Annotated in this window: 223 protein-coding genes and 6 pseudogenes (2 of these 229 running past the window's edge); 99 read left to right on the top strand and 130 right to left on the bottom strand. The window is 64.3% G+C overall.

Features of this window, described 5'->3' with window-relative positions:
* From A3E1_RS0131430 to A3E1_RS0131420, 3 genes are all read left to right on the top strand, one after another.
* On the top strand, window positions 1–941 hold the 3' portion of the coding sequence (locus tag A3E1_RS0131430; protein WP_040392273.1) for an Acg family FMN-binding oxidoreductase. 22 nt of this gene lie to the left of the window's left edge; only the last 941 of its 963 coding nucleotides appear in the window; its start codon lies off the left edge, out of view; its stop codon occupies window positions 939–941.
* 12 nt (window positions 942–953) lie between these two features.
* Entirely contained in the window at window positions 954–1,835 is an 882-nt protein-coding gene (locus tag A3E1_RS0131425; RefSeq protein ID WP_020524789.1) for a universal stress protein, read from the top strand.
* 106 nt (window positions 1,836–1,941) lie between these two features.
* Window positions 1,942–2,979 carry a zinc-dependent alcohol dehydrogenase family protein gene (locus tag A3E1_RS0131420; protein WP_020524788.1) on the top strand — a complete coding sequence of 346 codons (1,038 nt, stop codon included), beginning with the start codon at window positions 1,942–1,944 and terminating at the stop codon, window positions 2,977–2,979.
* Window positions 2,980–3,034: 55 nt separating this feature from the next.
* Here the strand turns inward: A3E1_RS0131420 and A3E1_RS0131415 are convergent, their stop codons facing one another.
* The gene (locus tag A3E1_RS0131415) at window positions 3,035–3,901 is read right to left on the bottom strand and encodes a universal stress protein (RefSeq protein WP_040392428.1); all 867 of its coding nucleotides are present in this window, start codon (window positions 3,899–3,901) and stop codon (window positions 3,035–3,037) included.
* A 108-nt stretch (window positions 3,902–4,009) separates the two neighbouring features.
* Between A3E1_RS0131415 and A3E1_RS0131410 the strand changes: the two genes are divergently transcribed.
* The 6 genes from A3E1_RS0131410 to A3E1_RS0131385 all read left to right on the top strand — a co-directional run bounded on the left by A3E1_RS0131410 (window position 4,010) and on the right by A3E1_RS0131385 (window position 9,029).
* Entirely contained in the window at window positions 4,010–4,615 is a 606-nt protein-coding gene (locus A3E1_RS0131410) for a hypothetical protein (RefSeq protein WP_020524786.1), read from the top strand.
* A gap of 63 nt (window positions 4,616–4,678) precedes the next feature.
* The gene (locus tag A3E1_RS43070) at window positions 4,679–5,191 is read left to right on the top strand and encodes a flavodoxin domain-containing protein (protein WP_040392426.1); all 513 of its coding nucleotides are present in this window, start codon (window positions 4,679–4,681) and stop codon (window positions 5,189–5,191) included.
* Between the two features lie 72 nt (window positions 5,192–5,263).
* Window positions 5,264–5,713 carry a universal stress protein gene (locus tag A3E1_RS45290; RefSeq protein ID WP_020524784.1) on the top strand — a complete coding sequence of 150 codons (450 nt, stop codon included), beginning with the start codon at window positions 5,264–5,266 and terminating at the stop codon, window positions 5,711–5,713.
* A 66-nt stretch (window positions 5,714–5,779) separates the two neighbouring features.
* Window positions 5,780–6,748 carry an ABC transporter ATP-binding protein gene (locus tag A3E1_RS0131395; RefSeq protein WP_020524783.1) on the top strand — a complete coding sequence of 323 codons (969 nt, stop codon included), beginning with the start codon at window positions 5,780–5,782 and terminating at the stop codon, window positions 6,746–6,748.
* 2 nt (window positions 6,749–6,750) lie between these two features.
* On the top strand, window positions 6,751–7,896 hold the full coding sequence (locus tag A3E1_RS0131390; RefSeq protein ID WP_020524782.1) for an ABC transporter permease: 1,146 nt from the start codon (window positions 6,751–6,753) through the stop codon (window positions 7,894–7,896).
* Window positions 7,893–9,029, top strand: coding sequence for an ABC transporter permease (locus tag A3E1_RS0131385; RefSeq protein WP_020524781.1), 1,137 nt, complete (start codon window positions 7,893–7,895; stop codon window positions 9,027–9,029). Before A3E1_RS0131390 ends, A3E1_RS0131385 begins: the two co-directional genes overlap by 4 nt.
* Before the next feature lie 89 nt (window positions 9,030–9,118).
* Here the strand turns inward: A3E1_RS0131385 and A3E1_RS0131380 are convergent, their stop codons facing one another.
* From A3E1_RS0131380 to A3E1_RS45765, 6 genes are all read right to left on the bottom strand, one after another.
* Window positions 9,119–9,403 carry a 2TM domain-containing protein gene (locus A3E1_RS0131380; RefSeq protein ID WP_020524780.1) on the bottom strand — a complete coding sequence of 95 codons (285 nt, stop codon included), beginning with the start codon at window positions 9,401–9,403 and terminating at the stop codon, window positions 9,119–9,121.
* A gap of 92 nt (window positions 9,404–9,495) precedes the next feature.
* Window positions 9,496–10,368, bottom strand: coding sequence for a hypothetical protein (locus tag A3E1_RS0131375; protein ID WP_020524779.1), 873 nt, complete (start codon window positions 10,366–10,368; stop codon window positions 9,496–9,498).
* A 15-nt stretch (window positions 10,369–10,383) separates the two neighbouring features.
* Window positions 10,384–10,896, bottom strand: coding sequence for a DsrE/DsrF/DrsH-like family protein (locus A3E1_RS0131370; protein WP_020524778.1), 513 nt, complete (start codon window positions 10,894–10,896; stop codon window positions 10,384–10,386).
* Window positions 10,893–11,207: a TusE/DsrC/DsvC family sulfur relay protein gene (locus A3E1_RS0131365; RefSeq protein WP_020524777.1), complete on the bottom strand. Its 315-nt coding sequence runs from the start codon at window positions 11,205–11,207 to the stop codon at window positions 10,893–10,895. The genes A3E1_RS0131370 and A3E1_RS0131365 overlap by 4 nt, the downstream gene beginning before the upstream one ends.
* Window positions 11,208–11,210: 3 nt before the next feature.
* Window positions 11,211–12,443: a type III sulfide quinone reductase, selenoprotein subtype gene (sqr, locus tag A3E1_RS0131360; RefSeq protein WP_020524776.1), complete on the bottom strand. Its 1,233-nt coding sequence runs from the start codon at window positions 12,441–12,443 to the stop codon at window positions 11,211–11,213.
* Window positions 12,440–12,859, bottom strand: coding sequence for an OsmC family protein (locus A3E1_RS45765; RefSeq protein ID WP_026209014.1), 420 nt, complete (start codon window positions 12,857–12,859; stop codon window positions 12,440–12,442). Before A3E1_RS45765 ends, sqr begins: the two co-directional genes overlap by 4 nt.
* Window positions 12,860–13,131: 272 nt before the next feature.
* Here A3E1_RS45765 and A3E1_RS43060 point away from each other — a divergent pair, with 272 nt between their 5' ends.
* Window positions 13,132–14,181: a hypothetical protein gene (locus A3E1_RS43060; RefSeq protein WP_020524773.1), complete on the top strand. Its 1,050-nt coding sequence runs from the start codon at window positions 13,132–13,134 to the stop codon at window positions 14,179–14,181.
* Here the strand turns inward: A3E1_RS43060 and A3E1_RS43055 are convergent.
* Window positions 14,150–15,058, bottom strand: coding sequence for a serine/threonine-protein kinase (locus tag A3E1_RS43055; protein ID WP_020524772.1), 909 nt, complete (start codon window positions 15,056–15,058; stop codon window positions 14,150–14,152). The genes A3E1_RS43060 and A3E1_RS43055 overlap by 32 nt on opposite strands.
* A gap of 431 nt (window positions 15,059–15,489) precedes the next feature.
* The gene (locus A3E1_RS43050) at window positions 15,490–16,917 is read right to left on the bottom strand and encodes a GAF domain-containing protein (protein ID WP_020524771.1); all 1,428 of its coding nucleotides are present in this window, start codon (window positions 16,915–16,917) and stop codon (window positions 15,490–15,492) included.
* Between the two features lie 232 nt (window positions 16,918–17,149).
* On the opposite strand from A3E1_RS43050, the gene A3E1_RS0131335 reads away from it, so the two are divergent.
* On the top strand, window positions 17,150–17,530 hold the full coding sequence (locus tag A3E1_RS0131335) for a spore germination protein GerW family protein (RefSeq protein WP_040392270.1): 381 nt from the start codon (window positions 17,150–17,152) through the stop codon (window positions 17,528–17,530).
* Between the two features lie 56 nt (window positions 17,531–17,586).
* Here A3E1_RS0131335 and A3E1_RS0131330 read toward each other — a convergent pair whose 3' ends face one another.
* On the bottom strand, window positions 17,587–18,618 hold the full coding sequence (locus A3E1_RS0131330; protein ID WP_020524769.1) for a DUF2157 domain-containing protein: 1,032 nt from the start codon (window positions 18,616–18,618) through the stop codon (window positions 17,587–17,589).
* A 118-nt stretch (window positions 18,619–18,736) separates the two neighbouring features.
* The gene (locus A3E1_RS0131325) at window positions 18,737–19,477 is read right to left on the bottom strand and encodes a VIT1/CCC1 transporter family protein (protein ID WP_040392268.1); all 741 of its coding nucleotides are present in this window, start codon (window positions 19,475–19,477) and stop codon (window positions 18,737–18,739) included.
* A 208-nt stretch (window positions 19,478–19,685) separates the two neighbouring features.
* Here A3E1_RS0131325 and A3E1_RS43045 point away from each other — a divergent pair, with 208 nt between their 5' ends.
* The gene (locus tag A3E1_RS43045; protein ID WP_020524767.1) at window positions 19,686–20,504 is read left to right on the top strand and encodes a SigB/SigF/SigG family RNA polymerase sigma factor; all 819 of its coding nucleotides are present in this window, start codon (window positions 19,686–19,688) and stop codon (window positions 20,502–20,504) included.
* Window positions 20,505–20,627: 123 nt separating this feature from the next.
* Here A3E1_RS43045 and A3E1_RS0131315 read toward each other — a convergent pair whose 3' ends face one another.
* From A3E1_RS0131315 to A3E1_RS0131305, 3 genes are all read right to left on the bottom strand, one after another.
* Window positions 20,628–21,503 (bottom strand): universal stress protein, encoded by an 876-nt coding sequence (locus A3E1_RS0131315; protein WP_020524766.1) that lies wholly within the window; start codon window positions 21,501–21,503, stop codon window positions 20,628–20,630.
* 52 nt (window positions 21,504–21,555) lie between these two features.
* Window positions 21,556–24,150, bottom strand: a complete 2,595-nt coding sequence (locus tag A3E1_RS43040) for a cation-translocating P-type ATPase (RefSeq protein ID WP_051105199.1) — start codon at window positions 24,148–24,150, stop codon at window positions 21,556–21,558.
* A gap of 198 nt (window positions 24,151–24,348) precedes the next feature.
* The gene (locus A3E1_RS0131305; protein ID WP_020524764.1) at window positions 24,349–24,705 is read right to left on the bottom strand and encodes a DUF5655 domain-containing protein; all 357 of its coding nucleotides are present in this window, start codon (window positions 24,703–24,705) and stop codon (window positions 24,349–24,351) included.
* Between the two features lie 135 nt (window positions 24,706–24,840).
* Between A3E1_RS0131305 and A3E1_RS0131300 the strand changes: the two genes are divergently transcribed.
* Window positions 24,841–28,068, top strand: coding sequence for a beta-phosphoglucomutase family hydrolase (locus A3E1_RS0131300; RefSeq protein ID WP_020524763.1), 3,228 nt, complete (start codon window positions 24,841–24,843; stop codon window positions 28,066–28,068).
* Here the strand turns inward: A3E1_RS0131300 and A3E1_RS0131295 are convergent.
* Window positions 28,060–29,019, bottom strand: a complete 960-nt coding sequence (locus tag A3E1_RS0131295) for an Acg family FMN-binding oxidoreductase (RefSeq protein ID WP_020524762.1) — start codon at window positions 29,017–29,019, stop codon at window positions 28,060–28,062. The genes A3E1_RS0131300 and A3E1_RS0131295 overlap by 9 nt on opposite strands.
* A 52-nt stretch (window positions 29,020–29,071) precedes the next feature.
* The gene (locus tag A3E1_RS43035) at window positions 29,072–29,899 is read right to left on the bottom strand and encodes a universal stress protein (protein ID WP_020524761.1); all 828 of its coding nucleotides are present in this window, start codon (window positions 29,897–29,899) and stop codon (window positions 29,072–29,074) included.
* A gap of 343 nt (window positions 29,900–30,242) precedes the next feature.
* Here A3E1_RS43035 and A3E1_RS43030 point away from each other — a divergent pair, with 343 nt between their 5' ends.
* From A3E1_RS43030 to A3E1_RS0131270, 4 genes are all read left to right on the top strand, one after another.
* The gene (locus tag A3E1_RS43030) at window positions 30,243–30,764 is read left to right on the top strand and encodes a GyrI-like domain-containing protein (protein ID WP_020524760.1); all 522 of its coding nucleotides are present in this window, start codon (window positions 30,243–30,245) and stop codon (window positions 30,762–30,764) included.
* A gap of 4 nt (window positions 30,765–30,768) precedes the next feature.
* Window positions 30,769–31,521 (top strand): SDR family NAD(P)-dependent oxidoreductase, encoded by a 753-nt coding sequence (locus A3E1_RS0131280; RefSeq protein ID WP_020524759.1) that lies wholly within the window; start codon window positions 30,769–30,771, stop codon window positions 31,519–31,521.
* Window positions 31,522–31,684: 163 nt separating this feature from the next.
* Entirely contained in the window at window positions 31,685–31,882 is a 198-nt protein-coding gene (locus tag A3E1_RS0131275; RefSeq protein ID WP_026209012.1) for a DUF1918 domain-containing protein, read from the top strand.
* 5 nt (window positions 31,883–31,887) lie between these two features.
* Complete coding sequence (locus A3E1_RS0131270; protein WP_020524758.1) at window positions 31,888–32,997, top strand: glycosyltransferase family 4 protein; 1,110 nt, start codon at window positions 31,888–31,890, stop codon at window positions 32,995–32,997.
* A 197-nt stretch (window positions 32,998–33,194) separates the two neighbouring features.
* On the opposite strand, the gene A3E1_RS0131265 is transcribed toward A3E1_RS0131270, so the two are convergent.
* Both A3E1_RS0131265 and A3E1_RS0131260 read right to left on the bottom strand, forming a co-directional pair.
* Complete coding sequence (locus A3E1_RS0131265) at window positions 33,195–33,542, bottom strand: VOC family protein (RefSeq protein ID WP_026209011.1); 348 nt, start codon at window positions 33,540–33,542, stop codon at window positions 33,195–33,197.
* A 17-nt stretch (window positions 33,543–33,559) separates the two neighbouring features.
* Window positions 33,560–34,381, bottom strand: coding sequence for a universal stress protein (locus A3E1_RS0131260; RefSeq protein WP_020524756.1), 822 nt, complete (start codon window positions 34,379–34,381; stop codon window positions 33,560–33,562).
* A gap of 148 nt (window positions 34,382–34,529) precedes the next feature.
* On the opposite strand from A3E1_RS0131260, the pseudogene A3E1_RS48945 reads away from it, so the two are divergent.
* The 4 genes and pseudogenes from A3E1_RS48945 to A3E1_RS0131245 all read left to right on the top strand — a co-directional run.
* Window positions 34,530–35,162 (top strand): annotated as a pseudogene (locus A3E1_RS48945) (phosphoribosyltransferase); the annotation flags it as partial.
* Window positions 35,139–35,837, top strand: a complete 699-nt coding sequence (locus A3E1_RS49255; RefSeq protein WP_407637399.1) for a dienelactone hydrolase family protein — start codon at window positions 35,139–35,141, stop codon at window positions 35,835–35,837. The pseudogene A3E1_RS48945 and the gene A3E1_RS49255, both read left to right, overlap by 24 nt.
* A gap of 5 nt (window positions 35,838–35,842) precedes the next feature.
* Window positions 35,843–36,769 carry an ABC transporter ATP-binding protein gene (locus A3E1_RS0131250; protein ID WP_040392405.1) on the top strand — a complete coding sequence of 309 codons (927 nt, stop codon included), beginning with the start codon at window positions 35,843–35,845 and terminating at the stop codon, window positions 36,767–36,769.
* Complete coding sequence (locus tag A3E1_RS0131245; RefSeq protein WP_020524753.1) at window positions 36,735–37,529, top strand: ABC transporter permease; 795 nt, start codon at window positions 36,735–36,737, stop codon at window positions 37,527–37,529. Before A3E1_RS0131250 ends, A3E1_RS0131245 begins: the two co-directional genes overlap by 35 nt.
* Here the strand turns inward: A3E1_RS0131245 and A3E1_RS0131240 are convergent.
* From A3E1_RS0131240 to A3E1_RS0131215, 6 genes are all read right to left on the bottom strand, one after another.
* Entirely contained in the window at window positions 37,526–37,765 is a 240-nt protein-coding gene (locus A3E1_RS0131240; RefSeq protein ID WP_020524752.1) for an acyl carrier protein, read from the bottom strand. The genes A3E1_RS0131245 and A3E1_RS0131240 overlap by 4 nt on opposite strands.
* Entirely contained in the window at window positions 37,762–38,988 is a 1,227-nt protein-coding gene (locus A3E1_RS0131235) for a dihydrolipoamide acetyltransferase family protein (RefSeq protein ID WP_020524751.1), read from the bottom strand. The genes A3E1_RS0131240 and A3E1_RS0131235 overlap by 4 nt, the downstream gene beginning before the upstream one ends.
* Window positions 38,985–39,959, bottom strand: coding sequence for an alpha-ketoacid dehydrogenase subunit beta (locus tag A3E1_RS0131230; RefSeq protein ID WP_026209010.1), 975 nt, complete (start codon window positions 39,957–39,959; stop codon window positions 38,985–38,987). The genes A3E1_RS0131235 and A3E1_RS0131230 overlap by 4 nt, the downstream gene beginning before the upstream one ends.
* Window positions 39,956–40,903: a pyruvate dehydrogenase (acetyl-transferring) E1 component subunit alpha gene (pdhA, locus tag A3E1_RS0131225; protein ID WP_026209009.1), complete on the bottom strand. Its 948-nt coding sequence runs from the start codon at window positions 40,901–40,903 to the stop codon at window positions 39,956–39,958. Before pdhA ends, A3E1_RS0131230 begins: the two co-directional genes overlap by 4 nt.
* Window positions 40,896–42,668 (bottom strand): acetate--CoA ligase, encoded by a 1,773-nt coding sequence (gene acsA, locus A3E1_RS0131220; protein WP_020524748.1) that lies wholly within the window; start codon window positions 42,666–42,668, stop codon window positions 40,896–40,898. Before acsA ends, pdhA begins: the two co-directional genes overlap by 8 nt.
* 112 nt (window positions 42,669–42,780) lie before the next feature.
* Window positions 42,781–43,170: an Hsp20/alpha crystallin family protein gene (locus tag A3E1_RS0131215; protein ID WP_020524747.1), complete on the bottom strand. Its 390-nt coding sequence runs from the start codon at window positions 43,168–43,170 to the stop codon at window positions 42,781–42,783.
* Window positions 43,171–43,370: 200 nt separating this feature from the next.
* On the opposite strand from A3E1_RS0131215, the gene A3E1_RS0131210 reads away from it, so the two are divergent.
* Both A3E1_RS0131210 and A3E1_RS0131205 read left to right on the top strand, forming a co-directional pair.
* Window positions 43,371–44,576 carry an erythromycin esterase family protein gene (locus A3E1_RS0131210; protein ID WP_020524746.1) on the top strand — a complete coding sequence of 402 codons (1,206 nt, stop codon included), beginning with the start codon at window positions 43,371–43,373 and terminating at the stop codon, window positions 44,574–44,576.
* Window positions 44,577–44,756: 180 nt separating this feature from the next.
* Complete coding sequence (locus A3E1_RS0131205) at window positions 44,757–45,185, top strand: CBS domain-containing protein (protein WP_020524745.1); 429 nt, start codon at window positions 44,757–44,759, stop codon at window positions 45,183–45,185.
* Window positions 45,186–45,204: 19 nt separating this feature from the next.
* On the opposite strand, the gene A3E1_RS43025 is transcribed toward A3E1_RS0131205, so the two are convergent.
* The 3 genes from A3E1_RS43025 to fbp are packed head-to-tail and all read right to left on the bottom strand — an operon-like array spanning window position 45,205 to window position 47,041.
* A complete protein-coding gene (locus A3E1_RS43025) occupies window positions 45,205–45,621 on the bottom strand; it encodes a nitroreductase/quinone reductase family protein (protein ID WP_020524744.1) in 417 nt (138 codons plus the stop codon).
* Between the two features lie 5 nt (window positions 45,622–45,626).
* Entirely contained in the window at window positions 45,627–45,914 is a 288-nt protein-coding gene (locus A3E1_RS43020; protein ID WP_020524743.1) for a dsRBD fold-containing protein, read from the bottom strand.
* Window positions 45,911–47,041 (bottom strand): fructose-1,6-bisphosphate aldolase/phosphatase, encoded by a 1,131-nt coding sequence (gene fbp, locus A3E1_RS0131190; RefSeq protein WP_020524742.1) that lies wholly within the window; start codon window positions 47,039–47,041, stop codon window positions 45,911–45,913. The genes A3E1_RS43020 and fbp overlap by 4 nt, the downstream gene beginning before the upstream one ends.
* Before the next feature lie 126 nt (window positions 47,042–47,167).
* Between fbp and A3E1_RS0131185 the strand changes: the two genes are divergently transcribed.
* The gene (locus tag A3E1_RS0131185) at window positions 47,168–48,010 is read left to right on the top strand and encodes a universal stress protein (protein ID WP_020524741.1); all 843 of its coding nucleotides are present in this window, start codon (window positions 47,168–47,170) and stop codon (window positions 48,008–48,010) included.
* Window positions 48,011–48,237: 227 nt separating this feature from the next.
* Here A3E1_RS0131185 and trxA read toward each other — a convergent pair whose 3' ends face one another.
* The 6 genes from trxA to A3E1_RS0131155 all read right to left on the bottom strand — a co-directional run bounded on the left by trxA (window position 48,238) and on the right by A3E1_RS0131155 (window position 52,404).
* Window positions 48,238–48,612 (bottom strand): thioredoxin, encoded by a 375-nt coding sequence (gene trxA, locus A3E1_RS0131180; RefSeq protein ID WP_020524740.1) that lies wholly within the window; start codon window positions 48,610–48,612, stop codon window positions 48,238–48,240.
* Between the two features lie 60 nt (window positions 48,613–48,672).
* Window positions 48,673–50,055: an MBL fold metallo-hydrolase gene (locus tag A3E1_RS0131175; RefSeq protein WP_020524739.1), complete on the bottom strand. Its 1,383-nt coding sequence runs from the start codon at window positions 50,053–50,055 to the stop codon at window positions 48,673–48,675.
* A gap of 43 nt (window positions 50,056–50,098) precedes the next feature.
* Window positions 50,099–50,857: a sulfite exporter TauE/SafE family protein gene (locus A3E1_RS0131170; RefSeq protein ID WP_020524738.1), complete on the bottom strand. Its 759-nt coding sequence runs from the start codon at window positions 50,855–50,857 to the stop codon at window positions 50,099–50,101.
* A 70-nt stretch (window positions 50,858–50,927) separates the two neighbouring features.
* On the bottom strand, window positions 50,928–51,089 hold the full coding sequence (locus A3E1_RS46725) for a rhodanese-like domain-containing protein (RefSeq protein WP_020524737.1): 162 nt from the start codon (window positions 51,087–51,089) through the stop codon (window positions 50,928–50,930).
* Between the two features lie 87 nt (window positions 51,090–51,176).
* Window positions 51,177–51,446 carry a metal-sensitive transcriptional regulator gene (locus A3E1_RS0131160; protein ID WP_020524736.1) on the bottom strand — a complete coding sequence of 90 codons (270 nt, stop codon included), beginning with the start codon at window positions 51,444–51,446 and terminating at the stop codon, window positions 51,177–51,179.
* A gap of 82 nt (window positions 51,447–51,528) precedes the next feature.
* Entirely contained in the window at window positions 51,529–52,404 is an 876-nt protein-coding gene (locus A3E1_RS0131155) for a universal stress protein (RefSeq protein ID WP_040392264.1), read from the bottom strand.
* A gap of 230 nt (window positions 52,405–52,634) precedes the next feature.
* On the opposite strand from A3E1_RS0131155, the gene A3E1_RS0131150 reads away from it, so the two are divergent.
* From A3E1_RS0131150 to A3E1_RS0131135, 4 genes and pseudogenes are all read left to right on the top strand, one after another.
* Window positions 52,635–53,015 (top strand): hypothetical protein, encoded by a 381-nt coding sequence (locus tag A3E1_RS0131150; protein WP_157631846.1) that lies wholly within the window; start codon window positions 52,635–52,637, stop codon window positions 53,013–53,015.
* Window positions 53,016–53,107: 92 nt separating this feature from the next.
* A complete protein-coding gene (locus tag A3E1_RS0131145; protein WP_157631845.1) occupies window positions 53,108–53,572 on the top strand; it encodes a hypothetical protein in 465 nt (154 codons plus the stop codon).
* 261 nt (window positions 53,573–53,833) lie between these two features.
* A complete protein-coding gene (locus A3E1_RS0131140; RefSeq protein ID WP_020524732.1) occupies window positions 53,834–54,457 on the top strand; it encodes a hypothetical protein in 624 nt (207 codons plus the stop codon).
* A gap of 80 nt (window positions 54,458–54,537) precedes the next feature.
* Window positions 54,538–54,702, top strand: a pseudogene (locus A3E1_RS0131135) (ATP-binding cassette domain-containing protein); the annotation flags it as partial.
* 14 nt (window positions 54,703–54,716) lie between these two features.
* Here A3E1_RS0131135 and A3E1_RS43010 read toward each other — a convergent pair.
* The 12 genes from A3E1_RS43010 to A3E1_RS0131075 all read right to left on the bottom strand — a co-directional run bounded on the left by A3E1_RS43010 (window position 54,717) and on the right by A3E1_RS0131075 (window position 65,378).
* Window positions 54,717–55,532: a DUF6390 family protein gene (locus A3E1_RS43010; RefSeq protein ID WP_020524730.1), complete on the bottom strand. Its 816-nt coding sequence runs from the start codon at window positions 55,530–55,532 to the stop codon at window positions 54,717–54,719.
* The gene (locus A3E1_RS0131125) at window positions 55,529–56,416 is read right to left on the bottom strand and encodes a DMT family transporter (protein WP_020524729.1); all 888 of its coding nucleotides are present in this window, start codon (window positions 56,414–56,416) and stop codon (window positions 55,529–55,531) included. The genes A3E1_RS43010 and A3E1_RS0131125 overlap by 4 nt, the downstream gene beginning before the upstream one ends.
* Window positions 56,397–56,597: a HypC/HybG/HupF family hydrogenase formation chaperone gene (locus A3E1_RS46465; RefSeq protein ID WP_026209006.1), complete on the bottom strand. Its 201-nt coding sequence runs from the start codon at window positions 56,595–56,597 to the stop codon at window positions 56,397–56,399. The genes A3E1_RS0131125 and A3E1_RS46465 overlap by 20 nt, the downstream gene beginning before the upstream one ends.
* Entirely contained in the window at window positions 56,570–57,013 is a 444-nt protein-coding gene (locus A3E1_RS43005; RefSeq protein ID WP_020524727.1) for a hydrogenase maturation protease, read from the bottom strand. The genes A3E1_RS46465 and A3E1_RS43005 overlap by 28 nt, the downstream gene beginning before the upstream one ends.
* Window positions 57,013–58,314: a Ni/Fe hydrogenase subunit alpha gene (locus A3E1_RS0131110; RefSeq protein ID WP_020524726.1), complete on the bottom strand. Its 1,302-nt coding sequence runs from the start codon at window positions 58,312–58,314 to the stop codon at window positions 57,013–57,015. The genes A3E1_RS43005 and A3E1_RS0131110 overlap by 1 nt, the downstream gene beginning before the upstream one ends.
* Complete coding sequence (locus A3E1_RS0131105; RefSeq protein ID WP_020524725.1) at window positions 58,311–59,000, bottom strand: NADH-quinone oxidoreductase subunit B family protein; 690 nt, start codon at window positions 58,998–59,000, stop codon at window positions 58,311–58,313. Before A3E1_RS0131105 ends, A3E1_RS0131110 begins: the two co-directional genes overlap by 4 nt.
* Window positions 59,000–59,770: an FAD/NAD(P)-binding protein gene (locus A3E1_RS0131100; RefSeq protein WP_211216029.1), complete on the bottom strand. Its 771-nt coding sequence runs from the start codon at window positions 59,768–59,770 to the stop codon at window positions 59,000–59,002. The genes A3E1_RS0131105 and A3E1_RS0131100 overlap by 1 nt, the downstream gene beginning before the upstream one ends.
* A gap of 32 nt (window positions 59,771–59,802) precedes the next feature.
* Entirely contained in the window at window positions 59,803–60,267 is a 465-nt protein-coding gene (locus A3E1_RS0131095) for a Crp/Fnr family transcriptional regulator (RefSeq protein WP_020524723.1), read from the bottom strand.
* Window positions 60,260–61,372, bottom strand: a complete 1,113-nt coding sequence (locus A3E1_RS0131090) for a 4Fe-4S dicluster domain-containing protein (RefSeq protein WP_020524722.1) — start codon at window positions 61,370–61,372, stop codon at window positions 60,260–60,262. Before A3E1_RS0131090 ends, A3E1_RS0131095 begins: the two co-directional genes overlap by 8 nt.
* 425 nt (window positions 61,373–61,797) lie before the next feature.
* Window positions 61,798–62,928, bottom strand: coding sequence for a sporulation protein (locus A3E1_RS0131085; RefSeq protein ID WP_020524721.1), 1,131 nt, complete (start codon window positions 62,926–62,928; stop codon window positions 61,798–61,800).
* A 33-nt stretch (window positions 62,929–62,961) separates the two neighbouring features.
* Window positions 62,962–64,053 carry a hemolysin family protein gene (locus A3E1_RS0131080; protein ID WP_020524720.1) on the bottom strand — a complete coding sequence of 364 codons (1,092 nt, stop codon included), beginning with the start codon at window positions 64,051–64,053 and terminating at the stop codon, window positions 62,962–62,964.
* On the bottom strand, window positions 64,050–65,378 hold the full coding sequence (locus A3E1_RS0131075; RefSeq protein WP_020524719.1) for a hemolysin family protein: 1,329 nt from the start codon (window positions 65,376–65,378) through the stop codon (window positions 64,050–64,052). Before A3E1_RS0131075 ends, A3E1_RS0131080 begins: the two co-directional genes overlap by 4 nt.
* Window positions 65,379–65,529: 151 nt before the next feature.
* Here A3E1_RS0131075 and A3E1_RS0131070 point away from each other — a divergent pair, with 151 nt between their 5' ends.
* The gene (locus A3E1_RS0131070) at window positions 65,530–65,928 is read left to right on the top strand and encodes a MerR family transcriptional regulator (protein ID WP_026209005.1); all 399 of its coding nucleotides are present in this window, start codon (window positions 65,530–65,532) and stop codon (window positions 65,926–65,928) included.
* An 803-nt stretch (window positions 65,929–66,731) separates the two neighbouring features.
* Here the strand turns inward: A3E1_RS0131070 and A3E1_RS0131060 are convergent.
* Together A3E1_RS0131060 and A3E1_RS0131055 are read right to left on the bottom strand one after the other, a co-directional pair.
* Entirely contained in the window at window positions 66,732–67,391 is a 660-nt protein-coding gene (locus A3E1_RS0131060; RefSeq protein WP_020524716.1) for a potassium channel family protein, read from the bottom strand.
* Window positions 67,384–68,709: a TrkH family potassium uptake protein gene (locus A3E1_RS0131055; protein WP_020524715.1), complete on the bottom strand. Its 1,326-nt coding sequence runs from the start codon at window positions 68,707–68,709 to the stop codon at window positions 67,384–67,386. The genes A3E1_RS0131060 and A3E1_RS0131055 overlap by 8 nt, the downstream gene beginning before the upstream one ends.
* 471 nt (window positions 68,710–69,180) lie before the next feature.
* Between A3E1_RS0131055 and A3E1_RS0131045 the strand changes: the two genes are divergently transcribed.
* The 7 genes from A3E1_RS0131045 to A3E1_RS0131010 all read left to right on the top strand — a co-directional run bounded on the left by A3E1_RS0131045 (window position 69,181) and on the right by A3E1_RS0131010 (window position 75,637).
* The gene (locus tag A3E1_RS0131045; RefSeq protein WP_020524713.1) at window positions 69,181–69,639 is read left to right on the top strand and encodes a CBS domain-containing protein; all 459 of its coding nucleotides are present in this window, start codon (window positions 69,181–69,183) and stop codon (window positions 69,637–69,639) included.
* Window positions 69,636–70,931 carry an ArsB/NhaD family transporter gene (locus A3E1_RS0131040; RefSeq protein WP_020524712.1) on the top strand — a complete coding sequence of 432 codons (1,296 nt, stop codon included), beginning with the start codon at window positions 69,636–69,638 and terminating at the stop codon, window positions 70,929–70,931. The genes A3E1_RS0131045 and A3E1_RS0131040 overlap by 4 nt, the downstream gene beginning before the upstream one ends.
* 340 nt (window positions 70,932–71,271) lie before the next feature.
* Window positions 71,272–72,558 (top strand): cation:proton antiporter, encoded by a 1,287-nt coding sequence (locus tag A3E1_RS0131035; RefSeq protein ID WP_020524711.1) that lies wholly within the window; start codon window positions 71,272–71,274, stop codon window positions 72,556–72,558.
* 162 nt (window positions 72,559–72,720) lie between these two features.
* Entirely contained in the window at window positions 72,721–73,908 is a 1,188-nt protein-coding gene (locus A3E1_RS0131025; protein ID WP_020524709.1) for a DUF2254 family protein, read from the top strand.
* A 91-nt stretch (window positions 73,909–73,999) separates the two neighbouring features.
* Window positions 74,000–74,236, top strand: a complete 237-nt coding sequence (locus tag A3E1_RS48090) for a hypothetical protein (RefSeq protein ID WP_020524708.1) — start codon at window positions 74,000–74,002, stop codon at window positions 74,234–74,236.
* Window positions 74,237–74,326: 90 nt separating this feature from the next.
* Complete coding sequence (locus A3E1_RS0131015; RefSeq protein ID WP_020524707.1) at window positions 74,327–74,623, top strand: hypothetical protein; 297 nt, start codon at window positions 74,327–74,329, stop codon at window positions 74,621–74,623.
* 24 nt (window positions 74,624–74,647) lie between these two features.
* A complete protein-coding gene (locus tag A3E1_RS0131010) occupies window positions 74,648–75,637 on the top strand; it encodes a formylglycine-generating enzyme family protein (RefSeq protein ID WP_020524706.1) in 990 nt (329 codons plus the stop codon).
* A gap of 43 nt (window positions 75,638–75,680) precedes the next feature.
* On the opposite strand, the gene A3E1_RS0131005 is transcribed toward A3E1_RS0131010, so the two are convergent.
* The gene (locus A3E1_RS0131005) at window positions 75,681–75,869 is read right to left on the bottom strand and encodes a hypothetical protein (RefSeq protein ID WP_020524705.1); all 189 of its coding nucleotides are present in this window, start codon (window positions 75,867–75,869) and stop codon (window positions 75,681–75,683) included.
* Between the two features lie 29 nt (window positions 75,870–75,898).
* Here A3E1_RS0131005 and A3E1_RS0131000 point away from each other — a divergent pair, with 29 nt between their 5' ends.
* Together A3E1_RS0131000 and A3E1_RS0130995 are read left to right on the top strand one after the other, a co-directional pair.
* Complete coding sequence (locus tag A3E1_RS0131000; protein WP_281167413.1) at window positions 75,899–76,651, top strand: lysylphosphatidylglycerol synthase domain-containing protein; 753 nt, start codon at window positions 75,899–75,901, stop codon at window positions 76,649–76,651.
* Between the two features lie 48 nt (window positions 76,652–76,699).
* Window positions 76,700–79,066 carry an arylsulfatase gene (locus A3E1_RS0130995; protein WP_020524703.1) on the top strand — a complete coding sequence of 789 codons (2,367 nt, stop codon included), beginning with the start codon at window positions 76,700–76,702 and terminating at the stop codon, window positions 79,064–79,066.
* A gap of 653 nt (window positions 79,067–79,719) precedes the next feature.
* Here A3E1_RS0130995 and A3E1_RS0130990 read toward each other — a convergent pair.
* Both A3E1_RS0130990 and A3E1_RS45275 read right to left on the bottom strand, forming a co-directional pair.
* Window positions 79,720–80,364, bottom strand: a complete 645-nt coding sequence (locus A3E1_RS0130990) for an FMN-dependent NADH-azoreductase (RefSeq protein ID WP_040392395.1) — start codon at window positions 80,362–80,364, stop codon at window positions 79,720–79,722.
* A gap of 334 nt (window positions 80,365–80,698) precedes the next feature.
* Window positions 80,699–81,820, bottom strand: a complete 1,122-nt coding sequence (locus tag A3E1_RS45275; protein WP_020524701.1) for a trypsin-like serine peptidase — start codon at window positions 81,818–81,820, stop codon at window positions 80,699–80,701.
* 231 nt (window positions 81,821–82,051) lie between these two features.
* Between A3E1_RS45275 and A3E1_RS0130980 the strand changes: the two genes are divergently transcribed.
* The gene (locus tag A3E1_RS0130980) at window positions 82,052–84,460 is read left to right on the top strand and encodes an ATP-binding protein (RefSeq protein WP_020524700.1); all 2,409 of its coding nucleotides are present in this window, start codon (window positions 82,052–82,054) and stop codon (window positions 84,458–84,460) included.
* A gap of 10 nt (window positions 84,461–84,470) precedes the next feature.
* On the opposite strand, the gene A3E1_RS0130975 is transcribed toward A3E1_RS0130980, so the two are convergent.
* The 3 genes from A3E1_RS0130975 to A3E1_RS0130965 all read right to left on the bottom strand — a co-directional run bounded on the left by A3E1_RS0130975 (window position 84,471) and on the right by A3E1_RS0130965 (window position 88,424).
* On the bottom strand, window positions 84,471–84,812 hold the full coding sequence (locus tag A3E1_RS0130975) for an antibiotic biosynthesis monooxygenase family protein (RefSeq protein ID WP_020524699.1): 342 nt from the start codon (window positions 84,810–84,812) through the stop codon (window positions 84,471–84,473).
* Between the two features lie 87 nt (window positions 84,813–84,899).
* Complete coding sequence (locus A3E1_RS42995; RefSeq protein ID WP_020524698.1) at window positions 84,900–87,005, bottom strand: alpha-L-fucosidase; 2,106 nt, start codon at window positions 87,003–87,005, stop codon at window positions 84,900–84,902.
* A 168-nt stretch (window positions 87,006–87,173) separates the two neighbouring features.
* Window positions 87,174–88,424 (bottom strand): outer membrane protein assembly factor BamB family protein, encoded by a 1,251-nt coding sequence (locus A3E1_RS0130965; protein ID WP_020524697.1) that lies wholly within the window; start codon window positions 88,422–88,424, stop codon window positions 87,174–87,176.
* A 94-nt stretch (window positions 88,425–88,518) separates the two neighbouring features.
* On the opposite strand from A3E1_RS0130965, the gene A3E1_RS0130960 reads away from it, so the two are divergent.
* A complete protein-coding gene (locus tag A3E1_RS0130960) occupies window positions 88,519–89,400 on the top strand; it encodes a peptidoglycan DD-metalloendopeptidase family protein (RefSeq protein ID WP_020524696.1) in 882 nt (293 codons plus the stop codon).
* Between the two features lie 53 nt (window positions 89,401–89,453).
* On the opposite strand, the gene A3E1_RS0130955 is transcribed toward A3E1_RS0130960, so the two are convergent.
* On the bottom strand, window positions 89,454–90,014 hold the full coding sequence (locus A3E1_RS0130955; protein WP_026209003.1) for a DUF1697 domain-containing protein: 561 nt from the start codon (window positions 90,012–90,014) through the stop codon (window positions 89,454–89,456).
* A gap of 135 nt (window positions 90,015–90,149) precedes the next feature.
* On the opposite strand from A3E1_RS0130955, the gene A3E1_RS0130950 reads away from it, so the two are divergent.
* Genes A3E1_RS0130950 through A3E1_RS0130935 form a run of 4 tightly spaced genes read left to right on the top strand, consistent with a single transcriptional unit; the run spans window position 90,150 to window position 93,210 of the window.
* On the top strand, window positions 90,150–90,548 hold the full coding sequence (locus tag A3E1_RS0130950; protein ID WP_020524694.1) for a TOBE domain-containing protein: 399 nt from the start codon (window positions 90,150–90,152) through the stop codon (window positions 90,546–90,548).
* The gene (modA, locus tag A3E1_RS46720) at window positions 90,545–91,336 is read left to right on the top strand and encodes a molybdate ABC transporter substrate-binding protein (protein ID WP_020524693.1); all 792 of its coding nucleotides are present in this window, start codon (window positions 90,545–90,547) and stop codon (window positions 91,334–91,336) included. The genes A3E1_RS0130950 and modA overlap by 4 nt, the downstream gene beginning before the upstream one ends.
* Window positions 91,337–91,348: 12 nt before the next feature.
* Window positions 91,349–92,146, top strand: coding sequence for an ABC transporter permease (locus A3E1_RS46715; protein ID WP_020524692.1), 798 nt, complete (start codon window positions 91,349–91,351; stop codon window positions 92,144–92,146).
* Window positions 92,143–93,210: an ABC transporter ATP-binding protein gene (locus A3E1_RS0130935; protein ID WP_020524691.1), complete on the top strand. Its 1,068-nt coding sequence runs from the start codon at window positions 92,143–92,145 to the stop codon at window positions 93,208–93,210. The genes A3E1_RS46715 and A3E1_RS0130935 overlap by 4 nt, the downstream gene beginning before the upstream one ends.
* Here A3E1_RS0130935 and A3E1_RS0130930 read toward each other — a convergent pair.
* Together A3E1_RS0130930 and A3E1_RS0130925 are read right to left on the bottom strand one after the other, a co-directional pair.
* The gene (locus tag A3E1_RS0130930) at window positions 93,207–94,388 is read right to left on the bottom strand and encodes a molybdopterin-binding protein (RefSeq protein WP_063825177.1); all 1,182 of its coding nucleotides are present in this window, start codon (window positions 94,386–94,388) and stop codon (window positions 93,207–93,209) included. The two genes, A3E1_RS0130935 and A3E1_RS0130930, sit on opposite strands and share 4 nt — an antisense overlap.
* A 127-nt stretch (window positions 94,389–94,515) precedes the next feature.
* On the bottom strand, window positions 94,516–94,881 hold the full coding sequence (locus A3E1_RS0130925) for an ArsR/SmtB family transcription factor (RefSeq protein ID WP_020524689.1): 366 nt from the start codon (window positions 94,879–94,881) through the stop codon (window positions 94,516–94,518).
* Between the two features lie 86 nt (window positions 94,882–94,967).
* Between A3E1_RS0130925 and A3E1_RS46450 the strand changes: the two genes are divergently transcribed.
* Together A3E1_RS46450 and A3E1_RS0130915 are read left to right on the top strand one after the other, a co-directional pair.
* The gene (locus A3E1_RS46450; RefSeq protein ID WP_083929715.1) at window positions 94,968–95,201 is read left to right on the top strand and encodes a hypothetical protein; all 234 of its coding nucleotides are present in this window, start codon (window positions 94,968–94,970) and stop codon (window positions 95,199–95,201) included.
* On the top strand, window positions 95,198–96,406 hold the full coding sequence (locus tag A3E1_RS0130915; RefSeq protein WP_020524687.1) for a M28 family peptidase: 1,209 nt from the start codon (window positions 95,198–95,200) through the stop codon (window positions 96,404–96,406). Before A3E1_RS46450 ends, A3E1_RS0130915 begins: the two co-directional genes overlap by 4 nt.
* Before the next feature lie 65 nt (window positions 96,407–96,471).
* On the opposite strand, the gene A3E1_RS0130910 is transcribed toward A3E1_RS0130915, so the two are convergent.
* From A3E1_RS0130910 to A3E1_RS0130900, 3 genes are read right to left on the bottom strand one after another with little or no spacing between them, the layout of a single operon-like run.
* Complete coding sequence (locus A3E1_RS0130910) at window positions 96,472–97,527, bottom strand: ArsO family NAD(P)H-dependent flavin-containing monooxygenase (RefSeq protein ID WP_020524686.1); 1,056 nt, start codon at window positions 97,525–97,527, stop codon at window positions 96,472–96,474.
* Between the two features lie 42 nt (window positions 97,528–97,569).
* On the bottom strand, window positions 97,570–98,733 hold the full coding sequence (locus A3E1_RS0130905; protein WP_020524685.1) for a sensor histidine kinase: 1,164 nt from the start codon (window positions 98,731–98,733) through the stop codon (window positions 97,570–97,572).
* Window positions 98,730–99,386 carry a response regulator transcription factor gene (locus tag A3E1_RS0130900; RefSeq protein ID WP_020524684.1) on the bottom strand — a complete coding sequence of 219 codons (657 nt, stop codon included), beginning with the start codon at window positions 99,384–99,386 and terminating at the stop codon, window positions 98,730–98,732. The genes A3E1_RS0130905 and A3E1_RS0130900 overlap by 4 nt, the downstream gene beginning before the upstream one ends.
* 116 nt (window positions 99,387–99,502) lie before the next feature.
* Between A3E1_RS0130900 and A3E1_RS48640 the strand changes: the two are divergent.
* Window positions 99,503–100,612: pseudogene (locus tag A3E1_RS48640) on the top strand (serine hydrolase domain-containing protein); the annotation flags it as partial.
* Here A3E1_RS48640 and A3E1_RS49250 read toward each other — a convergent pair.
* On the bottom strand, window positions 100,574–101,860 hold the full coding sequence (locus A3E1_RS49250) for an MFS transporter (protein WP_020524682.1): 1,287 nt from the start codon (window positions 101,858–101,860) through the stop codon (window positions 100,574–100,576). The pseudogene A3E1_RS48640 and the gene A3E1_RS49250 sit on opposite strands and share 39 nt — an antisense overlap.
* A gap of 98 nt (window positions 101,861–101,958) precedes the next feature.
* Here A3E1_RS49250 and A3E1_RS0130885 point away from each other — a divergent pair, with 98 nt between their 5' ends.
* Window positions 101,959–103,017: a DUF5937 family protein gene (locus A3E1_RS0130885; RefSeq protein WP_026209000.1), complete on the top strand. Its 1,059-nt coding sequence runs from the start codon at window positions 101,959–101,961 to the stop codon at window positions 103,015–103,017.
* Between the two features lie 56 nt (window positions 103,018–103,073).
* On the opposite strand, the gene A3E1_RS0130880 is transcribed toward A3E1_RS0130885, so the two are convergent.
* On the bottom strand, window positions 103,074–103,652 hold the full coding sequence (locus tag A3E1_RS0130880; RefSeq protein WP_020524680.1) for an RICIN domain-containing protein: 579 nt from the start codon (window positions 103,650–103,652) through the stop codon (window positions 103,074–103,076).
* 190 nt (window positions 103,653–103,842) lie between these two features.
* Between A3E1_RS0130880 and A3E1_RS0130875 the strand changes: the two genes are divergently transcribed.
* The 3 genes from A3E1_RS0130875 to A3E1_RS0130865 all read left to right on the top strand — a co-directional run bounded on the left by A3E1_RS0130875 (window position 103,843) and on the right by A3E1_RS0130865 (window position 108,639).
* Window positions 103,843–104,346, top strand: coding sequence for a SigE family RNA polymerase sigma factor (locus A3E1_RS0130875; protein WP_020524679.1), 504 nt, complete (start codon window positions 103,843–103,845; stop codon window positions 104,344–104,346).
* On the top strand, window positions 104,346–105,386 hold the full coding sequence (locus A3E1_RS0130870; RefSeq protein ID WP_020524678.1) for a hypothetical protein: 1,041 nt from the start codon (window positions 104,346–104,348) through the stop codon (window positions 105,384–105,386). Before A3E1_RS0130875 ends, A3E1_RS0130870 begins: the two co-directional genes overlap by 1 nt.
* Before the next feature lie 82 nt (window positions 105,387–105,468).
* Complete coding sequence (locus A3E1_RS0130865) at window positions 105,469–108,639, top strand: S8 family peptidase (RefSeq protein ID WP_020524677.1); 3,171 nt, start codon at window positions 105,469–105,471, stop codon at window positions 108,637–108,639.
* Here A3E1_RS0130865 and A3E1_RS0130860 read toward each other — a convergent pair.
* From A3E1_RS0130860 to A3E1_RS0130840, 5 genes are all read right to left on the bottom strand, one after another.
* The gene (locus tag A3E1_RS0130860; protein WP_020524676.1) at window positions 108,636–109,391 is read right to left on the bottom strand and encodes a DUF899 domain-containing protein; all 756 of its coding nucleotides are present in this window, start codon (window positions 109,389–109,391) and stop codon (window positions 108,636–108,638) included. The two genes, A3E1_RS0130865 and A3E1_RS0130860, sit on opposite strands and share 4 nt — an antisense overlap.
* A gap of 26 nt (window positions 109,392–109,417) precedes the next feature.
* Window positions 109,418–110,347 (bottom strand): NAD(P)/FAD-dependent oxidoreductase, encoded by a 930-nt coding sequence (locus tag A3E1_RS0130855; protein WP_020524675.1) that lies wholly within the window; start codon window positions 110,345–110,347, stop codon window positions 109,418–109,420.
* Window positions 110,347–111,054 (bottom strand): alpha/beta fold hydrolase, encoded by a 708-nt coding sequence (locus A3E1_RS0130850; RefSeq protein ID WP_020524674.1) that lies wholly within the window; start codon window positions 111,052–111,054, stop codon window positions 110,347–110,349. Before A3E1_RS0130850 ends, A3E1_RS0130855 begins: the two co-directional genes overlap by 1 nt.
* Before the next feature lie 13 nt (window positions 111,055–111,067).
* Window positions 111,068–111,988 (bottom strand): EamA family transporter, encoded by a 921-nt coding sequence (locus A3E1_RS0130845; RefSeq protein WP_020524673.1) that lies wholly within the window; start codon window positions 111,986–111,988, stop codon window positions 111,068–111,070.
* Window positions 111,989–112,050: 62 nt separating this feature from the next.
* A complete protein-coding gene (locus A3E1_RS0130840; protein ID WP_026208999.1) occupies window positions 112,051–113,316 on the bottom strand; it encodes an MFS transporter in 1,266 nt (421 codons plus the stop codon).
* A gap of 91 nt (window positions 113,317–113,407) precedes the next feature.
* Here A3E1_RS0130840 and A3E1_RS0130835 point away from each other — a divergent pair, with 91 nt between their 5' ends.
* Window positions 113,408–114,304 (top strand): LysR family transcriptional regulator, encoded by an 897-nt coding sequence (locus A3E1_RS0130835; protein ID WP_020524671.1) that lies wholly within the window; start codon window positions 113,408–113,410, stop codon window positions 114,302–114,304.
* Window positions 114,305–114,320: 16 nt separating this feature from the next.
* Here A3E1_RS0130835 and A3E1_RS0130830 read toward each other — a convergent pair whose 3' ends face one another.
* Complete coding sequence (locus tag A3E1_RS0130830; RefSeq protein WP_020524670.1) at window positions 114,321–114,986, bottom strand: response regulator transcription factor; 666 nt, start codon at window positions 114,984–114,986, stop codon at window positions 114,321–114,323.
* A complete protein-coding gene (locus tag A3E1_RS42985; protein ID WP_083929712.1) occupies window positions 114,983–116,158 on the bottom strand; it encodes a sensor histidine kinase in 1,176 nt (391 codons plus the stop codon). Before A3E1_RS42985 ends, A3E1_RS0130830 begins: the two co-directional genes overlap by 4 nt.
* A gap of 132 nt (window positions 116,159–116,290) precedes the next feature.
* Between A3E1_RS42985 and A3E1_RS0130820 the strand changes: the two genes are divergently transcribed.
* From A3E1_RS0130820 to A3E1_RS0130805, 4 genes are all read left to right on the top strand, one after another.
* A complete protein-coding gene (locus tag A3E1_RS0130820) occupies window positions 116,291–117,190 on the top strand; it encodes an ABC transporter ATP-binding protein (RefSeq protein ID WP_020524668.1) in 900 nt (299 codons plus the stop codon).
* Complete coding sequence (locus A3E1_RS0130815; protein WP_020524667.1) at window positions 117,187–118,041, top strand: ABC transporter permease; 855 nt, start codon at window positions 117,187–117,189, stop codon at window positions 118,039–118,041. Before A3E1_RS0130820 ends, A3E1_RS0130815 begins: the two co-directional genes overlap by 4 nt.
* A 395-nt stretch (window positions 118,042–118,436) precedes the next feature.
* Window positions 118,437–118,943, top strand: a complete 507-nt coding sequence (locus tag A3E1_RS0130810; protein ID WP_020524666.1) for an Hsp20/alpha crystallin family protein — start codon at window positions 118,437–118,439, stop codon at window positions 118,941–118,943.
* Between the two features lie 136 nt (window positions 118,944–119,079).
* The gene (locus A3E1_RS0130805) at window positions 119,080–119,424 is read left to right on the top strand and encodes a helix-turn-helix domain-containing protein (RefSeq protein ID WP_020524665.1); all 345 of its coding nucleotides are present in this window, start codon (window positions 119,080–119,082) and stop codon (window positions 119,422–119,424) included.
* A gap of 194 nt (window positions 119,425–119,618) precedes the next feature.
* Here the strand turns inward: A3E1_RS0130805 and A3E1_RS0130800 are convergent, their stop codons facing one another.
* A complete protein-coding gene (locus A3E1_RS0130800; protein WP_020524664.1) occupies window positions 119,619–120,269 on the bottom strand; it encodes a response regulator transcription factor in 651 nt (216 codons plus the stop codon).
* Window positions 120,269–121,960: a sensor histidine kinase gene (locus A3E1_RS0130795; RefSeq protein WP_020524663.1), complete on the bottom strand. Its 1,692-nt coding sequence runs from the start codon at window positions 121,958–121,960 to the stop codon at window positions 120,269–120,271. The genes A3E1_RS0130800 and A3E1_RS0130795 overlap by 1 nt, the downstream gene beginning before the upstream one ends.
* An 86-nt stretch (window positions 121,961–122,046) precedes the next feature.
* Between A3E1_RS0130795 and A3E1_RS0130790 the strand changes: the two genes are divergently transcribed.
* Genes A3E1_RS0130790 through A3E1_RS49245 form a run of 4 tightly spaced genes read left to right on the top strand, consistent with a single transcriptional unit; the run spans window position 122,047 to window position 126,129 of the window.
* On the top strand, window positions 122,047–122,862 hold the full coding sequence (locus A3E1_RS0130790) for an SGNH/GDSL hydrolase family protein (protein ID WP_020524662.1): 816 nt from the start codon (window positions 122,047–122,049) through the stop codon (window positions 122,860–122,862).
* Window positions 122,859–124,787, top strand: a complete 1,929-nt coding sequence (locus tag A3E1_RS0130785; RefSeq protein ID WP_020524661.1) for a hypothetical protein — start codon at window positions 122,859–122,861, stop codon at window positions 124,785–124,787. The genes A3E1_RS0130790 and A3E1_RS0130785 overlap by 4 nt, the downstream gene beginning before the upstream one ends.
* Window positions 124,788–124,821: 34 nt before the next feature.
* Entirely contained in the window at window positions 124,822–125,928 is a 1,107-nt protein-coding gene (locus A3E1_RS0130780) for an AI-2E family transporter (protein ID WP_020524660.1), read from the top strand.
* A gap of 18 nt (window positions 125,929–125,946) precedes the next feature.
* Window positions 125,947–126,129, top strand: coding sequence for an alpha-L-fucosidase (locus A3E1_RS49245; RefSeq protein WP_083929710.1), 183 nt, complete (start codon window positions 125,947–125,949; stop codon window positions 126,127–126,129).
* Between the two features lie 61 nt (window positions 126,130–126,190).
* Here the strand turns inward: A3E1_RS49245 and A3E1_RS0130770 are convergent, their stop codons facing one another.
* Window positions 126,191–126,619, bottom strand: a complete 429-nt coding sequence (locus A3E1_RS0130770; RefSeq protein WP_020524659.1) for an ester cyclase — start codon at window positions 126,617–126,619, stop codon at window positions 126,191–126,193.
* A 66-nt stretch (window positions 126,620–126,685) separates the two neighbouring features.
* Window positions 126,686–128,728 (bottom strand): RNA polymerase sigma factor, encoded by a 2,043-nt coding sequence (locus tag A3E1_RS42980; protein ID WP_040392263.1) that lies wholly within the window; start codon window positions 128,726–128,728, stop codon window positions 126,686–126,688.
* A 190-nt stretch (window positions 128,729–128,918) separates the two neighbouring features.
* On the opposite strand from A3E1_RS42980, the gene A3E1_RS0130760 reads away from it, so the two are divergent.
* Entirely contained in the window at window positions 128,919–129,887 is a 969-nt protein-coding gene (locus A3E1_RS0130760) for an RICIN domain-containing protein (protein WP_020524658.1), read from the top strand.
* Between the two features lie 236 nt (window positions 129,888–130,123).
* Entirely contained in the window at window positions 130,124–130,756 is a 633-nt protein-coding gene (locus A3E1_RS0130755) for an HNH endonuclease family protein (RefSeq protein ID WP_020524657.1), read from the top strand.
* 49 nt (window positions 130,757–130,805) lie between these two features.
* On the opposite strand, the gene A3E1_RS45270 is transcribed toward A3E1_RS0130755, so the two are convergent.
* Complete coding sequence (locus tag A3E1_RS45270) at window positions 130,806–132,137, bottom strand: carbohydrate-binding protein (RefSeq protein WP_245571498.1); 1,332 nt, start codon at window positions 132,135–132,137, stop codon at window positions 130,806–130,808.
* Window positions 132,138–132,302: 165 nt separating this feature from the next.
* On the opposite strand from A3E1_RS45270, the pseudogene A3E1_RS46435 reads away from it, so the two are divergent.
* Window positions 132,303–132,605: pseudogene (locus A3E1_RS46435) on the top strand (discoidin domain-containing protein); the annotation flags it as partial.
* A gap of 33 nt (window positions 132,606–132,638) precedes the next feature.
* Here the strand turns inward: A3E1_RS46435 and A3E1_RS0130740 are convergent.
* On the bottom strand, window positions 132,639–133,817 hold the full coding sequence (locus A3E1_RS0130740) for a VOC family protein (RefSeq protein ID WP_026208998.1): 1,179 nt from the start codon (window positions 133,815–133,817) through the stop codon (window positions 132,639–132,641).
* A gap of 216 nt (window positions 133,818–134,033) precedes the next feature.
* Here A3E1_RS0130740 and A3E1_RS42965 point away from each other — a divergent pair, with 216 nt between their 5' ends.
* A complete protein-coding gene (locus A3E1_RS42965; RefSeq protein ID WP_157631842.1) occupies window positions 134,034–134,318 on the top strand; it encodes a hypothetical protein in 285 nt (94 codons plus the stop codon).
* On the opposite strand, the gene A3E1_RS0130730 is transcribed toward A3E1_RS42965, so the two are convergent.
* Window positions 134,315–135,142, bottom strand: coding sequence for an oxidoreductase (locus A3E1_RS0130730; RefSeq protein ID WP_020524652.1), 828 nt, complete (start codon window positions 135,140–135,142; stop codon window positions 134,315–134,317). The genes A3E1_RS42965 and A3E1_RS0130730 overlap by 4 nt on opposite strands.
* A gap of 91 nt (window positions 135,143–135,233) precedes the next feature.
* Between A3E1_RS0130730 and A3E1_RS0130725 the strand changes: the two genes are divergently transcribed.
* On the top strand, window positions 135,234–135,674 hold the full coding sequence (locus A3E1_RS0130725) for a MerR family transcriptional regulator (RefSeq protein ID WP_245571478.1): 441 nt from the start codon (window positions 135,234–135,236) through the stop codon (window positions 135,672–135,674).
* Here A3E1_RS0130725 and glcF read toward each other — a convergent pair.
* Genes glcF through aceB form a run of 4 tightly spaced genes read right to left on the bottom strand, consistent with a single transcriptional unit; the run spans window position 135,671 to window position 141,001 of the window.
* Window positions 135,671–136,957, bottom strand: a complete 1,287-nt coding sequence (gene glcF / locus A3E1_RS0130720) for a glycolate oxidase subunit GlcF (protein ID WP_020524650.1) — start codon at window positions 136,955–136,957, stop codon at window positions 135,671–135,673. The two genes, A3E1_RS0130725 and glcF, sit on opposite strands and share 4 nt — an antisense overlap.
* Entirely contained in the window at window positions 136,954–138,015 is a 1,062-nt protein-coding gene (locus tag A3E1_RS0130715) for an FAD-binding oxidoreductase (protein WP_020524649.1), read from the bottom strand. The genes glcF and A3E1_RS0130715 overlap by 4 nt, the downstream gene beginning before the upstream one ends.
* A gap of 2 nt (window positions 138,016–138,017) precedes the next feature.
* Window positions 138,018–139,478 (bottom strand): FAD-linked oxidase C-terminal domain-containing protein, encoded by a 1,461-nt coding sequence (locus A3E1_RS0130710; protein WP_020524648.1) that lies wholly within the window; start codon window positions 139,476–139,478, stop codon window positions 138,018–138,020.
* Window positions 139,478–141,001, bottom strand: a complete 1,524-nt coding sequence (gene aceB, locus A3E1_RS0130705; protein ID WP_026208997.1) for a malate synthase A — start codon at window positions 140,999–141,001, stop codon at window positions 139,478–139,480. The genes A3E1_RS0130710 and aceB overlap by 1 nt, the downstream gene beginning before the upstream one ends.
* A 156-nt stretch (window positions 141,002–141,157) precedes the next feature.
* On the opposite strand from aceB, the gene A3E1_RS0130700 reads away from it, so the two are divergent.
* Window positions 141,158–142,207, top strand: a complete 1,050-nt coding sequence (locus A3E1_RS0130700; RefSeq protein ID WP_040392262.1) for an AI-2E family transporter — start codon at window positions 141,158–141,160, stop codon at window positions 142,205–142,207.
* A 12-nt stretch (window positions 142,208–142,219) separates the two neighbouring features.
* On the opposite strand, the gene A3E1_RS42960 is transcribed toward A3E1_RS0130700, so the two are convergent.
* Window positions 142,220–143,575: a tetratricopeptide repeat protein gene (locus A3E1_RS42960; protein ID WP_051105198.1), complete on the bottom strand. Its 1,356-nt coding sequence runs from the start codon at window positions 143,573–143,575 to the stop codon at window positions 142,220–142,222.
* A 251-nt stretch (window positions 143,576–143,826) separates the two neighbouring features.
* Here A3E1_RS42960 and A3E1_RS0130690 point away from each other — a divergent pair, with 251 nt between their 5' ends.
* Window positions 143,827–145,332 carry a M81 family metallopeptidase gene (locus A3E1_RS0130690; RefSeq protein ID WP_020524645.1) on the top strand — a complete coding sequence of 502 codons (1,506 nt, stop codon included), beginning with the start codon at window positions 143,827–143,829 and terminating at the stop codon, window positions 145,330–145,332.
* Window positions 145,329–146,057 carry a copper homeostasis protein CutC gene (locus A3E1_RS0130685; RefSeq protein ID WP_020524644.1) on the top strand — a complete coding sequence of 243 codons (729 nt, stop codon included), beginning with the start codon at window positions 145,329–145,331 and terminating at the stop codon, window positions 146,055–146,057. Before A3E1_RS0130690 ends, A3E1_RS0130685 begins: the two co-directional genes overlap by 4 nt.
* A gap of 59 nt (window positions 146,058–146,116) precedes the next feature.
* On the opposite strand, the gene A3E1_RS0130680 is transcribed toward A3E1_RS0130685, so the two are convergent.
* From A3E1_RS0130680 to A3E1_RS0130670, 3 genes are read right to left on the bottom strand one after another with little or no spacing between them, the layout of a single operon-like run.
* A complete protein-coding gene (locus A3E1_RS0130680; protein WP_020524643.1) occupies window positions 146,117–147,100 on the bottom strand; it encodes a CU044_5270 family protein in 984 nt (327 codons plus the stop codon).
* Window positions 147,097–147,774, bottom strand: a complete 678-nt coding sequence (locus A3E1_RS0130675) for an RNA polymerase sigma factor (protein WP_020524642.1) — start codon at window positions 147,772–147,774, stop codon at window positions 147,097–147,099. The genes A3E1_RS0130680 and A3E1_RS0130675 overlap by 4 nt, the downstream gene beginning before the upstream one ends.
* A 30-nt stretch (window positions 147,775–147,804) precedes the next feature.
* On the bottom strand, window positions 147,805–148,752 hold the full coding sequence (locus A3E1_RS0130670; protein WP_020524641.1) for a DUF5937 family protein: 948 nt from the start codon (window positions 148,750–148,752) through the stop codon (window positions 147,805–147,807).
* A 56-nt stretch (window positions 148,753–148,808) separates the two neighbouring features.
* On the opposite strand from A3E1_RS0130670, the gene A3E1_RS42955 reads away from it, so the two are divergent.
* Window positions 148,809–149,261 (top strand): DinB family protein, encoded by a 453-nt coding sequence (locus A3E1_RS42955; RefSeq protein ID WP_020524640.1) that lies wholly within the window; start codon window positions 148,809–148,811, stop codon window positions 149,259–149,261.
* Window positions 149,258–150,034, top strand: coding sequence for an inositol monophosphatase family protein (locus A3E1_RS42950; protein WP_020524639.1), 777 nt, complete (start codon window positions 149,258–149,260; stop codon window positions 150,032–150,034). The genes A3E1_RS42955 and A3E1_RS42950 overlap by 4 nt, the downstream gene beginning before the upstream one ends.
* Here the strand turns inward: A3E1_RS42950 and A3E1_RS0130655 are convergent.
* Window positions 150,027–150,467, bottom strand: coding sequence for a VOC family protein (locus A3E1_RS0130655; RefSeq protein WP_020524638.1), 441 nt, complete (start codon window positions 150,465–150,467; stop codon window positions 150,027–150,029). The genes A3E1_RS42950 and A3E1_RS0130655 overlap by 8 nt on opposite strands.
* 13 nt (window positions 150,468–150,480) lie before the next feature.
* Here A3E1_RS0130655 and A3E1_RS47455 point away from each other — a divergent pair, with 13 nt between their 5' ends.
* The 3 genes from A3E1_RS47455 to A3E1_RS0130640 all read left to right on the top strand — a co-directional run bounded on the left by A3E1_RS47455 (window position 150,481) and on the right by A3E1_RS0130640 (window position 152,212).
* Window positions 150,481–150,684 carry a hypothetical protein gene (locus A3E1_RS47455; RefSeq protein ID WP_020524637.1) on the top strand — a complete coding sequence of 68 codons (204 nt, stop codon included), beginning with the start codon at window positions 150,481–150,483 and terminating at the stop codon, window positions 150,682–150,684.
* A 69-nt stretch (window positions 150,685–150,753) separates the two neighbouring features.
* Window positions 150,754–151,680, top strand: coding sequence for a class I SAM-dependent methyltransferase (locus A3E1_RS0130645; protein WP_157631841.1), 927 nt, complete (start codon window positions 150,754–150,756; stop codon window positions 151,678–151,680).
* Between the two features lie 40 nt (window positions 151,681–151,720).
* A complete protein-coding gene (locus A3E1_RS0130640; RefSeq protein ID WP_020524635.1) occupies window positions 151,721–152,212 on the top strand; it encodes a TspO/MBR family protein in 492 nt (163 codons plus the stop codon).
* Here A3E1_RS0130640 and A3E1_RS0130635 read toward each other — a convergent pair.
* Window positions 152,209–152,586 (bottom strand): VOC family protein, encoded by a 378-nt coding sequence (locus tag A3E1_RS0130635; RefSeq protein WP_020524634.1) that lies wholly within the window; start codon window positions 152,584–152,586, stop codon window positions 152,209–152,211. The two genes, A3E1_RS0130640 and A3E1_RS0130635, sit on opposite strands and share 4 nt — an antisense overlap.
* Before the next feature lie 38 nt (window positions 152,587–152,624).
* On the opposite strand from A3E1_RS0130635, the gene A3E1_RS0130630 reads away from it, so the two are divergent.
* Entirely contained in the window at window positions 152,625–153,113 is a 489-nt protein-coding gene (locus tag A3E1_RS0130630; protein ID WP_020524633.1) for a VOC family protein, read from the top strand.
* Here A3E1_RS0130630 and A3E1_RS0130625 read toward each other — a convergent pair.
* Complete coding sequence (locus tag A3E1_RS0130625) at window positions 153,074–154,261, bottom strand: cytochrome P450 (RefSeq protein ID WP_020524632.1); 1,188 nt, start codon at window positions 154,259–154,261, stop codon at window positions 153,074–153,076. The genes A3E1_RS0130630 and A3E1_RS0130625 overlap by 40 nt on opposite strands.
* A 99-nt stretch (window positions 154,262–154,360) precedes the next feature.
* Between A3E1_RS0130625 and A3E1_RS48630 the strand changes: the two are divergent.
* Both A3E1_RS48630 and A3E1_RS49320 read left to right on the top strand, forming a co-directional pair.
* A pseudogene (locus tag A3E1_RS48630) lies at window positions 154,361–154,771 on the top strand (sulfatase-like hydrolase/transferase); the annotation flags it as partial.
* 70 nt (window positions 154,772–154,841) lie between these two features.
* Window positions 154,842–155,212, top strand: a pseudogene (locus tag A3E1_RS49320) (formylglycine-generating enzyme family protein); the annotation flags it as partial.
* 102 nt (window positions 155,213–155,314) lie between these two features.
* Here the strand turns inward: A3E1_RS49320 and A3E1_RS0130615 are convergent.
* The 7 genes from A3E1_RS0130615 to A3E1_RS0130580 form a co-directional block, all read right to left on the bottom strand.
* A complete protein-coding gene (locus tag A3E1_RS0130615) occupies window positions 155,315–156,250 on the bottom strand; it encodes an alpha/beta fold hydrolase (protein WP_157631840.1) in 936 nt (311 codons plus the stop codon).
* 352 nt (window positions 156,251–156,602) lie between these two features.
* Window positions 156,603–157,181, bottom strand: coding sequence for a signal peptidase I (lepB, locus tag A3E1_RS42945; RefSeq protein WP_157631839.1), 579 nt, complete (start codon window positions 157,179–157,181; stop codon window positions 156,603–156,605).
* 40 nt (window positions 157,182–157,221) lie between these two features.
* Window positions 157,222–157,845 carry a class I SAM-dependent DNA methyltransferase gene (locus A3E1_RS0130600; protein ID WP_020524627.1) on the bottom strand — a complete coding sequence of 208 codons (624 nt, stop codon included), beginning with the start codon at window positions 157,843–157,845 and terminating at the stop codon, window positions 157,222–157,224.
* 67 nt (window positions 157,846–157,912) lie between these two features.
* Entirely contained in the window at window positions 157,913–158,635 is a 723-nt protein-coding gene (locus A3E1_RS0130595) for a hypothetical protein (protein ID WP_020524626.1), read from the bottom strand.
* Window positions 158,636–158,642: 7 nt separating this feature from the next.
* The gene (locus A3E1_RS0130590) at window positions 158,643–158,981 is read right to left on the bottom strand and encodes an LppU/SCO3897 family protein (RefSeq protein WP_157631838.1); all 339 of its coding nucleotides are present in this window, start codon (window positions 158,979–158,981) and stop codon (window positions 158,643–158,645) included.
* A 64-nt stretch (window positions 158,982–159,045) separates the two neighbouring features.
* Window positions 159,046–159,987, bottom strand: a complete 942-nt coding sequence (locus A3E1_RS0130585; protein ID WP_020524624.1) for a hypothetical protein — start codon at window positions 159,985–159,987, stop codon at window positions 159,046–159,048.
* A 58-nt stretch (window positions 159,988–160,045) separates the two neighbouring features.
* The gene (locus tag A3E1_RS0130580; RefSeq protein WP_157631837.1) at window positions 160,046–160,228 is read right to left on the bottom strand and encodes a hypothetical protein; all 183 of its coding nucleotides are present in this window, start codon (window positions 160,226–160,228) and stop codon (window positions 160,046–160,048) included.
* A gap of 144 nt (window positions 160,229–160,372) precedes the next feature.
* On the opposite strand from A3E1_RS0130580, the gene A3E1_RS0130575 reads away from it, so the two are divergent.
* Window positions 160,373–160,849, top strand: a complete 477-nt coding sequence (locus A3E1_RS0130575; protein ID WP_020524622.1) for a pyridoxamine 5'-phosphate oxidase family protein — start codon at window positions 160,373–160,375, stop codon at window positions 160,847–160,849.
* On the opposite strand, the gene A3E1_RS0130570 is transcribed toward A3E1_RS0130575, so the two are convergent.
* Window positions 160,846–161,586 (bottom strand): helix-turn-helix transcriptional regulator, encoded by a 741-nt coding sequence (locus A3E1_RS0130570; RefSeq protein ID WP_020524621.1) that lies wholly within the window; start codon window positions 161,584–161,586, stop codon window positions 160,846–160,848. The genes A3E1_RS0130575 and A3E1_RS0130570 overlap by 4 nt on opposite strands.
* A gap of 54 nt (window positions 161,587–161,640) precedes the next feature.
* On the opposite strand from A3E1_RS0130570, the gene A3E1_RS0130565 reads away from it, so the two are divergent.
* Entirely contained in the window at window positions 161,641–162,813 is a 1,173-nt protein-coding gene (locus A3E1_RS0130565) for an MFS transporter (protein ID WP_020524620.1), read from the top strand.
* 221 nt (window positions 162,814–163,034) lie between these two features.
* Here the strand turns inward: A3E1_RS0130565 and A3E1_RS0130560 are convergent, their stop codons facing one another.
* The 4 genes from A3E1_RS0130560 to A3E1_RS0130545 are packed head-to-tail and all read right to left on the bottom strand — an operon-like array spanning window position 163,035 to window position 167,956.
* Window positions 163,035–164,354 (bottom strand): AAA domain-containing protein, encoded by a 1,320-nt coding sequence (locus tag A3E1_RS0130560; RefSeq protein WP_020524619.1) that lies wholly within the window; start codon window positions 164,352–164,354, stop codon window positions 163,035–163,037.
* The gene (locus tag A3E1_RS0130555; RefSeq protein ID WP_020524618.1) at window positions 164,351–165,850 is read right to left on the bottom strand and encodes a hypothetical protein; all 1,500 of its coding nucleotides are present in this window, start codon (window positions 165,848–165,850) and stop codon (window positions 164,351–164,353) included. Before A3E1_RS0130555 ends, A3E1_RS0130560 begins: the two co-directional genes overlap by 4 nt.
* Window positions 165,847–166,938 carry a hypothetical protein gene (locus tag A3E1_RS0130550; protein WP_020524617.1) on the bottom strand — a complete coding sequence of 364 codons (1,092 nt, stop codon included), beginning with the start codon at window positions 166,936–166,938 and terminating at the stop codon, window positions 165,847–165,849. Before A3E1_RS0130550 ends, A3E1_RS0130555 begins: the two co-directional genes overlap by 4 nt.
* Window positions 166,939–166,984: 46 nt before the next feature.
* Window positions 166,985–167,956, bottom strand: coding sequence for a hypothetical protein (locus A3E1_RS0130545; RefSeq protein ID WP_245571476.1), 972 nt, complete (start codon window positions 167,954–167,956; stop codon window positions 166,985–166,987).
* Between the two features lie 66 nt (window positions 167,957–168,022).
* On the opposite strand from A3E1_RS0130545, the gene A3E1_RS0130540 reads away from it, so the two are divergent.
* Window positions 168,023–168,316, top strand: a complete 294-nt coding sequence (locus tag A3E1_RS0130540) for an acyl carrier protein (RefSeq protein WP_040392349.1) — start codon at window positions 168,023–168,025, stop codon at window positions 168,314–168,316.
* Here the strand turns inward: A3E1_RS0130540 and A3E1_RS0130535 are convergent.
* The 5 genes from A3E1_RS0130535 to A3E1_RS42940 all read right to left on the bottom strand — a co-directional run bounded on the left by A3E1_RS0130535 (window position 168,313) and on the right by A3E1_RS42940 (window position 173,303).
* The gene (locus A3E1_RS0130535) at window positions 168,313–169,095 is read right to left on the bottom strand and encodes an ABC transporter permease (protein WP_157631836.1); all 783 of its coding nucleotides are present in this window, start codon (window positions 169,093–169,095) and stop codon (window positions 168,313–168,315) included. The two genes, A3E1_RS0130540 and A3E1_RS0130535, sit on opposite strands and share 4 nt — an antisense overlap.
* On the bottom strand, window positions 169,095–169,892 hold the full coding sequence (locus tag A3E1_RS0130530) for an ABC transporter permease (protein ID WP_020524613.1): 798 nt from the start codon (window positions 169,890–169,892) through the stop codon (window positions 169,095–169,097). Before A3E1_RS0130530 ends, A3E1_RS0130535 begins: the two co-directional genes overlap by 1 nt.
* Window positions 169,885–170,880 carry an ABC transporter ATP-binding protein gene (locus A3E1_RS0130525; RefSeq protein WP_020524612.1) on the bottom strand — a complete coding sequence of 332 codons (996 nt, stop codon included), beginning with the start codon at window positions 170,878–170,880 and terminating at the stop codon, window positions 169,885–169,887. Before A3E1_RS0130525 ends, A3E1_RS0130530 begins: the two co-directional genes overlap by 8 nt.
* Before the next feature lie 11 nt (window positions 170,881–170,891).
* Window positions 170,892–171,737: a glycosyltransferase family 8 protein gene (locus A3E1_RS0130520; protein WP_020524611.1), complete on the bottom strand. Its 846-nt coding sequence runs from the start codon at window positions 171,735–171,737 to the stop codon at window positions 170,892–170,894.
* 87 nt (window positions 171,738–171,824) lie between these two features.
* Window positions 171,825–173,303, bottom strand: coding sequence for a carboxylesterase/lipase family protein (locus A3E1_RS42940; RefSeq protein WP_157631835.1), 1,479 nt, complete (start codon window positions 173,301–173,303; stop codon window positions 171,825–171,827).
* Between the two features lie 64 nt (window positions 173,304–173,367).
* Here A3E1_RS42940 and A3E1_RS0130510 point away from each other — a divergent pair, with 64 nt between their 5' ends.
* Window positions 173,368–174,315, top strand: coding sequence for an aldo/keto reductase (locus A3E1_RS0130510; protein ID WP_020524609.1), 948 nt, complete (start codon window positions 173,368–173,370; stop codon window positions 174,313–174,315).
* Here the strand turns inward: A3E1_RS0130510 and A3E1_RS0130505 are convergent.
* Together A3E1_RS0130505 and A3E1_RS42935 are read right to left on the bottom strand one after the other, a co-directional pair.
* A complete protein-coding gene (locus A3E1_RS0130505; protein ID WP_020524608.1) occupies window positions 174,292–176,010 on the bottom strand; it encodes a carbamoyltransferase family protein in 1,719 nt (572 codons plus the stop codon). The genes A3E1_RS0130510 and A3E1_RS0130505 overlap by 24 nt on opposite strands.
* The gene (locus A3E1_RS42935) at window positions 176,007–177,281 is read right to left on the bottom strand and encodes a cytochrome P450 (RefSeq protein WP_020524607.1); all 1,275 of its coding nucleotides are present in this window, start codon (window positions 177,279–177,281) and stop codon (window positions 176,007–176,009) included. Before A3E1_RS42935 ends, A3E1_RS0130505 begins: the two co-directional genes overlap by 4 nt.
* 74 nt (window positions 177,282–177,355) lie before the next feature.
* Here A3E1_RS42935 and A3E1_RS0130495 point away from each other — a divergent pair, with 74 nt between their 5' ends.
* The 5 genes from A3E1_RS0130495 to A3E1_RS0130475 all read left to right on the top strand — a co-directional run bounded on the left by A3E1_RS0130495 (window position 177,356) and on the right by A3E1_RS0130475 (window position 182,467).
* Window positions 177,356–178,402: a methyltransferase gene (locus A3E1_RS0130495; RefSeq protein ID WP_211216027.1), complete on the top strand. Its 1,047-nt coding sequence runs from the start codon at window positions 177,356–177,358 to the stop codon at window positions 178,400–178,402.
* A 56-nt stretch (window positions 178,403–178,458) separates the two neighbouring features.
* Complete coding sequence (locus A3E1_RS42930) at window positions 178,459–179,904, top strand: NAD(P)/FAD-dependent oxidoreductase (RefSeq protein WP_020524605.1); 1,446 nt, start codon at window positions 178,459–178,461, stop codon at window positions 179,902–179,904.
* A gap of 3 nt (window positions 179,905–179,907) precedes the next feature.
* On the top strand, window positions 179,908–181,257 hold the full coding sequence (locus tag A3E1_RS0130485; protein WP_020524604.1) for an NtaA/DmoA family FMN-dependent monooxygenase: 1,350 nt from the start codon (window positions 179,908–179,910) through the stop codon (window positions 181,255–181,257).
* Window positions 181,258–181,439: 182 nt separating this feature from the next.
* Window positions 181,440–181,997 (top strand): DUF1062 domain-containing protein, encoded by a 558-nt coding sequence (locus A3E1_RS0130480; protein WP_020524603.1) that lies wholly within the window; start codon window positions 181,440–181,442, stop codon window positions 181,995–181,997.
* A gap of 32 nt (window positions 181,998–182,029) precedes the next feature.
* Window positions 182,030–182,467: an Rv0361 family membrane protein gene (locus A3E1_RS0130475; RefSeq protein ID WP_157631834.1), complete on the top strand. Its 438-nt coding sequence runs from the start codon at window positions 182,030–182,032 to the stop codon at window positions 182,465–182,467.
* On the opposite strand, the gene A3E1_RS0130470 is transcribed toward A3E1_RS0130475, so the two are convergent.
* A complete protein-coding gene (locus A3E1_RS0130470) occupies window positions 182,464–183,462 on the bottom strand; it encodes an NAD(P)-dependent alcohol dehydrogenase (RefSeq protein ID WP_026208994.1) in 999 nt (332 codons plus the stop codon). The two genes, A3E1_RS0130475 and A3E1_RS0130470, sit on opposite strands and share 4 nt — an antisense overlap.
* 88 nt (window positions 183,463–183,550) lie before the next feature.
* Between A3E1_RS0130470 and A3E1_RS0130465 the strand changes: the two genes are divergently transcribed.
* Entirely contained in the window at window positions 183,551–184,228 is a 678-nt protein-coding gene (locus A3E1_RS0130465; protein WP_020524600.1) for a TetR/AcrR family transcriptional regulator, read from the top strand.
* Here the strand turns inward: A3E1_RS0130465 and A3E1_RS0130460 are convergent.
* Window positions 184,204–184,623, bottom strand: coding sequence for a DUF5655 domain-containing protein (locus A3E1_RS0130460; protein ID WP_020524599.1), 420 nt, complete (start codon window positions 184,621–184,623; stop codon window positions 184,204–184,206). The genes A3E1_RS0130465 and A3E1_RS0130460 overlap by 25 nt on opposite strands.
* 43 nt (window positions 184,624–184,666) lie before the next feature.
* On the opposite strand from A3E1_RS0130460, the gene A3E1_RS0130455 reads away from it, so the two are divergent.
* The 3 genes from A3E1_RS0130455 (at window position 184,667) to A3E1_RS0130445 (ending at window position 187,694) form a co-directional block, all read left to right on the top strand.
* Complete coding sequence (locus A3E1_RS0130455) at window positions 184,667–184,963, top strand: DUF1905 domain-containing protein (RefSeq protein ID WP_026208993.1); 297 nt, start codon at window positions 184,667–184,669, stop codon at window positions 184,961–184,963.
* A 70-nt stretch (window positions 184,964–185,033) separates the two neighbouring features.
* Entirely contained in the window at window positions 185,034–187,091 is a 2,058-nt protein-coding gene (locus tag A3E1_RS0130450) for a cellulose binding domain-containing protein (RefSeq protein ID WP_026208992.1), read from the top strand.
* Window positions 187,092–187,142: 51 nt separating this feature from the next.
* Window positions 187,143–187,694, top strand: a complete 552-nt coding sequence (locus tag A3E1_RS0130445) for a hypothetical protein (RefSeq protein ID WP_020524596.1) — start codon at window positions 187,143–187,145, stop codon at window positions 187,692–187,694.
* On the opposite strand, the gene A3E1_RS42925 is transcribed toward A3E1_RS0130445, so the two are convergent.
* On the bottom strand, window positions 187,669–189,945 hold the full coding sequence (locus A3E1_RS42925; protein WP_083929706.1) for a putative bifunctional diguanylate cyclase/phosphodiesterase: 2,277 nt from the start codon (window positions 189,943–189,945) through the stop codon (window positions 187,669–187,671). The genes A3E1_RS0130445 and A3E1_RS42925 overlap by 26 nt on opposite strands.
* A 211-nt stretch (window positions 189,946–190,156) precedes the next feature.
* Between A3E1_RS42925 and A3E1_RS0130435 the strand changes: the two genes are divergently transcribed.
* The gene (locus A3E1_RS0130435; RefSeq protein ID WP_020524594.1) at window positions 190,157–190,678 is read left to right on the top strand and encodes a SigE family RNA polymerase sigma factor; all 522 of its coding nucleotides are present in this window, start codon (window positions 190,157–190,159) and stop codon (window positions 190,676–190,678) included.
* Window positions 190,675–192,141, top strand: a complete 1,467-nt coding sequence (locus A3E1_RS0130430) for a WD40 repeat domain-containing protein (protein ID WP_020524593.1) — start codon at window positions 190,675–190,677, stop codon at window positions 192,139–192,141. The genes A3E1_RS0130435 and A3E1_RS0130430 overlap by 4 nt, the downstream gene beginning before the upstream one ends.
* 6 nt (window positions 192,142–192,147) lie before the next feature.
* Here A3E1_RS0130430 and A3E1_RS0130425 read toward each other — a convergent pair whose 3' ends face one another.
* A complete protein-coding gene (locus A3E1_RS0130425; RefSeq protein ID WP_020524592.1) occupies window positions 192,148–192,549 on the bottom strand; it encodes an SRPBCC family protein in 402 nt (133 codons plus the stop codon).
* 279 nt (window positions 192,550–192,828) lie between these two features.
* Between A3E1_RS0130425 and A3E1_RS42920 the strand changes: the two genes are divergently transcribed.
* On the top strand, window positions 192,829–193,308 hold the full coding sequence (locus A3E1_RS42920) for an ATP-binding protein (protein ID WP_211216026.1): 480 nt from the start codon (window positions 192,829–192,831) through the stop codon (window positions 193,306–193,308).
* A 7-nt stretch (window positions 193,309–193,315) separates the two neighbouring features.
* Here A3E1_RS42920 and A3E1_RS45260 read toward each other — a convergent pair whose 3' ends face one another.
* Both A3E1_RS45260 and A3E1_RS0130410 read right to left on the bottom strand, forming a co-directional pair.
* Window positions 193,316–193,732, bottom strand: coding sequence for an STAS domain-containing protein (locus A3E1_RS45260; protein ID WP_281167409.1), 417 nt, complete (start codon window positions 193,730–193,732; stop codon window positions 193,316–193,318).
* Between the two features lie 48 nt (window positions 193,733–193,780).
* Window positions 193,781–194,179 (bottom strand): hypothetical protein, encoded by a 399-nt coding sequence (locus A3E1_RS0130410; RefSeq protein WP_157631832.1) that lies wholly within the window; start codon window positions 194,177–194,179, stop codon window positions 193,781–193,783.
* A 96-nt stretch (window positions 194,180–194,275) separates the two neighbouring features.
* Here A3E1_RS0130410 and A3E1_RS0130405 point away from each other — a divergent pair, with 96 nt between their 5' ends.
* The gene (locus A3E1_RS0130405) at window positions 194,276–194,629 is read left to right on the top strand and encodes a hypothetical protein (RefSeq protein WP_020524588.1); all 354 of its coding nucleotides are present in this window, start codon (window positions 194,276–194,278) and stop codon (window positions 194,627–194,629) included.
* 101 nt (window positions 194,630–194,730) lie between these two features.
* Window positions 194,731–195,063, top strand: a complete 333-nt coding sequence (locus A3E1_RS0130400) for a YnfA family protein (RefSeq protein ID WP_020524587.1) — start codon at window positions 194,731–194,733, stop codon at window positions 195,061–195,063.
* 50 nt (window positions 195,064–195,113) lie between these two features.
* Here the strand turns inward: A3E1_RS0130400 and A3E1_RS0130395 are convergent, their stop codons facing one another.
* A complete protein-coding gene (locus A3E1_RS0130395) occupies window positions 195,114–196,220 on the bottom strand; it encodes an erythromycin esterase family protein (RefSeq protein WP_020524586.1) in 1,107 nt (368 codons plus the stop codon).
* A gap of 81 nt (window positions 196,221–196,301) precedes the next feature.
* Between A3E1_RS0130395 and A3E1_RS0130390 the strand changes: the two genes are divergently transcribed.
* On the top strand, window positions 196,302–197,000 hold the full coding sequence (locus A3E1_RS0130390) for a TioE family transcriptional regulator (RefSeq protein ID WP_026208991.1): 699 nt from the start codon (window positions 196,302–196,304) through the stop codon (window positions 196,998–197,000).
* A gap of 4 nt (window positions 197,001–197,004) precedes the next feature.
* Here A3E1_RS0130390 and A3E1_RS0130385 read toward each other — a convergent pair whose 3' ends face one another.
* The 12 genes from A3E1_RS0130385 to A3E1_RS0130330 all read right to left on the bottom strand — a co-directional run bounded on the left by A3E1_RS0130385 (window position 197,005) and on the right by A3E1_RS0130330 (window position 214,960).
* Window positions 197,005–197,373, bottom strand: a complete 369-nt coding sequence (locus tag A3E1_RS0130385; protein ID WP_020524584.1) for a VOC family protein — start codon at window positions 197,371–197,373, stop codon at window positions 197,005–197,007.
* Window positions 197,374–197,430: 57 nt separating this feature from the next.
* Window positions 197,431–198,666, bottom strand: coding sequence for a cytochrome P450 family protein (locus A3E1_RS0130380; RefSeq protein WP_020524583.1), 1,236 nt, complete (start codon window positions 198,664–198,666; stop codon window positions 197,431–197,433).
* A 93-nt stretch (window positions 198,667–198,759) separates the two neighbouring features.
* Window positions 198,760–199,416, bottom strand: a complete 657-nt coding sequence (locus tag A3E1_RS0130375; RefSeq protein WP_020524582.1) for a carbonic anhydrase — start codon at window positions 199,414–199,416, stop codon at window positions 198,760–198,762.
* Window positions 199,417–199,429: 13 nt separating this feature from the next.
* Window positions 199,430–199,630, bottom strand: coding sequence for a cold-shock protein (locus tag A3E1_RS0130370; protein ID WP_020524581.1), 201 nt, complete (start codon window positions 199,628–199,630; stop codon window positions 199,430–199,432).
* A 120-nt stretch (window positions 199,631–199,750) separates the two neighbouring features.
* Complete coding sequence (gene yaaA, locus A3E1_RS0130365; protein WP_020524580.1) at window positions 199,751–200,500, bottom strand: peroxide stress protein YaaA; 750 nt, start codon at window positions 200,498–200,500, stop codon at window positions 199,751–199,753.
* 26 nt (window positions 200,501–200,526) lie between these two features.
* Window positions 200,527–200,850 carry a hypothetical protein gene (locus tag A3E1_RS0130360; protein ID WP_020524579.1) on the bottom strand — a complete coding sequence of 108 codons (324 nt, stop codon included), beginning with the start codon at window positions 200,848–200,850 and terminating at the stop codon, window positions 200,527–200,529.
* A 255-nt stretch (window positions 200,851–201,105) separates the two neighbouring features.
* Window positions 201,106–201,972 carry a hypothetical protein gene (locus A3E1_RS0130355; RefSeq protein WP_020524578.1) on the bottom strand — a complete coding sequence of 289 codons (867 nt, stop codon included), beginning with the start codon at window positions 201,970–201,972 and terminating at the stop codon, window positions 201,106–201,108.
* The gene (locus A3E1_RS0130350; protein ID WP_020524577.1) at window positions 201,969–202,286 is read right to left on the bottom strand and encodes a PadR family transcriptional regulator; all 318 of its coding nucleotides are present in this window, start codon (window positions 202,284–202,286) and stop codon (window positions 201,969–201,971) included. The genes A3E1_RS0130355 and A3E1_RS0130350 overlap by 4 nt, the downstream gene beginning before the upstream one ends.
* Before the next feature lie 30 nt (window positions 202,287–202,316).
* On the bottom strand, window positions 202,317–212,483 hold the full coding sequence (locus A3E1_RS42910; protein WP_020524576.1) for a type I polyketide synthase: 10,167 nt from the start codon (window positions 212,481–212,483) through the stop codon (window positions 202,317–202,319).
* Window positions 212,395–213,657, bottom strand: a complete 1,263-nt coding sequence (locus A3E1_RS42905; RefSeq protein ID WP_020524575.1) for an MFS transporter — start codon at window positions 213,655–213,657, stop codon at window positions 212,395–212,397. Before A3E1_RS42905 ends, A3E1_RS42910 begins: the two co-directional genes overlap by 89 nt.
* Before the next feature lie 99 nt (window positions 213,658–213,756).
* Complete coding sequence (locus A3E1_RS0130335; RefSeq protein WP_020524574.1) at window positions 213,757–214,245, bottom strand: VOC family protein; 489 nt, start codon at window positions 214,243–214,245, stop codon at window positions 213,757–213,759.
* Between the two features lie 13 nt (window positions 214,246–214,258).
* Window positions 214,259–214,960 (bottom strand): ZIP family metal transporter, encoded by a 702-nt coding sequence (locus A3E1_RS0130330; protein ID WP_020524573.1) that lies wholly within the window; start codon window positions 214,958–214,960, stop codon window positions 214,259–214,261.
* 70 nt (window positions 214,961–215,030) lie between these two features.
* Between A3E1_RS0130330 and A3E1_RS0130325 the strand changes: the two genes are divergently transcribed.
* The gene (locus tag A3E1_RS0130325) at window positions 215,031–215,663 is read left to right on the top strand and encodes a hemerythrin domain-containing protein (protein ID WP_020524572.1); all 633 of its coding nucleotides are present in this window, start codon (window positions 215,031–215,033) and stop codon (window positions 215,661–215,663) included.
* A gap of 36 nt (window positions 215,664–215,699) precedes the next feature.
* Window positions 215,700–215,897: a hypothetical protein gene (locus tag A3E1_RS0130320; protein WP_020524571.1), complete on the top strand. Its 198-nt coding sequence runs from the start codon at window positions 215,700–215,702 to the stop codon at window positions 215,895–215,897.
* Here A3E1_RS0130320 and A3E1_RS0130315 read toward each other — a convergent pair.
* A complete protein-coding gene (locus tag A3E1_RS0130315) occupies window positions 215,889–216,620 on the bottom strand; it encodes a GAF and ANTAR domain-containing protein (protein ID WP_020524570.1) in 732 nt (243 codons plus the stop codon). The two genes, A3E1_RS0130320 and A3E1_RS0130315, sit on opposite strands and share 9 nt — an antisense overlap.
* Before the next feature lie 38 nt (window positions 216,621–216,658).
* Window positions 216,659–217,414, bottom strand: coding sequence for a GAF and ANTAR domain-containing protein (locus tag A3E1_RS0130310; protein ID WP_245571475.1), 756 nt, complete (start codon window positions 217,412–217,414; stop codon window positions 216,659–216,661).
* A 248-nt stretch (window positions 217,415–217,662) separates the two neighbouring features.
* On the opposite strand from A3E1_RS0130310, the gene A3E1_RS0130305 reads away from it, so the two are divergent.
* Window positions 217,663–218,010: an STAS domain-containing protein gene (locus A3E1_RS0130305; protein ID WP_157631831.1), complete on the top strand. Its 348-nt coding sequence runs from the start codon at window positions 217,663–217,665 to the stop codon at window positions 218,008–218,010.
* 37 nt (window positions 218,011–218,047) lie between these two features.
* Here the strand turns inward: A3E1_RS0130305 and A3E1_RS42900 are convergent, their stop codons facing one another.
* Entirely contained in the window at window positions 218,048–218,851 is an 804-nt protein-coding gene (locus tag A3E1_RS42900; RefSeq protein ID WP_020524567.1) for a sigma-70 family RNA polymerase sigma factor, read from the bottom strand.
* A 174-nt stretch (window positions 218,852–219,025) separates the two neighbouring features.
* On the opposite strand from A3E1_RS42900, the gene A3E1_RS0130295 reads away from it, so the two are divergent.
* Entirely contained in the window at window positions 219,026–219,316 is a 291-nt protein-coding gene (locus A3E1_RS0130295; RefSeq protein WP_020524566.1) for a DUF4193 family protein, read from the top strand.
* On the opposite strand, the gene A3E1_RS0130290 is transcribed toward A3E1_RS0130295, so the two are convergent.
* The 3 genes in view from A3E1_RS0130290 to A3E1_RS0130280 are tightly spaced (each overlapping or abutting the next) and all read right to left on the bottom strand, a layout consistent with a single transcriptional unit that may run on beyond the window.
* Complete coding sequence (locus A3E1_RS0130290; protein WP_020524565.1) at window positions 219,317–220,612, bottom strand: D-arabinono-1,4-lactone oxidase; 1,296 nt, start codon at window positions 220,610–220,612, stop codon at window positions 219,317–219,319. It abuts the gene before it with no gap.
* Window positions 220,609–221,823, bottom strand: coding sequence for an amino acid deaminase/aldolase (locus A3E1_RS0130285; protein WP_020524564.1), 1,215 nt, complete (start codon window positions 221,821–221,823; stop codon window positions 220,609–220,611). Before A3E1_RS0130285 ends, A3E1_RS0130290 begins: the two co-directional genes overlap by 4 nt.
* A protein-coding gene (locus tag A3E1_RS0130280; RefSeq protein ID WP_020524563.1) for a TetR/AcrR family transcriptional regulator crosses the window boundary here: on the bottom strand, window positions 221,820–222,238 show its 3' portion. It continues 172 nt past the right edge of the window; the window shows 419 of its 591 coding nt (coding positions 173–591); the start codon falls outside the window, past its right edge; its stop codon occupies window positions 221,820–221,822. The genes A3E1_RS0130285 and A3E1_RS0130280 overlap by 4 nt, the downstream gene beginning before the upstream one ends.

The following is a 222,238-nucleotide window of genomic DNA, read 5'->3' as shown; positions in this document are numbered from 1 at the left end:
TGCGTGAGGCCGCCGAGGTAGCGGTCGCAGCACCATCGATCTTCAACACTCAGCCGTGGCGCTGGCAGGCCACACGCACGGAGCTGCGATTGTGGGCTGACCACAGCCGGCAGCTGATGGTGGCCGACCCTGAAGGCCGAATGCTCACCATCAGCTGCGGCGTGGCGCTGCACCACGCACGTGTCGCACTGGCCGCGGCCGGCCACGACGCCACTGTCCAGCGAGTGCCCGATGACGGCGACCCCGACTTGCTCGCCGAAATCCGCATCGGCGGATTTCACCAGCCAACCTCGGCCGAGCGAACAATGCGCTTAGCGATCACCGTGCGGCACACCGACAGGCGGGCTTTCATGCCCGAGGGGGTACCAGGTGAGCTGTCCGCCGAGCTCGTCGACGCGGCCGAAGCCCAGGGCGCACACCTGCACCTGGTCCGCAAGAGCGAGATCGCCACGCTGGCCCTGGCCGCTGTCCGCGCCGACGCCCTGCAACTGTCCGATCCGGACTATCGTGGTGAGCTGATCCGCTGGACCCACCGTCCATCGTGGAGCGGCGACGGTGTGCCCGCGGCGACAGCCGTGCAGCGATCTCCACGGGCTGTCCCCGTTCGCGACTTCGTGCCCTTCGGCCAACCGGCCCAGCAACCGGGCACGCACACCGACCACGGCGCCCTATACGCGCTGATCTTCACCGATCAAGACACTCCCCTGGCGTGGTTGCAGGCAGGTGAGGCCCTGTCCGCGGTCCTGCTCACCGCCACCGCGCACGGCCTGGCCACCGCACCGATCAGTGACGTCACCGAACTAGCCGTCACCCGCCAGGAGCTGGCCCATCTGCTAGCCGGAATCGGAGTGCCGCAATTGGCGGTCCGGGTTGGCTGGCCGCCACCCGGCGGTCCGCCCGCCGCACCGAGGCGCCACGCCAGCGAAATCATCTACCCGTGAAAGGCCGAGGTCATGAGCAACTTTGATCCTGCCGTCGTCGTCGGTATTGACGGATCGCCTTCCAGCATCGAGGCACTTGAGTTCGCTGCCGCCATGGCCGACCGCCGCAAGGCGCCCCTGTCGTTGGTTAACGTGCACCAGAATCCCGCCGACGAACTCGGCCTGCCCATGCCAGCGGAATTTTCTGGCTGGGCACAGGACGACGAGATGGAGGAAACCCTCCAGGCTATGGCCGAACGGATCCATACCGAGTACCCGCATATGAGCATCCGGTCCCGTCAGGTCGGGGGGCCAACAGCCACCGTCCTGATTGAACTTTCCCGGCGGGCGCTGGCCACGGTGGTCGGGCGCAGGGGATCCGGCGGATTCAGCGAGCTGCTTCTCGGTTCGGTCTCGGCCCAGGTGTCGGCACACGCGAGCGGGCCGGTCATTGTCGTGCGGCCTCCCATTCCCGACGACACGATCCTGCCTGGACCAGAGGAACACCGGCGGCGCAGACCGCTTGGCCCGGTGCTCGCCTTAAGCGATGGCTCCGAGGGCGCCGGTCTCGCCTTGCGGTTCGCGGCAGAAGAGGCCGTTAGCCGTGGCGTCCAGCTCGTGATCGCGCACGTGTACGACGGCTCCGATGAGGACGCCGAGAAGCTGTTGTTCTCTGCCGCCGACAGTGTCGAATCCATCTACTCCGGACCTGCGATCGAATTGCGGCCCATCTATAGCAAGAACCTTCCCGAGGCACTCGTAGAAGCCAGCCGCCGCGCGGCCCTGACTGTCGCCGGATCACGCGGACGAGGCGGCTTCGCCGGCATGGTCCTCGGCTCGATCAGCCGCACCCTTACCCATCACGCCTACGGCCCTGTCGCGGTGGTTCACCCACCCGCGATCAAAGACCAGTAGGCAGCAGACCGGGCTAGTGCGTCGTCTGCGCTGGCAGCACTAGCCCACATGGCAGGGGCCTGGCCCCGCACGGCCAGGCCCCTGCCACCAACCGAGGGAGTTGTCCATGAAAGCGCTTGTGTACCAAGGCGTTGGCCAAAAGGACTGGATAGAAGTCGCCGATCCGGTGATCCAGGCCGCCACTGACGCCATCATCCGCATCGATGCCGTAACCATCTGCGGCACTGACTTGCACATCCTCAAAGGTGACGTGCCAACCGTGACCCCGGGACGCATCCTCGGACACGAAGCCGTCGGCACCGTCACCCAAGTGGGTGCCGCCGTCGCTGGAATCAAAACGGGCGACCGCGTTCTCGCCTCGTGCATCTCCGGCTGCGGGCACTGCTCCTACTGCCGAGACGGCCATTACGGCCAATGCCGCAACGGTGGCGGCTGGATTTTGGGCCACACCACCAACGGTGTTCAGGCCGAATACGCCCGCATCCCGTTCGCCGACATGTCCACACACCTGTTGCCTGAGAGCATCACCGATGAGCAGGCGGTGCTTCTGGCCGACATCCTGCCCACCTCCTACGAGGTCGGCGTCCTCAATGGACGGGTGAAGCCAGGCGATGTTGTCGTCATCATCGGAGCGGGCCCTATCGGGCTGGCCGCTGTCATGACGGCCAAATTGTACTCACCCGCGCACATCGTGGCCGTGGACTTCGCCGCCGCCCGGCTCGACGCCGCCAAACAACTTGGTGCCGATCTCACCGCTGCGCCCGGTCCCGAAGTCAGCGAACTGATCGGCTCGCTGACCGGCGGGCTCGGCGCCGATGTGGTCATGGAAGCCGTTGGCTCACCTGAGGCTTTCGAGCTGTGTACCTCGATCGTGCGGCCCGGCGGGCACGTGGCCAACATCGGCGTGCACGGCAAACCCGCCACTCTGCACCTGGAAGACCTGTGGATCAAGAACATCACCATCACCACGGGGCTCGTCGACACCTACACCACGCCGACCCTGCTGCGCATGCTCGCGGCTGGCCAGCTCAACCCCGGTGGAATGATTACCCACCGGTTCCCGCTGGACGCCATTATGGAGGCGTACGACATCTTCTCCCGTGCCGGTGACACCGGTGCGCTGAAGGTTCTCATGACCCGATGAGGCCAGTAGACAAGAATTGGCCCGGCTAAAAGGCCGGGCCACTTCTTAATGGTTGCTATTCGTGCTCGCTGCCGTCGCTATGCACGACCGCCACCGGGCAGGAAGCGTGGTGCACCAGGATCCGGCTCACCGAGCCCAGCAACACCCCAGCGAAGCCTCCCCGTCCCCGGCAGCCCAGCACCAGAAGCCCCGCGTTGCGGCTCTCGCTGGCCAGCACTTGATCCGGCTGCAAGCCAAACACCGTCCGCAGCTCGACATCAAGGTCTGGGTGTGCGGCAGACAACGGCCGGACCGCATCCACGAGCAGATCCTCCGCAGCGGCGGGATCGTCGGCGAACACGTGCACCACGACAAGCTTTGCCTTGCGCCGCAATGCTTCGGCGACCGCGAACTCGAGAGCCAGCTGCGACGACGGTGAACCGTCATATCCGGCGAGCACCGGAGTCGTTGGCGCCGTTAGGTTTCCAGGCGGCCGGACCACGATGACCGGCCCGTGGGCGTGCGCGGCGACTTGTGCTGACACCGAACCGAGCAGCAGCTCGCTAAACCCGCCCAGCCCGCGGCAACCGACAACAGTGAGCTGGGCCGTTTTAGACTGCTCTATCAGCAGCGGTGCTGGCGAGCTGCCCACTTGCGTCGCCCGAATCGACCTGAGCCTGGGGTGAGCTAGCTTCAGCTTTTGAGCCAGCTCGGCCAGGAGCTGATCGCCCTCAGCTATCGCCTGCTCGCTAGTTAGCTCGTAGGGGTCAGCGATACCCATGATCGCGTATCCGTAAGAAGGGGTGAAATAGCCGTGCACAAGATGCAGTGGCGCATCACGCATTTCGGCTAGCCACGCGGCGTACCCGGCAGCCGCGTAACTCGACGGTGAACCGTCAACGCCAACGACGACGGGGCGTGGCTCCGCGGTAGATGAAGTCATGTTCACACTGTCGGCCATACCGCCAACGGCCGGTAGAGCTGAAAAACCCAGCCCCGCAGGTCTTTTGGCACTGCTGCGGCATGCCTGGCGCTGGCTAGCGTTTTCCTTGTGGCACCGGCATCGTTTCTCAGGTCCTGGATAGCGTGGGTCACGGCTGGGGAGGCCGCGGGATTCGCTGTCCCCGCCGTGGTTGGCGCCCTCAGCGCCGGTGCTGACACGGTACTTGCCGTCCCAGGTCTTCTGCTGGCGGGAGCCGTTGAAGGGGCGATTCTGGGTACCGCCCAAGTTCACGTGTTACGCAAAGCAATCCCCGCATTGTCTAGTGAGTGGTGGATCGCAGCGACCAGCGCTGCCGCGATTGTGTCCTATACGCTGGGAATCCTTCCGTCCACTTTGGCCAGTAGCGTCAGCGGCCTCTGGCTTGCCGCTATCGCAGTGGCGTGCGGGTTGCTGCTCCTACTGACTATGGGTACAGCGCAATGGATCGTTTTGCGCCACCATGTCGCCAGAGCAGGCCGGTGGATCGCCATCACGGCCGTCGGCTGGCTCGCCGGGCTTGCCGTCTTTCTCCTCATCGCCACACCGCTGTGGCACCAAGGGCAGCAGCTCTGGCTCACGGTCGCCATCGGCGTCCTCGCCGGGCTTTTCATGGCAGCTGCCGTCGCGGTCATCACTGGATTTGGCATGAGAGCCTTGCTAAACATCAGGGCTTAAGCCCCGTGTCTGCCAGGACCTGTGCTTCTGCTGCCCATCGTCCGTATCGGATTGACTCAGAGCATGAGCCCAAACATCTTGCTAGCGTGGGAGTCCAAGCACGGCTCCACCGCCGACATCAGCCACCTTCTAGCTCGCCGCCTACGTGAACGCGGCATACAGGTCACGCTCTTCGACACGGCCAAAGGTGACAAGCCAGCAGGAGCATTTGATGCCTACATCCTCGGCAGCGCCGTATACCGTGACCGCTGGATGCCGCACATCATGCAGCTCGCCCACAGCATGCGCCCGGCCCTCCTCAGCAAGCCAGTATGGCTCTTTTCCAGTGGGCCGCTTGGACATCACCCCACCCCCGACGACTCCCCTGCCGACATCGCCGACATGTTCTGGTGCACCGCGGCACGCGAACACAAGATCTTCGGCGGCCGCCTAAAAGCGCACAACCTGTCCTTGATGGAGCGAGCGAACGTCTCGGTCACTGGCAAACCGTACGGCGATTATCGCGACCACGGCGACATCATCGCCTGGGGCGACAGCATCGCCGGTGCTCTCTGCGGCAGTGTCCTGGGCACATAGGGGCCACAAGCCCTGGCCTACACGGCACTACGAATCTGTGCCGCAGAAGGCGTCGCCGGGCAACCTGTAGATATGACAGCCGTAGCACAACATCTAAGCCCGACGATCGTCGCCGGTCTCAGCCGAAGCGCCGCCGACCAAGACATCCTGGCCGCCGCGATCGCCCAAGCCCGTGCCCTGCAAGGCCGTCTAGTGGTCATACACGCCCTGCCAATCGCACACCCCGCCGGATCCCTCGCCAGCGACCGCGAAGACCATCGCAGGCATGTCGCCGCAGACATCCGGCGGGCCGTGGAGAAGCAGTTCACCAACGGGCACCCTGATATTCCCTGCGAGATCATCGTGAACTGGGGCGGCGCAGCCACCATGCTGCTGGCTTCCGCCAGCAATGCGGCGATGCTGGTCGTGGGAACCCATGACACAGCCCATCAGGCACCGCTACTGCTGGGCACAGTCAGCCAAGACGTAGCTGTGCACTCGCCCCGCCCCGTGCTGCTCATTCCGGTTCCCCGGGCGGTCTAAACGAACTGCGTTGATCGGGACCAATTACTCTGCCGCGACCACGGCTTCCCGGGCAGTGTGGAGCACGTGAGCACTCACCCAGGCTTACCTGAAGACACGCGGCATCAGCCCGCGGTCGTGTCTTGTCATGACTTGCGCCGCAACTACGGCAAACTCGTCGCCGTTAACGGGGTGTCATTCGACATCCGTCCCGCCGAGACCTACGGCCTGCTCGGCCCAAACGGAGCCGGCAAGACGACCGTCATCTCCATCATCGCCGGTGTCCTGCAAGCCGACGCGGGCCAAGTGACCGTAGCCGGCCGGCCAATAACACCACGCGCTATAGGAGCCAAAGCCGCCATCGGTTACGTACCACAGGAACTCGCGCTCTACCCTGATCTCACCGGGCGTGAGAACCTGCGTTTCTTCGCCAAGCTCTACGGCCTGCGCAGCTCCGAAACAAAGCGTCGAGTTGACGAGGTCCTCGGGATAATCGGCCTGTCCGAACGTGCCGGGCAACTCGTGAGCACCTACTCCGGCGGAATGAAACGCCGGCTCAACATCGCCGCAGGTTTGCTGCACCGGCCAAACCTCCTCATCCTCGACGAGCCCACCGTCGGCGTCGACCCGCAAAGCCGCAACGCCATCCTCGGCAACATCGAAACGCTCGCTCGCGAAGGCATGGCCGTCCTGTACACCACGCATTACATGGAGGAAGCGCAACGCCTTTGCGACCGGGTCGGCGTTCTCGATGAAGGAAAGCTCATCGCCGAGGGAACAGTCAGGGAACTCACCGCCATGGTAGGCGAGCAGGACCGCGTGCGCCTGACTGTCGCGGCGGAGCCGCAGGAATTGGCGCGGCGCCTCAATGCCTCAGACTTAGGCCACTCCGCTGCCGTTGACGGAAACGAAATCACACTCCTCGTCAAAGACGCACCGACGGCGCTGCCCGCCATCTTGGATCTGGCCGGCCAGACTGTGCGCTCAGTCATTGTCGAAGAACCCGACCTCGAAGCGGTTTTCCTGCATCTGACCGGCAAGAGTTTGCGGGACTGAACATGAAGACGATATTACTGATCGCGGGAAAAGACTTGCGGCAACGTCTACGCGACCGTTCGGCCTACTTACAGGCCATCGTCTTGCCGCTGGCGCTCGCCTTCATTTACAACCTCATCTTCGGGTCCGCGGCCACGCCAAGGCCATTTGAGTACGCGGTCGCCGATCTGGACCGGGGACTGGTGTCACAGGCTTTCACCAATCAGGTGCTCCCCAGTATCGAACAGGACGGGTATATCAAGATCCGCCTTGTGGGTACGCGCGAAGAGGCGGCGTCACTGGCGAAGGAAGGCACTGTCGATGCCGCTTTCGTTGTACAGCAAGGTTTTCCGAGTACTGCTGGGATCGACATCGTCGCCAGCCCGGACTCCCCCACTGGCGTCGAGGTAGCACGGTCCATCGCGCGATCATTCGTCTCTGAACTCAACGCGGTGCAGCTCGCAGTAGCCGCCACCAAGCCAGGCGACGCAACTCAGGATGAGCTCGTACAGCGTGCGCTTGCCACCGCCAGCCCGCTGCTTGTCCGCGACATCTCCGCACAGGAGAAGATTCTCAGTCTTCAGACGTATTTCGCCGCTGGAATGGCAGTGTTCTTCCTGTTCTTCACCGTCCAATATGGTGTGTCATCCATTCTCGACGAGCGAAACCTTGGCACGCTCGTGCGCCTGCTCGCCGCTCCCATACCGGCGCGCACGATTCTGGCCGGCAAGCTGGCGACGAGTTTCCTGCTGGGACTCATCAGCATGGCACTGCTCGTTGTCGCCACGTCGTTGCTGATGGGCGCCGAGTGGGGCGATCCGGCCGGTGTGGCGCTGCTCATCATTTGCGGGATACTGGCCGCGACCGGTGTTACCGCCGTGGTGGCATCGCTTGCACGAACGCCAGAGTCCGCCGGCAGCTGGCAAGCCGTTACCGCGGTCGTCCTGGGGCTCCTCGGCGGTGCCTTCTTCCCCATCTCGCAGGTCGGCGGAATCATGAGCACCCTTAGCCTTTTGACGCCTCACGCGTGGTTTCTCCGAGGGCTCAGCGACATGGCTGGCGGCGCGAGTGCGCTGGCCGTGCTGCCGTCTGCGGCGGCACTTCTCGCCTTCGCCGCCGCAACGATCGGCATCGCTGTCATTCGTCTATCAAAGGTGCTGCAACCATGAAAGAGCTAACCATCGCCGCAACCAGCTTGCGGCGCACACTGCGCGAGCGCAGCAGCATATTCTTCCTCGTTCTATTTCCCATGCTCATGATCCTCGTGCTCGGTGTCGCGTTCGGAGGATCGTTCTCGCCGCGCGTCGGCGTGGTCACACCACACACGCCGCTGGCCGAGCGGCTCGCCGACAGCCTGCACGCAGCACCAGGCATAGCCGTTGTCGCTGTAGCTGAGGGTTCGACCGCAATCGCCTCCGTGGAACACGGAGATCTTGAGGCCGCTGTGATCCTGCCGGCTGACCTGAACACTCCGTTGCGCTATGTAGTGCGTCCCGGGATACAGGGCCAGCAGATAAGTTCCATCGTCACCGCGGTACTTGACCGGGAGGAAGCCCGGCTGCGAGCGGCAGCGTTTGTGGCCGCGGAAAATGGCTTGAGCCTGCCTGAGGCGCAATCCAGAGTGGACGCTATCGCACCCCAGTTTCCACCTGCGCCTGTCGACGTTACCTATGCTGGACCGGAACCAGCCCGTCACGGCCGCTTCGATGCCATGGCAAGTTCTGAGCTTCTGTTGTTCATGTTTCTTGTCGCCATGACTAACTCGGTGGCATTGATCGAGTCGCGCCGCCTCGGAGTCATGCGCCGGATGCTGGCGACACCGACCTCAACGGGAACGATCATCCGCGGAGAGGGGCTTGCGCGCCTTAGCGTATCCCTTCTGCAAGCGGTCATCATCATGGTGGGATCCGCATTGCTTTTCCAGGTGAGGTGGGGTGATCCGGTAGCGGCCGCACTGCTAGTCGCGGCATTCGCGGTCGTGGCTAGCGGGTTTGGGCTTCTGCTGGGAACGATAGCCCGTACCTCCGAGGTCGCTATTGGAGCTGGGCTGCTGCTGAGCTTGGGCATGGCGGCGCTAGGCGGGGCCATGATGCCGCTGGACCTGTTCTCGTCCACCATGCGAAAAGTCGCACATCTGACGCCGCATGCCTGGGCCGCTGACGGGTTTTCGGAGCTAGCACGCCACAACGCAGGGATCGCTGACATCGCAACAGAACTGGCCGTGCTCTGGACCGCCGGCTTCGCCGTGTTCGGTGTCGCCGCCTGGCTGTTGCGGCGGCGTCTGGCACGCCAGGCGGCATAAGCAAGCGCATAGTAAAGACCGCCGGTCTAGGGCGAGTGGCTCCCAGCCGGCGGTCTCGTCATTGGCGGTTGTCTCAAGGTGCTGAATGCTCACCGGTGCGTAAGACGGGCGATCTCGCGCTGAATCCTGTCCTCCGACGGCACCGCCGGGGAGTAGACGTCCATGGCGTGAAACAGCAGTCCCATGCCCCAGAAAAGCAGCGGGAACATCGGCCAGAAGAAGCCACCCGGCGTTGTAAACAGCCAGACAAAAACCAGCACGGTATTGACAACGATGTACACGGCGAGGTGTTGGTGAAGTTCACGCTTCTTGCGGAGACGGGCGATCGCGAGCTGCCGAAGGTCGCTGCCCGTGTTTGTCGTTTCGGTAGTCATTGCAATCCTCCTCTATCAATTTCATTGTCGACTGAATGCGACTTCAGGGCACGGGGCGAGCGTCACGAGCTTCGAGCATTTAGTCCTGCGCATCATTGCGCTTCGACGTTGCGGAGGAAGTAGAACAGGGGCACGATGCCGACGATGGCCAGGTAGGTGAACGCCCACGCCATGTTGACCGACGCTATGGGCGATGCCGGATCAGCCATGTGGCCAAACCACTGGTCGGCCGCGATGCTGACGCTCTCTAGTACCCACATGGCAAGCACCGAGCCCGCGATCAGATAGCCCCACACTTTTCGGCGCCACAGCCACACCCCGGCAACGGCCATAAGGAGCAACCAGAACGACAAATCCTGCACGTAGACCGGATTCGTCGTCAGGCCGGTCTCCTCGAGGAACGCCGCTGGTGTTTGGGCGAACATAGCCGGCACGATCGTGGCCAGCCACGCGATGAGGTTGAGGGCGACAATGACCCAAACGTAGATCGCGATCCCGCGAACAGGCATGCCGGGAAGGATTCGTTTACGCAACTGACGATGATCCAGTTGGGCGAGAATGGCGATAAGGCTAAAGATCGCCAACGACAGCATCGCGATGTACAGGAGAAACAGTTGATTGAACGGGGTGGCGAAGACAAACATCAGTGCGTTGTAAAGCAGATAGGCGGTGACACCAAGCCAGCCGATAAGCGCGCGGACGTTTCCTCGCCGGGTCAAGTACATACACAGTGCCAGGATCGGCACCGCAACCGTGAGGACGACAAGGGCCGTTCCCCGGGCCGATCCGTTCATCACCGCAGGCCCAGTAAGGATTCCCGGATCCAGGAACGTCGGAAACCCTGCGGCCACGGCCGCCAGCATCAGCCCAGAGCCCAGCCAATAGGCCGGCCCATCCGGCGGGAACACCCGCCGCGGACGCGTATCCGCGTGCTTTTCCATTTGCCAATAGTCAATGCCGGACATGGCACGGCCTCCGTCCTAAATGAAAAGCAACTGTGCGCCTTCGGTTTTCTCGATGAAATCGGTCGCGCTGATGATCCCTTCGACCTCCTCGTAGAGATCGCTTTCGTCGAGACGCATCATCTCGGCCGACATACGGCACGCCCATAGGTGTCCGCCTGAGGCGACGATCTGCGCCAGAAAGTCCGGCACTTCGGGGACGCCGATTTCGTTCATCCGCTTCTTCATGTTGTGGGTAGCCATCGCTGTCATTCCCGGCAGGCCGCCGAGACCCTGTGGCATATGGGTTGCGGTATTCCCTAGCATCGTGAACTTCAGGTTGCCCATACGGGACTTGGTAATCATGTCGAAACCCCAGAAGGTGAAGAACAGGTGGGTTTCCACACCCTCGCCGAGCGCGGCGTTGGCAAGAACAAGCCCGGGATAGGCCATATCCAGGTTTCCTTTAGAGCAAATGATCGCCAGCTTCCGGCCTAGGCCGATGCCATCAAATGCCGGGACTGGCATGGGTTCGGTGATCGTCATGGTCATACACATCCTCGCGGCTTGGGCAGGCCAGCGATGTAAGCCATTTTCTTGGCCGGCTTGCCAGGAAACAGGGTGAACAGCTCCTTGATAGGAATATTGGCCAGAGTGGACACGCGCCTCAGCGTCGCCGTCTCGCCCTGCACAGCGAAATCGCCACGCAGGAAACGAATTGCTTTCCAATGCGCTTCAGTGAGCTCGATCCCAATAGCTGCGGCCAGTGTCTCGCCCAGCGACTCCGTCCACTCACCGTACTCAGTGAGGAAACCTTCGCTGTCTACATGAATCTGACTGGAGCCGATAGTGGTAATCGGCATGACCTACTCCTGTTCTCGTGGTTGGTGCTTGCCTGCCATCGACATGTTCGCCGGCAAGGGAATCGGCCTGCCCGGCAACAGCACGTTCCAGTACATCCAGCGGAAGGCGAGCTTGCCCCGATGGTTGATCGCCGATTCCTTGAGCAGACTGAACGGGCCTAGGCGTGGAACGGGATACCGCCCCGGCAACGGCTCGGTGTCGTAATTGAAGTCAATGAGCAATGCTTTTCCGTCGCCAGATTCGACGAAACAGTTGGCGTGGCCGTCGAAAAGATGAGTCATCGGGTTGCCCTGGACATACTGCAGAAAGTTTTCCACGAACAGCTCCGCCGAGAAGTGTGCGACGGACCCTGCTTTGGACGTCGGGATGTCGCTGGCGTCACCGAGCGCGAAAACGTTGGGATACTTCTTGGAAAGGAAGGTCTGCTTGTCGACCGGCACGTAGTTCAGTTCGTCGCCCAAACCGGAGCGGGCGATGAAATCCGCTCCCATATTCAGCGGGACCGTCACGAGAAGGTCGAAGCTGATTTCTCTGTCGTCATAGGACACGAGCCTCTTCGCATCCGGGTCAAGGCGCTCGACGACAAAGTCGGTTTCCACCAAGATTTTTCGCGCGTCTAGCATCGACCCGAGACGTGATGCCGCGATAGGCTTCGTGAACACTTCTGACATCGGTGTGACATAAACAAGTTCAACGTCATCGCGCACGCCGCGTTCGCGCAAGTACGCGTCGGCGAGAAAGGTGAACTCTAGCGGCGCGACCGGGCACTTGATGGGCATATCAACGATGTGCACGACTAGGCGGCCGCCGTCAAAGTGGCGCAGGGCGTGGGCCAAGGCGACGGCGCCATCATAGGTGTAGAAGTCGAAAACGCTTTGGCGCCACTGCTTTCCTAGCATTCCGGGCGTTTGGTCTGGCCTGGGAGATGTCCCGGTAGCCAACACGAGATAGTCGTACGGCAACAATCGTCCGTCCTCTAGCGTGCTGGCTTCGGCGTCGACCCGGGCGACTTCCGCCATCACGAGTTCGATGCCGTCAGCGATGAACCTCCCTCGCGGCTTGAGAATGTCGCCTGTGCCACCGAATGGCAGAAGTAGCAGTCCTGGTTGATAGATATGGGTGTCGTCACGGTCAACAACGGTTATCTTCCATGAGGAGTCGTCGAGGCGGTCCCGTAGCTTATTGGCCACAATGGTTCCGGCCGTGCCGCCGCCGAGAATGACCAGCCGTCTCATGCCACACCTCCAGTTACCGGAAGGGTCGCGATATCCACAGCAATCGCCGGTGGCTCGCGCAGCGAGTTAGTCACCGTGCACATGTCGATAGCGGCCAGGAGTTGCTCTCTCAGCTCGGCCGGAATAGGTGCGGGTGGCATGACGCGCATGGCGACCCGGCTGACCCGGGCTGGCTGCCCAGCACGCATCGCCCATTCGCCGTGGATCTGCAATCCTTCGTAGGCTAGGCCATGCCTGCGCATGAACCGTTCCGCGTAGAAGCCCGCACATGCCACAAGGCTCGCGACAAAAAGCTCTACTGGTGTCGGCCCGGCCTCATCCTGATTCCGGCTTGGCTGATCAACTATCAGGTGATGACCACGTACGTCGATCTGAAAAGCGTCGTCGCTCAGGTGGGTGACGCGTATGAGTGCCATACCTTGACGCTAGGCAGACTGCCCGCCTGAGACTCAGGGTCATCGGCCGGCTTTGCGAGTGACTTTAGCCCTGTTCGCGCTGGGGCGCATCGGGTCTGGGGCACAAGGTCCTGTGCGGCAATGGCCATCGGCCCTGGGGGCGCAAGGCAAGCGAGCCGGACGATTGATCTAGTACCAGTACTGATCAAGGAGACTGGCGCCCGCCTGTGGCTCACCGGTGCCGGTGGTTGTCATGCGCGGGAAGCTGACCGATTTGGGATGGGCAGCAGACGATGCGCTACTTAGAGACTCTTAATGATGACCCGTTGCCCTGGCTGCTCGGCAAAGGCGATCCAGCCGTGCGCCATCTGGCTTTGCGTGAGCTGTGCGATCTGCCTGCCGGTGATCCTGAAGTTACGGCCGCACAGCGCAAGGCAATGGCGGCACATCCGATACTGCCTATCCTGAATGCGCAAGAACCAGAGGGCTGGTGGGCCAAACCGGGCGCAGGTTACTCACCCAAATACCGCGCCACAGTGTGGCAGCTCATTTTTCTCGACGAGCTCGGCGCGGACGGCACCGATCGCCGGATCGCCGCGGCACGCGAGTACGTGCTTGCCCACACCCAGGCTGTCAGCGGTGGCTTCGCCGCCTCGGGCGCCAAGTCTTTATCGCCGCCGCCGCCAGCACGCGTGCTGCATTGCCTTAACGGAAACTTGGTTGCCGCCCTTATCGGCTTGGGCCACCCGCTGACCGACCCGCGTCTGCAGGCCGCCATTGACTGGCAAGCCAAGGCGATCACCGGCGGCGTGGATTACTACCCGCAAGGCACTGCCGGCCCCGGATTCCTATGTGGGGCCAATGACGGTCAGGCATGCGCCTGGGGCGCTATCAAAGCGATGAACGCTTTAGCCCGGATCCCAGCCGCTCAGCGCAGCCGTTTGGCCAGGCGGGCGCTGCGGGCTGGTACGGCATTCCTGCTTTCGCACAACCCCGCCAGAGCGGACTACCCCATGGGCTACGGGAACATCGTGCCAAGCCGGCTGTGGTTCAAACTGGGTTTCCCTCTGGGCTACTCCTCCGACATCGTGGAGAATTTGCAGGTGCTGTCTGACCTTGGCTACGGCGAGGATCCCCGGCTGGCTGACGCGTGGCAGTGGCTGCTGTCCAAACAGGACGACCGTGGCCGGTTCCGTAACGAGAACACTTTTGCCGGCCGCATGTGGACAAACCTGGATCAGCACAGCCGCTTGCCGAGCAAATGGGTGACATTGCGGGTCTGCCGGCTCCTCAAGTCTCGTGCGCGAAGCGTCAGTGAGCCAGTGCGAGTTGCCGTTGGGTAGGGGCGAACACCGTCGCCGGGCGGCGGCGCGGGCGCGGCGCAGGCGGCTGACTGGATGTCTGCGGTAGCCGGCTGACGTCAAGCAGGCCACGGCGTGCCGCGCTCACGGTCAGCCTGCGGGGAGGGTCTTTTTGCAGGAGGCCGGTGATGACCGGTTCCAGAGCTCCAGCGCGTACGAAGGCGTCCGGCGGCTGCGTCAACAGTGCTTCCAGCGTTTCGGACGCCGTTGGCCGGGCATACGGTGAACGTCCTTCGACTGCGGCGTAAAGGGTCGCGCCAAGTGACCATAGGTCGCCGGCGGGAGTGGACAAGCCTTCGGCCGCACGCTCCGGCGCTACGTACTGGGCGGTGCCCATCGGCCCGGCTTGACTGTCAGTGGTCTCCGAAGCCCAGGTAGCTAGTCCAAAGTCGGCTAGCACAATCCGGCCATCGTGTCCGATCAGGACATTGTTCGGGGTAACATCACGGTGCAGTACACCAGCCCGATGCGCCGCCTCGAGGGCGCCAAGGACAGCAAGGCCAATGGTGGCGGTATAGCCGACGTCTAGCGGGCCACCTCGCCGGATGATCTGGTGCAAGGTTTGGGATGGCACGTACTCCATCACGATCCACGGCAATCCGTCGGCCTGGACGATGTCGTAAATCCTGATCGCGTGGCTGTGGCTGATCTGCGCGGCCGCCTGCGCTTCCTGTAAAGCTAAGCCGCACAACAACTCCAGAGTCTGCGCGTCAGACTTCGGCGGCACAGTCACCTGCTTGATCGCCACTTCCCGGCGTAGCAGCCGATCATATGCCAGCCACACTTGGCCCATGCCACCTTGCCCGGCCGGAGCCCGCATCTCGTAGCGGCCAGCCAACTGCGTGGGTTGGGGGAACATGCCAGGCTCCTGTCGGCGCGATCGTTCGCGGTTGATGTCATTCAACGTAGGAGGGGCACACGTTTGCCTCTAGGGGCGAAAGACCCGTGGCCTCCCGTCCAACTGCCCGTGTCACGCCGTGACAACAAAATATGACCGGGCTCTGGAGGCGGCCAGAACCCGGTCAGGGGAGGAAATGGCCACCCGCCGGCGTTGGGGAATCCAGTCGGAACTACGCGGCAGTCCATCTCGCGATGGCGGGCCCATGGTTCAGGCGCCTGACCCTATGCCACGGTTCGTTTCCGGTTCTCTCATCGGCGGGTGCCTACATTTAGGATCGTTCGGATTCCACTCCGCACCCAGGGCGCAACGGCCCTACCCGGCGGGACTTCCGGCCCGTTGAGTACGTCCTGATTGGACACCTCATAGAGTGCTGATACAGCCTGTCGCGCTTACTCGGCAACGCTACCGTGCGATGTAGGCCGGCCCGGCGTAGCGACCGTTAGGGTTCGGTCTTTGCTTTCGTCCGGCTGGGTGGTGGGCCTCAGGCGGAAAACGACAGCACGCACATCTTTGATGATCTTGTCGGTGGCTTCGACATGCTGCTGGATGGCCTCTCTTACCTCTTGTTTGATTGCCTTGCTGGCAGTCACCTGCATCTCCAGCGCGAGGCCAAACAGCGAACTGATGATGTGCTCGCGCATGTCATCAGCGATTTTGGCCCGATCCTCCAGCACGAGCAATGCCCCGTGTTCCCGCCGTACTTGGGAAAGTTCGAGCGCTAGCCCAGCGTGCGCGGCAGTCCCGCGGATGATCTGTATGTCGAGGCTGTCGAAGTCAGGTTCGCCCGGCGCCCTGGCCAAGATGAGGACCCCGCTGGTGCCGGCTTCGCCGCACAGCGGGATCGCGATCGACTGTCCCACGATGCCGACCGCGTCCGGCCCGGTGGTTTTGGTTCGCTCATCAGTTCCGGGGTCGCCGACGATGACGATGTCACCAGCTGCGACCGCGGCACCGGTAATGGACCCGTCCAGCGGGATGCGGTTGTCCTGCCAGCGGGCGAAGATGCCTTCGGAAACGGCGATGCGCCAGTGAGATTCGCCCTCTACAGGCACGGCGACCGCGGCACCTTTGGCCCGCACGATGTCGCCGGCATGGCGGACGAGCGCGTCGAGGCCGGCCTGGGGATCATCGCCGCTAAGCATGCCCGTAGTCAGGGTGACCATGGCTTCCTGCCACGATTCGCGGCGGCGCAAATGCTCAAACAGCGTCGCGTTTTCTATCGCCGTACCCGCTATCGAGGCCAAAGCGGTGACGAGTTCTTCGTCGTCTCTGGTGAATTGCTGGGCATGCTGTTTCTCGGATAAGTAGAGGTTGCCGAAAATCTGGTCCCCGGCGCGTATAGGAACGCCCAGGAACGACCGCATGGGCGGGTGATTGTCCGGGAAGCCAACCGAGGCCGGATGCTCACTGATATCGGCTAGCCGCAATGTCTGCGGATAGTTGACAAGCAGCCCCAGTACTCCTTTCCCTTCGGGCAGGTGCCCGATCGCCTCGACGGTCCGCGGATCCATGCCCGTGTGCAGGAATCTCGTTAGCGCACCATCGCGGGTCACGCCAAGGGCGGCATAGCGGGCGTCGACCAGCTCCCGCGCCGACTCCATGATCCGCCGTAGTACTTCCTCCAGGTCGACAGCCCGGGTGATCTCCCTGTACGCGCTGAGCAGACCACGCAGCCTGCTTTGCGTCTGCTGCACGTCACGTGCCCGGCCCACAAGCTGCTCAAGCAGCTCATCGAGCTCAAGCCGCGCCGCACCAGGAAACTGGATCTGTTCCTCCGTGCCGTTCCCGCCAGGCTCCGGCACCGCCACGCCAGCCACGACGTCCCTTCCCCGAGCGCACTCGTCGGAATACAGCCACAGTGTGTACGCCCCGCACCACGGTGCGCAATGCAAAAACGCGCCAACTTCACTGTAAAGGTCAAAACCGGGCTTAGGACGCCTTCCAGACACCGAGCTGAAAGAACCCTCACGCTCCACCCGGGCAAAGGGCCACAGGGTGCCGGGGCTTAAGACCCTAGTGCGCCTGCAATCGCCGTCCAACGCTTAAACCATGACACAGGTAACGCACGACGTAAACGTCATGGAGACCATTCGTGAAGTGGTGGACGGCGCTACGGCAGGAAAGGTCTTCGGCACTCCCATCACCCAGAATGGCTTGACAGTACTTCCGGTCGCCAAAGTCAGCGGCGGTGGTGGCGGCGGCAGCGGAACAGGCCCGGCAGAAGACGGCCACGAGGCCGGGGGCACCGGTGGCGGACTTGGCGTCTCGGCCAAGCCACTCGGAGTCTTCATCATCAGGAATGGCAATGTTGGCTGGCGCCCGGCGATCGATGTCAACAAAGTGATCGTCGGCGCGCAGATCGTCGCTGTGGTCGCGCTTCTTACCGCACGGGCATTCATCAACACCCGGGCGAAACGCAAGGGCTCCTGATCTGGCAGCAAGACCGGGGGCTCAAACTAGGCCCCCGGCAACGCTTTACCGGCATTTCACCACGCGCGGCCCGCGAGTAGCACGACCACTGTCATCACCGCAGCGACCGCAACGGCGAGTCCGATGGCATACGCAGCCGGAATCCTGTGCTCAGCACGCTGCTTGGCCTCCGCGCCGCCTCGTTTGCGGGCAGTGAACACGCCTAGCCCGATGAGTAGAACACCCGCTCCCAAAAGTGCCAGTGGTGCGGCAAGTTCGCCCTCGAAGAAACGATCGACGATCAGTGGCACAGTGACGAGAACACCAACTGCGCCAACACCAAGAAGCCACAGATCACGGACGTATACCGCTGCCGCCAGCAATGCCAGGACACTAGCGCCCGCTAGCGCCAGGCCCCAGTCAAGCTGCGTCGTCAGCTGCGATCCGGCGACAATAGCAGCCCCGCCGAGCAAGTAGCCTGTTCGCTGCGGGGTGATCAGCGCGCCCCAGGTAAGGGCAAGCCAGGCGAGCCCCAGGCCCCAGATAGCCAGACCGATGGTCGATTCGCGGTCATTTGGCAGATGCGCGGCCGCGGAACCCACGGCCAGCACCAGAGACACGCCTAACGCCGTCTGCTGCAAGAAACTCTTGTGGTACAGCCAAAGCGGTGCCGCGAGCGCAGCCGCGGCCGCAGCGGCGGCAAACACACCCGTCTCGTCGTTCCAATGCAGACCATCCAAAGTGATACCAACGGCGATCCCCAAAAGGGCTACCGACAGTGCCCAGAGGACAGACCTCAGTCGGCCTCGGGCGGCGCCCATCGACGCGGGAAGCAGGAAGCCGGCGATCAACACGATCGCAGCGCTACCTCCGGTTAACCCAGATTTGGCGGCAAGAACCAGATCTGGCCAGTAAAGAGACGCGATGATGATGGCGGCAAGCAGGATCAGGATGCCACCCACATAGGCGAGAGCTTCGGCAATCAGGGAACCACGGGAGATCGAGACCCGAAGAGGCTGCTTATGTTCTGCCAGGATCTGCTGTCCTTGCTGCTCCGAGATAATCCCCCGCGAAACCCATTGCCCGACAAGAGAACTGAGCTCACTCATAGCCAAGACGATGAGGCTTACCACATCCGGCCGACAGTGCCAAAAGTCCGTGGATGATGAGCCGGCGGCCCTGCCCTCGCTGCTGCCAGCAACTGGGACGCGGCAGCTTTGCTGATCATTACCCGACGGCGGTGCCGACCAGCTGCCCGATGGCGAAGGTGACCGCCATTGCCGCAGCACCGCCGAAGACAAGGCGGGTGATAGCTCGCGCTGGCGGGGCTGAGCCGAGCCGGGCGCTGAGCCACCCGGTGACGGCCAAGGCGAGCAAGACGACGGCGAAGGTGACCGGGACCCGCCCGGCGGGTGGTGGCAGCGCGATCGCCGCCAATGGCAGCAGCGAGCCCAGGGTGAACGCAAGCGCTGAAGCACCAGCGGCATGCCACGGGTTCGTCAAGGCGTGCGGATCAATGCCTAGCTCCGCGTCAGCGTGTGCGGCGAACGCGTCCGAAGCGGAAAGTTCCACGGCCACCTGCCTGGCAGTGGCCTGGCTAAGGCCCTTGGCCTCATACAGTCCTGCAAGCTCATCGAGCTCGACGTCAGGGAACGCAGCCAGTTCAGCACGTTCTTTGCGAAGCAGCGCACGTTCAGTGTCCCGCTGGCTGCTGACCGACACGTACTCACCGAGAGCCATTGACACCGCACCAGCGACCAGCCCAGCAACGCCGGCAGTCAGAATGGCTCCAGCAGCCGACGTGGCACCAGCTACCCCAACAACAAGCCCCGCGGTCGACACGATGCCATCGTTGGCGCCAAGCACCCCGGCCCGCAGCCAGTTAAGCCTGCCGCCAAGGCCATCGCGGTGAGGTTCACCGTCGTGACCAGACACCGCACGCCCTCCCCCAGTACCGGTCGAAGTCATATCGCTGCACCATGCGGCAAACCTTACCGGCCCGGCGGTCTAGGGCGGTGCCGGCTTCACCGCGCGGGCCTTTCGGCCCACGAGAAAACAGGAAAAGGCCCCTACCTGTCAATCGACCAAAAGGAATGGACTGAGCACGCACGAGACGACGAGAGGAAGGGATCAACATGGACCGCTGGACGAGATTGCGCATACGAGGTGACACGCCATGAGCGCGAGCGGCACCGGTCCGCGCCGAACGATGACCATCAGTTCGGCAACGGGATCAGATCTGGCAAGTGCCGATGCCTTGCTGGTGCAACTGGCCGCAATGCGGACCGGCGACCCAGCCCGCGCATTGTTGCGAACCAAAGTGATCGAGCATTTCCTGCCAATGGCGCAGAGACTGGCCCGCAGATACAGCGGCCGCGGCGAACCGTCGGCTGATCTGGCCCAGGTTGCCGCGCTCGGCCTGATCAAGGCCGTTGACCGTTACGACCCCGCAAGGGGTGTGCCATTTCCCGCCTACGCGACCCCCACCATCACCGGTGAACTCAGACGCCACTTCCGTGACGCGGCCTGGATGATCCGGGTCCCCCGGCCAATTCAGGAACTCAACCTCAACCTCGCTGGCACCGTCGAATATCTCACCCACATCGTGGGGCGGACCGTGACGGCCGAGGACGTTGCCCGGCAGCTCGGGGTTTCCCGCGACCAAGTTACCGAGGCCATGCTTGCGGCCCACGCCTTCCGGCCGCTCAGCTACGACCAGACCACACACAGCGGCGACAGCCAGCGCATCGCCGACACCCTCGGCGAGGAAGACCACGGCATCGAAATGGCCGGATGGCGTGAAGCGCTCCGGGGAGGGCTACAGCACCTGCCGCAGCGGGAACGACGCATCATCGCCATGCGCTACTTCGCCGACATGTCCCAAGCTCACATAGCTGCCGCTATCGGGATCTCCCAAATGCACGTCTCACGATTGCTCAACAAAGCACTCGCCCACTTACGCGCCAGCATTACCAGCACCGCCCAGGTCCCTTAGACGCCAACACCTGAATCGCCAAAGGCATCGGGCTGCCAGGCGGTCACGGCGCATCAGCCGTGCACGCGCACTTGCCGTTCACCGGTCATCCGCTGGATGTCTCCGGCGGCGCCAACCTGACTGCTAGACATGAGCCGGGTGCACAACCGCAATCGGGCCCGCGCCATGGTGAATCAGAGTGCGTGAGATGGATCCAAGCAGCAGACCGGTGAAGCCACCTAACCCGCGGCTTCCCACGACGGTGAGGCTGGCTCTGGCTGACGCCTCGACGAGGCTCTGCTGCGGGTTGAGGCTGTGGATGACCAACTCCTCGCTTTGCAGACCTGGGTGTTCCTCAAGCAGGAATTCCAGCCCGTCCTTAATGAGCTCGCTGGCTTGGCGTTCTGCCAAGACTTTCGGATCTTCCCCCGCCTCGGCCCCAAATACCCACGGCTGCTCCCAGTAGACGCTGGCCACCACGAGGCGCCTGCCGCTGGACAACGCCTCATGTGCGGCGAAATCCAATGCCGCGCTAGCGGCATCCGAGCCGTCATAGGCCACGAGTACTGGACCGCCGGGATCCGCGGGCGGCCGCATGACGATGACAGGCCCATGTCCATGCGCTGCTACCTGGGACGACACTGAACCCAGCAGTAGCCCGGTGAAGCCGCCAAGTCCACGTGAACCAACCACCGTGGCCAGCGCACCTTCGGACTCGGCGATAAGCACTTTCGCAGGCAGGCCAGAGCGCAACGATGCCTCGATGTGCAGGGCTGGATGCGCCGTCCGGATTTCTGCGGCGAGCCCGGCTAGTGCGGCTTTGGCTGCTTCCCGCGCCTCGTTTTCCAGCGCCGCGTACTGCGGAGCGAACATCAAGGCACCGTATCCGTGGAAGAAGCTTTCCATCACATGGATGAGCGTGAGCGACCTTCGCCGGCGCACCGCAAGCGATGCGGCGTAATGCGCAGCCGCGGCGCTTTCCGCCGAGGTGTCCACTCCAGCAACAACCGGTCCGTTCATGCCTTTAGCATTCGGCAGCGGCAGTCACCGCGGCTAGAGCCTTTAGACCTGGTCAAACTTGCCCGCCGGCTCTGGGCTCAGTTTGTCCAGCTGTGCGGTGAGACCGCCTCTTGTGGATGCCATCAGTTAGCAGGACAACGGGAATAGCCGCAGCAGCCAGCGCCCAGCCCAGCACGGGGGGCCAGGTTCCGCCGAGTGCGCTGGCTGCAGGCGGCAGACCGAGAAACAGACCTAGCGCCAGGATCTCGGCTACCACTGCCACAATGAGTGTCCTGTTGCCGGCGAGGTGTTGCTCCCACACGGGAGTGATCTCGCTTCGGCAGGCAAAAGCATTTGCCATCTGTGCCAGCACAATCGCTGCGAAGGTCGTGCCCGATGCCATGGCGAGCAGCGGCAGCGTCGGCTGCGTTCCCCAGCGCCAGCCACCGGCAAGCAGCACAGCGGCAAAGGCTGCCAGTGCCACGAGCGCTTCCGCCGGCCCAAGGACCCCGAACACCCGGGTGAGCAGCCTCCGGTCGATGAGCTGGCCGGTGCGGGCAGGGCCAGCAAGTGTGCGTGGGTTTGCTGGCTCAACCCCCAGGGCGAGTGCGGGAAGCAGGTCAGTACCAATGTCTAATGCCAAAATCTGCAGTACCCCGATTGCTAGCGGAAACGCGCCTCCAGTCAGCGCCCAGGCCGCGAACGGTGCGAGTTCGGCGACGTTGTCGGTGAGGTGGTAGGTCAGAAACCGGCGGACGTTAGCAAATGTCGCCCGGCCCAGCTCGATGGCGTTCACGATTGTCCCGAAGTGGTCATCGAGAAGTACGACGTCGGCTGCCTCGCGTGCGACATCGCTGCCGGTCGCGCCCATGGCGATACCTATGTCAGCTTCGCGCAAGGCGGGTGCGTCGTTGACGCCGTCACCGGTCATAGCCACGATGTGCCCACGCTGCCTAAGTACCTTGGCGATTCTGAGTTTCTGCTCCGGGCTGACCCTGGCGACGATGATGCCGTCGTGATCCAGCAGCGCGGCGAGCTGTGCGTCATCGTCTGGGAGGCTGCCACCCTCAATCAGCGGACTGTCTGATGTGGACAGTCTGGTTTGGACCGCGATCGCCCGGGCCGTTCCAGGATGATCGCCTGTCACCATCCCCACTTTGATCAACGCCCGCCGGCACGCGGCTATGGCGTCTGACACATCCGGCCGGGGCGGGTCAAGGAGGCCAACGACACCCAGCAGATCCATGTCCTTCGGGTTTTGCGCATCAGTCTCCGTTGCCCCATGCAGGCTGGCGACCGCGATCACCCGCAGCCCACGACCGGCCATCGAAGCCGCGGCCACCGACGCCACGGCGACCCCTGAGCCTGGGACACAAAGTGCCAACAGCGGTTCCGGCGCGCCCTTGACGTAAAGGATGTCACCATCGAGGGTGCAGGCCCGCAGCGTACGCGGGTCAAATGGCAGGCGAAGGCGTTCGTGCGCTTGCTGCCCAGGTGAAGCACCTGACCCGCAACGCATTGCCAGCACATGTAGAGCCACTTCCATCGGGTCACCGTGTGGCTGCCAATTCCCGTTACGGAAAGTCAGCCCGCCGCTGGAAGCGCGGACAGCTGCATAGGCCAGGTCGCCAACTGACTCGCGCACAGCGGGTTCGCCGTAGACCCGTCCCTGCGGCTCATAGCCAACACCTGCTACTGAGGCCGTGCCAGCCGGTGTCCAAACCTCGACAACCGCCATCTCGTTACGCGTCAGCGTTCCGGTCTTGTCGGTACAAATGAACGTCACCGAACCAAGTGTTTCCACCGCCTCAAGGCGGCGCACAAGAGCCTTGCGGGCCGCCATCCGCCGAGCGCCGAGCGCCAAAGCGAGCGTGACCGTTGGCAATAAACCTTCCGGCACCAGCGCCACGGTGGCCCCAAGCGCTAGCAGGAATGCCTCAAGCGCGGTCAGCCCAAGAAGCAGGCCCGCGAAAAATAGCGACACGCCAACGCCAACAGCGATCAGCCCAATAGTCCGCACGACCCGCTTCAGCCGGATCGCCAGCGGTCCCGGTGGCCGCTTTACCTGCCTGGTAAGCCGGGCGATGCCAGCGATGCGGGTCCGGTCCCCCGTTGCGGTCACCTCGGCGACGGCAGTCCCCTCTGTCACGAACGTCCCGGCGTACATGTCATCGCCGGCACTCACTCGGCGCGGGACGCTCTCGCCGGTCAGGATCGACTCGTCAACGGCCAGCGAGTGAGCGATGTGGACAGTGAGGTCTGCACTGATCTTGTCACCGGCCTCAAGCACAACCAGATCCGCAGGCACAAGGCTAGATGCGCCAACGCGGTGCCGCTGGCCGTCCCGGATGACAAGAACCGTCTCCGGCAACAGATCCCGCAGGCGATCGACAGCTCGGTCGGCCCGGTACTCCTGAACAAAGGCGAACGAGGCGTTGAGCACAACGACAACAACGATGGCCAGCGCCAGCTGCGGCATTCCTGCGAGCGCCGCCAGGCCCGCGGCTACCCAAAGCAGCAGGGCGAAAAAATGAGTCATCTGACGAAGCAGCAGCACCACCCCTGATGGCCGACGCTGTGCTGGAAGACTGTTTGGCCCAACCTCCGTCAGACGCCTCGTGGCCTCTGCTGACGACAGCCCTGTCAGCGAAGTTATGCCGACGGTCACGGCCGCCTCATCCCGTGCGCCTCGTTACATACGGCGGGTGTGGCGCATACTGCGCCTTCCCATCCGGTCATGACCCCAGTCTTTCGAGCCAGGCCCACGCTTATGCAGGGGCGCAAGACAGGGCCGATGGAGGACCTTTGACCCGTTGACCACGCCGTCGGCGATTCACCCGGGCCGATAGAGGCGATGCTTGCGTTCCTACTGGGCGTTTTCGTAGGCGGCCGCGAGCCAGGTGCGCACCTCGGCATCGATCTGATGTGTGTCCCGCAATTCGATGTGGTGCATCCACACCTTCGGCGCGGCACGCACGACCTCTTTGAACCGGGGCGAGTGAACTTCGCATGGCAGGCCGAAGGACAGCACCGCGGGCACATCGGTCTTCAGGTATTGGTCCGGACGCCAGACAAACGCGAATCCCTTGCCCCTGTGAAATGAGATCTGGCTCTTGGTAACCCTGACTTCAGCGGCGCCGATCGAAGAGATGACATTTGCCACCGCCTCATACAGCGCCAGTCCGTTCGGCGACCCCGCGAAGAACTGTTCCGGCGTAGTCATGACGCCTATGCTGCCAGGCATTACCGACGCGGGCATCACGTGCGCGGCGCGGGGCGGGGACTTTCGGCCCTGGGCACAGCCCGGTGAAAGCAGGCAGCCTGGACCCAGAGACGGATCTGCCGTGCGAGGGACGAAATGACCGGGACCATACCCGCCGCGGCTGCGCGGCTGCGGATTGAACATGTCGACGCCGTCATATTCGACCTTGATGGAGTCGTCACCGATACCGCGAGCTTGCACGCCGCCGCCTGGAAACAAGCGTTCGACCAGCTGCTCGCGTCGCGAACCGGCAGCCGGGCTCGCCTGTTTGACCCGGTCGGCGAGTACCGGATGTTCGTCGATGGACGACCGAGATTCGATGGCGCGCAGAGCTTTCTGATCTCGCGTGGCATCGATTTGGCAGCAGGCAGCCATGGCGACGCCCCGGGTACCGGCACAGTCTGGGCTGTCGCCAATCTGAAGAACGACATCTTCCATGCTCTCCTAAGCAAGAGCGGTGTACGGGTGTTCCCCTCCGCGCTGGCTTTGCTGAAGCAACTGCGCCGCGCCGGAGTGCGTACCGCGATAGTGACGGCGAGCCGTAACGCCGGTGAGATCCTTGACCGGGCAGGCATCCGGTCATTGGCCGACTCCATTGTGGACGGCGTTGACGCCACTTCCCTTGGTCTTCCAGGCAAACCGGATCCAGCCACGTACCTTGAGGCGGCCCGCAGGCTCAATGTTTCTCCTGACCGCGCGGCGGTCATCGAGGATGCGATCTCTGGTGTCGAGGCCGCCAGCCGCGGCGGGTTCGCCCTTGTCATCGGCGTTGGCCGCGACGACGCCGATAGGTCACTTACTCGCGCCGGAGCAGACTTTGTTGTTGAAGACCTCAGCGAGCTTCCGCTGGACCTGACGAGGCTGCATGCGCTTCCTGGCATGGCCGGCCCTGAACCCGACTTTTGTGGCGGGGGCTTTCCCCGCTCAGATTGGATACTGGCATACGACGGCTACGACCCGTTACGCGAAGGCCTGCGTGAAGCCTTATGCACCACCGGCAACGGCTACCTGGCCACCCGCGGTGCCGCACCAGAATGCGCCGCCGACGGTGTGCACTACCCAGGCTCATACCTCGCTGGCGTGTACAACCGCCTGGCCACCACTGTCGCCGACGGGCATCGCCTAGAGCACGAACACCTGGTCAACGTTCCCAACTGGCTCCCCCTGCGACTGCGCATCAACGGCCAGGCCTGGTTTACCCCGGAGTCGTCTGACATCACGAGCTACCGCCAAGAACTCAATCTGCGCGCGGGTGTCCTGACCCGGGACATACGTTTCCAGGACCAGCAAGGCCGCCACACACGTCTGGTGCAACACCGGTTTACCCATATGGCGCAACCACATCTGGTCGCGATGGAATCAGTCATCACCGCGGAAGACTGGGCAGGAAGCGTCGAAGTTGAGTCAGCGATTGACGGCGGTGTCAGCAACAGCAATCTGCCCGACGACGCTCCACTTGCCAAGACACACTTGATAACGGAGTCAGCGTCCAATCCGGAACCCGGCACCGTCGTTCTTGTCAGCACCACGAACCAGTCACGCATTCGCATCGCTGTAGCCGCAAGAACTGACGCCCGCGATACCGCCGGACACAGCATCCCGCTTATCCAAACGCCTTCAACCGGCCGCAATGACTATGCAGGAACAAGGTTTACCATCGAACTCACACCACAGCGGCCTGTCACCGTCGAGAAGATCGCCGCTGTGGCAACCTCCCGGGATCCCGCGATCAGCGAACCCGCATCTGCCGTCATCACCGAACTCGCCAACGCCGGCACCTTCGATGAGCTTCGGCTCGATCACGAGCGCGCCTGGGCGCGGCTGTGGGAGCGTTTCGACATCACACTCGACGCCGCGGCCGAGGTCACTTTGGCATTGCGGCTGCACACCTTCCATCTACTGCAAACACTGTCTCCGCACACCGCCCAGATCGACGCCGGGGTACCAGCCCGTGGCCTGCACGGCGAGGGATACCACGGCCACGTGTTCTGGGACGCCATGTTCGCCTTCCCCGCTCTGAACCTGCGGCTACCTGGATTGACCCGTTCATTGCTGCTTTACCGGTGGCGCCGACTCGATGCCGCAAGGCGCGCGGCCAAGGCACATGGCAAGCGGGGGGCGATGTTCCCATGGCAAAGCGCGAGCGACGGCCGCGAAGTCACTCCACGTGAACTATTCGACACCACCACCGGGCGCTGGCTGCGCGACCACTCACACCTGCAGCGCCACATCGGCATCTCCATCGCCTACGACGTCTGGCAGTACTACCAAGCCACGGGTGACGTCAGCTTCATGGCCGACTACGGAGCCGAACTCATCATCGAAATCACCCGCTATTTGGCCAGCCTCACCGAATACGACCCAGCTGACGGCCGCTTCGGCATCGCCGGCGTCGTCGGCCCAGACGAATACCACGACACCGACCCCGCGTCGGGACTGCCAGGCTTACGCGACAACGCCTACACCAACGTCATGACATCGTGGGTACTGCAGCGTGCCCTTGACGTCATCGACCTGCTCGCCGGATACCCCTGCGGGCAACTGTGGGAACAGCTCGGCATAAGTCAAGCGGAGACCGCCAGGTGGGAAGCCATGAGCAGGCAAATGCGGGTTGTCTTCCACGACGGTGTCATCAGCCAGTTCGCCGGCTACGAAACCCTCGCCGAATTCGACTGGGAAAGCTACCGCGCGGCACACGGCGACTTCGTCGGCATCGACGCGGTACTACGCGCACGCGGTGAGGATCCCAACCGGTACAAGCTTTCCAAGCAAGCCGACGTGCTCATGCTGTTTTACCTGCTGTCAACCGAGGAGCTACAAGAGACCTTCACACGACTTGGCTACCGGCTGCAGGCCAAGACGATGCGTAAAACGGTCAGCTATTACCTAGCCCGGGTTGCACACGGCTCGAGCCTCAGCCGCATCGCCCATGCCTGGGTGCAGGCACGCGGCAACCGGGAGCAGTCATGGAGCCTCTTTACCGAAGCGCTGCAAGCAGATTTGGCCGATACGCGTGGCGGCACCACCCGCACCGGCATCCATCTCGGAGCCATGGCCGGAACCGTGGATATCGTCTTGCGTTGCTACACCGGGCTGGAAATGCGCCACGACAGGCTCTACGTCAACCCCCGGCTGCCCCGCAAAATTCGGACCCTGCACGCTGAATTGCTCTACCGAGGGCACTGGATCGTTATGGACATCACCCACCAAACCACCCGGCTTACCCTGCGCCCCTGCCAGGCCCCGCCCATCACCGTCTGTGTTTGCGGACAGCAGCAGCAGCTCAGTGCGGGCCAGAGCCTGTCTATTCCACGCCTACGATGACGTGATCACCGAGTCTGGGTCGCGGCGAGGCGCAACCCCAGAAATCTCCTCTTTTGGCGAGTACCCAATACGCACCGCGATCTGTGGGTATCCTCCACCCGCGAGCAAGCCCTGCAGCAGCCGCCGTGACCGCGGCACCTCAATGACATCGCTGACCGGTGCTGTCGCCAGCCCCGACGACACCGCAGTCAACAGGACAGCCGATAGTGCTTCTCCAGCCCGGATGCAGTCCACCCGCTCATCAGTGTCGGTGAAGACGATGCCGTAGCTCGCCCCCGCGTCATGTTCTAGCCCCGCGGACCGGCCGAAACCCAGCGGGCCGAAAACGCGCACTGGGACGCGGCGCATAGACGGGTCCACAGCGGTGCCGGGGGCGATGCCATCACCTGCCTGCGGCGGCCGGTGCGCCCACGCCGCGAGCTCAGCACGGTAGGCAGGATCAGCTTGGTGGGCCACCTCTGCCACTTGCGCAGCCTCGCGCAGCGCGCCGAGCTGTGAGGTGGTGACGAAATAGAGATGTGCGCCTTGCCTTTCGGCGGCCGCGGCCAAGCCGCTCAGCACCCGCGCCGGAACAGGCTCAGCCGTAAACGCCCGCCGGTCGGTGTGGCGCTGGCGCATAGCCCCGTACATGGCGATGTCTTGCGCTGCAGGCGCAGCGAGCGGCATGACGTTAATGTCCGCAGCAAGATGGCGGCGGCCCGGATCCGGCAGCCGCCGCACGACAGGTTGCCAGCCACTGGCAGCCAAGGCGACCACCGCATGGTGCAAGGCGCAGCCACAGCTGATCATTAGCTGCCTGCCATCGGCGTCAGTGACCTTCAAATGACGGTCGAGGTCGGCCCACAGTTCCAAGCCCTCAGCCGTAACGTTCCAACGCCACGGCTGCGTGTTGTAGATCGATGGTGCGGCCAGCGCGTCTCGCGCGGCCTGCATCAGTGCTTGTCGCACCATAGTCCCAGGATCGGCCACAGCTGGCCTCCTCGCAGCAGAACGTGCCTAACTGTTAGCGGACGATAGCGACAGGGCAACTGGCATGCTGTAGCAGTTGCTGACTAACAGCACCTAGCAGCGGCCCACCAGAGCCGCCTTCGCCGTGCGCTCCAGCCACTACTAGCTGCGCACTCTTCGACAATGCGATGAGCACTTCGCTTGGCGCCCCTTCGTCAGCCTGCGCCCACATCTCCACCGACGGATAGGTGGCCCGGTGAATCGCCACAACCTGTTCCAGCATCCGGTGGTCATCGTCGCCGATGTGCGATTGGCCGGCGGGGGCACACGCCCGCACAGCAAGAACCGCGCACTGGCGAGCGGCTCCCGCGGCAAGCGCGAATTCGAGCACTCGGGCACCGTTTTCGACACCGTCGATGCCGGCCACAATGGGAAGCTTCGAAGCGTCTGGAAGCTCATAGTGGCCGCGTATTACCACAACTGGGCATGACGCGTTGGCCGCGGCGGAGAAGGCAACTGAGCCAATGAGCTGGCCGGAAAGCCCTGCTTCTCCGTGTGCACCCACGACGAGCATTGCCGCACCTTGTGATAGCTCGCAGAGCCTGCCCACCACGGAGCCCTCCACAATGGAGACCTCTGGAGCGGGGCCGTCGTTGGCAGCCGCGGTATCTTCCATGTCCTTGCGTAGCAGTTCTTGCAGATCGCCGCTAAGCCAGTCCAGCGGCATAGGCAGCACTGAAGTGGGCCACTGCACGACGTGCACGGCATGCAGAGGCAGGTTGCGGCGCCGGGCCTCACTAGCTGCCCAGCGCAGCGCCCATCGTGACTCAAATGAACCGTCGAACCCGGCGACCACGGCCGGGCCGGCCAGTGTCTGTTGCATCGGACACCTCGCTAAACTCACGCCACCGCGGTCAGGTACGCCGCTGCCCTATCTGGCAGCTGAACCACCTCCGCCGGCGGCGGCTTGCCTGACGGTAGGCAGTGGGTTTGCATACTCGCTGGGTCTGCGGTTGCGGCTCAGCTCGCGTGGCTTGGGGTCTGGTCAAAGTCAGGGTCAGTACGCGCTTGGTTTCCATCGCCGCCTCCAATGTCGTTGCCATGTCTTGATGATCTGCCGTGCCGCGAACGCATCAGAAGGCTCAAAGGACCGCCGTTGCCGGGACTTAAGGCCCTTCGGCGTCCAGTCGTAGCGTCCTAATCTCCCGTTGTGGGGGTGAAACGCCATGAGCTATTCGGTCAAGGAACTTACGCTGCCGCTACAGCCGACAGCAGCGATTCATGCCACGGTGCCACTCGGGCAGCTGGCGCCGTGGCTCCAAAAGGCCTACGGGGAGATCATCACGGTTCTTGCCGCCCAACACGTTTCCGCAACCGGCCCGCCCTATGGAAGGTTCGCCTTCCGCGGCGATGCTGTGGACGTGGAGGCCGGATTCCCAGTACAGCACACGTTTATCAGAGACCGGCGGGTCGTCATGTCGGCGCTACCCGCCGGGATGGCGGCCGTAACCACACACTTTGGCCCGTACGAGCAGTTGAGTGATGCCTACAAAGATGTGCAAGCCTGGCTTGACGTGCACGGATTCCAGCAGGCAGGACCGCACTGGGAGGTTTACTACTCCGACCCGGCATCCGAGCCCGACCCAGCCACGTGGCGCACGGACGTCTTCGTCCCGTTCGTGCCATCCGCACTAGCGGCAACGGGTCCTTCGGCCCTAGGCCGGCAAAGGTCTGGCACCCCAGCCTGACGGTATGGATAACCAGCGGGCATTCGGCGGCAAAACCGTCGTCGTCACCGGGGCCGGATCAGGGATCGGCCTTGCGACAGCGTTGCGTCTTGCCGGGGCGGGCGCGACAGTCATCGCCTCTGACATCTCCGCCGACCGGCTTGAGGCACTGGCCAAGGAACACCCGGCGTCCGGGTTCATCACCGTTTCCGGCGACGTTTCCACCGAAGCACACGCCCACGCGGTGCTTCAGGCAGCAAACGGCCGTGTCGACGGCTTGGCCAACGTTGCCGGAATCATGGACGCGTTCCTGCCTCCGGCAGAGGTTGACGACGCGACCTGGGAACATGTGTTCGCGGTCAATACCACTGGGGTCATGCGAATGACCCGCGCGGTGCTCCCGCTGATGCTAGCGGCAGGAAAAGGATCAATTGTCAATGTGTCATCCGAAGCCAGCCTGCGCGCGTCGGCTTCCGGCGTGGCGTACACGGCGTCCAAACATGCTGTTAACGGCCTGACAAAGAGCACCGCGGTTTTCTACAAGGCCAACGGCATCCGGGCCAACGCCGTAGCACCCGGCCCGGTGGCGACCAACATCGAGGCACCGTTCAAGTCGCAGCACGCGGCCGCGGTTCTAGGACCGATGATGCAGGCGACGATTCCGCCTGTGGCGGCCGCAGATGAGGTCGCCGCAGTCATTGTGTGGCTGCTCAGTGACGAGTCCAGCAACGTCAATGGGGTCATTCTTCCTTGCGACGGTGGCTGGTCTGCCATCTAGCGAGCCCCTGCGATTTCCAAAGACCAAGGGACGCACCATGACGAGTGGTGCGACCATGAAATTCGTGAACGACCAATCGCCGCTCTGCTGTGCGGGCTGAGGTGAAACAGGCTTGGTGCCGCCGCCAGCGCCGCAAGAAACTGAAAATCACCGTGGAGGGGTCATGAAAGCACGAATTGGCGACCGGTTAATCATTGAAAGCCACCGTACTGAGGTTCCGCGGCGAATCGCGGTCATTGAAAAGGTAGAACACGACGATGGCAGCCCACCTTACTGGGTCAAGTGGTTGGACACCGGTCATCAAGCTCTGTTCTCGCCTGGCCCCGATTGCCATCTGGATAACCGTGGCAGCCAGGGGTGACCACGATGGATAGCGCACCCGACGGCAACCTGCGTATTGCGCTCGTTGTGCCGCCCTACTTCGACATTCCGCCGCGTGCCTATGGTGGCGTGGAAGCTGTCGTCGCCGACCTGGCCAACGCTCTCGTTGAGCACGGCCATCAAGTGACCATGATTGGCGCCGGCACCAATGGCACCAAGGCGGATTTCCTTGCGGTGTGGCCCGAGGCGGTCGCCGGCCGGCTGGGCGAGGCGTTCCCGGAGATCGCTCATACTTCTCTGGCACGCCAGGCGGTGGCTGAATTGCATGCCACTGATGGTTTGGACGTCGTGCATGACCACACTGGTGGCGGGCCGTTGAACGCCCCGTTCTTCGCCACGCTCGGGCTGGCAACGGTGGTGACCGTGCATGGGCCAGTGAACGGCGATCTCGGCCTGCTATACAAAAGCCTGCGAGATCACATCCAGCTGGTGGCTATCAGCCACCGGCAACGAGAACTAGCGCCGGGCTTGCCATGGATCGGCACTGTCCACAACGCACTGTCGATTCACGACTGGCCCTACCAGGAACGCAAAGAGGATTACGCATTGTTCCTCGGACGCTTTCACCAAGACAAAGGCGCGCATCTGGCATTGGACGCCGCCCATGCCGCTGGCATACCACTGGTGCTGGCGGGCAAATGTGCTGAGCCTGTTGAGAAGGAATACTTCGACAGGGAAATCCAGCCGCGGATGACATCGTCTGACCACTTCTACGGCATGGCAAACGCGGAGGAAAAGCGGATTCTCCTGGCCGCCGCCAAGTGCCTGCTCTTCCCCATCCAATGGGAAGAACCCTTCGGCATGGTTCTCATCGAGGCAATGGCCTGCGGCACACCGGTTATCGCCCTCCGCGGGGGCGCCGTATCCGAAATCGTCGGCCACGGCGAGACCGGCCTCATCTGCGACCATCCGCATGAACTGGCTGAAGCGATCCGGCAGGTCCACCAGATCAATCCGGCGGCGTGCCGCAGGCGTGTGACTCTGCGCTTCAACGCCGACCGTTTGGCAAGCGGCTACGAAAACGCCTACCGCGCGGCGATGGCACAGACGCTGGCTAAGAAACCGGGACTTTCGGCCCTAGCAATGCAGCAATAGCGAGTCGATCCTATAAGTGGCACCCGCCGACAAGGAGACAATAGGGCGGACCTGCAGAGGGAAGGCAGCCGAGCTGCAAGACCCACCATCATCAAGATGGGCGACTGCTTGTCCTAACTGGCGCCATCACCGGCCGACGGGTGTCACATCGTTTCCGTTTGGCGGCAACCTCTGTGGTTGCCGCCAGCGGTCCCCTATCAGCCTTCGTGCAGGATGCCGACCACATTTCCTTCGGGGTCGGAAAACAGCGCGAACGACATTCCCGGCCGAACCTGCGTTGGCGGCACGACAGTCTTTCCACCCAGCCGCTCCACATCACGCAGCTTCGCTTCGAGATCTGGCACTCCAAAGTAGACCGTGACGTACGGCGGCATTCCTTCGCGGCATTGCATAATTCCGCCACCGACACCCTGACCGTTTGATTCCACCAGGGTGTACTCCGGCCCGGCTGGCGTCATCGTCCAGTCAAAGGCCGCACGGTAGAATTCAGCCAACGCGGCCATATCACGGCCACCGATCTCCCAGTGCACAACAGGCCCAGGCATTGGTCCTACTCCTTTCCTTATGGCACATGCACGATGGCGACCGGGCTGGTGCCTTCGCGCACGAGATGCTGGCTTACCGAGCCAAGCAGAAGAGCCAAATAGCCGGCGTGGCCATGCGAGCCGACGACTGTCAGGCTGGCGTGTTGTGACTCGTCGGCCATCGCGTATTCGGGGCTGGCGCTATGAATGGGACGCAACACGGTTCTGAGCTGGGGGTGCACCGTTTCCCACGGCAGCAGCGACATACGCAGCAGTTCCTCGGCTTCGGTCGCCGGGCCGGCATAGACATTGATGGCGACAAGCGGAACGTCCAGTGCTAGTGCCTGGCGCACGGCGAAACCGACTGCGGCCTGCCCGGGACGGGTGCCGTCGACCCCGACCAGCACTGGGCCGTGTTCCTGCCCGCCAGGGTTCACGATCACCACCGCGTGATGGCCGTGCGCGGCTACCGTGGCCGGGATCGAATGTGGGCTCGCGCCGTGTCCCTGTCGTGCCGCTGCCGGGCCCAGCACGGTGATAGCCGCCTTCCTCGACTCCACGGACAGTACCCGCGCGGCATCGCCTTCTCGTATCTGTGCCATCACGGTCAGGCCAGGGAATGTGAAAGCCAGACGCCTGGTTTCTTGCGCGATGAGAGCGAGCGCCTGTGCTTGTGCTTGAGGTTCGGCAATGGTGTAGGTCCCGGCTAAGACACGCGGGCCGTAGCCGAGAAACGGTTCCTCATAGACGTGCAGCAACTGCAACGGCGCACCATTGGCGTGGGCAAGCCGCGCGGCGAACGCCGCAGCGGCACGAGATCCATCCGAATCACAGACGCCTGCGAGAACATGCTTGCCCATACCTCCACGGTGACGGCCCGGATCTGCCTGGCACAGGTGGTAAGGGCCCATGAACTAGGACTTAAGTCCCGAGACCGCAGCCGAGATTCCCTGGCCAGACAATCCCGCACAGGTGGACATTGAAGGTATTCACCGCGGACTGGAGGCTGTGATGATATTCGTTGACCGCACCGATGCCGGGCGCAGATTGGCTGGACGGCTTGCTGGGCATAGTGGCCGGGATGTGATCGTGCTGGGATTGCCACGCGGTGGAGTTCCAGTCGCGGCTGAGGTGGCCAAAAGGCTTCACGCGCCCTTGGATGTGATCGTCGTCCGCAAGCTGGGGGCCCCAGGCAACCGGGAGCTGGCTATGGGCGCGGTGGGAGAACGAGGCGTCGTGATCCTAAACCGGTCAGTGCTGCCCATGGCGGGCGCCTCCAATGACCAGCTCAGGGCCATCCAAAAGCAGGAAGAGGACAACGTACGCCGCCGTGCTTCGCTGTTCCGGCAGAACAGGCCGGCTATCTCCGTCGCCGGGCGGACGGTTGTCATCGTCGATGACGGCATGGCTACTGGCGCCACCGCCAAGGCGGCCTGCCAAGTCGCGCGGGCAATGGGTGCGGCGCACGTGGTGCTTGCCGTCCCCGTTGCCGCCCCGCAGGCGGTGACGGCCCTGAGGCCAGTCGCCGATGAGGTCGTTTGCCTTGAGATGCCGCAGTGGCTGCGGGCTGTCGGCCAGTGGTATCAAGACTTCAGCGAGGTGAGCGACGACGAAGTGATGGCAATACTGGCCGAAGCTGGGCATCAGAACCGGCCCGGCAAGACACTCGCAGAGGTACACATCAACACCACTGACGCAGAGCTCATCGGTGACCTAACACTTCCACCAGACGCCCGTGGGCTGGTCATTTTCGTACACGGCAGTGGCAGCAGCCGGCACAGCCCACGCAATGCCTACGTCGCACATCTCCTCAACGAGGCCAGGCTCGGCACACTCTTGTTCGACCTGCTCACCGGGCAGGAGGGCGGGGACCGGGCCAACGTGTTCGACATCGAGCTCCTGGCCGGCCGGCTGGTGGCGACGACCCGCTGGGTACGCCGGCAACCATGGTCAGCCGGGCTGCCTATTGGCTGGTTCGGGGCCAGCACAGGCAGCGCCGCGGCACTCTGGGCGGCTGGCAAGCCACACGCGGATGTGACCGCCATTGTCTCGCGGGGCGGCCGCCCGGATCTGGCCGCATCGCGGCTATCCCAGGTACAGGCACCGACGCTGCTGATCGTGGGCGGCAATGATCCTCAGGTGCTGCGGCTCAACGAACAAGCGGCAGCGCTCATGACATGCCCGCACGAGGTAATGGTGGTCCCGGGTGCGTCGCACCTGTTCGAGGAACCGGGCACCCTGGAAACTGCCGCGACGCTAGCCCGGGACTGGTTCGCGCAGCATTTGCTGCGCCCGGCGACTGCCCCGGCGGGGTGAGCCTGATGGACGCGATAAAAACCACCGGACTAACCAAGAAGTATGGCCGCAAAAACGCGCTCATCGGCGTGGATCTCACGATCGAGCCCGCAACGGTGTTCGGCTACCTGGGTGCGAACGGGGCGGGAAAGACCACCACTACCCGGATTCTCGCCGGCCTCATCCGGCCAACAAACGGAACCGCGGTTGTCTTTGGATTGGACGCCGTCCGTGACCGGGAGGAAATGCAGCGGCGTATCGGTTATCTGCCAGGCGAGTTCGTTGCCTACCGGGACCTCACTGGCCGCAATTATCTGACGTTCCTCGCCAATCTCCGGGGCAACGTCGATTGGTCCATTGTGGATGATCTGACAGGGCGTCTGGGGCTCGACTTGACGACCCGGATAGGCGATCTGTCGCACGGAAACCGACAGAAGCTTGGTGTCGTTCAAGCTTTTATGCATCAGCCAGACCTACTTCTCCTCGACGAGCCCACAGCTGGCCTGGATCCCTTGATACAGCGGGAATTCCTAAGCCTCGTGCGGGAGGCCGCCAACCGTGGCCAGACAGTATTCCTTTCCTCACACGTACTGTCCGAGGTTCAGGCGGTCGCTGACACCATCGGCATCCTCCACGAAGGCCATCTGGAAGTCGTCGAATCGGTGGAGGTGCTGAAAACGCAAGCTGTCCGGCATGTCGACATCACTTTCCTGTCCGCACCGCCGACGGACACGCTGCGCTCTGTCGCGGGCGTCAAAAGCCTGGAGCACAACGCGAAAACCGTCCGCCTGACGGTCGAGGGGCCGATGGCGGAGCTGTTCCAGATCGCCGCACCCTTTGGTATCGAACAGGTCGTGTCCCACGAGCCAGACCTTGAAGAAATCTTCTTGAGCTACTACCGCGGAGGAGGCGACCAGAATGTTCCGCAACCTGTACCTCAAAGCATTGCGTGACCAACGAAAAGCGCTCCTCGGCTGGACTGCCGGGATCATCATCTTTATCGTGATCGAAGCGGCTATCTGGCCGTCCATTCGCGACATGTCGGCGTGGAAGGATCTGCTGGCCGCCTACCCGGAACCGATGCGAAAGCTGTTCAATCTTGAGCAGTTCACGACCGGCACAGGCTTTATGAACGCCGAACTGTTCAGTGCCCTGCTGCCACTGTTCTTCATCATTTTCGGTATCGGCCGGGGTGCGCGGGCCATCGCTGGAGAGGAGGAATCCGGAACACTTGACGTGCTCCTCGTGACGCCCTTATCGCCGGGTCGGATGCTGCTACAGCAAGCGGCAGCGCTCGTCACCGGTGTCGCCGTGCTCGGTGCTGGGGTGTACGTCACGCTGGCGGTAAGTTCGGTCCTCTTCGGCCTGGGTATCGGTGCGGCCACGCTCGCGGCCGCTACGACAGCCATGATGCTGCTGGGGATCGAGTTTGGCTTCCTGGCCTTGGCCATCGGCGCGATCACTGGAAGGCGCAGTCTTGCGATCGGTGCCGCTACGACCCTGGCTGTCGCAGCTTATGTTCTTTACGCGGCCGGGCAGATCGTGGACTCCGTGCAGCCTTGGCAGCCTTTATCACCGTTCCACCAAGCACTGCGTGAAGGCCCCCTTGGCGGCGGGCTCAGCCTGAGCTTCCTTTGGATGGTGGCCGCGGCCGCAGCCTTTGTGCTGGCTGCTATCCCACTGTTTAGCCGGCGGGATATCGCAGCACACTAATGCTGTGCCAGGAACGCCGCGGCGCTCGCGATGGTAGCCAGCCGAGGATAGTCCTCCTCATCGATACGTATCCCGCTTCGGCTGCTCAATAGCTCCACTACCTGCAGGAAGTCGAGCGAGTCCAAGTGCAGAGTCTCCTGCAGATGCGCATCGTCGCTGATCGATTCCATGTCGATGTCAGGCGCCACTTCATGCACGCATCGCCGGACCAAAACGATGGCCTCGCTGGTATTCATTTCTCCTCCGGAAGCTGTAGCTGGCGTGCGATCGCTTGCAGAAAAAGGGCTCCGGTGACTCCATCGGTCGCGCGATGGTCTGCGGCCAGGCTGGCCGTCACCACCGGCCGGACGCCAAGCATTCCGCCGGACGCCCACGGCCGCTCGGCAATCCGCCCAAATCCCACGAGGGCGACCTGCGGTGGGTATATGACCCCAAGCAATGAATCGGCGCCCTGGTCGCCGAGATTGGACACGGTGATGGTGGGGTCGCTCATCTCGGAGGCCCGCAGCCGCCCGGCACGGGTTCGCGAGACGAGGTCACGCAGGGCGGCCATCAGTTCAGGTGCGCTCAGCGTGCCCGCATCGCGTATCGCCGGTGCGACAAGCCCACCACCACGCAACGAAATCGCCACCCCCAGATGAACCCCGCCTGCTGGTACGAAGCTGCCGTCTATCCAGAAACCGTTCAGTTGCGGGACTTCGGCGCATGCTGAGGCGACAGCGCGCAGTAACAGTGCAGCGGGCAGAATCCGCTGCGCTACCGGCAGTGCCCGGTTTTGCTCGTGCAGCCAGGCCAATGCCGTGCTCATGTCTATCTGCTCGGTCAGATAATAGTGCGGGATCTCCTTCTTGGACTTCGCCATGAGCTGTGCGATGGCGTTGCGCATCGCTTGCGGGTCAATGCCTTTAGCGTCATGTTCCGGGCGGCCCAGCGCATCTGCGGCCGCGAGCACCTCGTCACCCGTGATCACTCTGCCGGGGGTGGTACTTCCTATCGTGCGCAGGTCAACGCCGCGTTCGGCCGCTAGACGTCGTGCCCGCGGCGAAATCCTCACCGGCTCGGCCTGCCTGATCACATCGGCCCGCGTGATCCGGCCGCCAACACCAGTACCCGGTGTTGTCCCCGTATCTACGTGGAGCTGATCGGCAAGATGGCGGACAAGCGGTGACGTCACCACGCCCGGTGCCGCCACGGTTGGCGCGGCGTGCGGTTGTTCACCTGTGGTCGTCGAGATAACGGCCAGTGGCCCGCCGACCGGCACTCGCGTGCCTGGCTCGACGAGCAGCTCCGTTACGACACCGCTAGTGAAACATTCGACCTCAACGGCCGCCTTCGCGGTGTCGACAACCGCGACGATATCTCCTTTATGGACAGTGTCCCCCGGGTGAACCAGCCATTCCAGCAGCACACCGGATTCCATATCCGCGCCGAGGGAAGGCATCCGGAACTCGGTGTTCATCTGCCCACCAGCTCCCTGGCAGTGCGCACGATCCGTTCCGGCCGCGGCAACGCGGCCTCCTCAAGATGTTTCGCGTACGGTATCGGCACTTCTTCCGTGCATACTCGCATGACTGGTGCGTCGAGGTCGAAAAAGGCTTGCTCGGTGATCCGGGCACTTACTTCTGCCGAAAGGCTGCCAGAGCGCCAGCCTTCGTCCACGACGACGGCGCGGTGTGTTTTGCGGACCGACTGCATGATGGTCGCGTCATTTAGCGGCCGCAGCACCCGCAGGTCCACGACTTCCGCTGATATCCCAAGCGTGGCAAGCTCATCGGCCGCGGATATCACGGCTGGCATCGTGCCGCCGTAGGTGATGACCGTGACATCGGTGCCGGTCCGCCCGATCGCCGCCGAGGAAATGTCACAGGTAGGAATCGACTCGGGCAGCTCACCTTCGGTGTTGTAAAGGCTGCCGTGTTCAAAGATCAGCACCGGGTCGGGGTCGGCAAGTGCGGGCGCGAGCATTCCTCTGGCGTCAGCGACAGTGGCCGGTGCGAGGATACGCAGCCCCGGAATATGGCTGTACCAACCCTCCAGGCTATGCGAATGCTGGGCCGCGAGCTGCCTGCCCGCACCGGTCGTCATCCGGATCACCAGCGGTACGCCTATTTGGCCATTGGACATGTGCCGCAACGTGGCGGCGTTGTTCATGATTTGATCCAGCGCGAGCAAACTGAAGTTGACGGTCATGATTTCCACGATGGGCCGCATGCCGCCGATAGCGGCGCCGATTCCCGCTCCGGTGAACGCAGACTCCGACAGAGGCGTGTCGCGTATACGATCCGGCCCGAACTCCTCAAGCAGCCCCAGGCTCACGCCAAATGCACCTCCGTACCTCCCGACGTCTTCCCCCATAAGAAAGACACGGCTATCAGCGCGCATCGCTTCACGTATGGCTTCGCGGACTGCTTCCCGGTAGGTCGTCCTCATCTGCGCACCTCGCTGTAGACGTGGCGGGTCAGCGAATCGACATTCTCCGGCGATGCCGTACGGGCGAATGCCACAGCCGCGTCAATGACCTCCGTTATCTCCGTATCCAGTTTTGATATGTCCTCGGTTGGCAGACGGAGTGTGGCGGCGAGCTTGTCGATCGGGTCACGCCGTTTCCATTCGGCGATCTCGGCTTTGTCGCGATAGCGATCGGGGTCATACATGGAATGTGCACGGAACCGGTAGGTCTGTAGTTCCAGGAACTGTGGCCCTGCTTCAGAACGGATCCGTTTAAGAGCTTTGCGAGTCACCTCACGCACGGCGAGGACGTCCATGCCGTCCACAACCTCGGCTGGCATGCCATAGCCCGCGGCTCGTACGGCGAGTTCGGTTACCGCATGCGTGCGCTCGATCCTCGTCCCCATGGCGTAGAGGTTGTTTTCGCAACAGAACAGAACAGGAAGACGCCACAGCGCCGCGAGATTCATGCTCTCGTGGAATTCGCCTTCGGCGACGGCGCCGTCGCCGAAGAAGCATGCGGTCACGACAGGCCGTCCCTGCATCCGGTCCGCCAGCGCGAGCCCCACCGCAAGGGGCAGTCCGCCAGCAACAATGGCATTGCCACCATAGAAACGTGTGGACGCGTCGAACAAGTGCATGGAACCGCCCCGGCCGCCGCTGCATCCCGTTGCCTTGCCAAACATTTCAGCCATGATCGCGTCAGGGCTGACACCGCGGGCAAGGGCATGGCCGTGCTCGCGATAGGTCGAAACGATCGCGTCTTCCGGCCCGAACTCAGCCATGACGCCCACGGCGACTGCCTCTTCCCCTACGTACAGGTGCAGGAAACCGCGTATTTCCTGGCTGCTGTAGAGCTCTGCGCACCGTTCCTCGAACCGCCGGATCAGCAGCATCCGCCTAAGAAGTTCAAACGACTCATTCATGTGCACTCTCCAACGTGGACAAGTCACCTTCTGGCAGGCCGAGGTCGCGGGCTTTAAGCAGGCGCCGCATCACCTTGCCGCTGCGCGTGTGGGGAAGGTTCTGGTCGAAGACGATCTCGCGTGGCGCGACCGCGCCCAGCCGCCGGCGGCCGAACGCGAGCAGATCCAGGCGCAGCTCGTCCGATGGCACGTTGCCGGTGCGCAAGGTGACGAAAGCTTTGACGATCTCTCCTGCCACCGGATCCGGCTTACCGATGACACCCGCCTCGGCGACAGCTGGGTGCTCCATGAGCGCACTTTCCACCTCAAACGGCCCGATCAAATGCCCGGCCGACTTGATGACGTCATCGGCCCTCCCAACGAACCAGAAATATCCGTCTTCATCGCAGCGCGCCAGATCGCCAGTCAGGTACCAGCCGCCGGCGAAACATTTCTCGTATCGCTGCTCCTCGTGCAGGTAACCGCGGAACATAGAGGGGAACCCCGGCCGTAGCGCAAGCTCACCATCCACATTGGATGGCACTGGACGGACCTGCCCATCGATGATGAGCGCACGTCCGTCTTCACCGCGTTCAAGAATGGTGGCGTCGATTCCCGGCAGCGGGCGGCCCATCGACCCGGGCCGCACCTCCAGGCCGGCGAAGTTCGAAATCATGATGGCCCCGGTTTCGGTCTGCCACCAATTGTCGTGCACAGCCAGGCCGAGCGTTCGCTGCCCCCAGGCAACCGCTTCGGGGTTAAGCGGTTCGCCCACTGAGGCGATGAACCGCAAGCGGCTAAGGTCGTGCTCCTTGGCGAGTTCCGGCGGGTGCCGCATCAGCATCCGCAGCGCCGTAGGTGCGGTATACCAGACCGTGACGCGCTGCTCAGCTAACTGCTGATACCAGCGACGGGCGTCAAACTCACCGGCATCGGCGATGATGGTGACACCAAGCGTTAGCGGGGCGATGATGCCGTAGGACATTCCGGTTACCCAGCCGGGATCCGCTGTACACCAGAAGATGTCATCGGGGTGCAAGTCCAGCGCCAAGCGGGCGGTCATGTTATGCGCCACGACCGCCTCATGGACGTGGACGGCGCCTTTGGGCATGCCGGTCGTGCCGCTGGTGAAATGAAGGAGTGCCATTTGCTGCGGATCAGTTGGAGCGACAGTGAAGTGGTCCGCAACGGCTGCCATCAGATCGTCGAGGCTGGATGTGCCTGGCGGAGTTTTTCCTTGCCCTGTAACAAGCACATGACGCAGGCTCGCAAGCAAGTGCCGGATGGGCGCAATCTTCGCCTCATATAGTCGTGGCGTAGTCACCAGAACCACCCCATCGCCTGCCGTGATCCGCTGCCTGACCGGTTCGGGCCCGAACGCGGCGAACAGTGGCGAGAAAACACCTTGGTATCGCAACGTTCCCAGCGCCGCCACGTAAAGATCTGGCTCTCGGCCGAGAAGTGAGAAGACTCGCTCGCCGGGCTGAACCCCCAGAGACGCAAGAAGATTGGCGAATCGGCTCGTCAGTTGGTAAAGCATGGCGTAAGTCAGTTCCGTAACTGCGCCGCCAGCGCCAAGGAAACGGATCGCGACTTTGTCACGTCTCGGGCCGGAGGCGTGCCGGTCAACCGCCTCGTAACCGATGTTGAGCCCTTGACCGCCCGGTAGCCCGGAAAGATATTCACGTGCCTGCTCCCACGTGAACTTTCGCCGCGCCCCTTCGTAGTCAGTCAGGTTCGCCGACGCCCACTGGGTCTCAGTCTTGCCTATCGGATCCCACGACATTCGAGCAACCTCCGCCCGCAAACTGGGGTGATGGCGCCCGGCCGGGCAGCGATTGGAAGCGGCACCCTCCACCGCGCCAAGCTACCGCCCGCAGCCGGGCACCACCGGTTTTCTACTTGGCGGCCTCGATAGGAATCGTGCGCCCGGAAGGCTTCTTCTCGCCCACCGGCACCGTGATCTCAAGGATCCCCTTGTCGTAGGACGCATGGATCTTCTGCTCCTCGGCGCCAGCGGGAAGGGCTGCGCTTCGGTGAAGCGATCCATACCGAAACTCGCTGCGGTAGTTGTCCTTCTTCTCTTCGCTGCGTTCGGCATCAATGATCAGCATGCCGTGGTCAACGGAAACCTTGATGTCTTTGGCATCCATACCAGGCAGCTCCGCGCGAATGCGGTAAACACCGTCCTGCTGCTGCTCCTCGACGCGGATCAGATGAGTCGCGGGACCATCCCACTCGAGCAAATCCTCTAACCGGCTTAGCATGCGGGGCACTAGCACCGTCATGACCAGTCACCTCCTGTTCTGCTCGAGTCCAGCTAAGTTCAGGACAACCACCCGGCAGAAGGGCCTAAGGTCCTCTGCGGTGGGCCACACGGCTCCCCGCGCAGAGTGATCGGCGATGCGCCAGGTAGAGGACTTCTGGCCCTACAGCTGCTCATCACATCAGCCCAATCCTTAGGAAGGGCAGCCTCAGCGGGAGGTGGATGATGAGCCTGATGCCGCTTGCCGAGCACATCGGGAAAGCCCGGATTGTCATGCTGGGCGAAGCAAGCCACGGAACCCACGACTACTACGCGATCCGTGCTCAGATAACACGCATGCTGATCGCTGAGCACGGGTTCTCCTTCGTCGCCGTGGAAGGCGACTGGCCCGACTGCGACCGGGTCAATCAGGCCGTTCTAGGCGGCGGCGACACCGATGCGGCTTTACACGCCTTCGCCCGCTGGCCGACATGGATGTGGGCCAATTCGGAGGTTGCGGCCTTTTGCCGCTGGTTGCGTCACTGGAATGAAACGCGACCGCGTTCAGCGCGGGTGGGGTTCCATGGGCTGGATGTCTACAGCTTGTGGGAATCGCTTCAGGTTATTACCGACTACGTACGCGCACACGAGCCAGACAGTCTGGATGCTGTGTGGGACGCCTACCGGTGCTTTGAGCCATACCACGAGGACCCGCAGGAGTACGCCATGTCCACCCGGCTAGTGCCCCGCAGTTGCGAAACCGAAGTGATGCGGCTTCTTGTTCAGGCCCGCCAGCGCGAAACAAGTTTTGACGTCTGGCAGAACGCCAACGTCGTGGCCGATGCCGAACGGTACTACCGGGCGATGGTCCAGGGCGGTCCTGACTCATGGAACATTCGCGATACCCACATGATGGAGACGATTGACCGGCTTCTTGAGCACTACGGCAGCAAAGCCAAAGCCGTGATCTGGGCGCATAACACGCACGTCGGCGACGCCGGTGCCACGGATATGGCAGCGGCAGGCATGGTCAACATTGGGCAATTGGCCCGCGAGCGATATGGGCGCGAAAATGTTGTCCTGGTGGGGTTCGGCAGCCACCGGGGCACCGTCATCGCCGCCCCGCGGTGGGGCTCGCCTTGGCAGAACATGACGGTGCCGCCAGCACAATCCGGGTCACTGGAGGATCTCCTGCGCTTCCACCTTCCGGCACGGACACTGATGGTCTTTCCCCGTCACGGACAGCCGCGATGGCTCACCGAGACCTGTCGCCATCGCGCTATCGGTGTCGTATACCACCCTGAGAGCGAAGGCCGGTCGAACTACGTACCAACCCGCCTCGGCCAGCGCTACGACGCGTTCGTCTGGTGCGAGCAAACAACCAGTGTGCATCCGCTGCATACCCAGCCCGCCCACGGCGAATGGGAGACATATCCCTCAGGCGTCTAAGCCAGGCTCCCAACTCGCGGCAGGCAGAAAACGCCTGGCAATCCGCGTGCATTTCCGGGTTAGCCTGCGAGCGCCGGCAGGTGCCTGCCAGGCTCGAAGACGAGCCAGATACACGCGAGGCAAACCGTGCCGGCATGTCCGGCAGCGGCGCCGCGGGCCAACGACCAGGAGGAAGTCACCATGGCCACAGCAAGGGACCTGATGCATGAAGGCGTCGAGTGCATCAAGGAATCGGAGACCTTAGACGCGGCCGCCCGCAAGATGCGTGACCTGCATGTCGGCGCGCTTCCCATCTGCGGCGCCGATGACCGGTTGCACGGCATCATCACTGACCGCGATATCGTGGTGCATTGCATCGCGGAAGGAAGCGACCCGAAGCAGACAACAGCGGGCCAGCTAGCCAAGGGAACCCCGGTGTGGGTCGACGCGCAAGCTGACGAACGCGAGGTGCTGCGCCTGATGGAAATCAACGCCATCCGCCGCTTGCCCGTGATGCAAGACCATCGCCTTGTTGGCATGATCAGCGAAGCAGACCTCGCCAGAAATCTTTATCAGGCAGAGGTTGCCGAGTTCGCAGGCGCTGTATATTCAGCACCGCCAAATAACTAGCCAACCCTGATGTGGACGGTTACTTCAAGGTGATGAACAGGAGCGGATCGTCCTGCACCGGGATGTCTAGATACTTGGCGTTGTAGATATCGGCCACCGCCGCACGGGCGAGATCGCCGGGCATCACGGTGCGGCCCCGGCCGTCGCGCTCGCGGCCTCGTAGCCACACCCTTACGGGCTGTTCGGTAGCGAAGTTGTGCCACCACACCTTGGTGTCCGGCGCGCCTACCAACACCACGACGCACCCGTTTTGCTCGGCGTACATGACAGGAAGCGTTACCGGCCTGCCGGTTAGGACACCGTGGAAAGTCAGCTCACAGACCTCGCTATCGGCCAGACGCCGCAGCAATGGGACATGCAGAAGCCAGCGAGTGAAGGTGTTCCAGGCGTGCAGGCCCGGCTTGGTCTGGCGGGCCTGCATCTTCCCGGTGGCCATGTGCCTCACCATCCCGAGCTGTGGGCAGGCGGTGTGGCCAGGACGCTCAAGTCCTCGGCAGCGTGAGCCTGCATCTTGCGGGCCAGTGCAGTCACCGCCCGGGTGGCGGCTAGTTCCGCACCCAGTTCTGGCCTTGGAAAATCGGCAGGGTTGCGGCGTGCGTGACCAGATGCCTCGATGGCAGACGCGTGACCTTCTCGCCCGTCACGCAATCTCGCCAGGGCGTAGGTCATGCGGTTGACGTCTTCAGGCATGATCTCGATGTCGACAAGCCAATGGGTTGGAGTGGTCATGACGCGATTCCCTTCTGTGCCCGCACCGGCTCCCCCATCGATTCCCAGCGATCGGCTAGACGGCGCTCCAGTTCATGCATCGTCGTGTATTCCAGATCCTCGAGTGCGAGCCGATGTGGCTCAAACGGGCCGTGCCGGCGCAGATAGTCCATGACCTCTCCGGCGGTGGTACGGGCACCGTCAAACGCGACATCGTCAAATAGATCGCGAGGGCCGATCAGCTTTCCCTCATGCAGCTGGAATCCGAGCGCCACGACACGCGGCGGCCCGTCGAAGCGGCTGGGATGAGCTTGGGCGAGGCTGACCGGTGTAAGAGGTGCGTGGTGGGAGCCACGCATGCAGCCCGCCACCGTGTGCGGGAAGGCAAACGGCTCTAGCACCTCACCCACCGCGGGTAATCCGGATTGCGCGCGAACGATCATCACCGGATCGTCCTTGCCTACGTACTTGCCCGCGATCAGTGAGAGGCGTTGCGTCGAGGTAGCCGCCGCCGGTTCGCCCAGTGTTGGCGACTCGACCCGGTGAATCACGTAACGAGCAGGCGCACCGATGAACATCAGCATCTCGTAGAGATCCTTGGGACAGTCGAACCAGATGCGCTTCTCCTCATAAAGGTCGTACACCTCAAACCGGAAACCAGCGTGCATCTTGGCATCGATGACCAGCCCAGCGGTGTTGAACGGATCGGCGAACATCTTGTACAGAGGCAAGTTCCACGCACCAGGCTCCGTCTTATCGGCCAGGAAGCAGATCACTGGCTCGCTAGGCCGCTCGGTGAACGACAGCTCGGCATAGCCGGGGCCCATTCCACGAAGGTTGCCGCTGAAGGCGTCGGAGAGCAGATCCTGCCCGGCGCCATACAACCCGAGGCGCTTGGCAATCACTGTCGTTTCGCGGAAAACGTTCCAGGCAAACGAATGAATAGCCGCGTTCTCGGGCTCACGCTGATGGGTCATGATGAGCGAAATATCATCTCCACACGCGGCAACATTGCCATCGATCAATAGCCCTTCGGCGATGGCTTTTGTGATCTCGGATCTCGCGGCTGCCATCATCTCCGGGTGAACGGCGGTGTGGCCGACGAAGCCGCCGGTATCGGCCTTGATAATGCTTAGCGTGATATCCATAGACTCAGGGCACCTCGCCGGGGATCTAACCCACTAGGAGCAGACGGCCCAGATCGCCGGGACCTTGTACCCCTACCGCCTCGGGCTGTTTTCGCCTCAGACTGAAGGGCAGGGGGATGATCAGTGATGGACTCGCGGCAGATCGTTGTAGGCATCGACGGATCCGAATCGTCTTGGCAGGCATTGATGTGGGCTGCCCACGCGGCTGCCGTGCGCCGCGTGCCGTTGATTACCCTCCACGCGGGATCCGCTGAAACAGCACACGGCCTGTGGCGGCAGGCTGACGCTTTCGTGAAGGAGAGGTTCGCGGACGCGCGCTGCGTGCCCGAACTGGCCGAAACCACAGCAGCGCAGGCGCTTATCGCTGCTTCCGATCATGCGGCGCTCATCGTCGTGGGCCGCCGCGGTCGCGGCGCGCTGCCCGACCTTCTCCTTGGCTCGACAAGTTTACAGGTGTCGATGCACGCGCACTGCCCAGTCGCCGTCGTACGCGGCAACACAGCGCAAGACGGCCCGATTGTTGTTGGTGTCGATTCCTCGCCACACAGCCAAGGGGCTCTTGAGTACGCCTTCCTGGAAGCCAACCTCACCGGCCGCCCGGTTCTCGCATTGCATGTTTACGCCAGTGGGCTCATGGGTTACCCGGATGCCTTGATTCCTGTGCCTGACGCGGAAACCGAACATGATCAGGCGACCGAACTGCTGGCGCGGGAACTCCTTCCGTGGCAGGAAGCCTTCCCGGATGTGCGAACGGAGCAGCAGGCTGTTCCGGGATCACCGGCACACATCCTCGTGCCTCGCACTGAGGCCGCCAGCGTGGTAGTAGTCGGCTCACGCGGGCTTGGCGGCTTTGCCGGTCTGCTGCTTGGCTCGACTGGCCAAGCGCTCGTCCACCATGCGAGATGCCCGGTGGTCATCGCCCGGTTGCGAGCTGGCGCCCATGGAGCGTGGGCACACCTACCGTCCTAGCCTCCACAGCTTTCATCAGACGCGAGGGTAAACAGGATGCCATTCACCTTCGCGCCCGACTCCTCACATGCTCGCCTGCGTGTGGCCGGCGATGTTTCTCCCGCGCCTTCAAGTAGGTGGACTCGTCGATCTCATCCGTTGGCTGTGATGGGCGTGATGATCGCCTATCAGGCACCGATGCCATATCCGCACGTCATCACCGTTCACCTTTCGTTGTGCTGTAACGACTATCTAACCGCGCGCCAGCGAATGCCTTTGTGCGCAAGGCCTTTCGGCTCGCTTTCCAGTTCGCGGATCGCGGTGATGAGCTGTTCGAGCGCGGCGGCTGGCAGTGCACCGGCCTGACTGTAAACCAGCTTCCCGTTGCGGAAAGCCATCAGCGTTGGAATCGAGCGGATCTCCGCGGCGGCAGCAAGCCGTGGCTGTTCCTCTGTGTTGATCTTCGCAAAGGCTATGTCGCGGTGGCGGGTGCTAGCCTGCTCAAAGATAGGCGCGAATGCCCGGCATGGTCCGCACCAGGCGGCCCACCAATCCACCAAAACGATGCCGTCACGCTGGATGGCGCCGAGGAAACTGTCTTCGGTCAGCTCAATGACTGTCATGGGTTCTCCTATCTCAACAGCAGTCATTCCGTTCATGCCAAGGGGATCGCGGCTCGCCAGTTAGCTGGCGGATGCGAAGGCAGATTCCCAGGCGGCATATCCACCGATGAGGTCGGACACATCCGGGTGCCCGTTGCGGCGCAGCACGCTAGCTGCCACCGAGGACCGATAGCCACCTGCGCAATGCAGAACGACAGGCCGGTTGTTTGGTATTTCGGTGGACCTGGCCGTCAGCTCGGCGAGTGGAATGTGGATGGACCCGCTGATGTGGCCTTGCTCGCGTTCGCCCGCGTTGCGTACGTCGACGACAAGCGGGGCGCTGCTGCCAGCGAGTGCTTCGTGAAGGGCAATGACGGTGAGCCGGCTCGCCGGCGTCACGGCCGAGTCCAACTCCGCCAGGGCACGTGCTGGATCGGTGAGGTACCCGGTCACCTGATCGAAACCAATGCGGGCCAACCGGATCACGGTTTCTTCGGCGATGTCTTCTGGTGCCACGACCACGAGTGGCTCGTTTGGCTGAAGGACGCTTCCGGCGGTTTCGGCGAACCTTCCGTCAGCTGGCACATTAATAGAGCCGCGCAGATGCCCTGCGGAAAACTCTTGCGGATCACGTGCGTCTACGACGATGGCGCCCGATTGGCGTGCCTGCTCGAATTCGGCTGTATCGAGGGCACGGACATTCGGCGTGACGTTCAGCAGGCCCCGCGCCGAGCGGTTGAGCATCGCGTCGTGGGAGAAGTAACCGGGTACGGCCGGCTGCCCGGCGGTTACCAGAGCAAGGAACTTGTCTTCGGTCATCGGTGCGCAGGCATAGTTGGTCCGGCGCTGCTCGCCGATCGTGGACTGGCGTTCGGTGGACAGGTTCTTGCCGCAGGACGACCCGGCACCGTGCGCCGGGAAGACACGCACCTGGTCCGGCAGGCTCATGAGTCTGCCTTGGACGCTGTGGAAAAGCATCCGGCCGAGTTCATCGGCTGTTACACCGTCGGATGCGAGCAGATCAGGCCGTCCCACGTCGCCAATGAACAGCGCGTCTCCGGTCATGACTCCGTACGCGACCGCGTCGTCCGGGTGTTCATAAACCAGGACGCTGACCGATTCTGGGGTGTGACCGGGAGTCTCCATGATCTCCAAAGTCACTTTGCCGAGACTGATCCGCTCGCCGTCGTTGAGTTTTCGAATGTGGTATTCGGTCTCGGCGCGGTGCCCGTACCCGATCCAGGCTCCCGTAGCGGCGGCGACCTCAAGGTGGCCGGCGACGAAGTCGGCGTGAAAGTGCGTGTTGATGACGCCTTCGATGGTTAGTCCGCGGGCCTCGGCGTCGGCGAGATATTCGGCGATGTCGCGGCGTGGGTCGATGAGAACGGCCCGGCCGGTGGTCTCATCGGCAACCAAATAGGACGCCTGCGATAGGCAGTCGAGGTAGTACTGGGTGAACAACATGATTCTCTCCTGCGTTGGTAGTCATGCGAAACGGTGTGGGGTGTTAAGCGAGCAGCTGTCCGGTCAGGACACCAAGACCCATGACGATGACGAACCATCCGAATCCCCGGCGCAGCGCGCTGGGGTTGATCCGCCCAGCCAACCGGGCACCGATGAGGCTGCCAGCGACCGCCAGCGCGGTGACCGACAGCGTCAGTGGCCAGTCAATAGCGACAGAGTGAAGGTATCCAGCAAGGGCGGCACCAGATTTGAGGCTGATGACGAGCAGGCTGGTGCCGATCGCGGCTGGCATCGACAGTCCGCCTAGAAGAACCAGCGCTGGTACGACAAGGAATCCGCCGCCCGCGCCAACGAGCCCAGTAATCAGCCCGACGGCGGTGCCCTCGACGGCGATCTTCGCCAGCGGCCGCCGGCGCACGGCAGCGGTGGGCGGTGCGGTGCGGCTGGGACGCAGCATCGCCACCGCGGTCAGAAGCATCATTACCGCGAGACCGGCCAGCAGAACCGCTGCCGGAAGGTACGCAGCGATCCGCCCGCCGGCGTAGGCACCAGCCATGCCGAACCCGCCGAACAAAAGCCCGGTACGCCAATGCACCCGGCCCGCACGCGCATGAGGAATTAGCGCCACCGCCGCAGTGACCCCGACGACAACCAGGGACATCGCGATAGCAGGCTTAGGGTCGATGCCAGCGAGATACACCAGCACCGGGACAGCCAGAATCGAGCCACCGCCGCCGAGCCCGCCTAGCATCAGCCCAACTATCAGCGCAGCGGCCAGTGCCAAGAGCACCCCTGCGGTCATGCGCGGGTCCTGATGAGCTCCCGGCGCATACCGTGGGGAGTATGCGACCGGCACACCGAAACGGTGGTTTTCACGGCTGCGGGACTTCCGCGAGCCGCATTGGCAGGTGATCCAGCGGAATCAGCAACGCTCCCGGAACATGCCCCGATGCGAATTCGGTGAAGGTGCGCACGTCGATCACGGGATCGCCGTCCGTGCGCGCACCGGCAAAATCAGCTTGTGAGATCTCCATCGGACTCCTTTCTTCAATACCCTCGGGGGTATGTGGAAGGCCGGAAAAATGCGCCCAGACAACAGGGCGCATGTTCCGCGCATCCAATTAGGCGAGAGCTAGGAAAAGCTTCTCGAGCTCCGCCTCGTCCATTGGCGGCTGCTCACCGCGCGCACGGGCGGCCTGGCAATGGCGCAGTCCTGACGCGACTAGCTTGAAACCAGCCCGGTCAAGGGCTTTCGAGACCGCGGCGAGCTGTGTAAGTACCTTCTCGCACTCCTCGCCGTCCTCGATCATCGAAACCACCGCCGTTAGCTGCCCCTGCGCCCGCTTCAGGCGCGTTAGCGCGTCACCCGCCAATGCCTCATTCAACCGCATGAGCCAACCATACCCCCAGGGGTACCCCGCTGGCACGTGATGCTCTCCACTCGCTCTTCACGGGCCCAGGGCAACCAGAGCCTTAGCGCCCAGCCGGGTGAACGACGGCGACGGGGTGCTGGGCATGGTGGGTCAGAGCCCATGACACCGAGCCCAGCAGCATCCCGGCCAAACCCCCACGTCCGCGGCAGCCAACCACGGTCAAAGCGGCACCCTTTGACGCTTCTATCAGGGCATGCTCAGGGCTGGGGTCGAGCACTGTCAGGGGCTGCAGATCCAGCGCCAGATACTCGTCGCGGCAGGTCGCGATCGCCTGTTCCACAAGGTTTTCGGCGGCGGCCAGCCGTTGCTGACGAGTATCGTCATCCAGCCACGGTTGCGCCCAATAGACGTTGACGACCTTCAGCGACGCCCGGCGCGAATACGCCTCCGCGGCGGCGAACTCCAGTGCCGCACCGGACTCGGCGGATCCGTCATAACCCACCAGCACCGGCCCGGAAGCGGCGAAGTCCTGTCGCATCTCGGGCGGGCGCACGACGATCACCGGGCCGTGAGCGTGCGCGGCGACTTGGGATGACACAGATCCGAGGAGCAGCCCGGAGAATCCTCCCGCCCCACGGGCGCCGACGACCGTGACCAAAGCGTCTCGCGATGCGCGAATCAGGACACCGGCGGGGCGGCCGATGACTCGCCGGACATCGATATCGCCATCATAAATGCCCCGCACCGACTCGACGGTTTGTTTTAACTGTGAGTCGATCCAGTCCAATACCGACTCTTGCCCGGGGATGTACGGAACAGGCATTCCAATTCCCGTGTAACCGGGCAGAGCGTTGATATGGGCATGGATGAGCGTAAGCGGAGCACGGTAGCGTGCTGCGAGCCGTGCGGCGTACTCGACGGCATCCTGTCCGGACGGCGAGAAATCCAGCCCTACCACAACATGACGGCCAGGCACAGTGTGTTCCTTCCGTAGCAGCGTCGGTCATCGCGTTCACCCCTAGCGAACCGGAACCGAGCGCGGCCGTCCAGATTCACACGACTCTGCGCTTCAGGTCATAAGTCCCTCTCCCCAATCGCTGTCGCCTACGTGAAATTAGGTGAGCCTGGCGGGACTTTGGACTCTGGCACGCCCGCTAGTGCGGCCGCATTCTCGTCGCACACCCTTTGTCGAATGTGGAGACTGGAATGACACAGCGTATGGGATGGCTGCCATCTGCCTACTACTATCTGGGCGCGGCTATCGGGCTAAGCGTGCTCCTCTTTGGCCTCGTCGGCGGGCTTAGAGGGCTGGTGACAGCGGCGCTACCGGAAATCTCCTCCGAGATTCGCTACATGACCTATGAAAAGCCCATCGCCAACGGGACGGTGGTGCCGCTGACGCCCGAGGAGCGCGAGCGATCACGAGCCGACGCGCTTGACCGGGCGCGCATTGGCGGGTACGCCGATGCACTCTACGGCGGCGTCGCGGTCATCGTGGGCGCTCCGGTGTTCTTATGGCACCTGCGCCAGGCGCGCCGCCGCGAGCCAGCATTGGCTCAGCCGGTTCCGCCGGCTGTCGGCCAGTAGGCAAGAGTTATTCGGCAGCCTGGGCCTAAGGTCCCTTCGTCTTGCTTCTTAAGCCTCTGCCTGACAGCACGGGGGTGATATGGGCTGTTGGCATGACGACGATCGCAGTGCGGAGGCATCGCCCGGTGGCAGTGTCGGTCACCGTTGCGGTGCTGTGGTTTCTTGGTGTCACGGCGTTTGGGGGCGGGCTGGCGATGATGCTGGGCTACACCCCTCCGGCCGCGTGGCTTGATGGAATTCCCGTCGTGACCAATTGGGTCGTGCCGGGTTTGGTGCTAGGTCTTGGGTTCGGGCTGGGTTCGCTGGTCACGGGCTTCGGTGTCTTGCGGCGCCCACACGTGGCGTGGCTAGGCTTTGCCGAGCGGCTGACAGGACACCATTGGTCGTGGTCAGCGACCATCCTGATTGGACTTGGCCATATCGCCTGGATCGCTTTGGAGCTGGTATATCTGCCTGAGCTCTCAGTGCTTCAAGCAGTTTACGGTCCTATCGGAGTGGCGCTGGCCGGATTGCCACTGCTGCCTTCGGTGCGCGGCTATTTGCGGGCGCCGCGATGAGCCGCGTCGCATCGCTCCCTTACCGGCCGCCGTGGCCAGCGGCCAGCCAACTCGCTGGGCAGAGACCGGACAACCTTGCCCGCCCAAGCGCGCGGGAGGTCGTCGCAGAGTGGAAGCATCTTCAAGTTGGACAGTGGGTGCCGATGTCACCGAAACAGGCAGAGGCGATGGCGGGATCAAGCAACGTGCCGAATCCACCGCGTGCGCAACGAATGAGGCTGCGAATACGCTTGCCGTACCGCCACCGCTTGAGTCGGCCCGATGACCAGTTTTGTTGACCTGTATTGGCTGCCACTTGGCGCGGACGGCAACCGCCTGGTGGCCTTCAGCGGCCGCGTGTACAAAGCATTCGCCGCTCGTTTTCAGCATCGCGTAGCGTGCGGCCTCTACCACAGCGCACTAATCGCCGGCGACGGCAGCGACTCATACGTCATCGAGATGGGCCCGGCGTGGGGACGCCACGAGCCAGATCGCGGAGTGGTGGCGACTGGACCGGTCGGGCTGGCGGTGCTTGGCCGCTCCCGCCTGTTCCGGTACGAGGTGCGGTGCTGGAAAAACGGCATCCTGCCTGACATCGCCAAAGCCGTCAGCAGCCCCCAGCGCCTTAGCACCAGCCCAATCCTTGCCCGCCGCGTCATGCACCTGACCGCACGCGTGCCGGAACTGACCTGGGGTCGCGACCAGCTGCACGCCGGTGATCAGTGGAACTCCAACTCACTGGTCTCCTGGCTGCTGGCCGCAAGCGGCCACAATCTATCCCGAGCTGTCATCCCAGAACACGGACGCGCACCCGGATGGGCAGCCGGTCTCGCCCTCGCGTCATCACAACACCCCAGCGGCCACGATATCGGAGTACGAGCCGCTAAGCAGATCGCGCAGTCCTGACGCGGCGGCTGGACATGGGCCTCGCCATTTGGGTCTTTTGCCTCTTCAACGCTCCAGTCGGCTGGACATACCGTGCGGGCATGACTGTTGTCATTTCGACTGCCGGACTGCACAAGTCTTTTGGCCGCACGCGGGCGCTTGCTGGCCTGGATCTGGAGGTCCTGGCTGGTGAGGTGCATGGTTTTCTCGGCCCAAATGGCGCGGGAAGGACCACCGCGCTGCGGGTGATTCTCGGACTGCTGCGCTAGTTCCGTGCCCGTCAGCCCAGCAGTGCTGCCGTGGCTGGCCAGCCCAGAGCCTCGTTAACCAGCCGCAGCTGGGAGGCCGTGTACCTCTGCAAACGTTGGGCCTGCTGCTGTGTCAGTGTCTCGCACACCCAGTCCCAGTGCAGAGACACCATGTCGCCGCTCTTGATAGAAGTCGTCTGGGCTGCGGACAGAGTCGCCACGTCAACCTGGCCAGGGCCGAGCGAAAGGTTCCCGTTCCAGGTCAACGGTTGTGCCCACACTTCGGCGAAGCCGGGATGTACACCAAGCACGGTGCCCCACCGGACGCGGCAGGAATTGAGCACCCGCAACGGATCCTCGGTGAAACCTGCCCGGAGCATCCCCACCCAGGGGTAGACGGCGAACACGTGGAAGTTGTGATGCGCCCGGCCTCCACGGTGTGCCAGGACGGAGAGGTTGTCCCACGCTGGCCCCGCCCGGTCAGCGAAACGGTCCGCCAGATGCGCGGCAAGCAGGGGCGGCGCGATCCGCTCAAGCAGTGGATTGCCGAGCCAGTACGCTTCCACGACCGCGTCATCGAGCGGGTAGAGGTCATGGTTAGCAGCGCCGATGAGCGACAGGTAGGGCCACGCCCCGGCGAACCGCTGTGCCAGATCGGCGAGCCCAGCATCGACGGCACCGGCTTCCGCATAGCCTAGAAGCGCGGCCGAATCGCCTGGACCGCAATAGCCCAGCGCATTCGGCGGGTACGCGTAGCGCGCGAATCTGAGTGCGCCGTTGGCTATGTCCGCTTCAGCGGCTCGGCCGCCACCGCGGTGTTGCGCGTGCGGTACTGCGCCGCCGGTCATGTCAGCTCCGGCTGCCGCGATTGTACGGCTGCGAAGGCAGTGATGACGGCGCCTACGGCAATCAGCGTCAGCCCGGTAGCGGCAGTGACGGTCACGTATCCACCCCGCAGGACAGCCGTGAGCACGGCGCCTGCGACGAGGATCGCAGTCACATCAAGCGCCTGGGCTCGTTCCAGAGCGGTGAACCAGGTCAGCACGTAACAGCTGAGGATCACACCGGTGGCCGCCGCCCACAGCCACCCCTGCACCGGGAGAGCAACCAGAGCGTGCCAGCGGCCGGTAACAATGACCCAGGCCACCAGCGCCAGGGAGCCGACAGCCATTCGTGCCAGCGCCACTGTCGCGGGCGCGACGTCGTGCAAAAGCCGTTTCACCACAACTGTTTCAGCCGACCACAACAGCGTCGCCGCGAAAATGAGAACCTCACCGGTGGCGATACTGAAGCCGGTCAGGCCGCCTTCGAGGACGAAGAGGCCGCCGACAAGCATCGCGGCCGCCAATCCGTGTACCGGGCGAAGCCGCTCGCCAAGGAGGGGTATGGCAAGGACGGCGACCCAGAGGAACAGCGTCTTGTGAATGAACGCGGCATGCACCGACGATGCTCGTGCGAGCCCCTCGAAGAACAGCACGAACGGGATGCTGCCACCGATGAGGGCCACCAGGCCAAGAGTGGCAAGCTGTTTACCGCCGCGGACAGGTTTGGCCGACCGTGTCGCCATGACAAAGCCCACGATGACTAGTCCTGCGATGAGGTTCTTGGCTGTGGTGTAAATCGTGGCGTCGCGGGCGACTTTGACCGCGAAACCGTTGAGGTAAACAGCGACACCGCTTATGGCGGCTGCGGCAAAAGCTAACGCTAGCCCGCTACGGTGTGAGGTACTCATGGCGCTCCTCCTCGGTGAGCTTTCGTAGCGCTAGCCCGGAAAGGACCAGCACCCAGTCCCCGGGCACCGGGGGATCTCCTTCAAGGGCAAGCAAAGTGACCCGCTGCTGGTTTTCTCCGGTGAAGACCATGGCAACGGTGTCCGAAACGGACACTACTTTTGCGGCGTAGGCGAGGCACATGCGCGTTTCACCTCCACAGCGATGCGGCGCGCGACCGCGATCGCACTTGACGCCACGTCAGGGCTTAGCCCGTGCCCGTGACCGGTTTCCTGTACCTCGATGCCATACACCTCAAGGCGATCGGGCATGCGGCCGAGCGCTCGCGCGAGCTCTATCGCCTCACCCATCGGCAGGCCATGTGAGCTGACCGTCCGGTGGACTCGCCCAGGGCGAGGCGCGACAGCCCGCATGGCGTCGACGACGATGGCCAAGCTCGCGCTAGACCACAATTCGATGAGTTCCGCGGTGTCGCCGAGGGACGTGGCGAGGCGCACGCCCACGAGCCGACGATCCCGCAGCAAGTCGATTACCGCCGGGCCTACGCCGTCGTCACGCCGGTAAGGGTTCCCCACACCGATAACGACAATCTTGCCCATCACAGTCTCCGCTCCACAGTCAACTCGAGGAAGTGTGTGGCGCAGGAGATGCAAGGGTCATAGCAGCGGATCGCCGACTCGCAGGCGTGCGCCAGCTCGTGGTCATCCAGTTCCAGCCTAGGCCCGGCGAATAGGCGCAGATCGTCCTCGATCGCGGCCTGGTTCTGCGACGTCGGCGGGGTGATCCGGGCAGACACAATGTCCCCGGACGCGGAGATCTCGTACCGGTGAAATAGCGTGCCCCGGGGTGCCTCAGTCGCACCAAAACCCTTGCCGGATAAGGGAATGAGGTCCACATGCGCCGGTTGCGGTGGCACGTAGCCGTCGATCAGTCGCAGTGCCTCTTCCACCGCGTAGACGGTCTCAACGGCACGCACCACGATGCTGCGGAAGGGGTTACGGCACGTCTCCCCCAGCCCGGCCTGCGCCGCGGCCATCCTGGCCAGCGGTGAGAGCCATTGCTGGCTAAGGGAATAGCGTGCCAGCGGGCCTGTCAGGTAACGGCCACGGCCAGCCAGGCGGGCGTGCAGGGCCGTGGAATGCGGTACCTGTTCCTCGATGACATGCGATTCGAAATCGCGTACCGGGAAGCTGAGCCCGCGGTCGGTGGTGGGAACGCCGGATTCTATGGCATAGCAGCCGGGACTCACTAGCGCGAGGTACTCGTGCTCATGGGCGAAGTCCGGAAAGTCAAATCCCGCCACCCATCGCACCGTTGCCAGCGCGTCATCGAGGGCCGACCGCAAGGTGACCGCCAGCTCCTGTAGTTCAGCCCGGCTCGGCGAACGGTAAAACCCGCCGAGCCGTACGTTGACCGGGTGAATCGCCCTTCCGCCAACGGTTTGCAGGATCGCATTGCCGGCCTTCTTCAGGCGCAAGCCACGTTCCACAAGGGGCCGGTGTGCCTGGGCCAGCTCCACAACGCTGTCGTAGCCAAGGAAATCTGGGGCGTGCAGCAGGTAGATATGCAGGGCGTGGCTGGAAATCCACTCGCCGCAATAGAGCAGCCGCCGCAGGTCCTGTATCGGAACGGGAATATTGGTCCCACAAGCGTCTTCCATCGCGTGACACGCCGACATCTGATAGGCGACCGGGCAGATGCCGCAGATGCGCGCTGTAATGTCGGTGACCTCGCCCATGGTGCGCCCGCGAAGCAGCGCCTCGAAAAACCTCGGCGGCTCGTATATCTCCAGCGCTACCGACTCCACCCTGCCGCCTGCGGTGACAAGACGCATCGCGCCCTCACCCTCCACTCGCGACAGCGCGCTGACCTGCAGTGAACGATCGAGACGGTGCGTCATGACGGCGCTCCCGAGTTGAAGAGGTTGAACACCTTCTTGGCGTGGGCCGGTGCACCCGTGGCCGGGCCGAAGCAGCCGTAGCAACCGCGGCCATAGGCTGGGCACAGCGCTCCACACCCGGCCTGCGTGGCGGGTCCGAGGCAGGGCGTTCCCTTCACGAGAACGCAGGTTGTCCCACGTGTTTTGCATTCGAAGCACACGCTGTGCAGCGGGCCACGCGGCCGTCGCCCATTCAGCAGCGCCGACAGTGTCTCGAGTAGCTGACCGCGGTCGATGGGACAGCCGCGCAATTCATAGTCCACCGGTACGACCGCTGCGATCGGCGTGGACTCGGCAAGGGTGTCGATGAATTCGGGTCGCGCGTAAACGATTGACCGGAACTCGTCAACGTCGGCGAAGTTGCGCAGAGCCTGAATTCCACCGGCCGTCGCGCAGGCACCGATCGTGATCAGCTGCTTGGAGTCTGCCCGCACCTGCCGGATGCGCTCCACATCCAATGGTGTCGTGACGGATCCTTCCACCAGCGAGATGTCATATGGGCCGCAGACGCTGGCGCTGGAGGCCTCAAGGAAGTGCGCGATCTGCACGTGTGCGGCGATCTCCAGTAGCTCGTCTTCACAGTCCAAAAGGGACAGCTGGCAGCCGTCGCACGAGGCGAACTTCCACACGGCGAGTTTCGGTTTCATCACAGCTCCTTCACCGCGAACAATGGCTCCGCCACTTCGTAGCCGGTGACCGGGCCACTTCGGCAGACCAACAGCGGGCCAAGCTGGCAATGACCGCATTCGCCTATGCCGCACTGCATGTTGCGTTCGAGCGAAACCTGAATCGATGGCGCTGCCATACCCTGATCGGCCAATGCCCGGGCGGTCACCCGCATCATGGCCTCGGGGCCGCAAAGCATGGCGACGGTCGCCGCTGGGCTCGTCACCAGACCTGGCAGCAGCTGCGTAACGAGCCCCACGTGGCCGCCCCATCCCCCAGGCGCCTGGTCCACGGTGGTCAGCACCTTCAGGCCGGCGTCTCGCCACTCCCGGTACTCCGCTGTGTAGAGCTGTTCGCCTGGGCTGCGAGCGCCGATGGCAACAGCAACGTTTCCGTACTGTTCACGCCGTCGTATGGCCTCGCGGATCACAGGCCGCAACGGCGCCAGCCCAATCCCGCCGGCAACAATCAGCAGGTTTTTGCCACCTTGTGCCGGGACACGCCAGCCTTTGCCAAATGGGCCACGCACGCCGAGCATCGTTCCTGGCATGGCCTGGCACAGTGCCCGGGACACCGCACCAACCGCCCTTATCGTGTGCAGCTGAATCCCTGCATCCTCGGTGGCACTGACGGACACGGGGATCTCGCCGATCCCAAAGGCGTAGAGCATGTGGAACTGGCCTGGCGCTGGCGGTGTCAGCGGCTCACTAGCAGGTGCCAAGGCCAGCGTGACTGTGTCGTGCGTTTCCACGCGCCGGTGAACAACACGAAATAGCGAAGGCATCATGATGGCGGATACCCATAAAGATCGATGAGTCTCATTCGCGTGGCCTGCAGACGATCTAGGATGAGCGCCACGAACCGCTGCATCAGGTCCATCCCGAGGGCCGGATTCTCGCGGCACGTCCGCATGACCTCTTCGCCATTGAATTGGATCGCGTGCACTGTCCGCGCTGCCACTGCGCCGAAGTGCCAGCGGCGGGGAGGGAACATCCACGACCAGCCGAGTACGTCGCCCTCGCGCAACGTTTCGATGAGGATGTCGCCCCTGCCCGGCACATGCAGGTCCAAACCAACCGCTCCGCTAGTGATGAGCCAGAAGTGTTCTGCGCGCTCACCTTCATGGAAGATCCGCTGCCCAGTCGGGTAAGTTACCTTGTGCCCGATACTGCTCAGGCGATCCAGCCAGGTGTCGGGTACCTCGTCAAGGAACGAAAATTCACCTAACGTGTCACGAACGCTATTCATGGTCTGTCTGCCTTTCTTGAGCCAAAGCACTGACTTCCTCGGTGAGGTCGATTCCGGCTGGGCACCACACGATGCACCGTCCACAACCGACACACCCTGATTCCCCGAACTGGTCATGCCAGGTGCCTAACTTGTGGCTCAGCCACTGGCGGTAACGGCTGCTGGTGCTCGTGCGCACCGGCCCGCCATGCAGATAGGAGAAGTCCAGATCGAAACAGGAGTCCCAGGTTTGCCAGCGCTGTGCGATATCCCCGCCGAGATCGGTGGTGTCGCGCACCGACGTGCAAAAACATGTTGGGCAAACCATGGTGCAGTTGCCACAGGCCAGGCAGCGCTGCGCCACCTCATCCCATCGGGCGGCATTCCTGCTACCAGACAGGAGGTCTCGCAAGTCAATCGACGGCAGGTGGCGCTGCATGCGCTCGGCGGCTTGCGCCACAGCCGTCGCGCCCTGCTCTCGTTCGGCTGGTGTAGCAGGTTGCTGCGGCAAGGTATCGAGGACGGCTTGTCCTATCGTGGTTTGCGCGCTGGCTAGGTAGCGTGGACCAACTGTCTCCGTGAGCTGAATATCGGCACCTGGGCCACAGGCCGGTCCGCCGCCGGCCGTGACGCAGAAGCAGGCCTCACCCGGCTCGGTGCAGTCAACAGCAACGATGAACGCGGACTCGAGACGTGCCGCATAGCTACTGCCAAGCACACGCCCCTGAATTGCTATGGCACGCAAGTCGCATGGCCGCACTCCGACGAAGGCGTACCGGATGCCGTCCGGCGGAGGTACGTCAACGGTGAAGCCATCACTGGTTTTCTGTGCGGTCCAAAAGGGAACTTTCGCTGGATGCAGGTAGGTTTTCCAGGACTGCGCCCCGGATGAGTGCCCGAAAGCGGCATCGTCATCACGGCGGCGGACCCGGTAACTGCCCGCGTCAAGTTCGACGCCCCAGCCGTGGGGCAGATCGCTGGCTGAGGTTAGCTCGGCAAGCACAATGGCCCCATCGCGCAGGGTTGGCCCGATCACGCTGTAGCCGTCGGCACGCAAGGCCGCTATGAGAGGAGATAGCGAGTCCAGCATGGCGGTCGGGAGGACGCGTTTGCGGGTTAGCACCATGCCTTAAGTGCACTATCCCTTTGCCTCGACGGCTAGATTCGCAGGGCCCACAGGCCCGGGGACTAAAGGCCCGTACCTCCTGGCTACAACACCTTGACCTCGGTGCTCCACCCGCGCCATGGCGACCCGCCGGCAGAAGGAGGATGTCGAGTCTGTGCGAGTTCTCTTGTCACTTCGCCGACGGGTGACTGCATTCAGCGTGCACGCTACGCAAGGCTTGCCAATAGAGTCCACGGCCCCACCAAGCGGGACCAAAGACCTGATGCAGTCCCTCAGCGCAGTGCGCAATGTGTGGTTTCCATCGCGGTGCCCGCGCGCCAGGGTCACTCCACATAAGACGCGGCACCCAGTGTGGGACCGGTGGCCCCGCCCGGACCAGTGCAGAGCGGGCCGCCACCGGCCGTTTGGGTGGCAGTTTCGGCGGCTCAGAATTCGCCGAAGTCTCCGCCGCCGAAATCGTCGAACCCGCCCATATCGCCGCCGGCATCGGCCAGGCCTGGGTCTTCGACACCGGCGGCATCCATTGCCTCGCCTGCCATGTCGCCGCCGAAGGCGTCGCCGATCATGTCGCCTAGCATCATCCCGCCCAGGAATCCGAGCGCGGCACCGCCGACACCCATCGCCAAGGCACCGGCCATCGACGGTTTACCGTGATAGCCAGAGTATTTGTAGGAACCGTGTTTGGCGTGCCCGCCGTAGGCATACCCCTTCTGGCCGTAACCGTACGGCTGCTGTCCATAGCCTGGCTGGTGGCTTTGTGCGTGCGGCTGCATGAACCCGCCCGCACCGGCACCAGCTGATGCCTGGCCGAGCTTTTCAAGAGTGTTGATCAGCCACCGGTCGACTTCGCCGCTCCAGCCACCATCGGTGTTCGTCAGTCGCGTGACGTCGGCTGCAGATAGTTCGTGGCGGTCCGGCACACCGGGGCGGCCGGTCAGTTCGGATAGGACGGTAAGGCCCTCGTTGTTGCCGGATAGGGTGAAGGTAATCAGTGGGATGTGCGGGCCGGGCTGCTGCCCGTCGGGGCTCGGCGCGAAGAACGTGATCGCCTGCACCGCAGGAACATTGAGGCCCACCTGGGCGCCGGGGCGGATGTCGCTGCGCACGAACTTGCAGCCGATCAGCCCGAGGGTGTCCATGATCTGCTCGTGCACGCCGGCGGCTTCGACGCGGACCGGGTCGAAGTCGCCTTTGGCTTTACCTGAGGCGACCGCGAGTTCGGTACGCACACCGAGGTGCATGCCGGGAAGATTCTGCCCGAATAGGACAGTGAACGGGGTGTATGCCGACAGTGGCACACTGAACGGCACCGCTTGTGTTGCCCCAGAGGGGATGCGGACCATTCCGGCGACCTGGAACCGGCTCAGCTCAAGCTCACCCATCGGCGCCTGGGCTACGAGGATGAGCGTAATGGCGGTGATGTCGGTATCAGATTTAGCACGCAGGTTCACCTGCCCAGTCAGCTGGCCGCCGGAGGCGGCCGGTTGTGGGGGCAGGATGGTGTCTGCTTCGATGCCGCCGAAACCGAGCCCGGCGAGCAGTTTCTTGAAAACCATGAGCTACCTTCCTTACATGGGTGGGCCGGGCCGTCAGGTGACGGTGCCGTGTGGCGGTCGTGGGGCAACCGTTTTGTGGGCGGCGATGATCGGGTCGGTTTCGTCATCGAACTGGCCGATCACTTGCTCCAGCAGATCCTCCAGTGCCACCAGCCCAACGGTTCGCCCAGCCTGGTCATTGACGAGGGCGACCTGTGCGCGGTGTTCACGCATGCCGCGGATGGCTGACATGACGTTTTGGTGCGGGCGCAGGATGTGCGGCGCGGTCATCAGATAGCCGGCCGTCGCGTTCACGCGTGCGGTGGTGGCCTTCAGGGCGTCACGCACATGCACGATCCCGGCGACGTTCCCGGTTCTGGTGTCGGTGACCGCGAGGCGGGAACGGCCGCGTGCCTGTGCGACCCGCTCCACTTGTTCAGCGGGGGCATCGGCTATCACAGACACGATCCCATCAGCGGGGACCATGACGGTGTCGATAGTGGTGTTCTGCAGATTCAGCATCGCCTGCAGCAGTTGCTCGTCCGCGGCTGGAAGGGTGCCGTGCTCACGGGAAGCGTCAAGCAGCATGCGCAGCTCGGCCGGACCGTGGGCTTGGGCGAGTTCGTCTTGCGGCTGTACTTTGATCAGGCGCAGTGCCGCGTTGGCGATCGCGTTGAGGCCGCGCAGGGCGGGGCGGGTGAACCGGGCGAACGCTCTAAACGGCAAAGCCAAAAGCAGGGCGGAGGATTCGGGATGGCTGATCGCCCATGACTTGGGTGCCATCTCGCCGATCACCATGTGCAAGAACACCACAACCGACAGGGCGAGGATGAACGCCACCACATAGCTGGCTTGTGCCGGAATCCCCAACGCTGTGAACAGCGGGTTGAGTAGGTCGGCCAGGGCGGGTTTAGCCAGGGCACCCAATCCCAGTGAGCACAAGGTGATCCCGAGCTGGGCGCCGGCGAGCATCAGCGACAGTTCGCGGGTGCCGGCGATCGCGGCTTTCGCCGCACGGGACCCTTCGGCGGCGTACTGCTCAAGCCGGTGACGCTTGGACGCGACAAGCGCGAACTCGGCGGCGACGAAAAACCCGTTGAGTAGCAGCAAAATCAGCGACACGATCAGCGCGACAGGTGTGTTCATGACCGCCGCCCATCAATGACGTCGATACGCACGGCCGTGGCCACATGCCGTTCGGCCTCGACCGCGGTCAGGCGCACGGTGGTTTCCCCATCGGTGCCCATGGTGGTGACTTCGACTTGGTCGCCTTCGGTCACGACGTGGCCGAGCCGGTGCATCATCAGTCCCGACACGGTGTCATACAAGTCATCTTCGGGCAGGCCGATGCCTGTCGCATCGGCGATCTCATCTGGGCGCCAGCGTCCGGGCACCAGCCACGACCCGTCACCCTGGCGCTTCGCAGTAGCTTCTGGCAGATCGTCCTCGTCATGGATTTCACCAACGAGTTCCTCGGCGATGTCTTCCAGGCTGATGACCCCGGCGAAACCGCCATATTCGTCGGCGACGATCGCCAGCTGCCGATGTTCGGCCCGCAGGCGTTCTAGCACCTGCGGCACCGAAGCCGATGCCGGCACCGTTAGCGCGGGCATCGCCAGCTGGCTCACCGGCGTGTGTGCCCGGTCAGCTGGCGGCACGGCGAGGATGTCGGCGACCGACACGATCCCCAGCACGTCGTCGAGGCCCTGCCCGGTGACCGGGAAGCGGGAATGGCCGGTTTCCAGGAGCTCGACGAAGCGGGAAGCTGGATCGCTGGCGTGCATGGTGACCACGTCTACTCGCGGCACCATCACCTCACCGGCTGTCAGTCGGCGAAAGTCCAAACCGGAATCCAGCAGCCGCGCCGTATCGGCGTCGAGGTCGCCTCGTGAGCGGGCGTCAGCGACGATCTGCTCCAGATCCTCGCGCGTCGCCCCCTGCGGAAGCTCTTCGACCGGTTCGATGCCCACCGAGCGCAGCAGCCGGTTAGCGGCGGCATCGAAAACCCGGATCAGCGGCCCGGCAACCGCCATGTAGACCAATGTGGAGCGGGACAACGATTTCGCTAAACCCTCAGGCTTGGTGATGGCCAGATTCTTGGGCGCCAGCTCACCAAGGACCATCTGTATGACGGTCGCGAACAGCAGCGCGATCACTACCGACACCGACAGGCTCGCCGCCGTACTCAGTCCCGTTTTGCCGACGAGCGGGGCGAGACCCTCGCCGATGAATGGCTCGGCCACATACCCGGCCAGTAGCGCCGTGACGGTGATGCCTAGCTGTGCACCGGAGAGCATGAACGACAGCCGCCCGGTCACCTTCAAAGCCCTTGCCGCTGCAGCATCGCCGCCATCGGCGGCCTGGCGCAGTTTGCCGCGATCGGCGGCGACATAGGCGAATTCCTGCGCGACAAAGTAGGCGGTCGCAGCGGTGAGCGCCACGATTAACAGCAGACCGTAGACGATCAACACGTCAGTGCTGGCACCCCGTCACACCAGTCAGGCGTCCAGACCATTGCACTGGATCGCATACCTGGTTCTTACCCCCGGGATGCCCGGTAGTATCAACCACAAGCACGACACTAACACGTGAAACTGTACGGTTGCTGGAAAGGGGCAGGTGGTGGCGCAGCTGATGCGTATCAGCGAACTCGCCCAAGCTGCGGGCGTATCAAAACGCACCGTCGACTTCTACACCAACCTCGGCCTTATCCAGCCGGCACAACGTACTGAAAGCGGGTACAGACTCTACGACCCCAACATGGTCGATGTGATCGCCACCATCCGGCAGCTGGAGGCCTCCGGCATGGCCCTAGACGACATCGGCAAGGACCTCACCACCGCGACCGCCGCAGACCTGGCCGAAATCGTCAGCAAACTCAACACCGATCTCGAGGCCCTGCGCACACTGGCGGAATCGGCAGGCTCGAACGCGCATGGCATGGCCACCAGCCTCGCGGTCCGCGCCCACAACCTGATCGTGATGGCGACCGAGCTACTCATCGCCATGCCCGACGTTTAGAGCCCGGCGTGACAGCCATCCCCGTTCCATTGTGGAGGGTGTACGCCGAACTGCCCGTACCCACCGTCCGCCCCCACGATCATCACGCCCGCCTGCACCAAGCACTCGCCGCCAGACCAGAAATTATCTCGGCTGAAACACTCATCTTGGGTGCCACAGGCAAGCACTACATAGCCGCCACCATCGTCCTCGCTGCAGCTGACGACACTGCGGCGAGCCAGGCCGCCCGCCGCGCTCTACAGCAGGCTTGCGCGGTTGCACGGCTTCCCACCGGACCAATGCGCGCGATCAAGTCCGAACGGCTATGCCGCCCAGCGCCGGGACCCGCGACTTGATGGCACGATTGGCCTGTACCCCAATGTGGACAGACATGACAGTTGACAGCGCCTGGCGCGCAGTGACATCGACTGACGGGGCAACACTATCCTGCTCCGCGAGCTTGGCCGTGGCTCTGCTGCTGGTAGCACCCTCATCGCATGGAGCCGCTGCAAAATGCTGACTCGAACAAACAACGTGGACGGTTGCCGGCAGGCATCACTGTTCCGGTAGGGTCCCGCCAATCAAGAAGCGAAGCATCAGGGAGCATTTGCTGTGCGGTCAGAACACCACCTCACGTTCGGCGCCCAGAGCGCTACTTCGCCAGGCCCCACGGCGCCAGAAAGCAGCGACCTTGGCTCAGCTGGGGCCATCGCACTCGTAGCAATCGCTCTCACTTTGGCTGTCACCGCCTGGGCACTGCTGGCGTGGGGTTGGCGGCGCAGCAGCTAGCAGCAGCCACCGCCACCCACACGGTGCTGCCTTTGTCAGGCGAGGCGGGAAAAACGTTCCACTTTGTCTTCCGGCCCGGACACGACCAGGATGTCTCCATATTGGAGGATCGTTTCCCGGTCGGCGTAGGTGAAAGTGCCGTTTTGCGGTTTGACCGCGACGATCGTGACGCCATACTGGGCGCGCAGCCCGGTTTCACCCAGGGCGGCGCCGACGTAGTCGCGTGGGGGCCGGGTTTTGGCGATGACGAATCCGTCACCGAGTTCGAGGTAGTCAAGCATTTCCCCGGATACCAGGTGGGCGACGCGTTCGCCCATGTCGTGTTCGGGCAGCACGACATGGTGGGCGCCGACGCGCTGCAGAATGCGGCCGTGCTGGCGGTTGGTGGCTTTGGCCCAGATGTCGCTGACATCCAGATCGGCAAGGTTCGCGGTGGCCAGGATGGAGGCTTCCTGGTCGGTGCCGATCGCGACGACAGCACGGCGGAACATGCCCACATCGAGCTGAGTGAGGGCTTCGGGGTCGGTGGCGTCGGCGACCACGGCGTGCGGGATTTGGCTGGAGTAGGCCTGCACAAGTTTGGGACTGGAGTCGATGGCCAGCACCTGGGTATCGCGGCGCAGCAGCTCCAGGGCCAGGGAGCTGCCGAAACGGCCCAGGCCGATAACAACGACGGATTCTTCTTTGTTAGCCAACGATGCTGCGCTCCTCGGGTAGCTGGAAGCGGCGGGCTCGCTGCCGCAGGGCTAGCGCTGTGCCCAACGTTAGCGGCCCCACGCGCCCGGCGAACATCAAAATCGCGAGCAGGACGTGTGCCGCGCGGGGCATGTCGGCGGTGATACCAGTCGACAGGCCGACCGTGCCGAACGCTGAGATCGCTTCGAAGACGACTTTGTCCACGGCGTGGTGGGTCATCGACACCAACGCCAGCGAGGCGACCGCGACAGCACCGACACCGATCAGCGCGATCGCCAGGGCCTGGCGCTGCAGATCGGCTGGGACGGCGCGGCGGCCGACACCAACGTCGGGTTCGCCGCGTAGCTCCGCCCAGATCACATAGGCGAGCAGGCCGAAGGTGGTGACTTTGATACCACCGGCCGTTGATGCGCTGCCGCCGCCGATGAACATGAGCATGTTGTGTGCCAGCAGGCTTTCCGGGGTTAGCGCGGCGATGTCGATGGCGTTGAACCCGGCGGTGCGGGGCATGACCGCAGCGAACATGCCATTGAGAAGCCGGTCACCAGTGCCACCTGAGGCAGCGAGCGTGCCGGGGTTGTTCCACTCCGCCGCTGTGATCACGATGAAGCCGAAGGTAAGCAGGCAGGTGGTGACGATGACGGTAATGCGGGTCAGCACGGTCCAGCGGCTGGGACGGCGCCACTGGCGGGCCAATTCGAACACGACCGGGAACCCGAGCCCGCCCAGGATTACCGCGAGAGCGATGGTGACCAGGATCCACGCGTCGTTCTGAAAGCCGATCAGGCTGTCTGGCCACAAGGCGAACCCGGCGTTGTTGAACGCCGAGATCGCATGAAAGACGCCCCGGTACACCGCCAGCCCGAACGGCATGTCATAGCCGAGCCAAAACCGGCCCGCCAAAACGACGGCGACGACGGCTTCGGTGGCGGCGGTGAACGCCAGGACCCGGCGCAGCACCCGCCGCACATCGGCAGGGCGCATCGTTTTCGTTTCCGCCTGCGCCAGGAGCCGGCCCTGAAGCCCCAGCCGCCCCGAGATCAGCAGTGCGAGGAGGGTGGCCAGCGACATGATCCCAAGCCCACCGACCTGGATGAGGCCCATGATGACGACTTCGCCGAAGGTAGACCAGTGCGACGCGGTGTCGACGGTGACCAGGCCAGTGACACACACCGCTGACGCCGACGTGAACAGGGCATCGACCAGGTGCGGAGACTCACCGGACTCCACCGACACGGGCAGCCACAGCAACAAGGTGCCTACCGCGATCGCGGCGGCGAAGCCGCCGACCAGAGCCCGGGACGGATGAGACCACACGAGCGGTAATCCTAGACCGCCGCGTCCAGCATGGCCGGGTGCTGCGCTACCTGGTGGCCAGGATGATCCCGGCCAGGAGCGCGAGCCCGGCGATCACGGCGGCGATGATGACGGCATTGCCGCCGAAGCGGCGTTGGATCTGCCGGCCAAAGTGAGCCATCGATGGACCTCCCTAAGATATGGCAAAGGGTGCAGGGCGGATCGTCGTCATTGTCGCGCGTACAACTAACCCGGCGCACATTTGGGTGGCGGGACTTAAATGAATCTGCGCCCTTTTTGCATTGCGGAATGGGCACGAGGCCGCAGGCCAGGACGTCGCCGGCCGGCGCCCGCTTGTGGTTGTGGGTGCGGCCGCGTGAGGTTGGACAGCGACCTTCGGCGGCCGATAAAGTCACGGCTGGCGTGCCGGGAAGTCTGGTCGGCGATTGTTTCGTATTCGCTGCTAACAGATTCGAATGAGGTTTACCGGTTATGCGTGCTGCTGATCTCGCCGTTGAGTATCCGACGGTCACTATGTCCACCCCGGCTTTTGAGGCCGCCCGGATCCTGGCCCGTGGTGACCTCCCGGGTCTGATCGTCGTCGACGACGCCGGTAAACCGCTTGTCGTGCTTCCTGGCACGCAGGTGTTGCGGCTGGCGGTCCCGTCGTACATTCAGGACGATCCGACGCTCGCCCGGGTCATCGACGAGGCCGCGGCGGACGTGTTCATCCGCGAACTCGACGGCCGCACCGTGCAAGAGTGCCTGCCTGACGAACCCAAGGAACCGCCAATAGTTGACAGCCGGGCAACAGCGTTGGAGATGTCAGCGCTGATGGCCCGCACCCGCAGCCCTCTGGTCGCAGTCACCAATCCGGACGGAACCCTCGCCGGTGCCGTCACGATGCACGCGTTGCTCGACCGCATCATCGGCGATGGGGAAAGTGCGTGACGCTGCTCGCCTGGGCGGCCGTGGCCGTCTTCACTATCGCCTACATCCTGATCGCCACCGAGTGGATTCACCGTGTCGCGGTGGCGCTGGGAGGCGCGGCGGTGATGCTGCTCATCGGCGCCACGGACGCCCACCACGCGTTCTTTGACGAGCACACCGGCATCGACTGGAACGTCATCTTCCTCCTGTTAGGAATGATGCTCGTCGTCGCGGTCATGAAACGCACCGGAGGCTTCGAATACGTCGCCATCTGGGCGGCGAAAAAGGCCAAAGGCAAACCCTTCCGCATCATGGTCATCCTCGTGCTCGTGACCGCGATCGCCTCGGCCTTTCTGGATAACGTCACGACCGTCATGCTCATCGCCCCAGTGACGTTTCTGGTGTGCGACCGGCTCGGGGTGAAGGTCGTTCCGTTCCTGATCGCCGAAGCGATGGCCTCAAACATCGGCGGTGCGGCAACCCTCGTCGGGGATCCACCAAACATCATCATCGCGTCGCGGGCAGGGCTGACCTACAACGACTTCCTCGTGCACATGGCACCGATCGTCGTCGCGCTAATGGTCGTGTTCGTGGGGTTGTGCCGGTGGCTGTTTCGCAAATCGTTTATCTACGACCCGGCCAAAGCCGAAAAGGTGATGCAGCTCAACGAAAAAGACGCGATCAAAGACATGCGCCTGCTACTCATCTCGTTGGGCGTGCTGGCTTTGGTGACCGCGGCGTTCGTCCTGCACACCGTTTTGCATCTGGAACCGTCAGTGGTCGCGATGGCAGGCGGGCTGCTCCTGCTCGCCCTGTCGCGTTTAGACGCCGAAGCCGTTGCCAAAGACGTCGAATGGCCCACCCTCATCTTCTTCGCCGGTCTGTTCATCATGGTCGGCGCCCTGGTGAACACCGGAGTCATCGGCCAAATCTCCACCGCGGCAACGAATGCGGTCGGTGGGCAGTTGTGGCCGGCGACGATGGTGATGCTGTGGGGGTCGGCTTTCCTGTCCGCGATCGTCGACAACATTCCTTACGTGGCAACCATGTCGCCGATCGTCGCCGATCTCGTCGCCGGATTCCCCAACGGGGAAGGCAACGTGCTGTGGTGGGCCCTCGCGCTGGGCGCGGACCTGGGCGGAAACGCCACCGCCATCGGCGCTAGCGCCAACGTCGTCATCCTCGGCATGGCCGAACGCGCCGGAAAGCGGATCAGCTTCTGGGAGTTCACCAAGTACGGCCTGATCGTCGCCGCCATCACCGTCGCGCTGTGTGTGCCCTACTTGTGGCTGCGCTACTTCGCCTTCGCCTAACCACCGACGCACGAACGGATGCGGCAGATGCGGGCGCTGAACATAAGCCCCGACCGGGCCTGGCGCGACGATCGAGCACGGCATCTAGGCCGCCTGCCAGATTGAGCGATAACACCGGCGGCCCGCCAAAGTATGCGGGCAACTGTCAATGCCGGCTCCTGCAGGATGGAACAGACGATCTTCCGGACCTAGCTGCCCTCAAGCAATAGCGTGCTTTCGGCGGAAGCCTGAGGCTCGTCAGCGCCGCCAAGCAAGATGTTGCCGTGGCTACCACAAACAGGGCATATGCTGTGGGCACTCACGTTTCCAGCTGCGTCAGGCGGCACAACGGGGAGATCTGATGAGTGGTGTGGTTGCGCTGACGGCCGTCATCGTCGCGTACTCTCTTGTCGCCTCGAAACTCGACCGTTGGTGGATCACTAGCCCGATGGTGTTCGTGGCCGCCGGTGTGTTGCTTGGCCCCGCCGGCATCGGTGTATTCCCGCTGTCGTTAACGCACGAAACAGTATTGGCCATCACCGAGCTGACGCTGGCACTGCTGTTGTTTGCCGATGCGTCGACAGTACGGCTTCGCGATGTTGAGGGTGACACAGGATTGCCCGCCCGGCTTCTTTTCATCGGCTTGCCCGCGACCATTGTCGCCGGCGCGGTGGTCGCCTATCTTCTGTTCCCTGACTCGGGATGGGTGGCTGCCGCTCTCATCGCCACCATCCTGGCGCCGACAGACGCAGCCCTCGGACTGGCCGTGGTCTCCAATAAGGCCGTACCCGTGCGGATACGGCGCGCGCTCAATGTCGAAAGCGGCCTCAACGACGGCATCGCCACGCCTCTAGTCACCCTCTTCATCGCAATGCTCGCCGCGGAGGAAGGACTTAGTACCAAAGGCTGGGGATATGAATCGCTGAAGCAAATAGGGCTCGCTTTGGTCGTGGCCATCGCGGTCGGCTATCTCGGTGGGACACTTATGGCCTATGCCAGAGCCCGTCAGTGGATGTCCACCGTTTCTGAGCAAATCGCTATCCTGGCCCTCGCGCTACTGGCCTACGCCGGGGCGGTAGCCATCGGCGGGAACGGGTTCGTCGCCGCCTTCGTGGGCGGGCTGCTCTTTGGAGCGGCGACGAAACGTCGCCTAACCGAACGTGTCGAGTTCACCGAAACGGTGGGCCTTTCGGGATCCTTCCTAGTGTGGGCCATCTTCGGCGCGTTCTTCGTCGGGGAACTACTCATGCGTGAGCTTTCCGTCCGCCCACTCATCTACGCCTTACTGAGCCTAACGGTTATCAGGATGCTGCCGGTGGCGATCGCCTTGCTGGGCGTGCGTTTGCGGTCCGCCACGGTGGCATTCATGGGCTGGTTTGGCCCACGGGGCCTGGCCTCAGTGGTCTTCACTCTCCTCGCCTTGGAGGAGTTCACCCACGACCCTGGTGGCAACCTGCTGGTCCAAGCTACCACTTGGACAATCCTGCTTTCTGTACTACTCCACGGGATTACAGCCTCGCCCTTGGCGGCGGCATATGGAAAGTCCGTCATCAACAGCGGTGACATCCCGGAACTCGCCCCGGCTGGCCAGCCCGGAATCCGTCTTCGCGATCTGGCCGGGCGCGCTCCTGCTGCGCCACCCAAGTGACCTGAGGCTTTTTGCTACACACGCACATTTCTTACGGGAAGATTTGTCCATGTGGGGTGCGTTGCAATGCGCCTTCAACCGCGTGCGGCTTGAGGCCGCGCTGTCGTTGATGTCTGAGCCGGACGGCAAAATCGCGACCATTATGCTGACGGTTTGAGGGCAATGGCTGCGAACGCGATTCCCGCAGCGGACAAGGACATCCTTAGTGCGCTACGGCGGCGCAGGCGCCTGCAGACCGGGTGGGTGCAATCGGGATACTTGGCCGCGGGTCTGTTGCTGGCCCTATTCCTTCCGCGGATCGCGGTTGGCCCGACGACCGACGCTGTGAGGGTCAGCGGTATGCTTCAGGCAATAGCGGGTGGCATCATCATGTTCACCGCGCTGGTTTTCTCGCTGCTGTTCTTGGTCGTCCAGCATGCCGCCACCGCATTTTCCCCGAGGCTGGTTCTATTTCGCGATCTCCCGCTGGTGTGGCACGCGATGGGCTTGTTCGTGGCCGTGTTCGTTTTCGCCGCGGTCGCTTCGATCGTCGTTGAGCGAACTGGGCAGGTGTCCATTGTCGTTCCCGCCATTGCCATTGTGCTGGTGTTGCTCAGCCTGGCGGTCGCCCGGGCCGTGCAGCTAAGCGCGTTCGCCGCCGTTCAGCTCGGCCCTGTCCTGCAGGCGATCACGTTGCGTGGCTTGGCAGTCCTTAAGGTGCTGTATCCGCATCCGATCCAGACTCTTTCCAGCAAGAAAGTGTTACCAGTAACAGATGCGGCTTCACGTAAGGTGCTCTGGCCGCGCCAGCACGCCGTCGTGCGCCAGATCGACCTGCCAGCGATGCTGGCCCTGGCGCAGACAAACGACTGTGTCATCGTCGTCGAGGCCGCCGTGGGCCACGTGCTGGCAATGGGCAGCCCAGTTCTGGCCATCCATGGCAACGCACCCGATGTAACCGACAATCAGTTGCTGTCGCTCATAGACACAGGGATAGACCGGTCGTTTGAACAGGATCCCTTACTGAGCTTCAGATTGCTCAGCGACATCGCGCTGCGTGCCCTCTCCCCCGCCGTCAACGATCCCGCGACCGCCGTTCAGGCAATCAATGGAATCGAGGACCTGCTGTTCTTCCTCCTGCACCGGGAACTCGACGTGGCACCAGTCCGCGATTCTCACGACCACGTACGCGTCGTGCTCAACCTTCCCACCTGGGAGCACTACGTTCGCGCTGGCACGGAAACTGCCGCGTACATCAAGGACAGCCCTATGTGCCAGGGCCGGCTGGTGGCAATGGTGCAGCGCCTAGCCAGCCAGGCGCCGGCTGACCGGCAACTTCCTCTTCGCGAGGTCCTGAGCCAGCTGAGCTAACCACCAAGGATGCGGGCCTTCTGATTGGATACCGCTGTCGCTGTTCCAGCCACCACAGCGGTGCGTGCCATTGTGCGCCAGAAGTCTTGGCATGACTAACTCCTTGCTGTGCCTGATCGCTGTCGTTGAGCGCGGCTTCGAGGTCACTGACCGGGATACGGCCGCTGGCGACAAGCTGTCCGCCGGCGCGGCGCAGAGCCGCGGCAAACGGTGCGACCCAGCGGTACTCGTACACCAGCCAGCTGTGCGTCTCCGTCGAAATCGTCAGCCCGCTGATCCGCCCGTCAGCCGCCAGCGCCTGGGCTGCAAGGGGAGCAAATTCGCTTAGAAGGAGCCGCACCCGCGATTGGCATCGCCATGCATCAATGCAACAAGGTTATGGTTGTTGTGCGGCGCTTATGAAGGGCAATATACGGAGGTGACCGAAGCATGGACCCCCGAACTACACCTGCGGATACACGGAAACCACTGCCGCCTGACGCTCGCCGGGCTCACCTATGGCAATGGCCTTACCTTGCAGGAGGCCGGTCAAGACCTCATCGCCCGCGTGCTCGATTTGGCGCTGGGACTGCGTGCCGGATATCAAGTCACCAGCGTGGCTCAGGCCGACGCCAGGGTGGTGGAGTTCCTATGGGAGATCGGGGAACTGGCGATCCGCGGTGAGGACGTTTGGCGCCGCGTGTTCGCCTCTTCCCCAAATCTGCCAGCGCGGTAGCCAATCCGGGGCAATACTGGCCGCATGCAGGCAGCGTCCAGCGCGGCCACCGCCGCATCCGGCCTTAAAGACATGGTGTGGGTACCAGGTGGCGAGTTCACGATGGGCTCCAACCTGCACTACCCGGAAGAGGCCCCCGCCCACCAAGTCACGGTGGACGGCTTCTACATTGACCGCTACCCGGTCACCAACGACGATTTCGCCGCGTTCGCTGCCGCCACCGGCCACGTCACCTTGGCGGAAACAGCACCTGACCCAGCCAACTATCCGGATGCCGACCCGGCGCTGCTCGTGGCGGCCTCAGCGGTGTTCACTCCCCCTGGCTACCCGGTCGACGTCACCAACGCCTACCTATGGTGGAGCGCGGTGCCCGGCGCCGACTGGCGGCACCCGCAAGGGCCACACAGCTCATTAGAAAGCCTCGGGTCGCACCCCGTGGTCCACCTTTCCTGGGCCGACGCAGCCGCTTACGCCACCTGGGCCGGCAAGGAGCTGCCCACCGAAGCCGAGTGGGAATTCGCCGCCCGAGGCGGCAGCAAGAGCACGGAATTCGCCTGGGGCACTGAACTCGAGCCGTCGGGCCAGCACATGGCCAACGTCTGGCAGGGCGAGTTCCCGAACGTGAACAACCTGGCCGACGGCTACGCCTGGACCTCACCTGTGGGATCGTTTCCCGCCAACGGCTACGGCCTCTTCGACATGATCGGCAACGTCTGGGAATGGACCGGCGACTGGTGGGCCGAGCAACGCCGTCTGGCCCCCGGATCAGCATCGTGCTGCGGCACGCCTTCGGGCCGGGTGAACCCCTCTGGCGGTACCCGGCAAATGTCTGTGGATCCTCAGCAGCCGATCACCGCGCGCATCCCGCGCAAGGTGATGAAGGGCGGCTCCTTCCTTTGCGCCCCCAACTACTGCCAGCGCTACCGCCCGGCCGCACGGCTACCGCAGACGATTGACACCTCCACCTGCCACCTCGGCTTCCGATGTGTCGTGCGTCGTGCCGGCCCAAGCTAACTGGCGCAAACTTGGCCGCCACGCGCTGAGCATCCTGCCGCGGCTACTGCTTCTCGTCTTCGCGATCCCCATACTGTCCAAAGTCGACTTCGCCCAAGTCGCCACCGCGCTGCTCCGTCTGCCATGGTGGCAGCTCGGCATCATCGGGCTGATCGGCGCCGCACATGTCGTGATAGCCGCCTGTCCGCTGGTGATTTTCGTACCACCACTGGGTGTACGCCGCGCCGTCCAAAACGATTTGGCCGGTAGCCTGACTTATCTATCGCGCCCAAACCCGCGGACGTCGTCCTACGGTTCGCGATGTTCAACAGCTGGGGTATTGAGAAGGTTTCCGCTACTGCCGCGCTGACGCTCTACAACGTGCTGTACAACGTTGCGCGGCTGGCAGCCCCGGCGGCCGGATTTCTCATCCTGCTGGCGTTAAGTCACTTCAGTCCCGTCCACGCCACCGTGGCGTTGGTATGCGGCCTGCTGGCCTTGCTGCTCGCTGGCTGCCTTGCCATAGTGATGCGCTGGGAAGCCGCGGCCAGGTTCGCCGGAAGAACCGCGGGAAGTGTGGCACACCGCTTTCGGCCGTCCAAAGTAGACGTTCCGGAGTGGGAAGAGGCCGCAGTGGCCTACCGGCGTTCCCTCGGACATGAAATGCACGGACGTGCCGTGCCCGCCTTCTGTGCCCAAGCCACCATCCTTGCTGTGGAAGTGCTGCTGTTCGTTGTCTGCGTGCGCGCCACCGGAACGAGCCCAGCCGCAGCCGTCACCGTCGAAGTCATCGCCGCATTCTTAGTTGCCTACCCACTGACCGCTCTTCCCCTTTACGGCCTGGGAATTCTGGAAGCTGCCGTACTAATCTTGCTGGGTGACCAGATACCGGTGAGTGAATTCACCACCGGAATGGTCGTCTGGCGTGTCGCCACCTTCCTCCTGCCGACGGCGGCCGGCGCGCTCGCCCTGTGGCATTGGCGGCGCTCCACCCATCATCAGCAGCCAAGAACACCAAACCCGCACCATGCCTAGCAGGCCACGGTCTACGATGAAAACGAAATTCTGAGCGGGGGGATCGGCATGGGAGACTTGGATTTCGCACGCCGCATGAAGCTGCCTATCGAGGATTTAGTGCACGTCGGGGTAACCACCTACGACGCCAAAGATCCCGACACGAGCTTTCCTCCCATCCAGCAGCTAACGCCACCAGCAGGCGCACCAAACGTGCTGCTCATCATGCTTGATGACACCGGGTTCGGTGCCTCCAGCACCTTCGGCGGCGCGATCGCCACACCCACCTTCGACCGGCTTGCCTCCAACGGGTTGCGGTTCAATCGCTTCCACACGACTGCCTTGTGCTCGCCAACCCGCCAGGCGCTGCTGACAGGTCGCAACCACCACGCGGTCGGGATGGGCGCCATCACCGAGTTGGCTACCTCCGCCCCCGGCTACAGCTCGGTCCTGCCCAAAGCTGCGGCGCCGCTAGCTGAGATACTCAAACTCAACGGCTACTCCACGGCGCAGTTCGGCAAATGCCACGAGGTTCCCGTTTGGCAGACAAGTCCCATGGGCCCCTTTAACCAGTGGCCCACTGGCGGTGGCGGTTTCGAATATTTCTACGGTTTCATTGGCGGGGAAACCAATCAGTGGGCTCCGTCGCTGTATGAAAACACCATCCCGGTCGAACAGGACCGCACGCCCGAACAGGGCTACCACTTCACAGAAGACATGACCGACCATGCCGTGGAGTGGATGCGCCAGCAGAAGGCACTCATGCCCGACAAGCCGTTCTTCGTGTACTACGCGCCCGGCGCCACCCATGCACCCCATCACGTCCCCAAAGAGTGGGCGGACAAGTACCGGGGCAAGTTCGACCAGGGATGGGATCAGCTGCGCGAGGAAATCTTCGCCAGGCAAAAGGAAATCGGCGTGATCCCCGCTGACGCTCAACTCACCGACAGGCCCTCGGATATTCCTGCCTGGAACGACATGCCCGAGACGCTCAAACCGGTGCTGGCCCGCCAGATGGAGGTATACGCCGGTTTCCTCGAGCACACCGACCACCACGTCGGCCGGGTCATCGAGGCACTGTCCGAAATGGAGATCCTCGACGAGACGCTTGTTTTCGTCCTCATCGGCGACAACGGAGCCTCCGCCGAAGGCCAGATCAACGGAACGTTCAACGAAAGCTTCACCTTCAACGGCGTCCCGCAACTGGAGACTCCAGAATTCCTCATCGAGCACCTCAGCCAGTTCGGCACCCCGGCCGCGTACAACCACTTCGCCGTGGGCTGGGCACACGCGATGGACACGCCCTATCAATGGACCAAGCAGGTCGCCTCACACTGGGGCGGCACCCGAAACGGCATGCTCGTGCACTGGCCCAGCGGCATCAAGGCCAGAGGTGAGATCCGCAGCCAGTTCCACCACGTCATCGACATCGCCGCCACCGTCCTCGATATCGCCGGGCTGCCCGCTCCACAGGAGGTACACGGAATTCCGCAGATGCCCCTGCACGGCTTAAGCATGCGCTATGCCTTCGATGACGTCGCGGCGCCCGAACGCCATACAACGCAATACTTCGAGATGTTCTGCAACCGCGGCATCTATCACCAGGGATGGACAGCCGTCACCAAACACTCCACGCCCTGGCTCATGGGCGAGATGCCGGCACTCGACGACGACACGTGGGAACTTTACGCACCCGATGACTGGACCCAGGCCCACGACATCGCCGCGCAGCAACCCGAAACGCTGCGGCGCCTACAGCAAATCTTCCTAATCGAGGCCGCCAAGTATCAGGTTTTGCCCTTAGATGACCGGCGTATCGAACGTTTCAACGCCGACCTCGCCGGGCGGCCACAGCTGATCCGGGGCAACCGGCAGCTCCTGTTCGGAGGCATCAAGCGGCTCACCGAAAACGCGGTCCTCAACATCAAGAACAAATCCCACGCGATAACCGCCGAGATCGACATCCCAGACGGCGGCGGCGAAGGTGTCATCATCGCCCAGGGCGGCGCCTTCGGAGGCTGGGCTTTATATCTGCTCGGTGGACGCCCGGTCTACTGCTACAACCTGCTGGGAATAAGGCGATTCAAGGCTGCCAGTCCGACCCCGGCTCCCGCAGGCACCCATCAGGTGAGAATGGAATTCACCTACGACGGCGGTGGCTTAGGCAAGGGTGGCGACGTGGCGCTCTACCTTGATGGGCAGAAAGTGGCCGAAACCAGGGTGGAGCAGACCCAGCCAATGATCTTTTCCGCCGACGAGACAACTGACCTCGCCGCGGACAGTGCCACGCCGGTAAGCGACGACTACGGCAGCACGGGCAACCAATTCACCGGCCGGGTCCGCTGGGTCGAAATCGACATCGACCAAGCCTCAGCCGACACCGACCATCTGATCAGCCCCGAGGAGCGCTACCGCATAGCGATGGCTCGGCAATAATCGCCCCGGGCGAGCGGATGTCCACGAGAAGACACCCGCCCACGAAAACTCATCGCCAGTTGCGGCGAAATCCGCGTCACTGGCTTCCGGAGCCGGATCCATTTGATGACCGGAAAATGATCCGCAGAACCTCTTTCGCATTGTTGCGGCGTTTGTCGCTACGTGCGAAGGCCGCAGTCATGATGAGAACTACCACAGGACCCGCGCCAATTGCGGTCGCGAGCCAGACCTTGTCCAAAATAGAAAACCTCCCGCTTGATCCGGGAGGACTCCTTCCGAGCAGGCACCCCTCCCGGTCATTTGACCAGAAACGTGCCACGTGCTCGGGACAGGCGATTCGGGCGCCCCACAGCTTCGCTGCGAGGACTTTCAGCTTCTCAGGCTGACGTGCGAGCTCTGCTCCTCAGGTCCGTATAGTGTCAACGCAGTTCCAGGCACCTACTTCCGCACTGTCCCGCGGTTTCAGGCGTGTAACCTGCATGGCTCCCGTAGAGGAAGCCTCCATTCACGACATAGGTTACGAGAACCTCACATCCGCTGCAAGCACAAGCACACTAATGGGCTACGGTGCGCATGCAGGTCTTCGGCAAACGGCTGCCGCCGGAGCCGGTAAGCACGATTCGGCCATCGGCTACGGCGGCCCGCGGCTATCGTTATTGACTGGCTATCCGCCACTCGACGGAGTCGGCCAGCGAACGAGCTTTCTGCAGCGCGCCTGCGAACGCCGATTCACGTTGCGTGCTGATGTCGGTAGGCTGCAAGCTGATGAACTGAAGGTCAGTGACACCAATGAATCCGAAGATCGATTTCAGGTACGGTTCCTGAAAATCCAGGGCGTGCATTGGTGAATGTGGCGAGTAGTCTCCGCCGCGTGCCGTGACGCACACCATTTTCTTGCCCTGCACCAGCGGGACCGGATAGCCCATCTCGTTGTATTCAAAGAGATATCCGGGCTGCACAATGCAGTCAATGTAGTACTTCAGCGCGTACGGGATGCCGAAGTTCCACATTGGAGCCGAGATTAGGTAGACATCAGCGGCCAGGAACCTGCTAATCAGCAACTCGATCTGGCGCCACGATGGCTCGTGGCTGGGATCAATCGGCTGGCCCATCATGAGCGTGTATTTCGCTTCGATGTTGTCGCCCGCAAGGCTTGGCAGATCAGCGTTGAACAGGTTCACGACGTCGATTTCGATGTCTTGCCGGTGCTTGGCCAGAGCGTCAAGAAACGCCGCGGACACTTGCAGCGTATTGGATTTTTCGCCCCGGGGTGTCGCGATGATGTGCAGGACCTTCATGAAGTCCTTGTTCCCTTCGAACGATGCTGAAAGCTGCCCGATTCGCGCACCCTGATCGAACACACGAGCCCTGTGACTCAAAGGCACGTGCAGGGAAGACCCTGTAGTAGGTACAGAATGTAGCGCCGGAGTAACGCGGCACAATGCGCTGAAGAGCGCACCCACCCTGGGTGCTCGACGGCCGTGGCCATCAGATCAGCTACCGATGTCAGACCGAATGTCGCGTCGCTTTCGCCGTCGCGATATGCGGTAGGCCAGCTGGGGCGGTTCAGGTTCGGCCCCACCCGCCGGCAGCGGGTGGGGCCGCAAAGGACCGCTGGATGTGTGCGGCCTCCTACATGTTCTTGGTGAAGTCGTACAGGGCCAGCGCCGTCCCGTCGAAGTACGGCGACGCGACGATCGTGGGATTGGGCAGCTGGTCGACGCGGCTGTTGATGCCGTTGACGAGGCCCCAGTTGCCGTCCCAGTTCAGCAGCCAGCCGCCGCCGCTCGCGCCTTTGTTGAAGTTGCAGGGAATCTTGATCGTCTCGGTCCAGACGTTCGAGTACTCCTGCGAAGAAGTGCCGGCACAACGCAGCAGGTTGCCGCCGTCGAACGGGGCCTGGGCGGGATAGCCGAACGCGTTTTGCAAGTTCACCGTGCCGGCGAATGTCCACAAGCCTTGGCCGCCAAGGTAGCTGACGATGTGGTTGCCGTTGAGCGTTCCCATGATCGCCACGGCCATGTCCTCAGCCGGCGCCGACGAGTTGATCCACGCCGTCATCGTCCACAGACTCACGGCGCTCCACGTGCCGAACGGCCGGGGGTTGGCCAGGTCGTCGTCGTAGGCCGGAACGAACGCCCAGCTGCTGGCAAGCTGGCCACCAGCGCCACTGTGCACGCAGTGCCCTGCCGTCCACACCGTGTCGGCGCCCGCGGAGTTCACCACGGTGCCCGAGCAACGGTAGGAAAGGCCGCCGAGCACGAAGAACGCCTTGCCGCTGGTGCGCGCGGTCGGGTGAGATGACGGGAAGTTCGGGTTGATGGCCTGGATCGACGCGCCACCGCCCGGTGGGGTGCCCAGGGCTCCCTCAAACGGTGGGATCACGGTGGGTTTGCGGGCTTCGGCACCCGCTTGCGGCGCCGTGGTCTTTGCCGCGGTGGTGCCCTTAGCCATCGCGCGGGCGTATTCGGGCGACTCTTCGATAGGCCTGGCCGCGCGCATGCGCTCCGGCGTCCAGAACGCATCGATCGCCTCGGCTGCGGTGACGTTTCTTCCATACTTAGCGCGCCCGGCTGCCCACGCTTCGGCGTGGACGGCCACCGCACCTCCCGTCACGCCTGCCTTCGCCGAAAGGCCCGCATCGTCGCGGGCGGCCGCAGCGGACTGGGGCACCGCCAGGGCTAGACCGGCCGTCAGCGCGAAAGCCGTGAGGATCCGGGCCGAGGCCCGTCGCCGGGTCGTTGTGACTGCCATTTAGTTCTCCCAACCTGTGGCGGAGCCGGGACAGCATCCGCTCAGACGGTTACTGTCATCAATGGGAGTCCCGTCCAATAAGGATGTTGGACATCGTTGGACACCTATATCTGTGGCATATGTCACCGCACTGGCGCGGTAGATCGCCGCAGACGGCGGTATTGGCCCGTCAAGCATCCGTTCGGTAGTCCACAAACGACGGTGTGACCTGGGCCGGCTGGGGGAGGCCGAATGTATGACCAACCGGCGCGTCCCAACGCGCGGCAACCATTCCACCAGGCACCCGCGGCATCACGCCCCGCGCTGGCGATCGATGACGAAGTGCAGACGGTGCAGGACCTGGCCCTGCTGCTGCGCAAGCTGCGGCGCCGCCACGCACGCCAAAACGGTGGCAATCTGTTGACCTACCGCCAGCTGGCGGCAAAGACCGGCTGGTCACACGGAATCATCGGGGAGTACTTCGCAGGAAACGTCCTGCCCCCTACCGAGAGGTTCGACATCCTGATCCGGCTTCTCGGCGCTACCGACGTGGAACAAGGAACGTTGGCCACCGCACGCGACCAGGCCGAAGAAGGCCGGCGTCGCATCAGCCCGGCTCAGGCGAACGACATGGCGGCCAACGCGCTTGTGCCGCACCAGTTGCCACCAGCCCTGAGCGGCTTCGCTGGGCGCACCGCGCTACTCGCCCAGCTCGACGCAGTCACCGGCTCAAGCGATCCGGCCGCGACAAGCGTGGTGCTCTCAGGCACCGCTGGCGTCGGCAAGACAACCCTTGCGGTGCACTGGGCCCACCACGCCGCCGATCGTTACCCCGACGGGCAGCTCTACGTCAACTTGCGCGGATTCGACCCCAGCGGTTCCTTGATGACGCCCGCCGAGGCGCTACGCGGATTCCTGGAGGCACTCGACGTACCACCCGAACGCTTCCCGATACATCTGCCCGCACAGGTTGGGCTGTACCGAAGTCTGCTGGCCGGCCGGCGAATGCTGATCGTGCTCGACAACGCCCGCGATGTCGACCAGGTCCGCCCGCTGCTGCCCGGCAGCCCCAACTGCCTTGTGCTGATAACCAGCCGCAGCCGTCTGTCCGGTTTGGTCACCGCCGAAGGCGCCGTTCCAGTGACTGTCGGCTTGCCCAGCGACGAGGAGGCGTGGCAGTTACTGGCGCGGCGCCTCGGAGCCCAACGGCTGACAGCAGAACCGCAGGCCGTCAACGAGATGATCGAAAGGTGCGCGCGGCTGCCGCTGGCCCTGGCTGTCGTCGCCGCCCGGGCAGTGGCACATCCCGCCTTTCCATTGGCCACCCTGGCCGCCGAGTTGCGGGAGACGCGCCGGCTACTCGACGCGTTTGATGGCGGCGACTCCGGCACCGACGTGCAAGCGGTGTTCTCGTGGTCGTACCACAATCTGACCCCACCGGCCGCGCGTCTGTTCCGTTTGCTCGGCTGCCATCCGGGGCCTGACATCGCCATCCCCGCCGCGGCCAGCCTGGCCGGGCTGCCCCGGGCTTCGGTGCACCGGCTGCTGTCCGAATTGGCCCATGCGCACCTGGTCACCGAACATGTGCCCGGCAGGTTCGGCCTTCATGATCTACTACGCGGGTACGCGGCCGAGCTGCTGGAGCGCGTTGACGCGCCTGACACCCGCCGGGCGGCCAGCCAGCGGGGCCTGGACCACTACGTGCACACTGCTCACGCGGCAGCGTTGCTGTTGCAGCCTGGCTGGGATCCGATCAGCCTGGCTGACGCCCATTCTGGTGTCGCCACCGAGGAGATCACCGATAGCAGTCACGCCCTGGCCTGGTTCATCGCCGAGTACCGTGTGCTGCTTGCCGCGGTCGCTCACGCGCAACGCGCCGGGTTCGACGGCCACGCCTGGCGGCTGGCACGGACTTTGGTGGATTTCCTGCAACGCCAAGGTCATTGGCTAAGCCTGGTCGCCGCTCAGCGGATAGCCCTTGCCGCGGCGCAGCAGGCCAGCGAGCGACCCGGGCAAGCCGGCGCTCACCGCGATCTCGCCCGGGCGTTATCTCGCGTTGGCCAGCCGCAGGAGGCTGAAAGCCATTACCGCGCGGCGCTGGCGCTCTTCGGCGAACTCGGTGACTACCCGGGAAAGGCGCGGACTCACCGCGCTTTCGGCTCATTGCTGAGCCGGCTCGGCCGCCATACCGAGGCTTTGCAGCATGCCGAAAATGCGCTGAATCTTTATCGCGACGCCGGTCACCGCCCCGGAGAGGCCAGCGCACAAAACGGGGTGGGATGGGCGCATGCCCAGCTTAGCCAGTACGGGCCGGCGCTCGATCACTGCAAGCGGGCGCTGGTGCTGTTGCGGCGGACCGATGACCGGCACGGCGAGGCCAACACTTGGGACAGCCTCGGCTTCATCTACGACCGTCTTGGCCGCCATCGCCGGGCAGTCTCCTGTTACCACCGGGCCTTGACCTTGTTCGCACAGATCGGTGAGCGGTATGACGTGGCGGACACGTTGAACCGGCTCGGTGAGAGCCGATGGTCGCTGGGCGACCGGTCGGGCGCTGTGCGGACGTGGCAGCGGGCCCTGAGCATTCTCGATGATCTGGGCCATCCCGAGGCGCGACAGGTGCGCGACCGGCTGGCCCGTGCCACGCAGACGCCGAGTTGAGTTTGCGGTTCTACTCGCTGGCCGCGAACTCATAGGCCCGCTCCACGCGCGCGATTTCGACGCGGTAACGCGCGTGCCACTTTTCCCGCCCGAGCCGTTGCGCCTCAAGGTGTTCCGGATGCTGTTGCCAGGCGCGGATCGACTCGTCATCGGTGTAGTAGATGAGAACGATGTCGGTGCCGTCGGGCAGGAGGGCTGATTCTCTGCCGAGGTAGCCGGGCTGGGCTACCGCCAGTTCCACCATGCGCTCGTTCATTTCCGCGTAACCATCGGGGTCGATTCCGCTCGCCGTGATCGTGAAGACGGCCACGTAGTACGGCGGCTCCGGCCGGGTCCAGTAAGGAGTGCTCACGCCTCATGGTAATTGCATACAGCCGAGTGGATACAACCACGGGTATGCCGCGACGTTGAGGCTGCGGCATACCCGTGGCCGATGCGTCTAGCTGGTGACGTCGAAGCGGTCAGCGAGCATGTAGGTGCCTGAACGCTTGACGGCCCGCAATGTGTGCGATCCCGCTGTGAGACCGCGGGCGCTGTAGATGACTTGCTGGGTCAGGCGGGCACCGTTGGTGGTGTTGACGGTTTCCTGGAAGACGTCGTCGAGGTAGATGTCGACGAGTCCCTGGTCGGAGTACCGCTCGGATAGGTAGTCGATGCCGGTGCCCGTGAACGAATACGTGAGCGTGGCACCGTTAGCCGTCGTGTAGTGCACGTCGTTGTTGTAGTCACCCAGACCGCGGTTGGTGCTGAGGTTCCAGCCCGATCCGTAGACAGCCGAGGTGTTGTTGAAGATCCGTGTGACACCCGGCGTGGGCCGCAACTGGCTGGCCGGAACGACTTCGGCGGCGGTGTTGGGGCTAGACCAGATCAGTTTCAGATAAGCCTCACCGCCGTTTTCCGTGTGCTCAAGCCGGATGCTGTAGCGCCGCCCCGCGACGAGGGTGATGCTGCCTTCGTTCAGCGTGGGACCGTGCGGCGCCGTATTGCTGATGACAAGCTGGCCGTCGATCCAAAGCTGAACGGTGTCATCGGAAACAGTGCGGTACGTGTACTTCTCTGAATATCTGGGTTCGATGGATCCCGTCCAGCGGGAAGCGAAGTTGTCGGTGTTGATGGCCGGCGCCGGCGAGCCTGTGTACCGCCACGCGTAGTTGACTGCTGGATCGGTTCGGGTGACTGCCGGGGCTCCGGCGAAGGTGGTGTTGTTCCAGAACTCTGCCTTCAGCCCGGTACCACCCCCGGGCGCCGATGGTGCGGCAACAGCGATGTCTGCCTCAATCACGGTCGCGATGGGATTGCCTGCGACGCCGCTGGTTTGGAAGTCGAAACCGTCGCCCGCGGCCTGAACCGTTACAGGTGCGGCGTTGCCGAGGATCCGGGCACCGGTCACGTTAAACGGCGCGAGCTGTCCAATGTGGAGACTGGACGACCAGTTGTAGACGATGAGGTACAGCTTGTTCGCCTTGCGCGTGATGCGACCCCAGCTTGGCTGCGTCACCAAACCCGTGTAGCCAGCGCCGTGAACGGCCGCACCGTTGACACTCATCCAGTTGCCCACGCCCTGCAAAGAGCTGGCCTGCCCGGCAGTAATGGCACCGGTTTCCGTGGGGCCGATGTTGAGCAAATAGTTGGCGCTATTGCTGGTGAGGTACGCGAGGTTGCGAGCCAGCGTGGCCGGTGACTTGAAGCTGGTGTCCCAGGCGGCGTAGCCCCAGGTGCCGTTGATAGTCATGCAGGATTCCTGCAGTTGCGCCGTTGGCGGGGAGCCGGCGAGTTCTTGTTCTGGGGTGCCGTAGTCGCCGTCGACCATGGTGCGCTTGATGACGCGGTTGTTGATGACCGCGTTAGGGCTGATGGCGCGCATGTACTTTTCCAGGTCCGCACCGGCCTGCTGAGTGAAGTTGCCGTCCCATTCGCCGTCGAACCAGAACAGTGCCGGATCGTAGCGTGTCACCAGTTCCTGCAACTGTGCCCGCATCCGCGTCAGATAGGCCGGATAGGTCACGGCCGCTTGAGCATCGGGGTCGTGCCAGTCCCAAATGGAGTAGTACAGCCCGAACTTGATGCCATTGGCTTTGGCCGCAGTGGCCAATTCGCCGAGCAGGTCGCGCTGAAACGGCGTACGCGACGTGAGGTTCCAGTTGTTGACCGCTGTTGGCCACATCGCGAAGCCGTCGTGGTGTTTGCTGGTGATGACGATGTACTTCTGCCCCGCCTGCTTTGCCGCCTGCACGATCGTGTTGGCGTTGAACGAGGCGGGATTGAAGTCGCTGGCGGCCGCTTCGTACACCGGCCAGGGAATGTTGCAGTTCCGTTTGATCCATTCGGCGTCACGGCAAGCGCCGTACTGGCCTTTGAACTGCGCGTAGAGTCCGAAGTGGATGAACATGCCGAAGCGGGTGTCGCGGAACCATTGGGTGCGCGCCGAGGACAGGGCGTCATCGACAACCGCATTGTCACCAGGCGCCGCATACGCGGGTGCGGCTGGAGCGGCCAGCAACCCACCGGCGAGCACCAACACACTTGCCCAAATAAACTTACGCATTTGCACCTCCAGATCTCCGGAGCCAGGACTGGGGTCAACTATCAAATCCTATAGGATATTGCCGACATGATGGCACGTGTATTTCACGGTCGTCAATGGACAGACCCACAAAACTCGGCAGCAAGCGAGAGGTGTCCGCCAGAATGGCGGGCCGCGAATCCTATACGATCAGTCCGGGAGCGTGAGGCGCCAGATGGCGATCTTCTGATCTGACATCAAGCAGACGAACAGGTCCGCCTCCATCCGGCAGTGCAGTAACGCTGGCAGCGTGCTGAGCCACTGGACGCTGCCGCCTCGCAGCACGCCGATGTCGGTCTTCTTCGTCTTGAAGCTGTCGCGGCGCATCAGCTGGAACTCTGTTCCGTTCAGATAACCGAACATGGGATGCCAGCCATCGAGGTGTACCCGCACCCCGGTGAAGTAGTCAGCCAGCCACGTGACGTTGCCAGGGTCGACGACGACTATCCCCTCGCGCGCCGGATACACCTGGTCTGTTGTGTTCCAAAGAACCTGGCCGCTGTTTCTGTCCACAATGGAGACACCGGCGTCCCTGCCATGAATGCAGTCCACCGGACCGCACTTGTAGTCTGGCCCCACCGGCGTTGGCAGCACCTGGAGTGTTCTGCGGTCGATCTGCAGGAGGCTCTCGGTCCAGTCATCGGCAGCGCCAAGTTGCAGGGTCTGGGCGTCAACGGTGAAGATGATCTGCCACAGCCGTTGCGGGTATGGCAATTGCACAGACCGCTCGATTCGCCCCGTAGCTAAGTCGTGCTCAGCCAGCACACCGCTAGCGTCGATGGCGTAGACCTTCCCGTCCTGCCCAGCCACATGGACAGCTTGCCGCGGCGGCAAGGACCACACCAGCTCATAGGTGCCGGCCCGCCGGATCTCGATCTGGCCCCGCTGTTGCCCGTTGGCCTGGCCAAGGTGAACCACGAGCAGATCACCCACCAGTTCGGCAAAACTGTCAGCTTGCCACTGCACTGATCCCGTGCGCGGATCGACCACCCGGGTGTGTGAGGTTAGGTCTTGCGTGGTCACGATCAGCTTGTCGCGCCAGGTGGTGGCTTGAACATAACCCCGCACCTCTGGGTGCGCCCATTGCCGCCGGCCTTTGATGTCGTACGCGACGAGCCCGTCCCTGCCACTGTGCAGGATCAGATCGCCTTCGACCGTGACGAGGCCTTCCCCGCTGAAATCGTCGATGGTGAACAGACGCGTCAGCACGGGCCGTCCCGCAGGCTGACTGGCGGTGACGCTGAGGACGGTCACGGCGGCAAGTGCCAACGCCTGCAAGCGCCGGCGCAGCGTCGGCCGCACGGGCGCGGGCGCTGGTTCCGTGTCGTGGATGCCCGTGTCGCTGATGTCGATGAAAATTTCCGCCACCGCGACATTCAACCAGGTGCGGGCAATCTCCACGCGCCTGTTGCTCCTTTGTAGATCAATTATATTGACCCTGGTCATTGTAATGCTGATGAGGTGGCCTATCCGGCCGCCGAGAGGGGGCAAAGCAATGCCAAGGATCTTCAAGAGGCTGGTGGTCGCCGCGCTCAGCGTGGTGGCGACCCTAGCCGCGAGCACCCTGATCGCCTCACCAGCACAGGCAGCCGCGTACAACGGCGTGTGTGAGGCCGGCGAATTCTGTCTCTACTACAACAGTGGCAACCAGGGCTCGCTGCGCGACTTCGCCGGGTCGATCTCGACTTACGGCGAAGGCACCGGCTGCCATAAGTTCATCAGTGCCGGTGCCGGACAGGGCCAGTGTGTGAAGAACAACGCGGCGTCAGCCTGGAACCGTGAAGGCGCTTACGTCACGGTCTTCTACAAGAGCGGTTACGCCGGCGCCATCGACAACTTCAGCGCCGGAGCCAAGGCTGACCTGCGCGCCGCGCTCAAGAACGAAAACGCCGGGCACATCGTCGGGTCGGCCAGCAACACCACCCTGGAAAACGGCCTGTACAAGACCACCGGCGGCCGCATCACCGCCTACTTCGACGGCTACCTCAACCAGACCGGCCGCCACGAAGGCACCGACCTCGCCCGCGGCTCTGGCGTCGCGGTTTACGCCCTCGTCTCCGGCACGGTGACCCGCGTGGTCGAGGGAAGCACCAGTTCCCTTTCCACGCTGGCCATCTACAACAGCGGTCTTAACAAGACCATCGTCTACCTGCACCTGGACCCGCTCGGCTTCTCAGTCGGGCAATCGATCGCCAAGGGCCAGCACATCGGCTACGAGGACGACCGGGCCGGCGGATCCCCGCACACGCACGTCGAGATGCGCAACGGACGCCAAACCCACGCTGCCGTCAGCGTCGGCGACCCCACGCTCGACAACCCGAACCCGACGTCCTTCTGGATGTCGCAGGGCTACAACATCTGCTGCCAGTTCTCCTGAGCACCACCGCTCAACGGGTGCCCGGCCATAGGCTGGGCACCCCAAGCGGCCGTCTAACTGGCAGCGTCCATTTTGCTCAGTAGGTCCAGCAGCTTGGTGGTCGTGCTCCAGCTGCGGATCGTCATGGACTTGTACGGCGGTGTGCCCACAATCTTGCCCAGACGGCTCTTGGTGCGCTCGGCGCTTAACCGCTGCGAGTAGATGACACCGTCACCTGGCCAGACAGCGTCGACTCCCTCGCGGGGATCGAAAATGTCCATCGTCTCGGCCGCACTGATGCCCATCAGGAAGATGGCGTCGCTGTGATATTTGCCTGGCTGCTCGCCAAAACCCTTGGGCTTGTTGTCGATGACGGCCTGAAGCTGCTCGCGCGACAACGCCAGCACCTTGATGAGCTCACTGTCGAGCGTGAAGCTCTTGAGCAGCGCCGCCTCGATCTCGGCCTGCACCTTAGCGGGCCGTTTCTTGGACTCTAAGATCACGTTGCCGCTGGCGATGTACGTGGAAACGTTGGTATATCCCAAATCTTCCAGGCACTTTTTCAAGGCCGCCATCGGGACTTTGTTCTTGCCGCCGACGTTGATCCCGCGCAACAGCACCACGTAGGTATTCACCACCCCATTCAACCCCAGAAGCTCGCCGCGGGCCCGTCCGCATGCACATGCGGCTAGATATGGGCCATCTGATCCGCTTCTGCTAGCACGCAGTGCGCAATCAGCTAGCAAATGCGAGGGCGTAGAGTAGGGCGTGTGACGTCGTTTCGGATAGGTGAGGCAGCACAGCTGCTCGGTGTCAGCGCCGACACGGTGCGCCGCTGGGTCGACGCTGGCCGGCTCGCCGCCGGGCGTGACGACCACGGCCACCGCGCGATCAGCGGCGAAGACCTTGCCGCCTTCGCCCGGTCCCTGGCTGACGATCCCGGCGAGCATAGTGAGGTGTCCTCGGCCCGCAACCGGCTGCGCGGCATCGTCACCGGGATCGTCAAAGACACCGTTATGGCCCAGGTCGACATTCAGGCGGGCCCGTTCCGGGTGGTGTCGCTGATGAGCCGTGAAGCCGTTGACGAGATGGGATTACAGGTCGGGTCGCTAGCCATCGCCGTCATCAAGTCGACGGCGGTTGTCGTGGAAAGGCCCAGCGGCAAATGAGAAAGGGCACGGCGTTGAAGCTAAACCGTTTCCTGGCAACGGCCGTGGCAGCAGGAACGCTGCTGGCCGGATGCGCCACCAGCACACCGGCGACTCCACCGCGCTCGGGCGGTCTTGGTGAGGTCACCGTGTTCGCCGCGGCCTCACTAACCGATGCGTTCAAGCAGATCGGCAAAGACTTTGAGGCCGCTAACCCGGGGTCGGAGGTGACGTTCAACTTCGCCGGCAGCTCCGCTCTGGCCACACAGATCAACCAGGGTGCCCCTGCCGATGTTTTCGCCTCGGCGGCTCTGGCCAATATGAAGACCGTTACCGATGCCGGAAATGCTGACGGCTCGGCCGTCACCTTCGTGAAGAACCAGCTCGTGATCGTGGTGCCGAAAGGCAATCCGAAGGGCATCAAGGCTTTGGCTGACTTGACGAAGCCGGGGCTGAAAGTCGCGTTGTGCGCCGAGCAGGTCCCTTGTGGAGCGGCGGCGAAGAAGGCCCTCGCTGCGGCCAACTTCTCACTCACCCCTGTCACGTTGGAACAAGACGTCAAGCAGGCCCTGGCGAAGGTGAAGCTCGGTGAGGTCGACGCGGCGCTCGTCTACCGCACCGATGCGAAAGGGTCCGCCGCTGACGTGGAAGGCCTTGAGTTCCCTGAATCCTCGCAAGCGATCAACGAGTACCCCATAGTGGTTTTGAAAGCTTCACCGAACAAGACTGGCGCGCAAGCGTTCCTGGCCTACGTCCTGTCAGAACAAGGCATCAAGGTGCTCACCGGCGCCGGATTCCAGAAACCTTAGCGGGCGCCACCGATGGCAGCCGACCGGCACGGCCGGGCCCGCATTCCCTTAGCCCTGCTCATTCCGGCCATCGCGGGGATGGCATTCCTGGTGCTGCCGCTGGCCGGGCTGCTCATTCGCACCCCGTGGGCCACCCTTCCTCGACGCCTGGCCGAGCCGGGTGTCCTTGCCGCCCTTGGCCTTTCGCTGCAAACCGCCACCATCGCCACCTTGCTGTGCATGCTTTTCGGGGTTCCGCTGGCGTGGCTGCTCGCGCGCACCAACTTTCCCGGGCGGCGGCTTGTCCGGGCACTCGTGACGGTCCCCCTTGTCTTGCCACCGGTCGTCGGCGGTGTGGCTCTGTTGCTGGTCTTCGGCCGCCGTGGCCTGATCGGCTCCTGGCTTGATGACACCTTCGGCATCACGTTGCCGTTCACCACCGCTGGAGTGGTGCTCGCCGAAGCATTTGTGGCGATGCCGTTCCTAGTCATCGCGGTCGAAGGCGCATTACGCGGCGCTGACTCCCGCTATGAGGAAGCCGCCGCCACACTAGGCGCGACACGGTGGAGCACCTTCACGCGCGTCACCTTGCCGCTCGTCGCCCCTGGCATCGGCGCGGGCGCGGTCCTTTGCTGGGCAAGGGCACTGGGTGAATTCGGCGCCACTATCACCTTCGCCGGCAACTTCCCCGGCCGCACCCAAACCATGCCCCTGGCCGTATATCTAGCCTTGGAAACCGATCTGCAGGCAGCGATCGTGCTCTCGCTCGTCCTGCTCACCGTGTCAGTAGCCATTCTCGCGGCCCTGCGCGACAAGTGGATTACACCATGACCTCTTCAGTGTCCACATTGGATGCCCGAATTGAGGTCGAGCTTGGCTCATTCCGGCTCGGCATCGACTTGGCTGTCGCCGCTGGGCAAGTCGTCGCCCTCCTTGGCCCTAACGGCGCCGGCAAAACCACCGCGCTGCGGGCACTTGCCGGGTTGCGGCCCTTGTCCGGCGGGCACATCCGCCTCGAAGGGCAAACGCTTGACGATCCGGGCGCGAGACTGTTCGTGCCGCCAGAGAAGCGGGCCGTCGGCGTTGTGTTCCAGGACTACCTGCTGTTCCCGCATCTGTCGGCATTGGACAATGTGGCGTTCGGGCCACGCCGCCACGGCAGCACGAAAACACAAGCCCGCGCTCTAGCCTCAGCCTGGCTCGGCCGAATGGGATTGGCAGACCTCGCTGACCGTAGACCACGGCACCTGTCCGGCGGGCAAGCCCAGCGCGTCGCCCTCGCCCGCGCACTGGCCGTCAATCCCGCGCTGCTGCTGCTCGACGAACCACTCGCCGCCCTCGACGCGCGCACCCGCGTGGACACCCGCGCCGAACTGCACCAGCACTTGCACGGCCATCCCGGCGCCACGCTGATCGTCACGCACGACCCGCTCGACGCCATGATGCTCGCCGAGCACCTCGTCGTTATCGAAGACGGCACCATCGTGCAGCAAGGTGACGCCGCCTCCATCACCGCGCAGCCCCGCACCGACTACATCGCCCGGCTGGTCGGCCTCAACCTGTATCAGGGCACCGCTACCGGCACCAGCGTGACCCTGCCGGGAGGCTTCAACCTCACCACGACGCAACCCCTTGTCGGGCAAGCATTTGTGGCATTCTCACCCTCGGCTGTGTCGCTGTATCAGCAAAAGCCGGACGGCAGCCCCCGCAATACCTGGCAGGCCACGATCACCGGCATCCACCGCCACGGCGACAACCTGCGCATCCAGCTCGGCGGACCCATGGTCACCGCAGCCGATGTCACCCCCGCCGCGGCGGCGCACCTGCACCTCAACCCCGGCCAGCACATCTGGGCCGCGGTCAAAGCCACCGAAACGCGCGCCTACCCCGCCTAGGGAACAAGCAGCAACTCAGCCACCGCACCGTCTGTCCATCCTGGCTCGATCACCGCGACCGCGTCAGCCCGCGCCACCGCACGCAGACTCCCGGGGCGGGAACCAGCGATGACAACGGCTCCCCCACGATCGTCCAAAGTGACCGGCACCAGCCGCACACCATGCTCATACGGCCCGACGTGGCCGGAAACCGGCAGCCGCAACGCTTTAGCTGGGTCGCGCCCAGCGAGGCTGGACACCAACGGCTCCAGCAACGTCAGGCCCGCCACCATCCCCGCGAACGGATTGCCCGGAAGACTGACCACCCAGCGACCGTCCACGGTTTGCCCCAGCCCCTGCGGATGGCCAGGACGGCACGCCACGCCATCGATCAGCCAACGGCCACCCATGCCCGTCAGCACCTCACGCAAGTGATCGGCCCGCCCCGCCGAAGAGGACCCCGATACCACCACAACTTTCGCGGACGTGGCTTCAAGCTCCTGCCGCAGCAATTGCGGATCGTCGCCAATCACCGTGCGTCCCGCGAACACCCCGCCGGCCCGTCCTGTCAACGCCGCGACCACCGCGGTGTGGGCTTCACGAACCTGCCCGGCCACCGGCACACCGGACGTGATCACCTCATCGCCGGTCACGATCAGCCATACCGACGGCTGCGGCGTTACCCAAACAACGTCCACACCAGACTGTGCCACCACACCGGCGACCGCAGCCGTGACCCGCTGTCCTGCCGAGGCCACCACTTCGCCGACCGGGAAATCCTCACCGGCATGCCGGATGTGCCGGCGGGTGGGAGGTTCAGCGGTCACGATGTCGTGCTCCACTTGGCACTGTTCATAAGGGATGACCGCGTCGGTGCCGTCGGGCACGATCGCGCCCGTTCCGATCTCGGCGCCCTCCCCGGGCATTAGCTTGTGCGGCAACGGCGCTGCTCCCGCCAGCACCTTGCCGACAACCCGCCATGGCCCCAAACCACGCACGGCGTAACCGTCCATCGCCGCACACATGAACGGCGGCGACGCCACGGTCGCGGTGACATCTTTGGCCAGCGCCAGTCCATGTGCGGAATCCACGGCCACTTTCACCGGCGCGCCCATCGCGGGGACGGCGGTGGCGACGTCGCGGGCGGCAGCCCACGCCATATGTGCCACGTCAACATTGCCTACCGCCACAGCGACCATGAAACGATTACACAACAGGCCGGTAACCGAAAACGTTCAAACACAATTCAGCACCGCACCGAACCCCTCACCGCCAGAGCAGGCCGCCTGTGAGATCGCAGCCGCGCAGCCTGATCGCCGCCGCTGTTCACACGCCAGCACCGACTGGGGTGTTGAGCACAGCAGCGAGGGCACGCATCGCCTGAGGTAGCGGCCGGTACCACACCCACGTCCCACGCCGGTCACCCTCAATCAAGCCAGCCTCACGCAGAACTTTCAGGTGATGCGAGATGGTCGGCCCGGACACGTCGAACTGTGGCGTCATGTCACACACGCATGCCTCGCCGCCCTCCGCCGAGGTGATCATCGACAGCAGCCGCAGCCGGATCGGGTCACCAAGCGCTTTGAACATCGGCGCCAGCGTTTCGGCCTGGCTGATGTCCAGCGCGGCCTGTGTGAGGGGCTCGCAGCAGGCTCCCGTGGAGGTGTCCAGAACCACTAGCTGTTTCGACATGCCTCTAGGTTGACAGACTTCTAAACAAGGTGCAAGCTTGCCTCCAGCGCGCTGATTCGAAAATCATCTAGACAAGGGACGAGATCATGACGACTGCACCCACTTCTGGCGGGTTTACTGGCGACCTCGGCCAGGCGTTCACCCCACCGTCGGCGGGCGGCTGCTGCGGCAGCGCACCCGCGGCAACGACCACGATCGAGGTCACCGCCGCTGCCAGCCCGTGTTGCGGGACCACGGCCGAGGCGCAAGAAGCCGGCAGCTGCTGCGGCACAACCGCCAAGGCTGAGGCTGTCGCTTCGGGTCAGGGCTGCTGCGGATGAACAGCCGCACGGCGGAGCCGGTCGTCACCGGCTCCGCCCTCGCCAGCGAAGCCTTGCGGCGAATGCAGGGCGTGATCGCCCGGCTCGCGGCAGACGACTTCACCGGCCGCCAAATTGGCACCCCCGGTGGACAAGCGGCATCGGCCTGGCTGGCTGCGCACTTGGAAAGCCTTGGCGCGCAGACACATTTGGACTCGTTCGCGCTCCACGGCGCGGTCAAGCGTCTTTCCGCTATGCCACGATTGCGGTGGGAGTCACCAGCGGGGGCGCGAAATCTGTCGCACCGCAGAGATTTCGCCGAGCACCTCGCGTCTGCCAGCGTCCCCTTCCCGGTGACCGGGCCACTGTCTGGCATACCGCGCGCGGGTGCCTGGGTGCTCGATTCCTCATACAGCGCGGTCCGTGCGGCAGCGCTCACGCATGCTGGTGCAGTGGGGCTCCTGCTGCCGCGCGGGACCGATGATGCCGGCTGGATGCCCAAGATGATCGCCGGTCCGGCAGCGTGCCCGTTGCCCGTGCTGTCGGTGCGCCGAGACGTCTTCGATGAGATGGCCTTCTCGGTACGCGAGGGGCACCAGTCCGTCGTGTCCGCGGCGGTGCCGTTGCAGACAGTAAATGTGGTCGGCACCAACGTGTATGGCGTCTTTCGCGAGCCCGCACCTGGCGCGCTGTCGGTTTGGCTGACTGCCCACTTTGACGGTGTAGGCGATGACCCTGACGGGACACGATTCCCTGCGGCAGGCGATAACGCCTCAGGAGTCGCCGTCGTTTTGCAAGCAGCGCAACGCTTGCACGCCACGCTTGCACCGCATGTTGGCCTGGCTGTGGCGCTGCTCGATGGCGAAGAGGCCGGCGCGCACGGTTCGGCCCACCACGCACCGCAATTGCCCTCCGGCACTGCCCTCATCAACGTCGACGGCGCCGCACAGCTACACGAAGCCGCCGCTATCGAAGCGGGCGGCCCAGCCCAGGCACTTGTGGCAGCGCTCGACCAGGCTGGTCGCCAAACTGGCATCCCGCTGCGTGGGAAGGCCATGCCTTCAGACAACCGCCGCTACGCCGCGGCTGGCCACGCGGCGATCGGGATAGGGATGGGCATCCCCGCCTACCAGACCCCTGCCGAGGTCCCGCAAACCGTCGAACCGGAAACACTATTGGCCGCCGCTGAACTCGTCACCGCTACCGTGAACGCCCTGGCCGCCTAAATCACGGCGCTCGCCGCACTGACCGTGAACACAGACAGCCCGCCAAGATCTGGCGGGCTGTCTGTCTATTTGATGGCAACAAGCTCCTTGATCTGAGCGGCCATATCCCGGGCGACCGGCCCGACGCCGATAAGGGTGGCCGCGGCCGGCCCGGTCCAGTCGCCGTAGCCGAGCAACTGCAGATACGGATCATGCCGGTACCCGGTGCCGTCCGTCACCGGATGGCCATTCTCGCGCTCTAACCGAAGCGGGGCAAGATGATGCAGTGCCGGCCGGAAGCCGGTCGCCCAGACGATGACCTCACATGGCCAGGTACTGCCGTCTGCCCACACTGGCCCGTCTGCGCCGAGGAGGGTGAACATCGGCATCCGGTGCAGCCGGCCGGAATCGCGGGCGTGGCGCACCGGTGGGACAGCGACGATGTCTCCGAGTTCACTGATACCCGGCGGTACTTCAAGTCCTGCCTTGAGCGCCCGGTATCGCTGGTTAGCCAGCTGGAACAGGACCCGGCCGTCGACATCGTCCGGCAGGAACCGGGGCGGCTGGCGCGTCATCCACCGCACCTGCGCGGCGTGTCCGATCAGGTCGGCGGCGATTTGCGCACCGGAGTTCCCCGCGCCGACGACCGCGACCCGCTGTCCGGTGAAGTCCTGCGGCTTTCCATATTGGACGGTATGCAGCTGCCGGCCACCGAAGGCAGATCCCCGGGCGAGGGCGGGAATGAAGGGCTGCCACCACGTCCCGGTCGCCGATACGACCACTCGTGCGGACCACTCGCCACCCGTTGTGTCCAAACGGAATCCGCTACTTGCGCGACGCACGGCGTGCACTCTTACACCCCGGTGGACCGGCAACTTATAGCGCTGCTCGTAGCGGGCCAGGTAGCTGATGACGTGCGCGGTGCCCGGGTACCCGTCGGTCATGGGCATTTGCCAACCGGGCAAGGAGCTGAACTGCGCTGGGGAGAACAACCGCAACGACTCCCACATGTGCTGCCACGCCCCGCCGGGTGTGTCCTGAGCGTCGAGGATGGCGAAATCCAGTCCCTGGCGGCGAAGGTAGAACCCGGCAGCCAGCCCTGCCTGCCCACCGCCGATCACCACCACATCGTGTGAGGTCACTGATCTACCTTAGGTGCCGGTGTCCGGGTGACGGAGCGGGCCTTACCTTTGCTCGCCGCTGTGGTCGATCGGAAGGCTCACGGTGATGACTAGCCCACCGGCAGGTCGTGCGGAGCCGGAGATATGGCCATCATGTGCCGTCACGATCGCACGGACGATGGACAAGCCGAGGCCGACCCCACCGTCACGTGCGCCGGACACGTCGCCTCGTACGAACGGATTGAAGAGATCTTCCACATCGTTTGGCGGGATTGGCTGGCCGGTGTTGGCAACCTGCAAGTAAACCTGTGCCTCGGCCGCGCCGGTCTTTACGGTGATGTGCCCGTCGGTGTGGTTGTGGCGCAAGGAATTATCGATCAGGTTGACGGCCATTCGTTCCAGTAGCGCCGGCTCCCCCGCCGTGGGCGCATTTCGCAGATCGGTGTGCAGCTTAATGTTGCGGGCTGCAGCCAGTGCGCGGATGCCTGTGACCGCATCGGCGACGAGGCTTGCCAGATTGACTGGAAGCCTTTTACTAGGTCCGGTCTGGCTGCGTGCCAGGGCAAGGAGCCCGTCGAGAGTGCGCTGACTGCGCTCGATCGCGGCACCGAGGTCAGCGACCATCGTGCCCATTTCGTCAGCCGTGGGCTGGCCGTCGAACGTGACGTCGATCGCGGTACGCATCGTGGTTAAGGGTGTGCGTAGCTCATGAGCGGCGTTGGCGACGAACATGCGGTGGCTTTCTAGAAGCCGGTCGCGATCTGTGACTCCAGTTTGGATACGGTCGAGCATGGCGTTGATGGTGGTCGCCAGGGCAGCGAGTTCGTCTGCTGGAGTGGTGACCGGAACTCGTTCGGAAAGGTCTTCCGCCGAAAGCCGCTGCGCGGTAGCGGCGACCGCACGAATGGGCTTGAGAATCCGTCCAGCTATCACCCATCCAAGCACGGCGGCCAGAACGGTGACGATCGCTAGCGCGATGGCCGATTGGGTCAGCATCTCCGAAAGCGTCTGCGAGCGCACTTGCTCAGCTATGGAGGAAATCGCTTGGCTGTTAACCGGAACCGGGGTGGGCACCATCGACGGATCGGTCTTGATGACAATCCACTGATTCTCCAGGCTGCGCTGCACCAGGACGTAGGTCAGCGCCGTCAGCACAGCGCCGGCGCCCAAAACGACAGCCGTGTAAAGGACAGCGAGCCGGCCGCGGGCCGTCAGCCGCAGAGTCATGACCCGATCCGGTACCCGGCACCGGTCACCGTGTGAATGACCGGTGGCTCACCAAGTTTGCGGCGAAGGGTGCCGACGGTGATGCGCACCGCGTTGGTGAACGGATCAGTGTGCTCGTCCCAAACCTTGTCCAGCAACGTTTCCGCACTGACGACGTCGCCATCGGCTGCGAGCAGCTGCTGCAGCACACCGAACTCCTTTGGCGTCAGGTCTAGCAAGCGTCCGTCCCGTTCGGCTGTTCGCCTTGCGGGGTCAAGCGTCAGGCCGGCGCTATGGAGCACGGGTGGCCGCGCGGGGCTGGTCCGCCGTGACAGGGCGTGGACTCGCGCGACAAGCTCTGAAAACGCGAATGGCTTGCCCAGATAGTCATCGGCGCCAAACGTTAGCCCATCGACGCGGTCCTGCACCGCTCCAGACGCGGTCAGCATCAGGATGCGCGCGGTGCCACGGTCAGCCACATATCGGCAGACAGCGTCGCCGTGCACGACGGGCAGGTCACGGTCCAACACAAGCACGTCGTATTGCGTGACTTCGAACTTGTCCAAAGCGGTCTGGCCGTCGGCGGCGAGGTCGACGACGAACCCGTGCTTGCGCAACCCGGCCGCGATGTAACCGGCCAGCGGCTCTTCATCTTCGACCAGCAGCACCCGCACCAGGCCATTGTGGCACCGCCGGCATATGGATGATGTATGGCTCTGCCATCGGCTGCCGATAACGGCCGATAGGTAGAAGTGATGACACATCAGTTGTCTGACGAGAAGGACCCCCTATGCCGCACCAGTCTTTGCCCGCCCGCCAGCCGTCACGGCGCCATCTTCTTGGGCTCCTGGGAGCTGCCCCGCTTGCCGCGACCGGAGTGATCGCTGGCTCCAGCACTGCCCACGCGGCCAACGGTGCCGGGCCTTTCGAAACTTCCTCGGTGCCGAAGGGCCTGCGGCCCGGCGGGGAATACGACAAGCTCATCGCCCAAATGGCCGCTGAGGACAAGTTCTCCGGAACGGTGCTCCTGGCGCGCCGGGGCAAGACCGTCCTCGCCAGGTCCTACGGCATGGCCGACAAAGAGCAGTCCCTCGCCAACGAAATCGACACCATCTTCGCTCTCGCATCGGCGTCAAAGCCGTTCACCGCCTTGGCGATCCTTCAGCTCGCCCAGCAGGGAAAGATTGACTTCTACGGAACTCTCGGCACCTACTTGGACGGATTCCCAGCGGCGATCGCCAGCACCGTCACGATCCACCACCTGCTGACCCACACCTCCGGCATGGGCGACCTGCTCACCAACGCGGAGTTCATGGACAAGGCCGGCACCTGGACCAGCGCCGCGGAGGTCATGGACGAAACCCTGAGGATCATCGGCAAGGAACCGCTGCAGTTCACGCCAGGAACAGGGAATCGTTACAGCAACAACGGCTACGACACCCTCGGTGCCGTCGTCGCGCGAGTTTCCGGTAAGTCGTTCTACGACTACGTGCGCGACCACATCTTCAACCCCGCTGGCATGACGCGCTCCGGCTTCTACACGCGGTCACAATGGCTGGCCGACAAGCGAATCGCGCACCCCTACACCCTGGAAAGCTCAGGCAACCGGGCCGATGCCCTGCGTGCCGGGATCGGCGCGGCACGCATGTTCATTGGCACCGGTGGTGGTAACGGGTTTTCCACCGCGGGCGATCTGGTCCGCTTCGCCAATGCCTTGCAGCGGGGAAAGCTGCTAAACCCCGCCTACACCGAGCTGTTCATGAGCCCGAAGTTCCCCAACCGTCCCCGTGGTGTTGCCGATCCCGCCGTGCGCAGCTTCACCGCGTACGGTGCGCCCGCACCCGTGCACAACAACCACTTGCTATTCGGCCACGGCGGCGGCGCGGCGGGCGAGTCGGCCAACTGGACGATCTACCGCGACCTTGACTGGACCGGTGTCATCCTGAGCAACTACGACCAGATCGACCTTGAGACGATCATCAGCCGCGAACGGAACCTCATCACCGGCCGCGCTTAACGACCACCGCGACCTGACGACCGGCTTCCAGCGGAAAGCAAGGGCCGCAGCAAAAGTAGCCACGCTGAGGGACCCCCAAAGCGCAGCCGGGCCAACCTCGAGCAATCCCAGGAGCGCTGCCGGTGCGATGGCCATACCTAGTCCGGTGGAAAGCTGAAAGCGCACCAGCGCGCGGCCCAATTGCGCCGGTGGCGTGCTCGCGATGACGAGGGCGGTTCCGCTTCCGGTGTAAAGGATTTCGCCCAGCGTGTAGATGACGCCGACCGCGGCGATGGCCACCGCCCCGGCCGCCTCACCCACCCAGAAGCCCAGATAGGACAATCCAAGCACGACCCCTGAGGCGGCGAACACCGTGCCGCGGGCCCATTTCGACAGCCATCTGACAAGGGGCACCTGGAGCACGATCACCAGCACGGTGTTGCCAACAAACAAGGCCGCTGGCCAGGCGGCGTTGGCCTGCATCCGGGTCGCGAGCAGGGCCGGCAACACGACCTCAAGCACGCTAAAGCACATGGCGAAGGGAAGGTTGGCCACAAGAAGCACGGCCATGCTGGGCGCCGTGCCCTGGCGACCGTCGTGCTTTGGCCGCCCGGCTGTCACCCTCGTCGACAGCGTGAGCCCGCCTGCGACAAGGAATGCCAAGGCGGTGGCGGCAATAAGTACCTTGAGGACATTTCCGCCGCCGGCCACGGCTAGCAGCCCGAGCAGCGCGCCCGCACCCAGGCCGGCGTTGCGCACCGAACGTGTCGTCGCGAGTGCGGCATCGCGTTCGCGTCCCTGCTTGAGCGCTGCCACCACGGCAGCGTGCGCCGCGGGAAAAGCCTGACTGCCAACGCCCAACAGGACCGACGCCACCGCGAAGGCCGCGAACCCGCGACCGGTAAGCAGCACAGCTATGCCAGCAACACGAATGAAAAGCGTCGCCGCCACCGCCGCCGATCGTACACCGCGGTCGATCCACCGTCCCAGGAGTGGGAGCGCGGCGAGCCCCGCCAGCAAGCCCGCCGACAGTGCGACGCCGGCCTCCCCCACCCCCAGCCCGAGTACCGTCACGCCATAAAGCACCAAGAAGGGCCGCAGCATCCCGCCACCCACCGAATCGACCGCCAGGGCCACCACATATCTGCGCACGCGATCGAATCTCCCCAACGCGCGGCCGGGACGCTCGTGGGTTGACGGGGATCGTCAATCCGCAAGCTTTCGGGCGCGGTGGCGGGCACTATTGGCGCGTGGCCCTCACGATCGACATCACCGGCATGGCAGACGAGCGGTACGTCTTCGCACCTTCGCCGCTGGCCGAGCTGACCTCGATGCTTCACGCGCTCTCCGAGCCAGGCCACCACCCGGCGTTGCACGGCTGGATCGCCGCCACTTCCGCCTCACTCAAGCCCGAGCTCAGCGAGCGCCTGATCGAGGCCGACTTCCTCTGGCGCTCGGCCCGCGCCGACTTCTTCGTCCCCGGCCAGCCGCAGGCAACTCTGGCCCAAGAGCTAGACGAGGTCGATCGGCTCGACGACGAGACCTACGTGTTCTCGGCGCTGATCACCACCAGTTGCGGTTCGACGCCGCTGCACCGGCTCTTCTCCCGTGAAAAGGCACTTGAGCAGGCAATGGCACGCGGCCCACGGCAGGCCGAATTCGCCGAGCGGCTGCTGGCCGATCCGCCGCGTGTGCGCGCCTGGGTGCGCCGCCTGCTCGAGGACTGCGAGCAGGCGTTCTTCGCCGAATCATGGGCACGGGTGCAGCACCAGCTCGCCGCAGACTCCCGCCATAAGGCGGATCTATTGGCGCACCGTGGACTTTCGGCCATGCTCGGCGCCGTTTCACCATCGGTCTCGCTGCAGGACAACCGGATCGTGGTCGACAAACTTCAGGACAACGCGACCACCGCACACGGCAGCGGGGTCACCTTCATTCCCACGGCCTTCGGGCACCCTCACCTGCTTGTCGTGCATGCTCCGGGCTGGCGGCCCGTGATTCAGTACCCGGTCGCCGCACAGGGCCTGCCCGACCCCATTCCCCTGCGCCTCGTGCAGCAGCGCATTGACGCCCTCGCCCACCCCGTGCGGCGCAGGCTCGCCCGCACCATCGCCCGCGGGCCGCACACCACCGGCGAGCTCGCCGACGCTTGGCAGCTGACCGCGCCCGAGGTCTCCCGGCACCTGACGGTACTCAAACAGGCCGGCTTGGTGACAGTCAGCCGGCGCGGGCGATATGTGCTCTACCAGCTCGACCTCACGGTCTGCGCCCGTCTCGGTGCCGATTTCGTCGAGGCGATCCTGCGCTAGGCCCAGCGCGCCGATCCCGAAGCCGCGATGAGCAGCCCCGGGATCGGCGACATCCGCTAGTAATTGATGATCCAGAGCTGTTTCGCGCTGCCATCACAGGGTGCTTGCTGGATGATGGCGCCCAGCGACGTGCTGCCGCCGGTAACCTCCAGGCACATCTGCGAGAACCAGTTGATCAGGCGGTAGCGGTATTGCGGGCCGGGCGTCGGTAGCGGCGACGCGTATGGCAGGCCGAGGGTGTAGGAGAAGCCCTGGCTGCTGTCGGCCCACGGCGGTGCGGTGCAGTCGCGGGTCTTGTAGTCGTGTCCGTTGGCCTTGCTCCAGCCCGGATTGGTCAGGCAGAGCGAAGGGTCACGCAGGATGGTGCTTTGTGGACGGATGTCCCAGAAGCCCCCGTTGCCTTGCGGCTGATGGGTGAACCACCACAGCTGGTTGGTTTGCCGGCGGCACGTCCATTGGTGGATCGTCGCGCCAGAAGAGGTGCTGCGGTCCTTGATGTCCATACACAGACCGCTGTTGTAGTTGATGATTTGCAGGGGCCCGATCTCGGCTGCGGCCGCCGGGGTTCCCGGGACGACCGCCATGGCCACCACGAAAGTGACCACCAACGCCGCCCAGCGCCGTCGAAGTGTCATACGAACACTTTCGCCACGCGGGCAACAGACAGATTCACATTGGCGGATTGACGACATCGAGTCGGCATTATGAGGCGCTCACAGGACCACTCTCGGCGTACCCCAAATTGTTCTTGAATGGCATGCAACAAACCAGACGCTGCGCCGCGTGCATCCTTGGTGACGGCCTGGGCCAAGGAGGGACCGACGAATGGTCACGTTCGACGATTACGTGAGGCTACGCGGCGCGCGTCTGGTGCAGCTCGCCCGCTTGCTCGTGCACGACCGCCATCTCGCGGAGGACCTCGTGCAGGAGGTGCTCGGCAAAGCATTCGTTCGCTGGAAATCGATCGTCCAAGGTGGAGACCCGGATCAATACGTTCGCAAGATGCTGGTCAACGCGAACATTTCCCGCTGGCGCCGAAAATCCTCCAGCGAGCTGACCACAGGCACGATCGCCGAGCCAGCCGGCCGCGGCGACATCGGCCAGGAAGCAGCCGACCGGGACGCGGCTTGGCGACTGGTCTCGCAGCTGCCCGCCAAACAACGGGCGGCTGTCGTGCTGCGCTACTACGAGGATCTCGACGACGCGTCCATCGCCGACATTTTGAATTGCTCGACCGTCACCGTTCGTTCGCAAGTGATGCGAGCGCTCGCCACCCTGCGTGAACAGCTGGGTAAGCAGCCCGCACTGAATTCGGGAAGGATGCACTGATGAGCGAGATCGACGATGCGATCCGCGAAGCGCTGACGAGTCGGGCCGGCGACCCGGTCCACGTGGAAGACCTCCTCAGCGGGGCGAGACGGCGAGGGATGCGGCAGCGCCGGTTGCGGCACGCCATGTTCGGCACCGGCGCCGTCGCGCTCGTGCTCACCGCCGCACTCACTGTTTCTTTGGTGGGTACGCCAAAAGGTAACGGCGACAACGGTCTACAGCCCGCCACGGCCGGCCCCGTCAAGCCGGCACCGACAGCCAGCCCGTCGGAAAGCCCGCAGAAGTTGCTGACCGCCCGCCCACCCCTCGCGACGGGAGAGACCGGGCCGAGCGTGTTGCGTCTAGACGTCACCGACCCCGAAGTCAGCATGCTCGAGTGGAAGACCCGCGCTCACTGGCAGAAGCTCAATGTTGGGCGCGTACCCAGCGTGCCCGGGCCGGTGAGCGGTTACACCGTGGGCCGTGCGGATTCCGCGGCGGCTCTGATGACCGCGCTGGGCGATGGTGGAGAAGCCTGGCCCGGAGAGCGGTCAACCGAGCCGCTGACGGTGTACGGGCGGCCCGCGACGCTCACCTACAGCATTGAGGCGAAGTGGTCGGCTCTGACATGGGCGACAAATGACGGCGTGCACGTGGGCGTCTTCGCGGTCCATGGCGACATTCCAGCGTCCACTGTGGAACAGCGGAAACAGGCCATGCTGGAGGTGGCCGGGCTAGTCGTGCTGGACAAGTCCTACGTGTGCGCGGTGGATTTCCAGCTGACGTGGACGCCTAGCGGCTCCGAGCTGACGGGGTGCCAGCTGGGTCTCATGAGCGATGGCCACCTGTTCGACCAGCTCACCTACGGGACGTTTCGGGTGGAGACGCTGCGGCTGGACGGTATGCCGTTTGTTCCGAATAGGACAGTCGACGGTCGCGAGTTCGAGCTGACTGACGGCTTTGTTCGGTACCGGTACGGCGATCGCGTCGCCGAACTCAGCGGAGACCTCAACCAGTCCGACGCGTTGAAGGTGATGGGCAGCTTCACCCCGGCCACCTGACAGGTGACGAAAGCCCGGTCTCATGATGGGACCGGGCTTTTCGCATGCAACAGCATACATCTGCCACCGCGTGGTACCAGGTATGCGAACAAAACTCCTCAGCGGCCTGCTCGGACTCGCCCTGGCGTTCGGGACAGCTCCGGTTAGTGGCGCCTCGCCCAAGGACATCGCCAGGCCAGCCCAAGGCAACAGCAAAGCTCGCACCCTGACCCTGATCACCGGAGACGAGGTGACTGTCGTGGATGGACAGCACGTCTCCGTACACCCGGGACCAGGCCGCAAGGACATCACTTTCACCACTCTCAACGATGGCAAGCGAACCCGTGTCATCCCTGGCGACGCGGCCAAGCTTCTCGCCTCCGGCCGCCTAGATCCACGCTTGTTCGATGTGACGGCCCTGCTTGAATTCGGCTACGACCGCCGCGACTACCTACCGCTCATCGTGTCTGGTGGGCCTAGCACCGCGGGCCTAGCCCATCAGCGCCAGTTGCGTTCGCTGAAGGCCACGGCCGTGCATCAGGATCGTGCCACCGCGGCTCAATCGTGGCGCCAGCTCTCCTCGGCTTCCCGGATCTGGCTCGACGGCATGCGCAAAGCCGGTCCCGCCCAAGCCAAACCGGCGCCGGGAAAAGGAGTTTCGCCGTCGCGAGCGCAGCTAGCCGGCGACGGGGTAACCGTGGCCATTTTGGACAGCGGCATCGATGACACTCACCCCGACCTCGCCGGGCGCGTCGTGGCGCGGCAGAACTTCACCGAGCCCGGGTACGAGGACGAGCGTGACCTTTCTGGGCACGGCACACACGTCGCGGCAACTGCTGCGGCAGCCGCACCCGGCGCGAAGCTGCTCGACGGCAAGGTATGCGTGGTGGTCAGCCTGACCGATTTCCCGACCTTCTGCGGCGAGTCATGGATCGTCGCGGCGATGGAGTGGGCCGTCGGTGAGCAGCACGCCAAGATCGTGAATATGAGCTTTGGCCGGCCGGACCACGCGGAGACCGACCCGATCGAGGAAGCCGTGCAGCGACTGTCCGATCAGTACGGTGCGCTTTTCGTAGCGGCGGCAGGCAACGAGAAGACCATCTTCACCCCGGGCAGTGCCGACGCGGCGTTGACCGTCGGTGCGACCGACAGCACCGGTGCGGTGGCGCCGTTTTCGGGACGCGGGCCTCGGCTCGGCGATGCCGCTGTCAAACCAGACCTCACCGCGCCCGGCGTCGACGTCACCGCGGCCAGAGGTAAGGACGCGATGACGGTTCCGGGCTACTACGGTGATCTGTACACGACACTATCGGGCACCTCGATGGCCGCGTCACAGGTCTCGGGTGCGGCGGCGGTGCTCGCCCAGCTACATCCTGATTGGACCGGCAGCCAGCTGAAAGCGGCTCTCATGGCGTCAGCTCGGCCCAACCCGGTCAATGGCGTATTCGAGCAGGGCGCCGGTGGCCTCGACCTGCACCGGGCGATCGTGCAAAGCATCACAACACATCCGGCGAGTGTCAGCTTTGGGCGCCAGGCCTTTCCGCACACCGACGACGAGGTCCTGAGCAAAGAACTGACCTACGCCAACCACGGCACGCAGCCAGTCGTGCTACACCTGGCTATTGCAGGGCCAGAGTTGTTCTCGCTGAGCGCCGCCACGGTGAGCGTCCCGGCGGGCGGGACCACGAGCGTCACGTTAAGGGCGGCAACGACTGCCGCGAGCCCGACCGGGGCGATCGGCGGCTGGGTCGTCGCGACGGCCGGGGAAACCGTTGTGCGCACGGCTTTCGGGCTGGACAACGAGGTCGAGAGTTACGACGTCACCGTTAAGCACATTGACCGGGCCAGCGGCGTGCCGAGCTGGTTTGCCACCCGGCTGTCCCGGCACGGGGCGTGGAGCCTGCCGGACACCGGGATCGACTCTGGTGTGGACACGACCGTGTTCCGGGTGCGGCGCGGTGCGTACACCTTGGACAGTTTCATTTCTAGCGAAAACGGCTCCACGTTGATGGCGCAACCCCGGCTTGACGTCGATCACGATATGACTATCGTGGTCGATGCGCGCCAAGCACAGCCGATCAAAATCACGGTGCCCCGCCCTGATGCCCAGGCCCAGATGGCCGACGCTTCGGCCATCCTGATGCATGATGAGGGCTGGACGACAGGACATCTTGTCGGCTCGAATTCGCCGGACCAGTTGTTCACCGGCCGCATCGGCCCCGAGCAGACCGAGCCGAAGTTCCTCTCACGCGTCGGCGCACAGTTCACCGCGGCGGGCAACATGGACAGCCCGTACGCCTATCTGCTCAACTTCCCGATCCGGGGACAGATGGCTAACGGATTCCAGCGCGACGTCGCGGACAAAGACCTCGCTCAAGTGCATTCGGTTTACGCGGCCATTGGCGCGAACACGATGGGCGACAAGCGTGCGTTCCCGTCGATCTCGGATTTCGGGGCGGGTGGTTTCTACGCCAGCACGTTCATGCGTTTGCCCTTCAAACGCACCGAGTTCTACAACACCGACCCGGGTGTGGAATGGCTTGGTGTGTTCGACACCTTTGGCGAGAACGAATCGCGGACAAGCACCTGGGATCCGGCCTATAAGACTTACTCCGGACGGTCCGGCGAGGCGTGGAACTCGGGCGTATTCGGTAGCGCATTCCCCCAGGCCGTCATGCTTGAGGCGCCAACGCGCCGGATCGGCAACGTCATGGAAATCAACCTCAGCGACTTCTCGGACGGTCACCGCCGGTGGGGCGCTGCTTCCGGCACTGTGCCGACGGTGTTGTCCCGAGATGGAAAGAAGCTGCTGGTATCGGATTATCCGGTGTGGCTACAGGCATATGTGCCGCCGTCGCCGGGCACCTACCAGCTCGAGACACAGGCCACCCACCAGAGCGAACTGTCCACGACAGTCAGCGCGGCATGGACGTTCCGCAGCGGACACGCAGACAACGAAACGATGCTGCCGTTGTGGGGAGTGACGCTGCAGCCGAAGCTGGATGCGCACAACAGTTTGGCCGGTGGACAGGTTCACCGGGTTGCGGTCACCGCAGCGGCGCAGGCAGGCTCGAAGCCGGGCAAGCTCACGACGCTCTGTGTCGAAGTGTCCTTTGACGACGGCGCGCATTGGATCAGGGTGCCGGTAATCCTTGGCGCCGCTTACATTCCGCACCCGTCAGGGAGCGGGTTCGCGTCACTGCGGGCCAAGGTCGCCGACAACGCGGGCAACGCCTTCGAGGAGACAATCATTCGCGCGTACCGGATTCGCTAGCTAGCTGGTTTAGGCATGCCCCAGGCGGAATCACCTGGGGCATACTCGTCGTGCAGTTGCCACCAGCCCGACGCCGAGGCGTTGCTTCTGCCAGCGGGTTCTTCCCAGTCCTCTTGCCTGCCAAGGGGAGTCAGGTCGAGGTAGACCAGGGTGCCGTTCAGCAGGTCCGTGCCGCGCTCGTAGGTGGAGTATGTGTGGAAAATGTCCTCGCCGTCGCGCAGGAACACGCTCGCGCCGGCTACTTCGCCTTCGTAGTCGATGCCGGCCGCCCGTAGTTCTTCCTCGTCGGCGAAGTTGATTTCGACGGGCGCGACTGATGAGTCCACTGTGGTGTGGAAGTCGTAGTTGAAGTCAGAGCCGTGGGAGCTGTAGAACGGCATCGTCCAGCCCATGCGGCGGCGGAAATCATCAAGCTCGGCGAACGGGCTTCTGCTCACCACGACGAGCGTGGTGTCGCGGGCGTGCAAGTGGGCGAGGTGGCCGATGTTGTCGATGAGCAGGGAGCAGCCGGGACAATGCGTGAGCATCATGTGGTAGACGATCAGCTGGCGGCGCTGCTCGAACAGCTCCAGCAACGTTGCCTTGCCGTTAGGCCCGTCGAAGACATATTCCTTGTCTACCTTGACCATTGGCAGTCTTCGGCGGTCGCTGTTGACCTTGTCCCGTGCGCGGGTGAGTTGTTTTTCCTGTACGAGCAGTTTCTTGCGTGCGGCTAGCCAATCTGGCCTGGAAACGACTGGTGGATATGACATTTTGGCCTCCAATATGGACGGTGGTGTCAAGCCCGAGGGGCGGTGTCGGTCGCGACCAGGTTCTTGTCGGCCGCGATCGCCGCAATGGTGCCGCTGGCCGTCGCCGTAACCACAAAGGGAAGCGGCATCGGCAGGCTCGGCCGGTGTGCCATGTCGCCAGCGGCGTAGACGCCAGCGACGCTGGTCGCCTGGAAGTCGTCGACCTCCACGCAACCGTCTGGCAGCAAACGGCATCCCAGCTTGCTGGGCAATGCCGAGCGCTGCCTCAACTGTCCGACAGCGAACAGCGCCTTGCGGGGCAACGGCTCGCCAGATGCGAACACGATGCGCTCAAGCGTTTCCTCGCCACCCTCCAAGCGAACGACCTTTTCGTCGCGTACCAATACGCCGTTGTCCGCCAGCCGATTCAGTGCCGTTTCGTCGAGTTCGCCGGCGCGCCCGTTGGCACACAGGACGACGTCAGGGCTGAACCTCCGCAAGTGCAGGGCGAGGTCGACCATGATGGCGTCGTGGTACAGCACAGCAATCGGCTCGCCGCGGGCGGCTTCGTAGCCATGGCAGTACGGACAGTGGTAGATGCCGCGTCCCCATAGCCGCGCGAGCCCTTCGATCGGCGGCAGGTCGTCGGCCAGACCCGTGGCCAGAATCAGGCGCCGTGTCTGAACAGTCGAGCTATCGCCCAGCGTCAACGCAAACCCGTCCCCTATAGGTGTGACGTTGTTGACGGTCGCTTTCTGGGTCTCGATCGTGGGATACCGCTTGAGTTCCGCATGGGCGATCGCGCGAAACTCGCTCGGCGGGATGCCATCGCGGGTAAGGAAGTTGTGCATGTTCTCAGCGCGCGCGTTGCGGTACTCGCCGGAATCTATCAAGAGCGCACGCCGGATGGCGCGGCCGAGAGTCAAGGCGGCGGACAGACCAGCTGGTCCCCCGCCGACGACGATGGCATCGAACATCACTGGCCAGCCTTCGCAGCTGAAGCGGTCGCCGCATAGCCCGCCAAAATGTCGGCCACCTCTTTGGGCCGGCTCAGTGCCACGCAGTGGCTGCCCGCGATCTCGTCCGGGACGAATCCCAGACGGTCGCGCACGAGGCGGCGGAAGAAGTCGGGTGGGAAGAAGCGGTCCTCCGTGCAGAGCACGAACCTCGTTGGGGTGTCAGGCCATTCCTTCAGCGGCCAGACGGCGGCCGATGCGGCGCTCGATGGGTGCGCGCGTTCCTTGCTCATCGCTTCCTCGGCCAGTTGCCGCGGCACATCGTGGTAGAAGCTCACGAAAGGATCCGCGTGGCCGGTTAAGCCGCCATCACGCTTGGCCTGCTTTTGCACCGCGCTCTGGTAACCGGTGTTGGCCCACCATTCGTCGGGCGACTCGCCCGGCCTCGGAACCATGCCGGCCAACAGGACCAGCACCTCGACGGGCAGCCGCGCGGCGACCAGCGGGGCGGTGAACGCACCAAACGAGTGGCCCACGACGACCAGGTTTCGCCTGTCACCAACCGCTTCCACGACCGCGTCGGCGTAATCCTCCAAGGTGTGCGACTCGTCATCACCCGGAAGGTCAGGAGCTATCACATCATGCCCACGTGCCTGCAATTCGGCCTGCACCAAGTGCCACGACCATCCGACGTCGCCGCCACCATGGATCAACACGAACGTACTCATTGGACTCTCCTCTTTATCGTTGAAACTCGGAGCGAACGACGACGGCCACCGCGAGCACCACGATCAGCCCGCCGACGACGAGGGGTACCGTCACTGGCTCAGCGAGAATCAGCCATCCCAGGAACACAGCGACTAACGGATTGACATAGGCATACGTGGCCGCCAACGACGTCGCCGTCGATTGCAGCAGCCAGACATAGGCGGAGAACGCCGCGACGGATCCAAATAGGACGAGGTAGCCCCACGCCATCCAGGACCGGGCGGAGTACGCCGCTGGGTCGAGCCGCTCGCCACTGATGAAGCCAGCCACGGTCAGGACGGCGCCACCGATGAGCATCTCGTAGACCGCGATCACGAACGGGTCACGCGGAAGCGCCATGCGCGGCTGCCGCCACGAGCCGTAGGCCCACGACAGTCCCGCGACGAGGACCGCCACCATCGTCCAAATCGGAAAGGCGCCACCGAATCCGGTCGCGGCGACCAGCACCACCAGGCCGCCAAAGCCGATCGCCACGCCCGCCATCGTCGTGCCCGCCGGACGTTCACCTGACAGCACACGCAAACAGATGATCCATAGCGGCACCGCTGCCACAAGTAACGCCGTGATGCCGGACGTTGCCCCACCGTGCTCGGCCAGGGTTACCAGGCCCTGGCCCACCGCCACGAGAAGCAGCCCAATCCGCGCACATCCCAGGAGTTGCTGACGGGTCACGGCAAGCCGGCTCAGACCGCCTCGCACCGTCAGCACCCCGGCCAACAACAAGCTAGCCACAAGGAAGCGGGCACCGGCGCTGACAAACGGAGGCATCTCCTCGACCATGATCCGGATCGCGAGATAGGTCGAACCCCAGACTACGTAGACGATTGTCAGCGCGGCCCCAATGAGTAGCAATGGGCTTCGGGTCTTCGCTGGCGCGAAGCTGGCGGTCGTCATGTCACCGACGCTAGCCCGGCCAAGTCATCGCGAAAAGCGATGATTTCCGATCAGCACCATCGCTAAACACGATCGATACTGACCTTGGCCTCAACCTCAGCCTGAACCGCAGGAGTGAACACCCGCGCGAACGGAACTATCACCAGGACGGTTGCCAGAGAAAAGAAGGCAAACGACACGGAGAACCCGAACCATTCGGCCAGAACCCCGGAAAGGCCGGCGCCGACCGGAACGGCACCCCAGCCGAACATCCGCGACGCGGAACTGTAGCGGCCCAGCATGTCACCGGGGACCAGAATTTGGCTGACGGTTCGCGAATTGACCACCCAGAGCCCACCGCCCACACCGCCCAGAAAAGCGCCTAAGCCGACCGCCCAAACGTTCGCCGTCACCGCGGGAATCGCCACCAGGGCAAAGGTCAGCACCACGTTCGCGAACATCACGTAACGCCGCCCGAACAGACGCGTGCTGACCGACATGATCATCGTGCCCGTCAGGCCACCCAACCCCAGCGCGCCCACCAGGAGTCCATACCGGCTAACCGGCAATCCCATGACCTTTGTCGCGTACAACGGCATGAGCGCCAGCCACGCTCCCCAGCACGTGTTGAGCGCCGCAACGACGAGCGTCATCACGCGCAACAGCCGTTCGCGCCAAAGGAACCGCAAGCCGTCGCCGATTTGCTGGTGGACCGACCGGGACGGCTGGCCTTCCTTGGCGGCCGCGCGGAAACGGCCAGCAAGCAGGACAAGGGTTGCCGCGGTAAGGAGGTATCCAGCCACGGTCGCACCGAGCGCGAACGCCGCTCCAATCGCGACCAGCAGACCGCCCACGAACGGTCCGACGAACTCGTTGCAGACCGTTTCGGCTCCGGTCAGCCAGGCGTTGGCACGCTCACGCAACGACGGCGAGACCGCGCTTGGAACGAGAGCGGCAGCCGAGGTCAAAGCGATCACCTCGGCTAGGCCCAGCAGAATTCCACCTACGTAAATCAGTGGCAAACTGAACGCCTCCAGGGCCATTGCCGCAAGGAAACCACCTACAACGGCGACGCGCACCCCGTTCGCAACCCACAAAAGAGTGCGCCTGTCGCGGCGATCCACGAGCACTCCGACATGCAGAGCCGCGAACACCCACGGCAGAGTCAGGGTAAGCAGCACGCCTGACACCAGCGAGGGTGATGTGGTCATAGACGCCGCGATCAGCGGAAGGGCAACCTTGAGCGCGCCATCGGCCAGGTTCGTGATGGCCGTGAACCCAACCAGTACTGCGGTGTTACGGGCACTCGGGTCGATCGCCGGACCACGACCGGCCACTACTGAGGTCATACGGGCACGCTAGGCGCCGGAAATGTTCACCAAAAGCGATAGTTTCCGATCGACACGATCGCCAACAGCGATGGTTCGATAGGCTGGGTTCGTGACCGATCTCGAACTACGGCACCTAGCCGCGATGGCCGCTATCGCCGAGGAAGGCTCATTCGGCCGGGCCGCGGCACGGCTCGGCTACACCCAATCGACGGTGAGCCAGCAAATCGCCGCACTGGAGCGATCCGTCAACGGACCGGTGTTCGACCGGCCAGGCGGCCCCAGAGCGGTGCGGCTCACGCCACTGGGCGCAATCGTCCTCGAGCACGGGCGCGAACTGCTGGCGAAGGCGGCCGCACTAGCCGAGGCCGTGGACCGCTTCCACGCCGGCGACGGGCGCATCGACATCGGCACCTTCCAAAGCGTGTCCACGGTCATCCTGCCCGTCGTCGTACGCCGCCTGCGCGATGAGCACCCCGGTTGCGATATCCGGCTGTCCGAAGAGGAACCAGACACGCCACAGATCGGTGACCTCGACTTGCTGTTCTACGACGGTCCCCTCGACGGCGAGGTCGAATACGTCAAGCTGCTCGACGATCCGTACCTGCTGGTGGCCAAGCACGGCGCCTTCTCCCGCAATGCCGTACCGCTCAAGCAACTCGACGGCGCGCCGATGGTGGCGTGGCCGTCGATCTGCGGCCAGCGCCGCATGGAGGAGGCACTCGCCCGCAGTGACACGAACCCGAAGGTCGTCTTCCGCACAGCGGGCAACGAGATGTTGCTGTCGATGGTGCGAGCCGGCATGGGATCGGCAGTCTTACCACGGCTGGCCATCCAAGCGGCCGGAGCCGAATCCGACGACCGTCTGCGCATTCACGAGCTGCGCCCGGCACTTCCCCCGCGCGAAATCTATCTGCACTGGCCGCGAGGGCGAACCCAGTCCCCACTGGCACAACGAGCCATCGCCATCGCGATCGAAGTGGCCGCGGACCTAGCCAAGAAGAAATAGCGCGCCTCCGGGGAGTTCAGTCCGTTCCTGGCACGTTAAGTCCAGCTTGGACGGCGAAGACGACTAGCTGGGCGCGGTCGCGGGCACGAAGCTTGACCATGGCACGGCTCACGTGAGTGCGCACCGTAGCCGGGCTGACAAACAGCTCGGCGGCGATTTCGTCGTTTGACCGGCCGGTGGCCACCCAAGCCACCATCTCCCGTTCGCGGTCAGTGAGACGTTCTAACTCGGGCGCGGAAATGCCCGGGGGCGTGCCACGCGCACTGAACTGCTGGATCACACGCCGGGTCACCGAGGGCGAAAGCAGTGAGGCGCCTTCGGCAACCACCCGCAGCGCATGCAGCAGCTCACTCGGCGGTGAGTCTTTGAGAATGAAGCCGCTGGCACCGTTTCGCAGTGCCCCGAAGACATACTCGTCCGTCTCGAACGTTGTCAGCATGATGATGCGGACTGTCGCGAGTGCTCGGTCCGAGGTGATTTCACGCAATGCGGCGAGCCCGTCGAGTATGGGCATACGGACGTCGAGGAGCACCACATCCGGCACGGTCCGGCGGACTATCTCGACCCCAGCTCTGCCGTCAGCGGCCTCGCCGACCAGTTCCGTGTCGGCCTCGTCTTCCAGCAGCGTCCGCAGTCCCATCCGTACCAGCGCTTGGTCGTCAACAACCACCACACGAATCACGACATGGATCCTTGCACCGTCGCGATGGCCAGCGGGAGCCTGGCGCTGACCGCGAACCCGCCCTCGGGCCGCACGCCCGCTTCGAGCCGGCCGCCGAGAGCCTGGGCACGCGCGCGCATGCCGGCAATGCCGCTGCCGCTTGCGGTAGGCGGCTCATTGACCGGTCCATTGTTGGCGATTTCTAGCACCAGCTCGTCGCTCTCCCGCAGGATCGTCACCCTGGCCAGCGTCGGCCCGGCATGACGCAGGACGTTAGTCAAAGACTCTTGCAGGATGCGATAAGCGGCCACATCCACGTCCGGTGGTAGCTCGCCGGGGCGGATGTCCGCCAGTATCTCCAGCCCGCCACCACGGATGCGGCGCAGCAGGACCTCAGCGTCGGCCAGCCCTGGCGCCGGACGGTCAGGCTCACCGCCATCAGAGCCCCGCCACAGGTCCAGCTGAAAACGCATGCCTTGTAAGGATTCACGGCTCGCGGCCTGAATCGCCTCCAGGGACTCCCGCGCCTTGGCGGAGTTACGTTCCAGCACATGCAAGGCAATTCCCGCCTGCATCGCGATCACTGCCAGGCCGTGGCCCACCGAATCGTGCAGCTCCTGAGCCATCCGCAGGCGTTCGTCGGACACGGCACGCATGGCGTGCGCGGCACGCAGCCCGACCTCCGACTCGCGGCGCGCGCGGGTCGCCGCGCCGATCGCGGTGAGCACTGCCACCGCGGCGAACGATATCGTCAGCCACGCGAGAAACGGCCGGCCCCTTGCCGCGTCCACATTGGTGGAAAACCTGATGCCACCGGCGATCAGCACCGCTAGCGCCAGCGCGCCGTTCCACACCAGCACCCGGCGTAACGGCCACGCAACGGCTGTGCCACCTGCGGCGACCGGCACAGCGATCAGAATCGGCCCGACGGGATACCCGGCCGCTAGGTACACCACGACTGCCGCCGCGCAGCAGGAGAACGTGACTTCGGGATGCCTGCGGAGCATGGCCGCGGAAAGTGCGGCGAACACGACCAGCACATAGGCGAACAGGCCTGGCTGTCTGCTCCAGCCGAGCTCGTCGTCGCCCGCTGAACCGGTGCCCAACAATCCGGGTATCAGGATCAGCAGTACCGGCCAGACATCGCCCCAGTGGCGTTTCCAGTCATGCGAACGCATTCGGCCAGCTCCCATGAACCGAGGATAGTCGTTTTTAGACACACTGGTCGCCCTGCCGGACGCGCAGACAGCCTACGCAAATCTGCGTACACAAGGTCCCGTTCCCGGCCGGCGCCAGACAGGGACGCCAATTGCGACGCTTTCGCCATGACCGAAACAGTCGTTACCACCGAAGGCCTAACCAAGAAGTACGGCGAGCGGGCTGTTGCCGACGGAGTCAGTCTAACCGTCCAAAAAGGAGAGTTGTACGGATTCCTTGGGCCTAACGGTGCGGGCAAGACAACCACCTTGCGGATGCTTCTCGGCCTGACCCGGCCGACGAGCGGCAGCGCCAGCGTTCTCGGGCACCAGCCTGGCGACAAGGCGGCGACTGCCCGCACGGGTGCGCTCATCGAGAGCCCAGGCTTCTATCCGTACCTGTCGGGACGCGCGAATCTGCGGGTGATGGCCCGATACCTTGGTTTAGCCGACAGCGCCGCCGATGCGGCACTGGAACGGGCAGGTTTGCACACTCGCGGCGCCGAGTTGTTTCGTTCCTACTCACTGGGCATGAAACAGCGCCTAGGCGTCGCCTCGGCCCTGCTGGGTGATCCGGACCTGCTGATACTCGACGAACCCACCAACGGGCTCGACCCAGCAGGCATGGCCGACATGCGGCACCTCCTCAAAGAGCTTGCACAGCACGGAAAAACGGTTCTGCTGTCGAGTCACCTTCTGACTGAAGTGCAGGACATCTGCGATCGCGTCGGCGTCATCTCCCACGGCCGCCTGGTTTCGCAGAGCACGGTCGCCGACATCAGGGGTATCAGTTCACTTTACGTCCGGGCCGAACCGCTGGATGTGGCCCTCGCGGTGGCTATGCGGATAGCCGGGGACGACGCGGTGCAACTGCTAGGCGACGGCATTCGGCTTGACGCCAGCGCCACCACTGCCTCAGAACTCGCACGTGCGCTCGTCGAAGAAGGCGCACTGCTGCACGAGCTCCGGGTCCACGAACGCTCGCTCGAAGAGGCGTTCTTCCAGATCACTGAAGGGATGCAACCATGACCGGGCTGCTCGCGAGTACTCGGGCCGAGCTTTTGCGGCTACGCAAATGGCCAGCGCTGTGGGTGATGGGCGGGGTGGGATTGGCGCTCAACATCTTGTTCGGGTACGTGTTCGATTACCTCAGCTACCGCGGTGGCAGCGGGTCGGAGATCACGGAAAGTCTTGCACCGGAACAGGTTCTCAGCGGCTTGCTGCCCGCTCATGTGCCGGTGACCACCGTGCAGGGGATGCCCATGTTCGGCGGTGTCATCCTGCTGATCCTGGGCGCGCTGACCATGGGCGGCGGCTACGGCTGGGGGACGTGGAAAACCGTCTTCACCCAAGGGCCCTCACGGGCCGCGGCCTATGGCGGCACGCTCGTGGCGTTGTTCACCGTCGTGATTGTCCTTGTCACCGCGGCCTTTCTGCTCAACTTCAGCACCGCCACGCTAATCGCCCTGGCGGAATCGCAACCGCTCGCCTGGCCCCCAGCAACCGGGATCGTGCGGGCATTTGGCTCGGCTCTGCTCATCTATGCCATGTGGACCGCGGCGGGCGCACTGGCTGGGACACTGGCCCGCAGTCCCGCCCTTGCTGTCGGCCTGAGCATGCTCTGGGCGCTCGCCATCGAGAACCTGCTGCGCGGTGTGGCAAACGTCCTCGGGCCGATCGAGGCGCTGGCGAATGTCCTGCCGGGCACAGCAGCCGGATCCCTAGCCGGATCTTTGGGCGCCACCGCGTTCAGCGAGGATGGGACTCCCGGCGTCCTGACCACTCTGAGCGGCGGGCCAGCAGCGCTTCTGCTCGCCGCGTACACCGCCGCCTTCGCTGTCGCGGCTGGCCTTCTCCTCATTAAGAGGGACACTGTCTGAACCGCGAACGGCTCGCGCATCACGTGATGCGCGAGCCGTTCGCGGTAGCAGTGCGCACGAACTCAGCGGCTCTTCCTTGATCGCCAAGCAAACCCCGGAACCGGCCGGTAGCGCGACACCAGAATTTTGGGTTCAGAACTTGCCAAAATCTATTCCCGTCGGTACATAATTTATGTGTCGGCTGGGTCAGAGTTCCTGTGAGGACAACATGGCGACAAGGGGGTGATGGTGATGCCCTTGCTGGTACCGGCCCACTACCGCCGCCGTCGCTGGTGGCGTTTCGGCTGTCTGCGCCCGCCAAACCGGCGCGGCTAACGGCGGCCAAACCGCTGAAAACAAACAGCTTTCGCAACAAGTGGGGCAATGGCCCCGGACAGATCTGGAGGTGTGCTGTTATGACTAGCCTGCGTTTCGACCCGTTCCGCGACTTCGACCGGCTCGCCGCCGAGGTGTTCGGAACCGCCCGGACACCGGCGTTGATGCCGATGGACGCCCTGCGCACCGGCGATGAGTTCGTGTGCCGGTTCGACCTTCCCGGCATCGACCCGGAATCTTTGGACGTGTCAGCCGAAAACAACACCCTGACGGTGCGGGCCGAGCGGACGCGCAAGGATCCGGAAGACTCGCGCTACCTGGTCTCTGAACGGCCGTCTGGCACCTATAGCCGGCAATTGGTCCTCGGTGACGGCCTAGCCGTCGACGCGATTAAGGCCGAGTATCGCGACGGCGTGCTCACCCTGACGATCCCCGTTGCCGAAAAAGCCAAACCGCGCAAGATCGAAATTTTGCGCGATGGGAACTCGGCGATCGGGTCGCATGAGGGCCACAAAATGATCGCAGGGGAAACCGGCCAGTATACGGCCGCCGTCAACGCCAGGGAAAAGGCCGGCGCGGCCCACTAAGCGCCGCCCATCAACCCACACAGGGCAGCAGCCCGGCACGCGAGGCACAGCGAAAGCCATGCCGCGCTCGGCCGCTGCCCATCAAACTTGATAGCCGTTGACCGCAACATTCCCATGTGTTTGGAGGTGACCCCCGATGTCCGCACTGCCCCACCCAACACAGCGCCAAACCGCCCTCGACGATGCCACCTTCCCCGGCTACTCGATGGGAGCGGCGGCAGACGCCATCGGGGTCACCCCAGCCTTCCTGCGCGCCGCCGAAGCAGCAGGCCTTTTCGAGGGCACCAGCGGAATCACCCGGTCGCAGGGCGGCCACCGGCGCTACAGCCGCGACGACCTGCACCGCGCCAACCGCGCACGCGAACTCGTCAACACCGGCATCGGCATCGATGCCGCCACCCGCATCGTCAGCCTCGAATATCAGTTGGCCGCCGCCCACACCATGATCGAAATCCTGCAGCGCAAGAGCAGCAGCCAGTAAGCGCAACCGCCTCGCCCTCTACGGTCCACTGAGGATCCCGGCCTGGAACTGCGACTGCGGATCAGTGGCCCTGGGTTCGACACGTTCGAGGCCGACACGATCCGCGCTGTCGACCCGGCTCTGGCGCCAGGAACGTTGTTTGCCGCGGTCGGCGACCCACAGGAACGTGTCTTTGCGTTGGTGTAGCCGCTCGTTTAGATGGCGTCCAGATAGGACAGAACGGCCCGCACACGGCGGTTGTCCGTTGCGGTGTCGGCGATTCCGAGCCGGTCGAAGATGTGCTGAATGTGGGTGCCAACAGTGCGGGGCGAAACGGAGAGCCGCTCGGCGATGCCCCGGTCGGTCAGGCCCTCGGCCATCAACGCGAGCACCTCACGCTCACGCTCCGACAACGCCTCCAGCGCCGCGGGCACGGCCGGTGCCGCCAGCAGAGCGTCAACGAGCGTGGAGTCAACGACAACTTCTCCATCGCGGATACGGCCGATCGCCTCGATCAGGGTGGCCCGCTGCAAGATGCGGTCCTTGAGCAGGTAGCCCACGTGCGTGCTGCCGCCCTCGAGGAGCTCCATGGCGTATGCCGCCTCAATGTATTGCGATAGCACCAAAACAGCGACCGACGGATGCTCACGGCGGATACGCGAAGCGGCCCGGATCCCTTCATCTGTATGCGTTGGCGGCATGCGGATGTCGACCACCGCGACGTCGGGTCGCTCGTGGGCGATGATGCGGTGCAGCTGTTCAGCATCGGCCGCCTCCCCCACGACATCGAAGGTATCTATGGCACCGAGCAGTTTGATTAATCCGGCCCGGATGATCAGAGAGTCATCTGCAATGACGAGTCGCATCATTCACTCCGCTGCGTGAGGGGTGTGGCCGGGATGCGCGCCTCGATGGTGGTGCCCTGGCCGGGCGGGCTTTGCACGGTAAGGGTTCCGCCGATGGCGGTCACCCGGTCGGACAAGCCGCGCAGCCCAGATCCTTTGTGGACATCGGCGCCGCCGGGGCCATCATCGCGTACCAGAATCTGCAGTTCATCGCTGGAAAAAGTCACGCGGACCTGGAGGTGCGCGCCGCAAGCGTGCCGGGTGGCGTTCTGAAGTGCTTCGCTGACAACGAAGTATGCCGTGGTCTCGACATCTTCGCCGAACCGGCGCGTGTCGACTTCAAGTGCTATCGGCACGTTGCTGCGGCGGCGCAACTCGGCAAGAGCTGTGGCCAGTCCACGTTCGGTGAGCATGGCCGGGCGCAAACCCCTTGCCAGCGAACGCAATTCGTCAATTGACTGCCGCAGCTGACCGGTCGCGTCATCGAGCATCGCGGCCACCGGATGACTGTCGGGCATCTCCAGGCGAGCGGTTTGCAGCGCGAGACCTACGCCAATCAGTTGCTGTTGCGCACCGTCATGCAGATCCCGTTCCACCCGTTTACGTTCCGCCTCAGCGGCCTGGACGAGCCGTTCGCGGGAGGCACTCACCTCGGCCAGCTGTGCTTGAACCTGCCGGCTCAGGCGAGCGTTGTCGATGGTCATCCGCGCCGCGGCGACACCAGCCTCGAACAGCTCCGGGTCTTCGGTGCGGGCACTTTGATGGTGCAGCATCACGTAGCCATCGCCGAGGTCGGTGACTTCACTGTGCTCCTGCGGCGAGACCTCTTGGACAATGCGCACGGACGGATCACGAAACAATTTCGCCAGGCTCGCCTGCAGTTCGCCAGCGTCAGCGTGACGAAGCCGCACCAGCAGGGCCGCCACATCGGCCCGCGCCAGCTTGGTGTTCACCAGAGCGATCAACAACCCGATTGGTACCAGGAAGGTGGCCAGACGCTTAGTCCAATACATCACCGCCCACAGATCGCCATCGGGAACCTGGAACAAGAACAGCGCCGCTTCCAGAAGGTACGCGAACAGCAGCACCCCGGTCGCCCACAGCGCCGGCGCGGCACTTCGCCGCTGTGGTGCCGCCATTCGCCGCCGCCGCAAGATAACCAAGCTAAGGAACCAGAGCCCGATGCCGATAGCGATCACATTGTTGAACGTGAACCACAGGTCAACGAACGGTTTGGTCGGCTCAATCAGAAACGGGTTGGGCGGGCAGCCATTGGCGGGACAGTTAGACAGCCAGGCCGGTTCGGCGAACAGCCACGCGGTGAACCACCACAGCGGCCACAGATAGCCCACGAGCAGGAACACCCGTTCGGTGCGGGTGTGCGCTCGCCCGTCCGGGTAAGTCAGCATCGCGTGGGCGAGCAGGATCCAGTACCAGGGCTGCAAGCTGCTCTCGATGACCAGCAGCGCGCCACTCTCGGCGGTGCCCGGTCCTCTAAGGACAACGAAGAAACCCCACGCCAGCAAGATCAGGCCAACCCGGCTATCTGGGCGCCGCCGGGTCGCGATCACGCCAGCGACAATCACCGTGTACTGCACGGTGGCCGTAATGAGCATCAGCCACAGCCAATCGCCGAGCCGCACGAAGTACCAGATGCGAAACGCAAGCAGCAACGCGGCGATCACGAGCAGGGCGGCAGCACGGGCTTTCACGAGGTCAGGATGCCATCTATCGCCGATCTAGCAAATGCGTAAAACTACCGACGTCACGGCCACGCAGGCGGCTGACCATCAATGTCGTGAACAGATACCTTTCCCGGATTCTCGCCATCGTGCTGATCGTGGTAACCGTCCCGGTTGCCGCCGCAGGCTCCGCCTCGGCCCGCCCACCAGTCCGCTATCACCTGGCGCTGGGCGACTCACTGCCCTACGGCTTCACCACCGCCAAAGCCCTGGCCGGCCTGCCGCCCTCCGCGTTCACTGGATTCACCGACGTCATCGCGCGGACCGTCCGCGGGACAACCGTGAACTACTCGTGCCCCGGCGAAACCACCGCCAGTTTCCTCTCCGGTCCTTGCATCTGGCGGGCTAGCGGATTCAGCCTGCATGACGACTACACCGGCAGTCAGGTTGCCGCCGCCGAAGCGTTCCTCGCCTCGCAGCCGCGCGGGCACCGTGGCCTGATCACCGTTACCTTGTGGGGCAACGATATCCGGCTTTTCCTTGAGTCATGCCCAGACATCCAATGTGTCCAGCAGCGCGCTCCCGCCGAGATCGCCGCGCTGGCCGAAAGGCTGCGCCAAACGTTATCGCGCCTGCGATCGGCTGCCCCGCACGCGCACATCGTGCTGCTAGGCGCCTTCACTGTCGAACTCATCAACGTTGGCCTGGCCGACCATTTGATCGGCATGCTGAACACAGCCATGGCACAGGTCGCGGCTTCCGTAGACGCCGGATTCGCCAATCCAGCACCGGTTTTCAACCCGCCTGGTGACGCTAGAAGGGCGATCCTGTGTCAGCTGACACTCATCTGCGCCGAAAACGACAGCCACCCGAGCACGGCCGGCCACGACTTCCTGGCCGCACTCATCCTGAGCACCCGGGACCCACGATGAAACGCTGGGGCGCGGCTTTCATCGCGGCCGCGGTTCTCTTGAGCGGATGCACCAAAGACACCGGCTCAGTGAGCGAGAGCCGCGAGAATTCTCAGATCACTACGTTGCGGGCGTTGCCTTTTGGTGAGGCTGGTCTTGCTGTCGTTTCTGAAGTGCTGATGGGTGCTGGGGTTGGGGTGTTTGATGATGCTGTTTCGGTGACGGCTGGGCCGGTGGTGCGGTTGTCGCGCTGGCAGGTGCGCAATCTAGCCGTGGAGGCCGCTAATGGTGGCGGTGTCACGGGTGAAGCACTTGACGGGCTTGTTCCGGTGCGCCCTGGTGTTCCGCCGGTGGCGTATCTGGTCGCCGCCTGGGTGAAGTCTTTTGACAGTCCGGGTGCGAGGTTTTCCCGGGATTTGATGGGAGCACAGGACTGGTCCAGCGCGGGCCGGATCGTGTTCCCCAGTCTGGTGATCGCCCTGTTCCTTGCTGATGCGACCGCAGGGATGAAACCGCCTGGCACCCCGAAGGCGGGTGCTCTCGCACCGGCCGGGGCGCAGGCTGAGCTTGCGTCGCCGGCGGCGAAGGGTGCTGACCCCGCGAGGGCGCCGGCGGGGTCCGTTGCGGCGGCTGGGGCCAAGGCCGCCGGCACATCGAAGGCTGGTTCGCTCACGCTTGCCAGTGCGCAGGGGGTGTGCTCGTTCGCCGCGACGTTTATTCAGCATGCGATCGCTGACGTGGCCGCACTGGCCAAAGTGGACACCGCTGGTGGCGGGCTTTTCGGGTTCCTCGGCAAAATCTGGAACACCGCCGTCGACCTGGCCGCCGCCGCGGTCCAAGGGCTCATCACCACGTTCACCCAGCCGGTCGTCAACCTTGTCACCGACGTGTTCGGCGTCCTGGCCATGGTCCTGCAACTGTCATCGTTCCTGGTCAAATGGCGAGCCGACCTCAAAGCCGAACCCACCCACTCCTCCTTCGGTGTTGACACCCAAATCGTGACCGGGCAGTTCACCCTGACCGTCACCCAAAACCAGCCCGCTATCCCCGACCTAATCGCCGACTGCGCCGCCGCGTTCGGTGTCGACCTGCGCACCGCAGGGTCGGCGGCCGGATCAAAAGTCACCTGGACAGCTGGGCGCAACGACCTGGCCACCCGCACCGCGGCAGACGACACCCTCGCCCCAGACAAAACCGCGCGTTACCGCTACCAAAACCGGCAAGAACCCGCCGAGCTAGCCAAAAGCAGCCTGTCAGAATCACCAGCCCTCATTGTGAAAGCTGATGTGCACCGAAACGACGTCCAGAAAGCACGCGAACTATTCGAACACCTGCTCCTGAACAACATCGACCCCAGCATCCGGCCCATCGTCGAGTCCGTCATCGCCCCACTGCGGGTCAAGGCCGACAGCCAGCTACGCGCCATCACCGACGTCAACGCCACCGCACGCACCTTCATCACCTACCACCTACCCGACAACAAAACCCCCACACCACCACCGCCTGGTACTGGGTCTGGCACCAACGGCAAGAAGGCAGTCTGGCCGGTCAACTGCCCGCACCCGCACGTGATCCTCAAAGGCTTTCCGCGCGAAGGAGTAAATCCGGGCGGGCCTTGGGAATTCGACGGCGCGATTCTGCCCGACAAGCTGACCCCGCACGGCGCGAAAACCTGCGGCTACTCCGCCTGGTACGGCCCGGTGGACCCGGTGACCAAGTTCCAGCAGGTCGATCAAGTCGGACTGTTCATGATGCCCGAAACCGAACCCACGCCCGACAACGCCCGCACGGTCATCATCCCCGGCACCGAGCGAGCATGGTTCGACGGAATCCTCAAAGTCGTCGTCGACGGGCACACGCTCGGCATCGAGATCCGCATTCATGTTCCTGGCGACCCCGAAGCTACCTCGATCGAAGTCGCCAAGGCGGTCCTCGGCCTCATCTGACGGTCCTCTTTACTGGATCTCCTAAGGTGGTCCCATGCCACGGAACCTGAACTCGGCGAAAACGCAGGCCGCCCTGCGGACCACCTCGCGCATCTCCCTTCAGATGCTGCTGATCCTGCTGATGTCCGTCGCCGTCTTGTGGCTTGTGGGCAAGATGTGGTCGATCGTCTGGCCGGTGGTGATCGCCCTCCTGCTCACCACCTTCACCTGGCCGCTGAACAATTTCCTGCGCCGGCACGGATGGCGGCCAGCCCTGGCCGCGACTGCCTCGACCGTGTTGTTTCTCCTGATCGCCGCCGGCACCGTCGTCCTGATCGCGGTGCCGGTGGCGTCTCAGTCGGGTGAGCTGGCCACAGGCGTCACTAGCGGCATCGAAAAGCTTCGGGATTGGGCGGCCGGGCCGCCGCTCAACCTTGGCGACGACGAGGTGGCCCAGGGCTTGCAGGCAGCGCTCGACCGGATCAAACAAAGCGTTGGCAGCATTGTCACCACCGCTTTGACCGGTGTCGGCACGGTCGTCAACGGCGTGGTCACCACGATCCTGGCCCTGTTCCTCATGTTCTTCTTCCTCAAGGACGGCCCGCGGTTTCTGCCGTGGCTGACCAGGCAGCTGCCCGGCCGCCTGGCCAAAGACATCCCCGCCGTGACCGAGCGCGGCTGGGATACCCTCGGCTCGTTCATGCGCTCCCAGGCGTTCGTCGGGCTCATCGATGCCGTCCTCATCGGACTGGGCCTATGGATCGTCGGCGTACCTCTAGTGCTGCCGCTCGCGGTCCTGACCTTCGTCTCAGCGTTCGTGCCGATCATCGGCGCCCTGTTCGCTGGCTTCGTCGCGGTGCTCATCGCGCTGGTGTCCAACGGCCCGATAGACGCACTCATCGTGCTGGCCATCATCGTCGCCGTGCAGCAGCTTGAAGGAAACGTCCTTCAGCCCATCATCCAAAGCCGCGGCCTCAACCTGCACGCCGCCGTCATCCTGCTCGCCGTCACCCTCGGCGGCAGCCTGGCCGGCATCGTCGGCAGCCTCCTGGCCGTGCCCATCGCCGCCGTCATCGCTGTCATCTGGAACTACCTGCGCGAACAGCTCAGCGACCCTGCCCCGCCCGAGCCCGAGGAGATCGCCGTCGAAGAAGCGGCCTGACCCTAGCAATGGGTCAGCATCACGCAGCGGGCCGGCGCGAAATATGTCGTGCTGACGGCAAAACATCATGACGGCTTTTGCTTGTGGCCCACCGACACCACCGCGTACTCGGTGAAGGCAACGCCCCGGCGCGACGGCAAGGCAGACATCGTCGGCCGCACCTACGACTGGCGCTGGAAGCACCCAGCCAGCTGTACCTAAGATCGGCCGGAACTCGAGAACGGACTGGCGCCCGATCACGTCCCGCACGTTACATGGGCACCTACGCCGCGGGCGCGAGTCCTAACTGGCGCTGGAAATCGAGCTCGTCGAAATACATGTGATGCTCGGTGATCTTCCCGTCCTTCACCGTGGCGATATCGCATGAGCGCAGCCGGATGTGTTTGCCGGTGGCGGGCATCGTTTCGCCGTTGGGCAAGGTCACCGGCTTGGTGTTGGTGCCTTCGAACCAGCCCTCATCGATCGCCTTATCCCCCGCTTCAATCTTGCTGAGGTACTCGTATTTGCCATCTGGGAAACCGTCAAGGAATTGCTTCCAGTAGGCGGCGATTTCGGTGCGGTCTTTGAGCTCTCCGGCATCTGGCGTGGATAGAACGACGTCGTCGGAGTAAACGCTCATAACGGCTTTGATGTCGTGTTTCACGGTTGCTGCTTTGGTGAGCTTGTCTAGGGCGTCGCGTGCTTGGCCCATAGCTAACACCTCCCCCTTAACTACCTTCATTATCGGCCCTGACCTGCCAGACCTCCAGACCCAACGTCACGGGGCACGCACGTAGGAAAGGGCAAACGACGCGTCAGCGCGCACACCGCTGCCATCGAAGCACAAGATGATGATGCGAACCTTGGGCGGGAATGAGTAGGAGTTCCACGCCTGGGTCCGGCAATACCGGGCATCCGGGCCGATGGCGGTCACATCCACAGCGTCGCCTGGATACACGGCTGGCCGTCCGAGGCCCTGGTACCACAGGTCGTAAGTGCCCGGCGAGGTGCGGCTCACGCTGGGCAGCTCATTGTTGGTGCTCCAGGACCGGGCACCGTCCACGACGTTAGAGGCGATGGTCGCGTACCCCGCTGGCGCCGCCGGCTCGCCAAGCAAGCCAGCGTGCTCGGTGTAGGACAGCATCCATCCGGTGTCGGTCGGGATCCCGGCGGAGTCGCAGGCGATGCTGACGGTGAGCCCGGGGGCGACCGACGCGGGGCGGCAAACCGCTCGCTGGTTACCCACGGCGGTGATGCGCGCATACCCGTGTCCACTGTGGACGCCGGGTGACGTGAAGGTGTACCGGCCGGGCCCTGTGCGGGTCACTCTGCTGTCGGTCGCAGCGGCGTCATACCGTGCTGACAGCAGTCCTCCGGCGCTACTGGGGCGGGTAAATACCACTTGGAACGGCAGGTTCTTCGGGGCACCGGCGGCGTCGAAACATGCCACCTCGACGATCTGGTCGGGGCCGTCCACGCGGGAACCGGTGAGCTGGCAGGTGTCTGCTGTGTAGTATCCCCAGTTCGCGATGCTCGTGTGCGCTATCCCTTGCGCCGCACCGATTCCGGGCATCCGCACAGCGTACCGCCCGGTGCCGGTGCGCATCATGGTGGTATACGGTCCTTCACCGATTCTCGTGCGCGCTGTGCTCCACTGCCAGTTGGTGTGCAGGTCGAGGCTCTGCCCGAGAGGGGCGTCGTGCTGCTGTTCGCGCGTCGAGGCGTACCCCCACATCGGTGCCCCGGCGGAAGGCCGCGTCGCGGGCGGAAGGACCGGGGCTGACGGTAAGACCGTCGGCTGCGGTGCCGGTGAAGTCTGGGTTTCCACAGGAGTCGGTGCTGGGACAGGATCGATTGGTGCTGCCGCGTCGGGCCTGCCGGGACCAGTCGCGACACCGGGCGGCACCGAAAACGGGCTATCGGCGGCCAGCACGCTCGTGGCCAGGACTGCCGCGATCAGCGCACCAGCCGCCTTGGCGATCCAGGCCCCGGCTGCCGGTGTCGCAGACGGCAGGTGAATATCCACCATGGACAACGCCGCAGGAGCGGCTGCCGCGGGCCATACCCGTCGCGCCACCACCGCCGGCGCCGCCAGGAACGGGACTGCGGCAAGGATCGCCTGTGCCGACAGCATTTTGCGCCCGCGTTTGCCGCATGCCGAACAGGATCGCGCGTGCCCCGCCACACGTTTGCGCAGCAGCGGGGTGACCGTCGCGCCGAGCGCGGCGACGACCGGGCATTGGTCCGGCACCGGCCGCGTGAGCACCAGCGTCAGCACCGCGTCGGAAAGCCGCTGACGCAGTCGCGACACCCTGACGTTCGCGTGGTCCACGCCGAGGCCAAGCGCTCCCGCGAGTTCGTCGCGGGTAAGTTTGCCCGCACATTCCTGTAGGTAGAGCGCTAGCAAATGACGGTCGTCGTTGTCGAGTGCGGCGGCAGCGGCACTGACGAGGCGCCTGGCATCCTCTGCCGCTACGACGTCGTCATCACCGGCGGCCGCCATAAGCCGCAGAGCGATCTCGGGTTCAGAGGGCTCCAGCTCACGGTGCGTCGCCGACTTGCGGGCCTGATCGCGGGCCTTGTTCCTGGCCACGCCAACAAGCCAAGCCACGAGCGGCCGGGCCGGATCGTAGCCACGCAAACGTCCATCAATCACGGCGAGGAAGGTCTCGGCGGTCGCGTCATCAGCTGCCTGCCGGTGGCCCAGAAGATAACTCAGGCAATAGTTGTAGACGTTGTCCCGGTACCGGACATAGATCTGCGCGAACGCCTCAGCGTCACCTGAGCGAGCCCGCTCAGCCAGGCTCATATCGAGGTCCATCGTGGCCCATCCTTCCGAACGCATCGACGTTGGACAACACGCTTCGTCAGGTATTCGTGCCACACCGTGATCACCTAACAACTAGCCGGCGAAAAATCTCCGCCGGAAACTGTTAGATCGCGGCGCCACGGACGCGAATACCGGTAGATGCGGCGGCTCGCGTCGCACTTGAGTCCGGATAGGAGCCACCATGAACCAAAGCAGAACCATGCGCTGGACACTGCGGGCGGGGCTCGGCACGCTGATGGCCGCCTTCGTTTCCGCCGCTGGCCCGGCTCCGATGGCCGCCGCGGCCGAGCTGTGGGCCGACCGGGCCACGCTGGCCAGCGGCAGCCAGCTCGTCATCGACGTACGGGATGGATCCCTGAACAATGGCGCGGATATCTGGCTGTGGGGATTTCACGGCGACCGTAACCAAAACTGGCTTCTCAATCCCCGCCCGGGCGCGCCCTACACCTGGGAGATCAAAGCCGCGCACAGCAAACGCTGCCTCGATGTCGAGGGCGTCAGCACCCTGGAGTTCGCCCGGGTTCAGCAGTGGGACTGCAACGGATGGAACAACCAGGCCTGGCAGCCGGAGGTCGTGCGCAACGACTCGTGGGGTCAGCCCATCTACCGGCTACGGGCGTTCCACAGTGGACTGTGCCTCGACGCGCCAACCGACATCTCACCGTGGGGTGCCAAGCTTCGCCAGGTCCGGTGCAACGGCGGCCTCGGCCAGGAATGGACCCTCAACCACCCACTGAGCAATCCCGCCACCTCCCGCGTGATGGACGTTTCAGGGGCGTCGACGGCCCGAAACGCCGCGGTCTGGCTCTGGAACTTCGAAGCCGGGCGCAACCAGTACTGGTACCAGTCACCGACAGGTGCCGGGTCAACGGTTCAGCTCAAGGTGCTGCATTCGCGCAAGTGTCTCGACACCGAGTGGGGCTCACAAACCATCGGCGCCAAGCTCATCCAATGGGACTGCGGCAACAGCCGCAGTCAGCTGTGGCAATTCGAGGTGACTCGCTGGGACAGCTACCGCATGGCCGTCTACCGCATCCGCAGCGAAGGCACCAGCCTTTGCGTGTCGGTCACCCCGCAGCCTGACAGCCTTGGCGCACGCCTACGGCTAGACACCTGCAACGGCAACACGGCGCAGGAATGGCGCAACTAGTTCGCGATACTCCGGCCGGTCACGGGTGCCACCGTGGCCGGCCGAGCCCGGCAAATCTCTTCAATGGCAAGAACCATGGCGGCGCCACGGTTCCTCTTTTCGCGTGACGTTCATGCCAACTTCGGTAACAGGTGTGACTCGTTCACTCATGCATTTGGGATGCTCGATTTGTCTGCACCGTGCCCCCCGCCGGAACCCCCGTCCGGCGACGGCTGCGGACAGTCAGGAGTTCCCCCGTGACCCGCATGTTCAAGGCCGCGGTCGCTGCACTGGCCGCCGTCGTGCTGTCGCTGACGTTCGCGGCCACACCGGCCCACGCGACACCGCCAAACATTCCGTCCTACAGCACCGCGTTGAGCCGGCTCAACGCCCTCACTGTCGCTGCCGAGTCACACCACTCCAGCTACAACCGTGACCTGTTCCCCCACTGGATCACGATCACTGGCTCCTGCAACACCCGCGAGCAGGTGCTCAAACGCGACGGCACCAACGTTGTGGTCAACAGCAGCTGCTATCCGACGTCGGGATCGTGGTACAGCCCGTTCGACGGTGCGACGTGGACTAACCCCACCGATATCGACATCGACCACATGGTCCCGCTCGCTGAAGCCTGGAGCTCCGGCGCCTGGGCCTGGACCACGGCCAAGCGGCAAACCTATGCCAACGATCTCGGCGGGCCAGAACTGTGGGCGGTCACCGACAACGTCAACCAGTCCAAGAGCGACCAGGACCCGGCCCAGTGGCAGCCACCGCTGTCCTCATTTCGCTGCACCTATGCCCGCGCTTGGATCCAGGTCAAGTGGTACTACGCGCTAACCGTTGACAGCGCGGAGAAATCAGCCCTCAACAGTATGCTTGGCACCTGCTAACGCATCGTTGCCCAGTCTGAGGAGGGCCTCCTCAGACTGGGCATGTCTTTTAGCTTCCGTAGACCTCGAAGGTGAATAGCGAGTAGCCCCAGGCGGTTCCCCGCGCGGTGCCATAGATGCGCAAGTAGCGGGCCTGGCCGCTCAGACCCGTGTTGTCATCGGTTCCGCCGTTTCCGCCGGTCACCGATCTGATGGTGGTCCAGGTGCCAGTTCCGGTCAGGGACGTCTGAATCTGGTACGACGACCCGTAGGCCGCTTCCCAAACCAGCCGGACCCGGTTGATGTTGTAGTTCTGTCCCAGGTCGACCTGGATCCATTGCGGATCGGAGAACAGGCTTGACCACCGGGTGGTGGCGCTGGCGTCAACGGCCGCCGACGCCGGGTAGGTGGCCGATTCAGTGCTCGATGCGGTGGCGGGCTTGTTCAGAGCCAAGTTCGTCGCTGGTGGAATCCCGCCGTTGAGGGTGAATTGGTCGATGTCAAAAAGCGCTCCGGCTCCGCCGGTGAAAACCAGGTAGAGCGCCGTCGTGGTGGTCGACGTGCTGATGGCGCCGGTGACGTTGACCCAGTTTTCCCAGCCGCCAGTGGGAGCAACCGTTGCCGACCCGACGACCGTGCCGGTCGGCGAACCGGTGCGCAGCGTCAGCGTTCCGCCGACACCCGCTGACGCTACTCTGGCGCTGAAAGACGTTACGCCACTGAGGTTGTATGGCGTGAACGCGATCCAGTCGCCATTGGCGATGTTGCCGATAGCGTTGCCGCCGTTGGCCGTTGGCTTGGCGACGACGGTCACACCCTGCTGGCTGCTGAAGTGTTCGGCCTGCCGGGTGCGTGGCTGCAGCACGGCCTGCGGTGCGTGCACCTGCACGGTCGAGCCCGGTGCGGTGTATTCAGCGTCAAGCACGCCGAAGACGTTGGCATTGGGGTCATGCTCACCGTCCACTGTGGTCTGGATCGTGCCCGAACAGCCGGTGACACTGGTCATCGGGTGACCGTGGCTGTCGTGGCCAAGGATGTAGTTCAGTCTCACCCGCGAGCAGTCCACGGCCGGGCCGCCGGGGTGAGAAACGTTGATCTGGAACGGAATCGCGTCACCGAAGGCGAACACCCGGCCGTTGTTGGGCAGTGTCAGCGTGACCGAAGCCCCGCCGACGTTGATGACAACACTCGCTGTCGCGCTGCCACAGTCGGGATCGGACACGGTCAGCGTAGCGGTGTACTGCCCGTTGGCGGTGTAGGTAAACGACGGGTTGGCAGCTGTGGAATCGGTGCTGCCGTTGGTAGTGAAGTCCCAGGCGTAAGACAGCGGCCCGGAGTTGTCCGGGTCGACCGTGCCCGCTGAGCTGAAGTTGACGGCCAGTGGCGCGGGCCCGCCAGTCACGTTGGCGTTGGCCACCGGGATGGGAACCGAACACGTGCCGGAGTTGTATTCGATGCGGTACAAAGCGGAGTTGGCGTCGCCGCCGAACCAGCCGGTGCCAAGCCCGCCACGGCCTCCAGTGTCGAATCCGGCGCCTTCCCCGCGTCGAATGCCGTCGACACCTCGGCTACCACCCGCTGGTCGAGCCAGTTCTCCGACCCGCAATGGATCCGTGTCGACCTTGGACAGACCTACACCATCACTCGCGTGCGGCTCGTGTGGGAAGCCGCCTACGGCAGCGGATACCAAATCCAGACCTCACCTAACGGCTCTACCTGGACCACGATCAGAACCATCACGGGCGGAAACGGTGGCACCGATGACAACACCGGGCTGAACGCCCAGACCCGTTACGTCCGCATCTATGGCACCACTCGCGGCACCGCGTGTGGATACAGCCTTTTCACCTTCGAGGTGTACGGCAGCTAGCTAGAAAGCCCCGCGTCGTTGACGCGGGGCTTTCTACCTTGAGGCGCCTACGATTACCAACTCGTTGCCTTCGGGATCGGCCACCCGCCATCGGTCCTGCGACTCGTCCAGGAGCTGGCCACCGGCCGCGACGATCGTGGCAAGGCGCGTGCGCGCGAGGTCTGAGGGGACAGCGAGTTCAAAGTGGACGCGGTTGCGTTGCTGGCGCCGCTGCGTGTCCGAAGCGTCGAGCTTTTGGAAGACCAGCACCGGATTTAGCCGTCGCGGATCGTGGATGTCGCTGGCCCCGGCTCGCCGGTCCTGGGTGTAGCCGAGCGCGGCGGTCCAGAACGCGCGGATCGCGGCGACGTCCGCCGCATCAAGGAAAAGCTGAGCGAAGCGCGGCAGCGCCGGATCCGCGGTGGCCCCAAGTTCGCGGGCAGCGGTCTGCAGGTTCGCGGCGAGGTCGGTGAAGTCGAGGTCGAGGCCATGAGCTTCGTCCTCCCACTGATCCTTACCGCTGTCGATAATCACCAGCCCGGGGCGCAGATCGATGAGCAACGGGAAGCCCGCCTCCACGGCCAGCGCCGCCGCCGCCGAAACGAGGTCACGCTGCTGCCCCGGCGAGGTGACGCGGTAGCACGCCATCGCGCTGAACACCGCCTGCCAGTCCGCTATCCCGATCTTCTCGCCGAGCGCCCCGCCGGGCACCAGGTCGACCTCGTTGCCTTCGGGGTCGGCGTGACACACCCCGAAGGGTCCCCCTGCCTCACCGAGACCCGCCTGTTCGACCACCGCGGCCGGCCGCACCACGTCGAGATGGACGCGGTTTCGCAACGGCCGTGACTCGGCCGATTGCCGGATCCGGATCGCGGGGTCGCGCCGCAGCGGATCCGCCAAACCGCCGTCTCGCCCAGGCGCGTAATCGAGGACCCGCTGCCAGAACCGCCTTACCACCGACGGGTCCGCCGACTCGAACACGACGCCCACTTGCTGCAGCACCGCCGGGTTCGCGGCCAGCCCGAGATCCCTTGCCACCGCCGACACGGCCTCAGCGTGCTCGCCTGTGTCCAGGCGCACGCGTACGCCTGTCGCACGCAGGTCGGCCACGATCCCCGCCGACAGCTCCACGATGCGCCCGGCTAGCGCGGCCCCCTCGATCAGCGAAGGCGCGCCGAACCAAGCCGTCGCCACGCCATCGACCACGCGCCAGTCCGTTCCCATCTCAGTCATGCCCGGCACTGTAGAGCTTCAGGCACTCCCTTGCGCGCCGATGGCCCCGCACCTGCTGTCTTTGAATGCCTTGGGTCACTTGACCCGCCGGTAAATGATTGGCTGCGCGGCGACCGCATTGCGCGAGGAGGTGAGCACCGTGCTCCCCCTCGTCGCCGCGGCCAGCCCTCTGAAGTAGCTATCGCAACTGACGAACTTGCGTCCATTATCGATAGCGTGAACTACACAACCAGGATCAGGGTGGCGGGCAACACCGCCGCCCCGGCGCTGTATGCGTTGCACGCCAAGGGTTACGCCGTGACGTTGAGCTACGAGGGCGACGACGCCAACGGCTACACCGCCGAGTACGAAGCGGAAAAAGACGGCCGTCTCTTTAGCGCCACGACCCCCGAGGAACTCCTCGGGCTGGTCGCGATGTGGGAGGTACGCGGCGACGATTGGCGTGCCAGCACCGAAGCTGAGCGAGCGTGGCACGCCGCACTGGCCGGCGACGAAGCTTAGATGTCAGTGGACAAAGCCACGTGACGCCACTCGTCCAGCTCGCGTTGCACCAGCTCAAGCTTGCCCTCGATGCGGGCGACCGCGTCCGCGCCAAGCTGAAGGCGCAGCGGCGGCGAGGGCACTTCAGTGATGTCGACCATGGCGCGGGCGGCTTTGACGGGATCGCCGGCTTGGCGGCCGTCGTTGGTGGACAGCGCTTCGCGCACCGGTCCGGCACCGGCCGCGTAGTCGGCGATGGACACCGGCTCGACCTGCAAGCTTGACCCGTTCAGGAAGTCGGTCCGGAACCCGCCCGGCTCAACGATCGTGACCCGCACCCCCAGGGGCGCCAGCTCGCCATGCAGCGCCTCGGAGATGCCCTCAAGCGCGAACTTCGACGCACCATACAGCCCGACCGCCGGAGCGGTAGCGAATCCGCCCACCGAGCTGATGTTCAGCACGTGCCCGGATCGTTGCGCCCGAAGCACCGGCAGCACCGCCCGCAGCGTGTTCAAGACACCAAACACGTTGACGTCAAACAACTCCCGCGCTGCCTTGTCCGAGACTTCCTCGACCGCGCCAACGAGACCGTAGCCCGCGTTGTTGACCACCACATCGATGCGGCCAAACGCGGCCACGCCAGCCTCGACAGCGGCGTTCAACTGCTCCTGGCTAGTGACATCCGCGGCCACGGCCAGCAGCGTGTCCGGCGCTTGCGGGTACGCCTTGAGCACCGAAGCGGCATCGCGAGCCGTCGCGATCACCTGATGCCCACGGCTTAGCGCCTCACGGACGATCTGCGCGCCCAGCCCACGTGATGCCCCGGTGACGAACCAAACGCTCATGCTTCTCCCCTAAAAGTTGCCGATTGGGCGACCTTTAGACCGTAGAAGCTAGAGTGGGCTCTAGCTCAATAACTGTGTGATGGGGGTCTCTGTGGATTTGAGCATCGGCGAGGTGGCAGAGCGCAGTGGGCTCAGTGTTCACGCGCTGAGGTTCTACGAGCGCGAAGGCCTGTTCGCCAACCCGGTCCGGCGGCTGTCCAACGGCCGGCGGGTCTATCACGAAGAGGACCTCGGATGGCTGGCGCTGTGCACCAAACTGCGCTCCTCCGGCATGTCACTGGCGGCGATCCGCCAATATGTGGAGCTGGCTCGCCAGGGCGCGGGCAATGAGCCCCAGCGGCTAGAACTGTTGCGTGAGCACGAGAAGCACGTTGAGCAGCAGCTCAGCGAGCTACAGGAATGCCTGGACGTGATCCGGTACAAGGTGCGCGTCTATGAGGATCACCTCGCCCGCGGTGAGGCGGATCAGCTCTGGAGTCCCCCGATTCAGGCACCGAGCCAAAGCAACGAAGATTGTCATCGCGCCCCCTAGGTGAACAACCGTCCTGCGGCGATCAGCTCTGAGGCGGGAACCCCGCGCAGCGACGCGTCGAGCACTTGCGCGGTGTGCGCCATGGGCATCGCCTGCCCGGTGCGGCGCAACGCGGCGGCGACTTGCATGAGGCAGCCCGGGTTGGCGGTCACGAGCAGGTCGGCGCCGGTGGCCGCGACGCTGGCCGCTTTGCGGTCGCCAAGGTCACGGGCCGGCTGCGGGTGCAGGATGTTCCAGATTCCCGCTGAGCCACAACAGATCTCAGCATCGGCGATCTCACGCAGCCGCAGATTTGGGATCGCCGCCAGCAGTGCCCGTGGCTGCGCCCGCACACCTTGGGCATGTGCCAAGTGGCACGCGTCGTGATAGGCCACCGACAATGCGAGTTCGTGCCGCACCGCGACGGGGCCAAGCTCGGCCAGAATCTCGGTCAGATCACGGGTCTTGGCCGCCAGCGCAGCCGCGCGGTCAGCATAGGCGGGATCCTCGGCGAGCAACTCCGCGTATTCCTTGATAGACGAGCCACACCCGGCCGCGTTAATGACCAGAAAGTCAACGCCCGCACCGTCGAAGGCGTCGATCAGGTCGCGAGCGAAACGCTGCGCTTCGTCACGGCGTCCATTGTGGACGCTCAGGGCGCCACAGCAGCCCTGGCTGGCAGGAATGACAACGTCGCAGCCCTCGGCCGCCAGCACCCGCGCCGTGGCCGCGTTGACGCCGGGGAAGAACGCGCTTTGCACACAGCCGGTCAGCATCCCGACTGTCGCCCGCTTCTGGCCCTGTGCGGGCATGAGCCGCGGCAGCCGTTCGGCGGGCATCACGGCCGGCGTCATGCCGAGCATGGGACGCTTGCCAAAGAGCTTTTTCAAACCCATCATCTGGTACGCCATAAGCACCCACCGAATCGGCCGGAGACGGCGTGGATAAGGGAACAACGCGAAGATAGCGCCACGCAAGAACCGTTGCCGCAACGGACGGTCATGACGCCGCTCGACCTGTGCGCGTGTGTCCTCAATCAGCTTGCCGTAGCGCACGCCCGACGGGCACGCGGTCACACAGGCCATGCAGCCCAGGCACTGGTCGAAGTGACGCACCATCGATCCCGACAGCGGCTCGCCCTCGATCCCCTGGCGCATCAAGTCAATGCGGCCACGGGGCGAGTCGGCCTCATCTCCCCACAGCACATAGGTCGGGCACGTGGTGAGACAGAATCCACAGTGGACACAGTCGGAGACGAGGTCGAGCTTCGGCGGATGGTGAGCATCGAAGGCTGTCACGGTCATATCCCTGCGACGAAGGTTCCGGGGGCCAGGCGCCCGCTGGGGTCGAACTGGTTTTTGATGCGCCGCATGATGTTGATGCCCGGGACCGGGTCCTCGTCGATGAGCTGCGGTGAGGTGATGACGGTGCTGTGACCGCCTGCCTTGCGGGCGGCATCGCGCACCTGAGCGACCCGCTCTGGCGGCACGCTGGCGTAAAGCACCCCGGTGCCCGCTGACCCGCGCAGGTGCACGCCCACAGTGGACAGAGCGGGCACCGCCGACAGCGGCACGCACACCTTCATTCCGATCCCGCCGGCCGTCCAGGGGTAGGAGTTCCACCACGGTGGAACGGCCTGAACCGCATCGGGGCCGAGGAGGCGCGCGGCCACTTCGGCACGGGCAGCGGCGGCGCCACCTTCCAGCAGAATCGCGAGCGTCGCTGGTACACCCGACGGCATGTCGATCTCCACGGCACTAGGAGTCAACTGCGCGTGCCGTATCGCGGTAAGGACCTGTGCTGGATCGTCCACAGGCGCGGTGACCGTGATGGAGGTGCCCGGCAGAGGATGCAGCCGGAAAACGCATTCGGTGATCAGGCCCAGCGTGCCGAACGATCCGGTGAAGAGCTTGCCGAGGTCATATCCGGCAACGTTTTTCACCACTCGCCCGCCCGCACGGGCGATCACGCCATCGGCACGCACGATGGTGACGCCGATGAGCAGATCGCGGATCGTGCCGTAAGCCAGGCGGCGCGGGCCGCTGACGTTGGCGGCCACGACACCGCCGACGGTCGCCTCCGCGGCGGGGCTGTCGATGGCGAGCTGCTGGCCGTTGGCGGCTAGCACTTGCTGTAGCTGGGCTAGCGGTGTGCCAGCGCGCACGACGGCCACCATGTCACCGGCGGCGTGGTCGATGACCCCGGTCAGTTTGGTGGTTCGCACGATCAGGTCGAGGCGGTTTGGCGGCCGGCCCCAGTCCGCTTTGGTGCCAGCGCCTTTGAACGCGACCGCGGCGCTGCCGGTTTGGGCGAGCAGGCTCGCGGCTTCGTTTTCGGTCTCCGGGGTGACGAGGTCGGCCATGGCTAGAACGCCTCCGCTAGCCCGGCGGCCACGGCCGGGTGCACGCCACGGCGGTGCCCAGGGACCTCCCCGCACAACCTAGGCGTCGGGAATACCTTGCCCGGGTTGGCAATCGACGCCGGATCGAACGCGCACCGCAGCATTTGCATGGTCTCCAGGTCATCGTCGCTAAACATGCGCGGCATGTACTTGGCTTTGTCCACGCCGACACCATGCTCGCCGGTTATCGATCCGCCGTGCTCGATGCACAGGTCGAGGATCGCTCCGGACACCTCTTCGGCACGTTCAGCGGCGCCTGGTTCGGAGGCGTCGAACAGGACGAGCGGATGGAGGTTGCCGTCGCCAGCGTGAAAGACGTTGGCCACACGGGTTCCTGACTGTGTGGCCAGATCATTGATGCGCCGCAACACGATCGGCAGCGCCGTACGCGGGATGACGCCGTCTTGCACGATGTAGTCCGGGCTGATCCGCCCGACAGCGGCGAACGCCGACTTGCGGCCCTTCCAGAATAACGCCCGCTCGGCATCATCGCTAGCGAGCCGGATCTCAAACGAACCGCATTGTTCAATGAGCCCAACGACTTGCGTGAACTGTTCGCCGACATCGGCTTGGTGCCCGTCGAGTTCCACGATCAGCACCGCACCGGCACCTTCGGGGTAGCCACATTGGACAGCGGCTTCGGCGGCCTCAATCGCCAGGGCGTCCATGATTTCGATCGCGGCCGGGATAATGCCGGCGGCGATGATGGCCGATGTGGCCGCCCCGGCCTCGTCGGTGTGCTGGAACGCGGCCAGCAGGGTCCGCACCGCTTGCGGCAACCGCGTTAGCCGCACTGTCACTTCGGTGGCAATGCCCAGGGTGCCTTCGGATCCGACGAACGCACCGATCAGGTCATAGCCCGGCGGATCGAGGGCGTACCCGCCCAGGCGCACCAACTCCCCATCGGGGGCAACGATTTCCAGACCCGTCACGTGGTTGGTAGTGAAGCCGTATTTGAGGCAATGCGCTCCCCCAGAGTTCTCAGCGACGTTGCCTCCGATGGAACAGATCTGCTGACTGGACGGATCAGGGGCGTAGTAGTAGCCGTCGGATCTAACGGCCTTGGTGATGTCGAGGTTGATGACCCCTGGTTCGACGACGGCTCGTTCGTCGGCGACGGACACCGCCCGGATGGCACGCATGTGCGTCGTGACGATGAGCACGCCCTCAGCGTGCGGCAGCGCCCCACCCGACAAACCGGTGCCAGATCCCCTTGCCACGAAAGGAATGCCGGCCTCGGCACACGCTTTGACAATCAGCGCGCACTCGGCAGCGTCATGCGGGAACACTACGAGCGCTGGCGTAACCCGGTACTGCGTCAGGCCATCACACTCGTAGGTGCGCAGCTCCTGCCGGTCGGTGATGACCTGCCTGCCCGGCAGGTGCCGGCGCAGCGTGGCCGCCAGCGCCGCGATGGCAGACATCAGGGCATCCGCTCATAGGCCGGCAGTGTCAGGAACTCCACGAAGTCCGGTGTCGCCGCCACCTCCATGAACAGCGCACGGGCTTCGGTGTAATCGCCATCGAGCTTGGCGATTTCCTCGTCGGCGATCCGGTCGATCAGCTCCGTGGTCACCACCGCTCCCGTGTCGTCGAGCACGGCACTGTGCTGCAGCCATTGCCACACCTGCGATCGGGAGATCTCGGCGGTCGCCGCGTCTTCCATGAGATTGAAGATGGCGACCGCGCCAATGCCCTTGAGCCATGACGCGAGGTACTGGATACCAACGCTGATCGCGTTACGCAGTCCCACTTCTGTGCGCTGACTCGGTCCTTTGTCCACGGCGAGGAGGTCTTCCTCGGTGATGTCGATGGCGGGCAGGGGCACGTCGATCTGGTGTGGACGCTCACCGAGTACGCCGTCGAAGATGTCGCGGCACACCGGCACCAGATCGGGATGGGCCACCCACGACCCGTCGAAGCCATCGCCCGCTTCGCGCGTCTTGTCCTCACGCACCAACGCCTGCGCGGCCTCGTTGATGGACGGATCACGGCGGCTGGGAATGAACGCCGCCATGCCACCGATGGCGTGCGCGCCCCTGCGGTGACACGTGCGCACGAGCAGTTGCGTGTAGGCGCGCATGTACGGCACCGTCATCGTGACCGAAACCCGGTCAGGCAACAGCAGCCCGATCTTCTTGATGATGCTGAAGATGTAATCCCAACGTCCGGCGTTGAGCCCGGAGGCGTGCTCACGCAACTCGAACAGGATGTCGTCCATTTGGAACGCGGCGGGGATCGTCTCGATGAGAACAGTCGCGCGGATCGTCCCGTGTGGAATGCCGAGCTGCTGCTGGGCATAGGTGAACACGTCGTTCCACAGCCGGGCTTCCAGATGGCTTTCCAGTTTGGGCAGATAGAAGTACGGCCCGGAACCGTTGCGTAGCAACCGTTTCGCGCAGTGGACGAAGTAGAGGCCGAAGTCGGTCAGGCTGCCCGAGAGCCGTTCACCGTCGCAGAGCAGGTGCTTTTCGGTCAGGTGCCAGCCGCGCGGCCGGAACACGATCGCGGGCCGGGGACCGTCGTGCAGCGCATACTGCTTGCCTTCGGCAGACGTGTACGACAGGGTGCCGTCGAGCGCGTCACGCAGGTTCAGCTGTCCGCCGATGACGTTTTCCCACAGCGGCGTGGTCGCGTCCTCGTGGTCAGCCAGCCACACCTTGGCCCCGGAGTTCAGCGCGTTGATAGCCATCTTGGCGTCTGTCGGCCCGGTGATCTCAACGCGGCGGTCGAGCAGGTCTGGTGGGGCGGGGGCTACCTTCCAGTCTTGGGGGGCGGCTTGCTGAGTACCCCCGGAGAATTTGAAGGTTTGGTGTGACCGGGCCGCGAGAAGGTCGCGGCGCCGCTGGTCGAAGGTCCGGTGGAGCCCTTCGAGGAATTCAAGCGCTTCGGCGCTAAGGATCTCGCCGAACCGGTCGTGCATTGGCCCCGCTATGTGCAGCCCCATCGGGCGCCTCCACGATGGTAACGATTCACTGTCGCTGACTATCGGCGGTGAATTTATCACTCACACCGCCATGAGGGAACATGCCAGTGAAGGAAACCTTCATCATAGAACGTCGATCTGTGTGTCCTAATGGGATGCATCCCTTAATATGGGACAATGCGGACGGTGCCTGTGCAGTTGCAGCTGGCCGCCGCCTACGCGTGGCGGTTCCTGGTCCTGTGCGCGGCAGCCTTCGTCGTGTTCACCGCACTGGGCCGCGTCATGCTCGCCGTGATGGGCGTCTTCGGCGCCCTTGTGCTGACCGCCCTGCTCAGCCCATTGACCGGCTTCCTCAAACGGTATGTGCCCCGATGGCTGGCAGTCGTGCTCAGCCTGCTCGCCTTCTTACTCGTCGTCTTCGGCATCCTGGCCTTCGCCGGCTTCAGCATCGCCGGGCAGATCAGTGAGCTAGTCCAGCCCTTCGAACGCGGACTCGGCCAGCTCGCCGACTGGCTAACCACCTCTCCCCTGCGTATCCAGCGCTCACAGCTCGACGAGGGCCTAGCCCAGGTGCGACGGTGGCTCACTGAAAACCGTGGCGAACTAGCCGGCCGCGCCATCGGCAGCGCGGCGGGCGTCGCCGAATTCCTCACCGGTGCCGCACTCGCACTCTTCTGCTCGGTCTTCTTCCTCAGCGGCGGCGACCGCATGTGGGCCACCGTCTCCGGCCAATTGCCGTCCCGGATCGCCGAAATCAGCGACCGTGTGGCGGGCCGGGCTTGGTCGACCTTCGAGGGCTACGTGCGCGGCACTATCCTTGTCGCTCTTAGCAATGCGGCGATTGTCGCCATCGTGCTGCTGGCCTTACGCGTTCCGCTCGCTTTGCCGCTTGCCCTGCTTGTGTTCCTGTCTAGCTACATCCCGCTCATCGGCGGCCCCATCGCCGTCGCCGCCGCCGCGCTCGTCACCCTCGCCTCACGCGGCCCCGTCATCGCCCTGATCGTCGTCATCCTCATCCCGATCATCGGCCAGATCGAAGGCCACGTCCTGCAGCCGCTCATCATGAGCCGCTCCGTCCGCCTGCACCCCGTCGTCGTCGCGCTCGCTGTCGTTTGTGGAACGCTGTTGGGCGGCCTCGTCGGCGCCGTCATCTCCGTGCCGCTTGTCGCGATCGCATGGGCCGTCATCAGCGAACTCAACGCCCCCGACCCCGTACCAACCGAATAGCATCCGTTGGAGTTATGCACTCTTCTCGATGTAGTGGGCGAGGTTACTCAACGAGGTGAGGGTGTCAGGGTGGTCCGCGCCTAGCATCCGGGTTTGGTCGGCGATGAGGTCGCGGAGAAGCTTTACCGCCTCGGTGTAGTTGCGGGTTAGCCCGGTGCAGTAGGCGAGGTTGAAGCGGGAAATGAGGGTGTCAGCATGGTTGGGGCCTAGCACTCGGGTCCGGTCAGCCACGACGTCGCGGAAAAGCTTTACCGCCTCGGTGAAGTTGCCAATTAGCGCGATGTGATAGGCGAAGTGATTCCGGGAGTGAAGAGTGTGGGGATGATCGGCGCCCATTACCCGGGTTCGGTCTGTGATGACGTCGCGGAACTGCTTTGCAGCTTCGATGTGCTCGCCGATTAGCCCGGTGCAGTGGGCCAAGTGGTTGCGGGAGATGAGGGTATTTATGTGGCCGGCGCCCAGCACCCGGGTTTGGTCGGCGATGAGATCGCCAAACAGCTTCACCGCCTCGGTGTTGTCGCCAGTCTGGCCGATGTAGTAGGCGAAGTGGTACCGGGAGTCGAGAGTGTGCGGGTGGTCCGCGCCAAGCACCCGGGTTTGGTCGGCGATGAGATCGCCGAACAGCTTCACCGCCTCGGTGTGCTCGCCAGTTAACCCGACGTATTGGGCGAGGTGCTTGCGGGTGTGCAGGGTGTTGGGGTAATCGGGGCCCAGTACCCGGGTTTGGTCGGCGATGAGGTCGCCGAACAGCTTTACCGCCTCGGCGTGGTTCCCGTTCGCCCCAACGTTTAACGCGTATTCGTGTCGGGAGTCAAAGGTGTTGGGGTGATCGGGGCCTAAGACCCGGGTTCGGTCGACGATGAGTTGCCGGTGCATTTCGGCTGCGGTGATGTGATCGCCAGCAACAGCGGCTTTAAGCGCGACCGCGTGTCTAATGGAGAGTTCGTCTTCTTCACTGAGCACGATGGCCGGCACCAGGATTCGTGGCGGTGGCTGATGCGCGCGAAGCCGGGCAAGGAAGTGCTCTGATGGCATGCGCCCGGTCGTGACGTCTTCGTGTTGGAGGTCGCTGAGGCGGAAGAATGCCTTCCCGGAGCGCAGGAGCGGGAGGATAGGGCGGTTGGTTTCTTCGGCCCGGTTGATTTCTCGCTGGACCCATTTGGACAGTTCGGCCTGTTGGCTCATCACGACGATCATTACCGCGCAGCTGTCGACCTGTTCGCGAATGACGGCTTGCCAGCGGTCACCTGCGACGATTTCACTGTCGTACCAAACGCGAATACCTGCGGTTGCCAGATGATCGGCTAGCTCGGTGACATAGGCACTGTCGCCGTCGTGGCTGTAGCTGATGAACACGTGACCGGACACAGTCCGCAACGATAGCTATAGCAGTCAATGCCCGCACGCTTTTGTGCCCACTCGTTTAGCCCACGGCCAGGATCCGTTTGGCTATGGCGATGACTTCGTCGCGTCCGCCGTCGCCTCCGGTGATTTTCAGGCTGAGAACTCGACTTCCTGTGCCGCGCCCACGCCGAAATCGACATCGACGAGTACGGAAGGTGAACTAACCGCCTCCGGCGGCGGGGTCGCGCTGTGCCACAACTACGATACGAAGCGCCATGTCTGCTTACCCTGTCATCGCCATCGCGGGTCTCGGGATCGAATCGTCGACGTTCTCCCCTGCCCGCACGCATGCTGCTGCGTTCCATCCGTCGCGCGGCGATGACGTCCTAAGCCGGTACCCGTTCCTCGCCCAAGGATCACCGCTGCTGGCTCAAGCTCACTGGCGCGGTGCGCTGGCCGGCAAGTCGCTGCCGGGCGGAATGGTGACAGCAGAGGCGTTCGCTGAACTGTCCAATGAGCTCATCGGCCGGCTGTCCACGATGGGGCACCTCGACGGGCTCTGGTACGACATTCACGGAGCGATGACCGTCGAAGGACTCGACGATGCCGAAGCTGTGCTGCTCGCCCGGATACGCCAGACGGTTGGGCCGGATGTCGTCGTGTCGACGTCGATGGACCTGCACGGCAACGTGTCACGTGAACTCGTGCACATGAGTGATCTCATCACGTGCTACCGCATGGCACCGCACGAGGATTACATGGTGACCAAGGAGCGGGCGGCCCGCAATCTCGTCGAGCTCATCGCCTCGGGAGCACAAAGGCCAATAAAGGCCTGGATTCCCGTACCCGTTCTGCTCGCTGGCGAACAAACTTCCACCCGCATCGAGCCTGCTAAAAGCGTCTATGCGGCCGTCGAAGACGTGGAAGCGACCGACGGCGTCATCGACGCGGCGATCTGGGTCGGGTATGCCTGGGCCGACGAACCTCGCAACCGCGCCGCGATCGCCGTGACTGGAAGCTCACCAACAGCCGTCGCCCAAGGAGCCGAACTCCTGGCAAAGCGGTTCTGGGACAGCCGCCGAGACTTCGCCTTCGTCGCACCGACCGGAACGCTCGACGAGTGTCTAAACGAGGCACTGGTTTCCGAAGCGAAGCCGTATTTCATTAGCGACACCGGCGACAACCCAACCGCTGGCGGCGCCGGCGACGTTACGTGGGGGCTGCTGCGGGTGCTAGCGCGGCCAGAGTTCCAATCACCCGACGGCCCGGCAGTCATCTACGCTTCCCTGCCCGGGCCCCATGCCATAGCGACGATCCAAGAGGCTGGCCTGGGCGCCGAGGTAACCGTCACTGCGGGCGCTACGGTCGACGACCGGCACGCTGGGCCAGTCACGATGACCGGTGTCGTGCACGCGATCAGGCACGGCGACCGGGATGCCGAAACAGAAGCCGTTCTGCGCGTCGGCAGCGTCTACGTGATACTCACCAAGCTCCGCAAGCCGTACCACCACGAGCATGACTTCACCAACCTCGCCCTAGACCCACGGCGCAGTGACATCGTCATTGTCAAAATCGGCTACCTAGAGCCGGAATTGTTCGACATGGCGGTGGGCTGGAAGCTCGCGCTCACACCAGGTGGCGTTGACCAAGACCTTGTCCGGATTGGACACAGCCGCATTCGCCGGCCCATGTTCCCGTTCGACCCCGATATGCCTGACCCGGATCTCTCAGCCCGGATCATCGCCGCCTCAAACGAACCGCTCACAGGAGACGACGAGTGAAGATTGCCCTGGAAATCGCTGTCACAAGCGCGGCCGGTGCCCGCATCGCCCGCGACGGCGGCGCCGACCGCATCGAGCTGTGCTCAGCTCTGGAGCTTGGCGGCGTAACGCCGTCGAACGCTTTGGTGGAAGCGGTTTCGGCCGTCGGCTTACCGGCGCAGGTGCTCATTCGCTGCCGCCCAGGCGACTTCGTGTACGACGCTGATGAAATCGCTTTGATGGCAGGCGAAATCCGGTCTGTCATCGCGGCCGGCGCCGCCGGTGTCGTCATTGGAGCTCTCACGTCAGCGGGGACCCTTGACCTGGAAGCGATGCGCCAGCTCATCGACGCCGCCGGCGCCGCGGCCGACATCACGCTGCACCGGGCCATAGACCAATCAAAGGACCCAGCTGGTACTGCCGCACAGGCGCAATCCGTTGGCATCACCCGCATTCTCACCTCAGGCGGAGCAGCCACCGCGCTGGCCGGTGCCGAAGCCATCGATGAGATCGCCGCGGCCGTGCCCGGCATGGAAGTCATGGCCGGGGCGGGAGTGCAGCCCAATGACATTGCCAGACTGGCCCAAGCCGGCGTGGCAGCCGTGCACCTATCAGCTAAACGCCCCGCGCCCAGGCGCAACGGCGGCGCCTGGGTTTCCCTTGGCGTGGCTGGAAGCGACACCTATTACGTCACCGACCCAGCCATCGTCGCCGCGGCCCGTTCCGCCATCGACAACCTCCCCTGAACGGGCAGACCTTCGTGGGCTCCGAGTGCCACCCGGAGCCCACGCTTTTGGGTCTGTAGTTAGGGAAGCTGGCCGGGCCGGTCGACGATCGCCTTGGCCAGGATGGCGTTACCGCTGATGAGGTCGCCGCGCTTGAGCCCGTCGGCGTCCACTACGGCAACGGCCTGGAATCCGAAGTAGGAATAGGTGTTCGGGTCAAAGACCAGCTGCCAAACCGCTTTTTCGCCCGTCATCGTGACGGCGATGCCATGCCGTCCGTGCAGGTCCACCACATCAGGGTCAACGGCGGCGCTTTTAAGGTGCGATAGGGCTTCGAAGATGGCTGCCATTTGGGCCGGCGTCGCGTATTTCTCGTCGATCAGGCTCATGGCGTGGTCAAGGATGTCCCAGTCGTTGCCTTCTCTTGGTGCTGTGCTGCGCAGGTAGCCGAGCATGCCGGCGGCGTCAGTCGGCAGGTCCTGGTAGGCGGGGTGAAGGCTGCATTCCTCAAACTCGTCTGGGTGCATCTTCCATTGCTGGTCGACCACAGCCGCCTTTCCGTTGATACAGGCCGGAAGTGGCGCGTTCGCGATGATGTTCTGCGCGCGTGGCTTGCCTGGCAGTGCGCTCTCCTTCAGCAGGCCGTCATGTAGACCGTCGACCGACATCCAGATCTGGCGCATCTTCGGCTGGACAGGCGGGGTTTGGCCGGTGTTGTAGTAGGCGCTGATCGACTGGACATAGACGAGCTGATCCGGTCGCGGCAGCGGCGCGGTGTCGGCGCGCTGGAACGACGCGGCCCGCAGGAGAACGTCGCGTGCTGTGAGCTTCCCGTCTGAGCTGGGGCGATTCACGGTGCTGACAACCAGGGCCGCCACTATGACCACGGCAAGACCGGCTGGGGCCGCCAGACTCCAGCGCCACGATAGCCGCCATCGGCTCGTTCGCCGCGGGGCTGGGCTGTCCAAACTGGTCAATACGCGGTGCCGCAAGCGTGGCGGTGGCCCGCCGTTTTCCGGATCAAGCTCCGTGCCGAGTTCCTTGAGCATCTTCAGGTCGTTCATGACTGTTCCTCCCCGTACGCGTGAATGGGATTGACCTCTCCCAGTGACCCTCGGATCTTCAGCCGTGCGCGGTTAAGTCGTGAGCGGACAGTGCCTACCGGAATGCCCAGTGCTTGCGCGACTTCTTCATAGCTCAGGTCGCCCCAAGCGATGAGAAGCAGCACATGGCGATCCCCCGTGGACAGCCCTGCCAAGGCGGCAGCCAGGCGGCTACGCACCGCTCGTGCCGTGACATCGGCACTTACCTTGTCGGCGAGACTCTCGTCAGCCGTCTCGCGGTGAACGCGCGCCAGCGCACGGAGCTGGCTCACCTCGCGGCGCCGTTGCGAGGCGATCTCCTTCGTGAGAATGCCGAACAACCACGAACGCGCGACCTCATAGCTCAGGTCATAGTGGGCACGCCGGGCAAATGCCGCGGCGAAGGCGTCGGCAACGGCATCTTCGGCGAGCTGTTCACCCAGCCTGCGAAAGGCGTAGCGGTAGAGCTGCGCCGCATACCGGTCGTACAAGACGCCGAACACCGCCGGGTCTTGCAACGAGGCCTGCACGATCGATGCGTCGGTAGCCTGTTGCGCTGCCAGTGCCGTCAACGCCGTCGCCGTGCCTGACCCGGATAGATCCTGCATGCCATCGTTTCCTCCCGTTGTTTGCTTGAGCAGACCCGCATGTTCCACAGAGGTATCCGCACGAGTGGCGATTTGAGTTCACGCCGAGGGCGTCCTGTGCAGAAGAGCTTCGGCCAAAGCTGTGCGCTGATACAGCACTTTGCGCCCGTGACGGTAGGTGCTGAGCAGGCCTCCGGCCGCCAGTGCGCGCAGGTGCTGGTTGGCCGCTGACGTGGTGACGCCAAAGTCGCGTGCCAGGTCCGCCGAGGCGATGGGAGCGTCGATGGCGGTGAGGATGGCGGCACGTGTCTGCCCGAGCAGGCCGGCGAGGCCGGCGCTCACGGTGCGGCTGGGCTTGTCCCAAACAGTGCCCGCGCCACGCGCGGCGTAAATCAGCATCGGTGGCGCACTGGCATCGACAGGAACCCCGGTGTGGAGAGCGAATAGCGATGGCATGAGCGTGAGCCCGGCCCCGCCCGTCGGCGTTCGCCGCGCGGGGACGCCGTGGATCTGGATCCGCACCACGGGACTGTCGAAGGTCACGCGGCTGGAGATGCCAGAAAGCATGGCGCCCAGGCCTTCCCGTGTCATCGTCTGCCCGCGATAGAGCACGTCTCGTTCCAGAACCGTACGCATCCGGTCCCACGAGGACGCGAAGTGAAGCTGCCAATAGCGTTGCAGGGCCACCACAATCGACTCAACGCCCCCTCCCAGCGTCTGTCCACTGTGGATCTGTTTCATGTCATGCTCGACGACTTCCGGCGGCACTTGCGCCAGAAGCTCCAGCTCGTCCTCGATCCGTGTCAACGGCAACGCTGGCCGTGGGCTCAGGAAGTCAGGCGTCCAGCCCCGGTCATTGGCCAGTGCCAAAAGCACATCGAGGTCGAGTCCTGAACGTGGCGACAGTGCCTGCCGCGTCCAGTGCTGGTGTGCCGAGTACCGCCTAGGATTTTTGAGCGCGCGCAGGCTGAGGGTCAGCTCGTTGAGCGGTGAGATGGCGAACCGGACCGATAGGAGGTCGGGGTCGCTCAGTACAAACTCGATCATTAAGCAAAATGCTACATCGTTTCTCCTGACGCCGGCAGCGCACGCAAGCTGATCACGTGTTGAGCAAAGACGAGGCCTGTGAACGCCTCCGCCTCGATCGCGACAGATTGCTGGTGGCCTATCACGACTCCAGCACCATGGTCGTGCCCGGCCCACGAAGTCAGGGCCTGCAGACCGTGCGAGACGTCGTGGCGCACGTGGCCATGTGGGACGAGATCGTGCTCGCGGCGATCACGGGACACCAACTCGGACGAACCCACTGGAGCGTCGACCCACGCTGGGCCGGCGACGGCGCCGCGCTAAACGAAGGAGGCATCGCCTCCGGCCGATTGCTCCCGGAACCACTTGTGCTGCAACGTTTCCTGGACGCCCGCGATCTGCTCATCGACACGCTGGCAATCACCGCCTGGGACAGCGGCTTCAGCGCGTTCTGCGAGGACCTAAACACACCCGAACTGCCTGGCACACCCTATTGCCACGGCACCGCCCACCTAAAGGTGACCAAATGAAAGCCCAACAAGCAGACCTAGATCTAACCCTTCAGCTGGTACGCGAGGTGAGTGCCCTTGTCGCGCAAGCGTTCGAGGCCGACCAGCAGGTCTGGCACAAATCCGATGGCAGTCCTGTTACCGCCGTCGACCTCGCGGCGGAAGACCACATCCGGCAACGGCTCGCCGCCGTCCACCCCACCGACGCGGTGGTCGGCGAAGAAAGGCCACCGAAAGCAGGAACGTCGGGCCGCCGCTGGATTATGGACCCGCTTGGCGGCACAGCGAGCTTCGTGCAACGGATCCCGTTGTTCTGCGTGGATCTGGCGATGGAAGACGAACACGGCCCAGCGGTCGCGGTGTCGTCCTACCCCATTGGCGGCGTCACCCTGGAAGGGGCCCGGGGGCTCGGAAGCCGTGTGCACCACCGTGAGCACGTGTTCACGGCCGCGGTGAGCCAGCGCTCCACAGTGGACGGTGCGAAGATCTGTGCGCTCAACCTCAAATCCTGGCCAACACCGCTACTGACTGCCCTGCACCAGCGATGCTCACTCACCGATGGTGTACACGCGGCACACCGGCTCATGCGGGGCGAGGTCGACGCGGTCGTGTACGCCGGCAACGGCATGGGATACGACGATCTCGCCTGTCTGCCCGTCCTGATCGAAGAAGCAGGCGGCCGCGTCACCGATCTAACAGGAAAACCGGTGCTGTCCGGCAACGGCACGGTTCTTGCGAGCAACGGCCTTCTGCACGATGAACTACTCGCCCTGATCGCGTCCGCGGTTAGCTGAGCTTCTCGGCCAGCGACACGATGATGCCTGCCGGGCCACGCATATAGCAGAGCCGGTAGTAGTTCCCGTAATCAACGACCTCGCCCATAAGCTCGCCGCCTAGGGCACTTAAGCGGGCGACGACGTCATCGATACCGTCCACTTCGAACATGACGCTGCGCAGGCCAAGCGCGTTGGGCGGGGCATTGTCCGGCTTGTCGCTGACCAAGGCGGGTGCGTGGAATTTCGTCAGCTCGAGCTTGCCCTGGCCGTCGGGGGTTCGCATCATTGCGATCTGAACCCTAATACCCTTGATCCCGTTGATGCGGTCGACCCAGTCCCCCTCGATAGGCGCCTCGCCCTCAAGCTCCATGCCCAGCTCGGTAAAGAACGCCTTAGCGGCCTCTAGGTCATCGACAACGACACTGACATGGTCCATCCGCTGAATCGCCATATTCGCAGCATAGATGCATGAAAGCCGATCTGATGCCAATGACTTTGTGTTGGTCGCGATAGGCGTCCTATTCGCGGGATCAACCGACGGCGTTCTTGGCGTCTTGTTCTGCTTCTTTGTCTTCGGCGGTGCGCTGTCCAGTTTCGGGTTCTGGAACGAAGCCGGAGACGCGAGACGTGCCCTGCTGAGCCTGCTGGACGGCACTACGACGGCGTGACGGTGGTCACGGGGCAAGAGTCTGTTTGCTGCCTGTGATCTCATCCCGGCCGCCCACACACTCATGGGCATGACTCTCCTGGAGCAACGCGCGGCCGAGTTCGCCGCACTATCGTCGGACTGCGACGGTGGATTCTGGCGGATCGGTGCCGCGATGGCGAGCCTGCTCGCTGAAGTTACCGACGCCGAGCTAGACGGAAAGTCCAAAGACGACATTGCCCAAGCGGTGGCGACGGCTCGCGAGGCGTGCACCCGCTCGCCGTTCTTCGCCTATGCCCAGCAATGGCCGCGTGGCTACGCCGGCGATTTCGCCATCGTGGAACACATTGTGGCGCAACGCAATGACGCTCAGCCTGGCACCTTCGGCTGGGAGCTGAAGCAGCATCTGATGACCGGGCCGATGGTTCAGCAGCACATCAACAAGATCGTCCATCAGGCCCGGCTGATCCAGGAAGCCCTTGTTGGCCGCGGCGACGAACCGGTATCGATACTGCTGATCGCATGCGGTGGGGCGGCTGACCTAAGGCGCATCCAGCCACAGCTGATGGGGCGCGATGTCAAGGTCGTGCTCAACGACGCTGATGCGGGCGCGCTTGAGTTGGCAGCGCAGGAGCTGGCTTACCTTGGCGATCAGCTCACGGTCGTGCACGGCAACGTCATGCGTTCCATCGACGAGCTGTCCCAGCACGGACCGTATGACCTCGTGATCGCGGGCGGCCTCTACGACTATCTCCCGCAGCGCATCGCGAGCAGGCTGGCCGGCAAGGTCCTAACGCGACTGTGTAAGCCTGGTGGCTTGTTCTACTTCTCCAACGTGGGCGAGGCAAACCCGTACCGTGTGATGTTGGAGCATCTCATGAACTGGCCGCTGATCGAGCGGACGGAAGCCGACATCGACGAGATCGTGGCCCCACACGCCGAACAGGTCAAAGAAATGCACATCGGCCGTGACGGCACAGGCCTGACTTTACTCGTGGAGATCCGCAAAACGCTGTAACCGGGGTTTGGCGACGGCGCCGTCTGGAGAAGCTAGGGGTATGACGGCTAATGCAGGCACTCAGCGGCCCCGGATCGGCGACTGGCTCGCTCTCGCTGCCTTCGCGGCCGCGGTCATAGCTGTCGCAGCGATTGGCGCGATAGCGGTCGGCGGTACCGCCGAGCAGTACAACTCGCTGGCACAACCGTCGTGGGCGCCACCATCGTGGCTCTTTGGCCCCGTCTGGACGGTCCTCTACGTGATGATCGCTTTGTCGGGCTGGCTCGCCTGGCGAAAGGGCGCCTCAGCGCTCGTGCTGACGGTTTACGCCGCACAGCTCGTCCTTAACGCGATCTGGACGCCGCTGTTCTTCGGCGCCAACAGGTATGGGCTCGCCTTCGCCGACATTGTCGTGCTGTGGATCCTCATCGTCGTCACGATGGTTCTGTTCTCAAGGCTGAGCAAACTGGCGGCCTGGCTGCTGGCGCCCTACCTGTTGTGGGTCACGTTCGCGGCCGCGCTGAACTTTTCGGTCTGGCAGCTCAACACCTAGCCGCCGTAGGGCCGGGTAATGATCTCCAGGTTATGGCCGTCGGGGTCTTCCCAGTAAAGGCCCCGCCCGCCGTCGTTGGTGTTGATTTGCCCGGCCTGCCGGTGGAACGGGTCGGCCCAAAACGTGAGTCCCCGTTCTTTGATGCGGCTCCAGATCTCGTCGAACTCCTCCTCGCTGACGAGGAAGGCGTAGTGCTGTGCGCTGACCGCGCCTCTGGTCTGCACGACGTCGAGGGAGACATCGTTGCCTAGCTCCACGACACGAAACGGCCCGAACGTGCCGGCCGGGGCGAGACCCAGGAGATCGGTGAGGAAATCAGCAGTGAAGTCGCGGTCGCTCGCTTCGACGATGGTGTGATTCAAGTGCACTGCCATGCCCCCAAGGCTAGCCGACGGCGCCTTATTATCAGCCGATGACTAGCCCTGTCACGAAGCTTCGGCACATCAAACTGCCGGTCACCGATCTAGCCCGCAGCGCGTCTTGGTACACGGCGTTGCTGACGCTCACGCCACAGTATGAGTTTGTCGAGCAGGGCGAACTGCGCGGCGTTTCGCTGATCGACCGGGCCACTGGCCTGATCGTGGCGCTGCGGCTGCGGGAGTTTTGCGCGAGCAGGCCAGATCTGTCCGGCTACGATCCGGTGGCCTTCGCGGTGGCGGATCGTCAAGCGCTGCAACAGTTCTACGAGCACTGCGACTCACTAGGTGTCGAGCACACCGACGTGCGTGACGCCGGCCCGTTTGGCACCGGGTTCGACGTGGTCGATCCAGATAGGACAGTGCTGCGGTTCATCTGTGAGGCCGAACCGATGCTCGACAGTTTCGTGGGCGTCATCATGGACGGCGGCGTGCCGCAGCTGTATTACGAGCCGCGCTTGACGGGCAACGTGAGCGGTCCGTAGACGGCTTCTGTTGGCGGAAGCCAGGTTCCTGGTCCGGCGGGCTGCGGGCTGGGCCACCGCTGGGCCAGCAGCGGGAAGGCTTCTTGCAGTTCGACACGGGCCAGTGCGGCACCCAGGCAGTAGTGGATGCCTCCGCCATAGGTCAGGTGTGGTGTCCCGGTGCGTTCAATGTCCAAGGCGCTGGCCGAGTCCCCGTACGCACGCGGGTCGCGGTTGGCCGAGCCAGTGATGGGCATGATGGCGGCGCCTGCCGGAATGTCGAGGCCAGCGAAACTCAAGTCTTCCTTGGCGATCCGCGGCACCCCGAGGATCGATGACGGGCTGTGACGCACGATCTCTTCGGCAGCGGTCACCGCGAGGCGTGGTTGCGTTCGCAGCAGGCGCCACTGCTCCGGGTGTGCCATGAACGCTGCCATGCCATTGCTGAGCTGGTGCTGCACCGTCCCCTGGCCCGCCGACATCAGGGTGATCACCATCGAGCGCAGCTCGGCGTCGGTGAGCAGCTCCCCGTCTTCCTCCGCCGCGATGAGTGCGGTGAGCAGATCGTCGCGCGGAGCGGCCCGCCGTTGTGTGAGCAGTTCGTCGATGTAGCCGTGCAGGTTGTCCAATGCGGACTCGATGCGAGCCCGGTGCTCAGCGACACTGAGGCCAAACAGCAGGCCGATGTCGGCGGTCCACTGCTTGACCTCGTGACTGACGTCATCGGGAATGCCGACGAACCGGCAGAGCACCCGCAGCGCTAGAGGCTCAGCAAACGAGGCCACGAAGTCGCACTCGTCTTGTCCGTCAAGCTCGTCCAGCAGTTCCTCAGCCATGCGTGCGACGGCCGGACGGAACGCCTCGACCCAGGCGACCGTGAACGCTTTGCTGACAAGACGGCGGACCCGGTGGTGGGCTTGCCCGTCAGCATTGAGCAGAAAGCCGCGCATCGTGTCGGCCAGCGGCCCCTCGGTAATGCCTTGCAGAGCAAGGAAATCAGCGCCCGGTGTGCGCAGCTGCCGAAGTGCCAGCATCCCGCGCACCTCGTCATAGCGCAACACCGCTATCCCGAACGCGCAGGGCACCTGCCAATGCTCTTCCCGCAACTCAGCGAGTACCCCATAGGGGTTGGCTTGGAAGTCAGCACCCTGCAGATCGAGGAACGTCATGGTCTAAGGGTGCGGCCTGGCACGGCGCCGCACAATCACCCGCAGGCATTAATAGATGATTCTCTACCCAGCAACAAGGGCTGATTAACGTTACGGGGCATGGTTTCCAGACGAACACTGCTGGGCACGGCAGCCGCCGCGAGCTTGAGTGCCGCCGCGATCGCCGAGCCCGCCAAGGCCAGTGTGGCCCGGCCCAATGTCATTGCTATCGTCAGCAAGACAGTGCAACGCCTTCTCAAGGACAACGGCTACCGCACTGGCCTTTACGGCAAGTTCCTCAACGGCTGGAACATCAACGCCGCACCACCACATTTCGACGAGTTCGCGTTGCTGCAACCGGGCTATCAGAACGCGACCTACAACGTCGACGGCACCGTGCAGACCATCAACGGCTATTCGACGACCGTGTTGAAGAACCGCGCACTCGGCTTCATTGACCGCGCTGACGACAGGCCCTGGTTCCTCTACTTCATCCCTTATGCTCCACACGGTCCTAACACGCCGGAGGCGAAGTACGCCGACATCGCGGTGCCGCCGTGGAGTGGCCGCCCCAGCGTGCCCGAGGCTAACCGCACCGACAAGCCAGGCTTATTGCGCCTGGGCCGGCGCACGCCTGCCAACCGAGGCGGAGTGGGAATACGCCGCACGCGGTGGCCTCGCGCAAAAGCGCTACCCGTGGGGTAGGGCGTCTTCCCGCATCACAACACCGCCGCGGACGGATACCCAGGCACGGCTCCCGTGAAGTCGTTTCGCCCCAACGGCTTCGGCCTCTACAACATGAGCGGCAACGTGTGGGAGTGGTGCGCCGACCTGGCAGGAGACGGCAGGCGAGCCATGCGCGGCGGTTCCTACCTGTGCCATGAGTCCTATAGCAACCGTTATCGCGTGGCCGCCCGCTCGTCGAACACACCTGACAGCTCAACGGGAAACGTCGGTTTCCGGGTGGTGGCTAACGCACAATCTCCTCGGGGAGAAGACCGCTTAGCGCTAAGACGCCAGGACGTCTTCATCCGATTCACATCATTGAGCACGAATGGCGGCACAGCGATGCCGTCATGCCATGGCGAGGCCAGCGACGCGGGCGCTGGCGTTGAGGGCTGGACGGGGCTGCGGCACTTCTTCCGTGTCGCAGCCGAGAAACGCACTGATCGCCTTCAGGACATCCGCGGTGTGGGTTTCGTGCGGGAAATGCCCAGCCCCAGCGATTTCGGCCAGGTGCGCACCCGGAACGTAGTCGGCGATGGCCGGATGATGATGCGGTGGAATGGTTTTATCATCGCTGCCCCAGATCGCCAAAAGAGGCGTCGACCGCAGCACACTGAGCTGCCGGGTCGCGTCAATCATTTGGCCTTTCCAGCTGATGACGGTCCGGGCCGTGCGCACAAAACTGTTGCGGCGCCCCGCATGGCGCAGGCCGAACAGTGCCTCGCTTACCGCCAGAGCGTCTTGACGCGAGACCATATGTGGCAGTCGCGCCAGCAGTGGCACGAGCCGGCGAATGAGGTATTCCGGCAGATGCGCGAGTGCCGCCACCACGGCTTCTGAGCCGGGAAGGGTGGCGGCCCGCAACATGAAAGTCAGCTCGGGGCCTAGTCCGCCACTGCCGATGAGCACGATTTGCTTGGTGCGTTGCGGAAACTGGTACGCGAATTGCATCGCGACCCCGCCGCCGAGGCTGTGCCCGACGATGCTGACACGTTCATGGCCGAGGCTATCGAGCAGGTCCCGAATCGCACACGCTTGCGCGCCAAGCGAATAGTCGCCGTTGGGTGCCGCGGATTCGCCGTGCCCGGCGAGGTCCGGCGCGATCACCAGGTAGTCGCGGGCCAGTCCATCGATCAGATGCCGCCACGTATGGCGGGTCCCGCCCAGCCCATGTAGTAGCAGCAGTGGTTCTCCCGCACCCGCTGCCGTCCAGGCGACCGCACGCCCGCACACCGCGGCGATCGTTTCGGCGGGCGCCCGCAGGCGATCTTCACGTTCAGCCATGAAACGAGTGATACCCCGCGCCTGGCCGATGTAGTCCACCCCGGCTTCGTTTAGCCGGGCAAGGCGCCTCTATCGCCGCAAACGCCCGGTATTGGGTGTGAGACTGTGGCAGTGGACGTGCTACGGCGGAACAACGTGGCGGTTTCCGGGCCTCCAATCATGCTCTCCCACGAATTGGTCACTCGGTCAGCTCCATGATGGCCCGCGTGTTCGCCAGGCCGACCTTCCTGTCCGACGGCCGAGCTGACCTCAAGCGCGTCTGCCAGCCAACCCTCATCATCGAATGCCGCAATGACGTCGTCGCGGCGCTCCGGTCACCTCGGCCTCGCGCGGCCGGCGAGTTTGTTCGCCGCTACCGTTTGACGATCGCCACGATCGCGGAAAGGGGGATAGTCGATTCGGTAACGTCCTGGGTCATTTGGTAATGGTTCAGGGAATCCCCGGACTGCGACCTGTTGTCGCCCAGCAACCACAGCCTGCCCTCGGGCACCGTGAGGTCGTAACTGACGCGGAGGTTACTGCCGGGCTTGACGTATGGCTCGATAAGCGGCTTTCCCGCGAGCTGCGTCTGGCCCTGCGGATCGCAACAGGCCACCCTCTCCCCGGGCAGCGCGATGACCCGTTTGATCTGCTGCTCACTGGGCGTTGAAGCCCAGGTATCAGGAGCGTTGAAGACGACGATGTCGCCATGCTTCGGCGCATACTCGCCAGAATCGACGACGGTCGCGGTGATGGTTTCGCCTGCCTGGATCGTCGGCTCCATGCTGGTGCCTGGCACTTGGAACCGCTTGATGCCAGTGAAGATGTTGAAGCCGACGATGGCGCCGGCGACGACTACAAGCAGCGCAAGGCTGCCGCAGACAATGCCCACGATCGCCGCGGTTGGTAAGCGGCGCTTAGCTGGTGCGAAGGCTGATGCCGGATCTGCCATGACTGCCTCCCCGTGATAGGTCACGACGTTCCGGCAGAATCTAGCGGCGGCCGTCAGCCATGGCAACATCTGGACGGCGTCCAAATAGGATCGCGCCGGGGGTCGGATCGTCTGGGCGCAGCAGATGTTGCGCCTCAATGGTGAAACCGGCCTCCCGGAGCCAGCCTGCCACCCGAGACGGTGTGCGGTAGTGCGTGTGTTCAGTTGACCTCTCACCGACGTGGAATCCCACGGCCAGCACCCCGCCCGGCCGCAGAACCCTAAGGAACTGTCCCAGAACGCCCGGCACCGCTTCGTCCGGAATGTGGATCAGCGACCACCAGGCGAGCACTCCAGCAAGAGAGCCGTCATCGAGTTGAAGGTCGGTCATCGATCCAATCTCGAATCGTGCGCCGGGATGCTCACGGCGGGCGATCTCGATCATCTCGGGTGACAGATCGATGCCAAACGCCTCCGCACCAAGCTCCCGCAGCAATGCGGTGGTGTGCCCCGGCCCGCAGCCTATGTCGGCGACAGGCCCGCCGCCGTTGGCGTGGACCAACTCGGCGAACAGCACGACCCCGGCGCGGACATAAAGCTTGCGGTCAAGCAGGTCGCGGGTCTCGTCTGCATAACTGGAAGCGATGGCGTCGTATGAATCGCGGGTTTCGTTCAGCCAGGTCACGATAAAACCCTAGCGGGCCGGCCGCCCATCGATCGGGCGCCGGCCCTTTCCATGCCATGGCGTCGCGTTATCCGACGCAGAACGGGACCACCTTGCCCGAGAACGAGCTGCTGGCCGAGCTGCGCAGAGTCAAGGACGCGGTGGTCTTCGTGCTATCCACCGCCACCTCGCTGATATAGGCCGGGTCAGTAGCCGCCCATCCGGCGGCGGCGTGCACATACATCCCGGCAGGGCAGCTGGCGGTCGAGGTGACCGGCTGGCCTTGGCTTGTAGCCAAAGGAGGTTCGTCAAAACTGCTGACGAACCCGGCATTCGCGCAGACCGCCATGGCGCGCACGGTAAGCGTGCCCGACGTGCCCGGGAAGGGCCTGCCGGAAAGCCAAACGCCGGTGGCGGGCCTGTTCTGCGGCATGAACGACATGATCCGGCCGCCGCTGACCGTGCCGCCGAAACCGATGAGGCGCTTGGTGCTGGGGCAGATCGGCTTCGCCCCAACGACCGGGGAGCCCGGGCTGACCGGCGTGGTGCTGGTGAGCGAAACGTATTGCAGCCCAACCGGCGTGTTCGCACAGATCGCCTTGACGGTGACCCGCCACAGGAAGCCGGTGCCGGAGAACACGCGCGCTGTAGCGGTGGCCGTGCTGCCGTTGGGCACCAGCCCGTGATGTGAACCGCCGAGGGCTGCGTCGTCGACGCGGTCACGCCCACCGCGGAGCGTCCTGCCGGGCAACTGACGGAAACCGACTTCTGAGTCGCGCTGTCGAGCACCGAAGTCGCCGATACCGAGCACCAGCGGGTCACCGGCTGATCCTTTGCAGACACAGGATCAGCACCTGATCGCTGATGAGGGTTCGCCAGAAGACGTCTTCGGCGGCGGGGTACCCGGCACACGCCTCTTCCAGGAGCGGCTGTGTCGCGGGAGTGGGCCTGATCTCCCGGCCCACCACCTTTCGCGTAGCGGCCGCATCGTCGCACTCGACGACCCGCACTTGCTCGGTCATGTTGTCGGCCACGCAATCGCCGACCGCGGCATCGAACCGGTCGATCTCGTCAACGCTAGTCACGAATCCGGCGATCATCTTGATCGCGAACACCACGGCCAGAATCGCGCCCACACCAACAAGAATCTTCCGCACGCCCACCACGATAGAACCCGCCAGAAAGCACACTCATCTATCTCATTGGGGTTCCTTTGTGGATCTATGCTCTCGGCAGTCCGAGGTCGCGGCGCAGGCGTCCCTTGAGGAGTTCGAGTTCCGCGTCGGTCGTGTAGACGTGGTCCTGGTCGAGGGTGACGGCGATGAGATGACGGCTGGGGTTGCGGCTGATCTCGTAGTAATAGATGGCACCCTGCTCAACATCGAGCACGAGCCGCACCAAAGTCCCGGTGTGCAGGTGCCCTAGCTGCTGATCCAAAGCGCGCCGTAGCTCGATCACCTGCGCGCCCTGCGCCTGGTAAAGCTCACGGCGCTGATGAGCGGTCAGCTGGCGTACCCGATAGCGGGCTTGTTCGAAGGTGTCGACGCTGAAAATGCGCTGCGGCGCTCCGTCAGGCTCGCTATCCGGCGGCTCGTAAAGCGCCACGTAATGCAGCCGCTCAACACTAAGCGCCGCCTTGCAAGCGTCCAGCAGCGCGCGATCCGAAGAGTCAGCCTGATACATGCCCGGCACCGTGGACACGGCTACTTCCTCGTCCGGCACCTTGGTGGTGGCCGGGTTCTCGGCGGCTTCCTGGACGTCTTCGACCCGGAAGTAGAAGCACCCAACAGCGAACGTGGTGACACCAATGATCAGCGTCATCATGCCAACGACGTCCTGGACGAGCTCGTTGTTGTCGAAGATGTCGGGCATCGCCGTGACGAGGAAGCCGTGCAAGGCACTGCCCAGGCCCGCCAGCACCAGGAACGTGGCGCGGGCACGCTGCATATTGAGCCATCCGGGCCTGGCGGCATAAAGCAAACCGGCGGCAAGTCCAACCACGACGACGGTGATGCCCGCCCGGGCGAAGTTGAATTGCTCATCGCCGATGAGCGCGAGCAGGATCTCAAAGACCAGCGGCAAAGCGATGGAGCTGGCAAGTATCCCCGCCATCCGCCGCGACCAGCCGACTCTGGGCACGGACGTGGGATCGACTGTCGACATGGCACACCTTAGGACGAGGGGATCGTGCGGTCATCCTAAGTGGATATTGCAACTAGCGTCAGCGCTGCCACAGCCACAGTGCCGCGACAGCCGCGCCGTAGGCGGCGATGGCGATGATGGTTCGCCTGCCGGGATGCACCTCTGTGGCGTTGCTTGGCTGAAACTCAAGGTATGCCGCGGCGGCGACGATCAACGCAAGGCCTGTGTAGAGCAGAACCCAGATCATGTTGCCCGCGTTCATGGCCATGACGATAAGGCCTGGTGCCCTCCAGGTCCAGGCCACCTCATCTGTCCAATGTGGATTTGATTCCCGGTATCTGTACGAGCTGTTGCATCCCGGCCACGGTTGGTTAGGCTCAGGTATTGCGCCGCAGGGAGGACACGCATGGCCGAGCCAAGGAAAGTTCTCGAGGATTACGTCGCTACGGGTAAAGCCATGCAGCTGGCAACGCTCAGCCCCGATGGATCGCCCGCGGTGTGCAATCTCTGGTTCGCCTACCAGTTCAGCCCAGACAAACTGTGGTTCATTTCCCGGCCCGCCCGCGAGCACTGCGACAACCTTCGCCGTGATCCTCGCGTCGCCGGAGCCATCTTGGCCATCGAGCTAACCAACCCTGGCCAGCCTGTCTGTGGTGTCAGTTTCAGCGGCCACGCCGCACAACTTCCAGTTACTGGCATCGATGATCAGATCGCCGCCTACGCAGGGCGGTGGCCTAGCACCAGCCGAGCGATCGATCCACAGCGTCTGGCCAGCGGCGAAGCACACCATCTCGTCTACGAAATCACCGTCGAGGAATGGGTTCTCTACGACGAGCAGAACTTCCGCGAGCAGCCACGCCAGCTCGTCAAAGCACACCTTTAGCTTCCGGCAGCGCCGGCGCTCAGGTGCCGTCCGGGTGAGTAGCCGAACGCGCGGCGAAACGTGTCAATGAACGCGCTGGCCGTCGCCCAGCCGCACTGGATCGCCGTCCGCGTCACCGATTCGCCGTTGCTGAGCAAAATCAGCGACTGGTACAGACGCACGTGGTTACGCCATTGCGGAAAGGTCATCCCGGCTTCCGCCCGGAACAGTCGCGACAACGTCCGGGCCGTCGAATGCACCTCGGCGGCAAGCTCGTCAAGTGATCGCGGGTCACCGGCATCAGCGGCGAACACGGCCGCTAGCGCTCGCAGCCGGGGATCACGCAGCGCTGGCAGATGGAAGCTGTCCCGTGGCGCGTGAGCGATCTCTTCGCACAGCAACTCGTGCACCCAGCCCGCCCGCTCCTTGAGGTGCGAGGCGCGGATGATGAGCTCCTTGAGTAACGGCGCCACGGAAAACACGACCGGCTCGGTCACGTCCAGGACATCCGCGCTCACGCCGACCAGATGCAGCTCGGTCGCGCCGTGTGCCCGGTGCGCGTGAACCGCTCCCTTGGGAATCCACAACGCACGCATCGGCGGGGCGACCCACATCCCCTGACCGGTGGTCACTCCGAGAACGCCCTGGCTCGCATAGATGATCTGGTTCTCGTCGTGGAAATGAGCGGTGATCATCTCTCCGCTCGCGAGCGCCCGGTGGTCGGTCGTCGCGCGCGGCATGTGGCGGAATTTCGACATTAATCGGCAAGATACCGGAAGCCAGCAACTGGCAGCCAGGGGAACGTGGGCTGCATGCGGCAACAATTGGCCAAGCTGACGGCGATTCACGTGGTCACGGACTTCTATCAGGGGGCCGTGCCGGCCTTAGTCGCCATGTTCGTGCTCACGCGCGGCTATTCGTTCACGGCAGCGGCTGGAATCACCCTCGCGGCAACGTTTCTGTCGTCGGTCACTCAGCCGCTGTTCGGGCTGTGGGCCGACCGTCGCGCGATGGGCTGGCCAATTCCGGCAGGAGTCGCCATCGCCGGAACCGGGGTTGGCTTGGCGGGCGTGAGCACGAACTATGTGTTCACCTGGATCGCCATCGCCGTGTCCGGGATCGGTGTCGCGCTGTTTCACCCGGAGGCGAGCCGGCAGGCACGCTTAGCCGCGGGCGAGTCCGCCAAAGGCATGAGCGTGTTCTTCTTAGGTGCCAACATCGGGCACGCGATCGCCCCGATCGTGGTCACCACGGTCATCGGCGTGGCCGGAATGGGTGCGACGCCCTGGCTGACGATCCCCGCTCTGCTCGCGGCGGCCGCGTACCGCCGCACCACGACCGCAGGGTCTGGCATGGCGCGCGAAACCGTTGCCGCACAAGACGACTGGCGCCGCTTCGGCTGGCTCACCGCGGTCGTCATCCTGCGCTCAATCTGTGCCCTGGGCGCGGGAGCGCTGATCGCCGTCCACTTTGTACACAGGTTCCAGCTCGACGAGACCGCCGCTGGTGCGAGTCTGACCGTGTTCCTCGCCGCTGGCATGGCTGGCACGCTAGCTGGCGGATGGCTGGCCGACCGCTACACCCGTGTCACGACCATGCGGATCGGATACGCGCTGTGCTTCGCGGCCATGCTCGCGCTCATCGCCGCGCCTACTTTCCCGGTCGCGCTGACCGCCGCCGCGATACTCGGCGCTGGCCTCTACATTCCGTTCACGGTTCAGGTCACGCTGGGGCAGGAGTTCTTGCCAAACCGGGTCGGGACAGCCAGTGGCGTGACCCTCGGGCTAGCCGTGAGCGCCGGTGGCTTGTTCGCACCCGTGCTCGGCGCGGTGTCCGACCACTTTGGACTGCTGATCGCTTTCTCCGTCATCAGCGCCCTTCTGCTGACCACATTCCTGCTGACCTCCCGCCTCGCCCCGCCCAAACGGCATGCCGCTGTTCTTGCGCCGGCCGAGGCACAGATCGACCGCCCCAACGCACGCTGACGCACCGCCCGTGCCGCGGCAACCACGCAAAGCGCAACGCAGGCCGGCAAACCGCCGCTCCTTGCCGCGACGAGCGGCCGCCGAGCGCACCATCGTGGAAGGCACTCACGGGCAAGCAGCCGCGAAGCGCCACGACACTGCTCGCACGCAGCCGTTCCTTGCCGCTATGAGCGCTGGCGGATGGAAGGCGCTCATAGCAAGCAGCCACGAGGCGCCCGGGGTTAGAACGCGGCGACGCGGTGTCCGGCTAGGTGGGCGAGCATGGCCTGGTTGGCCTCCCAGCCGTCCGGGAACTTGGTCATCGCGTCAAGGTAGATCGGCTCAACCGAAGGGTGTGTGTCAAGCAGATCAGGGATGCCCGCCCGGCCAACAACGATGCACGCGTGCCGGTGCCGCGAGGTCAGCACGCACAACCGGCCCGACTCAAGATGGAAAGCGGTCGCGTCGATGCGCCCGGACAACGGATGCAGCATGACGGTCACGTCAAACTCGGCTCCCTGCAACCGGTTCGCCGTGTCAACGCGGATCCCCGAACCACCCGATGCTTCCAGCGCTTGGCGCAACGCGGTCACCTGGTCGCGGTGAGCCGCGCCGACCGCGATGCGTCCCGGTTCGATCCGGCGGCCGCCGGGGGCGTGTTCACAGTAGGTTTCGGTGCCGCGCTGCAAGACGCGGGTCGCGATCGCCACGGTCGCCTGCACTGCTTCGGCATCGGTGCGGATCGTGTTGCGGGCAGGCATTTCGTAAAAGCCCCAGCCGGTTTCGGCCGCGATGTCGATGACGTCGTCGACCGGCCCCACGCCGAGCCCGGCCGCGGTCGCCTTCATCCCCCGCGTCTGCGGGGCCGTGGCCGCCTCGAATCCGGTGAAGGGGTAGAACGCTTTAGCCACTACGGGAGCGGCCGACGGCGGCAACCGCCACGACAGCGGCAAACGCAGCTGTGGCAGATCAGGATTGTTGCGCAGCAACACCGCGACCGCGCTTTGCATGGGATCCCAGGCGAGACCGGCCCAGCGATGCGATTCTTCGACAGTCGAGAAGGGGTCGAGCTGACCGGGATCGCCGACGAACAGCATCCGCTCGAAACGCGAAGCGATGCGCAGCAACATGTCCGAGCGCATCTGGTAGGCCTCATCGATGATCGCCCACGGCCACTGCCCGTCGGTGACGTAAACCCACTTGGCGGCGGTGCCCACGATGATCTTGCAGCTGGCGAGATCGTCTATTTTGGACGCCACCCGCACGAACGGGAACCGGCTCACCTCATCGCTGGGGCGGTAGTCGCCCGCGGAGAGCCGGCCGATCCGCAAATCGTCGGCGGCCGTTGCCATCCGGATGATCAGATCGTCGACCTGGCTGTTGGTTTGCGCGACCACACAGATCTGTTCGCCTTGGCGGGCCAGCTCGGTGCTCGTGCGCACGACGAGCGTGGACTTGCCCGCGCCCGGTGGCGAGTCGACGACAACGCCACGGTGTGCGCCACTGGTGAACGTGCCAATGATTTCCGCGACGGCGCGTTCGGCTTGCTCGGCGGCGGTCATGACCAGTCCTCGGCCGCGTCTGAGGTCGCCGGGGCGTAGGGCTGCGGCGGCCCGCCATGTGTCCACGGTGTCTGGTCGCGGGCCGGGAACTGGCCGGGCGACATGTAGCTGACCTGCAATCGTGAATACGTGACCCGCTCTCCCACCGCGGGCACGCTTCCGGGCGGCGCGGTGAGGCCGCTGCCAGTACCCCCTTGAAGTTCTAGAGAGACCGAAATCTTGCCGGCGCTTTCCGACAAGCGCAGGATGCTCGCTTTCTGGTTGGGCCGTTGCGGATCACGCAGATCGGCGTCGCCGGCCACCAGCCGCAACGGGTCTTCGGTCTCCACCACGATCCCCGGCCGCAGCACACGGCGGCTCAACGTGACGGTCCGCAAAGGATCCGACCATGTCACGATGCCGGTGAACGCCTCGCCCGTCATCCGCTGCTCCCCCATCACGAGCGGGTCGTCAAAGGCGCGCTGCGCTTCGAAGTTGGCCAGCCGGCGTTCCATGTCGTGCAGCTTGCGCGCCCCGAGCACGGCACTGTCGCGTTTGGCCTGTGGATGACCTGTATCGCGCAGGTAGGCCACGAAATCGCTGAACCGGTCGCGGTCGGCCGCCCATCGCTGCTCGACGCTGCCGCCTGGCTGCTGCGCGCCAAGAAGCCCGATCGCTTGCCACACCCTGTCCCACGTTGGCTGCATCTGCTCGCGCAGCGCTAACGTCAACCGCTCCTGCACACGCACACGAACGGCGTCGCTGGGTGCCTCTTCCAAGTCACGCAAGGCGGGGGCTAGTACCAGCCGGTCGAATTGGGGGTCGGTCGCCGGGCCGGCGGGCGGGCACAAAATGGGGTCTTCGGCCGTCGCGGCGGCTTGTTCCGCGGTCATTCCGGCGGGCGGGGCGATCCAGCCCATGAGCGCCGCCAGATTACCGTCCTCCAGGCTGCTTTGGCCCGTTGCCCAAAAGCCGGTCAGTGCTTGGGTCGCGGCGACAAGAACGCTGGAGTCGGGGTATTCGGCTTGCTCGGCCAGCCAGGTGGCCCACTTGCCCAGCTGCGGCACGCCGGCCGCGACCGCGTAATCGCCCGTGGTCTGGCGGAACCGGGTCATGCGGCCCATCAGCCGCAGATACTCCACCCCGCCCGGATTGGGCACCCACACTTGCGGCGCGTCAGTGAACCGCTGCCGCGGCTCGTCGTCCTTGCGCTTGGCCGGCAACGTTTCCACATCGTCGGTGAAACCGTCCACATAGGATAGTACGATGTTCGCCAGCCGTTCCACGAACACAAAGCGCTGTTCCCGCAACCGGGGCCGGGGCACCACTAGCACCTGTGGGTTGCCGTGCCGGTCGCCCACCATCGCCGCCAAGGGAGCGTTGGTTTCCCCGGCGAGCGTCAGCGGCACGAGCACCAGCGGCCGGTCATGCACATGCAAGTGCCGCACGGTACAGATCTGTTGTGCCGCACCATGATGCGCCGCCTGCACCCGGGCCAGCGCGGTCAGCGTGCTCACCGGGCTAAAGCTTCCGTACGCATCCGCTGCGCCAGCCGCAACACATGTGCCGCCTGCAATAGGTCTTTCGTCGGCTGCAGACGGCCAGTGGCGAGCTCGAGCGCGGTGGACACGGCGTCCACGCCGCCGAGGTCCTCGCGCACCGTGCGGCCAAGGATCGCTGTGGAACCCTTCGCCTCAGCGCGGCAGAACGAGCCCATTTCACAGGCCGCAAGGCACTCTGGCGAATAGCGCGCGGACGCTTGCGTTAGCGCCTGCGCCAGTTCCATCGCGGGCAGCTCCGGGTCGAAGGTTACGTTCGCCGGCAACAGATGGAGCAAGGCGGCGATGTTGTCCATTCGCGACAGCTGCCGGCGCAATGCGGCCAGCGGCTTGCGAACGTCCACGAGAGTCGCCGTCGCTTGGTTGGAGAAGTCCTTGGGGCACACCAGAATCACTTCGTGTGACACCAGCCCTGGATCACGACCCGCTTCACTGAGCAGACTCTGCAACGCCAGGACGTAGACCGCTGATTGCGTGACCGAGGCCGCGACTTTGCTGGCGTCGGCGACACCGTCGATGACCGGAAAGGACTTGATTTCGATGACGTAGAACTTCTCGCCCAGCTGGAAAGCCACCAGGTCTGGCTCCAAGTAGGCCCACACACCACTGATGCTCAGCCGCAGCAACGGGTGGTCAAACAGCGTGCCCGTGCCCTGCTCGGCGGTGTCCAGCATCGCCTTTGACCGCAGGTAACGTCCGCTGACGGTTTCGCCCTTGCCGGTCGAGCCGAGGTCCTCGTAATGCGCCTGCGGCACCGGCAGACCGAGCTGTTCGCGCAACAGACGCAACAACTCCGCACAGCCCTCGGATTTCACCCTCGTCTCAAAACTGATCCCGCGCGAGACCGCGAAGTCCGACAGCCGCCCAATCGACGTCGGATGCCCCACGGCGGCGGCGACGGCCGGCTTGTCCACTCCGGCCGCGTCCATGATCGCCCTGCGCACACAGCCCGGGTTGCGGGTCATCGCCGCGATGGTGCGGGCGTTGTGCGCCTCCGGGTCTCCCCCACCCCGAAGCCGGCTGAGTCTTTGCTCAGTGTTTTCCATCGGCGTCCTTTGCTTCGCGGAACGCTAGCCCTTCGCTGGGGCAGCGCTATCGTCTTTCACCTGCCTGGCGTGCCACACCGAGTGGGGCGGCGCCGAAAAGCTGCTGCGATTCATCAAGCTGTTTGCTGGCACGCGCCGCGGCCGCACGCCGCTGCACCCTGTCACTGTGATCGTGCACGTCAAGCTCGGCCCGGGCCGCTCGCATCACCATGTCCGGTGAAACCTCATCAGCATCGGCCCACGCACCCGGAATGCTCGCGGCGAAACGCCGCAACAACTGCAGCGCATGTGGTCCGGCCGCCCCCGGCCGCAGCACGTGCTCGGCAACACGAATCGCGGCGGTCAGAAAGTCGACTCTCGGCGACAGCGAGCCGATGACCCGCCTCTCTAAGGGCCACGTCGACACCGCCAGCAGGCCGCGCACCGGTGTGAGACGGTCGGCGGTCACGGCACTGCACAAATAGTACGGACGAGCGTGCGGCGCCGATCGAAACGACCGCTCCTCATCTCGCCGCAGATGCGTCAGTTGCCCACCCGCCATCGCGCCGGCGAAGAAGGCCTCGTGCACCGCGGCGATCAGCTTTGGCGCCGCCGCGACGGTCAGCACGGTCAGCGCCTGATGCACCTGCTCCCGCAACGGCAACAGCGACATGGTCGCCGGTGCCGCGGGCGCTAGCTCGTCGAGCGCTTCGTCCCACTGCTTTTCCGCTTGCCTGAGCTTGACGCGCAGTTCAGCCAGCGTGGCATGGTCATTGGACGCGACCGATTGCCGGATCTGCTTGCGCAGGCCGGAGATCGTCCGTTCCAGATCGTCCATGCTGGACACTCCGGCACCGTACCAGACTCCCACCCTTTTCCAGTATTCCCCAGTCTTGGGTTTAGCCGGTTCTCCGGAACTGAATCCGGATGCCGGTAGTGGTGAACACTTCCAGCAGATCGCGTTCAGCGTCACGGTGAAGCTGCCGCGCCGCAGGTCGAGATCCATCGTGCCGCTGGGTGTAGCGGCCCGGAGTTGCATCTATGCCGATGCATCGATGAAAGGTAAGCTGTGGCACGGAACTCGCGTCGCTTCATGGAGGCCGCCATGCCGGAGCAGGAACAGCGAGTCACGGCACGCACCGAAGCCGAGATTCGGGAACACGTGCAGGAACTCATCAAGAGCCTCGCACCCGAGAAGACCGTGCCCGTTGTGGCCGAGGCAAGACTTGTCGAAGAGCTGGGATATCACTCGCTGGCGCTGATCGAGCTTTCATTCCTGCTCGAAGATGAGTTCAACCTGCCACCGATCGATGAGGAGTCCGCCCGCGCCATCACGACGGTCAGCCTCGTCGAGCAGCACGTCATCGATACCCTTGCCCGCAAGGGTGTTCTGGCCTAGCCCCCGGCGCTGGTGTAGGACTTCAGCGCCCGCCGCCACGTCAGCGACCCCAACGCGGTGAATGCCAGCGCGATGCCTGTCGCCATGAGCAACAGATTCACGGTGGCCCGGCCCAGCAGTGCTTCGGCCGGAATAGTGGTCATCAGCGCGACCGGCACGACGACGGTCAGCGCCAGGCGCACCGCTGCGTGGTAGAAGGTGCTGGGAAAACGGCCGACCTCAAGTGCCGCCTGAAGCAGATGCTCGATGCCGATCGAGGTGACGATCCAGACCGTGAGCGAGTGCAGCAGCAGACTCACGCCGTAGAGCGCGACGGCTCCCATGGTGATGAGCCACAGGAACATCGCGAACTCGGCCACGCCGAGCGTGCCCGCGAAACCAGCGGCGATCACCGCGACGGCCAGTCCAATCACGACATCGACCACCGCGTGCACATTCAAATGCCGGAAGCTGACGACGAACTGGCTGTTGACCGGCTTGAGCAACAGGAAGTCGAGCGTTCCCTGCCGCACATAGCTGCTCATCTCCGATAGATTGGGCTGGATCACCGCCTGGCGCAAACCGTTGACGCAGAAGAAAAGGCCTATGACGACGAGCAGCTGGCTATAGGTCCAGCCCGCCACCGTATCGGTGAACCGGTAGAAGACGCCAATCGACAATCCGGCCCAGGCGAGCCAGAACAAGCTAATGATGGTGTGTGCGAAGAAGTCCGCGCGGTACTCGGTCTCGGTCCGCACGGCGTTGCCGAGGAACATCCGAAGCAGAATGAGGTATCGCATCATCCCCCCAGCGCCTCATATTTGGGTGCCCCGATCCGCCACAGCAGGGCGTAAAGTAGCCCGCAGACGGCGATCCAGCTCAGTGCGACCCCGAACCCGGTCATGATTTGTGAACCGTCCAATTTGCCCATGGCCAGCTCGACGGGGAAGCCAAGCATCGCGTGAAATGGCAGCAGCGTAGCCACGTCACGAATCGCTGGCGGAAACAAGGCGATGGGCGCGATCCATCCCGATACGAAGGTGCCCATGCCCCACACCAGCATGTCGATGTGTCCCACCCGTGTGGTCCAGAAGCTCAACGCGGTGAACACCGCGCCGATGAGAAATCCCAGAACGCTGCCCAGCACCACCGCGAGAACGGTGAGCGCCCACAACCCGGCGCTATTGGTGTAGTCCACCGCTGGAATGAGCCAGGAGAACAGGATCGCCACCGGCACCAGCACGGCACCGGGGACGGCACGCTCGGCGATGTGCTCGGCGACGTGCCGGTGGATGGGGTGCACGGGCCGCATGAGCTGCACGTTGAGTGAACCGGTGCGCACTTCGTCTTCCCAGTGCTCGACCAGCAGGCTGTAGGTGAAGTGGTTCACCACCGCCACGCCGATGTAGTAGGAGACGGTGTCGGCCTTACTCCAGCCCGATACCAGGCCGGCGTCGCCGATCAGCGACAGCCAGGCGCTCATCATGATGAGCGGAAACAGTGCTCCGACAAGGAAAATGACCAGCTGCCCGCGGTAAACGAGCGCACCGGCGAAGGAGGCCCGCAGCAGGCCGCGGTAGAGCGTGACGCTACGCATCGCTGGCCTGGCCTGAGGCGAACAGTTCCACCATGATGCGCTCTGTCGCGGGCTCCTGCACGGTCACTTCTTGCACGTCAAACTGGCGCAGAGCCGCACCGGCCCGGCCGGCGCTTTCGGCGCGCGGGACGCGCATGGTGACGTGCAGGCCTTCGTGGTGTTCGAGGTCGCCCAGTTCCTTCAGCGCATCGGGGTCGGCCGGATGGCGCAGCACCATCTTCAGGTACACGTACGGCGCGGCGCGGCGCACCAGATCGGTCAAGGTTCCGTCGTAGCGGAGGGTCCCGTGGTCCAGCAACAGCACCCGGCTGGTTATCTCGCTCAGGTCGGCCATGTAGTGACTCGACAGCAGGATGGTCGACTCGTGGCGCCGGCAGTAATCCTTGAGGAACTCACGAATCGCGTACTGCACGGTGGCGTCCAAGCCGATGGTTGGTTCGTCAAGCAGGACCAGCCGTGGCCGGTGCAGTAGCGCCGCGGCTAGCTCGCAGCGCATCCGCTGGCCCAGGCTCATCCGGCGCACGCTTTGGCGCAGCAACGGGCCTAGCTCCAAGAGCTCAACGAGTTCGTCGAGGGTCTCGGAGTACCGGCTGTCCGGGATCTCATAGATGGTCTTGTGGACTTCGAAGGTGTCCTGGGCGGGCAGGTCCCACAGCAGCTGATTGCGGTGTCCCGCCATCATGGTCAGCTGCCGCAGCATCGCCCGGTCACGCACGTGCGGAACATGGCCGAGCACCCGGATCGAGCCACTGGTCGGGTGCAGCAGGCCGGCCAGGCACTTGAGCGTGACCGTCTTTCCCGCACCGTTCTCGCCGAGGAACCCGACGATCTCACCGGGATCGATGCTGAACGTGAGCCCGTCGATAGCCCTGATTTCCCGGTGCTGCGCACGAAAGAGCGCGGCGATCGTGGCCTTAGTCCCGGTCTCGCGCTCCGGCGAGCGGAAGACCTTAACGAGGTCGTGCACGTCGACTACCGGCTCAGGCACGGCTCACCACCTTAGAGATTGGACGGCGCGGCCCACGGCACCCGCCGCAGGACCGGCAGATACAGGTCGGCTCCGGGCGCGTGGGAGTTTTCCAGCCATGGCTTGTATTCACTGGTGAAATGGCGCAGCTTCACGTTCTGCAAAGCGTCTTCGTATTTGCGCTTGCTGCGGGGGCGGTAATAGAAGTGGGTCATGACATTCCACGCCGGATCGATGCGCTTCCATCGCCCGTCCACCACGGTGTTTAGCGCTTCCTGATCGGTACCGGTCATGCACGCCTGAGAATCACGAGCCAAAGCTAGCGCGCGCTGGCCGACCTGTTCGCTGGACCACCGGTCCAGATCGATGACCAGGACGCCGGTGTTGAAGATGACTTTGCCCTCAAGCGGATTGGGCTGCCCCGGCCAGTTGGCTTCGAAGAAAACGTGCACGATGTCGTCTTCCACCGCTCCGAGGATCTGGCCCTCGAGATCGACATGGTTAAGGTCAAGGATGTCGCCGCGGACTAGCACGTCGGCGTCGAGATAGACCGCCCGTTTCCAGTGCGCGGGAACGAAATCCTGCAACATCATGCGTGCGTGCATCACGTTGGTGATGTGCTGCCATTCGCGCAGGCCGGAAAAGTCCAAATGTCCAATGTCGACGATGTCGACCGTGGCTCCGGTCGCGGCGCCGAGCGCCTTGAGCCGTTCGGTGTCCTGGCTGGAAAAGCCGCGGGCCAGGACGAGAAAGTGCAGGAGTTCTGGGGTGCGCGTGTTGTCGGCCGCCGACAGGATGGACACGGCCAAAGGCAGCACGAAGTTTTGGTCAAGCGCGAACACGATGCCGAAATCAGCAGGCGGTGCCGGGCTGTCCATAGTGAAGCCTCCTTCGCACGATTCCCGAGTTTACCGATTACCCGGCACAGATCAATGCATCGAAACATTAAAGTATTAAGATGCTCTTCAGCGCCTCGGCGCCGTCCAGGACAGCCCGTCCCAGAACTTGCAGCGGTGAGCCTCGGCGAAGTCCGTCATCAGATGACAACCTTCGGGCAACAAGGACATGACGTGCCCGGAGCCGGGTTCGTAGCGCGGCCAGCAAGGGCTGGACTCCCCGTTGGGATCACCGGAGCTGGCGAACGTGCTCCAGTAACTCGCCATCTGCTCGCTAAGCCGCAACTGCGCTTCCGACAGGCTCGCCGGGCTGGTGCGCATGCGAAACAACGAAGGAAGCTCCGCACCGTGATACGCGCCGAGCGGAAAGGTTCGCGGGATCGGGACTAGCCTGGGCGCATCCGGGTCGGCGAACTCGTAGCAGTAAACCGGCATCCAGCTCGACAGCAGGCCAGCGACGGTACGCGCCGGGCAGGCCAGCAATCCGTCGGTGGCGGCCGCCGCGTAAGCCAGCGCAGGAGTCCCATGTTCGCCCACCGGATACGTTTCCGTGATCTGACCGGCGGCCGACGGACCGAACTCATGCGTGACAGTGTCCACATAGGCCTGCGAGCTCTTCAGCCGCCGGTGCAGGTACACGGCGATGGCGGCCTCTAGCCGCATGTCGTGGCGGTTGGTGCCTTGCAGTACCGGGACCCGGTTGACCGCCCCAGAGCCGAAGGCCGCCGTCAGCGGCAGGGGCAGCAGTCCGCCGCCATGCACCAGCCCCCAGGCGGTGAACCCGCGCTCGGTGACGGCAGGCACCAGTTCCGCGGCCGGAATACGCCGCAGGTCAACGATTTCCCGGGCCAGCCGCAGGCCGCGGTCTTGCTCCTGGTGGAGATCCGGCATCGGGTAGGCGCACGTCGCTCCCTGCATGATGGCCCGGTGAAACAAGCCGGAGCCCTGCGGTGCGGCCAGCGCCGCGCCCACGAGCGACGCCCCGGACGACTGTCCAAATAGGGTCACCGCGCGGGGATCACCTCCGAATGCCGTGATATTGCGGGAAATCCATCCCAGCGCGGCGAAGATGTCCAACAGGGCGTAGTTGCCCGATCCGGTGTGCGGCTGTTCAGCGGTCAAGTCAGGGTGGGCGAGAAAGCCCAGGACGCCCAGCCGGTACCCGACGGTGACGATCACCGCCCGCTCAGCCAGCGGCGCGGCAGGTAGGTATTCGGCCGCGCTGCCCCACACGAATCCCCCGCCGTGCAGCCACACCATGACCGGCAGATCACGGCGGCGCGGGTCAGGGCTGAAGATGTTCAGGCGCAGGCAGTCCTCATCGGCTGGGCCGGCCTGCACGGCGAAACCCGGCGGCTGCGGGCACACCGGGCCAAAGGCCGTCGCGTCGGCGATTCCCGGCCAGCGCTGCGGCGGCTGCGGCGCTCGCCAGCGCAACGGGCCGGTGGGCGCGGCGGCGTAGCGGATGCCCAGAAACGAAACGTGGCCGTCCGCGACTGTCCCGCGCACGGCGCCGTATTCGGTCTGCGCTACCACCGTGTGCGGCACCGGCATAGTATGCCGCGAGACTGCTAGGCTTCCAAATATTTGGATGTATGCACAGGAGGTTGGGATGCGCTACCGGCAGCTTGGCCAAAGCAGCCTCACCGTCTCAGAGATCGCCCTCGGGTCGTGGCTAACCTACGGCGACGCACTCGACGACAAGGCGTCCGCCGACTGCGTACACGCCGCGCTTGATGTGGGCATCAACCTGTTTGACACGGCCAACGTCTACGGCATGGGCGCCGGTGAACGCGCCCTGGCCGCCGCTTTGCACGGGATCGACCGCTCGTCCTATGTGCTCGCCACCAAAGTGTATTTCCCCATGGGCCGCGGCCAGCTGGGACTGTCAGCCAACCAGATCCGCCAGCAGTGCGACGCCTCCCTGAGCAGGCTCAGCACCGACTACATCGACCTCTACCAGTGTCACCGGTACGACAGCGTCACTCCCCTAGCCGAAACAATGCAGGCGCTGACCGAGGTCGTCGCCCAGGGAAAGGTGCGCTACGTCGGGTTTAGCGAATGGACACCGCAACAGATCAGCGAAGCCCTCGAACTGGCCGGCGGCGTCGCGTTCGTTTCCAGCCAGCCACAGTATTCAATGCTGTGGCGGGTGCCGGAAAAGGAAGTCTTTGGGCTCTGCGAAGCTAACGGCATCGGCCAGCTCGCCTATTCGCCACTGGCCCAGGGCGTCCTGACCGGAAAATACAGCACGGCGACCGGGCCAGCCGGCGACTCCCGTGGCGCCAACCCGTGGCACGTCAAGCAAATGTCGGGTTACCTGCGCCCGGAGGTGCTCGCCGCCGTCGCCCGGCTGGAGCCGGTCGCCGCGCAGGCGGGCCTGACCCTGTCCCAGCTCGCCCTGGCCTGGGTGTTGCGTGAGCGGAGCGTCAGCGCCGCACTCGTCGGCGCCACGAAACCCGCGCAGCTGGCCGAAAACGCCAAGGCGAGCGGCATCGAACTAGGTGATGACACACTGACCGCGATCGACGAGGCGTTAGGCGACGTCGTTCGTTTCTAGCCGGTTGAGTGCTTCCTCCAAGTCCTTCTCGCCGCGCGCGACCAGAAGATTCTCGACTACCAGCAGATCGATGCCGTCCGCGCGCACGAAGGTGTCCAGCGCCTCCTGCGCGGTGTTCACGATCGGGTCGCCCGCGAGGTTGAACGACGTGTTCAGCACCGCCGGAACGCCGGTCAGTTGCCGGAACTGGTCAATCATCGCCCAGTAGGCCGGGTTGGCCGCCTGCTCGACCCGTTGCGGCCGCGCGGAGCCATCGACGTGGGTGGTCGCGGGCATCATCTGATGCATCGCCTGGCGCACCTGCCCGGCAGCGAGCATGAACCTGGCCGGATCGCCAACCGGCGTCGCCATGACGTCGTCCACATGCTCGGCGAGGACACTCGGCGCGGCCGGGCGCCACATCTCCCGTCCCTTCAGGAGGTTGAGACGCTCCAAACTGTACCGATCGCGCGGGTCAGCCAGCAGGCTCCGGGCACCCAGCGCGCGCTGCCCGATCTCGCCACGCCCCCGTGCCCAGCCCACCACCTGTCCCGAGGCGATCGCTGCCGCCACGACCCGCGGCAACACACCCGCGACCGAACGCATGGGCAATCCCACCGCCCGTATCGCTTCCCCGGCGTCCTGCTCGTCGAGTCCCAGCGACCAATACGGATGCGACAGTGCCGTGGGCGCGAAGTCCTTGTCCTCACTGGCTTGCAGCAACGCCGCCCCCAGCGACACCCCGACGTCGTTGGCCACCGGCGGCAGCCAGATCCGGCGAAACGGCGCGTCGCGCAACAGCCGTCCTACCATCGAGCAGTTCATTCCCACACCACCGGCGATGACAAGAGTGTCGGCTCCGGTGAGCCGTTGTGCTTCGTCGGCAAGACCGAGAGCTGCTTCTTCCAGGCAATGCTGAACGGTCGCGGCGAAATCGGCGTACGCGATGGCACCTTCGTTGCGGCGCTGGGCAAATGGGAAGTGGCAGGAAAACATCTCCTGCGTCGCGGCTTGCAACGCTGGGTCAAAGCGCAGCGAGGGCAGGCGGCTGGGGCGCCCGCTCACGGTATCGCCTGGCGGCACCTTGATGGTGAGCTCGTACCCGTCGGGCAGCCGCCGGCCCAGGAATCCCGCCCGGGCCCGGCCATAGGCGGCCAGTCCCATGAGTTTGCCGGCACCCCACTCGCCGAGGCCCGCCCACTGTGCGGCGCCACCGTAAAGGAAACCCAGCGACTGGGCGATCGGCCACTCCCTCAGGATGCTGATGTGCCCGTCGTGGCCATAGGCGATGGTGGCGCTCTGCGATTCGCCCGCTCCGTCCACGACAAGGATGGCGGCATTGTCCAATCCGCAGCTGTAGTACGCACTCGCGGCATGGGCGAGGTGATGGGGCACCCAGCGCATCGGCGGGACCGGATCGGGCACGTGGGCGCCGAACACCATCGTAGCAAGCGATTCCGGCCGGAACCGCGGGTGATCGGCGATGCCCAGCAGCCGGTAGTCCCACCCGATCGCCACCGCCTCAACCTCTTCGGCCGCTACACCACTGGCTTTAAGGCACGCGGCCACGGCCAGCGCCGGCGTTTGGCCAAGCGCGTACTTTCGCCTGCTCACCTTCTCCTGTTCGACGAGGTGGCAAAGCTGTCCGCCGCGCAACAACGCCGCGGAGCTGTCGTGGAAACCGATGTTGACACCGAGAACAAGGCGAGATGTCACGTTGTCGCTCCTGCGGTTGAGGCGGAAGATTGCCGGTACTGGACGGGCAGACGCCGCAGGCCACGCAACGCGATCGTGGGATGCCACTCGGGCTCCCCGGCCAGCTCCAGCTCCGGAAAGGACAGCACGATGGCCGAGACCGCGGCCTGGGCTTGTAGACGTGCCAGCGCGGCACCCATGCAGTAGTGCGCGCCCGACCCGAATGACAGCGCGGGCAGCGCGCCCTTTCGCTTGATATCAAGGCGATCCGGGCTGGCGAACGCACGCGGATCGCGGTGTGCGGCACCAATCAGCGACATTACTTGCTGTCCAGCGGGGACGGTCCGCCCACCGACGGCGTAGTCCGCGACAGTCACCCGCGCGATCGACTGAATCGGGCTGTCGTAACGCATCGCCTCGGACACGGCCGCCGCCGCGAGCCCAGGATCGGCGCGCAACGCGGCGAGCTGGTCTGGAAAGCGAAGCAGTGCAAGGACAGTCAGGCTAATCAAGCTTACCGTGTTGTGATACCCGTTGATGAACAGGAACATGCCGTTGACGACCCGTTCGGCAAACGACATCCGGCCGGCGACAGGGTGTGGTTTCGCCGTGGACAGCGCGGCGATCATGTCTGTGCCGCCGGAACGCCGTCGTTGCAGTGTCAGCGAAGCGAAGTAGGTCGCGAATTCTTCCTCCGCCGCGGCACCGTGCGCGCGATCGGCCGCGCTAACAAGGAATTCTGGATCACCATTGCGCGCCAGCGCCTCGCCCCAGGCCCGCACTTTCGAAAGATCTTCCGGGGGTACGCCGAGAAGCTCGCCCGTAATCGTCAACGGAAGGGGCAGCGCGAAGTCGGCCACCAGATCGCCTTCGCTGTCCCCTGCTCGGATGCGGTCAACGAGTTCGCCGATGACCGCGTCGATACGAGGTCGCAAGCGGGCCGTCAGATCGGCTCCCATCGCCTGCCCTAACAACGTGCGCACCCGCTTGTGCTCGGGCGGGTCCAAGGTGGTTACCGGCTGTGGCAGCCGGTAGCCGCTGGACCGGGCACTGCCGCGCACGACAGCCGCCGTTTGCTCGGCCGCCGTCACCGTGTCGTTGCTCAGGCGCGGGTCTTTCAGCAGCCGGGCGGCGTCTTCGTAGCGGGTGACGAGCCAGATGCCCGACGATGACCGGTGCACCGCTCCCGCCTCCCGCAACGCGGACAGACAGGAGTAAGGGTCGTCCTGATAGGACGCGGCCGTCACTGCCGCGAAGTATTCGTCCGAGGCAAGTGTCTGCGCCGTCCGCATGCGATTCTCCGCTCACCGGCTTTTCTACAAACTTAGATATCTCCATTCATCAGAGTGTCGCTATGCTAGCCGGCATGCCGGATTTGGTGAACAGGTCAGGCCTCATGTCGTCGCTGTACCACGTGCAGGAAATAGCGGACTACATCGTCCCGTTCGCGATCCGGGTGATCTGCGACCTGCGCGTGGCCGACCTGCTGCGCGACGGCCCACGCCCCGTCGAGGAGATCGCACAATCAGCTGGCGCGCACGCACCGTCACTGCGGCGCGTGCTGCGTACCCTCGCGGGCAAAGGCCTATTCACCGAAACGTCGCCTGGACATTTTGGGCTCACGGAAATGGGCGCGCTCCTGCGCAGCGACCACCCTTTGTCTCTGGCACAGGCCTACACCCTGGTGCCGAGCAATTTTCAGGCCTGGGCGTTCTTCGATCACACGGTCAGGACCGGAGAGCCCGCCTTCGAGCATGTGCACGGCGTCAGCTACTACGAACATCTAGCCAAGACGCCCGAAGACGCCAAACGCTACGACGGCATCCAGGAGGCGGGCACCAAGCTGGAGTTGCGGGCCATGCTGCACGCCTACCGCTGGGAAGACGCTGAGGTGATCGCTGACATCGGCGGCAACAACGGCGCCTTTCTGGCCGGAGTGCTCGCCCGGCACAAGCACCTGCGTGGCGTGCTGCTGGACCTGCCACACGTGACCGCCACCGCGCCACAGCGCCTCGCCCAAGCCGGTGTGCTCGACCGCTGTGACGTGGTCGCCGGGGACTTCTTCGCCGCCGTTGCCATCTGTGCCGATCGTTATGTGCTCAAACGGGTGCTCTACGACTGGGATGACCAGCGCGCCAAACTGCTGCTCGGCAATATCCGGGCGGCGATGCCGCGGCACGCGCGGCTGGTCGTGCTCGATCCGGTGGTCACCGACGGCGACGAGTTCTCCGTCGGCAAGGTATACGACCTCCTGAGTATGGCGATGCTGGGCGGCATCACCCGAACCCAAGAAGAACTCGAAGCGCTCCTGGCCGAATGCGGGTTCACCATCATCAGCACTGCCAGCACCGCAATGTTCCCGGTGATCGAGGCAATCGTAAATGCTGAATATGTCAATGTATTGAATCCTTGAACCGCCACGCATAGGCTCGGGCGCAACGTCCGGGCTAAGGGTGTCTGGAGAGACACATGACGCACCGCAACACAGATGTCATCGTGATCGGCAATGGCGCTATCGGGCTCTTCCTCGCCACGGAACTCGCCGTCTCGCAGGAATGCACCGTGACCCTGATCGGCCCATCCGGCCGTCCCGGTGCGGCCAGCAAGGCCGCGGGCGCCATGCTCGGCTGTTTTGGTGAAGTCACCAAGGACACCCTTGCCAGCCCGGCCGCCCAGGCGAAATTCGAGCTGTCCCTGACCGCACACCGCCGCTGGCCCAGCGTCTTGACCAAACTGGAAACGCTCGCGCAACGCCGGGGCGAAAAGCTGCGAGCGGTCGAGGGCACCTTTGTCCTGCTCAATGCCGTTGGCGGGCAACTAGATTCGCTGAACTTCGAGGCGATGCTGCAAGCCCTCGATGACTACAGCGAGCCGTGGGCACCAGCCCAAGCCAGCGACATCCGCGCCTACCAGCCGCGCACCAGCGCACGCGCCCTGCGCATCGTCCACCTGCCAGCGGAAGGCGCCGTTGACAGCAACCAAGTGCTGTCCCTGATGGAAGAGGCGGCACGCGAAGCCGGTGTGTCCATAGTGGACGGCCAGGTCGAGGAGATCCTCACCAGCGCCGGCCGGGCAACGGGAGTGCGGCTGACCGACGGCTCCGAAATGTCCGCCGGCACCATCGTTGGCGCCGCTGGCGCACACACCGGACGCCTCGCTCAACCGGTGCTCCCCCGCCACGAACTGATGCCTATGTTCGCCGGATCCGGAACGGCCTTGGTCGGGCGGCGGATGAAAGGCGGCGCCTTCAACGCCGTGGTGCGCTCACCGAACCGCTCTGGATCATGCGGCCTGCACCTCGTGCCGCTCGGCAACGGGCTGGAATACCTTGGCGCCACTAACATTCTGTTCGAGGAGCCCCAGTTCGAAGGCTACCTGGCCATGGCCCGGTTCCTCGCCGAATGCGCGATGGAGCAACTCGACGAGAACATCGCCCTGCACAACATGGTGCAATGGCGCAACGGCAACCGGCCCGTCACCCTCGACGGCTTTCCCCTCATCGGCTGGACCAGCCTGGCCGGCCTCTATCTGCTGACCGGCACGTACCGCGACGGCTTCCACTGCGCACCCGTGCTCGCCGAACATGCCGCCAGCGAGATCCTCGGCAAGGGCGGAACCATCAAGCACCCGTTCAGCCCCGGCCGCGATCCGATTCGCACGTGGACACCACAGGAGTCCATAGCCGAATACGCGCTGCACATGTCCGCCGGATGGTTTGAGGCACAGGCGAAAGCGCCCGCCGAAGTGTCGTCCAATACCCTTAACGACCTCTTCCGCGCCCAGGGATCCACAGTCTACCAAGTGCTCAGCGGCGATTACGGCCTTGGCCCCGACATCATGATGTACCTGACCGGCCCGCACGCCGACCGCAACCGCCTCAGCGCGATCTACCGGTATCTGCGCGCCCGGAGCTAGCCGATGCACCTCAACGTCCTGACGCAGTGCACACCCGCACCCATGCTCGACGGCATGTGGCGGCACCCAGGTGACCGCAGCGCGACAGGCTACCGTTCTCTGGACTACTGGATCTGGATGGCACAACGGCTAGAGCAAGCCTGCGTCGACGCGCTGTTCTTCGCCGACATCCACGGCATCTTCGACGTGTACCAAGGCTCGTGGCACGCCGCCTTGCGCCACGGCGTCCAGGTGCCAGCGCTCGACCCGATCCCGGTCGTGTCGGCGCTCGCGGCGGTGACCCGCCACCTTGGGCTCGCGGTGACCTACTCGACGTCGTACCACGCGCCCTACCAGTGCGCACGGTTGTTCTCCACGCTCGATCACCTCAGCGGCGGCCGCATCGGCTGGAACATCGTCGTCTCCGACATCCGCCTCGGGCAGGCCGCCGGGCTGTGCGACTACATCTCCCACGACGAACGCTACGACCGCGCCGAAGAATACGTTTCGCTAACCCGTTCGATGTGGGAGGACAGCTGGCAAGACGGCGCGCTGATCGCCGACGCCGCCTCTGACGTGCTGGTGAACACCGATCTGGTACGCGATGTCGGCCACAAAGGACAGTGGTATCACCTACGCGGGCCACACCCATGTGAGCCCTCGCCACAGCGGACCCCCGTGCTCTACCAGGCTGGCGCGAGTTCACGCGGCATGGCCTTCGCCGCCAAGCACGCCGAGGTCGCCTTCGTGACGTTGCCAGCGCCGCGCGCCGGTGCTGAACAGGTCGCGAAGTTACGTCAGCTCGCGGCCAGTTTCGGCCGGGGACGCGCCGATCTCAAAGTGCTCCAGGGGATGCCCCTCATCCTCGGCGAGACTCCGGCTGACTGTGAAGCACAGGCCGAAGCGTTCTTCGCGCTGACGAGCACCGAAGGGCTGCTAGCCAAGTGGTGTGCTTGGGTGGGCGTGGATATCGCCTCGTACCCCCCGGATGCCGACGCGTTCGAGGTCCTCGGCCAGGACGGCCTGTCAATCATCAAGTTTCTGGACACGTTGTCGCGCAACCGAACCTGGACGATCGCCGACATCCGCCGTCTGATCGCCACCCCGCGTCGCCCCCACCCGTTCGACCGGACTGCCCTATTTGGCACCCCAGAACAGGTCGCTGACCGCATGGAACGCTGGCTCGAACTATCTGATGTGGATGGATTCAACCTCTACCCGTGCCCACCCAGCGGCGGCATCGACGACCTCTGCGACCTGCTCATCCCGGAACTGCGCCGCCGCGGCCTGTTCCGCCACACCTACGATCCCGCGGAAACCACCTTGCGCGCCCGATACTTCGGCGCCGGCCAAAACCTGCCCGCCTCCAGCTAGCCTGCCGTAAAACCGTTGGCGGTAGGCCGGCGTGCGCCACTAACGTTCGCCTAAGCCACGTCGTCTAGGCAAAGGGCGCCCGTTGTACACCCTGTGAGACCTCCCGAGTGCTGATCGCGCGACACACCTGTGTGCCGCGTTCTTTCCTGCTGCGGACTTCTCACTGAAACCGGTGTACTGCCATGCTCAAAATCTGGGCAGTCGTGCCCACGTGCCTGCCACTCATCATCCGCCGATGCCACGCGTGCGCCTGCGAACGCTTCATCGCGACCGGCAAATTCCGCGTCAACGCCAACCACAAGCTCCTGGACGCCTGGCTTCTCGTGCTGTGCACCCGTTGCGGGGACACCGCCAAGCTCACCATCTTTGAGCGGATGACCGTGCGCACTATCCAATCCGGACTGCTGGACCGGCTGCATCACAACGACGCCGGCCTGATAGCAGAGCTGCTCCAGGACCCGGTCCTGCAGCGCCGCAACCACATCGCTCTCGACTGGGACAACGCCTGGCGCCTCGACACCAGCGAAGACGATCATGTGGACCGCGATGCGATCGACGTCGAGGTCCGCTTCGCGGCACGGATTCCCGTGCGGCCGGTGCGGCTGATCGCCGAAGGTTTCGGTCTGCCACGCGCTGAGGTCGAAAGGCTGATCAAGGTCGGCAAGCTCGTTTCGGCCTACCGGCTGAGTGGCAAGCTGTCCGGCGATTTCACCTTCTCGCTCAAGGCACTCGACCGTTGACGTCGCGCGCCACTTTGGACCATGATGCGCCCGTGACCTCACGTAGCCAGCCTGTGCCGCGGCGCCGTCGCGGGCGCTCGTTTCTCATCTTCGCCGCGATAGTGGCCGGATTGTGCTGTGCTGGCTCCATTTTGGGCGGTACGACGGTTTACTCGTCTGTCAAGGACACCATCGAGGTGCGCAACGCGGCTGAGCAGTTCCTGACGCGGCTGAAGTCCGGCGCCGACCAGAGTGGCTACGACTTGCTGTGTGAGGCGACGAAGCAGAGGTTCACGGTGGCGCAGTATCGCGAATACATGTTCTCTCAGCCCGCTTTCGCGACCTTTGAGATCACCGGATCCTCGGTTGACGGCGACACCGCGACGGTGACCGCGTTCCTGCAGCAGGACAATGGAAAGAACGAACCGCGGGACTTCCCGCTCGACCGTCAGCCAGACGGAGCATGGAAGGTGTGCGGCAAACCGTATTAGCCGACCGTGATAGCGACCTTGGCCCTGGCGTGTTCAGCCTCGACATAGCGAATGGCGTCAGGCACCTCGCTCAGGGTGTAGGTGCGGTCGATGACCGGCTTGACCGCACCTGACTCGACCAGATCCTTAAGCACCGCAAGGTCTTCGCCCGGCGGCACATCGTTGAGGGCACGGATCGTGTTGCGGCTCAAGCGGCCTAGCGTGGCGCCCTTGATGTACAAGCCCATAGGGCCGACGGCACTTACCTTCCCGTTGCCAGACACGCCACCGCCGGAAAGGATGACGATCCCGCCTGCCACGAGCGGCCTTTGCAGTTCCGTGAGCGACCGGTTGCCCACGAGGTCGAACACGACGTCGAACGGGCCGGCCGTGGTGAAGTCGTCGCGCGTGTAGTCGATGACGTGGTCGGCGCCAAGTCCGGTGACCAGTTCGATATTGCGTGTACGGCAAACCGCCGTCACGTGCGCTCCAAAGTGCTTAGCGATCTGCACGGCGAACGTCCCGACGCCACCGGAGGCGCCGTTGATGAGCACCCGCTGCCCGGTTTTGACCTGTCCCACGTTACGGATTCCCCGTAGCGCGGTCGCTCCCGCCAGCGGGATGACCGCGGCCTCCGCAAAGCTCAGCTTCGCCGGCTTGAGGCACGCCTGCCGGGAAGGAACAGCCGCGTACTCAGCGAAGGCGCCATCGCCTTCACGAAGGTCGCCAAAGACTTCGTCGCCCGGGCGGAACCCGGTCACGCCCGCCCCCACGGCCTCGACCACGCCGGCGAGGTCGCTGCCGCGGATCGCGGTTTTCGGCCGTTTGCGGCCCAGGACCGGTGAGGCGAGGCGGGCCAGGTAGGGGTCGCCGCGCAGGAAGTGCCAGTCGCGGGCGTTCACCGCTGACGCTTTCACCCGGACGAGGAGATCGTGCTCCCCGATCGCCGGCGTAGCGACGTCGGCGAATCTAAGCACGTCAGGGGACCCGTAGCGGTCCTGAATTATGGCTTTCATCGTCATCTCCAAGATTCTTACATCGTAAGTCTTACGCTGTAAGGCTAGCCATACGCCGTAAGGTAGGTCAAGAGGAGGACGGGTACACATGGGGACACAGGCGGAGCCGCGCAAGCTCCTGAGCCGCGAGCGGGTGCTCCGCACGGCGATCAAACTGGCCGACGAATCCGGGCTCGGGGCGGTCACGATGCGCCGCCTCGCCGAAGAACTCGGCGCCGAGGCGATGTCGCTGTATTACCACGTGTCCAATAAGGACGACGTGTTCGACGGCATGGCCGAACTCATCGGGCAGGAGATCAACGAAGCGGCAGCCGGTGTGTCCACTCACGACGGTGGCTGGAAAGCCGCTGTGCGCCAGCGCATCCTGACCGCACGCGAAGTCCTGCTCCTACACCCATGGATGCCCAGTCTGCTGTCGATACGCAACACGGCCAGCGCCTCCATCATCGCCCACCACGACGCCATCGTCGGCCTCATGCATGACGGCGGCCTGTCCTACGACCTGATCCACCACGGCCTGCACGCCTTAGGCAGCCGTGCTTTGGGGTTCGCTCAGGAACTCTTCGATCCCGGCAAGGGACCGGTCAGCGACGAGACGATCAGCGCGATGGCCGCTGGGCTACCCAACATCGCGGCGATGCTGGCCGAAGTCGCCCACGACGACCCGGCGTCCACGCTCGGCTGGTGCGACGACCAAACCGAATTCGAGTTCGGCCTCGACCTCATCCTCGACGGGCTGCATCATCGCTCTTCCGCCACGTCATAAGCCTCGGTCAGCCACGCCTTCACCTGCGCGTCGACCTGTGCCGGATCGGTCAGTTTCACGTAGTGGCCGAAGCGCCCTGCGGCGATCCGCTCTGCCCGGCCCACGAGCGGGCCGGTGATCACGCGGGGCAAGATGAGGTACAGCAACAGACTGCGCGCTTTCGGGCGCACCTCGGCCAGCTTGCGGTCCGCCTTGAGGAAAACTCCAACCGTGACCGCGTCCTCGTGCACCGGGCCCAGTGTCTTGAGGTGTTCGATGATGCGGTCATAGGCGGCCCGCTGATAGGGCGGCCTGCCGGAAAACACCTCGTCGACCGTGCAGCCAGGCACACACAGGTGCGCTTGATGCGCGCTGCCGAACTCGCGGTCACACGCCGGGCAGATCCACCGTCCCACCACGTCAGCCTAATTGTCAGGCCGTCATGTGATGCTGTCGCACGTGATCGTTGAGTTTGAAGCGCAGCTGTGGATCTGGGACGCCCGCCGCGATGACAGCTGGAATTTCGTCACGCTGCCCGCGGAAGCCTCCGACGACATCCGCGAGCTGACAGCGGGACCACGCCGCGGCTTCGGCGCGGTCAAAGTGCGCGTGCGGCTCGGCACCAGCACGTGGGCGACGTCGATCTTCCCTGACAGCAAGACGGGCTGCTATGTGCTCCCGGTCAAACGCCCTGTGCGCACAGCCGAAGGCATCGAGGCAGGTGACACCGTCACCGTCAAGGTCGAAGTGCTGTAGCCGGTTGACGGCCAACCGCGGCGGGCCAACAATGGGAGCGCTTCCATCTATTCTCTCCGATTGGATAGGTATGCTGAGAACGCGCTCCCTCTCGGCCGCCGTAACCGCCACAATGCTTGGCACGCTTGCCCTAAGCAGCCCAAGCGCGCAAGCGGCGGCGACCACCGTGACGGTGACCGTCAACGCCAAGGCTGGCCTGGCAACGATGCCAAGCACCGGCCTGGGAATCAACCAAGCCATCTGGGACTCCCAGCTGGGCACCAACGCGACCTCTGACCTGCTCAAGAACGCGGGCGTCAAGATGCTGCGCTACCCCGGTGGGTCCTATGCCGACATCTACCACTGGCAGGACCACACCGCGCCCGGCGGTTACGTCGCGCCAGGAACAGATTTCGACACCTTCATCGCCGGCGCCAGACGCGTGGGCGCAGAACCAATGATCATTGCCAACTACGGAACCGGCTCCCCCGCCGAAGCCGCCGGCTGGGTGCACCATTCCAACATCACCAGAGGGTACTCGGTGAAGTACTGGACAGTCGGCAATGAGAACTACGGCAACGGTCACTACGGTTCGCCCTGGGAGGCCGACAACCACCCCGACAAGAGCGCGGCCTACTACGCCAACCTCGTCGTGCAATATGCCGACGCCATGAAAGCCGTCGACCCCACGATCAAAGTCGGCGCTGTGCTCACGATGCCGGGCAACTGGCCCGACGGCATCACGGCCGGAACCGACCCCGGCCCGTGGAACCAAGCTGTGCTCAGCATCGCCGGGCCTAAGATCGATTTCGTTGACGTGCACTGGTATCCGGGCGGTAACACCGCCGCCGAATCCATCGCCAAGACCGAACACATCGATCACGCGATGTTCTTGCTACGTCAGCAAATCACCCGGTACGCCGGCCCGAACGCGGAACGCATCGGTATCAGCCTGACCGAGCTCAACGTCGGCATCGGGCTGAACACCCAACCGGGCGCGCTGTTCCTGGCCGACGCCTACAGCGACCTGCTCGAAAACGGTGTGTTCACGGTGCAGTGGTGGAATGTCCACAATGGAATCGGCACCGTGTCCACGGTCGCGGGGCAAACGGACTACGGCGATTTCGGCATCCTGTCCAGTGGCACGTGCCTGGCCGACGGTTCGGTGTGCGAACCGCCGCTCAACACGCCCTTCGCCCCGTACTACGGGCTTTCTCTGATGAACACATTCGCCCACGCCGGCGACCAGTTCATCGCCGCTGGCACCGATCAGGCGCTCGTGACCGCGCACGCGGTGCGCCGCCCCAACGGTGACGCCGCCGTGCTTCTGATCAACAAAGATCCCGACAACGCTTATCCCGCAACGATTAACTACTCGGGCTACTCCCCCGCTTCGGGCACGGCGGACGTGCACTCCTACACCAATGGCGCCTCCGCGATCACGGTCACGCAGACCGGAACCGCGTTCAGCCAAACGCTCGCGCCCTACTCGCTGACGCTGATCCTGCTCAAACCTTCCAGTGCCGTGAACGGACCGCCAGGGGCACCCGGACAGCCCAGCTTGAGCAGTGTCACGGACAGTTCCGCGACGATAACCTGGCCAGCGGCGGTAAGCGGCACGCACCCGATCGCCAAATACGAGGTGCACCGCCGGTTCGGGGCGGTCAGCGAACAGTGGGGTGAAACGACCTCAACGTCGCTGACGGCCGGCAATCTCGTGCCCGGAACCCGTTACACCGTCAACGTTCTCGCGCGCGACACGGCCGGCCACGTCTCGTGGTCCTCACCACCGCTCACGTTCGTCACCGGCAGCCCCGCGACAAGCAGCTGCACGGTCAAGTTCACGACGGCTTCGGATTGGGGCAACGGCTATATCGGTACCCTCGATATCACCAACACGGGCGCGCACGCCATCGACGGCTGGACCCTGACGTATAGCTGGCCCGTTGCCTGGCAGCGCGTTGACGGAAGCTGGAATGCCACCTGGCAGCAGACCGGCCAAGAGGTTCGTGTGACCAATGTGGACTGGAACCGTCAGCTGCCCGCCAACGGCGGCAGCGCCAGCACCGGTTTCGTCGGCTGGTATGGCGGGCCCAACGTGGCGCCCTCGATCTTCCGCCTCAACGGCACCATCTGCACCACGCTGTAATCGCACTGGTCCTGGGGCCCCAAAACGCCCCAGGGCCGCTATATTGTGCGCGTGAAGCTGGAGGTGCACGAGGTCCTTGAGGCGCCGTTGCTCAGTTCCGCGTGGGCGCTCTACGAGAAAGCGTTCGCCGACCTGCGGACGATGGCCGCCCAGCGCCACGTCATGAACCATCACGAATTCGACGCGGTCATGGCCGATCCACGCGTGCAAAAGCATGTCGCCCTTGTCCCCGGCACGGCAGAAGTGACCGGTCTGGCCACCTTCACCAACGTGCTCGAAGCCATGCCGCTGATCTCACCGGAGTTCTTCGCCCACCGGTGGCCGCAGCTCTATGCCCAGCAAAAGGTTTGGTATTTAGGCTTTTTCGCGATCGCCGACAAACACCGCGGCAGCGGCATCTTCGAGGCGATCATCGCTCAAATGTGGGCGCAGGTTCACCTCTCGGGAGGCGTTGCCTCGCTTGACATTTGCCAATTCAACGCCGACATGGGCCTGCCCGACGCGATCATCCGCACGCTGCACGGCATCAGCCCGGACATGGTCGCCAGCCAAGCCGACGTGCAGACCTACTGGGCCTTCACGCTGGATAAGCCCGGGCACTAGCGCGGAACCACAGGTCGGCGAAGACGGCCGGATCGGCCGCCTTGCCCCACAGCCATCCCTGGCCGTGCACGACTCCGGCCTGCCACAGCAGATCGCGCTGGGCTTCGTTTTCCACGCCCTCGGCCACGACAGACAAGCGCAGGGCCGAGCTCATGCCGACGATCGCCCGTACGATCGCCTCATCGCCGGGATCGGTGGCCAGACCGGCGACAAACGAACGGTCGATCTTCACCCCCGTGACGGGGTAGTTGCGCAGATAGCCCAGCGCGGAAAACCCGGTGCCAAAGTCATCGACCACCAGATGCACACCAAGCTCACGCAACGAGCGCAGCGCGGCATCAGCCTCACTCGTCGGGTCCATCATGACCGTCTCGGTGAGTTCAACCGTCACCGCCGACGCCGGCAAGGCGAACTCCTCAAGCATCAGCGCCAGCTCGGCGGACAGGCTCGTATCGCGCAGCTGCCTCGGCGACACGTTGACGGAAAGCCAGAAGGAGTCGCTAACCTGATGCTCGGTGCGCCATTCGGCCAGCTGCCGCAACGCTTCCCGCATCACCCACCGTCCAATGTCGACGATGAGCCCGGATTCCTCCGCCACCCGGATGAAGCTGGCGGGCTTGATCTCACCGCGATCGGGATGCGTCCACCGGATCAGTGCCTCGGCTCCGACCAGCTCACCGGTGGGCAAGTGCACCACCGGCTGGTACGCCACGTGCAGCTGACGGGAGACCATCGCCTCCCGCAGGGCCAGGTCGATATTGATCCGCTCCTGCACCCGGTCACGCATCGCCGGGTCAAACATCGACCATCGATCGCGGCCGTTGTTCTTCGCGTGGTACATAGCCGTGTCAGCGTCACGCAACAGGTCCTCGGCGGTCACGTCATGCGGGTGTGCCGTGGGCGAGCTAGCGATGCCGATCGACACGCTGATCACCACGTTGTTGGCGCGCATCTTGAGCGTGTGGCGCATCTGCTTGAGGATCACATCGGCGAGCGCCATGGCGTCGGCACGCGTCGCCCGGTACGCCAAAACGAATTCATCTCCACCGACACGCGCGATGGCCGCCGACTTCGGTGCGCACCGGCCCAGCCTGCCCGCTACCTCGGTGATGACCTCATCGCCGACGGTATGACCACTGGAGTCATTGACATACTTGAACCCGTCGAGGTCGAGGAAGTACACCCACACTTGATGCTCGGAAGTGGCGCGGGCCAGCATCGAGCGCACTTGAGTGAACCACAGCGATCGGTTGGCTAGCCCGGTCAGTGCGTCGTGCGTCGCCTGATACTCATAGCGCTTCTGAGCGTCAGCGAAGCTGCGCACCGCCGACACCGCACGAATGAGCAACAGCGCCATCAGCATGGCCCCGCCCACACCCACCACGACCCGGTCCAGCAGGGAAGGACGAGCGATCACGATGCTGAGCACATAAGGCACTGCGAGCGCGGGCGCGATCAGCAGCAGCCTGCGCGCCGACCACGCCTGCGCGGGCAGTGACGCCGAGCCGCCGATGTCCACCATCGACGGATGCAGCCCTGCCGCGCCGACAAGCGCGAAGCCGGCCAGGAAGGGCAGATCCAGCAAGGGCGATCCGGTGAGCTCCCCTGCGGCGCCGATCATGGCGTAGGCGATGTCGCCAGCCAGCATCAGCACCATGCACGACATGAGCATGTAGTAGCTGGCGCCACGTCTGCCGCTGGTGAACGCGAGGTTGAGCACGAGCAGGACGAGCACACTGTCGAGCAGCGGATAGATCGCGGCCAGCGCCGAGACGGCAGGCTGGCGGCCAGTCACGCTGGCGGCCGGCACGGCGAACAGGATGGCGAACACGATCGTGATACCGACGACGATGAGCAGCCCGTCGATGACGGCGTGCCGTTTGGAACCGGTTTTGGTGCGCAGAAAGCCACCAAAACCGGAGAACATCAGCGCATAACCGGGAATGGTGAAACTGTCGGCGAGAAGCTCACCGCCAGCGGCCCGCACGATCGCTCCAATGAGGAATGACACGCATGCCGCCGCCAGGCAGTACCACGGCCACGCTGGCACAGGCCGAAACCACCGCGCTCCGCAGACGATCGCGACAGCCGCGCCCAAACCGACAGCCGAAAATGACGCAGCCGCCACGGCCGGCGCCGGGGACGCCACATAGAGCACGGCCGCTATGACTCCACCGCTGAGGAAGACCGCGGGCCACCATGCCCCGCCCACCCGCGCCGCGTTCGACCCTGCGGATACTTGAGCCGGCACGCCCACCTCCTGGTAAGACAAGCAACATTAACAACTCAAGCTGAGATCGGGCTCACCATCTTGCAACGCACGGCCCGGCTAAACCGGCACAGACCACCCAATAGGTCGGCAAAATCGCGACCCACGGCACGGCGCCCGCCCAAAAAATGATCTGAAATGGTTCCCTCCTAACAGCGCCCGCAGGCGTCATCATCACCGTGGAGGAAACGACATGACCGCCGAGGACGCGCGGGCGCGGTTCAGCGAGTTCGTCCAGGCGCGCACGGCAGCCCTGTGGCATGTCGCCTACCTGCTGACCGGCGACCGGCACTCCGCCGAAGATCTCCTTCAGATCGCGCTTGAGCGGGCCGCCGTGCGCTGGGACAAGCTTGACCAGCCCGAAGCCTATGTCCGCCGTGTCCTCTACACGCAGACCGTGTCCTGGTGGCGCAGCCGCCAGCGCCGTGTCAAAGAGGTGCTTGTCGACAGCACTCCCGAACCAGCCGGTTCTTCGAGCGACCCAGAGACCCGCATCGTGCTCGCTCAGGCATTACAGCGGCTAACGCCAAAGCAGCGTGCGGTGCTCGTGCTGCGGTACTACGAAGACCGCTCTGAGGAAGACACCGCCCGCCACCTCGATGTGACCGTCGGAACCGTGAAAAGCCAGGCGCGGCACGCCCTGCGCCGGTTACGCGAACTGGCCCCGGAACTCGCCCATCTCTTCAGCGACCAAGAACAGGTGGTGACGCGGTGAATCAGCTTGGCCAGCAACTGCGCGAGATCGCCGAACGGCAGCCGCCGCCCGTCATCCACATTGGACTCTACGACCGCGCCCGGCGCCGGTCGAGTTACCGCAAGGGCGCCGCGGTCGTCACGATCGCGGCATCCGCGGTCACCGTCGCTTCACTGGCGACTTCCCCGCGAACCCAGCCCGATACGGTACGCGGCGGAGCGCTAAGTGAGCTCACCTCAGCCGGCGTGGGCGGCCCGCTCGGCTGGATCGCTCTGGCGATCGTCCTTGCCGCCCTTGGCTTTCTGTGGCGGCACCTCCCATTCCGCAAGATCGCCCGTCGGCTGACCGCCGTCGCGATCGTGGGCGCGGTAATCGTGCTGGCCTCTCCGCCGGGCACCGCGTTATGGGGCGAACCTCGCGGCCAAATCGGCCTGCCAGACCGGCTAGCTGAACCATCATCCTGGACGCTGGCAGCCAACCTCAAACACTCGCCACCCGGAAAAGTCGCTCTGGTATTCAGCGGACCAGCGACAAACGGCGACCTTGAAGAGGGCCGGATCGCCTTGCTGGCAGCTGACGGCGATCGCTACCGCGTTTTTGACGTCTTTCTCGACCCGCTATCTTGGTCCGCTTACGACTATCTCGGGCCCAAATCCCCAGTGCTGTCGCCGGATGGCCGCTATCTGGCTAGCGACCACGGAACCTTCGACCTGACCACCGGCCAGCAGCTTGACCAGCTTCGCCAGCAGCCACCGTCAGCGTGGTCGGCTGACAGCAACCGCATCGCCTACCGCATATACGAAACGAACACACAACGCGTGACCGGCTGGCAGATATGGGATTTGCCGTCACGGCGGATGATTCGCGAGATCATCAACGAAGCGCCAGCCCACAACACCCAAATCGCGCTATCTCCGGCAGGCGACCGGCTCGCCGTCCGTCAAAACAATCTTCTAGCCATCTACCCAGTCGACGGTGGTGCACCAGCTTCGTGGCCATATGACGGCTGGCTCCCAGCCTCCACGACAGCCTTCAGCCCTGACGGCACATTGCTGGCTCTGAAGTGTGACGACTGTGCGGAGAAGACTGACTCCATTCGTATCGTCGACGCGCGAACGGGTTCCATTGTGGACGATGGCGTCTTCTCACCGCCCGGCCAACATGTGAAGGTCCAGGGCTGGCGCTCCCCCACCGAACTCGTCATGCAATCCGGCAACGCGGTCGACGTCTACACCATCGGCGATCCAGCACCGGCACGGCTTCTTACCTTGCCACCAGGGATCACCCGGGTTGAGATCGCCACCGACCGGCTCGCTGATCCCATCCGCCCCGCCGGCCCGCCCACCTATGGCCCGCCCAACACCGTCTTCTGGCTCGGCGTCGCCCTTGTCGCCATTCCGCTGGCCCTGGTTGTTGGCGCCTTTATCCTTGCCCGCTGGCTCCTGCGACGGATCCGCAAGCGCCGCAACAAGTCTCACGCATAGGCTGCCTTAGACGGCTGCCGACTCGAGCGTGTGCTTGATGACCCCCAGCGCCTGCGTCATACCTGACTCGATGACAGGGGCGATCGCGTCGGGGAGGAAGTCGTGTATCCAGATCAGACGGCATCGCTCCGGTCCGTCCTCGAGGACCTGCATCGAAGCGTTGTCATGAACGATTCTTTCGCCCTCGATGGCATAGACGATCCGCCGGCTCCCAGCATCCAAGGCCACAAACCGTTCGTGCGCCACGGTTCCGTTGGCAAAGGTGACGACGCGGTGCTCACCGTCGACCCGAGCGTCCACGACGTAGCCAGGTGCCATCCGCGACGGGCCGCCAGCGAAATCTCCAATCACCGCCCACACCTCGTCAGCGCTGGCCTCGATCGTGATTTCTTTCGTTAGGGATGCCATTTTGATACCCACTCCTTCGCACTGAACGACTCAGCTGTGAGCCTGCCCCATCGCCCCGGCCCGGTCTTGAAGATTCTTGCGACGGTGGCCGAGCTAAACTCGCAGGTCAGCGTATGCGTGCGGATTTCACCCGGCTTGCCCCGATCCGTCGCCCGCAGGTGAACGGTGGCCGTTTAGGTGGTGACTTTTTCCCGCCTGCTGACGCTTAGTAGAGACAAACCCAACAGCACGCATCGGCCGCGTTGCTGTGTGGAGGAGGCGTTTATGAAGGAGATGCCCGTGCCTGTAGCTGCTGGTAGTCGCCAACAATCGGCCCAGGCCCCCGCGTTTCCCGCGCAACGAGAAGAGCAAAACCCACGTGGCCTCGGCGTCAGGTTCCAAGCCGGCCGCTTGTACGCATTGCGTGCGGCCGTCGCTGCGCACGGCATGCGCCTGGGCCTGACCGGCGCGCCGCTAGGCACGCTCCTGGTCGTGGCGACCGAGCTAGCCACTAACGTCATCCGCCATGGTGGGGGCGAAGGGAGCCTTCGGCTGTATCGCGAGGGTGAGTTCGTGGCGTGCGAGGTCAAAGACCGCGGCCCGGGCATCGCCAATCCCGACATGGCCGGATCCGCTCAGGTCGCCCCTACGGCTGGAGAAGGCCGCGGGCTGTGGATCGTGCGCCAGTTCACGAGCGACTTGCGAATCGACAGCAGCCCATCGGGAACCACGATCACCGCGATGCTGCCCGCGAACAGACCTGCCGAACAGGACGCGTAACGCTGGCTCATTTTCTGTCGCTGGTCGCCGTTTTCTTGTGTGCGGCGCGCGAGAATAGGCGTCGCCACCAGCGAGGCTTGGCGGGGCTTCCTGCGCGCGTTCCTGGCGATGCGGCTAGGTATTCATAGACGCCCGTGACTTGAAGAGCGGTCAGGGGTATGCCCGTCGCGCCTTCCAGATGCCACGCATGGCCCTGGCCGCGAATCTGCTTGGCCGACTCCACCAGCACCCGGATACCGATCGAATCCAGGAATGTGAGCTTGGAGGCATCGACGATGATCCCAGCACCGTGGTGAACCCGGCTCGCGTGGGCGAGATCATCCCGCAGTCTGTCGGCATTGGACATATCAAGTTCGCCGACAAGCATGATCACAACGCTTCCACCTGCGGTTTTAACCGTGACAGACAGCGATGACTGGGCCACGAGACAATTTGAGCACAGAAACGACAGGCTGTCAGTAGCACAACCACGCTATGGGTGCGGCTGGCTCTGCATCTGCCCTATAAGGCGCTCCATATCGCGAATGTGCCTGAGTTCCGAGCTGCGTGCGGTGAGGTAGGCGCTCCGCTGACGCTGTATCTGTTGCTCTTGCACGCGGGCTTGCCGCTCGACGACCATGAGCTGCCTGCTGATCGCACAGAGCCGCTCCTCAGCCTCCGCAATCCGGGAAAGATCATCGTTATTACAGCTTGTGGCCAGATGCTCCTGCGCGAGGGCTAGCTCTTGCTCCAGCTCTTCAAGGACCGCGCCGGTGCCGCGCTGTAACTCGTGCCTGACAAGCAGCTCGGCAGCCTCGACGACATCCAGCTCAGATAGCTGGAGCAACCGCACGGCAAGCTCAAAGCGAAGCCGATTCAGATCTGACGGCATACCCCACCCCTCTCGCGCGGTCACTTTGTTAAGCGGCAGAAGCCCCGAGTCCGTCACCTTGCATTCGGTACCTAGGTACAGGTTTACCGTTGGTCTATGACCGATCAGAGTGCTGTCGAACTGGCGTGGGTCCCGCAGACGTGCACGTTGCCGACGGCGGAACAGCCGCTTCGGCTGGCGGAGTTCGATGCGCTGTTTAGGGCGGCTGTGCGTGGCGGTGAGCGACTTGCCGCGCGACATCTCCGGATGACATTGGCGGGAGGCAGCGACCTGGCGGGTGCGGTAGAGGGCTTGGCCGACCGCGAAACGCGATGCTGCTCCTTCTTCTCGTTCACGGTCAGCAGCCCGGAAACCGGCGTGGTGCAGCTGGATATTGAAGTACCTGCGGCACACGTGGAGGTGCTCGACGCTCTGCAGGCCCGGGCTGTCGCATTGCGGAGCCAGCCATGAGCGCGGGCTTGCGTAGCGGCCAGCTGGCCGAGGGGGCAGGGGTTAACCTCACTCGCCCCAGGACAAGCCTCATGAAGGCTGCGCGTCGGTAGGCTGCCGCCATGACGATCACCAGATCGATCCTGCTGTTCGCTTTAGCGGCGTTGTTTGAGATCGGCGGTGCCTGGCTGATCTGGCAAGGCTGGCGCGAACATCGCGGCCTGGGGTTTCTTGCCGCCGGAGTGATCGCGTTAGGCGCCTACGGGTTCGTGGCCACGTTTCAGCCCGACCCGAACTTCGGGCGGATCCTGGCCGCCTACGGTGGCGTTTTCGTTGCTGGATCACTGGCCTGGGGCATCGTCGTGGACAAGTTCCGCCCCGACCGCTGGGACATCATCGGCGCGGCCATCTGCATTGCCGGCGTCGCGGTCATCATGTACGCACCCCGCACCTAGGATCCGCCCGAGGCAAAGCTAGTGGCCACTAGCTTTGCCTCATAAGGCATTCAGCCGGCGATGTGCAGGATCGCGTTGGCTCCAGAGACGAGAGCTTGGTCGAGTGGGAAATAACCCTTGCGCGGGTTGATGTCCGCGCGCCTGGTCGCCGCTGGCAGTGAGGCGGCCGGGATCAGGCCCCAGCCGGTGACCCGGCCTTGCAGGTGACCCTCGAAAGTGGACGGCTCAGGCTCGGCCAGCTCGAGCACGTCGCTGCGGCCGATGCTGGAGGGGATGAAGTAGTAGTTCTCGTAACGCAGAGAGTCAAGCATAGCTCCGGCACCATAAACGCCTCCGCTTCCGTTGCGCTGCAAGTGAAAGTTGTGGGCGAACAGCATGGTCGGGCCACGGCTCGCCTCAACCCTGCGGATGTCGAGCACATGTTGCGCCATCCATGTGTCGCGTGTGGACAGCAGGAGTTGCTGCCGGTCGCTTTGGCTGAACGGCTGCGCCGCCTGCCAGTGGTAGTGCAGCAGCCAAAGGCCTGCCTCAAGATAAGTCTTGGCGCGCAGCCAGTCGGAGCGAGAGGTCGACGCGATCAGATCCGGTGCGTGGGCATAGAGTTTGGTGCGCAAATCCTCGCCGATGCGTTGCAGCCGTTCGGCTTCGGGCGTGGTGCCCGGCGACTGGGTGTAGTCGAGGATCGCCTCATCGCGACTCCAGCGATGGTCGTCCCCAGCGACACCTGCGATGTCGAGGTTGTCCAAGTGCAGATAATCGCGGGCGTACTCGAAATAGCTCCTCGGGCTCGGAGCACTCGTGTTCTCCGTCGGGGCGTCGAAACCGTGGAAGGTCAAACGCTCGTGTTCGGGCCGGTTCTGGTTGTGTTCGCGCATCCAGGTGACCAGATCCCGGTTGGCCTGCAGCGCGCCGAAGTTGTGGGAGAACCCTTCGCTCATCACCGAGGCGAGGCTTCCGGTGCCGTGCTGGACGTAGTCGTTGACCACGAGCGCGGCCACCCGATCGGTCTCCAGGGCGATCGAGCGAAAGCCGAGATCGGCCAGCTGGGCGAAGATCGCGTTGCGGACAGCGCCGAAAGCGGGCTCTTGGTGGGTCGGCTCGCCCAGGGCGAGAAGGTCACATGGCTGGGGTAGGAACTCTCGAATGTCCTGGCTCATGTGTTTCAAACGTACCATTGAAACTTCGGTTGAGACTTACAGTCAAAGTCAGTGCTAGGAAAGGCGGTAAAGTTTCAAACCGTGCGACCATCCGACCTTGCCCGCGAGCACCGTTTGTCGGCCCAGGCGGTCCGCAACTACGAGCAAGATGGGTTCCTTCCGCCCGCTGAGCGCACGCGCAGTGGCTACCGGGTTTACACCGAGGTTCACGCTGCGGCACTGCGGGCCTATCTGTCGCTCGTCGCGGCCTACGGCTACCCTGCCGCGGGCCAGATCATGAACGCGGTGCACGATGACGCCCTCGACGGTGCACTGATCGTCATCGACCGCGGCCACGGGCAGATGTTGCGCGACCGGGACACGCTCAACGCGGTGCGGGAAGCGATCGGCGACCTGCCGGTAGGCCCGGAAACCGTTGCGGGATCAGGCATATGGACCATCGGCGAACTAGCGCGAAGGCTGCGGGTCACCCCGGCCACGTTACGTAAATGGGAAAGTGCTGGGATTCTTGTGCCAGGACGCGATCGCGCCACCGGATACCGGGTGTTTAGTGCCAGCGACCTGCGTGACGCGGAGCTGGCCCATCTGCTGCGGCGCGGAGGCTATCCGCTGCGGCACATCGCGACCGTGGTCGAGCAGGTCCGGACGGCGGGCGGCACGGAACCCCTGGCGCGTGCACTGAAGGACTGGCAGCAAAGGCTTACCGCGCAAGGAATCGCCATGCTCGACGCCGCCGCGAAGCTCAGCCATTATCTGAGCCTCACGGCGGCACCGGATTAGTTCGTCAGGCGGGTGGAGCGAAGAACTCCAGCGCGATGTTGTCGGGGTCGCGGAACGACAGGCCCGAGCCGTAGGGGGCGTCGATGATGCCGCCGTGTTTGATGCCTAGGTCCTCAAGGTGCCCTTGCCACGCTTCGAGTTCACCGCGGTTGGCGCACTGGAAAGCGATGTGGTCCAGGCCAATGCGGCGCTCTTCGAACACATCGCCTTCGGCTGGGCCTTCGGGAAACGTATGCAGGCCAAGAAGTGTGCCGCCGATGGCGAAAACGACGTGATGAAACGGGCCGGTGTCCTCGTCAAGCACGGGTGCGGCGCCGATCAGCCGCTCATACCACGGCACGCTGACTTGCAGATCGGAGACGGTGACGGCCACGTGGGTGAGGGGAGGGAAAGCAGGCACTGTTCGTTCCTCTCGATGAAGTGGTGTGAGTTAGCTCCGGGGCAACGATGGCCCGGGGACAATGGGCAGTTTGGACAGTCCGCGCAGCACGAGACCGTCGCCGTGATTCCAGTGCAGGTCTTGGAAATCGACGGCCAGCCGCAGGTGCGGGAAGCGCCGCAGTAAGGTGGCGAAACCGATGTGGCCTTCCAGCCGCGCCAGGGGTGCGCCCAAACAGAAGTGGATCCCGTGCCCAAACGACAGGTGCCGGGGTTCGCGGTTGAGGTCGGCGTCGTCGGGGCTTTCGAACTTCGCATGGTCACGGTTGGCCGCGGCCAGCGAGATGATGACTTGGGCACCGGCCGGGATGCTTACTCCAGCGATCTCAACAGCTTCGGTCGCGTACCGGAAAGTCGAATGTGGAACGGGCGCGTCATAACGCAGCAGTTCCTCAACGGCGGCTGGAATGCGCGACGGGTCGGCTCGTAGGGCGGCTAGTTGTTCGGGGTGACGCAGCAGCGCGACCGTGCCGTTGCCGAGCAGGCTCGCGGTGGTGTCGTGCCCGGCGACCATCAGCTGAAAGATCGTCGACAGCAGTTCCTGTTCGCTGAGGCGCTCGTCGCCGTCGCGTGCGCTGATCAGCGCGCTGACGAGGTCGTCGCCAGGGACGGCCCGTTTCGTGGCGACCAGTTGCTTGAGCATGGCGACCACGGTGTCGGAGGCTTCCTTGGCGCGCGCGTATGCCTCCGGATTTGGCGTCGGCGCGAGGAGAGCGATCAGGCCGTTTCCCAGCGGGGTGCGGTCGTTATCTGGTACCCCCAAAAGCTCGCAAATAACGGTGAACGGCAACGGAAAAGCGAAGGTGCTGACAAGGTCAACGTGGCCGTCGGGCCCGTGCGCGGCGACGTCGTCGAGCAGATCGTCCACAATCGACTGAACACGCGGGCGCAGCGCCTCGATGCGGCGGTGGGAGAACGCGGCGGCGACCAGTTTGCGCAGCCGGGTGTGGTGTGGAGGGTCGACGGCCAGCATGTGCCGGGCGAATTCTGGGCCGGGCAGCCCCTCGGCGACGACGGCGTTGTCACGCGCCATCGCGGCCTGCATGTCCTTGGACAGCCGTGGGTCATTGAGCGCCGCCTTCGCCGCGTCGTAATGCACGACGAGCCAGGCGGCGTGCCCATCGGCCAGCGTCACGGCGTGTACCGGGCCTAGCTCACGCACTTCGGCGAACAGCGGAAACGGGTTGTCGAGGTCGTACCGGCCCCAAGCTTCGAAGGCGATCGTCACTCGAGCAGCATATTGATCGATTGAGGCATAGAGATTAACAAGTGAGTGACAACTATATTGCCCACGAGTGGCTTGACATCCGGCACGCGACGGTTACGCGATCCGCGACACCTGACCCGAACGCAGGTCATAGACAGCACCCACGACCAAAGCGTTGGTAAGCAAGGGATCGGCTCGCAATTGCACCACCGTGCGCGTGACTTGTGCCCGCACGACAGCCAGGATCTGTTCGCCCAAAGGCGACGATGGCTGGGGCCGGGCCGCGAAATAGGCCGGGGCCAGGGCGTGCACGACAGCGGCGATGTTGCCTGGCGGAAGCTTGCCGTCCGCGAAAGACTCGATCGTCGCCTTCACCGCACCACAACCGGTGTGGCCGAGGACCATGACCAGCGGCGTGCCGTGGGCGGGGCCGTATTCGATGCTGCCAGCGATGAGCGGGTCGATCACTTGTCCGGCGGTCCGCACGACGAAGAGGTCACCGAGGTCCTGGTCGAACACGATCTCAGGGGGCACCCGGGAGTCGATGCAGCTGAAGATGACGGCGAAAGGATTCTGGCCACCGGCGGTGCGGCGGCGCCTGTCGTCGGCAGGATCACGGTGGCGCGGGCGTCCTTGGACCCAGCGCTCGTTGCCGTCGAGAAGCTTTGATAACGCGTGTCGCGGTGTTTCGGCGGGAGGGGATGCAACTGCCGGGCCGGGCAGCAGCCCGGCTCCAGCAGCCGCCGCCAGCAAGGTTCTGCGGGCGGTCATGGTCTGGGTGTCGTTACAGAGGCTTGACCTTGTCGGCCTGCGGGCCCTTGGGGCCCTGCGTAACCTCGAACTCCACGCGCTGGTTCTCCTCCAGCGACCTGTAGCCGCTGGACTGGATGGCCGAGAAGTGGACGAACACGTCAGGACCGTTGTCCTGCGCAATAAAGCCGAAACCCTTTTCGGCGTTAAACCACTTCACTGTGCCCTGTGCCATTTGTTTTCTCCTCAAAAGCGGTACACCAACGGCCCTATACCTGGCCGCTGGCTTGTGCAAGCGTAGGGGCATAGGCGCGCCAACGGGTGCATTTACCGCGTTTACTACGCGTGTCCGCCCTCACAGTTCGGTAACGATCACGTCCAGCGCAGTGCCCTCGTCTTCGACCTGATATTTGAGGTCGCGCAGATCACGGGCGAGCTCGGCTGGATGGCGTGGTTTAGCGCCCGCGAGCAAGAGGTCGCGCACCAGCCGTCCTTTGGTCGCCTTATTGAAATGGCTGACCACGGTGCGTACGCCGGGCGAGCGCTCGTGCAGCACCCGCAGCACGGCGGTATTAGGCCCTGGCTTCCACATTGAGGCATAGGGGCCAGAGCGCAAGTCAATGATCAACTGTCCGCCCGCGTGCTCGGCCAGTGGCGCGGCCAGCGCCTTGCGCCAGAACGTGTTCACGGAACCGGCTCCCGGCAGGGTCACCCCGGCCGAACACCGGTACGCCGGGATGCGGTCCCCCATGCTGACAACGCCCCAGAGCGCGGAGAAGACGAGGATGTTCTTGCGGGCTGAACGCAGTGCCGCGGGCGGTAGCGTCGCCACGTCCAGTGCCTCGTAAAGCACACCCGTGTAGATCTTCTCGGCTGTCGCCGTGGGGGCGGTCCGCAGCAGGGCGTTGCGCTGCACCTCGGCGGACTGCCCGGCGGTCAGGCCCAGCGCCAAAGCCGCCCGCGACGGATCGCCTTCGCACAGCTTGATAAGCGCGCCGAGCACGGTTTCCCGCGCGGCGGACAGCGCCGGCAGACTCAAGTCGCCCAGCGGCTTGCCCGAGCGCGGGGCGTGCTTGCCTTCCGAAGGCGGCAGCAGGATCAACACCCCGGCATCTTAAGCCTTGCCGCACGTCATCGAACTGGCTGACGTGCCGCCTTCACGACATAGGCCATCGCGAACGTGCCCATGATGAGCAGAGCGTGCGGCATCCCCACGCTATCGTCGCCGACTTCGAACTCTTCACGGCTGTTCATCACCCCGAAAGAACCTAGGCTGCCAAGCGACATGGCGGCTGTTACCGACAGGGCAAGCGCGCCGGCGAGCGGGAAGGGTCCACTCACGACGCTCCACCGTCCCCACCACCAGCCGGCGAGAGCAGCTAGAAGGATCATGGTGGCGAAGCTTGCCCAAATAGCCCGGGTATCGCCAACGTCGAGCACCTCTCCGAGCACCATCAGCAAGAGGTAGGCCCCGATGAGGACCGCCGCGGGTCCCAGAAGCAGGAAGAGCGTCGTGCCGATGGTTCGCCAGGTGAAGCCGATCGCGGGCGCGGCGCGCGAAGGTCAGCCCGAAGGCGAAGGCCAGCATGCGCCCAGGTTTTCGTTGTGCGGCAAGGTAATCGACTTCTGCCAGCCACTCCTGCCGCACGCCGGTATCGGCCGGCCAGCGGCGAGAGGCAGCGTCAGCGAAATGCCGTGCCAGAGCATGCCTCATGCTGGCTTGGCCATTGTCGCGTTCCGGCCAGCCGCCCTGATGACATAAGCCATCGCGAAGACCCCCATCAGCACGATGCCGTGCGGGAACGCGTCTTCACTAATGACGAAGCTTTCGTAGTAGGACATGACGCCAAAGGACTGGTTGGTGAGGGCGAACACGAACCACATCGGAGCGTGCGCGCCGGTGAAGCCGTCGCCGGCAGCGTGCCATGACGGCGGCGGATCGCCGACAGCGTGGTAGAACTCGGCGATATAGGCCACATCGAGAATGACCAGGAACAGCGCTATGCCAATTGCCAGCACAAAGACGTTGCGGCGCCTTTGCGCGAGCCGCGCTACGAGGAGCAGGGTGACAAGCAGCCCGGGCACCCATACGGCGTAGCCGGCGACTAGGTCCCGCCCACCGGTGAGCCACATGAACAACATGCTCGCCGTCACCGATACGCCGAGCCCCAGCGCGAGCGGAAAAGGTCCACTCACGACACTCCATCGGCCCCACCACCAGCCCGCCGCGCCAGCAAGCACAGCAAACGCGGCAAGGCCTGCTTGCTGGACGCCGTAATCCAGGATTTCGAGCACATTCGCTAGTCCATTGAAGACAAGCGCCGAGGCCGCGAATACCGCGAACGGGCCGAGCAGCATGAACAACGCTGTGCCGGCCGTACGCCAGTTGAAGCCAACGACAGGAGCGGAGCCTGGCCGGGCGAAGGTGAGGCCGAAGGCGAACCACAGCATGCGCCCCGGTTTATGTTGTGCGGCAAGGTAATCGACTTCTGCCAGCCACTCCTGGCGCATGCCGCTGTCAGCGGGCCAGCGGCGCGACGCCGCGTCAACGAAAAGCCGTGCCACGGCCTGCCTCATGCTGGCTTCACCACCTTGGCCGACGATGGCGCGGGGTTGGTCACCTGGTGCAGTTCGGCCAGCTTCTGCCTGGCCTGCTCGACGCCGTCGGGCGTGAGCAGGTAATAACGCCGAATCGGCCGCCCCAATTCGGCGGCGTCCGCGTCTTCCCACGCGGCTGTTACCCAGCCCGCGGCCTGCAGCTTCTGCAGGATCGGGTAAATCGTGCCGCTGCCCAGACCGGACTGCTCCATGAGATCGACGCCATAACGGGCTGTCTCCACATCGGACAGAAACACCGACAGCACGCGCGCCGTGGGGATGGTGAGTCGCATGAGGCGACTCTATCGTTTCTCGACATAGGGTCAACCAGCCGTTTGGCTGAACCGGGCGAGGATCTCGAGGTACCGCGAACTGATCTCCGCGACCGTCGCGGCGTCAAACAGACTCGTGTTGTATTCGATCGACCCGCGCAGCTCGTCACCGGACGGCATCAGCACCGTCGCCAGCTCCCGCCGAGCACACGCCAGCGGCTGATCTTCAAGCACCACAGTCAAACCAGGAAGGTCCACTGTGGGCAGTCCGGGGTTCCATGCGAACATCGCGTCGCCAAACGGTGCGGGCTTACCTGGCACCCAATCGGGATCCAGCTCCCGCATCAGCACCGGCAGGAACATCGGCTGATGGCGCAACGCTTCCCGGTAGGCCACGCTTGCCGAAGCCAGGTAAGCATTCACGTCATCGAGCGGACGCAAACGCAACATCACCGCGCTGGAGAAGAACCCCACGACTGACTCCAGCGAAGCCTCCTGGCGGTGCGCATAAGGGCAGGCTAGTACCACCTCTTCATTGCCCGTGAGCTCACCAAGCAACGTGCCGTAGGCGCTTGCCACAACGGTAAACAGACTTGTGTCCTGCTGGCGTGCCAGCGACCGCAGTGATGCGGTCAGGCCGGCGGGCACGGTGAAGAAGAACTCGGCACCCACGCGGCTGGAGGCCTCGCGCTCCCCTGCGATCCGCAAAGTGCGTGGAACACCAGCCAGTTGAGACCGCCAGTAATCCAGAACCGAAGGCACCGCCGGTGTTTCCCGTTGCCGCACCGCATAGTCCACATAGGACAAGCCAAGAGCGGGAAGAGTGCAACCCGAATAGAGACTCTGAAGTTCGCTGAGCAGGCGCAAGATCGACCAGCCGTCAGCGGCGAGATGATGAACGACCACCATCATGACGGCCTGCCGCTGCGACACACGGGCAACAGATACCCGCAACAGTGGGGTGCCTGAAAACGCGCGCCGGCCTTCGGCGACACACCAGCCGTCGACATCCGCCTCACCGATGTCAGTCACGGCAATCGACAGCGGAACATGCGGCAACACCTCCTGCATAAGCACACCGTCGCGTTTGACCAGACGCGTGCGAATAGTCGCGTGACGCTCAACGAGCGTGTTCCAGGCAGCCGTCATCGCGGTCAGATCTAGCGCGCCCGTCAGGGTCATGCGCAAGGCGATGTGAACGGCCGCCGGGTCAGGGTTGATAGCTTGCTTATGCCACATCAGCTCTTGCTGGTAGGCCGCCGGTCCCGAGGCGATAACACTCATATCCTGAGCTAATGCCGCAATTCCAGTCGCCTCAAGGACTTTATGCACCGGGATGCCAAGCCGGTTCGCCACCCGCATCGCGGCGAGCGAATTGCCACCTGCCGCGAAGAAGCTGGCCTCTAACGGCAGCGCGGCAACGCCTAGCTCCTCACACCAGGCCGCGTGGACGGCGCGTTCCCTTTCCGTCGCAGGCTGCGCAGCGACTGCCAGCGCGGCAGGGGCAGGAAGCGCCGCCACATCAACCTTCCCAGAAGGCGTCAGCGGCAAAGAAGAAAGAAATACCCATGCCGTGGGTACTAAGTGAGCCGGCACCCGAGCGGAAAGCGCCTCCCGCGGATCGGCACCCACGACGTAAGCGGCCAAGTACGGTTCCGCGCCACGATCGTGGCGTGCCACCACGGCGGTCTGGACCACGCCCGGAATCCGTGCCAGCACGGCCTCCACCTCGCCCGGCTCTACCCGGTGCCCAGCAATCTTGACCTGGCCATCGGTGCGGCCGAGGAACTCAATCGTGCCGTCGCCCCGGATCCGGCCGCGGTCACCCGTGAAGTACTCCGACGGCAACCGCGGATCGTCCACATAGGAAGCGAGGGAGCGGCCAGACAGCACGATCTCCCCTACGGCGCCAAGAGCCACCGTTTGCCCTTGACTGTCAGCGATCCGGACCGTCACGTTGTCGATGGGCACCCCGATATCAATGACGTCACCGCTCTCAGGCGCGACTACACCGGCGGTCGCCACAATCGCGTTTTCCGTCGGACCGTAAGCGTTGAGCACCTGTGCCCGGAATCCTTTTGGTGGACGGCGTTTGAGCGCACTGCCGCCCACCACCAGCACCCGCAACGGCACATCGAAATCAAACACCAGCTCAGCTACAGCCGCCGGCAGGAACGCGACCGTTATCTGCTCAGCCCGCCACCATTCCACCAGCGCCGCCGGATCCAGGCGAACCTCAGCTGGTACCGGATGAACGGCCGCCCCCGCCACCAAAGCCGGATAGATCTCGGCCAAGTTAGCGTCGAACCCGAGACCCAGCCCGTGCGCCACACGATCGCCCGCACCCAGCGACAGGGCACCAACGTGCCATTGCATCGCGTTAACCGCGGCCGCCCGGGGCACGAGCACGCCCTTGGGCCTTCCCGTCGAGCCCGAGGTGTAAAGGCACCAGGTCGCCTCGGCCCGGCGATGCGGACCGTCCAGGGCGACCGGCCCGGCCGCCAGCAGCCGCAGGCGGGCCCCGCTATCACGGCACAGCTCGGCCACGCGGGCCTCAGGCGTAGCCGGGTCGATGGGCAGGAACACTCCTCCGGCCAGCATGACGGCGAGCTGGGCGGCGATCAGGTCACCACCGCGCGGGAGCACGACCGCGACGACGTTGCCCGCTTCGATGTCCAGGTCCTTCGACAGCCGCAGCGCCTGCTCATGAAGCTCGGCATAGGTCCACGCTGACTCGCCCTCGCGGATGGCGACCGCGTCCGGGGACAGGTTGGCTTGCTGCACGAACAGATCGGCCAGAGTGTGCGGCTCTTCCGCCGTGTGCGGCCCCTCCAGCACGCTGGCGCTGATCTCAAGCGTGGACAAGGGCACGGCCGGGTTGGCGGTCGCGATGTCCAGCAGCCGCTTAAAGTCGGCGAACAGGCGCCTGACGGAGGTTTCGTCCAGGACGTCCGTGCGGAACTCGACGTGACAGCGCAGATCGTCCTGATAGGACAGATAGACCATCAGGTCCACGGGGGCCTTGTTGAGCCCAGCGTCCAGCGGCGTCGCCGCGATGCCGGGTAAGTCGAAGGCGAACGCGCCTCCCGTCTCGTACTCGATGGCGATGTCGAAGAACGGGTTTCGGCCTGCGGCCCGTGTGGGCGCCAGCGAGGTGACCAGTTCCTCGAACGCAACGCTGGCGTGGTCATAGGCGTCGGCTGCCGTGGCCTGTACGCGGGCGGTCAGTTCGGCGAACGTCGGATCGCCCGCGACGGACAGCCGAAGCGGAAGCGTGTCAACGAAAAACCCGATGAGGTCGTTGGTCTGCTCGGTCCGGTTAGCAACGCCTGTGCCCACGATCAGGTCTTGCTGATCGCCATGCCGCGTCAGCGTGACGGCGAAAGCGGCAAGGAAGACAGTGAATGGCGTGACGCGATGTTCCCGGCCAAACTGGCGCACCCGCTCGGCCGGGATGGTGAAGAAGATGCTGCGGCCCGTTTCCGCCGGCTCGGCGGGCCGGGGCAGATCACTGGGCAGTGTGAGGTTCGGCGGCGCATCTTCAAGCAAGGTGCGCCAATAGCTCAGGTCGGCGTCGCTGGGTTGGGGCCAGTCCACGTCAGCGTATTCGGCCTTCAGCGGTGGAAGAACCGGTGCCGTCGCGGACACTCGGGCACGGTAAAACGCTGACACCTCACGGGTGAACACGGCGTAGGACCGGCCGTCAGCGGCGATGTGATGAAACGCCGCGATGAGCACGTGCCGCTCCGGTGAAAAACGCAGCAACCGGAAGCGGAACACCGGCCCCCGGCTGAGGTCGAACACGGGCCGGCTCAACGCCGCCAGCTCTTGCCGCACCACCTCGTGCAGATCACGGCCGCCGCACTCAACGACAGGACACTCCACTGTTACGTGACGCTCAATGAGCTGTACTTCATCTACGTATGTTGTCCGCAGTGGAGCATGACGTGCGACCACGTCGGCCAGCGCGCCCCGCAGCGCTTCGGCATCCAGCCGTCCGTCGAGCCTTATCGCGGCTGCCTCGTTGTAGGCCGCACGGTTCGGGTATAGCCGCTCGTTAAGCCACATGCGCCGCTGTGGCGGTGATAGCGGCGCCTTTCGCACCGACGGCCGCACTGTCTTTGCTTCCAGCTGGGTCAGAAACGGGAGCCCGGCACGGACCAACTCGGCGGGCAGTCCAAAGTCGACGAAGCAGGCGATCTCGTCGGCACCGGCTTGCAGCACGCTGGAAAGCACGTCAGCGCACGACTGCGGCGTGCCGATGAGCGCGCGCTCAGCGCAGTATCGCTCGTAGGCCCGGCCAAGGATGAACCGCAGATCGTCCTCGGGCGTGTTTTCCAGGTCGATGTTCATGCCAAGACTATTGGTGACCTGGCCCAGCAGACTGAACGACGACTTCAGGTAGGCGCAGAACGGCTCGAACGCGCTCGCGCGCACGGCCTCTAGATCGCCGCCAAGATAGGTGTGCAACAACACCGTCACGTGGCCGCCCGCCGGGTCGAGACCGTGCTCTGCTCGCGTTTTGCGGTACAGGGCAATGTTTTTCGCCAACTGGGTCACGTCTTGGGTCATCAGGTTGGTGACGACGCCGAGGTCCCGGCGGGCGGCTTCCCGGTAGCTGTCGGGGTTGCCGACGATAGCGTTGAAAAATGGCGGCATCGGCTGCACCGGCAGCGGGTGCAACGAGACGTCGATCGCCTTGCCGTCTCCCGCGACAGCTGAGACCGTTTGGCCACGCCACAGTTTCCGCACGGTCTCGAGGTGTTCGAACATCACCTGTTTGGCCCGGCCATAGTTTTCGGGGAAGAACACGAAATCGTTGGCATGCCAGCCCGGCGCCACACCGATGCCCACTCGGCCGCCGGAAATGTTGTCCACCATGGACCATTCCTCCGCCACGCGGACCGGATGGTGCAGCGGAAGCACCACCGAGCCGGCGTTGATGCGAATCTGCTTCGTCCGCGCGGCGATAGCGGCGGCGAGCACGGACGGATTCGGGAACAGGCCACCGAACGAGTGGAAGTGCCGCTCCGGAATCCACACCGCATGCAAGCCATGTGTATCAGCGAATTCCGCGGCGTCGAGGATCAGCTGGTACTTGCCCTGGCTAGTGGAGGCGGGATAGTCGCCGAAGAAGTACAAGCTCAGCCGGTCCAGTTTCGGGCGCTCAGTAACCTCAACCGGCGCCGATCGTGGCGTCGCGGGCGCCGCAGTTCCTTGCAGCACGGCCAACTGCTGGCGCATCACCTCCAGCTGCTGCTGGATAATCTGCGCCACCACCCCAGTCCCCTCCGGCCGCACCGCCCCACCAAGCACTGCCTCGCCCACCGATGCGCTTGGCGTCACTTCGCCCACGTGGCCGACCATGTTCGGGTGACTGGCAAAGGCCGCAAGCTGAGCTGCGGCCGCGTTAGCGGCGTTGGCCGCAAGACCAGCGGTGGCGACGGGACTGGCAGCCGCCGAGAAACCGGCTGCCGCCTCGTGACCAGCTGCGGTTGCGTGACTAGGTGTGGCAACGGAACCGGCCGCGACCGCGCGGCCGCTCGCGATGGCGAGGTCGACGGTCGCGGAGGGGCGGGTTGTGGCGGCGGATAAGGGGCCTGCCGAATTCAGGAAGGTGGCGACTTTACGGGGCGTACACAGGTCACCGAAAAGGTCACGAACCGGGACCCTCCTGCCGAACTCGCGCTGTAGCTCGGCCGCCATCGAGGCGAGTAGAAGCGAATCCGCGCCGAGGGCGAGAAACGCATCGTCGGCGTCGACCTCGGCAACAGGAACACCAAGGCTGGCAGCGGTCAGGGCACGAACACGGTCGAGGTGTGTGTCCACAGTGGAGATCCAATATCGCTTGCGCTGAAAGGGATACGGTGGCAGCGGCACCCGGCGTCCGCTGCTTCCGGCGGTGATCGCCGCCCAGTCCAGGGCGGCACCGCTAACGTAGGCTGAACCGACGGCGTGCCAGATGCCTTCAACGGCGGGAAGTTCAGGGGGCTGAGACGCGATCCAGCCGGGACCTGCCAGCGTGCTGAGCACCGCGTCGGGGCCTGCTTCAATCACCAGGCCACAGCCAGCCGACGACAACACCGAAACCGCTGCGGCGAACAGCACCGGCTGCCGTGCCTGACGGCAGAGATAGCCCGCATCCGGAACCCAGCCCAGCGGGCGCGGCTGACCGTCCACGGTGCTAACGAAAACGAGACGTGAAGGGCCGAAAGTCATGGAAGCCAGCGCTTCTTGCCACGGGCCAAGAAACGGCTCGACCGCAGCCGTATGAAACGCCCTCGACACCGCAAGTTTGCGGATCGCGACACCCAGTCCGAGGGCACGATCGATGGCTGAAGGCGGTCCAGCCACAACGAACCGCCCCGGGGCATTCGAGGCGGCAAGTTCCAGATCGGGAACGCGAGCCAAAACATCGTCCACTACAGACCGGTCACCGAATACAGCGGCCATCGCACCGGCCGGCATGAGCGAGGCCATTAGCCGCCCGCGCAGCGCGGCTAACTCGACCGCCGCTTGGGGTTCTAACACGCCCGCGACCGCGAGCGCGGCAAGCTCGCCAACGCTATGCCCGGTAACGAATTGCGGCTCGATTCCCCACTGCCGCCACAGGCTGGCGAGCCCGATCCCTAACGCGACCAACGCAGGCTGCGCGACTTCCGTCGACGTGTCACCTTCAGCAACGCGCTGGGCAAGAGCGGAGTCCAGTTGCTGCCATACCTCACCCACAGCCGGAAACCGTTGCACGAGTTCGGGAATGCGATGCAGTAACGTGCCCTGCCCGGCAAAGGCGAACGCCACCGGCCCCAGCCCGGCCACAGGAACGTCTCCGGTAAGCGCCTCGCCGGAACCCAATCGCGCCAACCGGTGTCGCCGATGGCGGCGCCCCGCTCCGGCCGTCAACACCGCATCACGGTGGCGCACTGACATCCGCTCGTAGGCTTGCGATAACTGTCGCAGAGCAACAGGATCGGCGGCCGAGACCGGCAGGACGCCCACCTCATCACCCGTTGGCGACAGCGTGTCAGCGGGCGGCTGCTCCACGATCACGTGAGCGTTCGTCCCGCCCACGCCCAGGGCGCTCACCCCCGCCCGCCGGATCCCGTCCGGCCACGGCATCAGCGACGTCGCCACTTTGAACGCCCCACGCCCGAACCCGAGCGCCGGATTCGGCCGGGCGAAGTTCAGCTGCGGTGGGATCAGTCCCTCGCGCACCATCAGCACCGTCTTGATCAGACCGGCCATACCGCTGCAACTGTCAAGGTGACCGATATTCGCCTTCACCGACCCCAAAAATCCACCTTGGGGGTACGCCGTGAGCAGCGCCTCGAACTCGACCGGATCCCCGAGCGGCGTTCCGGTGCCATGCGCCTCCACATATCCCACCGACTCAGCAGGCACATCAGCCTTGCGGACCGCCGCTCTGATCACCTCGACGTGCCCCTGCACGCCCGGTGCCGTGTAGCCGGCCTTGCCGCCGCCGTCATTGTTAACGGCCGTCGCGAGGATCACGGCGTGAACGGTGTCCCCGTCGGCGAGCGCCTTGCTCAGCGGCTTGAGCACGATGGCCGCCGCACCATTGCCACCAACGGTTCCGGCGGCCTCGGCGTCGAAGGGCCGGCAGCGCCCGTCCGGCGACAGGATGGAGTCTGGGCTGTAGTGATAGCCGGTCACCTGCGGCACATGGATCGCGGCCGCCCCGGCCACGGCAAGGTCGCACTCTCCACTCAGGATCGACTGCACCGCGAGATGAACCGCGACAAGAGAAGTCGAGCAGGCGGTTTGCACATTGATCGCTGGCCCGGTCAGCCCGAGCCGGTAGGCGACACGGGTGGCGAAGAAGTCGGGCTGACTGCCAAGCGCCGCACCGATCGCGTCGGAGATGTTGCCGGATGCGGTCACCTGGCTCAAGTTATTGCGCAGGTAGGTGTGGTGGGGATAGAGGTTCATACCGCTACCAGCGAACAGGCCCGTGGTCTCGTGCTCGGCACCAGCGTAGCCAGCGTGCTCCAGCGCGTTATAGCACACCTCAAGGAAGACGCGGTGCTGTGGATCAAGCAGCTCGGCTTCCTTCGCGCTGATGCCAAAGAACGCGGCGTCGAAGGCGTCGACATCGTCCACGACACCGCTCGCGGCGACGAAACCGGGCACGTTGACGGGCAGTCCCGCGGCGGCACACTCCTGTGCGCTGAAGTGTTTGATGCTCTCCACCCCGGCGGTGAGGTTCGCCCAGTAGGCCGCGATGTCCGGTGCCCCGGGAAACCGTGCCGCCATTCCCACTATGGCGATCCGACGATCGGAAGCGGCGTCCACGAGCCGGTCCGCCAAAGGCGCTTCTCCTTGCGTAGCAAGAAAAGCGGACAGCGCATCGATCGTCGGGTGAGCGAACAGTGCCGTCGCCGGAACGTCTCGCCCCAGCCGGTCAGTCAGGCGCGCCTGCAACTGAACAATCTGGACGGACCCTAAACCCAGCTCGTAAAACGGCTTACCCGCGTCGACCTCAGCCCCGCCTGGCACGAGCCCGGCAACCACCTGCGCGACAACCTGCCGCACCGCAGCCGCACCCCCGGCCTCGTCACCCGCACCTTGCCACGCCCCCCTTGACGCCACTCCTTCGCCCACCGGCCGACCCAATCGCGTTGGCAGCGACGGAGAGCCAGGGTCGTGGGTGGTGAGGTAGCGCTCGCGCAAGAGGCGGCGCTGGATTTTTCCGGCGCTTGTGCGCGGAAACTCGGGCACGGCAACAACATCGGTGACGGGCAGCCGCAGGCGCTCCCCTATCGCGGCAACGATGGCTGCGGCTACCTCAGGGTGGCTCACTCGCCCACTGGGCACGTAGAACAGCACGAGCCGTTCGGTGCCGGTGCTGACATCGGGGATGCCGCACGCGGCCACGAGGTGATCACGGATGCCGTGCACGTCGCGGACGGCTTCTTCGATTTCGTGGCAGGCATAGTTGTGGCCGTTGATGATGACGAGGTCCTTCTCCCGTCCCACCACCGTGATCCGGCCGTCGAGCATGTAGGCCAGGTCGCCGGAATCCAGCCAGCCCGGTTCAGCGAACGCCTCCCGGTCGGCGTCCGGGTCGTCGATGTAGCCGGGAGTGACCCGGGCTGACTTGACGTGCAGGCGGCCGACCTCGCCTTCGGGCAGAACGTTGAACGAGCCGTCCACGATGCGCAACGTCGCCCCGGGAGCGGGTCGACCAACGGACAGGTGCTCTCCTTGCCGGCACCAGTCTTCACCAAGGGACGCGAACGTTATCCCGGTGCAGGTTTCTGACATCCCCCAGCCTGGCGCGATCGCAGCCCGGCGGACACCGAAGCGGGCTGTGGCGTCCACAAAGGAGTCGAACACGGCCGGCGTGCACTGTTCGCCACCACTCACGAAACGCTTGACCTGCCGCAGATCCCAGGCCCGTTCCGGTTGCGCGGCAAGGGCATCGGTCACCAGACGGTAGGCGAACGTGGGCGCCCAGCCGTGCGTCGCACGGTAGTCGTGCATCAAATCGAGCCAGCGCAACGGATCGGCAAGCACCGGCTCCGTCGCGGCTTGAACCGTTGAGGCGCCAAGGAACGTGCCGCCCAGGTGATAGAGCATGAGCCCGGCCACATGGTCCAGGGGCAGCCAGTTCAACAGCGTGTCGCCCGGCGCGATATCGAGCAGTTGACGTGCTCCGATGGCATATTCGCTGATGCCGCGATGCGTGATCTGGACTATCTTTGGCCGGCCGGTGCTGCCCGAGGACAGTTGCAGCATGGCGATGTCGTCTGGCTGTGCTGTTGGTTGCGTCGCGGTGACGTCTGCGGCCATCAGGGCCTGGGCGGGCACGACCTGTGCGGCGAAAGGCATGTGGCGCAACGCGGCGGCTTCCTTAGTACCCCCAATGATTGTTGGTTGTCGCAGTTTTTCCCAGACGTAGCCGAGGCTTTCTGGTTTGCCAACGGTGACAGGAATGACGCCTGCCAAGGCGCAGCCCCAGAATACGGGGAAGTATTCGGCATCGCCGATGTGCAGGATCGCGTATTTGCCGGTGAGACCAGCTGCCACGCGGGAGGCCTGGCTCAGTAGCTCGGGATAGGACGTGAAGCCAGCTCCAGCTATGTGGACGCCAGCGTCCGGAAAGACATCAGCGGCGCGGCGCAGTGCCGCTGGCAGGGTCAGCGGGAACAGTGGATCGTCTGGTAAGTCGCCACCGTAACTGACGGCCAGCTTCATTGCTGCCTCCCCCGAATCCCAGCAAAATGATCAGAACAAATCCCACGGCACCGGTGAGCGCGATAGCGTGTGCGCTCGCGACGACGGTGAGCGGCGCCGCCTGGCCGAGGAAGGCGCCACAAGCCACCATGCCAAGACCGAAGCCGGCGTTCTGAGCGGCGTGGGCCAAGCCGAACACGGCCGGGCGCTGCTCGTCTGATAGCCGCTGCAACCTGGTGGTGTAGCTGATTTCGGCGTAGCCGTCGGCGATTCCCGCACCGGCCGCGACCACGACGAGCAGCCACATCGGAAGGCCCGTAAAGGCCAAGACGAATAGCACCGACATCAGGCAGGTGGCGATGCCAAAGCCCAGCGTGCTGGCATTGCGCGCCAGCCACCGCCCAGCGACAAGGCTGCCCACGGCCCAGGCTGTCATGAAGATGGCGGCGAAGGCTGCCGGGTCATCGGGCCAGACCGAACTGGCGTAGACCGGTAAGGCGACGTTGTGTGACGCGGAGCCGAGAGCGTCGAGGCTACGCAGAGCGATCATCGCGATGAGCCCGGGTGCGAGCGCGGCCAGCACGAACCGCTTGCGCTGTCCCGTGGCTGGACCCGTGGCGGCGCGTTTCGGCGCGGCGAACGGAACTAACAGCAGAAGTGACGCACAGACCACATAGGACAGTGCGTCGATGAGGAACACGGTAGTGAAACCGAGCCCGGACACGAGCACTCCGGCGGAGGCAAAGCCGAGCAGCATCGCCGCGGAGCGGCCAGAAACGAGGCGGCCGTTGGCTTTAGCGAGCTCCCCGCTGGCTACAAGGTCAGGGATGCTGGAGCGCATCGCGACATTCCACCGCGCGGTAGCCGTTCCCAGGACGATAGCCAACGCGTAAAGCAGCCACAGCGACGGCCATAAAGCGACAGCCGCCACCCCCGCCGCGCAGATGACGTCTGAGCTAATCATCAGGGCTTTCCGGGGATAGCGCCCCGCGAGCCATCCCGCGGCGGGCCCGGCGACGAATCCCGACGTCAGCCGCAACGCCATGAACAGACCGGTTTCGAACGCCGATCCGCTCAGCTGGAAGGCGAACAGTCCTAACGCGAGCAGGTTCAGATAGCTACCAAATGACGACACCGCGTAAGCAGCGATGAGAATACGTAGCCGGGGGTGGGTGCGGTCATCGCCTAAGGTCACGTCACTGGGCTCCCGGGCTAGGTCCGTCTCATCCTGCCAGGGAACGTGAATAATTCAACTCTTGCGAAATTCTTTCACCCGAGGTAGGGAGCAGTGTCCTTATTGGACAGTTGTCATCTCGTCTCGCAAGCTCCGCTGAACATATGCCATCGCTTCGATAGCTGACGGATCGGCGAACCGGCTGCCCATTTCCTCCGGCGGCACGTCCTCGACGTGCTCGTGCAGCCACCACAGGTGCCCTTGCGGATCGCGCACCCTCGCCACCCGCTCGCCGAAGGCAAGCAGCGTCGGCTCGGTAACTACCCGCGCCCCCGCGGCCACCGCCTTAGTGACCGTCGCGGCGACATCGCTCACATACACCCGCAGATGCGCCGGAGTGGACGGCCAGTCTTGTTTGGCGTCAAACAACATGATGACGCTGCCGCCGAGGTCCACTTCTACGTGACCGATAAGGCCGTCCTCATCGAGCATCCGGGAACCCGGCGTCTCCGCGGCACCGAACACCGTGGCGAGAAAACGGATCTCAGCATCGGTGTCACGGCTGATCACCCACGGATCGACGGTCGCGTAGCGTTGCGGCACAGTCATTTCAGCTTCACCCTCATTCCAGCAAAGTGAGCACGCCGGCCACCGCGAATCCGAGCGTGACCAGCAACCCGGTCCAGCGGCGGCCCTGCTTTACCGCCTCGGGAATCATCGAGTTAGCCAGCATCGTCAGCACAGCCCCGGCGGCGAACGCCTCAACATAAGCACCGTCTGCATGCGGCAGCAACCGCAGCAGCGCATAACCCAGCGCCGCGGCGACCGCGGAGACCAAGACAATCCCGGCCCACATCCGGTAAATGGCCATCGTCGTGTGCCCAGCCTTGCGCAGCCCGCTAGTGGCACCAAGCGATTCTGGAAGGTTGGACAAGAAAACCGCCGCGAGAAACGCGATGCTGACATGTCCGCCGGCCGCCAGACTCATGCCGAGCACAAGCGATTCTGGTACGCCGTCGAGCAGTGCCCCTAACGCGATCGAGCTACTGGCCGCGGCCTCGGACTTGTGCCGGCCGGTCGTGGCCCGGTCGGCGGCGAAGAAAACCACCGAGCCGATCGCGAACGCGATGAAGCTCCAGCCGTTGCGAAACGACTCTTCGGGTATCAGCTCATAGGCGATCGCCCCGAGCAGCGTTCCGGCACCGAAGCCCATGATCAGGCCCACGGTGCGCGCCTGGGGCCGCCAGTGCACAGCGAGCCACGCTCCAATGAGCAGGGACACCGCGCCAAACGCTCCCCACCCGGCTGCGGCAAGCCACATCATGAGTTGACGGTAGACCGGGAAGAACCGTGGCGCCGCCCGGTTGGCCGTTTAGCTATCGGGGCTTTCGGGCATGTCCTTGAGGGTGACAACCTACCTGCCACCGTTGCCTGTCATTGCGGGCGAGAACGAGACATACCAGTATGTTCCCCCGGGCCGCAGCATCATCACCGTGCTCACCGATGACCACGCTGAACTGGCCGCCATGGCTGACGCGCTAGCGAAAGCGCAGATGCCCACGCGCCAGGATGCTGACCGGCTCACCGCCGCGACAACCAGGCACCTATCCGCCGAGCGCCAATACCTTTATCCGGTACTGGAAAAGCTGCCCTCCACACACGGCAGTGAAACGGCGGACAGGCAAATCGATCGTGATGAGACACTCCTGAAGGATCTGGCCGCCTTGCAAACGGTGGCGCCAGGTACAGCGGCGTTCCGCCAATCGGCACAGGCGATTGTCACCGAGCTGCACCGCCACACCGGCAGCTGCGATGCGGACATCTTCCCTGAACTGCTCGCGGCAGTAAGCAAGGTGGATCTCATCCGGCTGGGAAACCGTGTGGAAGTGGCACGTGAAGCAGCACCCAGCCGGCCTCACCACGGTGCACCGGCGCGTCCACCTTGGAACAAGCTCACCGACGCTCTGCTTGGTGCGGCTGACAAAATCCGGGACCTGTTGACCGGGCGCAAAACCTACCCCGCCTGACAGAACTGAGGAACAAATATGCGTGAAGGATCAGGAATGCGAATTGGGGCATTGCTTGCTGTTGTCTGGATCATCATCGGGCTAGTGGCAGCAGGGCAACGCGGATACTTCAGTGGAGATGAGAAAAGCTGCAGCGACGCCGGAAACACGATACTCACGATCGTCGCTGGGCCTTTGAACTATGTGGGAATCAATCCCAAGATCACCTGTGAGGCGCCGCAGCCTTCACCGTAACTGCTCGGCGATGCTGTCCGGGTCGCTGATGACGGCCTGGGCGACCTCGCCGAGACGCAGGTTGTGGTTTCGGGCGTGCGCGCGGATGACCGCGAACGCTTCATCGACGCTGATGCCGCGTGCTTGCGCGAGGGCGCCCTTGGCCTGCTCGATGGTGATGCGGCTGTTGAGCGCACCTTGGAGCTGTTCGGTGAGCAGCTCCCCTCGCTTGATCGCGCGCTCCTGCAGCAATCCGATGGAGGCGACATCGGCGAGAGCCTGCACGATTTGCACGTCGGTCTCGGCTAGGCGCCCGCCGACGCTGGCACTAAAGACGTTCATGGCCCCGATGCGCTCGGCGCGCAGCCGCAACGGGAAGGCGTGCACGGACCGGAATCCGGCCTGCACCGCGCGGGGGGCGAAGCGTGGCCAGCGGGCTTTGGCTTCGGTCAGGTCAGCGTTGACGACCGGGGTGCCGCTGCGGAACGCATCCAAGCATGGGCCTTCCTGGTTTTGAACCTGGAACAGCTCCAGCAGCTTCACGTTTTCATCCGAGGCGGCCATGAATTCCAGCCGTCCCCGCTGATCGGCGAGAAGCAGCCCGACCGGTGAGGCGTCGAGCAGGTCAGCTGTGCGGCTGGCCAGCAGCTGCAAGAATTCGATCAAATCAAATTCATCGACGAGGGTGTCGGCGACCTCGACGAACACCCGGGCCAGCCGCTGCGCGGAAATGGTGGTGGTCATGGCTGCCTTTCTTCCTTTCCTGCGTAAGTCATTCTCGTTCACGGCCGTGGTGTAGCGAAGCTCAAGCGGCGGGCGACGATGTCCTGGGCGACCTCGCCCAGACGCCGGTCATGGGCGTAGGCGTAGGCGCGCATCCGGGCCATCGCCTCAGCCAGGCTGCCGCCCAGTTGCACCATGACCATGCCTTGAGCCTGGAACAACTCGGCCCGTGAACCCAGCGGGTCATCAAGCCAGCCGCCTGCCTCGCCATTGCCGGTGCCGTCCTGGCCGTCGATCAGGGTTGCGACCGCGACCTCGGCGAAGGTGAGCGCGAGACCGAGTTCGTTGCCAGTGAGCATGCCCGGCGCACTACGGAAAACGTCTAGCATTCCTAGCCGTGCCGCACCAACCTGCAGCGGAAACGCGAATACCGCCCGTACGCCGCTGGCATGCACGGCGGGTGCGTAGACGGGCCAGCGCGCCATCGCGGAGGCAAGGTCGGGGATGAGCACGGGGCGTGCTGACGCGAACGCGTCGACGCACGGCCCTTCACCTAGCGTGAGTTGTAGCTCCTCGAGACGCTCAATGTCGGGACTGGACGCCGCGGTCACGGCACGCATCCCGTCTTTAACCATGACAGTCAGGCCTGCCCCAGAAGCCGACAGTGCCCGCGCCGCCGCACCGCACAAGCGCCGCATCCCACCAGCCACACCCAGATCATCCTCGCTGGCTGTGGGTTCCTGGCGGATCAAAGCTTCCACCTCGCGGAACTGCTCGGGAACGCCGTTCACCCGCATCCCCCTAAGGCGCGCCATGGCTACACCTTCATCAAATTTGCGCCACCAAGGGCCAGAGTAGCCAGGCCTGCCACAGGTGCCGGCCTGAACCGGACTCTAGCACCCGATGATGGCACGCTCACGATCCGCGATCACACAATTACGGCGTATACTGAGCGCGTAATTGAGCCGTGTTAGCTCACTGCCCCAGACCTCGGCAGCCGTATGACGGACTTTGCCAGAGGCGAGGCATGAAGATTTCACCCACTAACAAAATGGCCGTTGCCATGACTGTGACCGCCGATCAGTACGCCGTCTGCTTGCGTTTAGCTGGAGACATCGATTTGGTCGGCGAACCCGATCTGGCCAGGCTCGCAGAAGACCTTGCCGCGACACGTTGCTCGCGTGTCCACATCGACTTGCAGCCTGTGACCTTCGCCGGATCCACCCTGATCAACTTTCTGTTCCGGCTATCGCGCCGCACCTCGGTGACGTTGTGCCGGCCCGCAGCGATGACACGGCATCTGATCACACTGACGGGCCTCAATGAGCTGGCCGCGGTCCGCTCTGATCTCCCAGCTGATTGGACGGAGACGTCGTCCCGGGACAACACCCCTGTGGCCGCTGTGGCGTAGCGATGCGCTGTGGGCATCACTACGCCGCGGCCCACGCTTACGATCGCGCGAGGAACATCGTGCGCAGGTTTTCCAGAGACCGGCCAAGCAGGCGCGAGACGTGCATTTGGGAAATGCCAAGGCGGTCGGCGATTTCTCGTTGCGTTAAGTCATCGATGAACCGCAGGCGCAACATGAGCCGCTCGCGAGCAGGCAGGCCAGCCATATGCTGGGCCAAGACTTGTAGGTCTGGCACCGCCTCCAGGCGTCGGTCCACCCCGCCGAGCAGTTGGCTCAATTCACTTTCACTGTCGTCATTGGGCGGCTGGTCTAACGAGCGTGTCCGGTAGGCCAGGCGGCTGCGCAACCCGTCGCGAGTGTCCTTTTCAGACAGATGCAGATGAGTTGCCAAATCGGCCACCGTCGGGGTGTGGCCCAGCTGTTGCGTCAGGGCGGGAATGGCACGGCTGGTCTGCAGGTGAAGCTCTTGCATGCGGCGAGTGACGTGCAGGCTCCAGCCGTTGTCGCGGAAGTGTTTCTTGACCGCGCCGACGATGCACGGATAGGCGTAGCGGGCGAAGGTGGCACCGTGCGACGGGTCGAACCGGCTGGCCACCCGGACCAGTTCAAGCAGGGCTACCTGCGTCAGGTCTTCTACGTCTTCACCGCGCCCGGCGAACGAGCGCGCGATATGTGTGGCCATGGGCATATGCGAGGCGATCAGATCATCGCGCTGCCTGGCTTGTTTCTGGTCAGCTGCGGCAAGAAGACGGACGGCCTTGGCGTTTCGTGGGGTGCCGCCGGAATCCGGCAATGAGGTGGCGCGACGTCGTTTTGGCGCGATGGAGCTGATCGGACCCATGATCTTCTCCCTAAGACGGGGCACACGGTCAAAGGGTGCCGCCAGGGTCCAGAACGGCTGCCGTGTGAGGAGAAGACTACGCCGATTTCACGCATGGGGTTAGAAAGGTGGCAGCGGGGGCAAGATTGCGGGTAGAAAGACAGGTTCACCTGACGCCCAATTTGAGGAATGTTGATGGCGACCACCACGGACTATGACGCTCCGCGCAACACCATCACCACGGATGACAGCCTGGAACACCTGCAGGACCGGCGCGGGGAACCTAACGCGGCGGTAATCGACGCCGATGAAAACGACCTCGCCGCTGCTTTTGCCCTGCCTGGCGCCGACCAGCTCGACGAAGAGCTTTCCGTCGCCGTCGTCCCGATGAAGTCAGACGAGTTCCGGTGCACGAGTTGCTTCATGGTCTGGCACCGCAGCCAGCAAGCGGCCACGGAGCCTGACCTGTGCCGCGATTGCGGCTAGCTAGCCCAGGACGCGGTTGAGATAGTCGTTGCTGAACAAGCGGTTGGGGTCGAGCTTGTCGCGCACGGCGACGAAGTCGCCGAAACGGGGGTAGAGCTTGCTCAGCGACGCGGCGTCTTGGTAATGGATTTTGCCCCAGTGCGGGCGACCTTCGTATGCGCGGAAAATCTGTTCCACCGCTTGGAAATACTCGTAGTGGTCCTCTTTGAAGTATCGGTGCACCGCGATGTAGCCCGTTTCGCGCCCGTAGGCGGTGGAAAGCCACAAGTCGTCGGGGGCGGCGGCACGCACCTCAAGGGGGAAGGAGATGCGCCAGCCACGCGCCTTGATCAGGGAGTCGATGTCGCGTAGCACGGCCGGAATGACGGACCGCGGCAGGGCGTATTCCATTTCCCGGAAACGAACCTTGCGCATGGTCGTGAACACTGACGTTGACACATCAGTGAATTCGCGGTCGCCGGTCAGTTTCTGGGCCAGCCGGTTGACCGGTGGAATCACGGACGGAAACGCCTTGCCCAGCGAGCACACGAGCCCGAAGACCTTGTTAGCCATCAGGTCGTCGTCGATCCAGCGTTTGAAGCCGCCCAACGGCTGTGACGGGGCGGTCAGCGGCAGGCGCGTGTTGGTCTTCGTCAGCGCGGTCGGCGTGTGCGGAAACCAGTAGAACTCAAAGTGATCCGGGCCGGTGGCGCGGGCTTCCCAGTTATCGAGCACGTCCTGCAACGGTTCCGGCCGTTCGACGGCGTGCAGCTGGAACGCGGAGACACATTGGACGGTCACGCTCGTGATGATGCCCAGGGCACCTAGGCCGAGCCGGGCGGCGTGAAACAGCTCAGCGTGCTGGTGCGCGGAGATGTCGAGCACGGACAGGTCAGCCGTAATCATCGACAGACCGGTGATCTGCGTGGCCAGCCCGCCAAACGAGGCACCGGTGCCATGCGTTCCTGTCGACGTCGCGCCGGAGATCGTCTGGGCGTCGATGTCGCCGAGGTTGATCATCGCGAGGCCATGTGAGGCAAGCAGTTTGGGGACTTGGTGCAAGTGGGTTCCGGCGGCGAGGGTGACGGTCTGCTGCGCGGCGTCGACGGCGAGCAGACCGGACAGCCCGGAGAGGTTGAGCTGGATGCCGGGGGCGGCGGCGATGCCGGTGAAGCTGTGCCCGGCACCGACTGCTTTGACCTTCATGTTGTTCTGGCTGGCGTAAGCTATCGCCGCCGCGATCTCGGCTTGGTCAGTTACGTGCGCGACCCGTTGCGGCGTAATGCTTTCCGAGCGGGCCCAATTCTGCCATGTCACAGGAAGTCCTTCCCTTCCCCGCGATAGGTCGGCACCTCGGTGGCCACCGTATCCCCATCGACGATGTGGAATGTGTTGACATGTTCGCTGAGTTCGCCTGCTTTGGTGTGGCGCATCCAGACACGGTCGCCGACGCGCAGGTGACGGGCGGCCTCGCCGGTGACCGGGGTCTGCACCTCGCCGGCGCCTTCACGGCCGGTCAGCTTGAGGCCGGGCGGCCACACCGGTTGCGGCAGCCGCGATTTGCCAGCCTGGCCGGAGGCGATCCAGCCGCCACCCAGCAGCGTGACGCGGTCAGCCGCGGGCCGCCGCACGACCGGCAGGGCAAAGGCTGCCGCCGGTGCCGGGGTGAAGTGCGCGTAGGTGTCGAACAGGTGCGGCCCGAACAGCCCCGAACCGGCTGCCAGCTCAGTGACGCTGGGGTCCGCGGCGGTGACCTCCAGGCTGCCCGTTCCGCCGCCGTTGACGAATTCCAGATCGGACAGTTCCCGGATGCGCCGCACGGCCTCGGAGCGCCGCTCAACGAGTTCGGCCATAGACCGCCGCTGGATCGCTTTGATGAGCGCACCTTGCACGGGCTGGCCGGTCGGGGCGTTGCCGAGCCCGGCCACCTGTGCCTCGTACCCCATGAGGCCTGTGAGTTTGAATCTCTTTCGCCGCAACACTTCTTGAGCGAGCGTGACGGCTGCTGAGGCGCTGTGCACAGGCGAACGGTAGACGCCGATGTGACCGAGGACCCGCGACCTCCATGAGGCGTCCAGTTCCAGGCACACACGGATGACCTGACCGTCGCGGGTGCACGACTCGATGAAGTCCAGTTGTTCCACCGCGTCCACCATGACAGTGACACGCTGCGCGACGTCGCCTTGCAAGGCCGCATAGGCGGCACGGTCCGCGCTCGGATACCCAACCACAATGTCGTCATAGGACTCCGCGAGCCAGACCGCTTCGCGCAAGCTATAAGCCAAGATTCCCTGGTACTCCGGGAGTTCGAGCACCGCGTCGAGCACCGCCCGCACCCGGACCGACTTCGACGCCACCCGGATCGGCTTGCCACCCGCCCGGCGGATCAGGTCGAAAGCATTGTGGGACAAGGCTTGCAAGTTCAGCGCGGCAAAGACGGGATCGAGGTGAGCGGTCGCGGCATCCAGGCCTGCCCAATAGCGGGCAGGGTCATTCCACGGTTGCGCCACAGACGGCACGAGTTTCATGCGGCGACCGCCAGACTGGCCAGAGCGGCCGCGGCGAAGTCGATGACGCGTTCGGCCGCTTCGGTGTCACGGTCGGCGAGCCAGCCCAGCGACAGCCCGTCGGTCAGCGTGATGACGATGCGGGCCATGTCTGGAGCGGGAAGGGTCCACGTGATTCCCATGTGGACGGCGACCGCGTTGAGCACTTCGGCCGCGGCGGCATAGTTGGCTTCGTATTGCCCGCGAGCGTCCTCGTCGCGGCCGTTGCGCAGGGCATAGTGGGCTAGCTCGAACATGGCTAGTTCGCGGCCGGGGTCGGAGGCGATGTGGGCGAGGTAGCCCCGCAGCGCCGCCCGGATGACGCCTTCGAGGTCATCGGCATCGGTGTCGGCCGCAAGCGCGCCCAGCGCGGCCTGCACCTGTGAGCGGACCGTAA

The sequence above is a fragment of the Catelliglobosispora koreensis DSM 44566 genome, assembly GCF_000379685.1.
GTDB lineage: Bacteria > Actinomycetota > Actinomycetes > Mycobacteriales > Micromonosporaceae > Catelliglobosispora > Catelliglobosispora koreensis.
This window is presented reverse-complemented; position numbering and strand designations above follow the sequence as displayed.

What these genes read in the sequence shown, in the direction of transcription:
- A3E1_RS0131425 (WP_020524789.1), top strand. Translation starts at nt 954, where the DNA reads ATGAGCAACTTTGATCCTGCCGTCGTCGTCGGTATTGACGGATCGCCT.
- A3E1_RS0131420 (WP_020524788.1), top strand. Translation starts at nt 1,942, where the DNA reads ATGAAAGCGCTTGTGTACCAAGGCGTTGGCCAAAAGGACTGGATAGAA.
- A3E1_RS0131415 (WP_040392428.1), bottom strand. Translation starts at nt 3,901, where the DNA reads ATGACTTCATCTACCGCGGAGCCACGCCCCGTCGTCGTTGGCGTTGAC.
- A3E1_RS43070 (WP_040392426.1), top strand. Translation starts at nt 4,679, where the DNA reads ATGAGCCCAAACATCTTGCTAGCGTGGGAGTCCAAGCACGGCTCCACC.
- A3E1_RS45290 (WP_020524784.1), top strand. Translation starts at nt 5,264, where the DNA reads ATGACAGCCGTAGCACAACATCTAAGCCCGACGATCGTCGCCGGTCTC.
- A3E1_RS0131390 (WP_020524782.1), top strand. Translation starts at nt 6,751, where the DNA reads ATGAAGACGATATTACTGATCGCGGGAAAAGACTTGCGGCAACGTCTA.
- A3E1_RS0131385 (WP_020524781.1), top strand. Translation starts at nt 7,893, where the DNA reads ATGAAAGAGCTAACCATCGCCGCAACCAGCTTGCGGCGCACACTGCGC.
- A3E1_RS0131380 (WP_020524780.1), bottom strand. Translation starts at nt 9,403, where the DNA reads ATGACTACCGAAACGACAAACACGGGCAGCGACCTTCGGCAGCTCGCG.
- A3E1_RS0131375 (WP_020524779.1), bottom strand. Translation starts at nt 10,368, where the DNA reads ATGTCCGGCATTGACTATTGGCAAATGGAAAAGCACGCGGATACGCGT.
- A3E1_RS0131370 (WP_020524778.1), bottom strand. Translation starts at nt 10,896, where the DNA reads ATGACCATGACGATCACCGAACCCATGCCAGTCCCGGCATTTGATGGC.
- A3E1_RS0131365 (WP_020524777.1), bottom strand. Translation starts at nt 11,207, where the DNA reads ATGCCGATTACCACTATCGGCTCCAGTCAGATTCATGTAGACAGCGAA.
- sqr (WP_020524776.1), bottom strand. Translation starts at nt 12,443, where the DNA reads ATGAGACGGCTGGTCATTCTCGGCGGCGGCACGGCCGGAACCATTGTG.
- A3E1_RS45765 (WP_026209014.1), bottom strand. Translation starts at nt 12,859, where the DNA reads ATGGCACTCATACGCGTCACCCACCTGAGCGACGACGCTTTTCAGATC.
- A3E1_RS43060 (WP_020524773.1), top strand. Translation starts at nt 13,132, where the DNA reads ATGCGCTACTTAGAGACTCTTAATGATGACCCGTTGCCCTGGCTGCTC.
- A3E1_RS43055 (WP_020524772.1), bottom strand. Translation starts at nt 15,058, where the DNA reads ATGTTCCCCCAACCCACGCAGTTGGCTGGCCGCTACGAGATGCGGGCT.
- A3E1_RS0131335 (WP_040392270.1), top strand. Translation starts at nt 17,150, where the DNA reads ATGACACAGGTAACGCACGACGTAAACGTCATGGAGACCATTCGTGAA.
- A3E1_RS0131330 (WP_020524769.1), bottom strand. Translation starts at nt 18,618, where the DNA reads ATGAGTGAGCTCAGTTCTCTTGTCGGGCAATGGGTTTCGCGGGGGATT.
- A3E1_RS0131325 (WP_040392268.1), bottom strand. Translation starts at nt 19,477, where the DNA reads ATGACTTCGACCGGTACTGGGGGAGGGCGTGCGGTGTCTGGTCACGAC.
- A3E1_RS43045 (WP_020524767.1), top strand. Translation starts at nt 19,686, where the DNA reads ATGAGCGCGAGCGGCACCGGTCCGCGCCGAACGATGACCATCAGTTCG.
- A3E1_RS0131315 (WP_020524766.1), bottom strand. Translation starts at nt 21,503, where the DNA reads ATGAACGGACCGGTTGTTGCTGGAGTGGACACCTCGGCGGAAAGCGCC.
- A3E1_RS0131305 (WP_020524764.1), bottom strand. Translation starts at nt 24,705, where the DNA reads ATGACTACGCCGGAACAGTTCTTCGCGGGGTCGCCGAACGGACTGGCG.
- A3E1_RS0131300 (WP_020524763.1), top strand. Translation starts at nt 24,841, where the DNA reads ATGACCGGGACCATACCCGCCGCGGCTGCGCGGCTGCGGATTGAACAT.
- A3E1_RS0131295 (WP_020524762.1), bottom strand. Translation starts at nt 29,019, where the DNA reads ATGGTGCGACAAGCACTGATGCAGGCCGCGCGAGACGCGCTGGCCGCA.
- A3E1_RS43035 (WP_020524761.1), bottom strand. Translation starts at nt 29,899, where the DNA reads ATGCAACAGACACTGGCCGGCCCGGCCGTGGTCGCCGGGTTCGACGGT.
- A3E1_RS43030 (WP_020524760.1), top strand. Translation starts at nt 30,243, where the DNA reads ATGAGCTATTCGGTCAAGGAACTTACGCTGCCGCTACAGCCGACAGCA.
- A3E1_RS0131280 (WP_020524759.1), top strand. Translation starts at nt 30,769, where the DNA reads ATGGATAACCAGCGGGCATTCGGCGGCAAAACCGTCGTCGTCACCGGG.
- A3E1_RS0131275 (WP_026209012.1), top strand. Translation starts at nt 31,685, where the DNA reads ATGAAAGCACGAATTGGCGACCGGTTAATCATTGAAAGCCACCGTACT.
- A3E1_RS0131270 (WP_020524758.1), top strand. Translation starts at nt 31,888, where the DNA reads ATGGATAGCGCACCCGACGGCAACCTGCGTATTGCGCTCGTTGTGCCG.
- A3E1_RS0131265 (WP_026209011.1), bottom strand. Translation starts at nt 33,542, where the DNA reads ATGCCTGGGCCTGTTGTGCACTGGGAGATCGGTGGCCGTGATATGGCC.
- A3E1_RS0131260 (WP_020524756.1), bottom strand. Translation starts at nt 34,381, where the DNA reads ATGGGCAAGCATGTTCTCGCAGGCGTCTGTGATTCGGATGGATCTCGT.
- A3E1_RS49255 (WP_407637399.1), top strand. Translation starts at nt 35,139, where the DNA reads ATGGCAATACTGGCCGAAGCTGGGCATCAGAACCGGCCCGGCAAGACA.
- A3E1_RS0131250 (WP_040392405.1), top strand. Translation starts at nt 35,843, where the DNA reads ATGGACGCGATAAAAACCACCGGACTAACCAAGAAGTATGGCCGCAAA.
- A3E1_RS0131245 (WP_020524753.1), top strand. Translation starts at nt 36,735, where the DNA reads ATGTTCCGCAACCTGTACCTCAAAGCATTGCGTGACCAACGAAAAGCG.
- A3E1_RS0131240 (WP_020524752.1), bottom strand. Translation starts at nt 37,765, where the DNA reads ATGAATACCAGCGAGGCCATCGTTTTGGTCCGGCGATGCGTGCATGAA.
- A3E1_RS0131235 (WP_020524751.1), bottom strand. Translation starts at nt 38,988, where the DNA reads ATGAACACCGAGTTCCGGATGCCTTCCCTCGGCGCGGATATGGAATCC.
- A3E1_RS0131230 (WP_026209010.1), bottom strand. Translation starts at nt 39,959, where the DNA reads ATGAGGACGACCTACCGGGAAGCAGTCCGCGAAGCCATACGTGAAGCG.
- pdhA (WP_026209009.1), bottom strand. Translation starts at nt 40,903, where the DNA reads ATGAATGAGTCGTTTGAACTTCTTAGGCGGATGCTGCTGATCCGGCGG.
- acsA (WP_020524748.1), bottom strand. Translation starts at nt 42,668, where the DNA reads ATGTCGTGGGATCCGATAGGCAAGACTGAGACCCAGTGGGCGTCGGCG.
- A3E1_RS0131215 (WP_020524747.1), bottom strand. Translation starts at nt 43,170, where the DNA reads ATGACGGTGCTAGTGCCCCGCATGCTAAGCCGGTTAGAGGATTTGCTC.
- A3E1_RS0131210 (WP_020524746.1), top strand. Translation starts at nt 43,371, where the DNA reads ATGATGAGCCTGATGCCGCTTGCCGAGCACATCGGGAAAGCCCGGATT.
- A3E1_RS0131205 (WP_020524745.1), top strand. Translation starts at nt 44,757, where the DNA reads ATGGCCACAGCAAGGGACCTGATGCATGAAGGCGTCGAGTGCATCAAG.
- A3E1_RS43025 (WP_020524744.1), bottom strand. Translation starts at nt 45,621, where the DNA reads ATGGCCACCGGGAAGATGCAGGCCCGCCAGACCAAGCCGGGCCTGCAC.
- A3E1_RS43020 (WP_020524743.1), bottom strand. Translation starts at nt 45,914, where the DNA reads ATGACCACTCCAACCCATTGGCTTGTCGACATCGAGATCATGCCTGAA.
- fbp (WP_020524742.1), bottom strand. Translation starts at nt 47,041, where the DNA reads ATGGATATCACGCTAAGCATTATCAAGGCCGATACCGGCGGCTTCGTC.
- A3E1_RS0131185 (WP_020524741.1), top strand. Translation starts at nt 47,168, where the DNA reads ATGGACTCGCGGCAGATCGTTGTAGGCATCGACGGATCCGAATCGTCT.
- trxA (WP_020524740.1), bottom strand. Translation starts at nt 48,612, where the DNA reads ATGACAGTCATTGAGCTGACCGAAGACAGTTTCCTCGGCGCCATCCAG.
- A3E1_RS0131175 (WP_020524739.1), bottom strand. Translation starts at nt 50,055, where the DNA reads ATGTTGTTCACCCAGTACTACCTCGACTGCCTATCGCAGGCGTCCTAT.
- A3E1_RS0131170 (WP_020524738.1), bottom strand. Translation starts at nt 50,857, where the DNA reads ATGACCGCAGGGGTGCTCTTGGCACTGGCCGCTGCGCTGATAGTTGGG.
- A3E1_RS46725 (WP_020524737.1), bottom strand. Translation starts at nt 51,089, where the DNA reads ATGGAGATCTCACAAGCTGATTTTGCCGGTGCGCGCACGGACGGCGAT.
- A3E1_RS0131160 (WP_020524736.1), bottom strand. Translation starts at nt 51,446, where the DNA reads ATGCGGTTGAATGAGGCATTGGCGGGTGACGCGCTAACGCGCCTGAAG.
- A3E1_RS0131150 (WP_157631846.1), top strand. Translation starts at nt 52,635, where the DNA reads ATGACACAGCGTATGGGATGGCTGCCATCTGCCTACTACTATCTGGGC.
- A3E1_RS0131145 (WP_157631845.1), top strand. Translation starts at nt 53,108, where the DNA reads ATGACGACGATCGCAGTGCGGAGGCATCGCCCGGTGGCAGTGTCGGTC.
- A3E1_RS0131140 (WP_020524732.1), top strand. Translation starts at nt 53,834, where the DNA reads ATGACCAGTTTTGTTGACCTGTATTGGCTGCCACTTGGCGCGGACGGC.
- A3E1_RS43010 (WP_020524730.1), bottom strand. Translation starts at nt 55,532, where the DNA reads ATGACCGGCGGCGCAGTACCGCACGCGCAACACCGCGGTGGCGGCCGA.
- A3E1_RS0131125 (WP_020524729.1), bottom strand. Translation starts at nt 56,416, where the DNA reads ATGAGTACCTCACACCGTAGCGGGCTAGCGTTAGCTTTTGCCGCAGCC.
- A3E1_RS46465 (WP_026209006.1), bottom strand. Translation starts at nt 56,597, where the DNA reads ATGTGCCTCGCCTACGCCGCAAAAGTAGTGTCCGTTTCGGACACCGTT.
- A3E1_RS43005 (WP_020524727.1), bottom strand. Translation starts at nt 57,013, where the DNA reads ATGGGCAAGATTGTCGTTATCGGTGTGGGGAACCCTTACCGGCGTGAC.
- A3E1_RS0131110 (WP_020524726.1), bottom strand. Translation starts at nt 58,314, where the DNA reads ATGACGCACCGTCTCGATCGTTCACTGCAGGTCAGCGCGCTGTCGCGA.
- A3E1_RS0131105 (WP_020524725.1), bottom strand. Translation starts at nt 59,000, where the DNA reads ATGAAACCGAAACTCGCCGTGTGGAAGTTCGCCTCGTGCGACGGCTGC.
- A3E1_RS0131095 (WP_020524723.1), bottom strand. Translation starts at nt 60,267, where the DNA reads ATGAATAGCGTTCGTGACACGTTAGGTGAATTTTCGTTCCTTGACGAG.
- A3E1_RS0131090 (WP_020524722.1), bottom strand. Translation starts at nt 61,372, where the DNA reads ATGGTGCTAACCCGCAAACGCGTCCTCCCGACCGCCATGCTGGACTCG.
- A3E1_RS0131085 (WP_020524721.1), bottom strand. Translation starts at nt 62,928, where the DNA reads ATGGTTTTCAAGAAACTGCTCGCCGGGCTCGGTTTCGGCGGCATCGAA.
- A3E1_RS0131080 (WP_020524720.1), bottom strand. Translation starts at nt 64,053, where the DNA reads ATGAACACACCTGTCGCGCTGATCGTGTCGCTGATTTTGCTGCTACTC.
- A3E1_RS0131045 (WP_020524713.1), top strand. Translation starts at nt 69,181, where the DNA reads ATGCGTGCTGCTGATCTCGCCGTTGAGTATCCGACGGTCACTATGTCC.
- A3E1_RS0131035 (WP_020524711.1), top strand. Translation starts at nt 71,272, where the DNA reads ATGAGTGGTGTGGTTGCGCTGACGGCCGTCATCGTCGCGTACTCTCTT.
- A3E1_RS0131025 (WP_020524709.1), top strand. Translation starts at nt 72,721, where the DNA reads ATGGCTGCGAACGCGATTCCCGCAGCGGACAAGGACATCCTTAGTGCG.
- A3E1_RS48090 (WP_020524708.1), top strand. Translation starts at nt 74,000, where the DNA reads ATGACTAACTCCTTGCTGTGCCTGATCGCTGTCGTTGAGCGCGGCTTC.
- A3E1_RS0131010 (WP_020524706.1), top strand. Translation starts at nt 74,648, where the DNA reads ATGCAGGCAGCGTCCAGCGCGGCCACCGCCGCATCCGGCCTTAAAGAC.
- A3E1_RS0130995 (WP_020524703.1), top strand. Translation starts at nt 76,700, where the DNA reads ATGGGAGACTTGGATTTCGCACGCCGCATGAAGCTGCCTATCGAGGAT.
- A3E1_RS0130990 (WP_040392395.1), bottom strand. Translation starts at nt 80,364, where the DNA reads ATGAAGGTCCTGCACATCATCGCGACACCCCGGGGCGAAAAATCCAAT.
- A3E1_RS45275 (WP_020524701.1), bottom strand. Translation starts at nt 81,820, where the DNA reads ATGGCAGTCACAACGACCCGGCGACGGGCCTCGGCCCGGATCCTCACG.
- A3E1_RS0130980 (WP_020524700.1), top strand. Translation starts at nt 82,052, where the DNA reads ATGTATGACCAACCGGCGCGTCCCAACGCGCGGCAACCATTCCACCAG.
- A3E1_RS42995 (WP_020524698.1), bottom strand. Translation starts at nt 87,005, where the DNA reads ATGCGTAAGTTTATTTGGGCAAGTGTGTTGGTGCTCGCCGGTGGGTTG.
- A3E1_RS0130960 (WP_020524696.1), top strand. Translation starts at nt 88,519, where the DNA reads ATGCCAAGGATCTTCAAGAGGCTGGTGGTCGCCGCGCTCAGCGTGGTG.
- modA (WP_020524693.1), top strand. Translation starts at nt 90,545, where the DNA reads ATGAGAAAGGGCACGGCGTTGAAGCTAAACCGTTTCCTGGCAACGGCC.
- A3E1_RS46715 (WP_020524692.1), top strand. Translation starts at nt 91,349, where the DNA reads ATGGCAGCCGACCGGCACGGCCGGGCCCGCATTCCCTTAGCCCTGCTC.
- A3E1_RS0130935 (WP_020524691.1), top strand. Translation starts at nt 92,143, where the DNA reads ATGACCTCTTCAGTGTCCACATTGGATGCCCGAATTGAGGTCGAGCTT.
- A3E1_RS0130930 (WP_063825177.1), bottom strand. Translation starts at nt 94,388, where the DNA reads ATGGTCGCTGTGGCGGTAGGCAATGTTGACGTGGCACATATGGCGTGG.
- A3E1_RS0130925 (WP_020524689.1), bottom strand. Translation starts at nt 94,881, where the DNA reads ATGTCGAAACAGCTAGTGGTTCTGGACACCTCCACGGGAGCCTGCTGC.
- A3E1_RS46450 (WP_083929715.1), top strand. Translation starts at nt 94,968, where the DNA reads ATGACGACTGCACCCACTTCTGGCGGGTTTACTGGCGACCTCGGCCAG.
- A3E1_RS0130915 (WP_020524687.1), top strand. Translation starts at nt 95,198, where the DNA reads ATGAACAGCCGCACGGCGGAGCCGGTCGTCACCGGCTCCGCCCTCGCC.
- A3E1_RS0130905 (WP_020524685.1), bottom strand. Translation starts at nt 98,733, where the DNA reads ATGACTCTGCGGCTGACGGCCCGCGGCCGGCTCGCTGTCCTTTACACG.
- A3E1_RS0130880 (WP_020524680.1), bottom strand. Translation starts at nt 103,652, where the DNA reads ATGACACTTCGACGGCGCTGGGCGGCGTTGGTGGTCACTTTCGTGGTG.
- A3E1_RS0130875 (WP_020524679.1), top strand. Translation starts at nt 103,843, where the DNA reads ATGGTCACGTTCGACGATTACGTGAGGCTACGCGGCGCGCGTCTGGTG.
- A3E1_RS0130870 (WP_020524678.1), top strand. Translation starts at nt 104,346, where the DNA reads ATGAGCGAGATCGACGATGCGATCCGCGAAGCGCTGACGAGTCGGGCC.
- A3E1_RS0130865 (WP_020524677.1), top strand. Translation starts at nt 105,469, where the DNA reads ATGCGAACAAAACTCCTCAGCGGCCTGCTCGGACTCGCCCTGGCGTTC.
- A3E1_RS0130860 (WP_020524676.1), bottom strand. Translation starts at nt 109,391, where the DNA reads ATGTCATATCCACCAGTCGTTTCCAGGCCAGATTGGCTAGCCGCACGC.
- A3E1_RS0130855 (WP_020524675.1), bottom strand. Translation starts at nt 110,347, where the DNA reads ATGTTCGATGCCATCGTCGTCGGCGGGGGACCAGCTGGTCTGTCCGCC.
- A3E1_RS0130850 (WP_020524674.1), bottom strand. Translation starts at nt 111,054, where the DNA reads ATGAGTACGTTCGTGTTGATCCATGGTGGCGGCGACGTCGGATGGTCG.
- A3E1_RS0130845 (WP_020524673.1), bottom strand. Translation starts at nt 111,988, where the DNA reads ATGACGACCGCCAGCTTCGCGCCAGCGAAGACCCGAAGCCCATTGCTA.
- A3E1_RS0130840 (WP_026208999.1), bottom strand. Translation starts at nt 113,316, where the DNA reads ATGACCTCAGTAGTGGCCGGTCGTGGTCCGGCGATCGACCCGAGTGCC.
- A3E1_RS42985 (WP_083929712.1), bottom strand. Translation starts at nt 116,158, where the DNA reads ATGGGAGCTGGCCGAATGCGTTCGCATGACTGGAAACGCCACTGGGGC.
- A3E1_RS0130820 (WP_020524668.1), top strand. Translation starts at nt 116,291, where the DNA reads ATGACCGAAACAGTCGTTACCACCGAAGGCCTAACCAAGAAGTACGGC.
- A3E1_RS0130815 (WP_020524667.1), top strand. Translation starts at nt 117,187, where the DNA reads ATGACCGGGCTGCTCGCGAGTACTCGGGCCGAGCTTTTGCGGCTACGC.
- A3E1_RS0130810 (WP_020524666.1), top strand. Translation starts at nt 118,437, where the DNA reads ATGACTAGCCTGCGTTTCGACCCGTTCCGCGACTTCGACCGGCTCGCC.
- A3E1_RS0130805 (WP_020524665.1), top strand. Translation starts at nt 119,080, where the DNA reads ATGTCCGCACTGCCCCACCCAACACAGCGCCAAACCGCCCTCGACGAT.
- A3E1_RS0130800 (WP_020524664.1), bottom strand. Translation starts at nt 120,269, where the DNA reads ATGCGACTCGTCATTGCAGATGACTCTCTGATCATCCGGGCCGGATTA.
- A3E1_RS0130785 (WP_020524661.1), top strand. Translation starts at nt 122,859, where the DNA reads ATGAAACGCTGGGGCGCGGCTTTCATCGCGGCCGCGGTTCTCTTGAGC.
- A3E1_RS0130780 (WP_020524660.1), top strand. Translation starts at nt 124,822, where the DNA reads ATGCCACGGAACCTGAACTCGGCGAAAACGCAGGCCGCCCTGCGGACC.
- A3E1_RS0130770 (WP_020524659.1), bottom strand. Translation starts at nt 126,619, where the DNA reads ATGGGCCAAGCACGCGACGCCCTAGACAAGCTCACCAAAGCAGCAACC.
- A3E1_RS42980 (WP_040392263.1), bottom strand. Translation starts at nt 128,728, where the DNA reads ATGGACCTCGATATGAGCCTGGCTGAGCGGGCTCGCTCAGGTGACGCT.
- A3E1_RS0130760 (WP_020524658.1), top strand. Translation starts at nt 128,919, where the DNA reads ATGAACCAAAGCAGAACCATGCGCTGGACACTGCGGGCGGGGCTCGGC.
- A3E1_RS0130740 (WP_026208998.1), bottom strand. Translation starts at nt 133,817, where the DNA reads ATGACTGAGATGGGAACGGACTGGCGCGTGGTCGATGGCGTGGCGACG.
- A3E1_RS0130730 (WP_020524652.1), bottom strand. Translation starts at nt 135,142, where the DNA reads ATGAGCGTTTGGTTCGTCACCGGGGCATCACGTGGGCTGGGCGCGCAG.
- glcF (WP_020524650.1), bottom strand. Translation starts at nt 136,957, where the DNA reads ATGACCGTGACAGCCTTCGATGCTCACCATCCGCCGAAGCTCGACCTC.
- A3E1_RS0130715 (WP_020524649.1), bottom strand. Translation starts at nt 138,015, where the DNA reads ATGGCCGACCTCGTCACCCCGGAGACCGAAAACGAAGCCGCGAGCCTG.
- A3E1_RS0130710 (WP_020524648.1), bottom strand. Translation starts at nt 139,478, where the DNA reads ATGTCTGCCATCGCGGCGCTGGCGGCCACGCTGCGCCGGCACCTGCCG.
- aceB (WP_026208997.1), bottom strand. Translation starts at nt 141,001, where the DNA reads ATGGGGCTGCACATAGCGGGGCCAATGCACGACCGGTTCGGCGAGATC.
- A3E1_RS0130700 (WP_040392262.1), top strand. Translation starts at nt 141,158, where the DNA reads ATGCGGACGGTGCCTGTGCAGTTGCAGCTGGCCGCCGCCTACGCGTGG.
- A3E1_RS0130690 (WP_020524645.1), top strand. Translation starts at nt 143,827, where the DNA reads ATGTCTGCTTACCCTGTCATCGCCATCGCGGGTCTCGGGATCGAATCG.
- A3E1_RS0130680 (WP_020524643.1), bottom strand. Translation starts at nt 147,100, where the DNA reads ATGAACGACCTGAAGATGCTCAAGGAACTCGGCACGGAGCTTGATCCG.
- A3E1_RS0130670 (WP_020524641.1), bottom strand. Translation starts at nt 148,752, where the DNA reads ATGATCGAGTTTGTACTGAGCGACCCCGACCTCCTATCGGTCCGGTTC.
- A3E1_RS42950 (WP_020524639.1), top strand. Translation starts at nt 149,258, where the DNA reads ATGAAAGCCCAACAAGCAGACCTAGATCTAACCCTTCAGCTGGTACGC.
- A3E1_RS0130655 (WP_020524638.1), bottom strand. Translation starts at nt 150,467, where the DNA reads ATGGCGATTCAGCGGATGGACCATGTCAGTGTCGTTGTCGATGACCTA.
- A3E1_RS47455 (WP_020524637.1), top strand. Translation starts at nt 150,481, where the DNA reads ATGCATGAAAGCCGATCTGATGCCAATGACTTTGTGTTGGTCGCGATA.
- A3E1_RS0130645 (WP_157631841.1), top strand. Translation starts at nt 150,754, where the DNA reads ATGACTCTCCTGGAGCAACGCGCGGCCGAGTTCGCCGCACTATCGTCG.
- A3E1_RS0130640 (WP_020524635.1), top strand. Translation starts at nt 151,721, where the DNA reads ATGACGGCTAATGCAGGCACTCAGCGGCCCCGGATCGGCGACTGGCTC.
- A3E1_RS0130635 (WP_020524634.1), bottom strand. Translation starts at nt 152,586, where the DNA reads ATGGCAGTGCACTTGAATCACACCATCGTCGAAGCGAGCGACCGCGAC.
- A3E1_RS0130630 (WP_020524633.1), top strand. Translation starts at nt 152,625, where the DNA reads ATGACTAGCCCTGTCACGAAGCTTCGGCACATCAAACTGCCGGTCACC.
- A3E1_RS0130625 (WP_020524632.1), bottom strand. Translation starts at nt 154,261, where the DNA reads ATGACGTTCCTCGATCTGCAGGGTGCTGACTTCCAAGCCAACCCCTAT.
- A3E1_RS0130615 (WP_157631840.1), bottom strand. Translation starts at nt 156,250, where the DNA reads ATGGCTGAACGTGAAGATCGCCTGCGGGCGCCCGCCGAAACGATCGCC.
- lepB (WP_157631839.1), bottom strand. Translation starts at nt 157,181, where the DNA reads ATGGCAGATCCGGCATCAGCCTTCGCACCAGCTAAGCGCCGCTTACCA.
- A3E1_RS0130585 (WP_020524624.1), bottom strand. Translation starts at nt 159,987, where the DNA reads ATGTCGACAGTCGATCCCACGTCCGTGCCCAGAGTCGGCTGGTCGCGG.
- A3E1_RS0130580 (WP_157631837.1), bottom strand. Translation starts at nt 160,228, where the DNA reads ATGAACGCGGGCAACATGATCTGGGTTCTGCTCTACACAGGCCTTGCG.
- A3E1_RS0130575 (WP_020524622.1), top strand. Translation starts at nt 160,373, where the DNA reads ATGGCCGAGCCAAGGAAAGTTCTCGAGGATTACGTCGCTACGGGTAAA.
- A3E1_RS0130570 (WP_020524621.1), bottom strand. Translation starts at nt 161,586, where the DNA reads ATGTCGAAATTCCGCCACATGCCGCGCGCGACGACCGACCACCGGGCG.
- A3E1_RS0130565 (WP_020524620.1), top strand. Translation starts at nt 161,641, where the DNA reads ATGCGGCAACAATTGGCCAAGCTGACGGCGATTCACGTGGTCACGGAC.
- A3E1_RS0130560 (WP_020524619.1), bottom strand. Translation starts at nt 164,354, where the DNA reads ATGACCGCCGCCGAGCAAGCCGAACGCGCCGTCGCGGAAATCATTGGC.
- A3E1_RS0130550 (WP_020524617.1), bottom strand. Translation starts at nt 166,938, where the DNA reads ATGGAAAACACTGAGCAAAGACTCAGCCGGCTTCGGGGTGGGGGAGAC.
- A3E1_RS0130545 (WP_245571476.1), bottom strand. Translation starts at nt 167,956, where the DNA reads ATGCAACTCCGGGCCGCTACACCCAGCGGCACGATGGATCTCGACCTG.
- A3E1_RS0130540 (WP_040392349.1), top strand. Translation starts at nt 168,023, where the DNA reads ATGCCGGAGCAGGAACAGCGAGTCACGGCACGCACCGAAGCCGAGATT.
- A3E1_RS0130535 (WP_157631836.1), bottom strand. Translation starts at nt 169,095, where the DNA reads ATGCGATACCTCATTCTGCTTCGGATGTTCCTCGGCAACGCCGTGCGG.
- A3E1_RS0130530 (WP_020524613.1), bottom strand. Translation starts at nt 169,892, where the DNA reads ATGCGTAGCGTCACGCTCTACCGCGGCCTGCTGCGGGCCTCCTTCGCC.
- A3E1_RS0130520 (WP_020524611.1), bottom strand. Translation starts at nt 171,737, where the DNA reads ATGGACAGCCCGGCACCGCCTGCTGATTTCGGCATCGTGTTCGCGCTT.
- A3E1_RS0130510 (WP_020524609.1), top strand. Translation starts at nt 173,368, where the DNA reads ATGCGCTACCGGCAGCTTGGCCAAAGCAGCCTCACCGTCTCAGAGATC.
- A3E1_RS42935 (WP_020524607.1), bottom strand. Translation starts at nt 177,281, where the DNA reads ATGCGGACGGCGCAGACACTTGCCTCGGACGAATACTTCGCGGCAGTG.
- A3E1_RS0130495 (WP_211216027.1), top strand. Translation starts at nt 177,356, where the DNA reads ATGCCGGATTTGGTGAACAGGTCAGGCCTCATGTCGTCGCTGTACCAC.
- A3E1_RS42930 (WP_020524605.1), top strand. Translation starts at nt 178,459, where the DNA reads ATGACGCACCGCAACACAGATGTCATCGTGATCGGCAATGGCGCTATC.
- A3E1_RS0130485 (WP_020524604.1), top strand. Translation starts at nt 179,908, where the DNA reads ATGCACCTCAACGTCCTGACGCAGTGCACACCCGCACCCATGCTCGAC.
- A3E1_RS0130480 (WP_020524603.1), top strand. Translation starts at nt 181,440, where the DNA reads ATGCTCAAAATCTGGGCAGTCGTGCCCACGTGCCTGCCACTCATCATC.
- A3E1_RS0130470 (WP_026208994.1), bottom strand. Translation starts at nt 183,462, where the DNA reads ATGAAAGCCATAATTCAGGACCGCTACGGGTCCCCTGACGTGCTTAGA.
- A3E1_RS0130465 (WP_020524600.1), top strand. Translation starts at nt 183,551, where the DNA reads ATGGGGACACAGGCGGAGCCGCGCAAGCTCCTGAGCCGCGAGCGGGTG.
- A3E1_RS0130450 (WP_026208992.1), top strand. Translation starts at nt 185,034, where the DNA reads ATGCTGAGAACGCGCTCCCTCTCGGCCGCCGTAACCGCCACAATGCTT.
- A3E1_RS0130435 (WP_020524594.1), top strand. Translation starts at nt 190,157, where the DNA reads ATGACCGCCGAGGACGCGCGGGCGCGGTTCAGCGAGTTCGTCCAGGCG.
- A3E1_RS0130425 (WP_020524592.1), bottom strand. Translation starts at nt 192,549, where the DNA reads ATGGCATCCCTAACGAAAGAAATCACGATCGAGGCCAGCGCTGACGAG.
- A3E1_RS0130410 (WP_157631832.1), bottom strand. Translation starts at nt 194,179, where the DNA reads ATGCCGTCAGATCTGAATCGGCTTCGCTTTGAGCTTGCCGTGCGGTTG.
- A3E1_RS0130405 (WP_020524588.1), top strand. Translation starts at nt 194,276, where the DNA reads ATGACCGATCAGAGTGCTGTCGAACTGGCGTGGGTCCCGCAGACGTGC.
- A3E1_RS0130400 (WP_020524587.1), top strand. Translation starts at nt 194,731, where the DNA reads ATGACGATCACCAGATCGATCCTGCTGTTCGCTTTAGCGGCGTTGTTT.
- A3E1_RS0130395 (WP_020524586.1), bottom strand. Translation starts at nt 196,220, where the DNA reads ATGAGCCAGGACATTCGAGAGTTCCTACCCCAGCCATGTGACCTTCTC.
- A3E1_RS0130375 (WP_020524582.1), bottom strand. Translation starts at nt 199,416, where the DNA reads ATGACCGCCCGCAGAACCTTGCTGGCGGCGGCTGCTGGAGCCGGGCTG.
- A3E1_RS0130370 (WP_020524581.1), bottom strand. Translation starts at nt 199,630, where the DNA reads ATGGCACAGGGCACAGTGAAGTGGTTTAACGCCGAAAAGGGTTTCGGC.
- A3E1_RS0130360 (WP_020524579.1), bottom strand. Translation starts at nt 200,850, where the DNA reads ATGGTGCTCGGAGAGGTGCTCGACGTTGGCGATACCCGGGCTATTTGG.
- A3E1_RS0130355 (WP_020524578.1), bottom strand. Translation starts at nt 201,972, where the DNA reads ATGAGGCAGGCCGTGGCACGGCTTTTCGTTGACGCGGCGTCGCGCCGC.
- A3E1_RS0130350 (WP_020524577.1), bottom strand. Translation starts at nt 202,286, where the DNA reads ATGCGACTCACCATCCCCACGGCGCGCGTGCTGTCGGTGTTTCTGTCC.
- A3E1_RS42910 (WP_020524576.1), bottom strand. Translation starts at nt 212,483, where the DNA reads ATGAAGCTGGCCGTCAGTTACGGTGGCGACTTACCAGACGATCCACTG.
- A3E1_RS0130335 (WP_020524574.1), bottom strand. Translation starts at nt 214,245, where the DNA reads ATGACTGTGCCGCAACGCTACGCGACCGTCGATCCGTGGGTGATCAGC.
- A3E1_RS0130330 (WP_020524573.1), bottom strand. Translation starts at nt 214,960, where the DNA reads ATGATGTGGCTTGCCGCAGCCGGGTGGGGAGCGTTTGGCGCGGTGTCC.
- A3E1_RS0130325 (WP_020524572.1), top strand. Translation starts at nt 215,031, where the DNA reads ATGTCCTTGAGGGTGACAACCTACCTGCCACCGTTGCCTGTCATTGCG.
- A3E1_RS0130320 (WP_020524571.1), top strand. Translation starts at nt 215,700, where the DNA reads ATGCGAATTGGGGCATTGCTTGCTGTTGTCTGGATCATCATCGGGCTA.
- A3E1_RS0130315 (WP_020524570.1), bottom strand. Translation starts at nt 216,620, where the DNA reads ATGACCACCACCATTTCCGCGCAGCGGCTGGCCCGGGTGTTCGTCGAG.
- A3E1_RS0130310 (WP_245571475.1), bottom strand. Translation starts at nt 217,414, where the DNA reads ATGGCGCGCCTTAGGGGGATGCGGGTGAACGGCGTTCCCGAGCAGTTC.
- A3E1_RS0130305 (WP_157631831.1), top strand. Translation starts at nt 217,663, where the DNA reads ATGACTGTGACCGCCGATCAGTACGCCGTCTGCTTGCGTTTAGCTGGA.
- A3E1_RS42900 (WP_020524567.1), bottom strand. Translation starts at nt 218,851, where the DNA reads ATGGGTCCGATCAGCTCCATCGCGCCAAAACGACGTCGCGCCACCTCA.
- A3E1_RS0130295 (WP_020524566.1), top strand. Translation starts at nt 219,026, where the DNA reads ATGGCGACCACCACGGACTATGACGCTCCGCGCAACACCATCACCACG.
- A3E1_RS0130285 (WP_020524564.1), bottom strand. Translation starts at nt 221,823, where the DNA reads ATGAAACTCGTGCCGTCTGTGGCGCAACCGTGGAATGACCCTGCCCGC.